175 protein-coding genes and 4 pseudogenes (1 of these 179 running past the window's edge) are annotated in these 198,040 nt (G+C 43.1%); 84 read left to right on the forward strand and 95 right to left on the reverse strand.

From position 1 onward, the window contains the following. On the forward strand, positions 1 to 328 hold the final stretch of the coding sequence (locus tag BB427_RS18150) for a PepSY-associated TM helix domain-containing protein (RefSeq protein WP_069022368.1). The gene continues 869 nt to the left of window position 1, outside the view; only the last 328 of its 1,197 coding nucleotides appear in the window; the start codon falls outside the window, past its left edge; the stop codon is at positions 326 to 328. Positions 329 to 380: 52 nt separating this feature from the next. Here BB427_RS18150 and uspE read toward each other — a convergent pair whose 3' ends face one another. The 10 genes from uspE to ccoN form a co-directional block, all read right to left on the reverse strand. After that, positions 381 to 1,304, reverse strand: coding sequence for a universal stress protein UspE (uspE, locus tag BB427_RS18155; RefSeq protein ID WP_010373977.1), 924 nt, complete (start codon positions 1,302 to 1,304; stop codon positions 381 to 383). 118 nt (positions 1,305 to 1,422) lie between these two features. After that, the gene (locus BB427_RS18160; protein ID WP_010373979.1) at positions 1,423 to 2,157 is read right to left on the reverse strand and encodes an FNR family transcription factor; all 735 of its coding nucleotides are present in this window, start codon (positions 2,155 to 2,157) and stop codon (positions 1,423 to 1,425) included. Between the two features lie 185 nt (positions 2,158 to 2,342). Further along, positions 2,343 to 3,014 carry a sulfite exporter TauE/SafE family protein gene (locus BB427_RS18165; protein ID WP_069022370.1) on the reverse strand — a complete coding sequence of 224 codons (672 nt, stop codon included), beginning with the start codon at positions 3,012 to 3,014 and terminating at the stop codon, positions 2,343 to 2,345. A 1-nt stretch (position 3,015) separates the two neighbouring features. Next, positions 3,016 to 3,216 (reverse strand): cbb3-type cytochrome oxidase assembly protein CcoS, encoded by a 201-nt coding sequence (gene ccoS, locus BB427_RS18170; RefSeq protein ID WP_010373983.1) that lies wholly within the window; start codon positions 3,214 to 3,216, stop codon positions 3,016 to 3,018. Further along, on the reverse strand, positions 3,213 to 5,588 hold the full coding sequence (locus BB427_RS18175) for a heavy metal translocating P-type ATPase (protein WP_045989953.1): 2,376 nt from the start codon (positions 5,586 to 5,588) through the stop codon (positions 3,213 to 3,215). Before BB427_RS18175 ends, ccoS begins: the two co-directional genes overlap by 4 nt. Positions 5,589 to 5,594: 6 nt before the next feature. After that, complete coding sequence (locus BB427_RS18180; protein WP_010605013.1) at positions 5,595 to 6,086, reverse strand: FixH family protein; 492 nt, start codon at positions 6,084 to 6,086, stop codon at positions 5,595 to 5,597. Positions 6,087 to 6,204: 118 nt separating this feature from the next. Beyond that, a complete protein-coding gene (ccoP, locus tag BB427_RS18185; RefSeq protein ID WP_039497495.1) occupies positions 6,205 to 7,170 on the reverse strand; it encodes a cytochrome-c oxidase, cbb3-type subunit III in 966 nt (321 codons plus the stop codon). Then, positions 7,167 to 7,352, reverse strand: a complete 186-nt coding sequence (locus tag BB427_RS18190; protein ID WP_010373992.1) for a cbb3-type cytochrome oxidase subunit 3 — start codon at positions 7,350 to 7,352, stop codon at positions 7,167 to 7,169. Before BB427_RS18190 ends, ccoP begins: the two co-directional genes overlap by 4 nt. 5 nt (positions 7,353 to 7,357) lie before the next feature. After that, positions 7,358 to 8,032 carry a cytochrome-c oxidase, cbb3-type subunit II gene (gene ccoO / locus BB427_RS18195; protein ID WP_010373994.1) on the reverse strand — a complete coding sequence of 225 codons (675 nt, stop codon included), beginning with the start codon at positions 8,030 to 8,032 and terminating at the stop codon, positions 7,358 to 7,360. A gap of 12 nt (positions 8,033 to 8,044) precedes the next feature. Continuing rightward, positions 8,045 to 9,478 (reverse strand): cytochrome-c oxidase, cbb3-type subunit I, encoded by a 1,434-nt coding sequence (gene ccoN, locus BB427_RS18200; protein ID WP_010373997.1) that lies wholly within the window; start codon positions 9,476 to 9,478, stop codon positions 8,045 to 8,047. Positions 9,479 to 9,784: 306 nt separating this feature from the next. Here ccoN and BB427_RS18205 point away from each other — a divergent pair, with 306 nt between their 5' ends. Together BB427_RS18205 and BB427_RS18210 are read left to right on the forward strand one after the other, a co-directional pair. Further along, a complete protein-coding gene (locus tag BB427_RS18205) occupies positions 9,785 to 10,219 on the forward strand; it encodes a hypothetical protein (RefSeq protein ID WP_010605011.1) in 435 nt (144 codons plus the stop codon). Beyond that, positions 10,216 to 10,692, forward strand: a complete 477-nt coding sequence (locus tag BB427_RS18210) for a hypothetical protein (protein ID WP_045989952.1) — start codon at positions 10,216 to 10,218, stop codon at positions 10,690 to 10,692. The genes BB427_RS18205 and BB427_RS18210 overlap by 4 nt, the downstream gene beginning before the upstream one ends. Before the next feature lie 30 nt (positions 10,693 to 10,722). Here BB427_RS18210 and BB427_RS18215 read toward each other — a convergent pair whose 3' ends face one another. After that, the gene (locus BB427_RS18215) at positions 10,723 to 11,715 is read right to left on the reverse strand and encodes a GlxA family transcriptional regulator (RefSeq protein WP_069022372.1); all 993 of its coding nucleotides are present in this window, start codon (positions 11,713 to 11,715) and stop codon (positions 10,723 to 10,725) included. 117 nt (positions 11,716 to 11,832) lie between these two features. Between BB427_RS18215 and BB427_RS18220 the strand changes: the two genes are divergently transcribed. Next, on the forward strand, positions 11,833 to 13,731 hold the full coding sequence (locus BB427_RS18220) for a beta-ketoacyl synthase (RefSeq protein ID WP_069022374.1): 1,899 nt from the start codon (positions 11,833 to 11,835) through the stop codon (positions 13,729 to 13,731). 103 nt (positions 13,732 to 13,834) lie between these two features. On the opposite strand, the gene fghA is transcribed toward BB427_RS18220, so the two are convergent. Together fghA and BB427_RS18230 are read right to left on the reverse strand one after the other, a co-directional pair. Next, positions 13,835 to 14,677 carry an S-formylglutathione hydrolase gene (fghA, locus tag BB427_RS18225; protein ID WP_069022376.1) on the reverse strand — a complete coding sequence of 281 codons (843 nt, stop codon included), beginning with the start codon at positions 14,675 to 14,677 and terminating at the stop codon, positions 13,835 to 13,837. A 56-nt stretch (positions 14,678 to 14,733) separates the two neighbouring features. After that, positions 14,734 to 15,855 carry an S-(hydroxymethyl)glutathione dehydrogenase/class III alcohol dehydrogenase gene (locus BB427_RS18230; RefSeq protein ID WP_069022378.1) on the reverse strand — a complete coding sequence of 374 codons (1,122 nt, stop codon included), beginning with the start codon at positions 15,853 to 15,855 and terminating at the stop codon, positions 14,734 to 14,736. 95 nt (positions 15,856 to 15,950) lie between these two features. Between BB427_RS18230 and BB427_RS18235 the strand changes: the two genes are divergently transcribed. Next, the gene (locus BB427_RS18235; protein WP_010374004.1) at positions 15,951 to 16,826 is read left to right on the forward strand and encodes a LysR substrate-binding domain-containing protein; all 876 of its coding nucleotides are present in this window, start codon (positions 15,951 to 15,953) and stop codon (positions 16,824 to 16,826) included. Here the strand turns inward: BB427_RS18235 and BB427_RS18240 are convergent. Together BB427_RS18240 and rne are read right to left on the reverse strand one after the other, a co-directional pair. Continuing rightward, entirely contained in the window at positions 16,813 to 18,471 is a 1,659-nt protein-coding gene (locus tag BB427_RS18240; RefSeq protein WP_069022380.1) for a SulP family inorganic anion transporter, read from the reverse strand. The two genes, BB427_RS18235 and BB427_RS18240, sit on opposite strands and share 14 nt — an antisense overlap. 148 nt (positions 18,472 to 18,619) lie before the next feature. Continuing rightward, positions 18,620 to 22,021: a ribonuclease E gene (rne, locus tag BB427_RS18245; RefSeq protein ID WP_069022383.1), complete on the reverse strand. Its 3,402-nt coding sequence runs from the start codon at positions 22,019 to 22,021 to the stop codon at positions 18,620 to 18,622. A 610-nt stretch (positions 22,022 to 22,631) separates the two neighbouring features. Here rne and rluC point away from each other — a divergent pair. Together rluC and BB427_RS18255 are read left to right on the forward strand one after the other, a co-directional pair. After that, a complete protein-coding gene (rluC, locus tag BB427_RS18250) occupies positions 22,632 to 23,582 on the forward strand; it encodes a 23S rRNA pseudouridine(955/2504/2580) synthase RluC (protein WP_069022385.1) in 951 nt (316 codons plus the stop codon). A 1-nt stretch (position 23,583) separates the two neighbouring features. Next, positions 23,584 to 24,228 carry an HAD family hydrolase gene (locus BB427_RS18255; protein ID WP_069022387.1) on the forward strand — a complete coding sequence of 215 codons (645 nt, stop codon included), beginning with the start codon at positions 23,584 to 23,586 and terminating at the stop codon, positions 24,226 to 24,228. On the opposite strand, the gene BB427_RS18260 is transcribed toward BB427_RS18255, so the two are convergent. Then, positions 24,214 to 24,816, reverse strand: coding sequence for a Maf family protein (locus tag BB427_RS18260; protein ID WP_083229909.1), 603 nt, complete (start codon positions 24,814 to 24,816; stop codon positions 24,214 to 24,216). The two genes, BB427_RS18255 and BB427_RS18260, sit on opposite strands and share 15 nt — an antisense overlap. Positions 24,817 to 24,935: 119 nt before the next feature. On the opposite strand from BB427_RS18260, the gene yceD reads away from it, so the two are divergent. The 9 genes from yceD (at position 24,936) to mltG (ending at position 32,067) form a co-directional block, all read left to right on the forward strand. Further along, a complete protein-coding gene (gene yceD, locus BB427_RS18265; RefSeq protein WP_010374009.1) occupies positions 24,936 to 25,460 on the forward strand; it encodes a 23S rRNA accumulation protein YceD in 525 nt (174 codons plus the stop codon). Between the two features lie 10 nt (positions 25,461 to 25,470). Next, positions 25,471 to 25,641 (forward strand): 50S ribosomal protein L32, encoded by a 171-nt coding sequence (rpmF, locus tag BB427_RS18270; RefSeq protein WP_010374010.1) that lies wholly within the window; start codon positions 25,471 to 25,473, stop codon positions 25,639 to 25,641. Positions 25,642 to 25,652: 11 nt separating this feature from the next. Next, positions 25,653 to 26,699: a phosphate acyltransferase PlsX gene (plsX, locus tag BB427_RS18275; protein ID WP_010374011.1), complete on the forward strand. Its 1,047-nt coding sequence runs from the start codon at positions 25,653 to 25,655 to the stop codon at positions 26,697 to 26,699. 53 nt (positions 26,700 to 26,752) lie between these two features. After that, a complete protein-coding gene (gene fabD, locus BB427_RS18280) occupies positions 26,753 to 27,679 on the forward strand; it encodes an ACP S-malonyltransferase (RefSeq protein ID WP_069022389.1) in 927 nt (308 codons plus the stop codon). A gap of 13 nt (positions 27,680 to 27,692) precedes the next feature. Then, positions 27,693 to 28,439, forward strand: a complete 747-nt coding sequence (fabG, locus tag BB427_RS18285; protein WP_069022391.1) for a 3-oxoacyl-ACP reductase FabG — start codon at positions 27,693 to 27,695, stop codon at positions 28,437 to 28,439. Between the two features lie 216 nt (positions 28,440 to 28,655). Further along, positions 28,656 to 28,892: an acyl carrier protein gene (acpP, locus tag BB427_RS18290; protein WP_010374019.1), complete on the forward strand. Its 237-nt coding sequence runs from the start codon at positions 28,656 to 28,658 to the stop codon at positions 28,890 to 28,892. Between the two features lie 86 nt (positions 28,893 to 28,978). Further along, positions 28,979 to 30,217: a beta-ketoacyl-ACP synthase II gene (gene fabF, locus BB427_RS18295; protein ID WP_039497526.1), complete on the forward strand. Its 1,239-nt coding sequence runs from the start codon at positions 28,979 to 28,981 to the stop codon at positions 30,215 to 30,217. A gap of 33 nt (positions 30,218 to 30,250) precedes the next feature. Continuing rightward, entirely contained in the window at positions 30,251 to 31,090 is an 840-nt protein-coding gene (pabC, locus tag BB427_RS18300) for an aminodeoxychorismate lyase (RefSeq protein WP_069022393.1), read from the forward strand. Between the two features lie 5 nt (positions 31,091 to 31,095). Next, complete coding sequence (gene mltG / locus BB427_RS18305; protein WP_069022395.1) at positions 31,096 to 32,067, forward strand: endolytic transglycosylase MltG; 972 nt, start codon at positions 31,096 to 31,098, stop codon at positions 32,065 to 32,067. A gap of 36 nt (positions 32,068 to 32,103) precedes the next feature. On the opposite strand, the gene BB427_RS18310 is transcribed toward mltG, so the two are convergent. The 7 genes from BB427_RS18310 to BB427_RS18340 form a co-directional block, all read right to left on the reverse strand. Next, positions 32,104 to 32,712: a MarC family protein gene (locus BB427_RS18310; RefSeq protein WP_069022397.1), complete on the reverse strand. Its 609-nt coding sequence runs from the start codon at positions 32,710 to 32,712 to the stop codon at positions 32,104 to 32,106. Positions 32,713 to 32,821: 109 nt separating this feature from the next. Continuing rightward, positions 32,822 to 33,205 (reverse strand): hypothetical protein, encoded by a 384-nt coding sequence (locus tag BB427_RS18315; RefSeq protein ID WP_069022399.1) that lies wholly within the window; start codon positions 33,203 to 33,205, stop codon positions 32,822 to 32,824. 99 nt (positions 33,206 to 33,304) lie between these two features. Further along, positions 33,305 to 34,243, reverse strand: a complete 939-nt coding sequence (locus tag BB427_RS18320; RefSeq protein WP_010374031.1) for a LysR family transcriptional regulator — start codon at positions 34,241 to 34,243, stop codon at positions 33,305 to 33,307. 16 nt (positions 34,244 to 34,259) lie between these two features. Next, positions 34,260 to 35,984 (reverse strand): bifunctional isocitrate dehydrogenase kinase/phosphatase, encoded by a 1,725-nt coding sequence (gene aceK, locus BB427_RS18325; protein ID WP_069022401.1) that lies wholly within the window; start codon positions 35,982 to 35,984, stop codon positions 34,260 to 34,262. Between the two features lie 162 nt (positions 35,985 to 36,146). Next, positions 36,147 to 36,623 carry a hypothetical protein gene (locus BB427_RS18330; RefSeq protein ID WP_010374033.1) on the reverse strand — a complete coding sequence of 159 codons (477 nt, stop codon included), beginning with the start codon at positions 36,621 to 36,623 and terminating at the stop codon, positions 36,147 to 36,149. Positions 36,624 to 36,688: 65 nt separating this feature from the next. Next, positions 36,689 to 38,209, reverse strand: coding sequence for a DUF3413 domain-containing protein (locus tag BB427_RS18335; protein ID WP_045989634.1), 1,521 nt, complete (start codon positions 38,207 to 38,209; stop codon positions 36,689 to 36,691). A 4-nt stretch (positions 38,210 to 38,213) separates the two neighbouring features. Further along, a complete protein-coding gene (locus tag BB427_RS18340) occupies positions 38,214 to 38,426 on the reverse strand; it encodes a DUF1414 domain-containing protein (RefSeq protein WP_010374035.1) in 213 nt (70 codons plus the stop codon). Between the two features lie 65 nt (positions 38,427 to 38,491). Between BB427_RS18340 and yejK the strand changes: the two genes are divergently transcribed. The 3 genes from yejK to BB427_RS18355 all read left to right on the forward strand — a co-directional run bounded on the left by yejK (position 38,492) and on the right by BB427_RS18355 (position 41,151). Beyond that, the gene (gene yejK, locus BB427_RS18345) at positions 38,492 to 39,505 is read left to right on the forward strand and encodes a nucleoid-associated protein YejK (RefSeq protein ID WP_039497545.1); all 1,014 of its coding nucleotides are present in this window, start codon (positions 38,492 to 38,494) and stop codon (positions 39,503 to 39,505) included. A gap of 154 nt (positions 39,506 to 39,659) precedes the next feature. Beyond that, complete coding sequence (locus BB427_RS18350) at positions 39,660 to 40,736, forward strand: porin (protein WP_010604987.1); 1,077 nt, start codon at positions 39,660 to 39,662, stop codon at positions 40,734 to 40,736. 10 nt (positions 40,737 to 40,746) lie between these two features. Continuing rightward, positions 40,747 to 41,151: a phosphate ABC transporter substrate-binding protein gene (locus BB427_RS18355; protein WP_010374038.1), complete on the forward strand. Its 405-nt coding sequence runs from the start codon at positions 40,747 to 40,749 to the stop codon at positions 41,149 to 41,151. A 36-nt stretch (positions 41,152 to 41,187) separates the two neighbouring features. On the opposite strand, the gene BB427_RS18360 is transcribed toward BB427_RS18355, so the two are convergent. From BB427_RS18360 to BB427_RS18370, 3 genes are read right to left on the reverse strand one after another with little or no spacing between them, the layout of a single operon-like run. Continuing rightward, on the reverse strand, positions 41,188 to 42,228 hold the full coding sequence (locus tag BB427_RS18360) for a hypothetical protein (RefSeq protein ID WP_254663664.1): 1,041 nt from the start codon (positions 42,226 to 42,228) through the stop codon (positions 41,188 to 41,190). Further along, positions 42,176 to 42,793 carry a penicillin-binding protein activator LpoB gene (locus BB427_RS18365; RefSeq protein WP_017219134.1) on the reverse strand — a complete coding sequence of 206 codons (618 nt, stop codon included), beginning with the start codon at positions 42,791 to 42,793 and terminating at the stop codon, positions 42,176 to 42,178. Before BB427_RS18365 ends, BB427_RS18360 begins: the two co-directional genes overlap by 53 nt. Before the next feature lie 18 nt (positions 42,794 to 42,811). Further along, positions 42,812 to 44,458: a hypothetical protein gene (locus BB427_RS18370; RefSeq protein WP_254663665.1), complete on the reverse strand. Its 1,647-nt coding sequence runs from the start codon at positions 44,456 to 44,458 to the stop codon at positions 42,812 to 42,814. Between the two features lie 176 nt (positions 44,459 to 44,634). Here BB427_RS18370 and BB427_RS18375 point away from each other — a divergent pair, with 176 nt between their 5' ends. Both BB427_RS18375 and BB427_RS18380 read left to right on the forward strand, forming a co-directional pair. Continuing rightward, positions 44,635 to 45,213 carry an LPP20 family lipoprotein gene (locus BB427_RS18375; RefSeq protein WP_017219136.1) on the forward strand — a complete coding sequence of 193 codons (579 nt, stop codon included), beginning with the start codon at positions 44,635 to 44,637 and terminating at the stop codon, positions 45,211 to 45,213. A 41-nt stretch (positions 45,214 to 45,254) separates the two neighbouring features. Beyond that, positions 45,255 to 46,604, forward strand: coding sequence for a transglycosylase SLT domain-containing protein (locus BB427_RS18380; RefSeq protein WP_069022405.1), 1,350 nt, complete (start codon positions 45,255 to 45,257; stop codon positions 46,602 to 46,604). Here the strand turns inward: BB427_RS18380 and BB427_RS18385 are convergent. Beyond that, positions 46,599 to 47,495, reverse strand: a complete 897-nt coding sequence (locus BB427_RS18385) for a TIGR01777 family oxidoreductase (protein ID WP_069022407.1) — start codon at positions 47,493 to 47,495, stop codon at positions 46,599 to 46,601. The genes BB427_RS18380 and BB427_RS18385 overlap by 6 nt on opposite strands. Before the next feature lie 115 nt (positions 47,496 to 47,610). Between BB427_RS18385 and BB427_RS18390 the strand changes: the two genes are divergently transcribed. After that, the gene (locus tag BB427_RS18390; protein WP_069022409.1) at positions 47,611 to 48,648 is read left to right on the forward strand and encodes an AI-2E family transporter; all 1,038 of its coding nucleotides are present in this window, start codon (positions 47,611 to 47,613) and stop codon (positions 48,646 to 48,648) included. A gap of 124 nt (positions 48,649 to 48,772) precedes the next feature. On the opposite strand, the gene BB427_RS18395 is transcribed toward BB427_RS18390, so the two are convergent. From BB427_RS18395 to BB427_RS18415, 5 genes are all read right to left on the reverse strand, one after another. Then, a complete protein-coding gene (locus BB427_RS18395) occupies positions 48,773 to 49,207 on the reverse strand; it encodes a hypothetical protein (RefSeq protein WP_010374053.1) in 435 nt (144 codons plus the stop codon). Then, positions 49,191 to 50,534 carry an ATP-binding protein gene (locus BB427_RS18400; RefSeq protein ID WP_010374055.1) on the reverse strand — a complete coding sequence of 448 codons (1,344 nt, stop codon included), beginning with the start codon at positions 50,532 to 50,534 and terminating at the stop codon, positions 49,191 to 49,193. The genes BB427_RS18395 and BB427_RS18400 overlap by 17 nt, the downstream gene beginning before the upstream one ends. Continuing rightward, positions 50,528 to 51,202 (reverse strand): response regulator transcription factor, encoded by a 675-nt coding sequence (locus BB427_RS18405; RefSeq protein ID WP_010374057.1) that lies wholly within the window; start codon positions 51,200 to 51,202, stop codon positions 50,528 to 50,530. The genes BB427_RS18400 and BB427_RS18405 overlap by 7 nt, the downstream gene beginning before the upstream one ends. Before the next feature lie 2 nt (positions 51,203 to 51,204). Then, the gene (locus BB427_RS18410) at positions 51,205 to 51,462 is read right to left on the reverse strand and encodes a PepSY domain-containing protein (protein ID WP_010374059.1); all 258 of its coding nucleotides are present in this window, start codon (positions 51,460 to 51,462) and stop codon (positions 51,205 to 51,207) included. A gap of 108 nt (positions 51,463 to 51,570) precedes the next feature. Beyond that, positions 51,571 to 51,870: a YciI family protein gene (locus BB427_RS18415; RefSeq protein ID WP_045989641.1), complete on the reverse strand. Its 300-nt coding sequence runs from the start codon at positions 51,868 to 51,870 to the stop codon at positions 51,571 to 51,573. A gap of 221 nt (positions 51,871 to 52,091) precedes the next feature. On the opposite strand from BB427_RS18415, the gene BB427_RS18420 reads away from it, so the two are divergent. Next, the gene (locus tag BB427_RS18420) at positions 52,092 to 53,516 is read left to right on the forward strand and encodes a sodium-dependent transporter (protein ID WP_010604974.1); all 1,425 of its coding nucleotides are present in this window, start codon (positions 52,092 to 52,094) and stop codon (positions 53,514 to 53,516) included. Between the two features lie 72 nt (positions 53,517 to 53,588). Here the strand turns inward: BB427_RS18420 and BB427_RS18425 are convergent, their stop codons facing one another. Together BB427_RS18425 and BB427_RS18430 are read right to left on the reverse strand one after the other, a co-directional pair. Continuing rightward, positions 53,589 to 54,230, reverse strand: a complete 642-nt coding sequence (locus tag BB427_RS18425) for a CPBP family intramembrane glutamic endopeptidase (protein WP_069022411.1) — start codon at positions 54,228 to 54,230, stop codon at positions 53,589 to 53,591. Positions 54,231 to 54,320: 90 nt separating this feature from the next. Next, on the reverse strand, positions 54,321 to 54,890 hold the full coding sequence (locus tag BB427_RS18430) for an inner membrane-spanning protein YciB (RefSeq protein ID WP_010374069.1): 570 nt from the start codon (positions 54,888 to 54,890) through the stop codon (positions 54,321 to 54,323). A 122-nt stretch (positions 54,891 to 55,012) separates the two neighbouring features. Between BB427_RS18430 and BB427_RS18435 the strand changes: the two genes are divergently transcribed. Beyond that, a complete protein-coding gene (locus BB427_RS18435) occupies positions 55,013 to 55,285 on the forward strand; it encodes an HU family DNA-binding protein (RefSeq protein WP_069022413.1) in 273 nt (90 codons plus the stop codon). 42 nt (positions 55,286 to 55,327) lie between these two features. Here the strand turns inward: BB427_RS18435 and trpA are convergent, their stop codons facing one another. From trpA to BB427_RS18465, 6 genes are read right to left on the reverse strand one after another with little or no spacing between them, the layout of a single operon-like run. Beyond that, a complete protein-coding gene (trpA, locus tag BB427_RS18440) occupies positions 55,328 to 56,134 on the reverse strand; it encodes a tryptophan synthase subunit alpha (RefSeq protein WP_045989645.1) in 807 nt (268 codons plus the stop codon). Further along, positions 56,131 to 57,315 (reverse strand): tryptophan synthase subunit beta, encoded by a 1,185-nt coding sequence (gene trpB, locus BB427_RS18445; protein ID WP_017219145.1) that lies wholly within the window; start codon positions 57,313 to 57,315, stop codon positions 56,131 to 56,133. The genes trpA and trpB overlap by 4 nt, the downstream gene beginning before the upstream one ends. Before the next feature lie 7 nt (positions 57,316 to 57,322). Then, complete coding sequence (gene trpCF, locus BB427_RS18450; protein ID WP_069022415.1) at positions 57,323 to 58,687, reverse strand: bifunctional indole-3-glycerol-phosphate synthase TrpC/phosphoribosylanthranilate isomerase TrpF; 1,365 nt, start codon at positions 58,685 to 58,687, stop codon at positions 57,323 to 57,325. Further along, entirely contained in the window at positions 58,680 to 59,684 is a 1,005-nt protein-coding gene (trpD, locus tag BB427_RS18455; RefSeq protein WP_069022417.1) for an anthranilate phosphoribosyltransferase, read from the reverse strand. The genes trpCF and trpD overlap by 8 nt, the downstream gene beginning before the upstream one ends. Positions 59,685 to 59,693: 9 nt before the next feature. Then, complete coding sequence (locus tag BB427_RS18460) at positions 59,694 to 60,275, reverse strand: aminodeoxychorismate/anthranilate synthase component II (protein WP_010378569.1); 582 nt, start codon at positions 60,273 to 60,275, stop codon at positions 59,694 to 59,696. Beyond that, a complete protein-coding gene (locus BB427_RS18465) occupies positions 60,268 to 61,845 on the reverse strand; it encodes an anthranilate synthase component 1 (protein ID WP_069022419.1) in 1,578 nt (525 codons plus the stop codon). The genes BB427_RS18460 and BB427_RS18465 overlap by 8 nt, the downstream gene beginning before the upstream one ends. 436 nt (positions 61,846 to 62,281) lie before the next feature. Between BB427_RS18465 and rnm the strand changes: the two genes are divergently transcribed. The 6 genes from rnm (at position 62,282) to BB427_RS18495 (ending at position 66,734) form a co-directional block, all read left to right on the forward strand. Further along, entirely contained in the window at positions 62,282 to 63,127 is an 846-nt protein-coding gene (gene rnm / locus BB427_RS18470) for an RNase RNM (protein WP_069022421.1), read from the forward strand. A 4-nt stretch (positions 63,128 to 63,131) separates the two neighbouring features. After that, positions 63,132 to 63,752, forward strand: a complete 621-nt coding sequence (locus BB427_RS18475) for an L-threonylcarbamoyladenylate synthase (RefSeq protein WP_069022423.1) — start codon at positions 63,132 to 63,134, stop codon at positions 63,750 to 63,752. An 11-nt stretch (positions 63,753 to 63,763) separates the two neighbouring features. Then, positions 63,764 to 64,558 (forward strand): segregation and condensation protein A, encoded by a 795-nt coding sequence (locus BB427_RS18480; protein WP_010378579.1) that lies wholly within the window; start codon positions 63,764 to 63,766, stop codon positions 64,556 to 64,558. A 53-nt stretch (positions 64,559 to 64,611) separates the two neighbouring features. Further along, positions 64,612 to 65,199: an SMC-Scp complex subunit ScpB gene (gene scpB / locus BB427_RS18485; protein WP_069022425.1), complete on the forward strand. Its 588-nt coding sequence runs from the start codon at positions 64,612 to 64,614 to the stop codon at positions 65,197 to 65,199. Next, positions 65,196 to 66,056, forward strand: coding sequence for a 23S rRNA pseudouridine(2605) synthase RluB (rluB, locus tag BB427_RS18490; RefSeq protein WP_039497594.1), 861 nt, complete (start codon positions 65,196 to 65,198; stop codon positions 66,054 to 66,056). The genes scpB and rluB overlap by 4 nt, the downstream gene beginning before the upstream one ends. A 273-nt stretch (positions 66,057 to 66,329) precedes the next feature. After that, a complete protein-coding gene (locus tag BB427_RS18495) occupies positions 66,330 to 66,734 on the forward strand; it encodes a GFA family protein (protein ID WP_069022427.1) in 405 nt (134 codons plus the stop codon). Positions 66,735 to 66,988: 254 nt separating this feature from the next. On the opposite strand, the gene BB427_RS18500 is transcribed toward BB427_RS18495, so the two are convergent. Then, positions 66,989 to 67,732, reverse strand: a complete 744-nt coding sequence (locus BB427_RS18500; RefSeq protein WP_017219153.1) for a YciK family oxidoreductase — start codon at positions 67,730 to 67,732, stop codon at positions 66,989 to 66,991. A gap of 196 nt (positions 67,733 to 67,928) precedes the next feature. On the opposite strand from BB427_RS18500, the gene BB427_RS18505 reads away from it, so the two are divergent. The 3 genes from BB427_RS18505 to BB427_RS18515 all read left to right on the forward strand — a co-directional run bounded on the left by BB427_RS18505 (position 67,929) and on the right by BB427_RS18515 (position 71,913). Continuing rightward, complete coding sequence (locus tag BB427_RS18505) at positions 67,929 to 70,358, forward strand: VolA/Pla-1 family phospholipase (protein WP_069022429.1); 2,430 nt, start codon at positions 67,929 to 67,931, stop codon at positions 70,356 to 70,358. A 104-nt stretch (positions 70,359 to 70,462) separates the two neighbouring features. Continuing rightward, positions 70,463 to 71,476, forward strand: a complete 1,014-nt coding sequence (gene sohB / locus BB427_RS18510; RefSeq protein WP_069022431.1) for a protease SohB — start codon at positions 70,463 to 70,465, stop codon at positions 71,474 to 71,476. Positions 71,477 to 71,604: 128 nt separating this feature from the next. Beyond that, positions 71,605 to 71,913 carry a hypothetical protein gene (locus tag BB427_RS18515; protein WP_069022433.1) on the forward strand — a complete coding sequence of 103 codons (309 nt, stop codon included), beginning with the start codon at positions 71,605 to 71,607 and terminating at the stop codon, positions 71,911 to 71,913. A gap of 123 nt (positions 71,914 to 72,036) precedes the next feature. Here BB427_RS18515 and BB427_RS18520 read toward each other — a convergent pair. Continuing rightward, a pseudogene (locus BB427_RS18520) lies at positions 72,037 to 73,007 on the reverse strand (integron integrase). 257 nt (positions 73,008 to 73,264) lie between these two features. Between BB427_RS18520 and BB427_RS18525 the strand changes: the two are divergent. From BB427_RS18525 to BB427_RS24810, 3 genes are all read left to right on the forward strand, one after another. Then, a complete protein-coding gene (locus tag BB427_RS18525) occupies positions 73,265 to 74,089 on the forward strand; it encodes a hypothetical protein (RefSeq protein ID WP_069022435.1) in 825 nt (274 codons plus the stop codon). A gap of 125 nt (positions 74,090 to 74,214) precedes the next feature. Continuing rightward, positions 74,215 to 74,616: a GNAT family N-acetyltransferase gene (locus BB427_RS18530; RefSeq protein ID WP_069022437.1), complete on the forward strand. Its 402-nt coding sequence runs from the start codon at positions 74,215 to 74,217 to the stop codon at positions 74,614 to 74,616. A gap of 193 nt (positions 74,617 to 74,809) precedes the next feature. Further along, entirely contained in the window at positions 74,810 to 74,938 is a 129-nt protein-coding gene (locus BB427_RS24810; RefSeq protein ID WP_302622139.1) for a hypothetical protein, read from the forward strand. A gap of 92 nt (positions 74,939 to 75,030) precedes the next feature. Here BB427_RS24810 and BB427_RS23985 read toward each other — a convergent pair. Both BB427_RS23985 and BB427_RS18535 read right to left on the reverse strand, forming a co-directional pair. Continuing rightward, a pseudogene (locus tag BB427_RS23985) lies at positions 75,031 to 75,459 on the reverse strand (transposase); the annotation flags it as partial. Positions 75,460 to 75,695: 236 nt separating this feature from the next. After that, positions 75,696 to 76,490: pseudogene (locus BB427_RS18535) on the reverse strand (transposase); the annotation flags it as partial. A 119-nt stretch (positions 76,491 to 76,609) separates the two neighbouring features. On the opposite strand from BB427_RS18535, the gene BB427_RS18540 reads away from it, so the two are divergent. After that, complete coding sequence (locus BB427_RS18540) at positions 76,610 to 77,074, forward strand: hypothetical protein (RefSeq protein ID WP_069022439.1); 465 nt, start codon at positions 76,610 to 76,612, stop codon at positions 77,072 to 77,074. Between the two features lie 155 nt (positions 77,075 to 77,229). Here BB427_RS18540 and BB427_RS18545 read toward each other — a convergent pair whose 3' ends face one another. The 3 genes from BB427_RS18545 to BB427_RS18555 form a co-directional block, all read right to left on the reverse strand. Next, positions 77,230 to 78,123, reverse strand: coding sequence for an ABC transporter ATP-binding protein (locus tag BB427_RS18545; RefSeq protein ID WP_069022441.1), 894 nt, complete (start codon positions 78,121 to 78,123; stop codon positions 77,230 to 77,232). Continuing rightward, a complete protein-coding gene (locus BB427_RS18550) occupies positions 78,120 to 78,926 on the reverse strand; it encodes an ABC transporter permease subunit (protein ID WP_017219506.1) in 807 nt (268 codons plus the stop codon). Before BB427_RS18550 ends, BB427_RS18545 begins: the two co-directional genes overlap by 4 nt. A 175-nt stretch (positions 78,927 to 79,101) precedes the next feature. Then, positions 79,102 to 80,922, reverse strand: a complete 1,821-nt coding sequence (locus tag BB427_RS18555) for a M2 family metallopeptidase (protein WP_045965750.1) — start codon at positions 80,920 to 80,922, stop codon at positions 79,102 to 79,104. A 362-nt stretch (positions 80,923 to 81,284) separates the two neighbouring features. Between BB427_RS18555 and BB427_RS18560 the strand changes: the two genes are divergently transcribed. Beyond that, positions 81,285 to 83,555 (forward strand): acyl-CoA dehydrogenase, encoded by a 2,271-nt coding sequence (locus tag BB427_RS18560; RefSeq protein ID WP_069022443.1) that lies wholly within the window; start codon positions 81,285 to 81,287, stop codon positions 83,553 to 83,555. Positions 83,556 to 83,630: 75 nt separating this feature from the next. Here BB427_RS18560 and BB427_RS18565 read toward each other — a convergent pair whose 3' ends face one another. Continuing rightward, complete coding sequence (locus tag BB427_RS18565; RefSeq protein ID WP_039497631.1) at positions 83,631 to 84,080, reverse strand: hypothetical protein; 450 nt, start codon at positions 84,078 to 84,080, stop codon at positions 83,631 to 83,633. 116 nt (positions 84,081 to 84,196) lie between these two features. Here BB427_RS18565 and BB427_RS18570 point away from each other — a divergent pair, with 116 nt between their 5' ends. After that, positions 84,197 to 85,183: a WD40 repeat domain-containing protein gene (locus BB427_RS18570; protein WP_069022445.1), complete on the forward strand. Its 987-nt coding sequence runs from the start codon at positions 84,197 to 84,199 to the stop codon at positions 85,181 to 85,183. A 62-nt stretch (positions 85,184 to 85,245) separates the two neighbouring features. Here the strand turns inward: BB427_RS18570 and astB are convergent, their stop codons facing one another. Then, a complete protein-coding gene (gene astB, locus BB427_RS18575; RefSeq protein WP_017219501.1) occupies positions 85,246 to 86,586 on the reverse strand; it encodes an N-succinylarginine dihydrolase in 1,341 nt (446 codons plus the stop codon). Positions 86,587 to 86,765: 179 nt separating this feature from the next. Between astB and BB427_RS18580 the strand changes: the two genes are divergently transcribed. The 4 genes from BB427_RS18580 to BB427_RS18595 all read left to right on the forward strand — a co-directional run bounded on the left by BB427_RS18580 (position 86,766) and on the right by BB427_RS18595 (position 90,515). After that, positions 86,766 to 87,260 (forward strand): cupin domain-containing protein, encoded by a 495-nt coding sequence (locus BB427_RS18580; protein ID WP_017219500.1) that lies wholly within the window; start codon positions 86,766 to 86,768, stop codon positions 87,258 to 87,260. Then, positions 87,253 to 87,831, forward strand: coding sequence for a pyridoxine/pyridoxamine 5'-phosphate oxidase (locus tag BB427_RS18585; RefSeq protein WP_017219499.1), 579 nt, complete (start codon positions 87,253 to 87,255; stop codon positions 87,829 to 87,831). The genes BB427_RS18580 and BB427_RS18585 overlap by 8 nt, the downstream gene beginning before the upstream one ends. Before the next feature lie 77 nt (positions 87,832 to 87,908). Continuing rightward, positions 87,909 to 89,804 (forward strand): DUF294 nucleotidyltransferase-like domain-containing protein, encoded by a 1,896-nt coding sequence (locus tag BB427_RS18590; protein WP_069022447.1) that lies wholly within the window; start codon positions 87,909 to 87,911, stop codon positions 89,802 to 89,804. Between the two features lie 9 nt (positions 89,805 to 89,813). Next, positions 89,814 to 90,515, forward strand: a complete 702-nt coding sequence (locus BB427_RS18595; RefSeq protein ID WP_010378609.1) for a 3'-5' exonuclease — start codon at positions 89,814 to 89,816, stop codon at positions 90,513 to 90,515. Positions 90,516 to 90,580: 65 nt separating this feature from the next. Here the strand turns inward: BB427_RS18595 and BB427_RS18600 are convergent, their stop codons facing one another. From BB427_RS18600 to BB427_RS18640, 9 genes are all read right to left on the reverse strand, one after another. Continuing rightward, positions 90,581 to 92,155, reverse strand: a complete 1,575-nt coding sequence (locus tag BB427_RS18600; RefSeq protein WP_017219496.1) for a BCCT family transporter — start codon at positions 92,153 to 92,155, stop codon at positions 90,581 to 90,583. A 697-nt stretch (positions 92,156 to 92,852) separates the two neighbouring features. Next, complete coding sequence (locus BB427_RS18605; RefSeq protein ID WP_010378611.1) at positions 92,853 to 93,518, reverse strand: CoA transferase subunit B; 666 nt, start codon at positions 93,516 to 93,518, stop codon at positions 92,853 to 92,855. Between the two features lie 9 nt (positions 93,519 to 93,527). Continuing rightward, positions 93,528 to 94,226 (reverse strand): CoA transferase subunit A, encoded by a 699-nt coding sequence (locus tag BB427_RS18610; RefSeq protein WP_069022449.1) that lies wholly within the window; start codon positions 94,224 to 94,226, stop codon positions 93,528 to 93,530. A 27-nt stretch (positions 94,227 to 94,253) separates the two neighbouring features. Then, entirely contained in the window at positions 94,254 to 95,162 is a 909-nt protein-coding gene (locus BB427_RS18615) for a hydroxymethylglutaryl-CoA lyase (RefSeq protein WP_069022451.1), read from the reverse strand. After that, positions 95,162 to 97,105, reverse strand: coding sequence for an acetyl-CoA carboxylase biotin carboxylase subunit (locus BB427_RS18620; protein WP_069022453.1), 1,944 nt, complete (start codon positions 97,103 to 97,105; stop codon positions 95,162 to 95,164). Before BB427_RS18620 ends, BB427_RS18615 begins: the two co-directional genes overlap by 1 nt. A gap of 8 nt (positions 97,106 to 97,113) precedes the next feature. Further along, positions 97,114 to 97,896: an enoyl-CoA hydratase-related protein gene (locus BB427_RS18625; protein WP_069022455.1), complete on the reverse strand. Its 783-nt coding sequence runs from the start codon at positions 97,894 to 97,896 to the stop codon at positions 97,114 to 97,116. A gap of 9 nt (positions 97,897 to 97,905) precedes the next feature. Next, the gene (locus tag BB427_RS18630; protein WP_069022457.1) at positions 97,906 to 99,513 is read right to left on the reverse strand and encodes a carboxyl transferase domain-containing protein; all 1,608 of its coding nucleotides are present in this window, start codon (positions 99,511 to 99,513) and stop codon (positions 97,906 to 97,908) included. Positions 99,514 to 99,522: 9 nt separating this feature from the next. Beyond that, the gene (locus BB427_RS18635) at positions 99,523 to 100,698 is read right to left on the reverse strand and encodes an isovaleryl-CoA dehydrogenase (RefSeq protein ID WP_010378622.1); all 1,176 of its coding nucleotides are present in this window, start codon (positions 100,696 to 100,698) and stop codon (positions 99,523 to 99,525) included. A gap of 24 nt (positions 100,699 to 100,722) precedes the next feature. After that, positions 100,723 to 101,115: a MerR family transcriptional regulator gene (locus tag BB427_RS18640; protein ID WP_010378624.1), complete on the reverse strand. Its 393-nt coding sequence runs from the start codon at positions 101,113 to 101,115 to the stop codon at positions 100,723 to 100,725. A gap of 315 nt (positions 101,116 to 101,430) precedes the next feature. On the opposite strand from BB427_RS18640, the gene BB427_RS18645 reads away from it, so the two are divergent. The 13 genes from BB427_RS18645 (at position 101,431) to BB427_RS18705 (ending at position 114,125) form a co-directional block, all read left to right on the forward strand. After that, positions 101,431 to 102,609: a thiolase family protein gene (locus tag BB427_RS18645; RefSeq protein WP_069022459.1), complete on the forward strand. Its 1,179-nt coding sequence runs from the start codon at positions 101,431 to 101,433 to the stop codon at positions 102,607 to 102,609. Between the two features lie 96 nt (positions 102,610 to 102,705). Continuing rightward, a complete protein-coding gene (locus BB427_RS18650; RefSeq protein WP_010378628.1) occupies positions 102,706 to 104,196 on the forward strand; it encodes a CoA-acylating methylmalonate-semialdehyde dehydrogenase in 1,491 nt (496 codons plus the stop codon). Positions 104,197 to 104,303: 107 nt separating this feature from the next. Continuing rightward, positions 104,304 to 105,461, forward strand: coding sequence for an acyl-CoA dehydrogenase family protein (locus BB427_RS18655; protein WP_010604935.1), 1,158 nt, complete (start codon positions 104,304 to 104,306; stop codon positions 105,459 to 105,461). A 10-nt stretch (positions 105,462 to 105,471) separates the two neighbouring features. Continuing rightward, positions 105,472 to 106,248, forward strand: coding sequence for an enoyl-CoA hydratase (locus BB427_RS18660; protein WP_069022460.1), 777 nt, complete (start codon positions 105,472 to 105,474; stop codon positions 106,246 to 106,248). Next, positions 106,248 to 107,387: an enoyl-CoA hydratase/isomerase family protein gene (locus BB427_RS18665; protein WP_069022462.1), complete on the forward strand. Its 1,140-nt coding sequence runs from the start codon at positions 106,248 to 106,250 to the stop codon at positions 107,385 to 107,387. The genes BB427_RS18660 and BB427_RS18665 overlap by 1 nt, the downstream gene beginning before the upstream one ends. Before the next feature lie 12 nt (positions 107,388 to 107,399). Next, positions 107,400 to 108,287 (forward strand): 3-hydroxyisobutyrate dehydrogenase, encoded by an 888-nt coding sequence (gene mmsB / locus BB427_RS18670; RefSeq protein ID WP_010604932.1) that lies wholly within the window; start codon positions 107,400 to 107,402, stop codon positions 108,285 to 108,287. 6 nt (positions 108,288 to 108,293) lie between these two features. Then, positions 108,294 to 109,055 carry an SDR family oxidoreductase gene (locus tag BB427_RS18675; RefSeq protein ID WP_069022464.1) on the forward strand — a complete coding sequence of 254 codons (762 nt, stop codon included), beginning with the start codon at positions 108,294 to 108,296 and terminating at the stop codon, positions 109,053 to 109,055. Positions 109,056 to 109,173: 118 nt separating this feature from the next. Next, positions 109,174 to 109,563 (forward strand): SMU1112c/YaeR family gloxylase I-like metalloprotein, encoded by a 390-nt coding sequence (gene gloA2, locus BB427_RS18680; RefSeq protein ID WP_069022466.1) that lies wholly within the window; start codon positions 109,174 to 109,176, stop codon positions 109,561 to 109,563. 29 nt (positions 109,564 to 109,592) lie between these two features. Beyond that, the gene (locus BB427_RS18685; protein WP_069022468.1) at positions 109,593 to 109,889 is read left to right on the forward strand and encodes a DUF1330 domain-containing protein; all 297 of its coding nucleotides are present in this window, start codon (positions 109,593 to 109,595) and stop codon (positions 109,887 to 109,889) included. A gap of 100 nt (positions 109,890 to 109,989) precedes the next feature. Further along, the gene (locus BB427_RS18690) at positions 109,990 to 111,387 is read left to right on the forward strand and encodes a hypothetical protein (protein ID WP_069022470.1); all 1,398 of its coding nucleotides are present in this window, start codon (positions 109,990 to 109,992) and stop codon (positions 111,385 to 111,387) included. Between the two features lie 130 nt (positions 111,388 to 111,517). Further along, a complete protein-coding gene (locus BB427_RS18695; RefSeq protein WP_039497675.1) occupies positions 111,518 to 112,057 on the forward strand; it encodes a heme NO-binding domain-containing protein in 540 nt (179 codons plus the stop codon). A gap of 4 nt (positions 112,058 to 112,061) precedes the next feature. Further along, positions 112,062 to 113,012: a sensor histidine kinase gene (locus BB427_RS18700; RefSeq protein ID WP_069022472.1), complete on the forward strand. Its 951-nt coding sequence runs from the start codon at positions 112,062 to 112,064 to the stop codon at positions 113,010 to 113,012. A 663-nt stretch (positions 113,013 to 113,675) separates the two neighbouring features. Beyond that, positions 113,676 to 114,125, forward strand: coding sequence for a DUF4826 family protein (locus BB427_RS18705; protein WP_017219474.1), 450 nt, complete (start codon positions 113,676 to 113,678; stop codon positions 114,123 to 114,125). Here the strand turns inward: BB427_RS18705 and BB427_RS18710 are convergent. The 8 genes from BB427_RS18710 to cspD form a co-directional block, all read right to left on the reverse strand. Then, positions 114,109 to 114,567 carry a GNAT family N-acetyltransferase gene (locus BB427_RS18710; protein WP_069022474.1) on the reverse strand — a complete coding sequence of 153 codons (459 nt, stop codon included), beginning with the start codon at positions 114,565 to 114,567 and terminating at the stop codon, positions 114,109 to 114,111. The genes BB427_RS18705 and BB427_RS18710 overlap by 17 nt on opposite strands. Before the next feature lie 133 nt (positions 114,568 to 114,700). Then, positions 114,701 to 115,888, reverse strand: coding sequence for a ribosomal protein uL16 3-hydroxylase (locus tag BB427_RS18715; RefSeq protein ID WP_069022476.1), 1,188 nt, complete (start codon positions 115,886 to 115,888; stop codon positions 114,701 to 114,703). Between the two features lie 87 nt (positions 115,889 to 115,975). Continuing rightward, positions 115,976 to 117,346: an adenylosuccinate lyase gene (purB, locus tag BB427_RS18720; protein ID WP_069022478.1), complete on the reverse strand. Its 1,371-nt coding sequence runs from the start codon at positions 117,344 to 117,346 to the stop codon at positions 115,976 to 115,978. A gap of 275 nt (positions 117,347 to 117,621) precedes the next feature. After that, positions 117,622 to 118,224, reverse strand: coding sequence for a high frequency lysogenization protein HflD (hflD, locus tag BB427_RS18725; protein ID WP_069022480.1), 603 nt, complete (start codon positions 118,222 to 118,224; stop codon positions 117,622 to 117,624). Further along, positions 118,224 to 119,324: a tRNA 2-thiouridine(34) synthase MnmA gene (gene mnmA / locus BB427_RS18730; protein WP_010379287.1), complete on the reverse strand. Its 1,101-nt coding sequence runs from the start codon at positions 119,322 to 119,324 to the stop codon at positions 118,224 to 118,226. The genes hflD and mnmA overlap by 1 nt, the downstream gene beginning before the upstream one ends. A 114-nt stretch (positions 119,325 to 119,438) precedes the next feature. Next, a complete protein-coding gene (locus tag BB427_RS18735) occupies positions 119,439 to 120,107 on the reverse strand; it encodes a pseudouridine synthase (RefSeq protein WP_069022482.1) in 669 nt (222 codons plus the stop codon). A gap of 111 nt (positions 120,108 to 120,218) precedes the next feature. Further along, positions 120,219 to 122,438 carry an NADP-dependent isocitrate dehydrogenase gene (locus BB427_RS18740; RefSeq protein ID WP_069022484.1) on the reverse strand — a complete coding sequence of 740 codons (2,220 nt, stop codon included), beginning with the start codon at positions 122,436 to 122,438 and terminating at the stop codon, positions 120,219 to 120,221. Positions 122,439 to 122,930: 492 nt separating this feature from the next. After that, positions 122,931 to 123,149 (reverse strand): cold shock domain-containing protein CspD, encoded by a 219-nt coding sequence (gene cspD, locus BB427_RS18745; protein ID WP_010379294.1) that lies wholly within the window; start codon positions 123,147 to 123,149, stop codon positions 122,931 to 122,933. Positions 123,150 to 123,348: 199 nt separating this feature from the next. Between cspD and clpS the strand changes: the two genes are divergently transcribed. Next, the gene (clpS, locus tag BB427_RS18750) at positions 123,349 to 123,666 is read left to right on the forward strand and encodes an ATP-dependent Clp protease adapter ClpS (RefSeq protein WP_010379297.1); all 318 of its coding nucleotides are present in this window, start codon (positions 123,349 to 123,351) and stop codon (positions 123,664 to 123,666) included. Between the two features lie 28 nt (positions 123,667 to 123,694). Further along, positions 123,695 to 125,959, forward strand: a complete 2,265-nt coding sequence (gene clpA, locus BB427_RS18755; RefSeq protein ID WP_017219467.1) for an ATP-dependent Clp protease ATP-binding subunit ClpA — start codon at positions 123,695 to 123,697, stop codon at positions 125,957 to 125,959. Positions 125,960 to 126,707: 748 nt separating this feature from the next. On the opposite strand, the gene infA is transcribed toward clpA, so the two are convergent. The 4 genes from infA to trxB all read right to left on the reverse strand — a co-directional run bounded on the left by infA (position 126,708) and on the right by trxB (position 129,712). Further along, positions 126,708 to 126,926 carry a translation initiation factor IF-1 gene (gene infA / locus BB427_RS18760; RefSeq protein ID WP_058029687.1) on the reverse strand — a complete coding sequence of 73 codons (219 nt, stop codon included), beginning with the start codon at positions 126,924 to 126,926 and terminating at the stop codon, positions 126,708 to 126,710. Between the two features lie 302 nt (positions 126,927 to 127,228). Further along, on the reverse strand, positions 127,229 to 127,960 hold the full coding sequence (locus tag BB427_RS18765; RefSeq protein ID WP_069022486.1) for an arginyltransferase: 732 nt from the start codon (positions 127,958 to 127,960) through the stop codon (positions 127,229 to 127,231). Further along, a complete protein-coding gene (gene aat / locus BB427_RS18770; protein WP_045961784.1) occupies positions 127,953 to 128,669 on the reverse strand; it encodes a leucyl/phenylalanyl-tRNA--protein transferase in 717 nt (238 codons plus the stop codon). The genes BB427_RS18765 and aat overlap by 8 nt, the downstream gene beginning before the upstream one ends. 89 nt (positions 128,670 to 128,758) lie before the next feature. Beyond that, positions 128,759 to 129,712: a thioredoxin-disulfide reductase gene (trxB, locus tag BB427_RS18775; RefSeq protein ID WP_010372447.1), complete on the reverse strand. Its 954-nt coding sequence runs from the start codon at positions 129,710 to 129,712 to the stop codon at positions 128,759 to 128,761. A gap of 286 nt (positions 129,713 to 129,998) precedes the next feature. Here trxB and pssA point away from each other — a divergent pair, with 286 nt between their 5' ends. Next, on the forward strand, positions 129,999 to 131,324 hold the full coding sequence (pssA, locus tag BB427_RS18780; RefSeq protein WP_069022488.1) for a CDP-diacylglycerol--serine O-phosphatidyltransferase: 1,326 nt from the start codon (positions 129,999 to 130,001) through the stop codon (positions 131,322 to 131,324). A 51-nt stretch (positions 131,325 to 131,375) separates the two neighbouring features. On the opposite strand, the gene asnB is transcribed toward pssA, so the two are convergent. The 8 genes from asnB to BB427_RS18820 form a co-directional block, all read right to left on the reverse strand. Further along, positions 131,376 to 133,046, reverse strand: a complete 1,671-nt coding sequence (gene asnB, locus BB427_RS18785) for an asparagine synthase B (RefSeq protein WP_069022489.1) — start codon at positions 133,044 to 133,046, stop codon at positions 131,376 to 131,378. Between the two features lie 188 nt (positions 133,047 to 133,234). Next, positions 133,235 to 133,897 (reverse strand): pyroglutamyl-peptidase I, encoded by a 663-nt coding sequence (gene pcp / locus BB427_RS18790; protein WP_069022491.1) that lies wholly within the window; start codon positions 133,895 to 133,897, stop codon positions 133,235 to 133,237. Further along, on the reverse strand, positions 133,897 to 134,907 hold the full coding sequence (locus BB427_RS18795; protein ID WP_069022493.1) for a DUF979 domain-containing protein: 1,011 nt from the start codon (positions 134,905 to 134,907) through the stop codon (positions 133,897 to 133,899). Before BB427_RS18795 ends, pcp begins: the two co-directional genes overlap by 1 nt. After that, positions 134,904 to 135,662, reverse strand: a complete 759-nt coding sequence (locus tag BB427_RS18800; RefSeq protein WP_010372454.1) for a DUF969 domain-containing protein — start codon at positions 135,660 to 135,662, stop codon at positions 134,904 to 134,906. The genes BB427_RS18795 and BB427_RS18800 overlap by 4 nt, the downstream gene beginning before the upstream one ends. Then, positions 135,655 to 136,593, reverse strand: a complete 939-nt coding sequence (locus tag BB427_RS18805; protein ID WP_069022495.1) for a biotin-dependent carboxyltransferase family protein — start codon at positions 136,591 to 136,593, stop codon at positions 135,655 to 135,657. The genes BB427_RS18800 and BB427_RS18805 overlap by 8 nt, the downstream gene beginning before the upstream one ends. Beyond that, positions 136,587 to 137,237, reverse strand: a complete 651-nt coding sequence (gene pxpB / locus BB427_RS18810) for a 5-oxoprolinase subunit PxpB (protein WP_069022497.1) — start codon at positions 137,235 to 137,237, stop codon at positions 136,587 to 136,589. Before pxpB ends, BB427_RS18805 begins: the two co-directional genes overlap by 7 nt. A gap of 142 nt (positions 137,238 to 137,379) precedes the next feature. Beyond that, complete coding sequence (locus BB427_RS18815) at positions 137,380 to 138,894, reverse strand: leucyl aminopeptidase (RefSeq protein ID WP_069022499.1); 1,515 nt, start codon at positions 138,892 to 138,894, stop codon at positions 137,380 to 137,382. Between the two features lie 86 nt (positions 138,895 to 138,980). Next, positions 138,981 to 140,291, reverse strand: coding sequence for an MFS transporter (locus BB427_RS18820; protein ID WP_069022501.1), 1,311 nt, complete (start codon positions 140,289 to 140,291; stop codon positions 138,981 to 138,983). Between the two features lie 219 nt (positions 140,292 to 140,510). Between BB427_RS18820 and msrA the strand changes: the two genes are divergently transcribed. Together msrA and BB427_RS18830 are read left to right on the forward strand one after the other, a co-directional pair. After that, complete coding sequence (gene msrA, locus BB427_RS18825; protein WP_039497723.1) at positions 140,511 to 141,764, forward strand: peptide-methionine (S)-S-oxide reductase MsrA; 1,254 nt, start codon at positions 140,511 to 140,513, stop codon at positions 141,762 to 141,764. Between the two features lie 261 nt (positions 141,765 to 142,025). Continuing rightward, entirely contained in the window at positions 142,026 to 142,982 is a 957-nt protein-coding gene (locus BB427_RS18830; RefSeq protein ID WP_069022503.1) for an MBL fold metallo-hydrolase, read from the forward strand. A gap of 305 nt (positions 142,983 to 143,287) precedes the next feature. On the opposite strand, the gene BB427_RS18835 is transcribed toward BB427_RS18830, so the two are convergent. Further along, complete coding sequence (locus tag BB427_RS18835) at positions 143,288 to 143,896, reverse strand: hypothetical protein (protein ID WP_069022504.1); 609 nt, start codon at positions 143,894 to 143,896, stop codon at positions 143,288 to 143,290. 161 nt (positions 143,897 to 144,057) lie between these two features. On the opposite strand from BB427_RS18835, the gene BB427_RS18840 reads away from it, so the two are divergent. Next, positions 144,058 to 145,362: a hemolysin family protein gene (locus BB427_RS18840; protein WP_069022505.1), complete on the forward strand. Its 1,305-nt coding sequence runs from the start codon at positions 144,058 to 144,060 to the stop codon at positions 145,360 to 145,362. Here BB427_RS18840 and BB427_RS18845 read toward each other — a convergent pair. The 8 genes from BB427_RS18845 to dapE form a co-directional block, all read right to left on the reverse strand. After that, the gene (locus BB427_RS18845; protein ID WP_069022506.1) at positions 145,357 to 146,148 is read right to left on the reverse strand and encodes a thioesterase II family protein; all 792 of its coding nucleotides are present in this window, start codon (positions 146,146 to 146,148) and stop codon (positions 145,357 to 145,359) included. The two genes, BB427_RS18840 and BB427_RS18845, sit on opposite strands and share 6 nt — an antisense overlap. Further along, positions 146,145 to 147,518, reverse strand: coding sequence for an MATE family efflux transporter (locus BB427_RS18850; RefSeq protein ID WP_254663666.1), 1,374 nt, complete (start codon positions 147,516 to 147,518; stop codon positions 146,145 to 146,147). Before BB427_RS18850 ends, BB427_RS18845 begins: the two co-directional genes overlap by 4 nt. A 4-nt stretch (positions 147,519 to 147,522) precedes the next feature. Then, positions 147,523 to 148,479: a sterol desaturase family protein gene (locus BB427_RS18855; protein WP_069022510.1), complete on the reverse strand. Its 957-nt coding sequence runs from the start codon at positions 148,477 to 148,479 to the stop codon at positions 147,523 to 147,525. Next, entirely contained in the window at positions 148,472 to 150,136 is a 1,665-nt protein-coding gene (locus tag BB427_RS18860; RefSeq protein WP_069022512.1) for a phytoene desaturase family protein, read from the reverse strand. The genes BB427_RS18855 and BB427_RS18860 overlap by 8 nt, the downstream gene beginning before the upstream one ends. A gap of 70 nt (positions 150,137 to 150,206) precedes the next feature. Beyond that, positions 150,207 to 150,743, reverse strand: a complete 537-nt coding sequence (gene fldB / locus BB427_RS18865) for a flavodoxin FldB (RefSeq protein WP_069022514.1) — start codon at positions 150,741 to 150,743, stop codon at positions 150,207 to 150,209. A 24-nt stretch (positions 150,744 to 150,767) separates the two neighbouring features. Beyond that, positions 150,768 to 152,423, reverse strand: coding sequence for a phytoene desaturase family protein (locus BB427_RS18870; RefSeq protein WP_069022516.1), 1,656 nt, complete (start codon positions 152,421 to 152,423; stop codon positions 150,768 to 150,770). A 56-nt stretch (positions 152,424 to 152,479) separates the two neighbouring features. Then, positions 152,480 to 161,821 (reverse strand): non-ribosomal peptide synthetase/type I polyketide synthase, encoded by a 9,342-nt coding sequence (locus BB427_RS18875; RefSeq protein WP_069022518.1) that lies wholly within the window; start codon positions 161,819 to 161,821, stop codon positions 152,480 to 152,482. Between the two features lie 34 nt (positions 161,822 to 161,855). Beyond that, on the reverse strand, positions 161,856 to 163,160 hold the full coding sequence (gene dapE, locus BB427_RS18880) for a succinyl-diaminopimelate desuccinylase (RefSeq protein WP_069022520.1): 1,305 nt from the start codon (positions 163,158 to 163,160) through the stop codon (positions 161,856 to 161,858). Positions 163,161 to 163,878: 718 nt separating this feature from the next. Here dapE and BB427_RS18885 point away from each other — a divergent pair. Next, positions 163,879 to 164,193: a hypothetical protein gene (locus BB427_RS18885; RefSeq protein ID WP_010604891.1), complete on the forward strand. Its 315-nt coding sequence runs from the start codon at positions 163,879 to 163,881 to the stop codon at positions 164,191 to 164,193. Between the two features lie 178 nt (positions 164,194 to 164,371). Here BB427_RS18885 and BB427_RS18890 read toward each other — a convergent pair whose 3' ends face one another. Further along, the gene (locus BB427_RS18890) at positions 164,372 to 165,289 is read right to left on the reverse strand and encodes a DMT family transporter (RefSeq protein WP_069022522.1); all 918 of its coding nucleotides are present in this window, start codon (positions 165,287 to 165,289) and stop codon (positions 164,372 to 164,374) included. A gap of 114 nt (positions 165,290 to 165,403) precedes the next feature. Between BB427_RS18890 and BB427_RS18895 the strand changes: the two genes are divergently transcribed. From BB427_RS18895 to BB427_RS18910, 4 genes are all read left to right on the forward strand, one after another. Continuing rightward, entirely contained in the window at positions 165,404 to 165,883 is a 480-nt protein-coding gene (locus tag BB427_RS18895; RefSeq protein ID WP_069022524.1) for an Lrp/AsnC family transcriptional regulator, read from the forward strand. Positions 165,884 to 166,041: 158 nt separating this feature from the next. Beyond that, positions 166,042 to 167,241 carry a lipoprotein-releasing ABC transporter permease subunit gene (locus BB427_RS18900; protein ID WP_069022526.1) on the forward strand — a complete coding sequence of 400 codons (1,200 nt, stop codon included), beginning with the start codon at positions 166,042 to 166,044 and terminating at the stop codon, positions 167,239 to 167,241. Next, a complete protein-coding gene (gene lolD / locus BB427_RS18905) occupies positions 167,234 to 167,923 on the forward strand; it encodes a lipoprotein-releasing ABC transporter ATP-binding protein LolD (protein WP_045990679.1) in 690 nt (229 codons plus the stop codon). The genes BB427_RS18900 and lolD overlap by 8 nt, the downstream gene beginning before the upstream one ends. After that, a complete protein-coding gene (locus tag BB427_RS18910) occupies positions 167,916 to 169,145 on the forward strand; it encodes a lipoprotein-releasing ABC transporter permease subunit (RefSeq protein WP_069022528.1) in 1,230 nt (409 codons plus the stop codon). The genes lolD and BB427_RS18910 overlap by 8 nt, the downstream gene beginning before the upstream one ends. Before the next feature lie 153 nt (positions 169,146 to 169,298). Here BB427_RS18910 and sbcB read toward each other — a convergent pair whose 3' ends face one another. Together sbcB and BB427_RS18920 are read right to left on the reverse strand one after the other, a co-directional pair. Further along, complete coding sequence (gene sbcB / locus BB427_RS18915; protein WP_069022531.1) at positions 169,299 to 170,768, reverse strand: exodeoxyribonuclease I; 1,470 nt, start codon at positions 170,766 to 170,768, stop codon at positions 169,299 to 169,301. Positions 170,769 to 171,085: 317 nt separating this feature from the next. Continuing rightward, positions 171,086 to 172,288 carry an MFS transporter gene (locus BB427_RS18920; RefSeq protein ID WP_069022533.1) on the reverse strand — a complete coding sequence of 401 codons (1,203 nt, stop codon included), beginning with the start codon at positions 172,286 to 172,288 and terminating at the stop codon, positions 171,086 to 171,088. A gap of 107 nt (positions 172,289 to 172,395) precedes the next feature. On the opposite strand from BB427_RS18920, the gene BB427_RS18925 reads away from it, so the two are divergent. Next, entirely contained in the window at positions 172,396 to 173,286 is an 891-nt protein-coding gene (locus tag BB427_RS18925; protein WP_069022535.1) for a LysR family transcriptional regulator, read from the forward strand. Between the two features lie 19 nt (positions 173,287 to 173,305). On the opposite strand, the gene BB427_RS18930 is transcribed toward BB427_RS18925, so the two are convergent. Further along, on the reverse strand, positions 173,306 to 173,737 hold the full coding sequence (locus tag BB427_RS18930) for a MarR family winged helix-turn-helix transcriptional regulator (protein WP_069022537.1): 432 nt from the start codon (positions 173,735 to 173,737) through the stop codon (positions 173,306 to 173,308). Between the two features lie 188 nt (positions 173,738 to 173,925). Here BB427_RS18930 and BB427_RS18935 point away from each other — a divergent pair, with 188 nt between their 5' ends. After that, positions 173,926 to 174,354, forward strand: a complete 429-nt coding sequence (locus BB427_RS18935; RefSeq protein ID WP_039497861.1) for an organic hydroperoxide resistance protein — start codon at positions 173,926 to 173,928, stop codon at positions 174,352 to 174,354. Positions 174,355 to 174,593: 239 nt separating this feature from the next. Here the strand turns inward: BB427_RS18935 and BB427_RS18940 are convergent, their stop codons facing one another. From BB427_RS18940 to BB427_RS18950, 3 genes are all read right to left on the reverse strand, one after another. Further along, the gene (locus BB427_RS18940) at positions 174,594 to 175,037 is read right to left on the reverse strand and encodes a hypothetical protein (protein ID WP_045990087.1); all 444 of its coding nucleotides are present in this window, start codon (positions 175,035 to 175,037) and stop codon (positions 174,594 to 174,596) included. Positions 175,038 to 175,290: 253 nt separating this feature from the next. Continuing rightward, positions 175,291 to 177,441: an ATP-binding protein gene (locus BB427_RS18945; RefSeq protein WP_069022539.1), complete on the reverse strand. Its 2,151-nt coding sequence runs from the start codon at positions 177,439 to 177,441 to the stop codon at positions 175,291 to 175,293. Next, entirely contained in the window at positions 177,416 to 178,603 is a 1,188-nt protein-coding gene (locus BB427_RS18950) for a sugar ABC transporter substrate-binding protein (RefSeq protein ID WP_069022541.1), read from the reverse strand. The genes BB427_RS18945 and BB427_RS18950 overlap by 26 nt, the downstream gene beginning before the upstream one ends. Positions 178,604 to 178,840: 237 nt before the next feature. On the opposite strand from BB427_RS18950, the gene tmk reads away from it, so the two are divergent. The 15 genes from tmk to BB427_RS19025 all read left to right on the forward strand — a co-directional run bounded on the left by tmk (position 178,841) and on the right by BB427_RS19025 (position 197,111). Continuing rightward, complete coding sequence (tmk, locus tag BB427_RS18955) at positions 178,841 to 179,494, forward strand: dTMP kinase (RefSeq protein WP_069022543.1); 654 nt, start codon at positions 178,841 to 178,843, stop codon at positions 179,492 to 179,494. Then, a complete protein-coding gene (gene holB, locus BB427_RS18960) occupies positions 179,487 to 180,395 on the forward strand; it encodes a DNA polymerase III subunit delta' (RefSeq protein ID WP_069022545.1) in 909 nt (302 codons plus the stop codon). The genes tmk and holB overlap by 8 nt, the downstream gene beginning before the upstream one ends. Before the next feature lie 11 nt (positions 180,396 to 180,406). Further along, positions 180,407 to 180,730, forward strand: coding sequence for a PilZ domain-containing protein (locus BB427_RS18965; protein ID WP_039497871.1), 324 nt, complete (start codon positions 180,407 to 180,409; stop codon positions 180,728 to 180,730). 7 nt (positions 180,731 to 180,737) lie between these two features. Next, positions 180,738 to 181,532 carry a TatD family hydrolase gene (locus tag BB427_RS18970; RefSeq protein WP_045990081.1) on the forward strand — a complete coding sequence of 265 codons (795 nt, stop codon included), beginning with the start codon at positions 180,738 to 180,740 and terminating at the stop codon, positions 181,530 to 181,532. Continuing rightward, a complete protein-coding gene (locus BB427_RS18975) occupies positions 181,516 to 183,354 on the forward strand; it encodes an alkaline phosphatase D family protein (RefSeq protein ID WP_069022547.1) in 1,839 nt (612 codons plus the stop codon). The genes BB427_RS18970 and BB427_RS18975 overlap by 17 nt, the downstream gene beginning before the upstream one ends. A gap of 181 nt (positions 183,355 to 183,535) precedes the next feature. Further along, positions 183,536 to 187,210, forward strand: a complete 3,675-nt coding sequence (locus BB427_RS18980) for a sensor histidine kinase (RefSeq protein ID WP_254663667.1) — start codon at positions 183,536 to 183,538, stop codon at positions 187,208 to 187,210. A 58-nt stretch (positions 187,211 to 187,268) separates the two neighbouring features. Beyond that, entirely contained in the window at positions 187,269 to 187,778 is a 510-nt protein-coding gene (locus BB427_RS18985; protein WP_069022551.1) for a YgjV family protein, read from the forward strand. Positions 187,779 to 188,097: 319 nt separating this feature from the next. Then, a complete protein-coding gene (locus BB427_RS18990) occupies positions 188,098 to 191,082 on the forward strand; it encodes a TonB-dependent receptor (RefSeq protein WP_069022553.1) in 2,985 nt (994 codons plus the stop codon). Between the two features lie 95 nt (positions 191,083 to 191,177). Then, positions 191,178 to 192,176: a proline racemase family protein gene (locus BB427_RS18995; protein WP_069022555.1), complete on the forward strand. Its 999-nt coding sequence runs from the start codon at positions 191,178 to 191,180 to the stop codon at positions 192,174 to 192,176. After that, a complete protein-coding gene (locus tag BB427_RS19000; RefSeq protein ID WP_069022557.1) occupies positions 192,173 to 193,261 on the forward strand; it encodes a M24 family metallopeptidase in 1,089 nt (362 codons plus the stop codon). Before BB427_RS18995 ends, BB427_RS19000 begins: the two co-directional genes overlap by 4 nt. Positions 193,262 to 193,270: 9 nt before the next feature. Next, positions 193,271 to 194,215 carry an ornithine cyclodeaminase family protein gene (locus BB427_RS19005; RefSeq protein ID WP_069022559.1) on the forward strand — a complete coding sequence of 315 codons (945 nt, stop codon included), beginning with the start codon at positions 193,271 to 193,273 and terminating at the stop codon, positions 194,213 to 194,215. Then, on the forward strand, positions 194,196 to 194,453 hold the full coding sequence (locus BB427_RS19010) for a hypothetical protein (protein WP_017217477.1): 258 nt from the start codon (positions 194,196 to 194,198) through the stop codon (positions 194,451 to 194,453). Before BB427_RS19005 ends, BB427_RS19010 begins: the two co-directional genes overlap by 20 nt. 571 nt (positions 194,454 to 195,024) lie before the next feature. Next, the gene (locus tag BB427_RS19015; RefSeq protein WP_069022561.1) at positions 195,025 to 195,840 is read left to right on the forward strand and encodes a hypothetical protein; all 816 of its coding nucleotides are present in this window, start codon (positions 195,025 to 195,027) and stop codon (positions 195,838 to 195,840) included. 103 nt (positions 195,841 to 195,943) lie between these two features. Next, positions 195,944 to 196,504, forward strand: a complete 561-nt coding sequence (locus tag BB427_RS19020; protein WP_069022563.1) for a hypothetical protein — start codon at positions 195,944 to 195,946, stop codon at positions 196,502 to 196,504. Continuing rightward, entirely contained in the window at positions 196,488 to 197,111 is a 624-nt protein-coding gene (locus BB427_RS19025; RefSeq protein ID WP_069022565.1) for a tetratricopeptide repeat protein, read from the forward strand. The genes BB427_RS19020 and BB427_RS19025 overlap by 17 nt, the downstream gene beginning before the upstream one ends. Positions 197,112 to 197,693: 582 nt before the next feature. On the opposite strand, the pseudogene BB427_RS19030 reads toward BB427_RS19025, so the two are convergent. After that, positions 197,694 to 198,040, reverse strand: a pseudogene (locus BB427_RS19030) (transposase); the annotation flags it as partial.

Raw genomic sequence — 198,040 nt, forward strand, 5'->3', positions numbered from 1 at the left:
CCCTGTACTTCGGGATAGAGCGCACAAGGTTTATATGGACCCAACAACGCTAGAGGTTTTAGCAATACAGCAACCTGAAAATATGGCGTGGGGCAATTATCTTAACGAATATGCAGATCCATTACACTTTGGTTATTTTGCAGGGATCACCTCTAAGCTTATATGGTTTGTGTTTGGTCTTGCGTTAACCGGACTGTCGTTTACCGGCGTGATGATGACATACAAGCGCACTAAGTCTAAAAGTATAACGGGTGCACAGTTGGCAACGTTGCCGATATTTTGTTTATCAGCATTTTACTTTTATTTCTGGCTCGCCAGATACACATAAAGGGATGTGCGGCTGTGTATTTACCGCACATTTAATTAACTTGAGCGCTGAGTTAGTCTTCTAATGGGGATTTATAGCCATCTGGCTTTAGTGCTAAGACATCGCAGTCTAAGCTATCTATCACGTGCTCAGCAGTATTGCCAACAAGCGCTGCACTCAGTCCAGTGCGACCGACCGTGCCAATGACCACTAATTCAGCGTCTTTTTCTTTAGCAACGTAGGGGATTACGTCCTCTGGTAGACCTTCTTTGATGATGCAATCGCTTTTATCTATTGAATAAGTTTCTGCGAGTGCAAATGTCTCGTCTTCATGATGTTTTTTCACGGCTTCATTGTATTGCGATGGGTTAAACTCGGGAATTTCTATCGCAATATTAACAGGCGTTGCTGGATAGGTGTTTACCAAGCTCAATTTAGCATTGGCTAATTCACATAAAAACTGAGCATCTGTAATGATACGTTTATTGAGTTCTTGATGTTGTTCGTTATCGCTCACAGAGTTTACCGCTGCAATAATGTTGCCTTGATCTGGCCAAGCGTGATCTTTAACCAGTAATAGTGGCGCAGGGCATTTGCGAATTAAATGCCAGTCGGTTGGGGTGAAAATAACTGACTTTAGGGTATCGTGCTGATGGGTGGATTTAATGACCAAATCATAGTCATGTGCAAGCACGGTTTTGATGATCGCTTCGTAGGGGCGATTGTGCCACAACACTTTAGTTTGGATACTCACATCAGAAAAGCCCTTAACCATATCGGCAAGCCATGCTTCTCTGTCTTTAATTACTGCCTCACGCATTGCTTCACGTTCGTCTTTAGACAACATCGTGGTCATTTCATAGGAGAAGTCATAAATAGACATAAATGCAGTGATGGCTGCACCGGTACGCTTGGCAAGATTGATAGAGCGTTCTAAGCTATTTTGGCGCTCTTTGGTTGGATCAATTACGGTGAGTATACTTTTGATTTTATCCACGACTATCTCCTTAAAACGGTATACAAATAAGATCAGAAGCTTTTTCACCTCTGACCTTATTGAGTGTAACCGATCCTATCTAAGGATAAAGTCTTAACGATAAATAGTTTGTTCTAAATCAAGATGCAATTGCGGCTGTCTCAGCTAGGGCTGCAGCATCAATAATGGTAATAAACTTGCCTTCGACCTTTATTGTTCCCGCTTTTTGGAAACGACTGAGTAAACGACTAATGGTTTCTACAGTAAGACCTAAGTAGTTACCAATTTCACCGCGCGTCATCGTAAAGCGGAATTCTTTACGAGAAAAACCACGCTCGCCGAAGCGATTTGAAAGGTTATAGATAAAAGTTGCTAAGCGTTCTTCAGCAGTCTTTTTATTCAATAATAACAACATCTCTTGGTCGTAATTGATTTCACTGCTCATTAGTCGCATGATCTGTTGGCGTAGCTTTGGCAGCTTACCGGCTAACTCATCAAGGGTATCAAATGGGATTTCGCACACCATAGAGGTCTCTAAAGCTTGTGCGAAGCTCTGGTGCTGCATTTTATTGATGGCATCAAAACCCACAAGATCGCCCGCAAGGTGAAATCCTGTGATCTGCTCGTCGCCTTGCTCAGACAGTGTGTAGCTTTTAAATGAGCCGGAACGAACGGCAAAGATAGCATTTAATGGCGCACCTGACTCGAAAAGAAAATCCCCTTTATGAAGCGGCTTTTTACGTTCAATGATCTCATCTAACTTATCCATTTCGCTGCCATTGAGCGAAAATGGGAGGCAAAGTTGACTGATACTGCAATTATTGCAGCTGATTGTGCATTGGCTCTTTGAGCGGTTTTGATTACTTAAGTCCATAAAATTTCCATAAGTCTATGACGCACGTGAAGGCAACCTAGTATCAAAGCATAACGGTTTTGGTACTACAGATCGCCACAAACTCATATGACACGCAAAAGAAAATTTGGTTATCAATTGGAGCTCCTAATCTCAAAGCGCTAACCAATAATCTTAAATGATGAGTTTGCTTAGATAAGGATAGGTTAATGTACTAACTTATCAGTTGCAATAATAATTAAATAAACACCATACCAAATCAATAAATTACCCATAATAATACGTGTAACTAAATGATTTATAAACTTTTGTAGCAGCTGAGCCGATTGTCCTATTACAATCAGCGCAGGCATTGTGCCGATACCAAAGGCGAGCATAATGAGTGCGCCTTCAGTTGCTGATTTTGCTTGTAATGTCCATGTTAAAGCCGAATAAACTAGGCCACAGGGTAGCCATCCCCATAAGGCCCCGTAGCAAAACGCTTTGGTTTTTGTATTGACCGGGACTAAGTAGCGATTGAGCTTAACAATATGTTGCCAAATTAAGCTTTTAGCAAACGACTCTAGCCATTTTAAGGTGCTGGCTAAGCGCATTACGTAGATAGCGACAAGCACCATAAAAATACCACTCATCAATTGTAATATAATGGCGAGTGACGTGTTTTGCTTGGCGAGACTTGCCCCGAGTAGGGCAACAAGGCTGCCAGCTAGTGCATAGCTGGAAATACGTCCGATATTATACAACAGGGTAACAACCACTGCAGAAAGCTGCTTACTCGCCAGTTGTAGCGAGCTGGCAATACCGCCACACATCACCAAGCAGTGACCACTTCCTGCAAGCCCCATCACAAATGCACTTAGCAAGCTTATCTCATTCATGCTAGTTGTCGTTATTACTCTTATTATTTGATGGTTTGACGGACTTATCACCCGTTTGCGCTTTATCATCATCGAATAAGATGCTGTGGCCCTGTTTATTCAAATCTGAAAATTGTTCGCTTTTTACTGCCCAAAAGAAAATACCAATAGCAATAATGACGAATAAAATGGCGATAGGTATTAATACGTAGATGATACTCATAGCTTTAATAACCTTAATGAATTACCGATCACGATGATCGAGCTAGCTGACATGCCAATAACTGCTATCCAAGGTGGAATGAGGCCAAGTGCAGCGAGTGGCAAAATGGAGCCGTTATACAAAAGTGATATGGTTAAGTTTTGCTTTACTATTCTGCGCGTTTGTTTCGCTACTTGCTGAAGGGCTAGAATGGCATTCAAATCGCTATTTAACAACACTACATCAGCGGTATTCTTTGAGATATCAGCGCCGGTATCCATCGCAACTGACAAGTGAGCGCTATTGAATACTGGGCTATCGTTGATGCCATCACCAACCATAGCGACAATCTCGCCTTGTTTGGACCAAGTTTCAACGGCTTGTTGCTTAATCTCTGGTGTGCAAGCGCTTTGGTAGCTATCTAATGCTAACTGCTGCGATAACTCTTTGCCTGCATTGGAGCTATCCCCTGTTAGCATGTGGCATGAAAGGCCAGCTTGCTGTAACTGTTCAACAACTGTTTCAGCATTGCTTTTTACTTTGTCATTGAAGTAAAAATCTGCAACTGCGTTGTTGTTAATGAATAAGGTTGCTTGAGCAAATGACGCGTGGTTATCAAACCAATGGCTCTTCCCAAGGGCAATAGTGACTCCTTGCCAGTGACCACGAATACCTGAACCAGCCACAACTTCAACGTCTTGGACTAGGTTTTCGGTTGGGGTGATATGTGCAAATGCGCGAGCGATTGGGTGCTCAGAAAAGCGCTCTAACGCTGCTGCGAAATCCAAGACTTGTTGCTCGTTGTATTCCGTTTGCAGTAACTCAATGTGTTTAATTGAGAAACGTCCTTCGGTCAGTGTGCCTGTTTTGTCAAAGGCAACACGCGTTAATTTGGTTGCCGTTTCTAATACATGGGCTTCTTTAATCAAGATCCCTTTTTTCGTAAGTGACGCAACGGCGCAGGTAAGCGCGGTTGGTATCGCAAGGCTTAACGCACAAGGGCAGGTTGCTACTAGTACTGAAATCGTGACCCAAAAAGCCTTATCTGGTGAAATAGGGTACCAGCCGATGGCGGTAATTGAGGCAAAAATTAATAGACAGGCAACAAACCACTGCGCGACTTTATCGGTGATTTCCACCAACTTAGGGCGTTTGGTAAGTGCGTTATGCTGCAGTCGAATAATTTGGTTGAGCAGGGTATTTTGCCCAATTTTATTGATCTCTAACGTAATTACACCGTCATGATTCACGGTTCCAGCATACACTTGATGGCCTTGATATTTCTTAACTGGCAAATGTTCGCCTGTCATCATCGACTCATCAACGGTGGTATGGCCTTTGATCACTAAGCCATCCGCAGGGATAGTTTCTCCAGCCTTAACTAGTATCAGATCGTTCAGTTTTAGCTTTTTGGCGGCAATATGTTGTTCATTGTTATTCTCATCAACCTTTCTGGCGGTCAATGGCAGTAGCTTTTGCAGGTTTGCAGTAAACTCACTGGCTTTGAGTCTGGCCCTGAACTCAAGGTATTTACCTAACAACAGCAAGAAGGTAAACATACAGATGGATTCAAAATAGACTTCGCCGACTTCCATAAAAGTCGCGTAAGTACTGGCGCCGTAGGCACCGAATATAGCAAGTGAAACAGGGAGATCCATATTCAGTTGTTTAGCTTTCAGCCCTTTAACCGCATTCGTTAAAAATGGCATCGCTGAATACAGAATAACAGGAGAGGCAAGCACGAGACTTATCCAACGAAAGTATTGTTCAAAGTCCTCTTCCATGCCTGAAAACATGCCAAAGTACATGGCAAATGCAAACATCATCACTTGCATAGTCATGAGGCCAGCAACGCCTAAACGACGGATGTATGCTTTCGCTACGGCTTGTTTCTGTGCAGCTTCTTCATCGGCTTGAAATGGGTAGGCCTTATAGCCGATTTCCATCAAAGATTTAATGATATCGCTTAACTTTACGTGTTTATCTTGCCATACAATCATGGCGCGATGGGTGGAGGTGTTAACATCAACCCGAACGATACCGCCGAGCGCCAGCAGTTGTTTTTCGATAAGCCAAGCACAGGCGGCGCAGCTTATTCCTTCAACACTGAGCAGTACCTCTTTGTGCTCACCGCTAATTTCGACGAAGTCCTCTTGGATCTCGTCGTTATCATAGCTGAGTAGCATTTTGAGTTGTTCAGGTACAAGCTCTTCAACTTTACCTGCACTTTCTGTGCGGTAAGTATAGTAGTCACTCATACCTTGAGAAATAATGGTTTCGGCAACGGCCTGGCAGCCAATACAGCAAACCGGTTGTGCGCTACCTTCAAAGGTAACCGAGCCTACAAACCCTTTAGGGATAGGCTCCAAACAATGAAAACACGAATTTGCCATGGCAGCTTACTTATACTGTGGAGTGACCGCGATAATACCATCATGTGGCAGTTGGATTTTTTCTTTCATTTTCCAACTGTTGTCCATAGGCTCTATAAATACCGTGAATACACCGCTATGTGGCTCATCAAATAAGCCAGTAAACTCGCCGCTGGCGTTTTTAGTCAGCGTGACTGCAAAATCGTATTTCTCAATAGTGCGGTGGTAAAACGAGAGCTTTAATGCATGAACTTTAGAAGCGTCGCCCTTGGTAAATTTAAAGGTGACTTTTTGCTCTGCTACTTGCAGGTCACCATGTAAATAGAGCGCTTTTGCTTTATCAAACTTACTCAGCTCTAGGTTGATTGCTTTACCTTTTTTGTAGTAGTCATCAACGACCATATCAGGACCATTACCGACTGCAAACGTGATGAGAAAAACACAGGCAACAACAGTAACAAGTGGGAAAAAAATTAAAAACCAAGGCCAAAAATTCTTATACCAAGGGGTAGGGTTCATAGTTGCTCACATGGCTATAAAACTTGCCCGTATTCTACCGTAAGTTGCGGTAAATACCTAAAAAAAAGCCTCCAAATGGAGGCTTTTTTGATCTCAAATAATGTTCTAAAAGCTAAGCTTATTGGTCTTGTGACAAGCTATAAACATACGCTGTTAGAAGGTGTACTTTATCTTCACCTAAGATATCTTTCCATGCTGGCATTACACCCGCACGACCGTGGCGAAGTGTGTCTTCAACTGCGCGTTGAGAACCACCGTATAGCCAGATATTATCGGTTAAGTTTGGTGCACCGAACGGAAGGTTATGTGCAACAGAACCTTTACCATCCATACCATGACAAGCCGCACACATTGCAAACTTAGCTTTACCTGCATCAGCATCTTTTTGGTTAACAGTACGTCCAGAAAGGCTTAGTACATAAGCAGTCATTTCTTTTACGCCTTGATCACCAAGTGCATCTTGCCAAGCTGGCATCGCTGCAACACGACCGTTAAGCAGTGTTTCTTTGATCTTGTCAGGCGTGCCACCATATAACCAGTCTTTATCAGTTAGGTTAGGGAAGCCTGCGCCACCACGAGCATCAGAGCCATGACACTGAGCACAGTTTTGCGAGAATAAACGTTGACCGATTTCAAGTGCTTCTTCATTCTTTGCAAGCGTAAGTACGTCTTGCTTTGCAAATTCTTGGAAGATAGGACCAAAACGGTCTTGTGCTGCTTCAACTTCTTTATCAAGTTGTACCCACTGGCCATTTTCATGTGCTTCAGCGACTGCTTTCTTAGACTCTGCCAAGGTAGTAATGCCTTGGTTAGAGCTCGTCCAGTTTAAGAAACCTTTAAAGTTACCAAGACCTGGGTAAGCAGCAAGATAATATACTGACCAAACAAAAGTCGCGAAGAACATGTAAGTCCACCACTTTGGTAGTGGATTATTTAATTCCTCAATTCCGTCGAACTCGTGACCACAGCTTTCGCCTTCTTTGACACCTGTGTAGTTTTTCAGGTTCCAAATTAGCAGGCCGAAAATCAGAGCTAGACACGCTAGGGTTAGTACGATAACCCAAATACTCCAAAAGCTAGTCATTTTTCAGACTCCTTTTCCTCGTTAGAGATAGTGTTGTTATGTTTTTTCTCATCTTCAAAAATGGCATTAGCAGCGTCGTCGAAACGGCGCTTAGACCGCTTGCTATATGCCCACACAACAATCACTATAAACAGTACCAAAATTACCAGAGTCAAAATGCCTCTGTATGTGCCGTAATCCATAACAATTACTTCAAATGTGTGCCAAGTTGTTGTAAGTAAGCGATAAGTGCTTGCATTTCTGTTGCACCTTCACCACCGTTCATCGCGTGAATTTCATCCACTTGCGCTTGTAGTTCAGCATCATCACCGTAGCCTTTGCCATTGTAGCGGTCTGACGACTTATCAATACCAAATGCATCACGGAACACTTGTAATTTTTTCAGAGTATAAGTGGTATCTACTTTAGTGCTATCAAGCCAAGGGTAGCCTGGCATGTTTGACTCAGGTACCACCGAGCGAGGATCCATTAAGTGCGCATAGTGCCAGTCGTCAGAATAACGCTGACCAACACGTGCCAAATCTGGACCTGTACGCTTAGAACCCCACTGGAATGGGTGATCCCATACCGACTCACCGGCTACAGAGTAGTGACCGTAGCGCTCAACTTCATCACGGAATGGACGAACCATCTGTGAGTGACAGTTGTAACAACCTTCACGTACGAAGATGTCACGACCTTCCATTTCAAGCGCGGTAAGCGGGCGTAAGCCTTCTACTGGCTGAGTGGTATCTTTTTGGAACATTAGTGGAGTAATTTCAACTAGTGCACCGAAGCTAATCGCGAATACCGTTAGGATAGCCATCAGGCCAACGTTCTTTTCAACGATTTCGTGTTTGTTTGTTGAGTTATTGTTGCTCATACTCAATACCCCTTAAGCCACTTGCGGGTTTGCATCAGTGGCAAGTTGACCACTTTTTGCAGTAACCGTACGGAATACGTTGTAAGCCATTACCAGCATACCAACTACGATGAATACACCGCCTAGGAATCGCATGATATAGAAAGGCTTAGAAGCTTCTAGTGACTGAACAAAACTATACATTAATGTACCGTCAGCATTTACTGCGCGCCACATTAGGCCTTGCATAACACCAGAGATCCACATTGCAACGATATAAAGCACAACCCCAACTGTGTGTAGCCAGAAATGCGTGTTAACTAGCTTGATGCTGTACATGTTACCGTGACCAAATAGGGCAGGGATTAGGTGGTAAATTGCACCGATAGAAATCATCGCAACCCAACCTAGTGCACCAGAGTGTACGTGACCTACTGTCCAGTCTGTGTAGTGTGAAAGCGCATTTACAGACTTAATAGCCATCATTGGGCCTTCGAACGTAGACATACCGTAGAACGATAGAGAGACAACTAAGAAACGCAGTACTGGGTCAGTACGTAGTTTGTGCCAAGCACCTGACAATGTCATGATACCGTTGATCATACCGCCCCAAGAAGGAACGAATAGGATAACTGACATCACCATACCTAGAGACTGTGTCCAGTCAGGTAGTGCAGTGTAGTGAAGGTGGTGAGGACCTGCCCAAATATATAGAGAAACAAGTGCCCAGAAGTGAACAACCGATAGACGGTAAGAGTAAACTGGACGACCTGCTTGTTTTGGTACGAAGTAGTACATCATACCTAAGAAACCAGCGGTAAGTAGGAAGCCTACTGCGTTGTGACCATACCACCATTGAACCATCGCATCTACTGCACCAGCGTAGATTGAATAAGATTTAGTAAGTGATACAGGAATAGCCATACTGTTTACAATGTGAAGCACTGCAACAGTGATAATGAAACCAGCGTAGAACCAGTTTGCTACATAGATGTGTGACACTTTACGCTTGATAAGAGTACCAAAGAATACTACAGCATAAGTAACCCATACTACCGCGATTGCGATATCAATCGGCCACTCTAGTTCAGCGTATTCTTTTGAAGAAGTAATACCTAGAGGAAGCGTGATAGCCGCAGATACGATGATGGCTTGCCAACCCCAGAAGGTAAATGCGGCAAGTTTGTCAGAGAACAGGCGCGTTTGACATGTGCGCTGAACAACATAGTAAGAGGTTGCAAATAGTGCACTTGTACCAAATGCAAAGATTACTGCGTTCGTGTGTAACGGACGAAGTCTAGAGTAAGTTAACCATGGAATGTCGAAGTTTAACGCAGGCCACGCAAGTTGCGCTGCGATAAATACACCTACACCCATGCCAACAATGCCCCAAATCACTGTCATGATAGCGAATTGGCGTACAACTTTATAATTGTACTCAGTTTGTGATGCTACTGTTTGGCTCATTTTCTGGATTCCGCTGCAATTTATTGCGATTAGAAATGAATTACCTGAATTACAGGCCCTAGTTATATTTCTTCAAGCCCGTCATGTTTTAACTCAAAAGATGAGTGAAAACCTAACCAGCCCGAGAAACCTTTATTTTTGCGAGGAAATGATAATTTTTTTGCTTATGAAAAGATACCTAAAACGCCTAAAATTATGACATCAATCAAGTTTTCACGCGCTTTTTGTTCGCTTCTTAAGCAACCTAGCATTTGCCCTGAAACTTGCGTACACTGCGCAGGATTCAGAAGTGACGGTAAATCCCTCATGATTGCAAAGCAATTAACAATCGGGTTGCTAGGTGTTTTCCTCGTGGCCTGTTCAGACCCGACTATTATTATACATGAAAGTTCAGAAAAAAGTGAAAGTTCAGTAACAAGAAATGTCTGTAATTTTTCAACGCCCTGTGATTTAACTCCACAAGTGCAGATTTACCTAGGCTCAGAGCAGGTTCAACCTGAAACAGAATTTACCATTGGGCTAAAAAGTGCGACTAAAGTAGAGGTCGTTTCGGCATGGCTTGAGGGAGAAAATATGAACATGGGGAGAATTCCCGTGTTCTTTGACAAAAACACACTGATAGCAAAAACCATGGTCGGTGTATGCACGGATAAATCGATGCGCTGGATTTTACGTTTAGCGCTAACCGTTAACGGCCAGTCTGTTACTACCAGTCATCCAATAGCTGTAAACTACCAATGAATAAACCAGTTTTTATCGAATATCTCAAGTTTGCACTTGAACAAAAGCTGATTGAAGCCACTGAAGCGGCAAACAGTGCTCGTGCTGACGCTACCCATGAACAAAGTGCTGCTGAAACACAATATGACTCGTTGAGTATCGAGTATGGGTATTTGGCAGAGGGGCAAAGTGAGCGCGTTGATGCCATGCATTTGGCGAAACAAACAATATTGAATCAATTGGCGCTAGCTGTGAGCAATACAATTACACATAACGCACTAGTTGAAATTGAAGATGAGCAGGGCAACTGTCATTGGTTTTATTTTGCGCCTTGCGAAGGCGGACTAAAAATCCAATATAAAGAAACACCAGTGTTGGTGTTAACGTTTGATGCGCCCCTTGGCAAGCGGTTAAAGGGGTTAACGGTAGACGAAGATATTTCATTTTTCTTCAACGGCCAACAGCAAACGTTAACCGTGATGCAAATACTGTAGAGTGGTTTACTCTCGTTTTGCTACGAGTTGCTACGAGAACAATTTCTTTCTTACTATTGCCCGATATGTGCTTGGTGATCTTCCCATTAATTGCCGAAATACTCTGCTTAATTGCCCTTGTGAATTAAATCCAGAAGCAAGGGCAATATCTTGAATGGAGAGATTACTGCTCGCGAGTAGCTCTTTACACATTTCAATACGTACCTGTTGCAAGTAGGCAACGGCGGTTTGCCCTGTTGCTTGTTTAAAGCGACGGTTAAAGGTGCGATAACTTAAATCAAATTGCGCCGCGACAGCGGGTAAAGAGATTTCCGATGCGGCATTATTTTTCAGCCAAAATTGAATTGCGGCAATTTGCTCATCAGCATGACGGTCCACAGCACCCTCTAAGTAGCGCTGTTCTTCGTAAGGCTTACGAATTTCATGAGAAAAGTTTTGCTGCACATGGTGTGCGGCATCTATCCCGTACAGTAACTCAATAATGTGTACAATCACATCGGCCAGCGCATTTAAGCTGGCTACAGTGTAGATCCGCTCTGATTGAGTGATAAAGTAATCCGGTTTTAATTCAACATTGGGGTATAGCTGAGAAAATTGTTTGGCAAAATGCCAGTGGGTCGTTGCTGAATGCCCGTCAAGCAGGCCTGAGCTTGCTAAAAAGCAAACACCCGTACCAACACCTATCAGTGTGCTTCCTGCTCCCCATGCATCCGCAAGTGACTCACTCAGCGCTTGGTTTTGTCTTACAAGTGGTCTTGGATTTCGCCATATGCTTGGCACAATAATGTAGTCATATAAAGGCAATGAGCTAAAGTCACTTTGTGCTTCAAGTGCCATGTAATTATCGGCGTTGACTGCCTCGCCTTGGCTGCTGCAAAGGAGAACTTCTAAAGGAACATAAGCCTCTTTTAGATGCACTTTAGCAAAGGCTTGTCCGGCTTTGAGCATTTCCAGCGGTAAGGTGACACTGGTAACGAGCATATGCTTGTAAAGCACAATGGCGACCTTTGTACAGGATTTCATCTGCTCCGATCTCTTTGGTTTGGCGAAAAATGATTTATATGTGGCGTATTTTGTAAAAACTTAAATTCGAATGCAATTAAAATCAAGTCATTATCTTAGTTCAGAAGTAGGAACGACATGACAGCATTGCCAATTATTGTAGGAATGGGGGGTATTAACGCCGCGGGGCGCACCTCTTTCCATCAAGGCTACAAACGTATTGTACTTGATAAGTTAAATGCTAAAGACCGACAAGAGACCTATTTGGGCCTTGCGAGTTTAATGAACTTAGTGCGTTATGAAAATGGCCAGCTGATTGACCAAAACGACCAAGTCGTTCAAGAGGTGGAGATTGAGTCGCGTTTTGGTGAGCAGATCATAGCGGGAACGTTGATCCGTAAAATCGAAAAAAACCATTTTGATGTAGATGCGACCCCTTGGCAGCAAAAGCTCACAATGAAAGCAAATGATGACAGCAAGATAGTATTCAGTTGTCGTAAACGTGACTTACCAGAGCCAGTTCCTGCAGCTTGGCAAGTGATTGAACTTGATCCAAAAACGGTTGAAGTAACCATTGCGGACCAGATTGAAGTTAAGCACGATAGCTATAGAGACAACCCAATTAAAGCCGCAGGCCAATTACCAACAGGCTTTGAGCCGTCACTCATGTATAACAGCCGTTACCAACCACGCGGCCTTCAGGCAACTATTTTCGCTGCAACCGACGCTATCCGCTCAACGGGTCTTGAGTGGGACAAGGTAATGAACAGCGTACGACCGGACCAAATCGGCACTTACTCCGCCTCTGTGGCAGGGCAAATGAATGATGAGGGCTTAGGTGGATTAGTACGTAGTCGTTTACGTGGCGACCGAGTAAGCACTAAGCAGTTGGCGCTAGGACTCAACACCATGTCCACTGACTTTATCAATGCTTATGTTACTGGCAGCGTTGGCACAACGTTTACGACATCAGGTGCCTGTGCGACGTTTCTATATAACCTCCGCGCTGCAGTGAATGATATTCAGGCTGGCCGTACTCGAGTGGCGATTGTAGCCAGTGTTGAGTGTGCTATAACACCAGAGATCATCGAAGGCTTCGGTAATATGGGCGCACTCGCAAATGAAGAAGGTTTGCGTAAACTTGATGGTACTGAGCATGTAGACTATCGCAAAACAAGTCGTCCTTTTGGTGAAAACTGTGGCTTTACAATTGGTGAAGGGGCACAAGTGGCGATTTTGATGGATGACGCCTTAGCACTGGAGCTTGGTGCGCAGATCATGGGCTCTGTGGCCGACGTATATGTCAACGCAGACGGCGTGAAAAAGTCGATTACGGCACCTGGACCTGGTAACTATATTACCATGGCAAAATCGGTCGCGCTGGCTCAGCAAATCGCAGGCACCGAGGCCTTAGTAAAGCGCAGTTTTATTTTGGCTCATGGCTCAAGCACACCACAAAACCGGGTTACTGAGTCGCTTATTTACCACAAAATCGCAGAAACTTTTGCGATTAATGGCTGGAAAGTGGCGGCGCCAAAAGCTTATGTTGGTCATACCATAGCGCCAGCGTCTGGCGATCAGTTAGCGATGGCTCTTGGGGTGTTTGAATACAATATTATGCCTGGGATCACTACAATCAATGCAGTAGCAGAGGATGTTCACGCCGAGCATTTAGATATTCGTACCGAGCACTATGAGTGCGAGCCAATGGATATCGCCTTTATAAATTCAAAGGGTTTTGGCGGTAACAATGCAACGGCAACGGTACTTTCTCCAAAGCTCACGAAGCAGCTACTAAGCAAGCGCTATAGCCAAGCTGAGTTTGCAAATTATGAGCAGCAACTTGCCGTTACAACACAAAGGCAAATTGCATATCAGCAAGCGGCTGATTATGGTCAATACGAGCTTATTTATCGTTTTGGCAATGGCATGATTGATGAGTCTGAATTGAATTTAAGTCAGCAAGAGTTAGCCATTCCTGGGTTCGAGCAAAGCATACAGCTTTGTCCAACGAATCCATACGGCGATTTAATCTGATGATTTGATACCAAATAATGTTAAGCAAGCAAGGCGTACAGGGAGTACGCCTTTTTTATTTTTAGCTTATTGCTGTGCTTAAATGCGCAAACGGCAGTCAGGCTCACTTTATATAGTTAGCATGAAACTCTAGATGATTTTCAATAAAGCTTGAGATAAAGAAATAGCTATGATCGTAACCTTCATGCATGTTTAGCGTGATAGGGTAGCCTACTTTTTCTGCAGCTTGTTCGAATAACCAAGGCTTTAGCTGCTCGTCTAAAAACTGGTCACTTGAACCTTGCTCAATGAGTATCGGACGTTTTGTTGGACTAACATAGTGCGACAATAGTTCGGTCGCGTCATATTGTTGCCAACGCTGTTTGTCGTCCCCTAAATATCCTGTTAGCGCTTTTTGACCCCAGGGGCAGTTACTTGGGTTAACGATTGGACTAAACGCTGAGATACTCGTATAGGCGCCAGGGTTTCTAAGCCCAATAATTAATGCACCATGACCACCCATGGAATGACCACTAATGGCTTTTTGCGGGCTAACCGGGAAGTGCGCTTCGATTAACTGAGGCAGCTCTTCTGTCACGTAGTCATACATTTGATAATGTTGACTATACGGCGCCTGTGTCGCATTGACGTAAAACCCCGCACCTAGACCAAAGTCATAATCGCCATTTTCGTCGTCTGCAACGCCTTCTCCGCGCGGGCTTGTATCTGGTGCGACAATAGCGATACCAAGCTCGTTGGCTTTTTTAAACGCACCTGCTTTTTGCATGAAGTTTTCATCGCTGCAGGTTAACCCTGAGAGCCAATATAAAACCGGGACTTGTTGTCCCTCATTGACGATTTCAGGTAAGAAAATGGCGAAGGTCATTTCACACTGCGTCGACTGGCTGGTATGTGTGTAGCGCTTATGCCAACCGCCGGATACTTTGTTGCTGGAAATCAGTTCCATCAAGTGCTCCTTAATTAAGTGAAATAGGACGCAGCCTGTGCGTCCTTGTGCGGGTACTAGTAATGGATCACCGAGCGGATACTCTTGCCTTCATGCATTAAATCAAAGGCTTCATTAATATCTTCGAGCTTCATGGTATGAGTGATAAAGTCATTGAGCTTGAATTCACCAGCCATATAGCGTTCAACAATCTCAGGAAGCTCTGAGCGACCTTTTACGCCACCAAAAGCACTACCGCGCCATACGCGACCGGTAACCAATTGGAATGGGCGTGTTGAAATCTCTTGTCCAGCGCCTGCAACACCGATGATCACTGACTCACCCCAACCTTTGTGACAGCACTCAAGGGCACTTCTCATGACATCTACGTTACCGATACATTCGAACGAAAAATCCACACCGCCATCGGTCATTTCAACGATCACTTCTTGGATAGGTTTGTCGAAGTTTTTCGGGTTGATAAGATCGGTTGCCCCAAGCTTTGTCGCCAGCTCAAACTTATCTTCATTAATGTCGATACCGATGATCCGACTCGCGCCAGCCATTGCCGCGCCAATGATAGCGGACAAGCCGATACCACCTAGGCCGAAAATGGCGACGGTATCGCCTTTTTGCACTTTAGCGGTATTCATTACTGCGCCCATTCCCGTGGTAACACCACAGCCAAGCAAACAGATCTCCTCAAGAGGCGCTGCTTTGTTTACTTTAGCCAAAGAGATTTCTGGCAGTACAGTGTACTCAGAGAACGTTGACGTGCCCATGTAGTGATAAATTGGTTGGCCGTCTTTATAAAAGCGGGTTGTGCCATCAGGCATCAAGCCTTTACCTTGGGTTTCACGGATCTGCTGACAAAGGTTCGTTTTACCAGACTTACAAAACTTACATTCGCCACATTCCGGTGTGTACAATGGGATCACGTGGTCGCCAACGGCAACGCTGGTAACGCCTTCACCAATCGCTTCAACAATACCTGCACCTTCATGACCTAAGATTGCTGGGAATACACCCTCAGGATCGTCGCCAGACAAAGTAAAAGCATCGGTATGACATACGCCTGTTGCGGTGATTTTAACTAAGACTTCGCCTTTTTTCGGTGGCATAACATCAACTTCTTCAATACTAAGCGGTTGACCTGGGCCCCAAGCGATTGCTGCTTTAGATTTAATAAATTCAGACATGGTTTGTTCCTTTCTTAAAAGTTGATAGCAGTATAACTACATTATGATTTTTGATAATCTATAAAAATCATAAAGACTTTTACGTATATGTAATAATGGATAGATGGATTGGCATTGATGAGTTTGTTGCGGTCGCGAGTAATGGCTCATTTAGTGGGGCTGCAACTCAGTTAAATACTTCGGTTGCGCAAATTAGTCGCCGAGTGAAAATGTTAGAGGAGCGCCTCAACATACAACTTTTGACGCGCACTACCCGAAAATTAGCACTGACTCAAGAAGGTGAAGTATTCTTATCTCACGCAAAGCATTTGCAGCATGGATTAGATGACGCCACTGCTGCAATCCGTCAACGTGATAGACAGCCTACAGGCAAACTTAAGCTTACCGCACCGGTAATGTACGGCGAATCTTATGTCATGCCTGCCGTGGTTGACTTTATGCGTTTGTATCCCAAAGTTGAGGTAGAAATGCATTTGACGAACAACCAAGTCGACTTACTCGATAAAGGCTTTGACTTGGCAATTCGACTCGGTAAGTTACAAGATTCATCACTGCGCGCCAAACGGCTAACCACACGAAAAACCATGGTGTGTGGTGCAAATATCTATTTAAATCAATTTGGTCAACCGCATACGCTCGCTGAGCTTAGCAATCATAAGTGTTTAATTGGCAATAGTAGCGAATGGCGTTTTGTTGAGCACGGTAAAGCGCGGCAAATTAAAGTGGCGGGGCCACTTCGTTGCAATAGTGGTTGGGGGCTCTTGGAAGCAGCAAAGCAGGGCTTAGGTTTGGTACAGTTACCGCATTATTACGTGCAGGAAGCACTAGAGAGTGGAGAGTTAACAGAGGTACTCACCAACTTTAGACCTGAGGAAGAGGGCGTCTGGGCGCTGTATCCACCCAGACAATTTGTCGCGACCAGTTTACGATTGTTACTGGATCACTTAAGTGCGCACTTTAATAAGTTTTAGCCATAGTATCAATGGCTTGACTGAGCGCTATCTCGCGACTATCACAAAATGCACGGTCGCCTAGGCGGTCATGAATGTTTAAGCGCTTGAGTTTATCGGTGGTCTCCAAATTCGGTGAATAGATAAACACGCTACAGTCAGCATCAAGCGCATCTGTAATCGCATTTTCAATGGCTAAGCCCACGGTGACATCAATCATAGCTACGTCGCTTAAATCTAGAACCATGGCTTTGTATTCACTAATCTTGCGGTGTTGTCTTGCGATTGCTTTTGAGACGCTAAAAATCATTGGCCCAGAAAGATAAAAGAATAATAGTTTACCGTTGGCTTTATCTAACAGTTCGCTTTCTTTTTTCGTCAGTGGCACATCTTCATCGCTATCACTGTCGCTAATTGCTTTAACGTGATTAGCTTGCACTCGGCTTAATCTCTCTATGATCATCACATTAGAGATAAATACGCCAAGGCCCACGGCAACAATCAGGTCAACAAAAACGGTAAGTAGCATTACGCCATACATAATCGCCATTTGACTGACACTAAGCTTATGAGCACGTTGGATAAAACTCCAATCCAGAATATTAAAACCAACATACACTGCAATACCAGCAAGCACCGCCATTGGGATTGGCTCGGTCAGGCTGCCCGCGATAAAGACTACGGCCATCAAAATTAGTGCCCTGAATATGCCAGCGATTGGCGAGCGAGCGCCCACTTGAATATTGACCACAGTTCCCATCGTTGCGCCAGCACCTGGCAATGCACCAAAAAGGCCAGCTATCATATTGGCAATACCTTGGCCTCTGAGCTCCTTATCAGAATCATGCTCGGTTCGCGTTAAACTGTCGGCTATTACTGCTGTTAGCAACGTATCTATACAGCCCAAAGTGCCCAGTACCAATGCGTCGATAAGCATTTCAACTAATAGCTCTGGTGATAATACTGGCAACACAATACTTGGCAGGCCACTTGGAATTTCTCCGATGCGGCGAATACTATCGGTATCAAAAATAATAATTGAAAGCAGTGTAACGGCGACGAGTGCGACCAGTTGAGCGGGGACGTACTGGCGCCACTTACTTGGCATTTTGAATAAGATTGCAAGTGTGATCACCCCGAGGAACAACTCAGAAAAGTGTAAGTCCATCAGCAGGCTGGGCAAGTTAGACAAAGTGCCAACAACACCACCTGCAGGCGCTTGGTGTCCAAGTAAAGGAGCAAGCTGCAAAATAATGAGGATAACACCAATACCAGACATAAATCCGGAGATGACGCTGTAAGGCATCAAGGTAACGTATTTACCTAACTTGAGCGTACCGAGTAAAACCTGAAAAGCACCTGCCATCATGACAACAGTAAAGCCCATCGCAAGACCATTTTCGGGGTACTTGCTCATCATGGCGGTGAGTACTGCTGTCATGATAACAGTCATCGGGCCGGTTGGTTCAGAAATGAGGGAGGTTGAACCACCGAACAGCGCGGCAAATAAGCCAACCAAAATTGCGCCCCACATCCCAGCTTCTGCGCCAGCACCAGAGGCAACACCAAAAGCGAGTGCGAGTGGTAAAGAAATAATTGCAGTGGTTACACCACCGAATAGGTCACCTTTTAAAGAGGCGTTTTTAAATCTCTTAAGTGTGATCATACTTTTGACTTTAACGATCAAAGAATTGACGGCATTCTACTGATAAATAACACGGAGTGCTACGAAGGACTGGTATTACCATTTGTCTACTCAGTAAAATTCGGACACAAAAAAGCCAGTCTAAAAAGACTGGCTTTTCAATTACTGCTTAGTCAACCTGAGCAGGAGAGGCCATGTCGGCGCTTGCTCTGCCTGTTGGTGACTTAGAGCCAACACCCAAGCCACTATTCGCCACAGCCTGACGTAGTTCATGTGGCATCGCAGACGGTGTTTCTACCACGACATCCTCAATCACGCTTTGTGCTTTTGTCATTGGCGCGGCAGCCGTTTGGTTGAAGCGTACACGGCTTTGTACTGAATTGCCGTTTACTACCTGTTGAGTAGGTGCTTCAATAGCGTTAGCGGCTGGTGTCTCTTCAGTTGAAGATTCAGTAACTGCTTCAGCTGCTGTTGTTTCCACAACCGCTTCTGTTGCCTGTGTCTCGACTGCTGGCTCCTGAACTTCTGGTGTTGCCTCAGTGTCAGAAGCCTGAGTTTCTTCTACAACTGCGGATTCAGTTTCATCTTCAGCCTTCGCCGTTTCAACTTGTTCAGTCTCTACTGTGTCAGCGATTGGCTCAGCTTTAACCACTTTGACTTCTTCTGGCGGCATAGCTTCTAGCTCTTCTGCGACTAATTCGTCAGCGCTTGCAGACGTCTCGGGCTGTGCAGCTTGTTGCATTGGTGCTTCAGCAGTGGTTGCCTCAACTTCGTTTGCAGGCTCTATTTCTTGTGCTGCATTTTCGTCAACCTGTGCTTCGGCTGGCTTAGCTTCGACATCTTGCTCTTCATCAGTGTGCGTCTCAGAAACTGTCGCTTCTGCCGCTGGTGCATTATCTTCAGCTACCGTTTCAGGTGACAATTGAGTCTCAACTGTACTTGCTTCTTGCTGCACTTCCGCTTGAGTTTCACTGTCAGAAGAAGATTTCGCTTTTAGCTCAGCTTCGTATTCTGCAGCGGCTTGATCTGCTACGGGTACAAATGCAGCAGCTTGACCTTTTTCAGGCGTATCCTGACGACGGCGACGTTGACCTGCCGCTCTCAGATGACGCGGAGAACGTCTAGAGCGAGTGCGGCCTTCTTTATTTTCGTCATCAATTTGCGATTCTGAAAGTTCAGCAGATACCACCTCGGTAACATCGTTTTGTTCGTGGCGCTCAGTGCTAGCTGTTTCTTGCTGCTTTGCTTGAGCGTGTACGTCAGCTTGTTCAGAAGGTGCTGCTACTTGTTCGTTAGTTGCTGACTCTTGTTCTGACTTATCCGCGACAGGTTTCGCTTTTCTTTGCCTTGGCTTTTGTTCAGCTTTAGGCTCAGCTGCCGTTTTCGCTGGTTGTTCAAGCGGCTTTGCTTCTACTTTCACTTCTTCAGTGCTAGCTTGCTCTGAGGTGTTAGTATCCTGTGCGTTGGTTTCTTCCACACGTACCTTCTTGCGAAGATTACGTCTTTGTCTGCGTGGTTTTACTGTTGCTTCTTTAACTGGCGCGTCGTTAGCCTCGAGCGCTTCAACGTTATCGTTTACAGATTCCTTAGCTGGACGGTTTGCTTTGTCCTGATCTTGGCGTTTTCTGTTATTTGGACGACGGCGTTTGCGGTTATCACCACGTTGCTCGTTACCGTTGTTTTCGTCTTTCGATTCAACCGTTGTTTCTTTTTGTTGATCGTTACGACGGCGGTTATTGTTACGACGACGATTGTTATTATTGCGACGGCGATTATCACGGTTGTTATCGCGTGATGATTTTTCTTCAGAAGATTTGTTTTCTTCTTGGTTATCGCTGTCACTAGCAAATAGGCTCTTGAACCATTGACCAATCTTTGCAAACAAGCTAGTGCCGCTTTGAGCAGGTTTTGCTTGTGGCTTATGCGTTTGTGGTTTTGCAGCTTGAGTTGAAGTAGGAGCTGGCGCAGGCGCTGGTGCATCAGGCATAACGACACCTTTTAACACAGGCTCCTCTTTCACAATCGCTTGAGCTCGAGCAATTTCAACAACTTCAGGCTCAGGCGCGGTGATTTGCTCATAGCTCGCAGCTTCTGTTGTTTCATCTTTACGCAATCTAACCACTTCATAGTGCGGTGTTTCTAGATGTTGGTTAGGAATGATAACAACGTGGCACTCGTGGCGCTTTTCGATGCGTTGCACAGAACGACGCTTTTCATTTAATAGATAAGCACCAACAGCAACAGGCACTTGAGCGTTGACCTGAGCGGTATTATCTTTGATCGCTTCTTCTTCGATTAGACGCAAGATAGACAAAGCAATGGATTCGTTTGAGCGAATGGTGCCTTGGCCGTCACAGCGTGGACACGTATGTTGGCTCGCTTCACCTAAAGACGGGCGCAAACGTTGACGCGACATTTCTAATAAGCCGAAACGAGAAATCTTACCGATTTGCACGCGAGCACGGTCGGTACGAACGGCTTCTTTCAAGCGGTTTTCTACTTCACGTTGATGGCGAGGCGGAGTCATATCGATAAAGTCGATAACGATTAGGCCACCTAAGTCACGTAAACGTAATTGGCGTGCAATCTCGTCAGCGGCTTCTAGGTTAGTGTTCAGTGCAGTCTCTTCGATATCGCCACCTTTCGTCGCTTTTGACGAGTTGATATCGATAGAAGTGAGTGCTTCTGTTGGATCAATAACGATAGAACCACCTGAAGGCAAACGCACTTCACGCTGGAAAGCTGACTCAATCTGACTCTCAATTTGATAATGCGTAAATAACGGCACATCGTTTTGATAAAGCTTAACACGATTGATGAAATCTGGACGGAAACGCTCAATATGCGCCTTCGCTTCTTCAAAAACACGCGGTTTATCAATTAGTATCTCACCGATATCACGACGTAAATAATCGCGAATTGCACGGAAGATCACGTTACTTTCTTGGTGAATTAGGAAAGGTGCTTTACCGCTATTTGCCGCATTTTGGATTGCGTCCCAATGAACGAGTAGCGCCTTAAGGTCGTACTCTAGTTCTTCGAAAGATTTACCTACGCCCGCGGTGCGAACGATAAGACCCATACCTTTAGGTACGTTTAAGCGACTCAATGCTTCTTTAAGCTCAATACGCTCATCACCTTCGATACGACGTGAAATACCGCCAGCTCTTGGGTTATTTGGCATTAATACCAAGTAACTACCAGCGACGCTGATAAACGTTGTGAGTGCCGCGCCTTTTTGACCACGTTCTTCTTTATCAACCTGAACGATGACTTCTTGACCTTCTTTGATCACGTCTTTGATGTTAGGGCGACCATTGAATGTATAGCCATCTGGGAAATACGTTTTAGCGATTTCTTTTAAAGGAAGGAATCCGTGACGCTCAGCGCCATAATCAACAAATGCGGCTTCTAGGGATGGTTCGATACGGGTAATTTTACCCTTATAGATATTGGCTTTTTTCTGTTCGTGACCAGGGCTTTCTATATCTAGATCGTATAGACGCTGGCCGTCAACCAGTGCCACGCGCATTTCTTCTTGCTGCGTTGCATTGATCAGCATACGTTTCATATTGTAATTCTCTACTTAATTATTTACAGCGCCTGATACGTCTTGCCAGCGACAGCGTGCTACGCCTTGGATGTTCCTATTAAATGATGCAGTCTCACGACTGGGGGAAAGGGAACATATTCACAGTTTCCGCTTTAAATCAGGGTAAAATCACTGATCCATCGTTCGCTTTTTGCACGTTTATTCGTTTCACAAAGTAGTCATGCACGGGGTAAGTTGAGCTTGGTTTGCCAAGCTTGGCTATCACCATCTTTTGACTTGATTGCTTTGTGATTATTCACGAGTTGCGGCCTGCTATGCACGGGTATTACTGCAACTGTGGTAAACGTATCAGACAAATTTTAATTTCTTGCTTTTTGGTTTGTTCATCGTGTCCAGTCATTAAACGAAATATTACGCGCTTCGCACTGACTGTTCGCACGTGTTTATCTTAGATGCATGATAAAAGCTTTGGAAATATTAGCTCTAATCTGTATGATCTGCCATCCAAGATGTGCATCACGACATTGTTTTTGCGATAAAAAGCACCTCGCAAAAATTTGCGGCCTGATTATCCCACTAATAATGTCGAGATAGCAACTAAATTATTACTCAAATCAGTGATTAGGCAATGTCAGAGAAACCCGCATTACAAGTTAGCTTCGTTACCGTGACTGAAGACCAAGAAGGTCAAAGGATCGATAACTTTTTAGTTACGCATTTGAAAGGGGTGCCAAAAAGCGCCGTATATAAAATTCTTCGTAAAGGGGAAGTGCGCGTAAACAAAAAGCGGGTGAAGCCTGTATATAAACTACAAATCAATGATGAAATCCGTATCCCGCCTGTGCGTGTTGCGGAGAAAACAGAGTTTGTGCCTAAAAACCTAGATAAAGTCGCAAACTTAGAAGATGCCATTCTTTATGAAGATAAGTATCTGATAGTTATAAATAAGCCAGCTGGTATGGCGGTACATGGTGGTAGCGGCTTAAGCTATGGCTTAATTGAAGCATTAAGAGCACTACGCCCACAAGAGCAAAGCTTGGAGTTGGTGCACCGTTTGGATCGCGACACATCGGGTTGTTTGTTGATTTCAAAGCGCCGCGCTGTGCTTAAAGGACTTCATGAGCAGCTAAGAGAAAAGACCATGGAGAAGAATTACCTTGCGCTGGTTTCAGGGCAATGGGATGCCAAACATAAAAATGTCACCGAACCGCTGCGTAAAAATACCTTAAAGTCAGGTGAGCGAGTGGTGCGAGTGGATCATGAGCAAGGCAAGCCTTCTCATACTCGTTTTAGAGTCGTCGAGCGTTTTGAGTCCGCAACTTTAGTGCAGGCGTCACCCGTAACAGGTAGAACGCACCAGATCCGAGTGCATACTCAATGTAAAGGACATCCGATTGCGTGTGATGATAAGTATGGCGATCAGGTGTTTGATGCCAAAATGCGTGAAGTGGGATTAAATAGGCTGTTTTTGCATGCTAAAGAACTCAGATTTATACACCCAAAAACAGAAACGACACACCATGTAGAGGCGCCATTGGATGAGGCTTTGGAAGCATGCTTAGTTAAATTAAGGAAGTAACATGCGCTACAAGTGTGTGATTTTCGACTGGGATGGCACCGTTATGGACTCTGTGCCAAAAATCGTAAATACCATTCATTTGGCTGCTGAATCTTGTGGAATTGCACCCGTCAGTAACGAAGCGGCGAAAAGTATTATCGGCCTGTCTCTCGATAAAGCGATACTGACACTTTTTCCAAATCATGAAGACAAATTAGCGTCTTTAATTGATGCTTATAAATATATCTATAAGCATCAAGACAAAACCCCAGCGCCTCTATTTGAAGGCGCTGAAGCACTTTTAAAGCAATTACATGGCAGTGGTGTCAAAGTTGCGGTTGCAACAGGAAAAAGCCGAATAGGACTTGACCGCCTGATGGCGGAAAGCGGGTTGAGTGATATTTTCGTTACGACACGGACAGCATGTGAGGCGGAGTCTAAACCGCATCCCGATATGTTGCTTCAGATTTTGGCTGAACTAAACGTGGAAGCTACAGAGGCTGTCATGGTAGGCGATACGATAATTGATATGAATTTAGCGAAGAATGCAGGCATTGAAGCGATCGGCTTCACTATGGGTGTTGCAACAAGAGAGCAGTTATCGCAAACATCGGCTGCCCATATTTGCGATAACTATCATGACTTGTCTAACCTATTGTTGGCCTGATTGCTCTGCGAGCACATCAATACCAAACGCGAGCAGGGTTTTAGTGAGTTGAATAAGGGGAAGGCCAATTAGGGTATTGGGGTCTTCTCCTTCAAGTTTATCAAACAGACAGATCCCTAATCCTTCGCTTTTAAAACTTCCAGCACAGTTGTAAGGTGTTTCTGCATCACAATAGTTACTGATCTGTGCTTGGGTGAGTTGGCGAAAGTAAACGTGAAACGGTACCACTTCAGTGACCGTTTTGCCGCTTTCAATGTCGAAAACGGTTAAACCAGTCAAAAAAGTCACGCGATTATTGCTAAATAGGCTTAGTTGCTTAATCGCGTTTGCTTTATTATGCGGCTTTCCTAGGATCTCACCGTTGAATAGTGCAACTTGGTCTGAACCAATCACCACACCTTGTTGATATTTTACTAATGCTGCTTTGGCTTTTGATTCGCTCAACCGTGCAACAAGTTGCTGTGCTGATTCACCTTCGAGTGCTTGCTCGTCTACATCCGGTGAAAAAGATGCAAAAGGAAGCATTAATTTTTTCAAAATTGACTGCCTAAATAGCGAACTTGAGGCTAGAATAAGGGGCGTTTTCATGAGATTTTTATCTTTGTGACAACATTGCCAACAGGATAATGCGCAATAACGCGAAAAACAAAGGGAAAGTGTATTTTTACTTTGACTAACACAGTAACTATCTATATGATGCAGCCCCTATGCAAAAGGTGAAAATTCCCATCACTATTGATCCATGCAGAGCAGCGCAACGTCGAGCATCTTATGACGGTGTTGTAATGCTTGAAGAACTTTCTCGATTGCAGCAAGTTGTGCGTGATCAAAATAGTGAAATAGCGGTAGACATTCATTTCAACATCGACGAACAAGGTTTGGTTGTTGTGCAAGGCAAAGTCCGAGCCCATCTAACCGTTGTATGTCAGCGTTGTAATGATGAATTAGGGTTGGATTTGGAACAAGACTTTGCGTATTCGCCAGTCGGATTAGGTGCAGAGTCGGATGATCTTCCCGAGCGTTATGATGTGTTGGAACTGGATGAAGAGGGTGAGGTTAATCTAAGACAGATCGTCGAAGATGAACTATTACTCGCAATTCCGATAGTCCCGACGCATGATGAAGCACTATGCTCTTATTCTGATAAGCCAAAGAGCTTTGGTGAAATTGAAGCAGAAGATAGCAAACCAAATCCATTTGAAATTTTGAAACAACTTAAGAAAGATTCTTAGGAGAAGGCTAATGGCGGTACAAAAAAGCAAGAAGTCACGCGCACGTCGTGGTATGCGTCGTTCACACGATGCGATCAGTGGACCAGCTCTAACTGTAGATCAGGTTTCTGGCGAGACTCATCGTCGTCACCACGTGACTGCTGACGGTTACTACAAAGGCGTTAAAGTAATTTCTAAGTAAGAGATTACTTTATGCTGACCGATCTAACCATTGCGTTAGATATGATGGGGGGCGATTACGGCCCCCGTTCATCTATCCCCGCAGCTATCGCTGCTGTGCTTAAGCACCCAAATCTAAATTTAATCCTCTGTGGTAATCAGCAAGTTATTGAAAGTGCTTTGACTAAAGCAAATATGCTGGATCATCCAAGACTCAAAATTAAACACTGTAAAGAAGTCGTCACTAACGGTTGTGAACCTGCCTCTGCACTTAGAAATAAAAAGCAGTCTTCTATGCGTATTGCGCTTGATTTGGTGAAATCTGGCGAAGCGCAGGCTTGTGTTAGTTCAGGAAATACAGGTGCGCTCTTTTTTATGGCCCACTATGTGTTAAAAATGTTGCCTGGTATCAAGCGTCCCGCGTTAATTTCAGCCGTTCCAACAGAGAAAAAGCAACCCGTTTATTTGCTTGATCTTGGTGCGAATGTACATTGTGACCCTGAAACCCTCTATCAGTTTGGTATTATGGGCTCAATCGTGGCTGGAGAGGCATTAAATATTCCTTCACCTAAAGTGTGTTTGCTAAACATTGGCTCTGAAGAAATCAAAGGCCATGATGGTATTAAGCAAGCTGCAAAATTAATGAAATCCTCATCTGTTATTAATTATCAAGGCTATTGTGAGGGGAGCGATATGTTCTCTGGCAAAGCTGATGTAATTGTATGTGAGGGATTTGTCGGCAATGTCGCCTTGAAAACCTGTGAAGGGATTGCCAAACTCATCATGCATAAGTTTAGCAAAGCGTTAAAAAAGCACTTTTTTTATAAAGCGTTGGCCTTTTTACTTCGACCCGTTATAAAAAAACTGTATAGAAGGGTGAACCCCGACCAGTATAACGGCGCAAGTCTGGTAGGATTGCGCGGTATTGTTGTGAAAAGTCACGGAAATGCCACAACGAAGGCATTTTTAGCCGCGATTGAAGAAGCTGCGCAAGAAGTACAACGCAAGATCCCTGAAAAGATCCAAGCGGTGTTTGCTCAGGTCGACACAGAAAAACAACCGTCAGGTCCGCATCCCTAACACTGCTAAGTGACATGAGGACGTGGCGACAACAGAGAAAATAAGAGCACAATATGTCACAAAAAATCGCATTATTTTTCCCAGGACAGGGCTCACAAAGCGTGGGCATGTTATCTGAATTATTAGCATCTTCTGATATCGTTAAAGCGACTTTCGCTGAAGCCTCAGAAGCACTAGGCTACGATTTAGCCGAACTTGTGCTAAACGGTCCTGAAGAAGAATTAAACCAAACGCACCGTACTCAACCGGCATTATTAACCGCAAGCGTTGCTATATTTAGAGCATGGCAAGAGAAAGGTGTTGAAGCTGAACTGACACTAGCAGGCCATAGTCTAGGTGAATACTCGGCATTGGTATGTGCAGAAGTATTAACCCTTGCAGATGCCGTTAAGTTAGTTGAAAAACGTGGTTTATACATGCAAGAAGCAGTTCCTGCTGGCACCGGGTCAATGGCGGCAATTATTGGTTTGGATGATGACGTGATTGCCAAGGTGTGTGCCGAATCTGCACAGGGTGACGTTGTTTCGCCGGTAAACTACAACTCACCAGGCCAAGTGGTGATTGCAGGTCACGTTGAAGCCGTAAATCGAGCTTCTGAAGCGTGTAAAGAAGCAGGAGCTAAACGCGCATTACCACTTGCAGTTAGCGTTCCATCTCATTGCGCATTAATGAAAACTGCGGCTGATAAATTAGCCAAAGATCTTGAAGCACTCGCTTTTTCAGAGCCAAAGTTTGATGTGATCAACAATGTTGACGTTGCTGTTGCAAAAGATGCAGCAGCAATAAAAGATGCGCTTATTCGTCAGCTTTATAGTCCAGTAAGATGGACTGAAACTGTACAAGCGGTTGCGAAAGAAGGTGTTACAACAACTTTTGAGTTCGGCCCTGGTAAAGTGATTTCGGGTCTTGTCAAACGCATCGACCGCTCAGTGTCGTGTGTGTCGGTAAATGATTTAGCTGCCATTGCAGCTGCAGAATAATAACGAGAGCATTATGAGTAATTTATTTTCTTTAGAAGGTAAAGTAGTACTAGTAACGGGTGCTAGCCGTGGTATTGGTAAAGCAATCGCTAACGCTTTAGTGGCGCAAGGTGCAAAAGTTGCGGGTACTGCAACGAGTGAGTCTGGTGCAGAGCGTATCTCTGAGTATTTAGGCGAAAATGGTAAAGGTTATGCGCTAAACGTGACAGATGCCGACTCAATCGCAACAACTTTGGATGCAATCAAAGCAGACTTAGGTGATATTGATGTGTTGGTAAACAATGCTGGTATCACACGCGATAACTTGCTGATGCGCATGAAAGATCAAGAGTGGGATGACATCATCGATACTAACTTGTCATCTATTTTCCGCTTATCAAAAGCGGTACTTCGTCCAATGATGAAGAAGAAAAATGGCCGTATCATTAACATTGGCTCAGTAGTGGGCACTATGGGTAATGCGGGTCAAGCTAACTATGCTGCTGCAAAAGCTGGTGTAATTGGTTTTACAAAATCATTGGCGCGTGAGGTTGCATCTCGTGGTATTACGGTAAATACTGTAGCACCGGGCTTCATTCAGACAGATATGACGGATGAGCTAACTGATGAGCAAAAAGCAGCGACTTTGGCGAATGTACCAGCAGGTCGTTTAGGTCAGCCAGAAGAAATCGCAGCGGCTGTGGTTTATTTAGCATCAGATGCGGCAGCGTATGTTTCTGGTGAAACTTTGCACGTAAATGGTGCGATGTACATGGTTTAACCCGCTAAGATCACAAATCAATTGAAATTTTTGTGATCTTGTCGACAACGTACTTGAAATCGTCGCGAAAATAGGCGATAAAAAGATCCAAAGCTTTGTAACAGGTTTGACCAGAAAAAAAAGTACGGGTCAATCCTTGAATCCCAGAATGATGCGTCGTAAACTGCGCCGCAATCTGAAAATTAACGCAGTAGCGTTTAAATAAAGGAAAGAAGAATGAGCGACATCCAAGAACGCGTAAAGAAAATTATTGTTGAACAACTAGGTGTTAAAGAAGAAGAAGTTAAATCAGAAGCGTCTTTCGTTGATGATTTAGGTGCTGACTCTCTAGACACTGTTGAGCTTGTAATGGCGCTAGAAGAAGAGTTCGATACAGAGATCCCTGATGAAGAAGCTGAGAAAATCACTACTGTTCAGGCAGCTATCGACTACGTTACTGCTCACGCTGAGTAACTAGCTTTTCTATTAGGGCAGCACTCGCTGCCCTAACTCTTTCTAGACCCCCCAATTATTATAATAATCCCTTTTTGGAGGACACCGTGGCTAAACGTCGAGTCGTAGTAACTGGCTTAGGTATGTTGACGCCGCTGGGTAATGATGTTGCATCTACCTGGCAGGGCTTATTAGAAGGCCGTAGTGGCATTCGCAATATCACGCATTTTGACACAGAAGGTTTCGGGACTAAGTTTGCTGGTTTAGTTAACGACTTTGATGTCACTGAGTACATTTCCCCTAAAGATGCTAAAAAAATGGATGTCTTCATCCAGTATGGTATCGCTGCAGGTGTACAGGCTTTAAAAGACTCAGGTCTTGAAGTTAACGAACAGAACGCCGCTAGAGTTGGTGTAGCTATCGGTTCTGGTATCGGTGGCTTGACGCTAATTGAAGAAAACCACGTTAAGCTATTAAATAGCGGTCCACGCAAGCTTTCTCCGTTTTACGTTCCTTCTACTATTATCAATATGATCTCTGGTCACTTGTCCATCATGCATGGCTTGAGAGGTCCAAATATTTCGATTGTGACTGCATGTACAACTGGCCTTCATAATATTGGCCATGCGGCACGTATGATTGCGTACGGCGATGCGGATGCGATGGTAGCAGGCGGTGCTGAAAAAGCGTCAACCCCAATTGGTATGGGTGGTTTTAGCGCGGCTCGTGCGCTTTCTACGCGTAACGATGATCCGCAAGCGGCTTCTCGCCCTTGGGATAAAGACCGTGATGGTTTTGTGCTAGCTGATGGAGCTGGTGTGATCGTACTGGAAGAGTATGAGCATGCGAAAGCTCGTGGTGCGAAAATCTACGCTGAACTGGTTGGCTTTGGTATGAGTGGCGATGCATATCACATGACATCACCACCAGAAAATGGTGCTGGCGCTGCACAAGCTATGGTTAATGCATTGAATGATGCAGGGATCAATGCAGAGCAGGTTGGCTATATCAACGCACACGGCACTTCTACTCCAGCGGGTGACGTTGCAGAGACGCATGCTGTTAAGTCGGTATTTGGTTCTGCGGCAAAAAATGTGATGGTGAGCTCGTCTAAATCAATGATGGGTCACTTACTTGGTGCTGCGGGCTCAGTTGAATCAATTATTTCGATTCTTGCGCTGCAAGACCAAAAAGTAACGCCGACCATTAACTTGGATAACCCAGATGAAGGCTGTGATTTAGATTATGTGCCTCATACTGCCCGTGATGCGAAACTAGAGTACACTTTGTGTAACTCGTTTGGTTTCGGTGGAACAAACGGTTCGTTGCTATTTAAAAAGGTGTAGATCAGCCTTAGTAATCTTATAGCAAAGTAGGTTATGATAAAAAAGCTCGGCATTGCCGAGTTTTTTTATGTTTTTGATACCCTTAAAAAGGAAAGTGATGTGGATAATCAACAGCTTTTTTCTAACACTGACAGAGGATTGGCCTATGGCGATGGCTTCTTTACCACCGCGTTAGTCCGTGATGGAAATGTTGATTTGTGGCCACTTCATAGAAATCGACTGGTGGAATGTCAGCAGCGCTTGGGCTTTCCTGAGCTACGACTAAGCAAAATCGAGTTTTTGGTTCAAGAGCAAGTTAAAGATAAAGCGGAAGCGGTGCTAAAGATCCTTATCACTCGAGGGGAAGGAGGCCGTGGTTACCAAGCTCCTGAGACACCTCAGCCGAGTGTGAGTATTCAGGTCTTACCTTTTCCTTCACACTATACAACTTGGCAGCAGAATGGGATTGAGGTCGCATTAAGCCGAGTTAAACTGGGTATTCAGCCGTTACTCGCTGGATTAAAGACACTGAATCGATTAGAACAAGTACTTATTAAACAAGATGCACTGACATTGGTTTGCGACGATGTCATTGTGACGGACATCAATGATAGGGTGATTGAAGCGTCAGCGGCAAATATCATCATGATTAAAGACAACACGCTGTATACACCAGATCTTAGTGGATCAGGCATTAAAGGGGTGTTTTTAAGCGCACTTGAAAGTAAGCACGATATTAGAGTCAAAAATATTGCTTTTGACGAGTTAAAAGCAGCTGATGGTGTATTTATTTGTAATAGTTTAATGCAGTTAGTACCTGTAGTAAGAATTGAGAATAAACATTTCGATATCGCCGACTTACATGAATTGAAAAGGCGATTTTTAGGGAAGTAATATAAATGAAAAAACTGTTTATCATCGTCGCATTTTTGATAGCAGCAGCGTCATGGTGGTTATCTCAGCAAATAAATAAGGTTAAATTTGAACCACTTAATATCTCCGAGCCATTAGTTGAGATAAAGGCTGGACAAACATTTAATCAGCTATGTCATCTATGGCAGCGTAGCGGGGCATTATCTAACTGCTTTCCTTATCAACTTTATAGTAAGTTAGAGCCTAAGTTATTCGCGTTACAAGCGGGCTTTTACGATCTTAAAGGGCTAACTGTGCTAGATGCCATCAGCAAAATTAGTCGCGGGGATCAACACAACTTTAGCTTTACAATCATTGAAGGGATGCCCATTTGGGAAGTCAAAAATAAGCTCCTCAGCGCCCCCTACTTAAGGCAAGACATTGATAAACTGACAGCACAACTGAATATATCGCAAAGTTCAGCTGAAGGATGGTTGTACCCCGATACCTACCACTATCATGGAAATGACTCAGCGCTGCGCTTACTTAAACGTGCCCATACCAAAATGCAGAGTGTGCTTGAAAAGGAATGGCAAAATAGAATGCCAGACCTTCCTTTAAACACGCCTTATGAAGCCTTGATCTTGGCTTCGATTATTGAGAAAGAAACGGGCGTAGTTGCAGAAAGAGATAAAGTAGCCTCCGTTTTTATCAATCGCTTACGTAAAGGTATGCGTTTACAGACAGATCCAACCATTATTTATGGTATTGGTGAGCACTTTGATGGTGACATTAAACGTGAAGATATCCGTGAAAAGACGCCATATAACACTTATCGAATTGATGGTTTGCCACCGACACCCATTGCAATGCCGTCTCGTGCTGCTATTCATGCGGCACTTAATCCAGCAATAACCGAATACTTTTACTTTGTTGCGTCAGGAGATGGTGGGCATCACTTTTCGAAAACACTGACTGAACATAATAAAGCGGTGAAGAAATTTATTTTGAAACAATGACATCGAAAGAGAGGGCTAACCCTCTCTTACTCTCTATTACAACATAAAATATTCTTTAATACCCGCCAATACACTAGACACTGCGACTGAAGCTAAAATAAGTCCCATTACTCGGCTGACGATACTAGCGCCACTATCACCAATCCATTGGTGAATTTTTGTCGCAACCAGTAAAAATAGCAACACGATAGCCAATACGCTGAGCATAATAATCGAGGTTTGGAGTTGTTCAAATACATTGTTTTCGCTGTTTTTAGTCAGCAAAACGGCTGCCAACATTGCCCCTGGGCTTGCGATAGAAGGCATTGCCAAAGGGAAAATAGCGGTGTCGGATGCTTTACTGTCTAACTTAATCTCTTCACTTGGCTTACCCTCGCCAAAAATCATTGTCATGGCAAAGATGAACAGTACGATGCCTCCGGCAATCGCGAATGCAGGTAGGGGAATACCAATCGCGTTTAAAATGATTTCGCCCGCAATAATAAAAAACAGCAACACAATGGCTGCAACCAGTGTGGCTTTAACCGCTATTTTTCGTTTCGTCGCAATATCAAAGCCAGTGGTGGTTGCGATAAATACTGGTATAGTGCCAATGGGGTCGATGACCGCAAAGAAAAAAATGAACGTTGAGATATAGTGTTCCATAGTTCCCTATTATGAAATAAAGGTTGTTCACAAATTGCTTATGGTTGGCCATTTGTAACGACCAACGGCAAATAATATCACTGATATCATGACTTTGTTCTGAATATTCTTAATTAATTTTTGAATTTACAGTATGTACCCAAGCCACTGCGTCGTTGTAGTTCTCGAAGTTCTTAATCGTTAAGCCGTGCTTGTCAGCAAATGCTTCAATTAATCCACTTTTGGTGTCTAAGGGGGAGATTACTCGGGCAAGAGTAATCCCATCGACAAATTGATTGAGTTTTTGTAAAACGGTTAGCACGCTTGGATAGTCGTAGGTGATATGTAATTGAGAGACGTCGATAACTAAACTTTTTAGCTGATTCGATTTAAGTGCAAGCCCTAAATTTTTGTACATTTCAATAATATTGGCTTCCACGCATTCCCCGTATGCGGCTGCGTGGATAAGTTTCTCTTTACTATCAACCGTTGCTCTATAAGAGAATTTCGCCATGCTCTATTGCACCTTTTATGCATATAGATAAAAGGATAGTTCAATTAGCTGGCGATACCAATTTCAAAAAGCGCACCAAAGCAAAGCTTAGTTATATCGCTATGCTAGCTCTTCAGCTACCTCAGCAATTTTTTGTCTCAACCAAATGTGGCTCGCATCGCGGTGTAATAGCGGGCTCCAAATCATATCTAACTCAAACGGCGGAATAGGGAATGGCGGTTCCAGAACCGCTAAGGTCGGATCATCACGATAGATATTCGCGGCTTTTGACGGCAATGTTGCGATTAAGTTCTGCTCTTTTGCTAAATGAATTGCAACGTGATAATTACGTGTAAAAGTTGCGATGTTTCTGTGTTTTCCAAAGTGTGCAAGTGCCTCGTCAACCCAGCCAAGCTTCTGTACATCAGCGGGATCCATTCCTACCCCAACACCAAATCCGGTTTTACTTACCCAAATATGGCGAGATTTTAAATAGGCATCAAGCGTAAAGTTGGTAATAACCGGGTTATCGGATTTCACCAGACAGCAAAAACTATCCTTCCAAATTCGTTTGTGATGAAACGATTGCGGTAGATTTTCGAAGCGGTTAATTGCCATGTCTACCTTGCCATTTTCTACATCATGAAAAGTAACATCACTCGGCGTGAGAATATCAAGGGTCGTATCTGGAGCTTCTTCATGAAGTTTAGTTAGAAGTTTCGGCGCAAGCGTACTTGCAGCATAGTCGCTGGCCATAATCCTAAATACTCGATTACTACTCGCTGCTTCAAACTCCCTGTTAGGGGCTAAGGTTTCTTCCAAAGTCATGAGTATGCCACGGATCACAGGCTGCAGCTCAAGCGCGCGCTCTGTTGGCACCATGCCTTCGCTGGTACGTACTAAAATAGGGTCATTAAAGAGGTTTCTGAGACGCTTAAGACCGTTACTCATTGCCGGTTGGGTAATACTTAATTGATTTGCGGCACGTGTTACATTGCACTCTCGAAGTAAGGTATCGAGGTAAACCAGCAGGTTAAGGTCAATTTTACTAATATTCACTCAGTTTTCCTTTGTATTATTCTTCTTTTTTGGCATCTTGGAGAAAGCGATTTTTATGTGGATAAGGGTAAATATGTCTTACGACTTTCTCACGAATATCTCGTTGTGCTTGCTGCCAAAACAACACCTCAGCCAAATCAGCATGATGGCGCAGAAACATTTCCTTTAGTGTAGGATTTGTCAGAACAAATGTACACAACTGTTCAGGAAAGACGTCTTGTGGTGCACTGGAAATATCGCCAGAGTCGTACATATTATCAAGTCCTTGTTTTGGCAGCGCTCTAAAGTTCATTTCTGTGAGATATTGCACCTCATCATAGTCATAGAAGATAACTCTATGATGTTTACTTACGCCAAAGTTTTTTAACAGCATGTCTCCTGGAAAAATGTTTACAGCGAGCATTTCTTTGAGCGCATAGCCGTAATCTCTAATGACTTGCTCGCACGTTTCTTCATCGGCTTGCTGTACAAAGAGATTGAGCGGTGTCATGCGGCGCTCTATATACAAGTGCTTTATTACCATATTGTCCCCCTCAATACGTATACTTTGAGAGATAGAACCCAGCAATAGCTGATAAAGGGCTGGAGAAATACGTGCAAGTGGGATCACCACATCGGAATATTCAATCGTATCTGCCATTCTACCTACGCGATCGTGACGTTTTACGAGTTGGTAGCGCTCTAAAACGGTTGTTTTTGTAAATGGCTTACTTTCTGGAAATTGGTCACGGATCACTTTAAAAACATAGGGAAAGCTTGGCAGAGTGAATACCATCATCACCATACCCGGTGTACCTGGTGCGACTTCAAATTGTTCTTCGGAATTAGCTAAGTGGTGTAAAAACTCACGATAAAATTCGGTTTTCCCCTGCTTATGAAAGCCGATGGCGTTATAAAGCTCAGCCTTTGTTTTATTTGGCATAAGTTGATTTAAAAACTTAACTAGCGCAGATGGGGCATGGGTCTCTACTAAAAAGTAAGCACGTGCAAAACCAAAAATCACCCGCATTTGTGAGCTATTGGTAAGCAGCGCATCAATCAGTAAGCCTCCTGTTTGTGCATGTAACACTGAAATGATAAACGGCTGTACACCAGATTTAGATACCACTCGGCCGACAATATAGGCACCTTTATTACGATAGAATGGTGCGCTGAGGATATCGAAGCGCATTAAGTGCGCCTGATGATGCGTGTTAGGTGCTTGCTTAAGAAACGCCTTAACGAGTAGTCGAATATCTCTATCTAAATCTTCAAATTCACAATGGAAGTCAATGTGTTCAATGATTCTTTTGATGGTGGGCTTGAGGCCATTGACGACTGGAAAATAACTTCGATACTCAGCTTCTACAGGGAGTGATGTGGCGTTAGCAAGCTGGGTTTCAACAAAAATGAAATCGCTATTGTAATATCGACGGTGAAAGAGGCGACAAAAAACTGAATTATAGAAAGTTTCAGCAAGCTCGGGTTGAGGGTGAAAGGTAAGACGCTCAAGGTAAGCCTGTTTTACTTGATACCATAGCGATTCATCCAGTTGCGTCGAGCCATAGAGTTGTATTAACTTCTGTGCGGTTTCATCAACTTTGCTATCGTATTGGCTGATCCTCGCTTTACTTATTCGTTCTATCTCTCCCCAATTTTGAGCAGCAAAAGCGATGGGAGCCAGTTTGGTAATTTTTACAAATGCGTGATAGTGATTTTGGAAACCTGATAAAATTCGCTCTGCTAACTGCTGTGCTTGCATCTACATCCCTCATAAATTATCCACGCGGAGTGGTTTCACTTTACAAGGTAATGTGCGAAAAGTCATCTGGTAATACCAGTTAAGGTATTAGCATAACTATAGCGAATACTCATTGACTAAGGGAGATTTTTAAAAAGCAATCAATGTAATTGGTCGGCTATGTCACTCATATTCTTTGAGTTGCTTTTCTAATTTTGAAATCTCTTTCTCTAGGCTTTTAATCGCTTTAGCATGTGCCTTATTAATGGCCTTTATTTCTTTTTTAACTTGCCTGACGACCTTTTTGCGCCTGTCTTCATTCATCAGCTTAGTTAATTTATCCTGTTGCTCTCTAACCGCGGTATCTCTTTTGCGATTGAGCACGGCTTTTTCATGGTGTTTGGCTCTGAGCGCACGCTTTGTCCTTTTCGCAATTTGGTTACGTTCCAAATTGTTTAACGTTTTATAGTGCTGCTCTGAGGGAGCCGAGGCTTTAGGATCGGATGTGGTTATCGTATGCTGGGTCGCATTGGCCGAGCAGGGAAATTGGCTAAAAACGATGCCTCTGTCGGTCGTGCATTTAAAGTATTTTACCGTTGTTGTGGCGAAACAATGAGTAGAGACAAAAATCAGTACGAGTAGCTTTAGATATAATTGCATGTGGCATCCTTGCTGTAACAGTTAATATCTACTTAACCATAGATGACATCCCACTTTGTTCAAGGTTATTGCGCTTCAGGGGCCGTGAATTTTTTTAATGTCTTAATACTTTGTATTAAAAATGGAATATCTAGATTGCCGTTTAACACAAAGCCTTCCTTTGCTGACATCTGCTTGAAGCTACCATCTTGATTGACTAAGGTGATTTTGTCTTTTTTGAAGGCAACTAAGACACCTTGCGTAAAGTTGACGCCTTCTGCATGAGAGCGAGTTTTAATGTTCGATGCCAGCATACTTTGCTGAGCAAGGGGATCGCAGCCTAGATAAGAGCTTAACAGGGTGTAGGTGATGTCATTGGGCTGCACAAGACCAGAAGCCTGAGCAAAAAGCTCAATGTTCGTTACCGCAGAACTGGTTAATACCGTCGCTTGCTGTGCACTAATATCAATTGCCACGAACGGCTTTGAACTATCAATGTTAATTTCGTTACTTACTTCAATGACAGTTAATTTACTTGCTTGATGAGAGGGTACAAAAGAGAACTCGCCGTTAGCATTAACACTCATTAAGTCATTATTAATTGACCATACCGGAACTTGCTGCTGTAGCAGGACAGACTCTTTATAATAACTCGGTAGACCGTATATTAGGCTGAATAGCGCATCGCTGCTATTTCCTGCGCGTAAAACAGAATCCAATCGGAACACGTTATTTTTACCGTTGCTCTGAAGTGCTGTTGCTGTTTTCTGGAACAGTGCCTCATCTGTGTAAGCATAAACGTTGATAGGTTGCTCTGTGGTATCTTTCTTTTCTTTGCATACGGCCGAAATTACAGGGGCTTTGTATTTTGAATGCGTATCACCAATGCTTAGTGAGTGTGCTTCTTCATACTGCTCGATATCAAGTAAATCATGTCTGGCAAGTAAGCTCTTTGCGGTTGTTGGATAAGATAGAGGTAATACATTATCTTGCTTAGTGATATCGAAAAAGGCATTCGCATCAGCCCAAATATGCAGGCTGTGACTGAGCGCAAAGCAGGTAACAATGGTGCCAGTAGCATAGCGTGGGAATTTATAGGATTTAAGCTCGGCCAAATGACGCCAAGCATAATTGCCTGCGAGTAGTTCAAAAGTGAGCACCAGTCCAAGCATTGCAATGGTAATGATGAGATTAACTAGGGATGATCCAACTAAGGTTTCCCACAATAAAACAAAAATATCGGAAAGCGAAGCTGGGTTTATATGGTAGCCAAGTTGTAGGTAAACAAAGGCATCCACTGTTAGTACAACAATACCAACCGAGGCAATAATTGCAGCCATCCCGCGAATATGTCGCGGGTAAGGGAATATTAAACTAAGCGGAAAGATAGTTAATACAAACGCACAAAAAGTGATAAAGCTGGTATGGCTTATCCACGTGATCAGCATATAAAACCAACCGACAAAGGTACTTGGCGCTTTGTCGGCGAACAAATAAACTGAGCTAATCAATAAAACCAAGCCAATGTTAGCAAAGGTAAACCAGTGTCCCCAGCTGAGTAATTGACTTGCTTTTGATGAAAAAGGGCTGTGCGGTGTAAGATTCATTCCGTTACTTTACTGATTGTGTAAGTGCTTTGGCAAAATTTTCGGCAACAGATTGTCTCTTACTCTCTGGAACATGTTCTTTTAGAATGTGCGTGATAGAATTACCCAAACACATTAAGCTGAGATCAACTGGTGCGTTTTGCGAGCTTAATACATTAACTAATTGGTCAACAATTTCTTCTACTTGTTTATTGGAATACTTTGATTGGATAGGCATCAGTTGGTTCAATTTATAAAAGCAATAATTTTTACATTTTAACATTAGAGGCGTGAAAAACAAAGATGAGCGTTGAGGTAAAAAAACTAGTTGTTCACTATGTAGACAAACAAGACGAAGATACCGAAATACATCTACGTGACGATGAAATGCAAATCAATGACAAAGTTAATGTTTTCATTGAACAATTGCATCATGCCTACAATGGCAAACCGGGTAAAGGGTTCTGTGCTTTTAGCGGCGAAAAAAGCAGTGTGGTCGCGTCTGCGATGCAGAGTTATAGAAATAATGAGCTTAACTTTTGGAATTTAACCCAAGAAGCAACCAATGTGCTTAAAGAAGAGCTTAATAAATATGCATTTCATGAAACTGGGTATTTAGTGTTTTGTCATTATCAGTATGTTGCCAGCAATTTTATTATGATTGCACTGATTAATATTAAAGAACATTACACAATTACCTCAGACTTAGACTTATCCGCAGCAAAACACTTAGATATTTCACGTATGCAATTGGCTGCTAGAATCGATTTAGATGCTTGGGATACGGCCGCAGAAGAAAACCGTTATATTTCCTTCATTAAGGGGCGTGCTGGTCGAAAAGTTGCTGATTTCTTTTTAGATTTTCTTGGTTGTGAAGAGGGGATCGATCCAAAGCAGCAGTCGCAAACTATGTTACACGCGGTTGAGGATTATTTGTCTACACAGCAATTTGAAAAGTCTGAAAAAGACGACATCCGCAAGGAAATTTTTGATTACTGTAACGACTGTGTTTCAAGCGGCGAGGACGCAGATGTTAATACACTGTCCGAGACGCTTTCTAAGTCTTCAGACGTAAAGTTTGAAGACTTTTATAAAGAGCAGGGCTATGAGCTGGAAGAAAGCTTTCCTGTCGATAAAAAGACAGTCACGAGTATGGTGAAATTTTCTGGGCTTGGCGGTGGAGTAAGCGTTGGCTTTGAACGTAAGCATTTGGGTGAGCGGGTTATTTATGATGCTGCGACTGATACACTTACGATTAAAGGGGTACCGCCTAACTTGAAGGACCAAATTGAACGTTATTATAACGACGAATCTTAATTGTTAAAAAGCAGCGTAAGCTGCTTTTTTGTTCCTATTTCATCCCTTTTTCTGCAAATATTTTTATCAATTTGCTGCTTTTGCTAGCATTTTTTTAAATTTAACTATACTTGCAATGTAGTACTTGTAGAACAAGCAATTGGGATGAATCACAATGAAGATGAAACTAGCTTTAGGTTGTACCCTTTGCCTTGCCTGTTTTTCAGGGCATGCAGAGGTTAACTTTTCCGGATTTGCAAGTATCAATGCTGGTAAGGTGCTGAGCGGAAGTGGTGTTCCACAATTCGGAATAAACGATCCAATATTTCTCGCCGATTATCCTATCGTCAGTGTTTACGACGAGGATATCTCATTTGAACCTGAAACATTGATGGGCCTTCAATTTAGTGCTGATCTAACCGAAGGTTTAAGCGTTACTGGTCAAATTGTTGCGCGCGGCGCAGACGATTTTGATGCAAAGTTCGAGTGGGCTTATTTGTCCTATGAGATTAATGAGAATTGGACTTTCCAAGCAGGTAAAAAGCGCTTACCGCTATTTTATTATTCCGACTTTTATGATGTGGGTTACGCCTATATTTGGATGCGTGCACCCGCGGACAACTACACCTGGCAAATCTTTAATTATAATGGCATTAATATGCTCTACAGCGGCAGTATAGGCGACTGGTCATTAAGCGGGAATATTTACGCTGGTAAAGAAGACGATGATGACAATAAGCTGTTGAGCGAGTTTTTCTTTCAAGAGCCAACTAGAGAAATCTGGAAAGACATCCTAGGCGGCGTAATTCAAACCAGTAATGATTGGCTTGAAGTGCGTTTAACCCACATGCGTTACACCAATCAGCGGTATCGCTCTGGAGAGCCTGTCTTATGGGAGGGGAGTGATGAGCGAGATGGTAAGTTTTATGGTTTAGCAGTAAATGCAGACTGGGGAAATTTCTTTATTTTATCTGAGCTAAATCGGCTGGACTTAGACGGCAATTTAGACACTAAGATGCTGACACTGGGCTATCGCTTTGACAATATCACGCCATTCGTATCTTACGCAGATTTTGAAGGCGAGGGCGACGATGCCGAAAGCCATGAAACCACTTCGTTTGGAGTACGTTGGGACTTCCATTCCTCCGCCGCTTTCAAGATCCAGTATGATGAGGTAGAGGATAACTCCGTTGGTTTAGCGGTCGCAGGTGATAGTAAAGCCATTACAATTGGCATCGACATGGTATTTTAAGGAGAGAAGCATGAAAAAATTATTTTTACTTACTCTACTTTGCAGCGCTTTTAGTTGCCTAGCCGTGGATGTCATTGTCAATCCTGCCAATACTTCTACACTGGATGAGAACGAAATTAAGCAAATTTTTATTGGTAAATCAAAGTCATTCTCCGATGGCTCTAAAGCACTCCCGATAACACAGGCTGATGGCTCGACGGTAACCGATGAGTTTAATGAAAAGGTACTTAATAAGTCATCAAGCCAGCTTAAAGCTTATTGGTCAAAATTAGTATTTACTGGAAAAGGGACGCCACCAAAAGAAGCCGCCGATGATGCTGAGGTACTTAAACTCGTTGCGAGTAACCCTAACCTAATTGGGTTTGTGTCTTCGGGAGCTGCAGATAGCAGCGTTAAAGTGGTGAAATCATTCTAGGAAGGGATAAGTAAGGCCCTATTAAAGGGCCTTACTTTAGATTTTGCTATCAATGATTAACATCGTCAGCTTTTTGCTTAGCATTTTTGCTGACTTTTCTTCAGCATTAGACTTAGCCATGTTCTCAAAACTAGACGCTGCTTTTATTTGTGCAGAAACATGCGCCTTTTCTTTATCGTTTTCCATGAGTGTTAAACTCGAGTTGGCAAAAACATAATAAGTGCTGTTTTTCTTTACGTCTTCGAAATCTACGCGAAAGTCAATTTGAAAGTCTGCACTTTGTTTTTCACCCACAACAGTAAGACCTTGCTTAGTCAAGCTTTCGGCTAACTGGTTGCGGATAGACTCCTGTCCCCAAAACTTTGATGAAATACTAAACGTTAATGACTGAATAAAATCATTCAGCATTTTGTTTTTGTTGCTCACAGAGGTTGGTATGGCAATGCTGCCACCACCTAATTGCCTGTGATATTCGTTTGCTTTGCGTCTTTTGGCGATTAGTCGCTTAATTGCCATCGCTTCTTTTAATTTTTCTGAATTGGTTAGTGCTGAAATAGTCGCGTTACTGATCTCTTCGTCAAGTTGTCTAATATCAAGCTCAGCGTGCATCCTCGACTCAATCTTGTTAAATGAGGCAAGGGCATAGGCCGTTTTTTGCTCCGAGGAGTAAAACTCCTGCTCAATATTGATCCCCTGTAATTGTATGCTTGGAACTCGAGAAAATAAAATCTCATCCACTCGATACGAAAAATCGCCATTAGCCTGACTTTGAGCAACTTGTGTCGTTCCTTCAATTTCCACATTTAACTGTTTGGCAATCGCCAATCTAGCTGCTTCTTGGGCGGCAAGTTTGGCTTCCGTCCTATTTACAATATGACTCGCTGAACCAACGCCATACACTAGATAATCGGAACTCGGTTGCTGCGTAGCCCAAGTGGGTAAGCTTTCTTCCTTTGCAACAGCCTGCTTGGTAGACTGACAGGCAGATAAACTAAGGAGAATACATAGAGGTAACGCTAGACGTTTAGAAACCATACCCGCTGCGCTCTTGAAGTTTTTGAATTTTCTTCTGTCCATTCCACACCTCTCGGTTAGTCGTCATGTCTATTAATCGAAGATCTACTTGGTAAAAAGTGACTCGACTACCACCTTGTTCATCAACAAATGAGTTAATCGTGCCGGATAGTGCATAATCAGCACCTTGCTCTTGGCCGATCTCATTACGAGTTTCGAGGCTTGAATTAAGCTCTTGGTCTCGTCTTTCCTCACGAATTTCATCTCGTACATAGCGGTTTGCGACGAAGTCAGCTTGCCCGCTTCGCAATATGGCGCGCTTGAGGTCATTCAAAAAGGTGTCAACTGCAATATGCTGATGCGACTTGTTACGAACAGATTGGATAATGATAGCAGGTCGAGTGCCTTCTTTGGCACGGTGTTCACGTACCCAAGGGAAGCCGAGCATATCGCTTATCATTGCTTCAGCAACTAACTGAGAGTCTTTGGCATTCCATTTATCTGAAAGCGCTATTTCTTCATTGGTGTCCACGCGACTCACTTTGGTTGTTGAAGAACAACCCGTCATCGCTGCGCTAGACGCGATGAGCATTGGGACAACTAATTTAACTGCAAATTTAGGCTTCATGTATTCAGTCCATGTTAGTTAAAGATGATAAATAATTTTTTTTTCTGGTTCAGCTACACCGGTGAAGGTGCGAATGTGGCTAAGCAACGCTGCTGTTTGATTCAGCGGTATATCCTGTTCAATCACTCTGCCAGTCCTTAATTGGGTTTGCAATTGCAGGTGAGTGGTATTTTCGGGTAATTTCACTCGAGCCACTCTAATTTCACTTGGTAAAGATTGCCACTGTCTAGTATCTGCCGCTGCTGTAATGGCGTTGGTGACAGATGATGTTAGCTGAGCAAGCCCTGCCAACAGCGAGTTCTGCTGGATGCCAACTTGCTTTATTGCTTTACTTGCTGTGACTGCTTTTAACACTTCTCGAGAAATAGCGGTGTAAATTTCCATATTGGCATTACCTAGCGCGTCATACAGTGTGAGTAAGTTTACCGAATAAAAGGGGTGTAATTCTGTAAGTTTTTGTCCGTTAGCGAAAAGCGCAACATGTTGGATATCGTTTTTATGAGGTTGTAAGTAAGTAACGGAGATCCTACTGCCATACTTGAGTGCATCAATCACCCCTTCGTCTACGGCTTTTTGCCATAATTTATCACCGAGAGGTAAGCGTTTTGTGACAGTGCCTAAGACAACATCACTAAAGTCACCTGTTGCATAGTTTTGAATGAGATCAAACAAACTGGTATCAGCAAACATTAAATTAAACCATGCGAACTGGGCTTGGCGTTCTTCTTGTGTCCCCCAATAAATCGGCGTAATCACTATCGCTTGTGCCTCTTCATCAGGTCTAAGATAAAGGTTAAACTCTTTGCGCTGCGGTGATACACCTAAGCTTTGAACTAATGTGAAGTAGTTTTCTTCCTTGTCTGCAACCATTCTGTTGAGATCTTGCTGTGCTTGTTGACCTGCATATTGACCTAGTTTGTATTGTTTACTAAAGCCATTTTTGTATGCGCTCACCGCTCGCTCATATTGGATCCGAGCACTATCTAGCTCGCCTTGTTGCTCATATAAAACGCCACTTAAATACTGTGCAAACGCATCGTCTTTATACTCAAGTTCACCGCTGATAAATGGTTGATTAAAAATAGCCTTAAAAATTTGTTCAACATCACTTACAGCTTTTTGTTGACTTACATAGCCTCCTGTTTGTTGCTGTAATTGAGAGAGATATAAGTCCAGTTGGCGCATTTCTGTCAGTGCAGAGTCATACAAAGCAACACGGTTTACCTTCGAGGCGTTTGCCAACGACACATAATTAAGCGCCATTAATGTATGGACCATGGGTTTATGAAAAGCGCGGCCAGTATATTTTTTGTAACTTGCGCCAGTAAAAGTAGAAAAAAGCTGGTCGCTGATGCTGACAGTGTAGGCGGCTTCAATGATTTCCTTTGCGTGAGAAAGGTGTTGATTACTTAATTCATAATGGTGTTGTAAATGCGCTAACATACCTGATTCAAGATAATACAATAGCTCGTCACGAGATGAGTTTTTATAGGCATAGTCAATACGCTGTTGGGCTGAGATAAAATCTCCTTGCTCCGCGTATTCTATGGCCTGCTTGTTAGCTTTAGGGGTCAAGTTACAGCCGCTCAGCATCAAGCAACTTGTAAAGATCAAGAGTTTTATCATGAAGTTATATAAATCAATTTGGAATCGCATTCCTTGCATACTTGTTCTTATAATGGCAGTGTTGTTGTGTTCAATCATATAACAATAAATTAAATAGTAAAAAATTGAATTGAAAGTGCTAAATTGTTAAAAATCGTTTTTACAATTTATTACTGTTAATCAATGATTTTTTTGATAAATTTTATTCCGTAATCAGGGCAATTAAGGAACCCAACATGAAAGCAAAACAACTACTTATATCAGTGGCCGTCATAGGGATACTATCGGCTTGTAGTTCAAGTAAAGACGATGCGGCTTCAAGTCCAAGAGTTAATATTCCAGAATGGGTTCTCAATCCAACAATCGAAGATGGTATAGCTGCAGCAGATTGTGTGAAATACTCGGGCAATATTTCAATCGATCAAAAAATGGCGGTTGCAAATGCACGTCTTGCTCTTGCTCAACAGATTGAAACACGCATCGAAGGCCTTGATAAGACATTCGCGAACCGTACAGATGCAAACGATGACACAACGGTAGGCGCAACCTTTAGCTCTGTATCCAAACAACTTACTAAACAAACATTAAATGGCTCTCGTATCGTTAAGGCCGATGTTATCGATATTTCTGGTAAAGACTATTTCTGTGCATTGACGACGTTATCACCTGATCAGACTAAAGAGCTTTTCAAAGATTTGATCAAAGAAAGTAAGCGCAGTGTAAACCCTCAGGATGAAAAGTTTTTATATCAAGAATTTAAAGCTTACAAAGCAGAAAAAGATCTTGAGAAGGAAATTGCAAGGCTAACTAATTAAAGCGTGAGTTTCACGCTTTAATTTTTTGAAAGGAACGCTCTATGCGCAAATCGGTATACTCATTTTTAGTCATGGCGTTAAGTGCCATTCCAAGTGCAGTGGCGAGTCAAGCCCAGCTTTTTGAAGAGCTGTCAGAGAAAATGTCACGTTGGCAAACCTCCGAGCCTAGTGATGAAGAGCTGAGCGAGTTTGAGCAATATAAACGCCAACAATTAAGTGAGTTTGCTGATTATGTCGAAGAGCATTTTGAAGAGTACGATGCCTTTCGTGATAACGTGATCCAACAGTGGGGAGATATAACTGTTTCTGATCAAGCCGCATTTGTCACCTACAGTGATGATTTATCATCCAGAATGGTTGTCGACTTTGAAGCCAATGAGCTGGTTGTAAGCATTAGGCATGCGGCAGATGAAAAGGTATCGCAGGCTCAACTTCAAGCCCTATATAAAGAATTTATCGCGAAAGACCGTGCAGTAATTGATGTATTTAATGCTGATACGCTCGCGGTAAACCAAAGTGAAACAACAAAACAACGTGAAGTGGATAACGCTGCTCGTGCAAAAGCGTTGATCGTAGCGAAAAAGCAAATAGATAGCCAATTTGAACAACAGCAACGTTATATAGAGCGCCAGACAGATGAGGCCATCATTGACGGCGAAGATACAAAATTAGCAGAGGCCCAACAACAAGCGCAACAGAAAAAGCTTGAACTGTTAAAGCAAAAACGTCTTAAAAAGCTATTAGAAACTGCAAGTAATACCGGTAAAAGTGAAGCAACAGTCGTATCTGAAATCGTGCTTAAGCTACCCAAACAGACTGAACTTTCCAAGCATCGAGCAGAACGTTATGTTAGCCAAGTGAATGCACAAGCGAAGCGCTTTGACATTGAGCCAAGTTTAATTTTTGCGGTTATGCATACCGAAAGCCACTTTAACCCAATGGCAAAGTCACATATTCCTGCGTTTGGTTTGATGCAGATAGTACCGACGAGTGCGGGTGTTGATGTGAATCGTATGTTGTACAATCGCGATGAACCGATGTCGGCGCCTTATTTATATGTGACGGACAATAATATTGAAGCCGGGACCGCTTACCTGAATATTCTCGATAAACGCTACCTGAGTAAAATACAGAATCCAATTAGTCGTAAGTATTGCATCATTGCGGCTTACAATACGGGAGCTGGCAATGTTGCCCGTGTGTTTAATGCTGATGACTCAAGATCAATCACAAAAGCGGCAAAGATCATTAATTCACTCTCACCAGAAAACGTACTAGCGGCGCTAGACAAAAGTTTACCTTATGATGAAACCAAACATTATCTGGACAAAGTCTTAACGCGAGAAAAGCTCTATATAGCGCCAGAAGAAGGTATTGCACAAAAGTTATAAGTTAAGCGCGCTCAAGGCACCTTCAATGTGATCGTGGCGGAATCGATAACCTGCATCGAGAAGTTTTTTTGGTACGACGCATTGGCCGTACAATAGCAATTCTGACATTTCACCATATGCCAATTTGAGGACAAACGGTGGTACGGTAAATAGGCAAGGGCGTGAGATAGCGCGTGCTAAGGCTTGAGAAAATTTCTTATTTGATACCGGGTTAGGGGCTGTAGCATTAACAACGCCGCAGATCTCGTCATGTTTAAGGATATACAGTATCGCCTGAATCATATCGTCGATATGGATCCAAGACATTATTTGTCTTCCTGAACCAATCGGACCGCCAACGCCAAATTGAAAGGGTGGCAACATCTTTGCCAAAGCGCCCCCAGATTTTGAAAGCACAATGCCTGTTCTTAAGATGCAGACTCTAGTATGGCTTGACTCGGCTCTAAAGGCGGTATCTTCCCAATCTTTGCACAGCCTATGAGAGAATTCATCATGGTAATCCTTGAAATCTTCAGTGATGGTCAAGTTATCCGGTTGGCGTCCATAAAAACCTATTGCACTACCTGAAATAAACACCTTGGGCGTTGACGTCGCAGTATTTATCGCTGCAACGATTTGCTCAGTGATTTTTATCCGGCTATTGTAGATCTCTTGTTTTTTCTCTTTGCTCCACCGGCCATTGGCGATTGGTTCACCCGCAAGATTAATGACCGCATCAAGCTCATTAAAGTCGACATCATCGGTATCGGTGACGCAATTAACCCCACTTGGTAATAGGTTTGCAGCTTTTGAAGGCGAACGGGTCAATACAATCAGATTATGTTTGTGTACTAAAAATTGGCATAACTTTTTACCAATTAATCCTGTTGCGCCTGTTATGAATATATTCATGCTCAATACTCTTTATTGTAATCAAATAAACCTACGTTTTAGCAAGGAGTTAGATCACTCATTTTCATTATAGGTGGTTTGTTTTAGAATGGTAAAAAAGCAAAAGGAGTGAACTGTGTCTTCACTGACTGGAATTAACAAAACGCTGGTGGTTTTGGCCTCGCTATTTTTAGTGTTAGGTGGTATCAAGCTTGCGTCTGAGATTGTCGTGCCGTTTATATTAGCTGCATTTATTGCGATTATCTGTAACCCCATGCTCAAGTTTTTGGCTCGCTTTAAAATACCAAAAGGGCTGGCCATTTTGGTGATTATCGCACTTGTGATTTTAATAGGTGCAAGTATTGGTGGGCTTGTTGGGCAATCAGTCAATGATTTCTCTAAGCAGCTGCCAACTTATAAAGAAGATTTACAAGAAAAGTTCGTTTGGTTAGTTAGTACTGCCGCGAACTACAATATCTTATTGGATAAACAACAACTTATTAGTATGCTAGACCCAAATAAGCTAATCGATGTGGCTACCAACATGCTGACTGGCTTTGGTGGTGTGATGGCAAATAGCTTTTTAATTTTGCTTATTGTCATCTTCATGCTTTTTGAGGCACCTTCTTTGGGCCACAAAGTGCATCTTGCTCTAGACGATCCAGAGATGAAAATGCAGCAAATTGATAGATTTTTAGATTCTATCAATAGCTATTTGGCGATTAAAACGCTGGTGTCATTGGCGACAGGTGTCGTAGCGGCCGTTTTTTTATGGGCGTTAGGTGTTGATTACTTCGTGCTTTGGGGCGTAGTTGCATTTTTGCTTAACTATATTCCAAACATAGGTTCAATCATTGCGGCTGTGCCACCTGTTTTACTGGCCTTAGTGACACAAGGACCATTGGTGAGTGGCATTGTTGCTGTGGGTTACATTTGTATTAATACCTTAATGGGCAACATTATTGAGCCGAGGTTTATGGGTCGAGGGTTAGGTTTGTCGACTTTAGTCGTGTTTCTCTCGTTAATCTTTTGGGGGTGGTTACTCGGAACTGTGGGAATGCTGCTTTCTGTGCCACTTACCATGGTTGTGAAAATAGCCCTTGAAACCAGTGAAGAGGGTAAGTGGCTTGCAATCCTTCTCGGTTCAGAACAACCCGATAATAGAACATCTTAACAACACTGAGATTAGGCAAATAAAAAGGAGCTACAAACAGCTCCTTCTCTAAGTATTTTATTCGTTATTATCTGAAGCTCAGGTTATTAAGACTTAGCACCTAATAATCCAATCAAAAATGCGGCTATAGATTCAAATCTTCTTTCAATACTTTACTGCTTTTCAGCTCAATGATGTGGGCTTTTAAGAATGCAATTTTGCAATTTTTATAAGCCGTCGCTGAGCGCGTCGCGTTTGGCATATCTAGTAAGTATCGCCACCGGCAGCTATCTTCCATATATTCCTCCTGATTGCGAAGGGCACGTTCCATAATTGGCAAGATCTGAGTATTACCCGTGTCCGCTTGATACTTTTTAGTATCAAGCAATAACTTAGTGATCCAGGTTTGACGGTGACGTTCAAGTAAGTTGATATTGCCATCCAGGCACATGAGGAATTTTTTTGCTTTTTCCGGATGCGTTGACTCATACTTCGTACAGTCTTGTAGTGTGACATCGTCGTCTGCAATCACAAAAAAGGTTAATCCCGATACCAGTAGACTGCTAATTATTCTTTTCATGGTTAAACTCTATCGTAAATTTTGCGCCACCATGTTGGGAAGTACCGATTTGCATCAAGCCATGATATGACTTAACTAAATCAGATACGATAGCCATTCCTACGCCGTGGCCAGCTTCATAGGTGTCTAATCTTGCACCTCTGGTCAGTAGCTCTGAGCGGCGATGTTCTGGAATGCCTGGGCCATCATCTTCTACTTCTATGATTAGTAGGCGCTTTTTAGGTGCACTTACTTTTATATCGACCAAGGAACCACATGCTTTACAGGCGTTATCTATAATATTACCAAGAATTTCCATTAAATCCGTTTTATCGCCAAGAAATGCAACCTCCTCACCACATTCGGAGGAAAATTGAATGTGCTTGTCGTGATACACTTTAGTCATGGCGTTGAGTATTGAGTCTAGTACAGGTTTTACTGATGTTTGTTTCTTCCATGTATCGGATGCACCCGTTGCAGCACGTTTCAATTGATGTTCGATCATCGCATTGATTCTGTCTAGTTGCTCCTGAGCGTCTGCATCTTTTGCCAGTGGACTGGATTTTATCACCGCAAGGGGCGTTTTTAACGCGTGCGCAAGGTCGCTAAGTGACGCTCTATATCTCTCTTTTTGACGCTTTTGAGATTCCAATAGTAGGTTTAAGTCGGATTTGATTGTTAGAAGCTCGACGGGGTAAAGACCCGTGATCTTATCGCGCTCGCCAGCTTCAATCTCTTTAATTTCTTTATCCAATCGCTGTAACGGCCTTGCGTTCCATACAAACCCAAATGCCATCAATCCTGCTATCACCACACCCATAACCAGCATCCAGTTGACCAAGGTGTTTCTAAACCCTGACATTAACTCCATCAGCGCGTCATTTTTCTTTAAAAGTACAAAGCGGGCTTGCTGCGATTGCTCTGCATTTCCGAGAATAACGGTCAGGCTAAGTTGCCAAAACAGCACACCATTATATTCAACTCTTTTAAACTCAGATGCTCCAGCTTGGTTTTCTGAAAAGTCAGGTGAAATCGAGAGATTTACAGCCGACTCGGAATACCAAACGAGGGAGTTATCTTGATAGACCAGAGCATAAGTATCAGAATTCAGTCTGTTTAACTCAGGTGCAAGAATACTGCGAGGCATTTCGAGTCCGTTAGAGACAAATTCGACTTCAGAGATAAGTGAGTAGAGGTGGGCTTCCAATGTTTTTTCAGTCGCATCGACTAAAGAAGAATAATAAGCCCTGCCCACGGAGAAAAACAGCGCGGGAAGGGCAATAATAAGCACAAAGACAAGGATAAATCCTTGCCTTATTTTAAGCGAAATTTGAGAGCTGTTTACCACTGATTTTTGAACCTATATCCACGTCCTCTAAGGGTTTCAACGGGGTTCAGAGTGCCATCAGGGTCTAGCTTTTTACGCAGTCTTAAGACAAACACTTCAATGACGTTAGAGTCTAAGTCAAAGTCCTGATCGTATATGTGCTCTGTGAGTTCAGATTTAGAAATAACTTTTTGTGGGTTAACCATTAGGTATTCTAAAACTTTATATTCATAGGCCGTTAGTGATAGCTCGTTATCGTTAACCCAGACTTGCTGTGAGCGAGTGTGGATTTTGATTGGGCCAATACAAATCTCTGGATTTGCTTGTCCAGCGCTACGTCTAATAAGTGCATTACAGCGCGCAATCAGCTCTTCAACATGAAACGGTTTAGTGAGGTAGTCATCAGCTCCAGCATCAAGGCCTTCTACCTTGTCTTGCCAGCGATCGCGTGCCGTTAAGATTAAAATAGGGATCTTAACGCCGTTAGCACGTGCTCTACGGATAATTTCGATACCGTCAAGTTTTGGCAAGCCGAGATCGATCACTGCCATATCTAACGGATATTCTTCAAGGTGAAATAATCCAGACTCACCATCATGACACAAGTCAACGCTATATTTTTCTTTCTCTAATGCATTTCGCAGGTTTTCTGCTAGTTGAATATCGTCTTCGATAACTAAAATACGCATCCTTAGTCCTTATTTACTTCACCTGTCTTCTTGTTGACTTTTAAGTCAACAATTCGACCATCGGGTTGGAGAATTCTTACCACAAAAAACTGATTTTCTTCAGAAATCTTAAGCGTCTTCCCAGCGTACTTATCAAGCGCCAGAGACACAGCTTCTTTTTTTGTAATTGTCTTTACATTCTTATCATTGCGGCTATTGGCGTCTGCTACACTCGAAGCGAACGCCAAGATCAACGCTAAGAGAGTGAGTTGCAATCGCATTTTAAGCTCCACAGTTTCATAGATACTAAGTGTCTAAACTTCATAAATCTCAAACAAATTTAGTGCTTTTGTAATTAACCTTTGCTGAACTTAACGTTCAGTAAACTTTTATGGCAGAACTCGCTTGTACGGTTTTACAATACTAGCAGTATAGACACCAGCATCAATATAGGGATCGACGCTCGCCCATTGCTGCGCACTTTCTAAGTTTTCAAACTCAGCAATAACCAAAGAACCCGTAAAACCTGCTTCACCAGGATCTTCCGAGTCAATAGCTGGTAACGGGCCTGCTGCAAACAATCGACCTTGTTGTTTTAATTCTTCTAAACGAGCTAAGTGAGCAGGGCGCGCAGCAAGACGTTTTGCTAATGAGTTTTCAGCATCGGTTGAATAGATCATGTAAAGCATAAGTATTAGTTCCGGATTGGTTTCTAGGTTATTATTGTTATTTTTACGTATTTTGTCGGCTTTTCAGGGCCGTTTATCAATACTATGATAAAACGCCCTCAGTGCAAAAGTAAATGTACACAGAGTTTTTCAGTGATTAGACATTTAAACTTGAAAAACACTCAGCTTGACTGGTAGAGTCCTTCGGATATTTGTAGAAAATAATAATAAGGTTGATTGCAATGAGTGCAAACCGTGAGCATTTTAGCTCCCGATTAGGGTTTATCCTTGCCGCTGCAGGTTCTGCTGTTGGTATTGGTAACTTAGTCGGCTTTCCTGTTTCCGCCGCAAAAAATGGTGGAGGAGCATTTTTACTAATCTATGCACTATTTGTAGTGTTTATCTGTTTACCTGTCATGATGGCCGAAATGGCTATGGGTAGGAAAGCCCAAAAGGACCCGTTTGGCGCATATAAGCTGCTATCTAATCACGATAAAAAGTGGTCAATAGCTGGATTTTTGGCTGTACTCACGCCGTTTATGATTGCCGTCTTCTACATGGTTATTACCGTTTGGATCTTTGGCTTCTTAGCGCAAACAGCTTTAGGTAACTTAGATGTACTCGCCTCTCCGAAGTACTTTGGCACTTTTATCAACGATACCAATGTTTTCATCTATATGTTGATAGTGGGTGTGATCGTTAATCTTATCTTGGTTGGCGGTGTAAAAGAAGGAATCGAAAAAGCGGCTAAGTTACTCATGCCAGCGTTATTTGTCATGTTAATTGGCCTTGTCGCATACGTACTAACCCTTGATAACGCAATGGCAGGTGTACGCTATTACATCGTTCCTGACTTCGAAAAAATGAATGCAAGTGTGCTAAATGGTGCGCTATCACAGGCTTTCTTTTCACTATCTTTAGGTATGGGTATATTGATCACTTATGCTTCCTATATCTCTAAGAAAGACGACATTGTCGGTAGCTCTAAAATGGTTGCTATTACAGACTCATTAGTGGCATTCATTGCCGGTCTGATGGTACTTCCGGCTATCTTTAGTTTTAATCCGAATACCGATCCAAGTAAGTTATCGGACTCTTCAGTATCTATGATTTTCGATTACTTGCCTAAATTGTTATTGGCTTTACAAGATGATATTGGCTACGTCGGTGCCTCAATTGTTGCTGGTACTTTCTTTTTATTGGTTTTCTTTGCCGCGATAACGTCGCTTGTGTCAATTGTAGAGGTGCCTACCGCGACTTTGATGGAAGAAAAATGTATTTCACGTAAAAAGGCCCTGATTATCTTAGCGTTGACCACAGGAATTTTGACTGTGTTATCTACTATGTCTTTTGGAATGGTGGATTGGCTTACAAGCTTTGTAAGTTATGGCGATGCTCAGAAGAGCTTCTTTGATCTAATCTACGACGTGTTTTACGACACTATTTTACCCTTGAATGGTTTGCTGTTGTGTCTATTCGTTACTTATCGCTGGAAAAAATCTGGTTTGAATGAAGAACTTGCGCAAGGCGCTGAGGGGTACGTAGGTAGCTTCACTGAGAAATACATTAATTTCTCTCTATCTACATTCATCCCAGTGATCCTGTTGGCTATTTTCATTAATACCGTTGCAACTAAATATTTTGCATTCAGTATCTTTGGCTTCTAGCGACAAGACATTCGTTTTGGGCATGATGACATCGGCGTATTAATGCGCCGATGTTTATTCTCCACTAAGCCACTAAAATTTTACGCCCGAATCTAAGTACTGCCCAATTCCTATTGTAAACATCCACAGTCCCCACAGGCTATGCTCTAACACACACACCGCAAGCGAGCGACTATGGGCGTAGGTATAAGAAAATAGTAGCCCTCCAACAAAAGATAATGCCACGGCTATCCAGTTGTCATAGATGCAGTGAGCAAGCGCAAACACTAATGCACTTAGCAAAACTCGATTGTTTTTATTTGGTAAAATCCTTTTATAGCGATGAAAGAAGTAGCTCCTAAAAATTAACTCTTGTGGTAAGACGGAAAGAATAGGGTAAGCAACTAATAATAATAACCAGTCGCTGGGGGAATTGAGCGGTAGGGAAAACCAATTTCCTTGGCTAACTAAACCATAGAGCATGGCTGAAAACATTGCACCTGCGAAAAACGTGGTAAATAATCGCTTTTTGACGGACGAAAACTCCCCCAAACTGGTTAACCTGAAGCGTTTGAAATGGGGGTCGGTTAGTAGTAAGTGGGTACAGACTGCCATTAAAATGATCAGTGCTGGAAAAAGCCAATTGTTGAGGTGATCACGGAATTGATAAGCGATAATGGGCAGGACAAAGAATACAAATACGAGTTCACACCACCGGTATTGGCTTGCGTTCAAGGCTAGTTCCCCAAAATATTTGGCGGCTACAAGCCGCTATAGTTAGCTCTCACTCGTTAACTATAGCAGCTGCAGATGAACCTTGAATGGTTACTCTTCAGGTAAATATTTTTGAATTTTAAACATGGTAAAGAGGAGGGCAACGAAGGTGATCCCAATTAAACCAAAGACTTTAAAGTTCACCCAAAAATCAAGAGAGAAGTGGTACGCAACGTAAAGGTTTAGGCCTGCGATGAAGAAAAGTAATACTGCCCAAAATAGATTTAATTGGTCGCAGTCTTTGGCTGGTAAATCAATATCAATCTCGCTTTTTTCCTTCTCAGCAACTGACTTTAACACGCCTTCGAGTGCGCCTTTTACCAAGTTTTTATTAAACAGGTACCTGGATATGAGTAGGGCTGCACCTAAAATGGCATAAATAATCGTGGCTTTCCATTTTATAAATTGCTCATCATGGAAGAAAATCGTCATCCCACCGAGGATCAACGCAATCGCTAAGAATACCCAATGACGTTTTGCGACTTCGCGCTTAGTGATGTATTGGTGTGCGACCTGTATAAGAGAGGCGATGATTAGCACTCCCGTTGCCCAAAAAATATCGACAAACTTATAAACCGCAAAAAATAAGATGAGCGGTAAGTACTCAATTAAAAATGACATTTTTTATCCTAACAAAGTTGGTTGTAAGGGTTTTACCAAGATACGGCGAGAACATCAACATTGACTTTCTTTGATGAAACCCATAGCCTGCTGCGCTCATTCAATGGTTCAGAGGTATTTGCATGAATAAGAGCGATTTAGTTACAAAAATGGCGGGAATTAGTGGATTAACAAAGAAAGATTCACAGGCGGTGTTAAATGTCATTTTACAGGCCACTAAAAAGCGCTTGTCAGAAGGCGATCAAATGCAAATCAATGGGCTTGGGACATTCGCGTTAAGTTATCATCCCCCAAAGCAAGGACGTAATCCTCAAACAGGTGAGACCATCACCATTGAGGGACAAAACAAGATATTGTTTAAGCCAGCTAAAGCCTTAAAAGATAACTTGCGTTAATTCTAAGAAAAGCCAGTGTCTAACACTGGCTTGAAAGTAATATTACTTTTGCGTTGCAGCTTTCATTCGCGCAACAAAGGTTTTTAGCTCAAAGCACATGGTGCTAGGGTCATCCAAGTGTTTTTCGATGATTTTCACCACCGCAGAGCCACTTATCGCACCTGCTGCACCTGAGCTAATCGCATGCTTTACATGCTCCGGTTCAGAAATACCAAACCCTAGCAGTGGCGGCGCAGCATGATACTCGATAAGTTTGGTGATCATCTCTGTTGCCGGCATTTGTGCCGTCGTTTCTGTACCAGTCACGCCTGCACGCGAAAGTAAATAAGTATAGCCACGACCTCGGGTGGCGCATTCTCGTAACGTATCATCGCAGGCATTCGGTGTGGCAATGAAAATTGGCGCGATATCATTTGCCATTGCAGTGAGCCTAAACGGTTTGGCTTCGTGCAGTGGCACATCAGCAACTAAGATAGAATCCACACCCGCAGTTTTGGCGTCTTGATAAAACTGCTCAATACCACGAGCAAAAATCAAGTTTGAGTAAAGCAACAAACCAATTGGGATATCACTGTTGTAGCGACGAATTTCAGCGATGATCTCAAGACAGTCTTGTGTATTAACATCTTGCTTTAATGCACGGATGTTAGCCGCTTGAATAACAGGACCATCGGCGATGGGATCGGAAAACGGAATACCGAGCTCCAATGCATCAGCACCACCGTCAATCAGACTTTTAATGATCTCAATACTGAGAGCCTTATTGGGATCGCCAATCGTCACGAAAGGAACAAATGCACCTTGGTTTTTTTCATTTAAGTGCGCGAACATCGCATCATAACGTCTCATAGTTCACCTCGCTCAGACAGTACCTGGTGGACGTGAGCTAAGTCTTTGTCTCCGCGACCACTTAAGTTAACAACGATCACCGTTTCTTCGGTTTGCGCTTCTGCATATTTTAGTGCGTATGCCAGAGCATGGCTTGACTCTAGGGCTGGAATAATACCTTCGTGTTTAGCAAGCGCTTGAAAGGCATTTAATGCTTCAGTGTCGGTAATACCAACATATTGCGCGCGGCCTGTTTCATGAAGGTAGGCGTGTTGTGGACCAACAGCTGGGTAGTCAAGACCTGCTGACACAGAGTAAGATTCTTCAATTTGGCCATCTTTATTCTGCATGATATAGGTATAGGCGCCGTGCAAGATGCCTTTACTTCCTTTACATAGTGCAGCGCCGTGCTCATCGGTATCTAAGCCTTTACCAGCCGGTTCAACCCCGATTAATTTAACGTCTTTTTCATCAATAAAGTCTGCGAACATACCAATAGCATTTGAGCCGCCGCCCACACAAGCGATAACTGCATCTGGCAAACGACCTTCCGCTTTTAGTACTTGTTGTTTCGCCTCTTCACCAATCATTTTTTGGAACTCTCGGACAATCGTCGGGAATGGATGAGGGCCTGCAGCCGTTCCGAGTAAATAATGTGCCGTTTTGTAGTTTGCAGACCAGTCACGTAATGCTTCATTTACCGCGTCTTTTAATGTGCCTGAGCCGGCGGTAACTGGGATAACTTCCGCACCCATCAAACGCATTCTAAATACGTTTGGTTGCTGACGCTCAACATCTTTAGCCCCCATGTATACCCGGCACTTTAAGCCGAGTAAGGAGCAGGCTAGGGCGGTTGCAACACCATGTTGTCCAGCGCCGGTTTCAGCAATGACTTCTTTTTTACCCATACGTTTGGTTAAGAGCGCTTGACCTAACACTTGGTTGGTCTTGTGTGCACCACCGTGAAGTAAATCTTCACGCTTTAAGTACAGTTTGACCTTAGGGTTTTTAACTAAGTTGCGTGTCTTGGTCAGTGGTGTTGGGCGACCCGCAAATTCATTCAAAAGTTGATAAAACTCCTGCTGAAATTCTGGGTCTTTTTGTGATTTATAAAATTCCTGTTCTAACTGCTTTAACGCAGGTACGAGTAACTCGGGCACAAACATGCCTCCGAAGTCACCAAAATAAGCTGAATTACTCATGTCCACCTCAATATTTTCGAATTTGTGTAAACGCGTTAGCGATTTTTTGAGCGCATTTTTTACCAGGCGATTGCTCAACGCCTGAATTTAGGTCAAGACCATCGGCACCTATATTAACGGCACCGTGAATATTGTCGGGGTTTAGGCCGCCAGCCAACATATAATTGCTCGAACTACGATTTAATAGCTGCCAATCAAACACTTGTCCCGTGCCACCAAATGCAGAGTCGGTTTTGGTATCGTACAATTGCTTGTCTACGCCAGCGAAGGGGCTTGGCAGTGCTGTGTCCACACCTTGTGCTTTCCAAATTTGACAGGTAACTGGAAGTTGTTTTCGCAGGGTATCGATGTACAACTCATCTTCGTTGCCATGTAATTGCACTGCACTCAGTTTTAATATTTGCGCATACTCAGCAACTTGCTCAAGCGGTGCGTTAACGAACACACCAACGTACTTGAGCGGTGCGCTATCGGCAACGGCCTTCGCACAATCAATGTCGACATAACGAGGCGATTTTGGATAAAAGATAAGACCGCCGTATACCGCTCCAGCTTCATAAGCTGCTTGCGCATCTTGGCTTCGAGTAAGACCACACACTTTGTTTTCGCCCAAAATCAAGCGTCTGCAAGCAAGTTCTAAGTCCTGCTCAGCCATCAGTGAACTACCGACCAAAAAGCCGTCACAAATCGGTGATAAGCGTTTCACATCGCGGTGTGTGTATATGCCAGACTCTGAAATTACCACTTTGTCTTCGGGGATTAACTTTCTTAGCTTCTCTGTAGTTGCTAAATCCGTTGATAAGTCTCTGAGGTCACGGTTGTTAATACCGATAAGTTCAGCATCTAACGCAAGCGCTCTTGTCACTTCTTCTTCGTTGCTTACTTCCGTTAAAATCGACATATTAAGTGATTTGGCCACGCTCGCTAGTGCCAAATACTCTTCGTCATTTAATACAGACAACATCAAAAGAATGGCATCGCCACCGTGTAAGCGGGCGAGATAAACTTGGTATTCATCAATAAAGAAGTCTTTACAGATCAGAGGCTGATCAACCAGCTTTCTCACCGTGGCAAGGTATTCATAACTGCCTTGAAAGTATTTTTCGTCGGTTAGTACACTAATACATGTCGCGTACTTACGATAAACACTGGTAATTTCAGTCAAATCAAAATGTGAGCGAATAAGGCCTTTTGAAGGCGACGCCTTTTTGCACTCTAAAATAAATTGTGTTCCAGCTTGCGCCAACGCAGCGGTGAAGTTAAGCGTGGTGGGGGTTACTTTGTCGATAAAGTCACTTAACGGACGCTGCGCCTTACGCGCTTTTAATTCTTCGACTTTATCGGCAACAATTTTTTCTAATACATTAGCCATTACTCACCTCTACAATGTTAGCCAAGGTTGTCATGGCTTTCTTGCTAGCAAGCACTTCGCGTACTTGTTGGCTTGCGGTTTTAAAATCTGCGGCCTTATCGGTTAATACCAACAAGGCTGCAACGTTTGCAATGATCGCTGCATTGTGTGCAGCTTCGCCTTCACCATTTAAAATCGCAAGGCTCGCTTTCGCGTTATATTCTGGCGTATCACCAGCAATAGATTCAAGTGAATAGTTTTCTAGTCCAAAATCGCTTGGGGTAACGGTGTATTGCGTCACTTCACCATGCTTTACTTCTGCGACTAGCGTTTCGCCGTGTAGGGCAATTTCATCTGTGCCACTACCGTGAACTACCATCGCTCGTTTCGTACCTAAGCGGTTTAACGTTTCGGCCATGGGTAAAACAAGGGCAGGGTCGTAAACGCCGAGTAATTGCACCTCAGGCTTAGCAGGGTTTGCCAATGGCCCGAGAATATTAAATATCGTGCGTGTTTTTAGTTGAGTGCGAACCGGCATAGCATGTTTTACACCAGCGTGGTAATGCGGTGCAAACAAAAAGGTAAAGCCGGTCTCTGCTAAGCACTTTTCTGCAAGTGCGGGAGTCATATCAATGTTGATCCCAAGTGCTTTTAGTAAATCCGCGGAACCAGATTTACTGCTCACGCTGCGATTACCGTGTTTGACCATATTAATACCACATGCTGCGGCGACAATGGCGGCGGTGGTACTCACGTTGATGGTATTTGTGCCATCGCCACCCGTACCACAGCTGTCTGCTGCGAGTAGGTCTTGCTTGTCAAATGCGGTGGCATGATCACGCATAGCCTGAGCTGCTCCGGCTATTTCCGCCGCTGTTTCACCTTTAAACTTTAGCGCAAGCAGCGCTGCGGTAAGTTCGATGTCGCTCAGTTGTCCAGCCATAATATCGCTAAACAAGGATTTGGCGGCGTCGAACGATAAATCTTGTTGCTGTAATAGAGGTTGTAACTTTTCCATCGTGCTCTCCTAAGCGCTAAGGTACGCGATACTTTGTTGTAATAGCTGAGCGCCATTGGGGGTCAATATTGATTCTGGGTGAAATTGATAGCCAATCACTTTGTGTTCACTGTGATAGATAGCCATCGGAATGGCCTGATATCTCGCGATCACTTGCAGTGCTGGTGGTACGCTTGTTGCCATCAGAGAGTGATAACGCGCAACAGGAAATTGCGTCCCAAGTCCGGCAAATACCGGATGCTCATCCGCTTCAATAATAGAAGATTTGCCATGTACCGTTTCACCCGCTTTGCCAACTTCACCACCATAACTTTGGGTTAGGGCTTGTTGACCGAGGCAAATCCCAAGCATGGGGAATTTACCTTTACATAGCTCAATTAACGCGAGCAAACAGCCTGCTTCCGATGGCGCGCCAGGTCCGGGTGATAAAACTAAGATCACAGGATCAACCTCTGCACACATTTTATTGAAAATGGTTTCGGCAGAGATATTGTTACGATAAACGACCAAGTCGAGTCCTAGCAAACTAAGCTCATCCACAAGGTTATAACTGAAAGAATCAAAATTATCTAAAAAGTATACCTTAGTCATGGTTTGTTCCTTCATACGTGGACTGTACTGCTTTAATCACTGCCATGGCTTTAGCTTTGGTTTCATTTGCTTCACTTTGTGGATTTGAATCAAACACAACACCCGCACCCGCTTGCACGTAAGCAATGTTATCTTTTACAAACGCGGAGCGAATGACGATGCAGCTGTCCATCGCGCCATTGCCCATCAAATAACCTACCGCTCCGCCGTAACTACCACGACGCTGCTTTTCTGTATGGCGAACAAGTTCTGCGGCTTTAACTTTTGGTGCGCCGACGAGAGTGCCCATATTCATACAAGCCTGATAGGCGTGAAGCGCATCTAAATCCGGCTTTAATTGGCCAACGACGCGTGATACCAAATGCATGACTTGTGAGTAGCGGTCCACTTTCAATAATTCTTTTGCGTGTCGAGTACCTGCAATACTGATCCGTGCGACATCGTTACGGGCAAGGTCAACCAGCATAAGGTGCTCTGCACGCTCTTTTTGATCGTTGCGCAGCTCAAGTTCAATGCGGCTATCTAAATCTGGATTGATACTGCCATCAGCAAACTTACCTCGTGGTCTCGTCCCCGCGATGGGATAGACTTCAACTTGGTTACTCTGCTCACAATATTTGAGCGCCGACTCTGGAGATGCACCAAATAGTACAAAGCGTTCATCCTTCATATAAAACATGTAGGGACTAGGGTTTTGTAGTTTGAGCTGTTTATAGGCGGCGAGTGAGTTATGGCAAGGAAGTGAAAAAGTGCGAGAGGGAACGACTTGAAAGATGTCACCGTTGATAATGTTGGTTTTCAACTTTTCAACGTGTTGACAATATTCGTCGTCACTCACATTGACTTTGACGTCTGCAGCGCCACTTTGTGGCTCAAACTGAAATTCAGTGATTTGGTCACATTGACTGTTTAGCTCTTCTAGCTGTTTGCCTACTTCAAAACAATTGGCGTGAACCTCAGGGCCATTGAAAACATTACCAATGAGCTCAGTAGTTCGTGCTTGATGATCGATCACAACTAGGGTTTCAGCGAGATAGAAAACATAGTCGGGACAGTCGTTGTCCCCATCTGGTACTTCAGGAAGTTGCTCAAAGTTTGCCACCATATCATAGGCGAATACTCCACCTAAAAGGACGGAAAACGGCGTATCTGAGTTACGTTTAATTTCATTGATACAGGTTCTGAGCGCACTAAAGGCGTTATCCGCTTTTAGTTTTGTATGCTCATCAATGTTACTTTCCAATGCGTTGTACGTGAGCGTCAAAGTATTATCATTGAGGATCACGTGACAATTTGTGACCTTGTGTGCAAGGTACGGTAGCAATTGAGCACCATTGTTAGACAAGGCTTTGGCAATGACTTGGGCGCCATTACATTCGAATCGAATTGCACTATCCACAAGCACGATACTTTTCACATTGTCTTTAGACTCTATTTCTGCTGATTCGAGCAGTAACGAGTTTGCTTTGTTTAAACCTGCGTATAAAGACAGTGGGCTGGCAATATAATCGCGCCTTTGTCTTATGCTGGTGACCTCACCTGGTGTGGTCGTTATATGACTAAAAATCAAACCTCATTCCTCTTAATTTCTAGATATTCTGTTTAGAAAATAAAAAACCCCCGAAAGCTGAGCTCTGCGGGGGTTATTGTTCAGACACAACAATACCGTCCCGCTAGGGCATCCACCACCACCAAATTGTGTTTACTGTGATATTGTTGTTCATATAAGCCTCTAAAAAGTATAAAAAAACCCGCGACATTGCGCGGGTTGATAAATCGTAGATATAACGAAACACACCCGCTTAGTTCGAGTGCCACCACCAAATGTTTTTTTGAATTTGTTTGTTCATTTGTGAATATTTCGTTGTTTAATCTAAATTAGCTACAGTAAACCCTATTCTTGCTACAAGTGTCAAGGGCAAATATCAGAAAATAACCTAAGGTCGTATCAGTTAACTTGTGATATAATCAAAACGTTGATAATTCATAGAGATAGTTAATACATTTTGATTAAATATGACCTCCATAGCCATACTACTTTTTCCGATGGCCGCTTAGCTGTTGATGAATTGCTTGAGCGAGCAACGGAAAAAGGCGTTGATATTCTTGCAATTACAGATCATGACACGATAGATGCGATCCAGCCTGCCCGTGACTACATTAGCCAAAATAATCTCACGTTAGAACTTATCAGTGGCGTTGAAATTTCCACAAAATGGGAAAGCTTTGAGATCCATATTGTTGGATTGAATTTTGACCCTGAGCATGAAGCATTAACAAAGCTGCTGCACGAACAGCAGCAAAAGCGAGAAGCCAGAGCAAAAGAAATCGGCGAGCGATTAGCCAAAAAGGGTTATGAGCATGTCTACGAAGATGCCCTTGCACTTGCCCAAACTGCGCAGATCACCAGAGCGCATTTTGCTCAAGTGCTGGTTGAGCGGGGCGTGGCTAAAAACGTGCAAAGCGTTTTCAATAAATTTTTAGCACGCGGCAAAACTGGGTATGTGCCAAGTCAGTGGTGCGATATACAAACGGCCGTTTCTGCTATTCACGCTGCGGGTGGAGTAAGTGTGCTGGCACACCCTGCTCGATATAAGATGTCGAATAAGTGGCTAAGAAAGTTAATTGCTGAATTTAAAGCGGTTGGGGGAGCTGCAATGGAAGTTGCACAGCCCCAGCAAGCGCCTACTGAGCGCCAATTTTTGGGGCGACTAAGTCAAGAGTTTGAATTGTTAGCAAGCCAAGGGTCAGATTTCCACTTCCCAATGCCTTGGGTCGACCTTGGTCGTAACTTGTATTTACCTAAAGATTGTCAAGGAGTTTGGCGTCATTGGGGAGGCAAAGAGGAATAAGCTTATGAGCCAATTTTTTCATATTCACCCAGATAACCCGCAAACGCGTTTAATTCGCCAAGCGGCTGATATTATTGAACAAGGTGGCGTGGTGGTGTTTCCAACCGACTCCGGCTATGCCATTGGTTGCAACCTCGGTAATAAGCAAGCTAAGGAGCGGATAGAGCGGATCCGCGGCATTGAAAAGCACCATAACTTCACTCTTTTATGTCGTGATCTGTCGGAGCTTTCGACCTATGCCCGTGTCGATAATCAAATGTTTAGGATGATTAAAAATAATACGCCCGGTCCGTACACGTTTATTTTTAAAGGGACGAAAGAAGTTCCTCGTCGTTTGCTCAATGAGAAGAAAAAAACCATCGGGATCCGTGTGACTGATAACCCAATTACTTGCGCGTTGTTGGAAGCACTAGGTGAACCTTTGATGTCATGCTCTTTGATTTTGCCAGGAGAGCAGTTTACTGAGTCTGACCCCGATGATATCCGCATGCGTATTGAGAAGCACGTAGACTTGATCATTCATGGTGGCTATTTAATCGAGCAAGCAACCACTGTTATTGATATGTCCGAAGACACCATTGAAATTTTGCGTCGTGGCTGTGGCGATACGTCGCCTTTTGAATAACGCATGTTGAGATGACAGAAGCACTCCAACAGAAATTACCGCTAGCCTTTTTACACGGTGAAGCGGTAATTGAAAAGCCGGAAGATCTTTATATTCCCCCCGAAGCCCTAGAAGTTATCTTAGAGACCTTTGAAGGCCCGTTGGACTTACTGCTTTATCTTATAAAAAGACATAAATTAGATATTCTAGAATTACCGATTTTTAGTATTACTCAGCAGTATGTTCAGTATGTTGAAATGATGAAGGACATGCAGCTCGAACTTGCGGGTGAATACTTAGTGATGGCAGCTTTGCTGGCACAAATAAAATCAAGAATGCTACTACCAAAACACGAAGAATTAGAGGAAGAGGAAGACCCCAGAGCAGAGCTGGTGAGACGCTTGCAGGAATACGAGCAATTTAAGCAAGCCGCTGAGAATTTAGATGAGATCCCTCGTGTTGAGCGTGATATCTTTGTCGCTCATGCGCTGGTAGACAGTAGTACCGACAATGAGCCAGAATTCCCAGACATTGAACTGAGGGAATTACTTTTGGCGCTGTCGGAAGTGATGGCTAGAGCCAAGACCTTTGAGCACCATCATATATCCGCAGAAGCACTTTCGACTCGAGAGCGTATGAGCTTTATATTGCAATTGCTACGAGAACAGGATAAGCCGGTAGAATTTGCGCGATTCTTTACCTTGGACGAAGGGCGCAGTGGTGTGGTGGTTACTTTTATTGCCATGCTCGAACTCATTAAGGAGCAATTGGTTGACTATATTCAGTCAGCAACCGCAGCGTCGATTTACCTGCATTTAAAAGGCTAGGGGATGGCTGCAGCCTCTGCTATACTCCGCATTTTTATCTTCAAGCATAAAATATGAAAAGACGCGTTAGCGATGAACAACTGGTTGAATTAGTTGAAGCAGCGATTTTCGTTTCAGATAAGCCGTTATCTAAAAAGCGCTTAAAAGAAACCGTGCTGGAAGATATCAGCGTGTCATCACCGCGTATTGATCAGGCACTGGAAACACTGATAAATCATTATCAAACTCGTGGTGTGAGGCTGGTTGAGGTTGGTACCGGATACCGTTTTCAAGCTTGCCCGAGCTTGAGCCCTTGGTTAAGTAAACTGTGGCAGGAAAAAGCACCAAAATACTCACGTGCTACACTTGAGACTTTGGCATTGATTGCTTACCGACAACCAATCACTCGAGGCGAAATAGAGCAAGTGCGCGGGGTCACCGTGAGTTCTAATATTATCAAAAGCTTGATAGATCGCGAGTGGATAAAAGTGGTGGGTTACAAAGAGGTACCGGGTAAGCCTGCATTGTATGCAACGACAAAACAATTTTTAGATTACTTCTCATTATCTGGTCTTGGGGAATTACCTCGATTACCTGAACAACATAATGAGAAAATAGAACAGTTATTAAACGATCCTTCTGTGAGAGAACCATCTGAATGAGTGAAAAACTACAAAAAGTATTGGCAAGAGCTGGCGTTGGCTCAAGACGCGAAATGGAAAAGTATATTGAGTCTAACCGCGTAAGTGTAGATGGAAAAGTTGCCAAGCTAGGAGACCGAGTAGAAGAGACTTCGGTGATCCGTGTAGATGGACATATTGTTAAAATAGAGCAGCAAGAAGAGCGCATCTGTCGCGTACTTATGTATCATAAGCCTGAAGGGGAGCTGTGTACTCGTCGCGACCCTCAAGGTCGTCGTACTGTATTCGATAGACTACCAAAGTTAGATGGTGACCGGTGGATAGCAATTGGGCGATTAGATATCAATACATCAGGCCTGTTACTCTTTACCAATGATGGTGAGCTAGCTAATCGCTTGATGCATCCAAAATACGAAGTCGAACGTGAATATTCTGCCCGGGTATTTGGTGAAGTAACAAATCAAACGTTGCGTACATTAACCAAAGGCGTTGAGCTAGAAGACGGTCCTGCAAAATTCCTTAAGATTAAACCACTTGGCGGCGAAGGTCTGAATAAATGGTTCAATGTAACACTGACCGAAGGGCGTAATCGTGAAGTTAGGCGTCTTTGGCAGTCGCAAGAGGTTGAAGTGTCGCGTTTGATCCGTATCCGTTATGGTAAATTGGAGCTTAACAAACGCTTGCCACAAGGTGGATGGGAAGAATTAAAATTAGAAGATGTTAACTACTTACGTAAATCGGTAAGCATGAGAGCCGAGCAGCAAACTAAGTTGTCGGTCATGCCAGAAAAGCGTAAAGACAAGCGCGCGAAAATTAATAAGATCCGCAAAGCAGTGAAAAAGCATAATCAAAGGGTCAAAACCCCAAGAAGAAAGTAATTTAAGCTTTTTATACCAATTAGCTTATGTAAGTGAGCTATTTTGAGGCGAGAAAATCTTGTCGATAACACCGCTACCGCGTCCTGCTATCGCCAAGGTACCTACATCCATATAGGCAAGGCAAAAATTTTGCTATTTAGTTGTTCTAAATGAGAAGTTTTTAACGTAGTTAGCGTCAGATTTGCTCCTTCAAATTGATCAAGTATTAAGACTAATTGGTATTAAACACCAGCCTAGTGAGCTGGTGTTTTTGTATTTGATAAGGAGATGCAAATGAAAGAGATGTTTGCTGGTAGTTGTCTGTGTGGTCAGGTTAAATATCTTGTAGAGGGCAACGTGCAGGGCTTTTATCTATGTCATTGTGAATATTGTCAAAAAGACACAGGCTCTGCACATGCTGCGAATTTATTTTTTCAAAATGCAATGCTAACTTGGCTCGCGGGCGAAAAGTTGATAACGCGCTTTACTTTACCGAATACTAAGCACGTTAAAGCCTTTTGTGCTTGTTGTGGCTCTGCATTACCAAACCAGCAGCCAGTTGGTTTAGTGGTACCTGCCGGTAGCTTAGATGATGCGCCGAGTCTTACGCCAACTGCACACCTATTTATTGCGAGCAAAGCGAAGTGGGATGAAAAATTAGAGCAAGTGCAGGCGTTTGAAACCTTGCCGAGAGATTAATATAAGTAATATAACCTGAGCTGCGGATAATTAATGCCTTTCTAGCAGCCAGTTCTAGCGCTAACTGCGTTGAATTCACTTCCAATAGCCAGCTATTGGTGCGTAAATTCGCCTTGTTTTCCCTAAAACTCGCTGGCTAGACAAGGAAAAAACTAAGTTGTGCTTTAGCGACAATGAGTTGGAACATTCCTTATCCAAACCTCAGGTTAATATAGAAGGCTGCAATTGTGGATCTGCAGCCTTTAAAGTACTAGTTAGTAGGTTTGGGCATCTAAAGATTGGCCATTAACTCCGATTGAGTCATCAGACATCAAGTACAAGTATGTTGGCATTAATTCTTCAGGTGTTTTTAGTTTATCTTTATCTTCACCTGGGAATGCTGATGCACGCATACTTGTTCTTGTCGCACCAGGATTAATGCAGTTAATACGAATATTGGTTTTACCCACTTCTTCGGCCCAAGTTTGCATCATACCTTCGGTTGCGAATTTAGAAATTGCATATGCTCCCCAAAACTCGCGACCTTTGCGTCCTACACCCGATGAAGTGAAGACGATAGAAGCGTGAGGCGCTTTTCTCATTACTGGGAATAGCGATTTAGTGATCACCGCTTGGGCTGTTACGTTTACCTTCATTATGTTTTCAAAGGTTGAAACGCAAAAGTGTTCCATTGGACCTAAAGAGCCTAAAATAGACGCATTATTTAGCAAGCCATCAAGCTTCCCAAATTGCTGCTCGATGGTGGCAGCCAAGTCTCGGAAGTGTTGTTTGGTTGCACCACGTAAATCTAAAGGTACAATTGCAGGCTGTGGGTAACCGGCGTTAACAATTTCATCATAAACGGCTTCTAGTTTACTGGTGGTTTTGCCTAATAAAATAACCGTTGCACCATATTTGGCGTAATTAATTGCCGCAACACGGCCGATGCCGTCGCCAGCACCTGTTACTAGTATCGTTTTATTCGCAAGTGCGTTTTCAGGAGCTTGATAAGTCTGCATTCTGGACTCCAATTAAGATGTTTGGGCTATTTTATCACAATGCAGTAGCAAGTTAGCGAATTTATTGTAAATATGGCTGGCGAAATAACAAAGTTTGAGTTAAGTTTAACTGGTCTAATGTCTTATTAAAAATGCTATTACATAGATTTAACGAGAATTACCACAATAATAATAAGATTATGTCGGAGCCTATAAAATGAAAAAAATGCTACTCTCACTCGCAGTATCAGCAGCACTAGCTGGCTGTGGAGGCGGTGAAACGTTAGAAGATGTAAAAAATGATACTACACCCGTTTCTCCAACGATTTCTGTTAAATTTGATCCATCTGGTGGTGTGATCTCAGTTCCAAACGATATCCTTTTATCCGGCACTCAAGACGGTACCTTAAATCTACCTGACGAAATGTTAGGAGTGAAAGATGGTGAAGGTAACCCTCTGGTAACGCGTGCAAGCTATGCAAACCCTAGTATTGTGATTGGCGCCTTAGATGGTTGGTCGACACAAATGCCTTACGTTATCGACATGACGACACCGAATGGTTTGACACTTGATGCGCAAAGCGTCATGACTCCGGGCTCTGTACGAATTTTTGAAGTTGCAATGGGTGGACCATTACAAACCGACGAAGATTGTGCTCAGGTGCCTTCAGGTATCGCTTGTAAGCCAATTGCTGAATTACAATTTGGCCCTGATGGTGATTTCGTTACCATGGCTAATAGCACAGGTAACGGTTTAGTTATTATCCCAGTTAAACCATTCAAACCTGAAACTACGTATATTACTGTTTTGACCAAAGGTCTTAAGGACTCAAAAGGTCAAAGTGTAGATGCTTCTTCGACTTACACGTTGTTGCGCCAAGACGCGCCATTGGTAACTGATGCTCAGAAATCGCTACAGGCTGTGATTCGTAGCTATGAAGGGGCGGTAACTGCAGCGGGTTCGGTGAGTAAAGAAGAGATTATATATACAGCTGCAATGACGACACAGTCGACTGGTCACGCATTGGCGGCGACTAAGCAATTGTTAGCCGCTAAATTACAAGGTGGTGCTAATCCTGTTGTCGCTGTACCTGCACAACCGGTGATCACCGTTGCAGATGCCCTTGTAGGAAAAGTGCCTGATGCTATTTTACCTGCTTTTAGAAGCGTGCGTTTATTGCAAGGTCAAATACAACTACCTCAGTACTTATCACAACCAAAAAATAAAGATATCTCTGCGCTAGCTGATACCTATTGGCAAGCACGCTGCGACAGCGCGGTAGCTGTCGCTGGATATGCGGCGCAAGCTGGTGGTTTACCAGAGCCAACAGAACCAAATGATATCGCTTGTAATACACTTTCGGGTGGAAAGCTGAGAGATTTAGGTTTAGACGGTACTAAGTTCTTGACTAAGTACAATCCAATTCCTAAAGAGCAGTGGCTTGCAAATGTTCCTGTGCAAATCACAATGCCTGCGGATGAGTCTCAGCGCCCTGAAGGCGGCTGGCCTGTGGTTATCTTGCAACATGGTATCACGAGTAAAAAAGAAGACATGCTCGGCTTGACGTTGTCATTAACGCAAGCTGGATTTGCCACAGTTGCAATTGATCACCCAATGCACGGTGCTCGCGGTTTAGATATCGATGGTGATGGCACTGATGATTTTAATGCCTCGACAGGTAGCGTGTTGTCCTACATGAACCTAACATCGTTGTTAGTTGCGCGTGATAACTTAAAGCAATCAGCAGCAGATTTAATGGGTTTACGTTTAGGCTTAAACTTCATCAATCTAGCATCTGGCGGTCAAGTAAACTTTAATACCCAGCAAGTTAGTTACTTAGGTCACTCACTAGGTTCTATTGTAGGCCCAAGCTTCCTCGCTCAAACCAATGCGCCATTAAATCCAGCAATTGATGGCTTCTTTAAAGTTGAGTCAGCAGCACTTGCAAGTGGTGGCTCGGGCATTGCTAATTTCTTGATTGAGTCAAAATCATTTGGCCCGTTTGTTCAAGGCTCAGTGTTAAGCTCTGCAGGTAACCTAGCATCGCAAGCGTTTAATGCCTATCTGCAAGAAGGCGCAATTGCTGACTGTGGTACGTTTGCTGCGGATCAAAGCAAATATGTTTCTTGTGCATATGGAACATTTAGAGCGAATTTAGAAGCGGCTGGAGACACTGCGACATTAGCACTAATTGATGGTACGGTGACGCAGTTTGGTTTTGCAGCACAAACCGCATTAGGTAGTGCCGATCCACTTAACTATGCAGCTTCCGTGAAAGCGCTACAAACGCCAGTATATATGAGCGTTGTTACGGGTGGTGTTGATGGCAATGCAGCTGACTTGGTTATTCCTCCAACAACAGAACGTAGCTTCTTGTCTGGTAGCTTACCACTTGCTGGTTTCATGGGCTTAATGCCTGCAAGTGAAACACAAATGAGTCAAGACGGAACACCTGGAAGTTATGTAGTGAAGTTCTCTCAGGGTCACCATAGTTCAATCTTGACGACAGGCTTTGATGAAAAAGCCGGTGGCACAGCAGCAGGACACGCAGCTGCGTCAATCGAAATGCAAACACAAGTTGCAAGCTTCTTGAAGTCAAAGGGTTTGGTTTTACAAGTATCTAACTCGGATGTTGTTGCAAACTAAGACATTTTTCGAGACTATAAAAGGCCGCGACTAGCGGCCTTTTTTGTGTCCATTTTATACTGAAAGAAAATGGGCGCCTTTATGAGCTAAATGAGGAGAACGACTTGGCATTTTTGTTTGAATATGGGTTATTTCTAGCCAAGACAGTAACCATTATCTTTGGTATTGCAGTCGTCATTATTTTGATGGTGGGAGCAAGCTCAAAACCAAAATCGAAAAAGGGTGAAATTGAAGTTACCGATTTAAGCGACAGTCTGTCGCAATCTAAACAACAGTTTTTGCAGCAAACGCTTGATAAAAAGGCGTTAAAAGCTCTAAATAAGTCGCAATCAAAAGCGCAAAAAAATAAAGATAAAGAAGCAGAGAAAAACGTTTTTTATCTTGAATTTAACGGAAGTATGGACGCTCACGAAGTCGCGGGTTTAAGAGAAGAGATCAACGCTATTTTAACGATTGCAGATAAAGAAAAGGATCAGGTTATTGTGTCTGTAGAAAGTGGTGGTGGGGTTGTTCACGGTTATGGCCTTGGTGCATCGCAGCTTACGCGTATCAAGCAAGCGGGTATTCCTCTAACCGTCTGTGTAGACAAGGTTGCTGCAAGTGGCGGATATATGATGGCCTGCGTTGCAGATAAGATTATTGCAGCACCATTTGCAATTATTGGTTCAATCGGTGTGATTGCGCAGCTCCCCAACTTCAATCGTTTATTGAAAAAGAATAACGTTGACTTTGAAATGGTAACCGCTGGTGAGTATAAGCGTACACTCACGCTGTTTGGTGAAAATACGGATAAAGGCAGAGAAAAGTTTAAAGAGGAGATTGAAGAAACGCATGGTCTGTTCAAACACTTTGTCTCTGATAATCGTGTCGATCTCGATATTGAGAAAGTGGCCACTGGAGAACATTGGTTTGGTACACAAGCGTTAGAACTTAAACTAGTCGATGAAATCTCAACCAGTGATGATTTACTCATGTCACTAAATGAAAATCACCAGCTTTATAAGGTGGCTTATAAGGCTAAAAAAGGCGTTGCTGAGAAGTTTGGACTTCAGTTAGGGCTCGCCATTGAACGTTTCTCCGTAAAAGCGTTAACAAAACTAAATCAATCTAAATATTAGTGATTGCTGTTCAGTTTATGTCAATAATCTTTATTTCAAACTATTAACAATACTTTATAGACGGCGTTGTGTTCACAAAACGCAGATGCACAAAACGCATGACGCCGCGCTCTAAAAGAGAGGTTGTTATGAATAAAGTTATTGTACTTTCTCTACTTACCTTTAGTCTGACTTTAGGTTTAAATCAGGCGAATGCAAAACCGGACAAATTACCACCGGGCCTTGAGAAAAAGTTGAAGCAGGGCAAACCACTTCCGCCTGGTTGGCAAAAAAAGCTCCAAGTTGGAGAACGCTTAGATCCAGATATCTACGACCATGGCAAAGTGATTTATCGTGACAGTGATCGGGATTTGGTAACGATAAGCGTTGAAGGTAGAGTCATCAGGGTACTTGAAAACACCCTAGAAATTGTCGAAATTCTCAAAGGGATGAGATAATCTGAATTAGTTCAGACAGGGCTTGCAGGTAGTCATGCGCGAACTACGGACGGCCGCTTTACTGATGAGTTTTATTTCTCTAATGTAGACATTTAGCTAACTCAGTCCTGACCAAAAAATAAGCTAGAAAATTTTACTCAAAGGGCTAACAACACCGTTTGCGCCTTGCTGTAAAACATGGGTATAAATCTGAGTGGTTTTAACGTCTGAATGGCCTAACTGAGCTTGTACTGTTCTAATGTCTGCACCACTTTGTAGTAAATGAGTAGCAAAAGAGTGGCGAAAGTGTGGGGCGTTACAAGCTTAGTAATATTTGTCTGCTTAAGCGCATTTTTCACCGCCTTTCTAACACAAGTATGATGAAAATGATGGCGCCGGATCTCGCCAGTCTCAGGGTCGGCGCTTAATTTATAAGACGGGAATAAATATTGCCAAGCCAGTGACTTGTTAGCCGATGGATATTTACGAGCCAACGCGTTTGGCATCCAAACACCTGCATATCGCTCATTCTGTAAATCTAACTTTAGATACTCTTCCACCTGAAGTATTTGGTTCCTAAGTAATGGGAGCAACTCAGTAGCCAATGCAACAATTCGATGCTTGTTGCCTTTTCCATTCCATACTTGAATACATTTATAGTCAAAATCAATGTCCTTTGTCCTAAGTTGCACAGCTTCCATAACCCGCAAACCACTACCGTACATTAACCCTGCAAATAGGTAATACCGTTTGGACAGGTGACTCATCAGTTGTTTTACTTCATCTGGCGTCATCACCACGGGTAATTTGGGTTGTTTTTTAGAGCGAACGAAATTCAAGTTTAGAGAAAGCTCATTCTTAATGATGTGTTTGTATAGAAAGACTAATGCATTTAATGCAGTTGCTTGAGTTCGAGGCGCTACATTACCTTTGAGCACGATATGATCCAAGTAAGTTGTTACCTCATTATCTCCCATTGAAGCTGGGTGACGCTTATCATGAAAATGAATATAAGAACTTATCCATTTTAAATAAGTTTCAATGGTCCTAAGCGAGTAATGGCGGCTTAACATGTAATCAGCAATTGAGTTCAAAAATGGCGAACGTGTTTTCATAAAGACTCTCTTTGAATGCTGTTTTTATATACAGTTATAGTGAAACTTCCCCCATATTCAAGAAAATGAGCAATTTGCGCATTTTTTGCCTTAGAACAGTTTATTAACCAGCAAATATTTTTATAGCTAGCAAAAGGTTAGTAAGTTTGATACAAACGTAATAGTCAGAAAAGTGAGCCATTGCGTGGTAGAAAAATGCGCGATTTGCGCACTATTAAAATGTTATAAATCTACTCGAGTATTGGCCGTAATCTAATATGAATAATGAATTAATAATGTCCATTTTAACTGCATTGCTTGTGTTAGTCGGTATTGCGCAGATTAAAATGCTATTTAGTCAAAAGCATCAAAATCAACTTGCATTACTTCAGGACTATAGAAATAGGTGGTGGAACCTAAAAAAGCAATGGGCGACAGTTGTGTATGTCGGAAGAAGAGAAGGTGATTATTATCAAGTCGCAGATCAAAGTCTACTTAAAGCGCTTGATAAGGTTAAAGGCGAATATTATCTTAGCGCACCTACCGTCTGGGCACTAGAATCGGTCCGAGACGTTTCGAATATATTTAGTGATATTTGTATACGGATACTTCAAGGACACTTGGATATAAAAGATGTATACCCAATATTTGGTAGTGAATTACTACGACAAGGACGCCCACTCAGAATACTTTTGGATGTTTACTATCCCAAGGATCATGACCCAATGGAGGGAAGAGCGCATGGTGGCATTAGAAAAGAGCTGCAAGACTGGTTGATTTATCATGACGGAATAAGACGACGCTGCTTAATACTAATAGATCTTTTATGGGCAGAGGGTGTTCGCCTTGGAGATATATGCCCTAGTGACATAAAAAATGCAGCTAAAGCTAAGATTTATACGGCAAAAAAAATCAACGATAGATTAAGCATTGAAACAAGAAAAGTTAATAACTCGATGTGCTTAATTCGAATACCTAAGCTTAAATCTCATTTAAAGCATTCTCAGTATCGTAAAGGATTTTGGGAGAATGGTATCGACGAAGTCGAGTTAAGTGAACTTGAAAAGAAGTGGGAGGACATGCTACTTAGAGACTATCGTTGAAAAGATTTATAACAAGGCATTTAAACGGATTCGTAACAGTTTGCTCGGTTCCGCTTCGCTACACATTTTAGCAAACTCTTACTCACCGCTTAATGCGGCGTTATATTTTCAGAGGTACTAATCACTTGCAGTACACAAACGAAAACTATTTTATTTATGATGACGTTGAACGCGTCGATTTGCCCAAAGTAAAAGAGCTATTATCAATCTCCTATTGGGCTTCAGAACGGACCATTGATGTAATTGAAAAATCAGTTGAAAACTCGGAATGCTTTTCACTTTACGACGGTGAAATTCAAATAGGGTTTGCTCGTGTTGTATCTGATTTCTCAACTTTTGGGTATATCGCTGATGTTATTGTAGACCCCGATTATAGGGGGCAAGGGCTAGGAAAGTGGCTAGTGGAAACAGTGGTAAATGACCCACGTTGGAAAGGTAAGTTTTTAATGTTGGCGACTGATGATGCACATGGTTTGTATCAAAAACATGGCTTCAAGCAAAGTCCAAAGTTTATGGGTGTCTATTAAAAAAATATAAAAAATAGAATATCATTGATGACATATATGGACGTTCTGCTGCTGTCAAGTAATATGTACTAGCTCAAACTTGACCTGACAGTTACCCGTTTTTCAATCGGTGACTGTCAGCCTAGATTTGGGCTAAATTCTTTTCAACCCAGATCGATTTCCCATCTAATAATGTTTCAAATAGCCGGAATCAATGACACCCACCATTATTTGTACCACCATTATTTGTATCTATGCTGGCAAAGTGAGATTAAAACGTGCGGAAACACTTAAAGAATATGGACAAAAAGCGTTCTTAGATAGGGTGACCTTTGGCGGGTAAGCGTATCGCTACACTAAAATTGGGTTATCGCGCACGACAACGCGCTGTAAATACAGCAGTAAGAAATTCTAGCGTTGAGAATGTGAGTTTTGCTAAGCCAACAAGCGCTCACAATTTGTGAGGTTTGTCCGTCGTCGTTTTTGCAGTGTTTCGCAGTAAGCGGTTATTGTTCGCTCTCGGCCAACTGCACCATGGAATACCCGTGAAAATTGCGTAGTGAGTTTTATCCAGTTTTCCGGTTCTATATTTAATCGAGTAAGAATGGGTTGAGACTCAAAGATATAACCATGTTTATCAGCTCGAATACACTGGCCTGTAAGTTCAACTAATTCAATATAGGATTTGAGTTCAAAAGGCAGGCATTTAGGCATGTGTTTTCGTGGGCTGCCAGCAAAGCGTAATAGACTTTTTGGTTGTTTGCCCAGCTTAGCGTGGTCAATGCGTTTTTTGATGCTGGTGTACTCTGAGGTTTCAGGCGTTGCGGCGATGTTGGCTCTAATGGGGTTTAAGTCTACGTATGAGCGGAATCAATGACACCCACCATTATTTGTGAGCGGAATCAATGACACCCACCATTATTTGTACCACCATTATTTGTATCTATGCTGGCAAAGTGAGATTAAAAAGTACGAAAACACTTAAACGAAGATGGACAAAAACGTTCCTAGATAGGTTGATTTTTAGCACTCAAGCACATCTCTACACTAAAACAGGATTATCACGCACGACAACGCGCTGCAAATACATCAGTAAGATGTGACTCAAAGATATAGCCTCGTTTGTCGGCTCGAATACACTGTCCTGTGAGTTCAACTAACTCAATATAGGATTTGAGTTCAAAGGGCAGGCCTTTTGGCATGTGTATTCGTGGGCTGCCAGCAAAGCGTAGTAGGCTTTTTGATTGTTTTCCTAATTTTGCATGGTCAATGCGCTTTTTGATGCTGGTGTAGTCTGAGGTTTCAGGCGTTGCGGCGATGTTTGCTCTAATTGGGTTTAAATCTACATATGCTAAACACGCAGCCAGTGCTGCCTCGTCCAGTAATGCTTGGGATTTAAATCGTCCTTCCCAAAATCGGCCTGTACAATTATCTTCTATATTTGCTCGGCGGGCGATGTCTTCGTTAAGTACCCGCATAAACCAACTAATATCCGCTAGTCTTCCCCTGTAATTATCAACCAGCTCATCGAGTATAAATTGCTCCGACTCATTGAGTGGCTCACCTTCAGTAAATTTTTGGCTTATCCAATTGCCTTTAAATAACTTGTGCCACCGCACCACAATCGCTTTATCCGACAGGCGCTTAGCCTTTTTATCATCAACATATAAAACAATGTGAGTGTGATTACTCATCACGGCGTAAGCACAGACATCAATACAAAACACAGACCCCAACACCAATAGCTTGTCTTCAACCCAATCCCGGCGGTGCTCGTATGATTTGCCAGTAAGTTTATCTTCACCGCACAGAAAGGCACGCCTTACGCAACGGGAGATACAGTGGTAGTATTTGGTGTCGGTTAAACTGATTTGCTTTTTACGGGCAGTAGCCATAGTTTGGTTTCCTCAATCCTTTGAGTGCAGAATTAAAGCTTAGGCGGTATCTTAGGAAGGTGCAAGTTAGTGGTGGGTGTCAGCGATTTGGCTTTAGGTACAGCAGGAAGGAAAGATCCGTGAATAAATTTATATTAGTGTTATTTTGTTTTCTTTTTTCATTTTCTAGTAGTGCACACGATAATTTCACGTCGGAGCAACTAATAGAGAAAGCAAAAGTATTTGTAGCGGCAAAAAATGCGCGTCAACAACCCAATACAACAATAAAAGAGATAGAAAACTATATCTCATTACTTTCTGATGACTTTATCGATGAACACGTCAAATTTAAATTTACTTATACAGATAAATCTAAACTCCGAGAGGATATGATTAATAAATTAAAAGATGAAGTCATTCATAGTTCAATAGAAATAAATGAGGTAATGGTTGGCGCTAATGTCGTCATTGTAAAAATGACCGAATCAGGCAAAGTAAAACCTGCTCATTTAGATAAAACTATTGAGTATAGTAAAACCAATATTGTTTCACTTGAGTTTAATAAAGAGGGCTTAGTTACGCACATTCGTCGACACCACGGGTAATTTATAACCATACAAACGCTTTAACAAATTAGTAGTGGATGTCAGCGATTTGGTCCGATTTGGCTCAAAAAACGCCCGATGAAGTTCATCGAGCGCTTTAATTTCAAAAAGTGTCAAACCACATGCTAAGACGGGTCAACTAAACTAACCGTGTGCTAGCCGAACAGTTCATCTTCTAGTGTTTTACCGTTAACTAACGATTTGTAACGCCAACCCTGATCACGGCAAAGCTTGAGTACATCAATATCAACCTGTTGGCCGCTACGATACTCAATAAGCAGGGCGCCACTGGCATTTACCGTCACCTCTTCAACGCCTTGTAAGGTCCTCAAAAGCGCTATGTGACTACTGGTGCCAGACTCTTTAAGTTTTACAGTTAGCGTGGCAAGTTCCGCTTCTTGGATGCGGTCAACAGCGGTTAATTTACCATGCTGTAAATGTAATACCTGGTCGCACAAATCATCGAGTTCTACTAAATCGTGTGAACTCAAAATAAAGGTCGTTTCAGATTGAAGCCTTTTTACTAGGTTTCTGATCTCACGAGCATTCACGGGATCTAATCCAGCCGTGGCTTCGTCAAGCAGTACAATTTCAGGCTGTGAAAGTAGCGTTTGGGCAATACAGATACGTTTTCGCATGCCATGAGATAACTCATGAGGTTTAGCGTGATAACAGTCTTTGAGGTCGACAAGCTCAAGCACTCTATGCGTTTCACTCTCGGCCGCTTTCGCATCTAAACCTTGAAGCTGTCCGTATAAACGTAGCTGATTACTGACAGAAAACCTTGGATCAAGCTGAGCATCCTGTGGAAGTGCGGCAAGGCGGCCAAAAAGTGCAGCGCTGCCAGGCTTATGGCCCAAAATTTTAACACTGCCAGCATCTGCATTTAGATACCCGCAAAGTGTGCTAAAAAGGGTGGTTTTACCCGCACCATTGGGGCCGACAAGCGCAATAGGTGAACCTGCGTTTAGGGTGAAAGATACGTTATCTAGTGCGCGCTTTCGTCCATATGCTTTCACTAAATTATTAACTTCAATAATGCTAGTCATAGCGCGCGCCTTCTTAATAGTTCACAGCTAATTGCAATCAATACGAAGCTATGCAGCACCGGTGTGGCAAAGCGAGTGAGGTTGATATTCTGTGCGATGGTTTCTGAGCCTTGGAACCCAGGAAAAAGATAAAAAAGGTACTCTGCGTAAGCGCTGTACTCAAGTGCAAAAGCGACTAAAGTGGCGAGCGTTAAGTAGGTTAAAATTGCGTAAATCATGCTCATTTTACTAGAGTTAGCAAAGTGATTAGCCACAGACATCAGGGCAATAAATGGCGCAGTAATAAGCGTTAGCTCTAGGACAATTAATGTCGCCCGAGTAAGCCCTGTGAGCCATAAGCTTGGGTCGCGCACCACCATTAATATCCAAGCGCCTACAGCAGAAATAGCTATGAGCAGCAACGTATTGAATACCTGTCCAACAAAGCGACCAACAACAATTTCCGCGCGAGATGTGCGCAGAGTTAGAAATCTGAGTGTGCCGCGGGTTCTATCTTCTACAGTTTGATCTGCACTTGAAAAGATCACAAAAAGAGGAAATAAAAAGATTGACCAAACTAAGTACAGTGCAAGCTCCATTTCAGGCCATTGGGCAATACGATGCATACCAACGACGCCAGAAAAACTCTGAATCATATTTTTGAAGTTGGGGTCGCTGACAATGGATACCGCTTCAGCAATGGCGTAGCGCAAAATGGCATACCAAACTAAAACAAATGCGGCGATGGCTATCCATCCGCGTTTCGTTGCAAACAAGCGTTGCAATTCAAAGATGGCTATCAGGCCAATTCTTTTTATATTCATAAGGATCCTTGCAAGTGACAACACAGACTTTCACTACTAGAGCGGTAGGCTGACTTTGATTTGAGCGTATATGATTGGCGCTAAAAAAGGAAGTTACTGAACTGTAACAAAATTAAACCAATAAAAAACGGGCACGATTGAGTGTGCCCGTTGCTGAGTTTAAATTTGCTAGCAATTACCAGCCGCAATTACGGCCTTTATTTTGCTCATCTAGGTATTTTTGCAATGGTGCAAAGTAGTCAAGTACTGCTGTTGCATCCATTTCATCTTTACCTGTTAGCGTTTTAAGTGCTTGTTGCCAAGGTTTGCTGCTGCCCATTTCAAGCATGGCATTTAAACGCTCACCAGCTGCTTTCGAGTTGTAAACAGAACAGCGGTGAATGGCTTCTTTGCTGCCAGCAATTTCACAAAGTGATTTGTGGAATTGGAACTGCAAAATATGCGCTAAGAAGTAACGAGTGTAAGGGACATTACCAGGTACGTGGTATTTTGCACCTGGGTCAAAGTCATTTTCAGTACGTGAAATTGGTGCTTTAACACCTTGATATTTCTCCCTTAATTCCCACCACGCTTGGTTGTACTCTGCTGGAGAAATCTCACCAGAGAATACTTTCCAGCGCCATTGGTCGACAAGTAGACCAAATGGAATGAATGCAACTTTATCGAGTGCCATCTTCATCAATAGACCGATATCTTTTGACTCATCCGGTACGTTATCCAACAAACCAATTTGCTTTAAGTAGCCAGGTGTTACAGATAGCGCGATAGTGTCGCCGATAGCTTCGTGGAAGCCATCGTTGGCGCTTTCTTGGTAATATACAGGCTGCTGATTGTAAGCGCGTTGATAGAAATTATGGCCTAGTTCGTGGTGGATAACTGAAAACTCTTCACCGGTGCGTTGGATACACATTTTGATGCGTAGGTCGTCTTTGGCATCTAAGTTCCAAGCTGATGCATGACATTGTACGTCGCGATCTTGTGGTTTAATAAATAAAGAACGTTCGTAGAAAGTCTCAGGTAATGGAGCAAAACCCATTGAGGTGAAGAACTTTTCTGCACCTTTTACCATTTTGATTTCATCGTAGTTGTGTTTAGCCAGTAGCGCCGTTACATCATAACCCGGATCTGCGTTTTCTGGCGCGACTAAGTCATAGATATTGCCCCAGCTTTGTGCCCACATATTGCCAAGCAAGTGTGCAGGAATAGGCTGGTCTTGAGGTACTTTATCTTCGCCGTATTTCTCGCCAAGCTTGGCTCTAACATGACAGTGAAGCGAATCGTATAGCGGCTTTACTTGGTTCCAGGTACGGTCAAGTTCTTTTGCAAAGTCGTCCGCTGGCATGTCGTATTTACTGCGCCACATTGCGCCTGTGTCTGCGTAGCCAAGCTCATTAGCACCTTCGTTGGTAAGTACAACTTGCTTTTCATAGAGTGGACGCATCGGCTTTGACACTTCACGCCAACCTTGCCAGATGTCTAAAAGCTCTTCATAGTCGCGACTATTTGCCATCTTAGCCGTCATTTCACCAAGGCTTAGGCAAGTGCCATCATCTTTACAGTATTTGCCCTTTCCGTACATACCATCAAGCTCTGCAGTGAGCTTTGCAAGTTCCGCTGTTTTGTCAGCATCTTTTGGTGCAGGTAATGTCAGGTTTAGCTTCAATTTATCAAGCTTACGTCGGGTATCTTCGCTTAACGCCAAGCCATCAAATTGTGCTGCTTGGTTAGCAAGCTCCACGAGCGCAGCGGTGTATTCCTCATTCACGTCTGCAGCAAGTGAAGCTGTGTCGTGAGTAATAAAGTTCGCATAAATCCAAGCTGAGCGGCTAGAGCGGAAGTTAAGGTCAACCAGCTGCTCTGACGCCTTATCTAAAAATGCAACTGCATCGGCTTCTGATAATGCTTTATTTGTAGTTTCAGTGGATTTGCAGGCAGAGAGTGCAAAAGTACTGGCAACGATGAGTGCGCCAACACTTAACTTAAATCTTGGTTTCATAGGGTTCACTTGTTGTTTTAATTAATACACGAGCCGACTTAACACTAGACGGCGTTTTAGTATCTATAGCCAGCTACACTAATTGGGTTAATTGCTACAAATCAGCAAGTAAATTAATCCAATTAGTATTAGTCATATGAACAACTAATCGTAGTGAGCGCGGCTTTTACGCGCAGCAAAGCATCTTTTTTTGCTGTGGTGGCAAGAATAATAGCAGGACGACTTTAAAACGACAATTTTGCGATGGACAAACAATGAGATGCGAGCGCAGATAAAAGTTGAGTTAGTGTGATTATTAACCATAATTAAGGCAGTCAATTGTATCAAAAGGCCGTATTTGAAGCCTGCAAAAAGGAGTGCATATGACTTTAGTTTTATTGGTGATATTGGCAATTGTGGTGGTATTTTGTGTCCGTGATATCAGGGTTAAGTTGATCACTAAACCGCTCTTTAATTATTTCAAAACATCATTACCGGAACTCTCCCAAACCGAGCGAGAAGCGATGGAGGCGGGGAGTATCTGGTGGGATGGCGCGTTGTTTTCTGGTAAACCGAATTGGCGAAAGTGGTTGAGTAATGATAAGCCAAAGCTAAGCGATGAAGAACAGGCATTTATAGATAACGAATTACATACGCTGCTAAAAATGCTTGATGAAGAAAAAATATCTGAGGCTCAAGACTTGCCTGAAGACGTTTGGCAATTTTTAAAAGAAAAGGGCTTTTTTGCTTTTATTATTCCAAAGGCTTTTGGAGGTCGGGAGTTCAGTGCTCAGGCGAACTCCACCATCGTTGCAAAAATAGCCAGCCGTAGTTTGTCTACTGCAGTAACCGTGATGGTGCCAAATAGTTTAGGCCCTGCAGAGCTGCTGCTTCATTATGGCACCAATGATCAGCAGAATACTTGGCTGCCAAAGCTTGCCTCGGGTGAGGCGATACCTTGTTTTGCATTGACCTCGCCAGAGGCAGGATCCGATGCTGGTAGCATTCAAGACTTTGCGATTGTGTGTGAGCGTGAATTTGAAGGAGAAAAGCAAATTGGACTTGCGGTAACTTGGCAAAAACGATACATCACGCTGGCGCCCGTCGCTGATGTATTAGGACTTGCGTTTAAGGTTTACGACCCAGATCAATTGCTTTCAAATAAAGTAGAGCTTGGGATCACTTGTGCACTTATTCCGACTACACATGAAGGTGTAAAAACTGGAGATCGACATAACCCGCTGGGGCAAGCTTTTATGAATGGCACAACCAGTGGTGAAGATGTTTTTATTCCAATGGCTTGGGTGATAGGCGAACAAGCAGGCATCGGCAAAGGGTGGCGCATGCTGGTGTCGTGTTTAAGTGCTGGACGGGGGATATCTTTGCCTGCACTGAGCGCGGGAACCGCTCAATTAAGTGCCAGAACGACTTCGGCTTACGCTGGTGTCCGTCGTCAATTTGGTGTACCTATCTCTGCCTTTGAGGGAGTGCAAAGCGCGTTAGCCAGAATTTATGGCTATAGCTATCTTATTGAAGCGGTGAGACAAACCACTGCGTTGGCAATTGATTTAAAGCAAAGTCCTTCGGTAGTCACTGCGATTGCCAAGTATCACCTCACAGAGCATGCAAGGGTAGCATTAAATGATGCGATGGATATTCATGGCGGCAAAGCCATTCAAATGGGGGAAATGAATTATCTTGCTCACAATTACATGGGCATGCCGATTTCTATTACCGTTGAGGGCGCCAATATCTTAACTCGAAGCTTGATGATTTTTGGTCAAGGTGCGACGCGTTGCCATCCTTTCATACTGAAAGAAATGAGTATCGTACAGCAAGAAGATCAATTAATCGCTTTGAAAGAGTTTGATGAAGTGCTTTGCAAACACTTGCAGCATACCTCTGTGAATGGGCTCAAGGCGTTTTTTAATGGCTTCACACTAGCACGTTTCGAACGTGCGCCAGTGAGTGGTGATGTGGCGACGTATTACCGACGTCTAACATGGTTGAGCCAAGCGCTCTCAGTGTATAGTGATATTGCTATGTTAAAGCTAGGCGGTTCACTAAAACGTAGAGAAATGCTCTCTGCAAAATTAGGAGATGTTCTGAGCTTTCTTTATATCGCATCATGCGTATTAAAAAAATACGAAGATGATGGCCGTCAACAAGGGGACTTACCGCTGGTAAAGTTTGCCTTAGATCACTGTCTTAACGAAGCAAGTAAGGCTATTTATGCATTTTGCGATAACTTTACCGCAGCACCTCTGGCATTTTTGTTAAAACGTTTGGCGTTTCCCGTTGGTAATTGGATCAAAGCGCCGAGCGATAAATTGGCGGTGCAGGTATGTAGCAATGTTTCTGATCACAACTCGACCCGAGAACGTATCTCGCATCTGTGCGCCGTGGTAAAACACTCTGCGATAGATACGGTTGAGCATGCTTATTTACTGGAAAAGGCGCATGCTCCACTAATGGCAAAATATCGTAAGTGGTGTAAACAAAACAGCGTGAAACTGGTGGGTAAGACATTGAATGAAAAACTCAGTATCGCAATGGACGACAACGTGATTGATGATAAGAGTTCTGAAACTATCTTTTGTATTGAAACGTTAGTTGCAAAAGCGATTGCTGTTGATGCAAAAGCGCCCAACTAGTTTGTTGTGACAGAGGATTTTGGCTAATTTGTTAAAAAAGCCCCGACAACGGGGCTTTCCTTTCTTATTCTTGAGTTAACGTGCAAAGGGGTCTGCTAGTACTTTGTCTACGTACCATTTGCCTTTTTTGCGTACCATACTAACACTACGCATGTCGTCTACTTGCTCACCGTGGAGCTGACCGGTAAAAATTAAATTAATTTTTGCGCTGTCGCCATACTGTTCGCGCAGACTTTGATTGGTCATATCGACTTCTATGGTGACTTCATCGTATTGCATATTCACTAAATTTCTGGCGAATTGCGACGCAGTACCGTAAGAGCGCATGATACGCGCGTGACGGGGAGTGGCGATTTTCATTGCAGCGTCTAAATCTTTTTGATTATAGAGTGCGTCAAAATACATGGTTGCGGCATATCCAGGAGTGTCCTTGTCACCACTGACATTATCCTCAGAGCCACACGCTGAAAGTAAAATCATTGCGGCTAAGACAACGAAAGTTTGCTTAATAAGTGACTTTGTCATGCTAAAATACATCATATGCAGTCTAAAATTATTCACAATAAGTTAAGTTTGTCTGCTAACGGCCGATATGTAAAGCCAGTAAATGAAATAAATGTATTATGTGCTAAGGGTTTAAGATGTCTCGTTTAATATCACTAGCTTGTTTCGCTTTATTTTTATTAGGGTGTGGATCGCAGCCTGAAATTAGTAAAGGGGTAACAAGCCAGTTGACGCAAAATGGCATAATACTTGGGCACTTTTCTAAAGATGGAAAGTGGAGCGTAACATTAGACAGTAATGCTGAAATCCATATTTATGACAATGCCAATAAGTCTGTCATATTCTCAGTACCCAAAGACAAAATAAAAACACCAGTCAAAGAAGTTTTATTGTCAGATGATAAGGAAATGCTCATCGTGGCAGGTGAAAACCTTATCTCAATTTGGTCTGTTTCAAAGCAAAAGTTGATAACGAACGTACCTTTTGCTGGGGTGAGTCCACTTGCTTCAATCTCTGCTTTAGCGCTTTCCCATAATAATCAGCGTTTGCTAGTTGCGATGGATGATGGCTCACTCAATATGGCGGATCTATTCACTAAGTTAAACAATCGTTTTATGCCACATACTCGACCGATAGAGCATTTGGCCTTTGATAATAGTGGCGACTATTTTGTTACCGGCGCACAAGATGGGTTGGTTGCCCTTTGGCAATTTGCGTCACCAGAACCTTTGTATGAGCATCAATTTAGTCATCGTGTTACCAGTTTAACAGTGAGCCATGATGGCAAGCATTTATTTGTCTCAGATGGGTTGAATGCGCAACATGTTCTGGATTTTGAGTCTGGAAAGCAGCTCAGTGAACTAAAGTATATGGCCCGTTTTAAGATGTTTAGAAAGGCCAAGTTTATTTCTGACTCAGGCTTACTCGCGACATCATCGTCAAAATCTCATCTCTCCATCTGGCGCTATGAGAGCGGGGAAGAATTAGGCACTTGGTCTATTCATACTGAAAGTGAGGGAGCAACGGTAGTCGATATGTATGTCCCAAACCCGGACACCTTAGTAACGTTAAATAGCGACGGTATGCTTGAGACGTGGGCGGTTAATGTACTTGCTAAAAAGTAAGGGAGTGAAAGCACTCCCTTTAAACCTCAGATTAATTGCAGTTCAACAAGCAAAACTTGCAATTAGGCGCGTTGGAATTCGTATACGCTACCAAGATTGAGTAATTGGGTGAGTTCATCCAATGCGGCATAGGACTCTTGCAAAAGGCTCGGATCAGCTAAATCCTGTTCTGTGACTTTATCGCGATAATGTTTATTGACCCACGCGCTTAGTTGAATAAATTTGTCTTCACTCATCATCACTTCTGGATTTACCGCTTTTAGCTCAGCTTCATTGAGTGCTACACGTAATCGCAAACATGCAGGCCCACCACCATTTTGCATGCTTTGGCGTAAGTCAAAAAAGCGTACTTGCGAAATCGGATTTTTTGCACCGAGCATATATTCGATATACGCGGCAACGTTATCATTCTTCGCACATTCCTCCGGTGCAACCAGCATCATCTCGCCTGATGGCAAGGTGATCAATTGAGAATTAAATAGGTAACTTTTTACTGCGTCTTCAACACTCACTGCATGCGTCGGAACTTCGACAATATGCAAAGGCTTTTCGCCGATATACGCTTGTCTAATTTTAGTTAGACTGGAGGTTTGATCAATAAAGGCTTGATCATGGCAAAACAGCACATTCTCATTGCCTACCGCAATGACGTCATTATGGAACACGCCTTGATCAATCACATTTGGATTTTGCTGGATAAAAATTGCTTGCTTATCATCTAATTGATGTAGCCTTGCAATCGCTTGACTTGCTTCTAATGTTTGCCGAGCAGGATATTTAGTAGGACCCTTTATATCGCTGTTAAAGCCACTTGAACCGTACACAAATAATTGTAGACCTTTACTGCCATGGCTATCGGCGAGGCGAGTGTGGTTCGCAGCACCTTCATCGCCAAAAAAAGGCTGCTCAGGCAAATGCTGGTGATGTGCAAAATATTGCGCATTGGCGAACATAGCACGAAGTAAATTCGTGGTGGTTTCGGGCTCTATTGAACGGTGGAATTTGCAGTTTAAATTGGCACTTGTGAAATGAACTTTGCCATCGCTAGAATCAACAGAAGGCGACACAGTCGCCGCATTTGCCGTCCACATTGCAGAGGCAGAGTAACAAGCTCGAAGCAATATTGGATCGTGTTTATACGCTTTTTCAAGTACTTGAGCATCGGTGCCTGAAAAGCCAACACGGCGCAGTGGAGCTAAACTCGGGCGTGCATGAGGTGCAAATATCCCTTGTTTTAGGCCGATATCATGCATTGCTTTCATCTTTTCAAGACCTTGCAATGCCGCTTCTTTTGGATTAGAAACACTGGTAGCGTTAGAAAGTGACGCGACATTACCATAAGATAATCCGGCATAATTATGTGTTGGCCCTACTAAGCCGTCGAAATTGACTTCATAAGTCATGAGTGCGGTTCCTGTTGCGAATAGTTATAGATAACTAGTATGAGGCGGTTTTGCTGGTTTTTAAAGTGACCTAGGTCAAATTATGGATGTAATTGAAAGCAGTTCAATTGCTGTAATTTAAGCTAATATCCTTTAAACACATACCTTTAGGTTAAGCCCAACATAAGGAGTTTGAAGAAATGGAAAAATATATTGTAAGTAAAGCTGAAATCGAAGCATTAAAAGGGGAAAAAAGAGTTCATTTTCTGAACCCAAATGCGCAGAGGCTCAATAAATCACTTGGAGACTTAACTGGTATAACAGGATTCGGTTTTCACATCATAGAAATCCAGCCGGGGTTCGATTCGACTGAAACACATATGCATTATCACGAGGATGAATGTGTGTATATATTGCAAGGCACTGCTGAAGCGTACATTGGCGATGAGGTAATTGGTGTTGGTGAAGGCGATTTCATAGGATACAGAGCCTGTGGTAAGCCTCATAAGTTAGTAAACAATAGCGATGTTACATTACGTTGTATTGTAGTTGGTCAGCGCTTACCGCATGATGTTGGTGATTATACAAAGCAAGGTAAGCGGATCTACAGGCAAAAAGGTTTGCCGTGGAATGTGGTAGATATTAATGACATTATGGAACCGATGAAAAATAATCAGGATAATAATAATGATTAATCCACTCGAAAAGTTTGAATCTTGGTGGCAGCAAGCTCTGAAAAACAATCCATTAAATCAGCCCAATGCGGTATGTGTCTCAACAATTGATGAAAATGGGTTTCCTACAGGTAGATTTGTTGATTTGAAAGCGGTTAATGAGGGTGGCTTTGTATTTTGTTCATATTTCGATTCTGCGAAAGGCAAGCATTTAGAAAATCTTCCTAACATCGCGATGACAGTTTGGTGGGATCATGTTGGGTATCAGGTCCGTATTGTTGGCAGAGCAAAGAAGATTTCAGATAGAGATGCGGATATATATTGGCAAGGGCGCTCTAGAGATGCTCAACTAACCACAACGTCATTTAACCAAAGTGCAATTATGCGAGATCAAAGTGATCTGACTGAAAAATTAAGAATTGCGGAATTAAGATATAGCACGAATCCAATTCCAAGACCCGAAAATTGGGGTGGCTATTGCATCAACCCTATTTCCATAGAGTTTCTCACTTTTGCTGAGACTCGGCTACATCTTAGAGAGTCTTATGAGCGTAGTGGTGAGCAGTGGAAAAAACAATTGCTGCAGCCTTAGTTAAACCGACTTTCATTGCAAATTTATCCCTCGTTGCCCACAATAGGGTTAAATTCCTTTTTATATCAAGGAAAACCATGGAAGTTGAACATCAGGAAATTGCCAATTTTTTAGTAGCTTACCCGCCGTTTTCGGATTTGCCTCAAGAGGCACTACATAAACTCGCAAGCCAAGTCGAAGTAGGTTACTACCGAGAGGGCAGCGGTATTTTGGAATATGGAGAGCAGATCACTTACCTGTATGTGATCCGATCTGGTGCTGTCGAGCTTTATCGGCGCTCAGGTGAGTTATACAATCGTATTTCCACAGGTGGGATCTTTGGCCAGCGTGGGTTATTGATGAATCGTAAAGTTCGTTTTGGCGCTCAAAGCCTTGAAGATACACTGGTGTATTGTATTCCCGTTGGCATTTTTGATGAGTATTGCGACGTTTATGAAGCGTTTGCTGATTATTTTGAAGCTGACGATAATGCGAGACTAAAAATCACGGTTTCTGAGCAAGCCGACAGCAATGATTTGACCACGGCCAAAGTGCGTAAACTATTGCTACGCGATGTGGTGTACGTTGAACGCAACGCTACGGTACAGCAGGCAGCTCAAGTGATGGCAAAAGAGCATGTGTCATCACTACTTATCTATGACCCCGAGAAACCTGTTGTCGAAGATCCAGATGAAGATGATGGTCAGGTGGTTGGCCTTATCAGTGACAGAGATCTTCGCACAAAAGTAGTCGCAGAGGGGCTGAATTATCAAACTCCAGTCTCTGAGATTATGTCGACCGATCTTATTATCGTTGACTCCAATGCCTATGTCTTCGAAGCCATGATGCTGATGCTAAGAGACAATGTGCATCATTTGCCCGTTGTTCATAAGCGTAAACCGATAGGAGTGGTCGCGCTATCCGATATTTTGCGCTATGAGTCTCAAAGCAGCCTGTTGTTTGTTAGAGGGCTAATGGACCAGCAAAGTGTTGAAGACTTGAGTAGTTACGCCAAACAGCTTCCTGCAATTTTTACTCGGATGGTGAATGAAGATGCCAACTCACACATGATTGGTTCTGCGATGTCGATTATAGGCAAAACGTTTAAACATAAGTTACTCGAACTCGCGGAAGCAAAATTAGGCGCGCCACCAATCCCTTACTGTTTTATTGCCCTTGGTTCAATGGCTCGGGATGAACAATTAATTGTGACCGATCAGGATAATGCATTGATCTTGGATGACAGTTATCGATCCGCTGAGCATGGAGCTTACTTCGAAAAGCTGGCGAAGTTTGTGTGTGATGGTCTAGCCAATTGCGGCTACAAATATTGCGATGGTGGGATCATGGCAAGCAATCCTGCTTGGCGCTTAACTTATAGTCAATGGTTAGCACAATTTGAAGACTGGATAGAAAATCCCAGTCCTGAGGCTTTGCTTAATAGTTCGATTTTCTTTGATCTGGAAGGCGTATGGGGTGAAACAAAATGGGCTGAGAAACTTACCGCTTTTATCAGTAAAAAGGCCAAAAATACCCCAAAATTTTTGGCTGCGATGGCACATAATGCGCTAAGAAGGACACCGCCTTTAGGATTTTTTAATGGTTTTGTCCTTGAGCAAGACGGCGAGCACAGGCGTTCGATGAACATTAAACGCCGTGGCACAGCACCGCTTTCAGATTTGGTTCGAGTGCATGCCCTTGGCGTTGGCTCTAAAAAACAAAACTCCTTCGAGCGATTAGAAGATATTGATGAGGCAAATATACTGCCAAAGGGCAAGGTGCTAGATCTGCAAGCTGCGCTTGAATACATCGCCATCATGCGTATTCGTCACCAAGCATGGCAAATTGAGCAGGGCGAAAAGCCTGATAACAGCTTGCCACCAGAAACACTCTCTGATTTTGAACAGCGTAATCTTAAAGAAGCTTTTGGCGTGTTAGACAAAGCACAGAGCTTTTTAAAGTTTCGCTATCAAAACAAATCCATGATGAAGTAGCGGTGTAACATGCAAGGCGAGATTATGTCATGGCCAAATCGCTTTCAGCATTTGGCAAAAACGTCGCAAGACCCAAGAATTCAAGCATTTTATCAGCAAGGAGTGGTAGATCCTTACCAGCAATTGAGTCAGTGTGAGTTTGTTGCCCTTGATTTTGAAACTACAGGGCTCGACCCAAACATCGATGACATTGTGAGCGTTGGCGTAGTGCCATTTGACTTACGACGGATCCGCTTGGCTCAAGCCAAGCATTGGTTAGTGAAGCCAACCAGTCCGCTGGCTGAGGAGTCTGTGGTACTGCACCGGATCACACACTCACAAGTCGAAAGCGCGCCAGATCTGCAAGATATTCTTGAAGAGGTGTTTGCTTCGTTGCATGGTAAAGTCATTGTGGTGCACTATCAGTTTGTCGAGAAGTCATTTTTCAATTCTGCGCTAAAAGCAAGATTGGGTGAGGGTATTGAGTTTCCAGTGATTGATACGATGGAAATTGAAAAGTCAGCGATAAACAACGCCAGAAGCTGGCTTGATAAGCTCAAACGTAAACCTATTCCTTCGGTACGCTTAGCTGACTGCAGAAAGCGCTATGGGCTTCCCTATTATCAGCCACATCATGCCTTGTCCGACGCATTAGCAACGGCGGAGTTATTTCAAGCTCAAGCTCAATATTGTTTAGACCCTTCAGACATGGTGAAACGATGGTGGAGCTAAACCCAAATAACAAAAAAATCGGAGCAAATATTGCTCCGATTTTTTAATTGCATAAGTTAAGTTGATTAACTTTTAGGCTCAGTTCGAAGCCCGAGGATTAAACTTACACACATCAGTAGTAGTACAAAAGTAAACGGTAAACCTGTTGAAATAGCACCCGCTTGTAGTGCTTCGATTGCTTCTTTACCGCCGATCCAAAGTAGCGCTGCCGCAATTGCACCCTCAATACTTGCCCAGAATATACGTTGCGGTACTGGGGCATCTATTTTACCTCCAGCGGTAATACTATCGATAACCAAAGAACCTGAGTCCGACGAGGTAATGAAGAAAACCAGTACAAGTACAATCGCCGTGAACGAGAGTAAATCGCTCATAGGTAGGTTTTCAAACATTTGGAACATCGCAAGTGGTACTTCAGTCAAGCCATCAGTACCTAAAGCGCCAATGCCATTTTTTACCTGATCGATAGCAAGGCCACCGTAGATTGACATCCAGATCACGGTTACCAATGTCGGGATTAATAATACTGCGGTAATAAACTCGCGGATGGTGCGACCCTCAGAAACGCGTGCGATAAACATACCGACAAACGGTGACCAAGAAATCCACCATGCCCAATAAAATACGGTCCAACCTTGGAACCATGCTTCATCTTCACGACCATGCGGATTACTCAGTGGAATGATATTTTCAACGTAGGCCATTAAAGTCGTCGGAATATTACCCATGGCAATCGCAAAACCTGCAATACCAACGAATACTAGTAACACAAATGCAATTAACATATTAACGTTACTAAGTAGCTTTACACCGCCATCAATACCGCGAACAACCGAAATAATCGCAAGGGCAGTAACACCCACAATCACGGCAATTTCTAGACCGAGACCTGCTTCTATGCCAAATACATGTTGGATCCCAGCACCGGCTTGCTGTGCGCCCAGACCGAGTGATGTCGCGAGGCCAAACAAGGTAGCAAGAACGGCGAGAATATCGATGATATGGCCTGGCCAACCCCAAGCTCTGTCCCCTAAAATAGGATAAAAGATTGAGCGGATCGACAGTGGTAAGCCTTTATTGTAGGCAAAGAATGCTAAAGAAAGCGCGACGACGGCGTAAATGGCCCAAGGATGCAAACCCCAATGGTACATGGTCGCGCCCATCGCAAGTTCTGCTGCCTCAGGAGTGTTTGCTGCAACATTTAACGGTGTTTTGTACCAGCCTGTGTAGTAGGCGACAGGCTCCGCTACACCCCAAAACATCAGACCAATACCCATACCTGCTGCAAATAGCATCGCCAGCCAAGACGCCCGAGTGTAGCTTGGTTTGGCGTTTTCACCACCTAAACGAATTTTACCGTAAGGCGATAAAACGAGCACCAAACAAAATAGCACAAAGAAATTACCAGACCACATAAATAGGGCATCAAAGTTACCTATGATATCCCACTTTATGCCGTCTAAAGTGGTTTTAGCTGTGTTTGCATCAACTAATAATACGGCGACTAAAAACGCCAGTATTAATCCTGCACTTACACCAAATACAGGGTTATGTACGTCAAACCCCCACTTTTGAACATTGTCTTGTCCAACGGTGTAGTCTGTATTATCGATGCTGTACTTATCGTGGTGATTGCCCATGATATCCTCTTGTTGTTCTCATCGTGATACGACACCAAGCTGATATACTGAATTAATCGCTAGACAATGGTTGATAACAATTCGACATAAACTAACTATGCAACAAAGCAAAATGTAATCTGGCTATTAATGCTAATCATTAGCGGCTTAGAATGACTTTATCAGCCATAAAAAATGCTAGCCATAAGCCACAAAAACTACTTAGTCTAGTTTAGATTATTTAGCGTATTCATTCGTTTTATGCGTTTCAACCATATCAGCCGAATGACTATCTAAATATATGATGGGTTTATGTTAGTTACAGCGACAGTATACTGCCTCAATACTTGTAATTAAGATAAACCAACCGAACCGTTATGCTACTAAGCTATGGTATCAATATATTGTGTCAACTTGATATTCAGTCGATGCTTCAAAGCAGCAACTCTTTAGTTTTAAGCTGTACTGGCAGGTGAATATTCAATGCCAACCAAAACTATCTCTACTAGTTTAGGGGGTGAGATTGAAAAGTAAATGGCTACTGAATTTTTTATTTAAAAATCATCACATTCATCAACTAGACATGGAGAGTGGTGTAGAGTAAAGAGTTTTCCTTCGATGGCATGTGAAAAAAAACCCCTCTTGCGAGGGGTTTTGGGTAACTCAGCGCCTTTGGCACTGGGAATGAGGTCGGTACATTTGTAAGTTAGGGTGTGTCTTACGACGCCTCAAACTGCATTTCAGGGATCTCACCATCGACGATAAGCTTGCCTGCAGTTTTGCTGATTATTTCATCAACACTAACACCCGGTGCGCGTTCTAGCAAATGGAATGCGCCGTCTTTTACTTCTAACACAGCTAAATCTGTTACGATTTTCTTTACACAATTTACGCCGGTTAGCGGCAATGTGCATGATTCAAGCAATTTAGAATCGCCGTGTTTGCTAGCATGGGTCATGGTCACTATGATGTTGCGTGCACCAGCAACCAAGTCCATTGCACCACCCATGCCTTTGATTAATTTTTTCGGGATCATCCAAGACGCGATATTGCCTTGTTGATCAACTTCAAATGCACCTAGTACCGTCAAGTCTACATGACCACCACGGATCATGGCAAAGCTTTCCGCACTATTAAAAATTGCTGCACCTGTCGCTGCTGTCACGGTTTCTTTACCCGCGTTGATCATATCGGCATCAACTTGGTCTTCGGTTGGGTAGGGACCCATACCTAACAAGCCATTTTCCGATTGCAGCATCACTTCGATGCCTTTTGGCACGTAGTTAGCCACTAAGGTTGGAATACCTATGCCTAAGTTAACGTAGTAACCGTCTTCAAGCTCTTGCGCCACGCGCATCGCAATTTGTTCACGATTTAAACCCATGATTGCCTCCTATTTGCGCGTTGTGACACGTTCAATACGTTTTTCAAAGTCACCTTTGATCACGCGATTGACATAAATACCTGGGGTGTGGATTTGACTCGGCTCAAGCTCACCCGGTTCCACAATTTCTTCAACTTCCGCGACGGTGATTTTTCCGGCTGTCGCTGCCATTGGGTTAAAGTTCATTGCTGTGTGGCGGAACACCAAGTTGCCATAGCGATCTGCTTTCCAAGCCTTAACAATGGCAAATTCACCAGTAATTGATTCTTCCAAAATATATGGTCGGCCATCAAATTCTTTTACTTCTTTACCTTCAGCAACGGGAGTACCGTACCCTGTTGCCGTGTAAAAAGCTGGGATCCCAGCGCCACCAGCGCGCATCTTCTCTGCAAGCGTACCTTGTGGTGTTAATTCAACGTCAATAATGCCATCGAGAAGTTGTTGTTCAAACAGCGCATTTTCACCAACGTAAGAGGCGATGATCTTCTTAATTTGACGATCTTTGAGCAAAATACCTAAACCAAAGTCGTCGACCCCACAGTTGTTTGAAACCACGGTAAGTTCTTTTGTTTGCAGGTGCTTAATTTCTGCAATTAAGCCTTCTGGAATACCACACAAACCAAAGCCACCTGCGATGATGGTATCGCCGTCTTTAAGACCCGCCATCGCTTCGCTGTAGCTTGATACGACTTTATCGAAACCGGCCATAAGCCCACTCCTAATAATGTTATTGTTTTAAGATTGACAAGTTTGTTTGAGTGCTAACGACACTTTACTGCTTGGTGTCTTGCCTAGCGCATCACAAATTGTCCATCCTGCTTTTGCTAGCCTTTCTAAATCAATTCCACACTCAATGCCAAGCCCTTGCAGTAAGTAAACTACATCCTCAGTGGCAACATTTCCTGACGCGCCTTTGGCGTAAGGGCAACCACCGAGACCTGCAACGGCGCTATCGACAGTTGCGATCCCCATTTGCAGGGCCGTGTGAATATTCGTTAATGCTTGTCCGTAGGTATCATGGAAATGCACCGCAAGCTTGTCAGCAGGGATATGTTGCAGTAACAATGTGAGCAGTTGCTGGACTTTTTTAGGTGTACCAACACCTATGGTGTCGCCTAGGCTGATTTCATAACAACCAAGTGACAACAATTGTTTACATACCGCTAAAACTTGCTCTGGTTGTACTTCACCTTGATATGGGCAACCAACCACGCAGCTAACATAACCTCTTACTTTTATGTTGTTTTTTTGTGCAAGTTCAACAACGGGACGAAAGCGTTCAATACTTTGTTCAATCGTGCAGTTGATGTTTTTTTGCGTAAATGCCTCACTGGCGGCAGTAAAAATGGCAAATTCGTCGACTTGATTTTCTAGCGCAAGTTCTGCGCCTTTAAGGTTTGGCGTTAGGGCGCTTATTTCAACGCCTTCACTACGCTCAAAGCCTTGAATAACCGCTGCGGAATCGGCCATTTGTGGCACCCATTTGGGGGATACAAACGCGCCTGCTTCTATGTGCTTGAGACCTGCGTCTTTTAATGCGTTAACCAGCGAGATTTTAGCTTCTGTGGCAACACTGAGCTCATTTTGTAAGCCGTCACGTGCGCCGACTTCTACAATTTTGACCTTAGCCGGATACTGAGACATTAGTCTTGCTCCTCAACAATCGCCAGCATATCGCCATGACTGACGAGCTCGCCTTCTGCAAAGCAGTATGAAGTGAGCGTGCCATCAAATGGTGCATTGAGCGTATATTCCATCTTCATAGCTTCGATTATCACCACGGCATCGCCTTTATTGACTTGAGTACCGACGGCTAACAAATGCTTAACCACGGTGCCGTTCAATGGCGCAGCCAGCGGTGCGGCTTCGTGCTCATGATCGCTAATGTAATGCTTTGACTTAAGTTCAACGGTATGTTGATACGGACCATACATAATCGTGATCGCGGCTTCGGTAACAATGGCACTGGCGTGTAATCGTGCACCATCAATTACCGCTGTTAACTGGTGTCCATTTAATTCACATTCAACTTGGTGGATTTGCTCGTTAAACGAAACCTTCCAACCACCTTGAGATTGATAAGCCGAGGCGACGTGCTCTGCAAATGGTAAATCCACCTTCGCGGTTTGGTTAAGCCTAAAGCCTAAGTTTCCCCACACTGTGTTTTTACATGGTTGTTGGTGGCTAAGGTAGGCCGCACTTGCTAATAACACCATTTTATCCAGCGGCGTATTCGATTGAGTTAATACGTCAGTTTGTGTGTCGATAAAGTGGGTATCAGGCGCACCAGCTGTGAAAGTAGGGTGGCCTGCTAAGTGATGCAAAAATGCAATGTTGGATTTCAAGCCACACAAGTGCACTTGTTCTAAACTGGATTTTAACTTTAATAAGGCTTGTTCACGATTTTTGCCATGAACAATAAGCTTGGCGATCATAGGATCGTAAAATGGACTGATCTCATCACCTTGCTGTACGCCTGTGTCAATTCTTACGCCATCTTTGGCTTCAGGAAAGCTAAGGTGTGAAAGTACACCAGAAAACGGCATAAAGTTTTCTTCAGGGTCTTCTGCGTAAATGCGCGCTTCAAAACTATGACCAGATAACGAAACCTGCTCCTGAGTCAGCGGTAACTGTTCACCCGCAGCAACCATCAGTTGCCACTCGACTAAATCGAGGTCAGTTACCATTTCTGTCACTGGGTGCTCTACTTGCAGGCGAGTATTCATTTCCATAAAGAAGAACTCATCGCCACATAATAAGAACTCTACTGTACCTGCGCCGCGATAGTTAATCGCTTGCGCACAGCGTACTGCCGCTTCACCCATAGCTTTGCGCATCGCATCACTCAAACCTGGGGCGGGCGCTTCTTCAATCACTTTTTGGTGACGACGCTGTAGTGAACAGTCTCTATCACCGAGGTAAACACAGTTACCGTGACTATCGGCAAAAACTTGTACTTCAACGTGACGAGGCTTATCAACAAAACGCTCAAGCAGCACTAAGTCATTGCCAAAACTCGCTGCTGCTTCACGTTTAGCGCCATGTAGTGCCGATAAAAACTCGCTGCTTTCTCGTACCACGCGCATCCCTTTACCACCACCGCCGTAAGCGGCTTTGATAAGTACCGGAAAGCCGATTTTTTCAGCTTCTGCCTGTAAGAAATCATCTTCTTGTTTGTCGCCATAATACCCTGGGACCAAAGGCACATTAGCGTCATGCATGATTTCCTTGGCACGGGTCTTAGAACCCATCGCTTCAATAGAGCTTGCCAACGGACCAATAAACGCAATGTTTGCTGCTTCACACGCTTTGGCAAATACTTCATTTTCAGATAAAAAACCATAACCCGGGTGGATACAATCGACGCCCGCCGCTTTGGCGACTTCAAGAATTCGATCTGCAACCAAATAAGACTCTTTAGATGGTGCCGGACCGATATGATAGGCTTCGTCAGCTGTTTTCACATGCATCGCATTGGCATCTGCATCAGAATAAACTGCCACTGTGGTTAGGCCCAATTTCTTTGCGGTGCGCATCACGCGGCAGGCAATTTCACCACGGTTCGCGACTAGAATTTTAGTTAGCATGTTGACTCCTATTCGCTTGCGGCGGTTTGCCAGCGTGGTGCTCGTTTATCGAAAAAGGCGCTAAGCCCTTCTTGGCCTTCGTCACTTACTCTAATTTCAGCGATACGCTTTGCGGTATGGGCGATCAACGCTTCATTTATCTCTTTACCAGCAACTTCGCTGATCAGTGCTTTGGCACTTTTCACAGCAGCAGGGCCATTGTTAAGCAAGGTATCGAGAAAATCCGCTTCGCTTTTTGCTAAATCATCGCTCAATTCTTGAATTAAACCCATTTCTAGCGCCTTTTCACCATCAAATACTTCGGCTGTTAAAAAATAGCGTCGCGCTTGGCGCTCCCCAATGGCTTTAATGACATAAGGACTAATCACAGCCGGAATAAGACCAAGCTTGACTTCACTTAAACAAAATTTGGAGTTGTGCTCTGCAATGGCGATATCACAACAGGCGATTAACCCAAGTGCACCGCCAAACGCAGCACCTTGCACCAAACACAGCGTTGGGTGAGGGCAAGTGGCCAGCACTTGCATTAATTTAGCAAGCTCTAAAGAATCAGCGACGTTTTCGTTATAGTCGTTGTCTGCCATGGATTTCATCCACGCCAGATCAGCCCCCGCTGAAAAGTGTTTACCTTCGGTTTTTAATACCAGCGCTCTGACATCGAGGCCGCTGGCATATTCGATATTCTTAATGAGTTCGGCAATCACCTCCGCATTGAAGGCATTATGTTTTTCTGGGCGACTTAGCTCTAAAATCGCCACTTTGCTTTTTGTTATATTTAAAGTGACAGGCATAAGTGCTCCTTACATTCTGAAGACGCCAAATTTAGATTCTTTTTGCGGTGCGTTACTCGCAGCTTCCAAGGCAAGACCAAGTACTGTGCGCGTATCCGCAGGGTCGATAACGCCATCGTCCCAAAGCCTTGCGCTAGCATAGTATGGGTGTCCTTGCTTTTCGTACTGCTCGATAATTGGCTTTTTAAATTCGCTCACTTCGGCATCGCTCATGCTAAGGCCTTTACGCGCTAAACCATCTTGTTTAACCTGTGTTAATACGCCTGCAGCTTGTTCACCACCCATTACGGAGATCCGTGCGTTTGGCCACATCCACATCATGGTTGGCTCGTACGCTCTACCACACATGCCATAGTTACCAGCACCATATGAGCCGCCAATCAATACTGTAAACTTAGGCACATCAGCACAGGAAACGGCTGTTACCATTTTTGCACCGTGCTTAGCGATACCTTCCGCTTCGTATTTTTGGCCAACCATAAATCCAGTAATATTCTGCAAAAATAGCAGCGGAATATTGCGCTGTGCACAGAGCTGAATAAAGTGTGCGCCTTTTTGTGCGGATTCAGAAAAGAGAATACCGTTGTTTGCTACGATCCCCACAGGGTGACCATAAATTTCAGCAAAACCAGTCACGAGTGTTTCGCCGAAGTAGCGTTTAAATTCATCAAACTGAGAATCGTCCACGATACGGGCAATGACTTCGCGTACATCGAACGGTTTTTTCAGATCCGTACCGACAATGCCATACACCTCACTGATGTCATAACGTGGTGGTTTGGCATCTTGCAGGAACGGGCGAGTGGGGCGCTGATGATTAAGGCGTGACACGCACTGTCTTGCGATAGAAAGCGCATGCTCGTCATTTTCTGCATAGTGATCGGCTACACCAGAGACTTTACAGTGAACATCTGCGCCGCCTAAGTCTTCTGCACTCACTTCTTCACCCGTGGCCGCTTTAACAAGAGGTGGCCCTGCCAAGAAAATGGTGCCTTGTTCTTTGACGATAATACTTTCATCGGCCATCGCTGGTACATATGCGCCACCGGCGGTGCATAACCCCATAACCACTGCGATTTGTGGGATCCCCTTTGCAGACATACGGGCTTGGTTGTAGAAAATTCGACCAAAATGTAGTTTGTCTGGAAATACTTCATCTTGCTCGGGCAGGTTCGCACCGCCAGAATCCACTAAATAAATACAAGGAAGATGGCAGCGCTCCGCAATTTCTTGCGCTCTTAGGTGTTTTTTTACGGTAATAGGGAAATAGGTTCCCCCTTTTACAGTCGCATCATTTGCCACAATCATGCATTCAACACCTTTAACGCGTCCGATCCCGGCGACCACACCAGCACAAGGAATATCTTGCTCGTAAACGCCAAACGCGGCGAATTGGCCAATTTCTAAAAATGGAGAGCCCTCGTCAAGCAAGGTTTCAATTCGGTCACGTACAAATAATTTACCGCGACTTTGGTGACGGGCAATAAGCGCTTCACCACCGCCTTGGCTCAGTGTAGCGACTTTATCTTTAAGATCAGCTACCAGCGATGCCATCGCATCGCTGTTTGCCTTGAATTGAGGATCATGCGGATTAACCGCAGAATTTAGTACCGTCATGTAGCACTCCTAGCGACTTTCGTTGAATAGCTCACGTCCGATAAGCATACGGCGGATCTCAGACGTACCAGCGCCAATTTCATACAGCTTGGCATCGCGAAGTAGTCGACCTGTAGGATATTCATTGATATAACCGTTTCCACCTAGTAGCTGAATGGCATCAAGTGCAAGTTTGGTTGCAAGTTCTGCGGCATATAAAATTGCACCAGCAGCATCTTTACGAGTTGTTTCGCCACGGTCACAGGCTTTCGCCACGGTATAAACGTATGAGCGTGCAGCGTTCATTTGCGTGTACATGTCAGCAACTTTGCCCTGCACCAGCTGGAATTCACCGATGGATTGGTTAAATTGTTTACGCTCGTGAATATAAGGTACTACCACATCCATACAAGCCTGCATAATGCCAAGCGGGCCGCCTGCCAATACCACACGCTCGTAGTCTAGGCCACTCATGAGTACCTTAACGCCTTCGTTGTATTCGCCAAGGATGTTTTCTGCAGGTACTTCGCAGTTTTCGAATACCAGCTCACAGGTGTTTGAACCACGCATTCCAAGTTTGTCTAACTTTTGTGCCGTTGAAAAACCAGGGAAGCTTTTTTCGACGATAAAGGCCGTGATCCCGCGAGGACCTGCATTGGTATCCGTTTTTGCGTAAATCACAAAAACGTCGGCATCTGGACCATTGGTGATCCACATTTTATTACCGTTTAGAATGAACTTGTCACCTTGCTTTTCAGCACGCAGTTTCATTGAAACCACGTCAGAGCCAGCATTGGGCTCACTCATTGCCAGTGCACCGATGTGTTCACCGCTGATAAGTTTTGGTAGATACTTTTCCTTTTGGGCTTGGTTACCGTTACGGTTAATTTGGTTTACACATAGGTTTGAGTGTGCGCCGTAGCTTAAGCCAATTGATGCACTCGCACGGCTTATCTCTTCCATTGCGATAACGTGTTCAAGATAACCCATGTTTGAGCCGCCAAATTCTTCAGCGACGGTGATCCCAAGTAGGCCCATTTCGCCAAACTTTGGCCACATTTCGTTTGGAAATGCATTTTCTTGATCTGTTTTTTCAGCAAGTGGGGCAATTTCACTGGTCGCAAAGCTATTCACATGATCACGGATCATGTCTGCTGTTTCGCCTAGTCCAAAGTTTAATTCTTTATATAAAGATACTGTGCTCATCGGTATTCATCCTGTTGTGAGAGTTTATTTTTCGAGCTCGTGTAGGGTGTCGCGACAACGGCGCTCAGCCGTCACCAGTTCCATTAAGACAACTTTAATGTCGTCCATCTGTTGGCTTAAGTCGGCTTTTTTCTCTTCAATGAGTTGCAACATGGTTTTAAGTTGCTTTTCGCTCGATTTGTCGGCGTCGTAAAGCTCAAATAGTCGGCCAGTTTCAGCAAGTGTAAAACCAAGACGTTTTCCGCGAAGGATCAGTTTTAATCGAACTTTGTCACGTTTTGAGTAAATACGCGTTTGTCCTTGGCGCCTAGGAGAAAGGAGTCCTTGGTCTTCGTAAAAACGAATACTGCGAGTAGTAATATCAAATTCTTTAGCTAACTCGCTGATTGAATAGGTAGGTTCATTAATTTCTTGCATTTTTATTTACACTTACAACGTCACTGATTAGACCAATATAAGTGAAGTTTACGTAAAGGTAAAGCAAGAATAGCAGATCCTTCTTTAGTCTTATAAAAGGAATAATCTGTCCGTTCGAATTGTCATCAAATCTTCATTACAGCTAGAGAAAATAAGCCTTGGAAACAAATTTGTGCAAGTTAGCTTTACACTTTCACTGATCTCGTTTGGCTTGATTTTAGATTTACGTTGGCGTAAACGTAAATATTATGTATGCTCGAATACAGAGTTAATTTTTAACAAGCCCAAGATTGGCTTGTAAACAGGAGTTTTGCAATGAGTAACGAAGCTGTTGTCATCGTCGCTGCTAAGCGTACACCAATGGGTGGCTTTATGGGAAGCCTATCTGACGCAACCGCGACAGACTTAGGTGCGACTGCAATTAAAGCAGTAATGAATGAAACAGGTCTTGGTGATGCGAGTATAGACGAAGTGATCATGGGCTGTGTCTTACCTGCAGGCCTTGGTCAAGCGCCAGCGCGTCAAGCAATGCTACATGCGGGCCTCGCACGCTCGACGGGAGCGACCACTATTAACAAGGTGTGCGGCTCGGGTCTAAAAGCGGCGATGTTCGCGCATGATCTCATCCGCTCAGGTAGCATTAATTCTGCTATCGCTGGTGGCATGGAAAGCATGACTAACTCACCTTACTTTATTCCAAAAGCCCGTGGCGGAATGCGCATGGGTCATGGCGAAATCAAAGACCATATGATGGCTGATGGCTTGGAAGATGCTTATGACAATAAAGCGATGGGTTGTTTCGCGCAAGCTACCGCTGATGAATATGGCATTACCCGCGAGCACATGGATGAATTTGCACTTGGCTCACTAAGTAAAGCAAACGCCGCAATCGAAAATGGCAGCTTTGGCAATGAAATTGCCCCTCATGTAATGAGTACACGTAAGGGGGATGTTGAGGTTAATACTGACGAGCAACCTGGTAACGCGCGTCCAGACAAAATTCCATCACTTCGTCCAGCATTTAAAAAAGACGGCACTATCACTGCTGCCAACTCTTCGTCTATTTCTGACGGTGCAGCAGCGCTGATTTTAATGAGTGAATCAGAAGCGAAAAAGCACGGTTTGACACCACTTTGTAAGATTGTCGCCCATGCAACTCACTCACAAGCTCCCGCTGAATTTACCGTGGCGCCGGTCGGTGCGATGAATAAGCTGCTTGAAAAAGCAGGTTGGTCGACAGCAGATGTTGACCTTTGGGAGATCAACGAAGCGTTTGCCATGGTGACTATGTTAGCTATCAACGAAATGCAGTTAGATAGCAACAAAGTCAACGTCAACGGTGGTGCTTGTGCATTAGGTCACCCAATCGGTGCAAGCGGTGCACGCATCTTAGTTACACTTATCCATGCACTAAAAAACCGCGGCTTATCAAAAGGCGTAGCGTCACTATGTATCGGCGGTGGTGAAGCTGTAGCGCTCGCGGTAGAAGTGTAAGTTACTGCAATTTATTTCGTTCAAGGGGCGCTGCGTTTTCCATAATTCTAATCATTCACGCAGCGCATAAACTCGTTTTATGGGGAGGAGTGCTTCATGCACCAAGTACCTTTATACATCAACGGTGAATTTTCACAGTCTCAGTCTGACAAATGGTTAGACGTTGTTAATCCGGCTAATCAAGAAGTATTAGCAAAAGTACCTTGTGCTACTAACGAAGAAGTACAAGCTGCAATTCATTCAGCTCAAGAAGCATTTAAAACGTGGCGTAATGTTCCGGTAACTGAGCGTGCGCGAATTATGATGCGTTATGCAGCGCTTCTTAAAGAGCATCAAGAAGAAATCGCAACCATCATTTGCCATGAACTAGGCAAAACTTTTGAAGATGCGAAAGGTGATGTATGGCGTGGTATTGAAGTGGTTGAGCAAGCATGCAATGCCCCTTCAATGATGATGGGTGAGACGGTAGAAAACGTTGCCCGAAATATCGACACCTATTCATATACCCAACCGCTAGGCGTTTGTGCGGGTATTACGCCATTTAACTTCCCAGCAATGATCCCGCTGTGGATGTTCCCAATGGCAATTGTATGCGGCAACACCTTTGTACTTAAGCCATCAGAGCAAGATCCATTAACGCCAATGCGCTTGGTTGAATTGTTTGAAGAAGCCGGTGCACCAAAAGGCGTACTACAGGTAGTACACGGTAGTAAGGATCAGGTTGACCAAATCCTTGAAGCGCCGGAAATTCGCGCGATTTCTTTCGTGGGTTCTTGTGGTGTCGGTCAGTACATTTACAGTAAAGGTACGCAAAACCTCAAACGCGTTCAAGCATGTGTTGGTGCGAAAAACCACATGGTTATCATGCCTGATGCGAAAAAAGAACAAGTGATCAATAATCTGGTTGGCTCTTCGGTCGGCGCGGGTGGTCAGCGCTGTATGGGGATCTCAGTTGCCGTGTTTGTTGGGCAATCACAACAGTGGGTAGAGGAACTTAAAGACGCGATGGCGAAGGTTCGTCCTGGCGTTTGGGATGATCCTGAAGCTGCTTATGGTCCGCAAACGACTCCACAGGCTAAAGCGCGCATTCTATCGCTGATTGACAGCGGTAAGCAACAAGGCGCAACGTGTTTGCTAGACGGTTCTGATTTTACAGTTGAGGGTTATGAAAATGGTAATTGGGTAGGTCCAACCCTGTTTTCAAATGTCACAACTGAAATGGATATCTACAAAGAAGAAATCTTTGGTCCAGTCCTTTGCTGTGTCTTTGTCGATAGTTTAGATGAAGCAATTACGCTTATTAATAACAACCCATACGGTAACGGCACCTCATTATTCACTGCAAGCGGTGGCGCAGCACGTAAGTTCCAGCGTGAAATCGAAGTGGGTCAAGTAGGCATTAATATTCCTATTCCTGTGCCATTGCCGTTCTTCTCATTTACCGGTTGGAAGAATTCATTCTACGGCGACCAACACACCTATGGTAAGCAAGGCGTGCGTTTCTATACAGAAACCAAAACAATTACCTCACGTTGGTTTGACGATGAGGCTGTCAGTGGTCCAAATATGAGTATCAATCTGAGATAACTCATATTGCATAGTGTGCTCTACAGGGGGAGCACGCTATTTTTTACCAAAACGATAAGAATTACCGACACACATTCAGGGTGTCAGAACAGCAAGAGAGGTCTAGCGTGGACTTTAACCTAAACGAAGATCAACAAGCATTTGCCGACATGGCGCACCAATTTGCAATGAGCGAGCTTGCTCCACATGCTGCAAAATGGGATCAAGAGCACATTTTTCCAAAAGACGTAATTCAAAAAGCAGGTGAGCTTGGTTTTTGCGGTCTATATACGCCAGAAGAGGCAGGTGGTCTGGGTTTATCTCGCCTTGACTCAAGTATTATTTTTGAACAACTTTCTATGGGTTGTACAGCAACAACCGCCATGTTGACCATCCATAACATGGCAACGTGGATGATAGCGAGCTTTGCAACGGAAGAAACCAAAGCAAAATATATGGATCAGTTAGTAACAGGTGAGTTATTGGCTTCTTACTGTCTAACAGAGCCTGGTTCTGGTTCTGATGCCGCATCGCTGAAAACAAAAGCAATAAAAGAAGGCGACGAGTACGTTTTGTCTGGCTCTAAGATGTTTATCTCAGGTGCAGGTGAAACAGACGTATTGGTGGTAATGGCAAGAACCGGTGAAGCTGGTCCAAAAGGTATTTCAGCCTTTGTTGTACCTGCCGATGCTGATGGCGTTATTTATGGCAAAGCAGAAGAAAAAATGGGTTGGAACGCTCAACCTACGCGCCTAATTACGCTTGAAAATGTCCGTATCCCAGCTGCCAATCTACTAGGCCAAGAAGGCGAAGGCTTCAAATTTGCGATGCAAGGCCTTGATGGTGGTCGTATTAATATTGCAACTTGCTCGATTGGTACAGCCCAGCAAGCACTTAATACCGCCAAGCAGTATATGCAAGAGCGTTCTCAGTTTGGTAAACCATTAGCGGCGTTCCAAGCACTGCAATTTAAAATTGCAGATATGAATACAGAACTTGTGGCTGCGCGCCAAATGGTTCGACTTGCGGCATTTAAACTGGATAGCAACGACCCAGAAAAGACCACTTATTGCGCAATGGCGAAGCGTTTTGCCACTGATGTAGGCACTAAGGTGTGTGATGATGCACTGCAAATTCATGGTGGTTACGGGTATATCAAAGAATATCCACTTGAACGTCATTTACGTGATGTACGTGTTCACCAGATCCTTGAAGGTACAAACGAAATCATGCGTGTAATTATTGCACGTCGGATCTTAGCTGAAGGCGCGGCAAGCGTCCTATAAGGAGAGTATCATGACTGCACAATTAAAACTCGAAAAACAAGGCCATACTGCCGTTGTTACTATGTCAAATCCACCCGCGAATACGTGGACAAAAGACACATTAACTGCACTTAAAAATCTAGTAATCGAATTGAATGCAGATAAAGAAATCTATTCGTTAGTGATCACTGGCGAAGGTGAAAAGTTCTTTTCAGCCGGTGCGGATCTAAACGTATTTGCCGACGGTGACAAAGGAGTCGCTGCGGATATGTCTCGAGTATTTGGTGAAGCGTTTGAAACACTCAGCGACTTTAGAGGCGTATCTATTGCTGCTATCAATGGTTTTGCAATGGGTGGCGGTTTAGAGGTAGCACTAGCATGCGATATCCGCATTGCCGAAGTTCAAGCACAAATGGCACTCCCTGAGGCGAAAGTAGGGTTGTTACCTTGTGCTGGCGGCACACAAAACTTGTCGTGGCTTGTAGGCGAAGGCTGGGCAAAACGTATGATTTTATGCGGTGAGCGCTTAAAAGCTGATAAAGCACAGCAAATTGGCTTAGTTGAAGAAGTGGTCGAGCAGGGTAAAGCACTGGAAGCTGCGCTTGAACTTGCTAAGAAAGTAGAAGATCAAAGTCCAGTTGCGGTCACGGCTTGTAAGGCTCTCATTCAAAAAGGCCGCACTGGCACTATCAATAGCGCATTGCCACTTGAACGCGAACTTTTCGTAACACTATTCGATACGCAAGATCAAAAAGAAGGCGTAAACGCGTTTTTAGAGAAGCGTAAAGCGAATTGGGTAAATGGCTAATGACTGAATTTGAGCTAATAAATCACGAAGAGGCGCCGGTTATATTCGAACAGGCAACGTGCCATAACGGGATGCAAATAGCGCTGGCGACATTAAATGTACCAAAAGCGTTAAATGCCTTAAACCTCGATATGATCCGTTTGCTCTCGCCACAACTAGACGCTTGGGCAAACGACCCACAAATAGCAATGGTTATGCTAAAAGGTGCTGGAGAGAAGGCGTTTTGTGCCGGCGGCGATGTCGTGAGTTTATATCGCGAAATGTCGTCTGATACGAGTAACGCATTAATCGAAACCTTTTTCAGTGAAGAGTACCGGTTAGATTATCAAATCCATAACTATGATAAGCCAATCCTACTATGGGGTAATGGCATCATCATGGGTGGTGGATTGGGCTTAACGGCTGGCGCAAGCCATAAAGTGATGACCGAAACGTCGCGCATCGCGATGCCGGAAATCACCATTGGTTTATACCCTGATGTGGGTGGGAGCTATTTCCTCAATAAGATGCCAAAGGGCGTTGGACTATTCTTGGGTCTCACTGCTGCAAACATTAACGCTGCGGATGCCAAGCTGGTTGGGCTTGCCGACCATTTTATGGACTCAGAAAAGCTGAGCTTACTGTTACAAAACCTAGTTGAAGTAAACTGGGGCAAAACCAATGTATTAAATCATGAAAAGCTTACTCAGTTGCTGTTGTCACTAGATGAAGCGTCTCATGCGCCGCCAAAAAGCGAAATTAAACCGCTTATCAAAGTGTTCGAAGCGCTTGATGAGAAACGTGAGTTATCAGAGCAGGTTGAATTCATTTTGGCGTTGGATAGCACTGACAACAAATGGCTAAGCAAGGCACAGGCTGCATTAAAGCATGGTTCTCCATTAAGTGCAGCATTGGTTAAAGCTCAGCTCACTAGAAGTGCAGGCAAAACACTAAGAGACTGTTTTAAGCAGGAATTAGGAATGTCGGTAACGGCTGGCGAGTTTGGTGAGTTTCAAGAAGGTGTTCGTGCGTTGCTTATCGATAAAGATGGCAAGCCAAATTGGCGATTTAAATCTGTCGACGAGGTTACAGACGATGCGATAGAACGCTTTTTTGCACCTCGCTGGGATGAAAACGATCACCCATTGCGTGACTTATAAGGAGTGACTTAAATGGCACAAGTAGGATTTATCGGCTTAGGTAATATGGGTGGTCCAATGGCCATTAACCTATTAAAGGCTGGCCACCAAGTATGTGTATTCGATTTGAACCCTGAGGCCGTTGCGACGCTTGAAGCAAGTGGCGCGACGAAAGCGACGGTTGTGAGCGATGTATGTCGCGAAGCCGATTATGTTATCAGTATGCTGCCTGCAGGCAAACATGTTCGAGCAGTGTATACTGGCGATGACGGATTAATTAATTACCTTAGTAAAAATACACAAGTAATTGATTGCTCGACCATTGATGCTGAATCTGCTCAGTTTGTTGGCAACAAGTTGGCAGAATCGGGTATTTCATTTGTCGATGCGCCCGTGTCTGGCGGTGTGGCAGGTGCAGCTGCCGGTACCTTAACTTTTATTGTCGGCGGTAATAAAGCAGACTTTGAACGTGCGCATGTGGTACTGACCAATATGGGTAAGAATATCTTCCATGCTGGAGATATTGGTGCCGGACAAGTCGCTAAGATATGTAACAATATGCTGTTATCAATACTTATGGCGGGCACAAGTGAAGCGCTGCAAATGGGTGTAGATCATGGCTTAGATCCTAAAGTATTGAGCGAAATTATGCTAAACAGCTCTGGTCGTAACTGGACGCTAGAGCTATACAACCCATGTCCTGATGTACTAGAAAATGTGCCTTCTTCGAACGGTTATAAGCCGGGCTTTATGGTTGATTTAATGGCTAAAGATCTTGGCCTTGCGATGCAATCTGCGCAGCAAACGAATTCTGCGACGCCCATGGGGGCGCTGGCGAAGAATTTGTATAACTTGATGCAAAATCAAGGCAAAGGCAGTGAAGACTTTAGTGCGATTTTTAAGCTTTATTCAGAGAAATAGGACACTATGGATATTAACGATAAAACAGTTGTGATCACTGGTGGTGCGCAAGGCTTAGGTCTTGCCATGGCAACTGAAATGGCAAAGCAGGGGGCAAAACTTGCCCTGATTGATATGCAAGAAGACGTTTTAGCAGAAGCGAAGCACGAACTTGCTCAATTCGGCACACAAGTTAACACGTATGTCGCTAATGTTAGTCAAGAATCAGACGTGGAAAGTGTGTTTAATGCCATCGTAAATGACTTCGGCGATATTTCGGTATTAATTAATAATGCGGGTATTTTGCGTGATGGTTTGCTGCTCAAAGCAAAAGACGGGCAAGTCATCGATAAAATGTCGCTTTCGCAATTTCAATCCGTTATTGATGTCAATCTCACAGGTGTTTTCCTGTGCGGCCGCGAAGCTGCTGTCAAAATGGTAGAAGCGGGTAACGGTGGCGTGATCATTAATATGTCTAGCGTTGCGCGCGCTGGTAATATGGGACAAACCAATTATTCAGCGGCAAAGTCTGGTGTCGTTGCGATGACTACCAGTTGGGCTAAAGAATTAGGTCGTTTTGGTATTCGCGTGGGGGCAATTGCACCTGGTGTGATCCGTACAAAAATGACCGATGCAATGAAGCCTGAAGCCAAAGAGCGGCTAGTGAAAATGAAGCCAGTAGGGCGTCTTGGCGAAGCGCAAGAAATTGCCCACACAGCAAAATATATCATTGAAAACGATTTCTTTACGGGACGTGTCGTTGAGATTGACGGCGGCATTCGCCTGTAATGAAAAAATAGGCTTGGTTTTACAACGTGTAGTCCAAGTTCCTACTTGAGTGTGTGAAGCGGCAATGCAAATTGCCGCTTTTTTATTTAAAAGACCTTAAATTAGTTAGGAGAAGTGCTTGAAGTTATCTGGAATACATCACGTCGCTGTTATTTGTTCTGACTATCAAAGATCAAAAGTGTTTTATACCGAAGTACTTGGTTTGCATGTACTCCGTGAAAACTATCGAAAAGATAGAGCGTCCTACAAATTAGATCTTGCGCTGCCAGATGGCAGCCAGATTGAGTTGTTTTCGTTTCCAAACCCTCCAAAACGACCATCACACCCAGAGGCGCAAGGACTGAGGCATTTAGCATTTAGTGTATCGGATATTGATGCTTGCATTGCACACCTTGTGCAGTATCAAGTGGCTGTAGAGCCTGTTCGAATAGATGAATATACAGGCAAACGGTTTACCTTTTTCAGCGATCCTGATGGTTTGCCGCTGGAGCTTTATGAGCAATGTTAAGATGATAACAACTTTAAAAGGGCTAAATTATGTATGAGATGTTAGTGGCGATGGAAATTCATAACAGCGAGCGATATGCCAAATATCGTGAAGCGATGAAGCCAATCTTAAGACAATATGGTGGTGGATTTAGTAACGATTTTCATATTGCAGAAACCTTGCTAACGGAGGGACAGTGCCAAGCTAATCGACTTTTTACCATATATTTTCCTGATCAAGCTTCAATGGAGTCCTTCTTCAGTGATGCTGAATATCTAGAGGTAAAAGCACGATACTTTGAAGATAGCGTCAGTGGGTTTGATATTTTGGCGAGCTACATTAGGTAAGGCTAAAACAAGGAGCAAAATTGGGTAAAGTTTATTCTAAGTGGGTCGATAACGTTTAATAACTCCGCGGTAAATTGAATTTGTAACAAGGATATAGGTTATGAATATAAAGCCACAATTTCACACCAACCATGTCAGTGTTGGTGCTCCATCTTCGTCGAAAGAAATGCAAGACGCACTCAAAACGCTCGCAAAAGATAGACCTGATGAAGAGGTATCCCAATTTCCAGATGTGAATAGTGAGTTCACAATTGACTTTTCCTACACCGAATCACCTGTCTCATATGATAGAGACTTTATGCGTAATTTTGAATTCAGAATGTTAGGCATGAAAAGTTACGGTATTCACCGAGAGCACATAGGGACGGATGAAAATGGTCGTATCTATAAAGATACTTACGGTGATTTTGAAGGCCGAGAAAAAATTGATGAATTTTTAGCAATCTTCGACCGTTTGAATGAAGAACAACAGATTAAATTTGCACACTTCAAGCCCACAGAATCACTTCTAGACGTGGCTAACAGATTAACGGATGAAGAGCTTGGTCAGCTCACCGATTTTATCGTCCAGTCACTTAGTGTTAACAGCTTTGGTCAAAGGGGTGAAGACTACTCAGAAAAGTTGATTGATAAACTGAGCAGTATGTCTGATGAGTTATTAAAAGACACCGTAAAAACCATGTCTAGCTTAATGGAACAGGCTGAAAACAAAGTTTTTTCAGAACCAGCGTTGCCAGCTTATTTATTGGATGAAGACGGTAGAACAGACATGGACTTAACTGTGCGAGAGGCAGATCTTTTCGACCAGTTTAATGCGTATGGTGACATGAACAACCAATTATTAAATGACTATGCAAAATTTGTCATTGATAACAAATTCTCAGACGGTGACCTTTTAGATTTGAATGCGCATTTAGCAAATTCTGATTTCGATACGAGTCGTGGCATCCTAGATATGGCAACCTTGGTTAAGGCAAATGACCGAACTACTTTTATAGAAATGTTAAACGAAGTGGATACGCAGGAGCCGAATAACCTGTTCGCAAGATTGAGCAAACTCAATTACGAAAATGAGAATACAGAATACTTTAGAACTGACAATCGAGAATACGTTAAATTTAAAGGTGCACCAGCTGACGATAACGAAAAAAGTAGGTTATACAATCAGCTGATAAAAGCCTATGAAAATCAGGGACTCGGTTGGATGAATGACGTAATGGAGCAGTCAGAAGGTATGCCTGTGCGAGCTGAGCTCAATATGTGGCTATCTATTTTAGAAGATGTTGAAGAAAACCCCGATGCGTTTAAACGCTCAGATTCTGTCGAAACTTGGATGGAGCGCAATTTAGCTGGAATTGTAAATGACTACTATCAAGGCATAAAAGAAAAGGTATTTGCGCATAATGAGGAACTAGATAACTTTCTCAATATGTCTATGCTTGAAAGAATTGAACTCGATACAGTTGAACTTGACGAGCAAACTTCTATAGCTGAATAGAGAAAGATCTATTACATCCCAAATATTGTTCTACACTTAATTAAGAACGAAACAAGCTAGTTAATTCAAAGGCTTGTTTCGAGGTGAGTCTTGACTATATAACGCAGCAACTTTGTTAAGGGAGAGTTTAATGCGCGGCGTGATATTTAGAGGTTTAGAAGAATTAGTTGTAGAAGCGATTGGCATGCAGGCTTGGGATGAGTTACTCGAAGCACATGCACCCGAGGGAAGGGTCTATGTTTCCCCTACATCCTACCCAGATGCAGAGCTATTTGCGTTAGCACAAGGCGTTGCTGACAAATTGAATAAGCCATTGACAGATGTATTGGCCATTTTCGGACAGTCGTTATTTGGATTTTTGGCGGAAAAGCACAAAGGTATCTCGTCAAAATTTGCGTCGTTTGAAGAGTTGGTTTTATCTATCGATAGCGTGATACACATGGAGGTAAAAAAGCTTTACGATGAGCCGAATCTCCCCTCAATTGCGGCGATAGTGAAAGACGACAAAACTATCGTATTAGAGTATTGCTCGAATCGTAAATTGTGTTTTTGTGCGGAAGGGCTACTTTATGGTGCCGCCCAATTTTACAGTCGCAAACTAAAAATTGAACATCCACAGTGCATGCATAGCGGCGCTAAACATTGCGTACTCATTCTTCATTTGGATTAATTCGATGTCTGAATATAACGACTATAAAAAGGCGTATCTAAGAGAGCGTCGTGCACGTGATGAGGTCGAGTCATTACTTGAAGAGAAAACGCGAGCGTTATATTTGGCTAACCAAACACTTGAACGTCAATTAGCGCAGCTTAAGAATCAACAAGCCGTATTAATAAACAACGAACGTATGGCGACGTTAGGGACACTATCAGCAGGCGTTGCGCATGAATTAAATAACCCGCTGGCATATGTGGCGGGGAACCTTGAGTCACTTAATTACTATATCTCGCCAATCTTGCAGTTGCTTGAGACAGTAAAATTACTTGAGCAAAATGAATTGAGAGGAGAACAATTGGAAGCTCGCCTTATTGATATATATTTAAGGCAACGTATTGACGAAATTACGAATGATTTGCCGGATCTCGTTCACGACACGCTGCATGGCTGCGAGCGAATTAAAACCATAGTAAACGATTTAATGAATTTCTCCCGCTCCAATAACGATAGTTTCGGTAGGGCGTCTCTAAAGTCTATTGTTGAAGACACACTTCGTTTACTTCATGGGCAACTTAAGGGATACGAGCTAACCGTCGCGGTCGAAGATGTGCCAACTATCTTTTGCAAGGAGGGAGCGCTAAAACAAGCTATCATCAATCTTTTGGTGAATGCTAAATATGCGGTAGACATGAGCCATAAATCGCATAAATCAATAGAAGTGCTACTCGCACAGGGTAACGATCTAGATATTATCTTAAGCGTTAGCGACAACGGAATTGGAATTGATGCTGATGTGCTTCCTAGATTGTTCGATCCTTTCTTTACGACTAAGCCTGTCGGCGAAGGTACGGGCATGGGACTTGCCGTTACTCATGCGATTGTAAAAGAGCACAAAGGGAAAATAGATGTTCAGAGTCAAGAAGGAGTGGGTAGTCAGTTTACTATTTCCTTTCCTTTGGAGCAGTGAGAAGCTTGCACCGGTCCCAATCTTAAAATGCATTAATCTACACAATCCGATGGATACTTGTCGCGTTGTCAGGCTAACTAACCTGAGCTTCGGATAATTAATGTCTTTCTAGCAGCCAGTTTTAGCGCTAACTGCGTTGAATTCACTTCCAATAGCCAGCTATTGGTGCGTAAATTCGCCTTGTTATCCCTAAAACTGTCTGACTAGATAAGGGTATAATTTAATGTGGTATTAAAAACAATGAGTTAGCTCATTCCTTATCCAAACCTCAGGTTAACTAGGCATATGTAGCACCGACTATGATTCAGACTAATAATTTGCTAGGGATGTTGTAATTTCACTATAAAGCTAGCCGTTTCGTTAAAGGTCGCAACACGCATTGCCCTTTGACAAATAATATCTCTTTCGATGTGGCTAGAATAGAAAAAGAAACTTTCTCGAAACTTACAGCTCAGTAATTAATCATATAAACTCAAAATTCCTTCGTTCGTATTGCCGTTATGACTGCAAAAGCTTAGTATCAGGTAACTTCGCAAGCGTTTGAGTGCTTGGTGTATAAGAATCAAAACCGATTTGCTGGATAATTTGCTATGAAACGCACCGCGTAAATAACGATAAAGTAAAATGCTATTCGGTAATCTAAAAAGAATAAAAGGGTGAACAATGAGTGAAGAACAAAACCAACCGCAGCAAGAGGCGTTAACACCAGAACAACAGCAGCAAAGATCAATACAATGGCAGCGTAGCTGCGTACAAGCTGCACAAAAACATCTCGCGGATAAAGGGGTGTTACCGCAGAGTATTATTGAAAAAGAATGTCGCTACATTGAACCATTGGTTGCGCTTTGGAAAATCAAAGGTCAAAACGGCAAAAAGTATTGGGTGATCACAGGTAATCTACCGACAGATCATATTGAGGCATCAGCAGCCGCTACAGCTCGTGAAGCACTGCGCTATTTTTCATTCCATTGGCAGATGAAAGCGGAAGAAATTATGTCTGCAAAGCCAGTAGAAAAAACACAAGCCCAGTTTGCTAATCTACTAGTAAACCGAGCTCATGGTTTATATGACCTTTTCGCTAAAGACGAACTTTGGGCTAATGAAGCATCGTAAACGGATCCATCTTGAGTGATTGAATAGGGCATTTCAAGCGCTGTCTTGGAATGCCCGCTTCCATAAATACGTGTCCATGCGTGGAAAACCCCGATTGTAAAAATTCGGGCACTTCATCCAAGATGCATTGGATAAAAACGTCTTCAAAGCCTTTGTCTTTTGCCAAGTCAACAAGTCCCCCAATCAATGAGGCATAAGCTTCTCGATTACGGTGAGATTTGAATATCGCGATACGGCTTAATAACCCGTCTTCACACAGTCGTCCTGTGCCAACTGGACCATCGAATTCGTCAATAATAATTAAGTGTTCAGCAGTGATATCCTGCTGATCAAACTCAACTTCTTTAGGAATGTGAAGTTCATACACAAATACGCGCTCGCGTATCGCTTTGAGCTCCAATTTTTTGGTTTGCCAAGTTACTTTACTGATTCTATAACTCATACTGCCCCCATCTACAGATTGCACCTGCATTCCCTGTTTAGCGACAAGCTAGAGCTTGCGAAAACCTTGAAGATCAAGGCGTTCGCGGCATATTGTTGTTTTTGTGAACGCGGCTATCTTGTTCTAACAGGCTCTACTCCCAGCCCTCATCGAAGTCAGCATCGGCTGGATCACTGTCTTCAACGAAGTAGGTCCCATCATTAATCAGTTTAGTTAACGTTTGTTTAAATTCCAAACTATTTAATGCTGGAATTATTGCATTAAACTCAAACACAACATGATCGCTTAGCTGCTTTACGGCATCTAAACAATGATGGTCTAATTCATAGTTTTCACCATTAACACTGAACAAAATATGATCGTCACAGATTTGGTAAATAGCACGTACTCCACCAGCGCGATAAATCAATGGGTTATCTTTGGCGATCTCGAGAAGCTCATGAGGATCAATTATGGGGTCTAATGGCGCGAGATCCATCTCATGTTTTGGTTCGCTGAGCGTTTTTCCAAGCCATTGACTGTATAGAGCCTTATCTTCAATTAAAGCATTGAGCAGAGACTTAATCTGCTGTTGGTCGCTACAGGTGACTTCGCCAATAGACGCTCTGAGTTGCAATTCTGGATCGCTAAAACGGCGTTTACCAGCTTCCATATCAATAACGTGATCAGCAAAGCTAGACAGCAAGTCTTTTTGATCAGGCGCTCTAAAGCCAACTGAGTAGTTTAAAGCATCCTCAACTGCGTAACCTTCGTGAGGACAAGCCGGTGGAATATATAAGATATCACCTGGTTCAAGGACTGCATCAATGACTGCTTCGAATTGCTCTACTTGTAATAGGCTCTTGTTGCGCGCAAATTGCTTTAGGCTGTTGTCCTGTTTGCCAACTCGCCAATGACGTTTACCTTGTCCTTGAATGATAAAGACATCATATTGATCTAAGTGTGGGCCAACGCCGCCACCAGGCGTCGAAAAGCTGATCATCAAATCGTCTATACGCCAATTTGGTATGAATCTAAACGCTTCTATTAATTGTGCGGCTTGTGGGTGCCAGTGATCAACGGCTTGGACCAATAGAGTGCTGTTGCGATCGGTGAGTAAGTCAAATTGTTCAAAATGGCCGTGATGGGCTTCCCAGTTATCATTGTGATTAGTAACAATTCGAGATTCTATGCATTCTTCAGTTGCAAGGCCGGCAAGCTCTTCTGGCTCAATTGGGTCTTCAAAGTCTCGGAATCCTTGTTTGATGAGTAATGGCTTCTTTTGCCAATACTGGGCAAGAAATTGTTCGAAGGTAAGGTCATTAATTTGCAGTTGATACATAGGGAAATTCCAGTAATAAAAAAGCGAAAGAGTGCACTCTTTCGCTTATTCTATACCAAGTAGTAAAAAGCTGGTGTCGCTTTATACTTAGTTTAGTTCGTCAATGAACGCTTCAGCACGACCGATATAGTTTGCTGGCGTCATTTCTTTCATTTGTGCTTTTACTTCATTTGGCAAGTCTAGGTTATCGATGAAGTCAGCCATGATTTCTTTGTTTACGCGTTTACCACGAGTAAGATCTTTTAGTTTTTCATATGGCTTTTCGATACCGTACTTGCGCATTACCGTTTGGATTGGCTCTGCAAGTAGTTCCCAGTTATCATCAAGCTCAGCAAATAAACGCTCAGCATTAACTTCTAACTTGCTAACGCCTTTAAGCGTTGCTTGATACGCGATAAGTGCATAACCCATACCAACACCTAAGTTACGTAAAACCGTTGAGTCGGTTAGGTCACGTTGCCAGCGTGAAACAGGTAGTTTTTGTGCAAGATGCGCAAAGATAGCGTTAGCAATGCCAAGGTTACCTTCAGAGTTTTCAAAGTCGATAGGGTTAACTTTGTGAGGCATTGTTGAAGAACCAATCTCACCAGCAATGGTTTTTTGCTTGAAGTGGTTTAGCGCGATATAACCCCAAACGTCACGGTCAAAGTCAATTAAGATAGTATTGAAGCGTGCAATCGCATCGAATAGCTCAGCGATATAGTCATGCGGCTCGATTTGCGTTGTGAACGGGTTCCAAGTCAAACCTAGGCTTGATACAAAACGTTCACTGTGTGCATGCCAATCGTAATCTGGGTAAGCGCTTAGGTGAGCATTGTAGTTACCAACGGCACCATTGATTTTACCAAGCATTTGTACGTTAGCAATTTGCTGGCGTTGACGTTGCAGACGAACATACACGTTTGCAAACTCTTTACCCATGGTTGATGGTGAAGCTGGTTGGCCGTGTGTACGAGTCATCATTGGAATTGACTTATACTCAACCGCTTTGTCTTTGATTGCGCTCAGTAGCTCATCACAGTATGGCAGTAATACCGTGTCACGCGCTTCAGTTAGCATTAGGCCATGAGAAAGGTTGTTGATGTCCTCAGAGGTACATGCAAAATGAATAAATTCATTGACGGCATTTAGCTCGGTATTGTCAGCTACTTTTTCTTTAAGAAGGTATTCTACAGCTTTAACGTCGTGGTTAGTGGTGCGCTCAATCTCTTTTACGCGTGCTGCGTCTGCTTCGCTGAAGTTTTCAACGATGCTATCAAGAAGTGCGTTGGCTTCATCGCTGAAAGCAGGTACTTCTTTAATGGCGTCGCTGCTCGCTAGCGCTTGTAGCCAACGAACTTCTACGATGACGCGGTATTTGATCAAGCCAAATTCACTGAAGATGCTTCTCAGTTCTTTGGTCTTGCTACCATAGCGACCATCCACAGGAGAGATAGCGGTTAACGCTGAAAGCTCCATAATAACTCCTAACTATTTGTTTTTGAACGATACTTAGATAGTGGTATTAGAACCACTACGAATTTTATACCAACTTGATTAATTAAGTGGTCTACTTTGAGGCGATAAAATCTAGTCGATAACACCGCTTCCGCATCCTGCTCACGCCAAGGTACCTACATCCATATAGGCAAGGCGAAGATTTTGCTATTTAGTTGTTCTAAATAAGAAATTCTTAGCCCTGTTAGCGTCAGATTTGCTCCTTCAAATTGAGCAAGTATTAAGACAAATTGGTATTACATATAACTTTTTGCAGCAGTAATGATTTTCTTTTTCGCAAAAAAGAAATGACGACGTTTACCGCCGAGCTGGCGCCACAATACTGCACTACGGATCCCCGCAAGTAATAGCGCCCGAATTTTTTGTTGTGTTGCTGTTTGTTTTAATAACTCAGGCTTACCGAATACTTGGATCTTAGGGCCAAGAGGGCTTATTACTTGACCGTAAATGTCGGCAAGTGCGGCAACAACTTGGCTTTCACAGATATCAAAGTGTAATAACTGGCGCTCAATTTGCTGAATTTTTTGTGCTAACAAATCAAGAGATTTGCTATCGTTACTTAGCACTCGCTCTAATTGCATCATCGCGCCAACATATTTAACCATTTCAACGTCTTTTTCGCCGCCAGCCGAAAGCTGCTCAATTAGCGTTCGACAGCCTGTTTTGATGGCAAATTTGTCTGGGTAAACGTCCTCTGGGCGTTCAGGAGAAGTATTAATAATGCTTTTTAAAAAGCCCTCAACTTCATTTTCATTGAAGGTGCCGTAACGCGCACATTTTTGTACCAGTTTACTGATCTGACACATTGCCGCCAGAGGCATTACGTATTGGTTTTGCATTATTTAATCACCGACTCAATAATACCGCCGCCAAGGCACACGTCATTTGCGTAGAATACCGCAGATTGTCCGGGAGTTACGGCTTTTTGTGGCTCATCGAATAGCACACGTGCCATACCATCTTGGCCAACTAATAACGTACAAGGAATGTCGGTTTGGCGATAACGTGTTTTTACCGTACAGCGAGTTGTACCTTGCGGACCTACGCGGTCGACCCAATGTAGTTGATTTGCGTTTAAACCGTTGCTGAACAGGCGAGGGTGGTTTTTACCTTGACCAACAACCAGTACATTACGTTCGATATCTTTATCGACCACATACCAAGGTTCGCCGTTGCCTTCTTTAGAACCACCAATTAATAGGCCCTTACGTTGACCTAGCGTGTGGTACATCAAGCCTTCATGCTCACCAACATGATTACCTTCACAATCTTCAATCACACCAGGCTGCGCGGGCAAAAATTTGGCAAGGAAGTCTTTAAATTTGCGCTCACCGATAAAACAGATCCCGGTTGAATCTTTTTTATCGTGCGTGATTAAGCCTTGATCTTCTGCAATTTTACGCACTTCTGGCTTTTCAATTTCACCCACAGGGAAGAGTGTTTGCGCAATATGTTCATGGCTTAATGTGTAAAGGAAGTAGCTTTGATCTTTGTTCTCGTCATCTCCACGAAGCATAACGAATTTACCGTCACGCTCCGCGCGACGAACATAGTGGCCAGTTGCGATATAGTCCGCGCCCAACGCTTCTGCTGCAAACTGTAAAAAGGCTTTAAATTTGATTTCTTTGTTGCACATGATGTCTGGGTTTGGTGTACGGCCAGCCTTGTATTCTTCAAGGAAGTGTTCAAACACATTGTCCCAGTATTCAGCAGCAAAGTTCACTGTGTGTAGCTCAATACCCAACTTATCACACACTGCCTGAGCATCTTTTAGATCTTCAGCTGCTGCACAATACTCATCATTGTCATCTTCTTCCCAATTCTTCATAAACAGGCCTTCAACTTGATAGCCTTGTTGTTTTAAAAGGTAGGCAGATACAGAAGAATCTACACCGCCGGACATTCCGACAATGACTTTAATGTGACTATTATCGCTCATAATTTCGCTATTAATCTTAATGCTCAGATAGAAAGCGCTTATTATACTCAAATCTCTTTAAATTGCACGCCCGTGAGGCGTTCAAGCGCAGGAGAAAAGTCCTAGTAGGAAATGCTAAAGCACTCGATATTCACCGTGTTTAAGATCGCCCAGACTATATTTGCCTATTTGTGCGCGAATAAGTCTAAGCGTGGGATGACCAATATGCGCCGTCATACGACGAACTTGTCTATTACGTCCTTCTTTGATGGAAATAGAAAGCCAGGTTGTCGGGATATTTTTGCGTTCTCTAATCGGCGGGTTACGTGGCCAAACATTGGGCTCAGTTATTACTTCTACTTTGGCAGGTAAAGTTGGACCATCTTTTAGTTCTACACCGTCTCTAAGCGCATTTAGGCTTTCGCTACTTGGCTCTCCTTCGACCTGAACCCAGTAGGTTTTATATGTCGATTTTTTAGGAGAAGTCAGGGTGTTTTGTAATTTACCGCAGTTGGTCAGTAGCAATAGCCCCTCACTATCTCTATCCAAGCGGCCTGCAGCATACACATCTTTGATATCAATAAAATCAGCCAATGTTTGACGATTTTGATCATCAGTAAACTGACACAAAACATCAAAAGGCTTATTAAATAGAACGACTTTTACTTGCTCTGGCGGTAGGGCGGGTTTTGACTGCCGGTTAGTTATTGGCTTTTTCCGCGTTGTGGTGTGTCTAGAGAATGCGAGCTTGTTAGCATGTGATTTTCTTTTGTTATTTGTGTTGGCTCTACTACTTGTGTTCATCGCCACATTCCTAAGGTTCACGAAAAATGGCATTTTAGCGTAATTGCTCACGAGTGTCGCCTGAAAGCAAAAAAGCGACCCTTGGGCCGCTTTTTGACTGTTATCCGAAGATTACAGTGACGCTAGTACATCGTTAAATACCGCAGAAGGACGCATAGCTGCAAACGCTTTGTCATCTTCTGGCTGGTAATAACCACCAACATCCATTGCTTGACCTTGTGCTTCATTCAGTGCTGCAACAATATCAGCTTCTTTTGCTGTTAGTTCCGCAGCAACATTTTCAAACTTAGCTTTAAGCTCTGCATCTTTGTCTTGTGCAGCAAGCTCTTGAGCCCAGTACATTGCAAGGTAGAAATGGCTACCACGGTTATCAAGCTCTTTCACTTTACGTGAAGGTGACTTGTTTTCATCTAAGAATTTAGCCGTTGCTGCATCTAATGTATCTGCAAGTACTTGTGCCTTAGCATTACCCGTTGTTTGGCTCAAATGCTCAAAAGAAGCAGCCAGTGCAAGGAATTCGCCTAGCGAGTCCCAACGCAAGTGGTTTTCTTTTTCGAACTGTTGTACGTGTTTTGGCGCAGAACCACCCGCACCAGTTTCGAATAAGCCACCGCCATTCATTAGTGGAACGATAGATAGCATTTTTGCACTGGTACCGAGCTCTAAAATTGGGAATAGGTCAGTTAGATAGTCACGTAATACGTTACCCGTTACTGAAATAGTATCTTCGCCTTTTTTCATGCGCTCTAGTGAGTATAGCGTTGCATCTACTGGTGCTTTGATTAGGATTTCAAGGCCATCAGTGTCATGCTCAGGCAAATATGCGTTTACCTTTTTGATAAGTTCAGCGTCGTGAGCACGGGCTTCGTCTAACCAGAAAACGGCAGGTGTATTCGTTGCGCGAGCACGGTTAACCGCTAGTTTTACCCAGTCTTTGATCGGTGCATCTTTCACCTGACACATACGCCAAATGTCGCCCTCAGCAACGGTATGCTCAAGTAAAGTGTTGCCCGCAGCATCAACAACGCGGATTGTGCCAGCTGATGGCGCTTCAAACGTTTTGTCGTGTGAACCGTACTCTTCCGCTTTTTGTGCCATTAGACCGACGTTAGGAATTGTACCCATAGTACGTGGGTCAAATGCACCATTTTCTTTACAGAAATCGATAGTTGCGCCGTATACACCTGAGTAACAACGATCAGGGATCACAAAAGCCGTATCTTGTTGTTTACCTTCAGCATTCCACATCTGGCCGCTTGAACGAATGGCAGCTGGCATTGATGCATCGATGATCACGTCACTAGGTACATGCAGGTTTGTAATACCACGGTCTGAATCTACCATCGCGATATCAGGTGCTGTCTCGTAAACTGCTGCAAGGTCAGCTTCGATTTCTTTGCGCTTCGCGTCGTCCAACGACTCAATTTTTGAGTACACGTCGCCAACACCGTTGCTTGCATCAACACCGATTTCAGCAAATGTCGCCGCATGCTTTTCGAATACGTCTTTGTAGAATACTTTTACAGCATGACCAAAGATGATTGGATCTGACACCTTCATCATGGTTGCTTTCATGTGTAGCGAGAATAAAACGCCTTTATCTTTTGCTTCTTGTACTTGCGCTGCTAAGAATTCACGTAGTACCTGTACACTCATACGAGAGGCGTCAATGATTTCACCTGCAAGTAGTGGCGTGCTTTGTTTAAGTACGGTGATGTCACCATTGCTCGCTACGTGTTCAATACGAACATCAGTCGCTTCAGCAACCGTTACCGACTGTTCAGAACCGAAGAAGTCACCGTCAGCCATTGATGCAACATAAGACTGAGAGTCTTTAGACCAAGCACCCATTGAATGCGGGTTTTTACGAGCGTAGCCTTTGACTGAAGTTGGAGCACGGCGGTCTGAGTTACCTTCACGAAGTACAGGGTTTACTGCACTGCCTTTGATTTTGTCATAACGTGCTTTAACGTCGGCTTCTTCGTCTGTTTTGGCTTCAGAAGGATACTCTGGAAGCGCGTAACCTTTAGCTTGCAATTCTTTAATCGCCGCACGAAGTTGTGGAATTGAAGCACTGATATTAGGTAACTTGATGATGTTAGCTTCAGGCGTTTTAGCAAGTGCACCTAGCTCAGCGAGTGCATCACCAATACGTTGTTCTTCTTTTAAGTACTCAGGGAAAGTCGCAATAATACGTCCTGCTAGTGAAATATCGCGAGTTTCAACTTCGATATTTGCAGGCTTAGTGAATGCTTGGATGATTGGCAATAGCGAGTATGTTGCGAGAGCCGGGGCTTCATCTGTTTTGGTATAGATAATTTTCGATGTCATCATCATTCCTAGATAGTTGTGGGCTGTTACGCCGTTCAACAATTGCTAATAGGACTAAGCAACGCAATTTTCACACTCAACAACGTGTAGTTGTAGCTGGTTATAAACAGGACCAGTTCACTAAGCGATTAGTGAAAGATGCAAAAAACCTCGACAATCCTCGTTAGAATCTATGTCTAGGTAGCGCAGCATTAGCAAGTTTGTTAGGTATTTATACTTTTGGCTTATCACAATAACTGGTATTCATTCAGCATTGAAATGCATCAAAGTAGCAATATCTAACCAACCTGAAATTGACTTTGCAAGCGTGCTTTAGTCTAACAGTGTTTGCATATGGGGGCTAATTATTAAATTTAAAGTGCAAAAGTGAAAAGTTATAACAAACTTGATAAAGGAAAGGCTGAAAATTTCTTTTAGATTTGGTGGAGCGATTCAAAGAGAGGAATAAGCGAGCACTCATGTAACCCGCTTTAGCCAAAAACTACTTAACACTTATACAACATCTTCCGTAATTGGAGCGATGTTGGTTGCGTGTAGACCCTTAGGTCCTTGTTGTAGCTCGAATGATACATCCTGACCAGCTTTAAGCGTCTTGTATCCATCCATTACAATCGTTGAGTAATGAGCAAAGATATCTTCGTCACTGCCGTCTTCTACGATGAAACCAAACCCTTTGGCGTTATTGAACCATTTGACTTTTCCGCAAGCCATACTTCTACATCCTTCTATAAGTTGACTAAATTAAAGTTAATCTACTCTTTTAATTTTGCTAAACTGCCCATAGATTAGACAGTCATGTAAGACTGTAGTTTATATGAGCAAGCAGTCAAGTTTTTTGCTCTTTTTTTTAACATTTTATTTATTTCTCAAATCTATTTGCTTGAGTATATAAGACAAGACTATATTTATTATGAGTGGGACAAAAGATTCTGGTGTATTGGACGCCGTTCGCGAGGAACAGAAGCAGCAGCTTCAACCGCCGCGAAAATATAAAGTGATTTTGAATAATGATGATTACACGCCCATGGATTTTGTTGTCGAGGTATTGACGACATTCTTCAATATGGATAGCGAGAGAGCAACTGAGGTGATGCTTGAAGTGCATCACAAGGGAAAAGCGGTATGTGGAGTATACCCTGCTGACATAGCCCATACTAAGGCTGAGCAGGTAAACCGATATGCTCGTGACAACGAGCACCCGCTGCTCTGTAGTTGTGAGCAGGAATGACCTATAAATTTCTTGTTGGGGGTTGCCAATGCTAAACAAAGACTTAGAACTTACTCTTAATGCCGCGTTTCGCGAGGCTCGTTCTCGCCGTCACGAATTTATGACGGTTGAGCATTTATTACTTGCATTGATCGATAACCCTTCTGCTAGTGAGGCGCTAGATGCCTGTGGTGTCGATATGGATACCTTGAAGCGCGAGTTATCAGAGTTTATTGATGAAACTACGCCTGTTATTCCTGATTTAGAGGAAGACAGAGAAACACAACCAACACTTGGTTTTCAACGTGTGCTACAACGCGCTGTATTCCATGTTCAATCCTCTGGTCGCTCAGAAGTGACTGGAGTAAATGTACTTGTTGCTATTTTTTCTGAGCAAGAAAGCCAAGCTGTTTATTTACTTAAAAAGGCTGACGTGAGCCGCTTGGATATCGTTAATTTCATTAGTCATGGTATCTCTAAGATTGAAGATGATCACGAGCAAGAAGATCATGAAGAAATGCAAGACGATAGCGGTGAAATGCAACAGGAAGAGAAAACCAAGTTGGAAAATTTCACTTCTAATCTAAATATTCAAGCGGAATCTGGCCGCATTGATCCGCTGGTTGGTCGTGATGAGGAAGTTGAGCGTACGGTTCAGGTACTGTGCCGTCGTAAGAAAAATAACCCATTACTCGTTGGTGAAGCGGGGGTTGGTAAAACCGCGATTGCTGAAGGTTTAGCGTATCGCATAGTCAATAATCAGGTACCCGATGTAATTGCCGATGCAGTGGTTTACTCACTGGATATGGGGGCATTACTTGCGGGTACAAAATATCGCGGTGACTTTGAGAAGCGCTTTAAAGCGCTACTTAAAGAACTTCAATCGAAACCGCATGCGATATTATTTATTGATGAAATCCATACCATTATTGGCGCTGGCGCTGCTTCAGGTGGTGTGATGGATGCGTCTAATCTAATTAAGCCACTATTATCGAGTGGACAGCTTCGCTGTATGGGCTCAACAACATATTCTGAATTCAAGAATATTTTTGAGAAAGACAGAGCGTTGGTGCGCCGCTTCCAAAAAATTGATGTGGTTGAGCCAAGCGTCGAAGATACCACTAAGATTTTACATGGTTTGAAAGAGCGTTATGAAGAGCATCACGGTATTCGTTACACGCAAAAAGCGTTAAAAGCGGCAGCTGAGCTGAGCGCTAAATATATCAATGAGCGCCATTTGCCTGACAAAGCAATCGATGTCATTGATGAAGCGGGTGCCAGTCAAAGGCTACAGCCAACTTCAAGACGGAAGAAAACGATTAATGTGTCGGACATTGAAGCGATTGTGTCTAAAATGGCGCGTATTCCACAGCAAAGCGTGTCATCTAGTGATAAAGAAACACTTAAGAATCTTGATCGTAACTTGAAGATGTTGGTGTTTGGCCAAGATGAGTCGATTGACGCGTTAACATCAGCAATTCGCTTATCACGCTCTGGTCTTGCTAATGAAGACAAGCCTGTAGGTTCATTCTTGTTTGCAGGTCCTACAGGGGTCGGTAAAACCGAAGTAACTAAGCAACTTGCTAAGTGTATGGGCATAGAATTTATTCGCTTCGACATGTCTGAGTACTCTGAGCGCCATGCCGTTAGCCGCCTAATAGGTGCGCCTCCTGGGTATGTTGGCTTTGAGCAGGGGGGCCTGTTGACCGAGGCTGCAATCAAGCATCCTCATGCAGTGGTGTTGCTCGATGAAATAGAGAAAGCGCACCCAGACATCTACAACATTCTATTGCAGGTTATGGATCATGGTACACTAACAGACAACAATGGTCGTAAGGCAGACTTTAGAAACATTGTGTTGGTGATGACAACAAATGCGGGTGTGCAAGAGACTGTTCGTCAATCAATTGGATTCCAGCAGCAAGACTACTCTCATGATGCCATGGTAGAAATCAATAAGGTGTTCACACCAGAGTTTAGAAACCGCTTGGATAACATCATTTGGTTCAACCACCTAGAGAAAGAAGTTATCTTGCAAGTTGTTGATAAATTCATTGTTGAATTGCAAGCGCAGCTTGATAAGAAATCGGTTAATCTGGAACTTACGGCTCAAGCACGAGATTGGCTGGCAGATCTGGGTTACGACAAGGCAATGGGGGCTCGTCCAATGGCGAGGGTTATTCAGGACAACCTGAAAAAGCCACTTGCCAATGAAATCTTGTTTGGTCATTTGTCTGATGGTGGGACAGTGAAAGTTACAGTGAAAGACAACAAGTTGTCCTTTGATTACCAAACGGAAGCGGTGTCAGCATAAAACCTCTGAAGTATTTATAAAAGGCCCAGCGTTGCTGGGCTTTTTGTTATCACTCAGTTTGATGCGGTATTACTGTCTCTCAAACTCAGTGCTAGTCGTTCGTGTATACTAATTGCTTGAATGAACTTGGTATACCTAAGTAACATCAGCATTTTGAAGTCGCTTGGTTATTAACGAGTTTACGGCATCAACTTAGTATAAATCTACACACGCAGAGTAACGAGCACGGAAGACCATGATGCTCCCTTTGAACGTTGGGGTTAGAATAAAAAGTTTCAAACGACAAAAAGCCCAGAATAGCTGGGCTTTTTGTTATCACTCAGTTTGATGCGGTATTACCGTCTGTCAAACTCAGTGTTAGTCGTTCGTGTATACTAATTGCTTGAATGAACTTGGTATACCTAAGTAACATCAGCATTTTGAAGTCGTTTGGGTATCAACGAGTTTACGGCATCAACTTAGTATAAATCTACACACGCAGAGTAACGAGCACGGAAGACCATGATGCTCCCTTTGAACGGTGGGGTTAGAATAAAAAGTTTCAAACGACAAAAAGCCCAGAATAGCTGGGCTTTTTGTTATCACTCAGTTTGATGCGGTATTACTGTCTCTCAAACTCAGTGCTAGTCGTTCGTGTATACTAATTGCTTGAATGAACTTGGTATACCTAAGTAACATCAGTATGTTGAAGTCGCTTGGGTATCAACGAGTTTACGGCATCAACTTAGTATAAATCTACACACGCAGATTAACGAGCACGGAAGACAATACGTCCCTTTGTTAGGTCGTAAGGCGTCATTTCAACAGTAACTTTGTCACCAGTCAAAATACGGATGTAGTTTTTGCGCATTTTTCCAGAAATATGTGCAACAACCACGTGACCATTTTCTAGTTCAACACGGAACATTGTGTTTGGTAGCGTGTCAAGGACCGTGCCTTGCATTTCAATTACGTCTTCTTTCGCCATGTGTAGCGTATCACCTCTTGGTTAAATTAAACGATGCAGATTTTGCCCAAAAGCGGGGAATAAGTAAAGTTACAAGCTGATTTTTTGTTAATTTGGTCATTTATTCAGCCAGTTTTAGCAAAGTTTTTTGCTTCTATTCCTAACGCATTTCAAAATCTGGAGCCTTGTTGATAGGCAAGGGCGACATTCTAGCATAGGAAAGTCTGCTAGTAACGCATGTTTTTTGTCCATGCTATTGGATAATTGTGGTGTAAAAGGAGGTGTATTCCTGCATTTGAGCAAACGTATGCAGGAAAGAGGTACTAAGCACAAGGTTGCGAGGCATCCGGATCAATATCTTGCCAAATATCTTTAACTAGCTTTTGTGCTGGAACAAATTGGGTTTTGTAACGCATTTTCTTGCAGTCGTCGATTTGATAACCCAAGTACAAGTACGGTTTATTCTGTTTCGCTGCCTGTTCGAGCTGAGCCATGATCATGATAGTGCCGATACTTAGTGATTCATACTCAGGATCGAAAAAGGTATAAATAGCAGACAATGAATAAGGCATTGAATCAGTGACGGCTACTGCAATTAACTTATCTTTGTGCCATAGCTCGATAAAGATAATGTTCATCCAACGACAAAATAAGAAGCTTTCGTACTGGAGACGGTTAGGTGGGTACATAGAGCCATCGCTGTGGCGTAGACTGATATATTTTTCGTATAGCGGATAGTATTCAGGACGCTCCTGATGGCTAATAATTAGCTGATAATCTTGCTTTAATTTATTGCGTTTGCGTTTTTGAGATTTACTCGGTTTAAATTCTTGAGCTAATACTCTTACTGATTGACAAGCTGAGCATGCGGGACAGTGTGGACGATAAATCTGGTCTCCACTGCGGCGAAACCCTAATGCTAACAATTGTTCAAATCTATCTGGGCTGTAACAATTTGGGTCTAGAATAACCAGTAACTGTTCCTTCTGCTCAGGTAAATAACTACAACTAAATTGTTGGCTCAGTCCGATTTTAGAAGGAAAGTGTTCATTCATAGATAGCTTTCAACTCCTGAGGCTGCCACATTGATGATGGGATCTCAAATCGATCCGCCAATTTAAGTCTAGTCAAAAACTCGCTCCTTGGTACAACTTTTAATCCCAAACTTGTTAAATAAGGATTTTCGAGTTGGCAATCAATAAAATCTGCCTGATGAGCTTTGAGCCAATTTACCAGAGCCCACATCGCCATTTTGGACGTATTAGGTAAGGTGTGAAACATAGATTCACCACAAAATACACCAGACTGCATGATGCCATAGAGCCCGCCAACGAGTTTGCCTCGATCCCATATCTCCACACTATGTGCTAATCCCTGAATGTGCGCTTGCTGATACGCAGCCAACATCGCATTTGTGATCCAAGTTCCTTCAGCGGCCATTCGTTGATTTCTACAAGCTTCAATCACTTGTGAAAAGGCGGTATTGATAGTGACGGTTGGACTGAGTTTACGTTGGGCTTTTCTTAGTGTTTTACCACAGTGAAAATCTTGAAGCTCCAAAATGCCTCGCTCGCTTGGGCTCCACCACATAATTGGCTCACCTTCATTAAACCAAGGAAAGATCCCATTGGCATACGCGTTTTTCAGGCGTTTTACTTGTAAACAACCACCAATAGCAAGCAGTCCATCTGGTTCAGACAGGGCATAGTGATTTGGTGGAAAACGAAAGTCATCGCGGGCGAGGTGGAACAGTTGTTGGATCATTGAACAAACTACAAGATTGTTATTTATTTCAATATAGCAAATAAAGGCAAGGAGGAAAGAGGGTCAGTCTAGACCGACCCATTTATCTATTATTTTTGGCTATCTAAGAAGCGCTCTGCGTCTAGTGCCGCCATACAGCCTGTGCCAGCGGAGGTAATTGCTTGACGGTAAATGTGGTCAGACACATCACCTGCTGCAAATACACCTTCAACACTAGTCTGTGTTGCGTTACCATTTAAGCCCGACTGTACAACCAAATAACCATCTTTCATCTCTAGCTGGCCCTCAAACATATCTGTGTTTGGTTTGTGACCAATCGCGATGAAAACACCAGCAAGATCAAGTTGCTCTGTCGCTTCTGAATCAGTATCTTTGATACGAATACCAGTAACACCCATATCATCACCTAGCACTTCATCAAGTGTACGATTTAGATGTAATACAACATTACCGTTCTCTGCTTTATCCATTAGGCGATCGGCAAGAATTTTCTCACTACGGAAAGAATCGCGGCGGTGAATAACATGTACTTCTTCAGCGATATTTGATAGGTAAAGTGCTTCTTCAACCGCGGTATTACCACCACCAACAACCGCAACCTTTTGACCACGATAGAAGAATCCATCACAAGTTGCACAAGCAGATACGCCGCGGCCTTGGAACGCTGTTTCAGACTCGAGACCAAGGTATTTTGCTGATGCACCTGTTGCGATGATTAACGCATCACAAGTATAAGTGCCTTGATCGCCAGTGAGTGTGAAAGGGCGCTTCGTCACGTCAACTTTGTTGATGTGGTCGAAAATGATTTCAGTTTCAAAGCGCTCTGCATGCTCTTTCATACGATCCATAAGAGCTGGACCCGTTAAACCATGTGCATCACCAGGCCAGTTCTCGACTTCAGTTGTTGTAGTCAGCTGACCACCTTGCTGCATACCTGTGATTAATACTGGGTTTAAATTTGCTCGTGCTGCGTATACCGCGGCAGTGTAGCCTGCAGGACCCGAACCTAAAATCAACAGTTTGCAGTGTTTTGCATCGCTCATGTAATTTTCCTAACTAAATTCTAAAAAATGCTATTAAGCAAAAGTTTGTTCGATTCTATGTAATTCAATAGGGAAGTAAATAAAAAACCGTAATCCGATTTGGTATAAATTGGCAAGTTGTCAAAAAATTTGTACTGTTTTGTTTTAAATCGACTACAGATTGAGCAATCTTGTTCAGTACTTACAAAAAACAGCAGTATTTCATGACCTCAGGTTTTTTTTTTGATATGTTTTAGAGAATTTTGTTTTGCTATCAAGAGTTGATAGCCTAATTGAAAAGGTACATATGGCATTTTGGCAGAATACCCCAGGCTTTGGGTTAAGTGCACAAGATTGTGAGGTGTTAACTGATGCTAAGCAATATCATCAGACGCTTTTACAACTGATCTCACAGGCAAAAACGCGTATTTATATCACCGCACTTTATCTTCAAGATGATGAGGCGGGTCGTGAGATATTGCACGCATTGCACGAGGCTGCACAGCAAAATCCAGACTTAACGGTAAAAGTGTTGGTTGATTTTCACCGTGCGCAACGCGGCCTCATTGGTGCTGAAAAGTCAGAAGGCAATGCCAAGCTATATTGTGATTTAAAAGAGCAGCTGGGCACTCAAGTCGAAGTGTATGGTGTGCCGGTAAAAGCAAAAGAGCTTTTTGGCGTGTTGCATTTAAAAGGCTTTGTTATTGACGACATCCTGCTTTATAGCGGCGCTAGTTTAAATAATGTCTACTTGCATCATGATGAAAAATACCGCCTAGATCGCTATTTTGTGATTAAACAAGCACAGCTCGCAGATAGCTTTTGCCACTTTACCGATCAAGTGCTGATAGCGTCCGACGCAGTACCTAGACTCGACATCCGTCCACTACCTACTTTACTCGACATTCGTACTGAGCAAAAACAGCTGATGAAACAGTTGAAAAAGGCCAGTTATGATATTTCAAAGGCGAACAGTCGGGAAGGTCTAACGGTTCGTCCATTTTTAGGTTTTGGTCGTAGAACTAATAAGCTAAACCGTCTTATTAAGGCGCTTTTCGATACCACAGAACAAGAGTTAGTACTTTACACTCCTTACTTCAATTTTCCAGCTCCTCTACTTCGCTCGCTACGTCGTTTACTGAAAACAGGTAAAAAGGTAACAATAGTGGTGGGGGATAAAACGGCAAATGATTTCTATATCAGTCCAGAGCAGCCATTTAGCCGAATTGGTGCGCTTCCTTATTTGTACGAAACCATTTTGTATAAATTTATCAAGTCGCAACGCCGCTTCATCACTGCCGGATTGCTGGATGTGTATCTGTGGCAAGATGGCAACAACTCGTTTCACTTGAAGGGAGTGAGCAAAGATGGCGATACGCATTTAATGAGTGGTCATAACCTCAACCCAAGGGCATGGGGGTTAGATATTGAAAATGGCATTCTAATAGAAGATCCCGACAAAGCGTTGTTGCCGCAAATTGAGTTAGAAAAGCAAGAGATCTTAAAACATTGCCGTCGCATTGAAAGCCACGATGATCTCGAGACACTAACGGATTATCCAGCACCTGTGAAAAAGCTCCTTGGCCAGGCTAAGCGTGTGAAAGTCGACTTTATTATCAAGCGTTTTATTTAACGCAAGAACTGATAATTTTAAAAAAGGGACGAGCGTCCCTTTTTTACTTTCTTATTTTTGATTATATGCTTCGTTGTGTGAGCTTGCTGCGCGACCTGATGGATCGGCATTGCGCTGGAAAGACTCGTCCCAAGCAAGCGCTTCAGGTGTTGAACACGCCACAGATTTGCCGTGAGGAACACACTTAGCTGCCGCTTCTCCTGGAAAATGCGACTCAAAAATGGTGCGATAATAATAGGCTTCTTTGCTATCCGGTGTATTGATTGGATAGCGGTAATGGGCGTTTTCAAGATCCGAGTCGCTCACTTGCTGATTGACATATTCTTTCAGTGAATCGATCCAGCTATAGCCTACGCCATCAGAAAACTGTTCTTTTTGGCGCCATAATACGTCATCGGGTAAATAGCCATCAAACGCCTCACGGATAATATGTTTTTCGATACGACCATCTTTACACATTTTATAGTCTGGGTTAGTACGCATAGCTATATCGACAAATTCCTTATCTAAGAAAGGAACACGTGCTTCAACCCCCCAAGCTGCCATTGACTTATTTGCACGTAAGCAATCAAACATATGAAGTTTCGAGACCTTTCGGTTTAGCTCATTGTGAAACTCCTCAGCGTTTGGTGCTTTGTGGAAATACAAATAGCCGCCAAATAGTTCATCGGCCCCTTCACCCGATAGCACCATTTTAATGCCCATTGCTTTAATGTAGCGTGCCATAAGGTACATTGGAGTAGAAGCGCGAATGGTTGTGACATCGTAGGTCTCTAGGTGATAGACCACTTCTTTAAGGGCATCGATCCCTTGTTGTACGGTAAAGTGAATGGGATGATGAACTGTGCCGATTTTATCCGCTACTTTTTGTGCTGCAGCGAGATCGGGTGAACCTTCCAAGCCAATGGAAAATGAGTGAAGTTTTGGCCACCAAGCATCGGAAGCATCATCATCTTCGATACGCTTTGCAGCAAACTTTTGTGTGATAGCGGAAATTACAGAAGAATCTAAACCACCAGACAGCAACACGCCATACGGCACATCGCACATCAATTGGCGTTTTACTGCGGCTTCTAGCCCATTTTTAACCGCTTCGGGGCTGGCCTCATTGTCCTTTACTGCACTAAATGCTTGCCAGTCGCGTTGGTAATACTCTCTTGGACCACCTTCTTTTGAATACCAATAATGGCCAGGAGGAAACTCTTCAATTTGTGTACAAATAGGTGTGAGCGCCTTCATTTCGCTGGCGACATAGAGGTTACCGCTTTGATCACGGCCAGTGTAAAGTGGAATGATACCGATATGATCACGACCAATTAAAAAGGCATCTTCTGTTTCATCGTACAAACAAAATGCAAAAATTCCATTGAGATCATCTAAAAACTCAGGGCCTTTTTGCTTGTATAGCGCCAAGATCACTTCGCAGTCTGACTCTGTTTGAAATTCAAATGGAACGGTCAGTGTTTTTGCAAGCTCTTTATGATTATAAATTTCACCATTTACCGCCAAAATATGTGTTTTTTCAGGGTTAAATAATGGTTGTGCGCCGCTAGAAACGCCAACAATCGCCAAACGCTCATGAACTAGGATGGCTTTTTCACTTGAATATACTCCTGACCAGTCGGGGCCACGGTGTCTTAATTTTTTTGACATTTCGATCGCTTGCTCACGAAGTGCAAGGGGATCGGTCTTGATGTCAAGTACGCCGAAAATTGAACACATATTTCCTCATTCCTATTGATGTGTTGATAATATCAACAAATTATTATTGCTCACGGAAGCATAGCTACCATGAGATAGTTTAAGTTCTACCAAAAATAATTTGATAAGTCACACAATGAAATAGAGAAAATGTGAATTTTTTGTGATGTGCAATGGTGCAATTCTGCACCATTTTGGGGCATTGCTTATTAGTGTGTCGTTCCTGCGACAAGCTTAATATCTTGCTTTTGTGTAATGGCACTGGTTAATAGGATTTTTATTCCTTTAACTAGGGTGTCAATGTCCATACTGGGTGCACCAGGGTGGTGCGCCGCTTGGGAAGGCAAGTATGGAATATGCACAAAGCCACCAAGGCACGCTAAGTCATGTGTACTAAGATAGTGCAGTAATCCATACATCACATGGTTGCACACGTAAGTGCCCGCAGTATTAGAAATACTTGCAGGAACTCCCGCTTGAAGCGCACTACTTAGCATACTTTTTATTGGTAAAGAGGCAAAGTAAGCATCGGGTCCGTGTGTAATGACTGGTGTATCTATCGGCTGGTTTCCTGCGTTGTCGGCTATTCTGGCATCGTTAACGTTAATCGCGATACGTTCGATGGAGATATCACAGCGTCCACCAGCCTGGCCTAAACAGATCACGATGCTTGGGTGATACTTATCTATCGCTTGTGTTAAAGACTCAATACTTTTGTCAAATTCACAAGGTAACTCTTTTGTGTGGATCAGGTGACCTTCAATGGTTTCACCTTCTAATAGCTGAGCTAATTGCCATGAAGGGTTGATGGACTCACCACCAAATGGGGTGAACCCAGTAACGAGGACACAAGGTTTACTGTAACTGGACATTAAAAAACGACTCCGTACATAAGAAAAATATTAATCACCAATAACGTTATAGCGGTTGGTATTTGCACTTTAATGACTTGGTATTTATCTTTTAAATCTAACAGTGCCGCTGGCACGATGTTGAAATTAGCGGCCATTGGTGTCATCAGTGTTCCACAATAACCCGAATACATGCCAATTGCGACGAGCGGCGCAGGATCAGCGCCATGCCCCTGGATCAAAAATGGCAGCGCAATACCCGCCGTCATTACTGGAAATGCGGCAAATGCATTGCCCATTATCATGGTAAAGAGTGCCATGCCCACACAGTACAGTACAACGAGCATAAAACGGTTATCTGGCGAAATAAATAATGTCACTAAGTCTTGGATTGCAGTGCCTGTGTTAGCGACGATAAATACGCCGCCAAGCATTGCAAGCATCTGTGGCAATATCGCTGCCCAGCCTATTGAGTCGACCAAGCGACGAGACTCAGAAAGTGCTTGTAGTGGACTGCCATTGGTTATTTTCCAGCTCACCAGCAATGCGATGGTGCAAGCGAGTGTCAGTGCTGAAAGCGTCACGTGATCCTGATCGAATAGATAAAAGTCGCCGAGCTGGATCTCACTTAAGATGATGGTACAGATCACGGTAACTATTGGAATAAGTACAGCAGGAACAAACAATTTATTACCAAACCGATTTGCATCTTCTGTTTTGGCTCGTTCGCACGGCATTTCGTAATTTCCCATGGAAACCATATTCATACCTGCAAGCAGTGCGATGATCACCACGTTGATGCCAATCCATAAATATGTATTTCGCTCACCAATCAATGCGATAGAAGCATCGCCAAAGATAAAAACAGTGCCAAATAAAAACCAAAATAGTGCCGTAGTGAAACGCTTGGGATGGGCCTTATCTTGTAGCGTTTTTACCACCAGAAACATCACGATAAAACCAATCAATAAATAGATGTTGTCAATTGAAAGTAGGCTAGATTGCGCGTCAGAAGTGTTCATTAAGCTCATAATGACTCCTCCTTAAGCGCTGAATTTGTGTTGCTAGGTGTTTGCTCTTCTTCGCTTTGTTGCTGCTGACAGCGCGCAATTTCTGCCCGGATTTTTGCTTCAAATCGCGCTAAACGAAAGAGATGAACAATGAGCGCGGCAATTGCAGTTGGTATTGCCCAAAGTCCGATATGTAGCGGTTCAATCCCGGCAATGCCGTTTTCTTTTAGAAATGCATCCATCAGTAGTACAGCACCAAAGGCGATAAAAATATCCTCGCCAAAGAACACGGCAATGTTATCGCAGGCGGCAGCATGTGCGCCTATCATGTCTTTTACATCTTGTGGCAGGTCGCCGTATTGGTTTGCCGCAGCGCCGATCGCCATCGGAGCAAGCAGTGGTCTAACGGTTTGCGCTTGGCCCGCTAAATTGATTAACCCCAGCGCAGCGGAGCACTCACGGACCACAAAATACATACTTAAAATTCGAGAAGTGGTCGCCCCTTTTATGCCCGCAACCCAAGCTTTAGCGCGTTGCTGTAAACCGTAACGCTCTAAAATTGCAATCACGGGTAAGATAAGTAAAAAGCTCGCAAGCTGGCGAGAGTTCATAAACTTTTCGCCAAAGGTGGCAATTAAGTCGACAAAGTCTATCCCAACGGCAAAACCAGTAACTAGACCTGCCGAGGTGACAACCAATAAGGGATTAAACCTCAGAGCAAAGCCAATAACAATCACGGCAATGCCCGAAAGGGGAAGGAGATTTAGCTCAGTCATTTTGTTGTTCTTTATTTTTAAGCGCTAACCTTAGCTGATTGAGATGCGCTTGTACTCGGTGAGATTCCTTTGCTGCATCTATAAGGGATGTTGATTTTAAATGGATACAATCACCCGCGCCCAATTGGCTCAAGTGGCGCATATCGGCTTGAATGATGGTACCAATAATTGGATAACCGCCTGTGGTTTGGCAGTCATTCAATAGGATAATGGGCTCGCCACTGGGGGGCAGCTGAATAACGCCTGGGTGGACAGCTTGGGTTGCAATATTATGTGCATGTATTAGGCTGCTATGGCCACTTAGGCGAATGCCCATGCGATTACTGCTGGGATTTACTTTCCAAATGGTGTCGTTTAATACACTTAGTGTCTGTTTGGAAATTAACTCGAGATGCGGGCCTGGGATAAAGTGAATGAGCTTTTCATAACTGGGCTGTAGACCACCAACGGCGCCTTTGGCAGTGCTCGGCGTGTAGCTTAGCTTGTCCCCTTGTTTAAGAGCTCGGCCGCATATTCCCCCAAAGCTTGCCATGAGATCGGTTGAATAACTCCCAAGCAGCTTGTCTATGTTGGTAAATCCACCTTCGACCACCAAATAAGCGCGTAAACCATCGCGATTTTGTTTAAATGTCAGCTGATCTCCAGCTTTAGCGCTGTAGCGCCAGCAAGGGTATATCGCTTCATCGTTTAAAACGGCATTGAGATCTGCCCCCGCGATAACAAAGTTAGTGGGGGCGTGGAAGTGAAACTCGCATAAGCCAATGGTCACTTCAATAGCTGCACTATCGTCGTCATTTGACAAGAGTGTATTTGCAAGTTTAAGCGCAACAGGGTCGATGACACCTGCTTGACTTACTCCTAAGTGGCGAAGTCCTTGGCGGCCAATGTCTTGAATAGTTGAAAGTGGCCCAGGTTTAATAACTTCTAGCATGATTTCTCCACAAAACGCACGATATCTCCCGGTTGCAGCAAGCTTGCTGACGCAGAATTTGGGTCAAATAGCGTAGTATTGGTTTGTCCAAGTAAATGCCAGCCACCGGGAGATTGGCTTGGGTAAATTGCACTGTAGCTGTCTGCGATGGCAATGCTGCCTTTGGGGACTTTGGTAATTGGTGTGGATTTTCTGGGTAATTGAAGCGCAGCTGGTAACCCTGACAAGTAAGCAAAACCGGGTAAGAAGCCAATAAATTGTACTTGATAATCAACGCTTGAGTGCAGCTCGATAAGCTGTTTTGGTGTCAGTTGTAATTCGTCCGCTATGCGTTCAAAATCCTGTCCGAATTCTTTGCCATAAAACACCTCAATATGATGGTGTGTTGGCTTTACCTCTGCTACTTCTAGGTCTTGCCAATGTGCTTGGATTTTGTGTTGCCACGCATCGGCTTTACGGGGGTCTTTTAGATAGGCAGTAACGGAAGACTTGGCAGGCACCACATCAATAAAATCACCGCTACTATCAAGCCATTTCTTGAGGGCGAACAATCGTTGATTAATTGGACTTTTGCTATCAGGCAAACATGTTGCATTTACAACAATTGCTTGCTCACCTAATAGATAACAACTCACATCGGACATAGACAATAACAGTTGGTTGCTTTGGTAAACGTTATATTTCTTATAACACACCTCGCAATTGAAACGAAGTTATTGCTATCAGTTGCCGTTTTGTTGCAGTTACAAAAAAGCCGTGTTTAAACACGGCTTAAAATCTGAGTATTTATTTAGCAGTTAATAGCCATTGACTTAGAAGGCGAACGCCATAGCCTGTACCACCAGTTGGTACTTCGTCTTTGGCTGAGCTTGAAAGTGCGTTACCGGCAATATCGATATGAACCCAACGGGTGTCACCTGCAAATTGTTGCAGGAAAGTCGCAGCAGTTGTTGCACCTGGACCACCTGAACCTACGTTTTGGAAATCGGCGATGTCAGATTTTAGTTTGTCCTTATAACCAAGCGGTAGACGCCATACGTTTTCGTTCACAACTTTACCTGCGTTGGTAAATTCTGTAATTAAGCTATCATCTTCAGAGAAAATTGCTGAATATTCGTTACCAACAGCACCAATTTTAGAGCCAGTTAATGTAGCGACATCAATCATGATCTCAGGGCTGTAATGTTTACGTGCATACCACATTGCATCAGACAGCACCAAACGACCCTCAGCATCTGTGTTGACAACTTCTACGCTAATACCTTCTGCAGTACGTAGCACATCACCCGGCGCAATTGCATACTGAGACACCATATTTGCTGCCATCCCCATCACAGCGACCACGTTTACGTCTGCTTTGCTTAGCGCCATTGCTTTTACTGTACCAAGCACGGCAGCCGCGCCCGCCATGTCAGATTTCATGCGTGCAATCGAAGCACCGGTTTTGATGCTATAACCACCAGAATCAAACGTAATACCTTTACCGATCAGAGCAATCGGTGTCTCGCTGTTGCCTTTATAGTGTGCTACAACTAAACGAGAGCCGTGCTCACTACCACGGCCAACGCCCTCAAGTGCGCCCATGCCAAGCTCTTTAAGTTCAGCTGGTGCTAATACTTTTACTTCAACGCCATATTGTTCAAGTTCCTTTGCTGCTTTTGCAAAGTCAACCGGGGTCATTTCTGTTGCGACTTCAGAGGTTAAGTCTCGCGCTAAAAATACGCCAGCTTGAATGTGTTGTAGTGCTTTATACTGGGCCTGTGTTGCTTGCTTATCTGCAACGTCGAAGTGGTAGCTTACGTTAAAAGTGTTTGGCTCTTTTTTGTATACTTCGAAGGTGTGGTCACGAAGGTTTGCACCGTGTGCAAATTGTGCTGCTAGTTCTGCATTTGAGAGCGCTCCCTCAACGTTTTCGAAAGCAACTGCAACACTCTCCAGCTTTTTACCTTCAAATTTAGCGTGTAAGTTACCGCCAAGTTTGGTCATTTTGCTCGCATTGAGTGCGCCTGTTTCACCTAAACCAACAATGAAGATACGCTTATAATCAGAGTCTACTGGCGCTAATACTTCAACTGTTTTGCCATACGTCCCTTTAAAGTCTTCCGCAGCAATCGCACGTTGTAATTGTTTGCGAGTGTCTTTATCAAGGAACTTTAGGTTACTTTGGCTTTCACCAGCTTGAAAAATTACCAGTGCATCAGCGTCTGCAAGCTTGGTATTGAACTCAAAGTCAGCGGCATTTGCAGAAGTCATACTGGCAACCGCCAGCGCTAAAGCAGAAAAACGCGTAGTCAATGACATAATCTTATCCTCAGATAACTAAAATTGCGGCGTTTTTACCTTAATCAGAGAAATTTAGACACAATTTGTCGGTGAAGTAACAGGTTTTACCGTTCAGTGACATTAGGTAAGCGGCTTGTCAGCATAATGCCTAATATCGTGATCATAATGTAGAGTGCAAGTAACACTGTAATTGAAAATGCCGAGGCAATGACACCAAGTGCACTTGTTAATAAAAGTACAATACCGATAATTGTGTTACTGAGCGTGACGTAACTGGTGCGTTTGTTTCCTTCAGCCATATCGACCACATAGGTTTTGCGGCCCACGCGCACACCTTGATGGGCGATAGCAATAACAAAATAGCAAAGTGGAATGAACCAGATGCTTTCAAGCAGTGAAGAATAAAATAAAGAAGTTGCCAGTAGTATTGCAGTGATGGCAACGGTGATTGTAGCGCCATACATCATCACGCGTTTACTTGATTGGTCGGCAAGACGACCCCAAAAAGCCCCACTGACTAAACTGGCAAGCCCAGACACCGCTATCAAAGCTGCCAGCACCCATGCTCCGTTGCCGATATTCTGCTGCGCCAGCACGGTGAAATAGGGCGGAATAAGCGCGGAACTTAACAAAAACCCACGCGCAAAAATAAATTTTTTCAGTGTTGGGTCTGTTTTTAACAGCGCGAAATCTTGCTTTATTTTATCTAATCCGTTTTCACCGCCTTCGGTGGCGCCTCCATATTCTTTGATTTGTGAGAACGTTATTGCACCAATCAACCAAAAGGTTGCAGCTAGTACCAGTGTGATCACAAAGTTGACGTTGTTTACTTGAGTGGCTGCGATAAAAAGCCCAACACCAAATGTAACAGTTATAAGTCCACTGACAGAGGCGGCTTGGCCGCTAAGCTGGCCGCGCTTTTGTTTAGGGATAGTTTTACCTATGACATCTTTTGACGACACGGAACTTAAGCTGCGGGCGATGCTAAAAATCGCCAGTAATCCAAGTACCAACCAAGCGTATAATTGATTTTCAGTTTGTTGCCATGCAAGTAGCGCCATAAGCAGTACACAAATAGCTTGAGTGAGTGCGCCGAGAGACCAAAGGTGCTTTCGTTTAGCATGCTTACGCACCCATTGACCAATAAACAATTGTGGGATCAGTGAACCAGACTCGCGAATGGGGACTAGAGCCGATATCAAATAAGCAGGAGCACCGAGTGATTGCATCAGCCAAGGTAGCGTGATCTTTGGGTTGAGTAGGGCATCTCCCAATTTACTAAATAGTTGACTCAATAAAATAAGCACGTAGTTACCGGGAACTTCTTTACACGCCTTATCATCAATTGCCTTACAGGCACGCGCTTCGTCATCATTGGTTAGCTTTTGATAGAGATTCTCACTTATTTTACTCACACCTATTCCTTTATTTTGCAGTTTTGCAGACAGCACTACTTCACTATCATGAACGACTTTAGATGAAATGATAATTAACCTTAGACGGTCTCATTTAATACGCAGTAAATCATATTAAGTTCAATAAGTATGAAGTGATAATCATACTTATTTGTGACGTACAGCATTGAGAGGGTAGTGATGAGAACATTACAGGTAGCCGCATCGATAGGATTTATCATGATGTTAGGTGTAGGCGTATCGGCGCTCGCGGGGACAGATATGCCCAAGCCTAAAGTTGATGGTGCAAGTAACCATATTAAAACGTTAGTGTTGGGCTCCGGTTGTTTCTGGGGTCCCGAAAAACGCTACGAGAAAATGACGGGCGTGATAGATGCTGAGTCTGGCTATGCCGACGGTAAAGGGTTTAAGCCAAGTTATAGAGAAATTATTAAATCGAGCCGACGCTTTGATGAAGACAACTATGCGGAAGTGGTAAAGGTAACTTACAACGCAAATCTTATCACTACCGATGCGCTGCTAAAGTACTACTTTGAAAGTCATGATCCAACCCAAAAAAACCGTCAGGGTAATGACGTTGGAACGCAGTATCGCTCGATCATTCTATACACAGATGAGCAGCAAAGTGACAAGGCCCACACATTAAAAGCGCAGTATCAACATTTATTATCTGAGCAAGGCTATGGCGACATTCAAACCAAGATCAAGCCACTTAGAAAATTCTATCCAGCGGAAGAGTATCATCAAAACTACTTAACCAAGAACCCTAAGGGATACTGCCCAGATCACAGCACGGGAGTGACCTTTGAAAAGGTGGCGAAAGATAAAGCTGATAACACTATGCTAGCCCAAGGTAAGCATATTGTGATTGTTGATGCTAAAAGCTATTGCCCTTATTGTGAAAAGCTAAAAAAAGAGGTGTTAAACGACTATCAAGGTGATATCCCACTTCATTTTCGCTATGCAGATCAACTCGAGGGGCTAATGATAAAAACCGCGACTTGGGCGACGCCAACGATCTTATTTATTGAAAATGGTGTTGAGTCCCTTGGCTTTCAAGGTTTTATGGCGAGAGAAGAGTTTTATAAGGCACTCGGTGCTTTTAAGCTGGGTCGTTCAGAAGCTTTTGACATTGCCTTTCAAAAAGGCACAGAAAGACCATTTTGCAAGCAGTATGATATCTTTAAAAACACACCAGATGGCGTATTTATCGATAAATTAAGCGGCAAGATTCTTTTTGACACCCGAGATAGATTTAACTCCGGCACTGGGTGGCTGTCGTTTACTCACCCAGTAAAAGACAGCGTGACCTATCACAAAGATTTAAGCCACGGAATGGTAAGAACCGAAATACGCTCAAAAAGCAGCGGTATTCATTTAGGCCATGTATTTAAAAATGAAGGGCCAAAGGGTCAAGACCGCTATTGTATCAATGCCCAAGTACTTGAGTTTAAAGCGAGAGAGGCGCTTTAGGTATTACGCCTAAAGTCACTTTTTGCTAAGGAGGCAGACATAAACCAAAGTCGAAGTTACTTTTGTGTATTAAGAGAGCGTGTTCACTTGTTAACTTTTCAAAGTGGTACTTTGGTTGCTTCCTCCTAAAATTTGATCTGCCGTTCATGTGGCCATTTATACTAATTTGGTTCTAGACTAATATGGTAACAGGTTGATTTTTATTCAATACCCAGTTAGTTTCGTCAATATCTAACTTCAAAATACGCAAAAGGAATTCTTATGCACCGTATACATATTCTGTGTCTAATTTGTTTGCTGTGGCTCATTACGGTACGGGTAGCGGCTGCCAATGAAACTCCTCACCAAGTCAAAGCACTCAAAATCACTACGCTGTCGACCATGCTTGCGGATCGTGGCATTGGCGAGTGGGGATATGCAGCACTAGTTGAAGTGGACGGCCGAAAAATTCTTTTTGATACTGGTAACCGACCGCAAACGGTGCTGCAAAATGCGCGAGACTTGCGGATCGATTTGTCTGATGTAGAAGATGTAATTTTAAGCCATAATCATGGCGACCACACCGGTGGACTAGAAACGTTAAGGACCGAGCTGAGTAAAAAGAATGCAAAAGCAATGTCTCGCGTTCATGTTGGTCACGGTATTTTCGTAAAACGTGCAGGTAGAGAAAACCGCATGCACACGATGAAGCTCGCGCTTGAAAAACAAGATGTGATTTTCAAACAATACAGTGAGGCGCAAGAAATTTACCCAGGTGTTTGGTTAACAGGCAATGTTGAGCGCATTCACCCCGAACATAATTGGAGTGGAAATAGCAAAATTGAAGGTAAGCACGGGCATATAGAAGATAACATTCCAGAAGATATGTCACTGGTGATAAATACCAAAGATGGCTTTGTATTAATAGCCGGTTGTGGGCACGCGGGTATCATCAACACGATGGAACACATAGTAAAAACGATCCACCCCGCAGATATTACGACGGCGATAGGCGGATTCCATTTAATGAATGCGGATGATAAACACTTGGCATGGACAGCAGGTAAATTACAGCAGTTTGGCTTAAAGAATATGATGGGTGCACATTGTACTGGTATTAACTCGCTATACGTGCTGCGTGAATTGATGAAGTCAAACCGTAAGCAAATGGTGGTGGGCTCTGTGGGGGACAGCTTTACTTTAAGTGAGGGCGTAAAGGCTGGCTATATCGCCCGTTGAGCCATTTGGATTTATTCCGCTATTTTGGCTTTTTCAGCTATTGGCGTTGGTGACTTTGGTTATCACTTTCGTTAAACATAGGAAAGTTAAGCGAATTTAGTCCAATCAGTAATGTAATCACTGACATTGCGGGATTACACCGACAGAGATAGATGAGCTTGACCTGAATTATTATCATGGAAATATCTTTCAGAGTGGTTTTTTATCGCACTACATTTTTGTACTTTGTCAAAGATATTGATGATTTAGTTAGGGTATTCAGCGAAAAGATAATGTGAAGGCTGAATTTAGCCTTCGTAAAGTGTTTAGTGTAGGCACCTTTTTTCACCCATGCATAATATTGCAATGACAGGGACTGCTAATAAGAAAATAGCGCCTTCTGCGATATCTCTTAGTGGTGTCGTAATCGCTGCTGATGCCTTTTCTGAAAAACTTTGTGCAACGCTAAAGTGGATTACGAGTGGGTGCTCAAATTGTTTGAAGTGAGCAAAGTTCAGGTCCCGATTATCATATCTATCACCAACAAGTTTGACAGAAACACGACCAGACTTAAAACCATAGTCTTGGGCTTTTGCTTCTATCTCGTTCGGTGTATTAGGACTTAATAGAATATCAACCTTTCCTTCTACGCTTCGCATTGAACTGATGTGAAAGTCATTTCTCTCAAGAGAGATAAATGCCAAAAGCGGGCTATCGAGTAGCTTGGCTAAGGTGGGATCAGTCCGCAGTATGTAATGATGCTCTTTTCCAACAAAGATGAGATGTTTACCGTCTTCAGTTTTTAAAAAGGTCGAGATTTCATCTTGATAAGACGTGGTTTTAGTGATCTCATGATAGGTTGAACATGCCGTTGAAAAGCAGAACAATATCATTGTGAGTAGGGCTAATTTGAGGGGGTGTATCAGTTTTGTCATTTTCCTTCCTTGACGTACTTTTTTATTCGTCGCGAACAGTACGATAATCGGTACGAGATTGGCAACAAAAATTTAATTATTTGACGCGAATTACATTGCTAAAGTCATAAAATAGGCGTATACATCGCGTCGAATTCTCGCTTTCTTTTTTAGGTGTATCTGTGGACTTTTTTTGGGTGTTGTTACTCATTAGCTTGAGTGCAGTTTTCGCGCTGTGTGAAATATCATTGGCAGCGGCACGCAAAGTTAAATTACAAACCTTATTTGATCTTGGTGACGTTAGAGCCAAGAAAGTATTGTATTTGCAGGCCAATGCGCATCAGTTTTTTGCTGCGGTACAGGTGGTACTCAATGCTTTGGCGATTGTCGCGGGTATGATAGGCGAGTCGGTGTTTACCCCTTATGTATTGCAACTACTAAACTGGGTTGCAAGTTTTATGTTTGCCGATGTTGCGGCACATGCCTCGATGTTATTGCAAATATCCACTGTGGTGTCGTTTTTACTGATCACATCGTTATTTGTATTGTTTGCTGATCTATTGCCAAAACGAATAGCCATGGTTATCCCTGAAACTATCGCGATGCGATTTATCCATCTAATGCTCGCCAGTGTATGGATTTTTAAGCCTATTATCTGGCTATTTAACGTGTTCGCTGATTGGATAATAAAGCTATTCAATTTACCAAATGAACGTGACGAACAGGTAACCCGTGATGATATTTATGCGGTGGTTGATCAAAGTGCTGAGCAGGGGGAGCTGTGCGAGCATGAGTACAATATCATTGGCAATGTGCTCGACCTTAACCAGACTAATATTACCCAAGCGATGATCAATCGCGATGCAATCGTGTGGTTAGACATTCAAGAATCAGAAGAAAACCTGAGCACGTTAATTCAAGCGCACAGTTTTCAACAATATTTGCTGTGTGACGGCTCGCTCGACAAAGTGATAGCTGCACCTGAAGCCAAACAACTGCTTAGTAATATTTTGGCTAAAAAGCCGTTACTGGATGGTCAACAACAAGAATTCCATAAGCCGGTCATTTTACTAGATACACTAAGTCTTTCTGACGCGCTAGATGGGCTGAAAAGTCATGAAAGCAACTGTGCGGTGGTGATCAATGAATTCTCAACAGTGGTTGGGATGGTAACGTTATCCAGCATCTTGAATTTAATTGCACTGAAAGACGACCAAGCAATAGAAGCCCAATTTCGGCAAAAGGATAACACCCGATGGCTAGTGCAGGGTGATATGTCGATTAAGGACTTTCAAGCTTCGGTGATTGAGTATGAGTTTGAACCGATTGAAGCCATAGAAACCTTAGCCGGTTTTGTGATCCACAGGCTAAAGCATTTTCCTGTCGAAGGAGAGGCGTTAGAAGTTGATGGCTTTAAGTTTAAAGTAATAGAAATTCAAGGATTGGCCATTAGGCAAATTGAAGTAACCAAAGAGCCCCAACTATAAGGGGCTCAGTGTTTCTAACACCGCGTTGATTTCTTTTAGCACCAAAGCCGAGGAATTCAGCATAAAAAAGTGCCGACCAGGTATCGCTTTAGGCGTGATACCTTGTTTAAAGCAACTTTCCCAATGGTGCATATCCGTCCCTGTTGCTGCTTTATCCCGAGTACCATATAACACGGTTGCAGGCACGTCGAGTTTACAAGCCGAGTCGTATTGATAGGTCTCTCCCAGCTTAAAGTCCGCTTTTAACGTTGGCAGCATCAGTTGTTGCAGTTCGATATCATTGAGCAAAGCCGGTGGTAAACCGCCCATTAAATTTACCGCCGCAATGAACTTCTTATCGTCAAGAGTATGGTAGGGGGATTTTCTTATCGCATATTGTGGCGCCTTCCTTGCTGCAATAAACAGGTGTTTAACGATATTGCAGCTGCTATGTTGAAGTGCTAGGGCAAGCTCATACGCAATATAAGCGCCATTGCTATGACCGTAAAAAACGCTGGGTAATGGCATTGCTTCGCTCAAAATAGATGCTATTGCTGCGACCAAGGTATGAATATTATCAATGGCAGCTTCATGATTTCGCTCCTTTCTCCCGGGTGCTTGGAGAGCATATAAAGCGACATCTTCAGGCAGTTTTCCTGCCCAGTTTTGGTAAACAGCTGCATCTGCGCCAGCAAAAGGAAAGCAAATGAGTTGTTTGCGAATGGTGTTAGGCTTATTGAGTAAGGAAAACCATTTGGAAGTAGAAAGCTGGTGGTTTATGCGCTCTTCTATTTTATGGGTAATCACGATACCTCCTTCACGGAGTAATCGGTAGCACTTATTTTGCTAGCAATGAGCCCTAAATGATTTCTAGCTAAATACAAGCTTAAAGCTGCTTGAATAAGCACAGTTATCACAGACAGATGCCATAGTAACTCTACGGAAACTCGTTGTGTAAGTACGAGCCAGATAACAGGTAAAACAAAAGTGAATAGTCTGGAAGCATTGCTTATAAGAGAGGGGAAAGTATTACCTGTAGCCTGAAATATTCCCGAACAACTATAAACGATACCAGTGGCGATGAAGTTAAATGCAACAATCTCCAAAAAGTACTGCGTTTGATCGATGACATTTGCATCATTTGAGAAAGGAGTGGCAAGCAGGGAGCCGCAGCTTATTGCGATAACAGACATGAGCAACATAATGATTGAAACACAGCACATTACCCAAAAAAAAGCATATTTAAATCGTGCTAAGTTATTTGCACCGAAGTTTTGCCCTGCAACCGCTGGAAGCGAAAAGACAATAGCCATCATGGGTAGAGAAAGTCCTTGAATTATCTTTGAACCGATACTGAGTGCTGCTTGGACATCCGTTGTGAGATCTTTGATTGCCCAAAACGTCAGCGAAATGTAGCAAAAGGTTAGCGTTAACTCGAGCCCAACGGGTCCGCCGATAACGAGTAGTTTTTTGATGGTGGAATGATCAATTTTCCATGCTTTTAGATCTATTCTTAGATAACCATCTGCTTTTCTGAAATATAAAAGGGTAACGACAATAGCTAATATCATGGAAATTGAACTTGCAAGTCCAGCCCCCGAGATCCCCATGGAAGGGATGAAACCCCAACCAGTTATAAGTAAAGGGGATAGCAAGATATTGAGAAGGAGAGATCCGAGCTGAGCAAACATCATAGGTTTAACTATTCCTATACCTCGCATCGCTGCTCCCAAAGTAATAAATAAAAATTGCATTGCGAGACAAGGAATAAACCATTTAGTGTAAACCATAGCCGCTTCTCGAACTGCCAAGTCTGTAGTGGTATGTTGAAGGTAAAATTGGATTACAAATAGCCCAAAAGATAGCACCACCAATCCTAATATGCAGGACAACAAAATCGCTTGATTGAAGATTGAGTTTGATTCAGCTTGGTTTTTCTTGCCCACGGAGTTCGCAATTAACGTAGCGGTTCCAACGTTTAAAATCTGGCTAATCGCAAAAATAAAAAAGAGTACATTGCCAACTAAGCTGAGTGCCGTCGTTTCTGCATCACCTAGCTGAGATACAAAATAGAGGTCGGTAAACATATAAAATGTATGGACAAGCATACCGATAGCCAGTGGCAAGGCCATTGATATGATATGTTTTGGAATTGAGCCTTGAGTTAATTCTTTCACACTATCATCCAATATCATGGGTTGTTGATGGCACTTTTTTCGGCCTATTTGCCGTGCGTTTATCAATATTGCTGTAATTTGGACGTTTGCCTTTTGAACTTATAAACCACTTAAAAGGGTGCAAAATACCAAGTCCAATGGCTGAAGGGGCAGGGAACAAATGTGGTTTAGTAACACCAATTTCCTGAGGTGAGCGCTCGGGGTGGTACTGGAAACTGTTAAAAGCTTTATCCCAAATGCTTAGTTCAGAGCCGTAGTTTCCAGCTTCTTGTAAGTTGGTGCTGTGGTGAAACCGGTGCAACTCGGGGGTTGCAATAAGATGATTTAGCCATCCCATTTTGACATTGATATTGGCGTGTATGAAGTACCCTTGCATTACCGTAAATTGACCGGCAATAAATACGCTTTCGGCAGAAAAGCCTAAGAGTAGAAAGATAAGTTGAATAGTAACTGCGCTTATAATTACTTCAAATAGATGTACAACAACATTATTACTTGTTGTGACCTTGTTCGGAGTATGGTGAATACCATGAAAGCTCCACAAAGATAGGTACTTGTGTTGCAATCTATGAAGCCAATATCCCGTAAATGAACTAACGAGAATTGCTAGTAACACATTTTGTGACAGTGTTAGTGCATTTTCCTGAGGTGCCAAATAAATGGAGATGGTGCGAATGATGCCCGCGCCAATCGCGCCATAAATCATCACTAAAATGAAATAACGTCCATCTCTTTGCCATTCCTTTTTGCTTGGATGCCAGCTATGTCGAAAAGGATTTATTCTTTCCATCACAACGAAGTAAAAAATAACGAATAAAACGGTGAAAAAAGTAGTGATACCAAGTTCAAGTTTTTCTGTAATCGCAAGTAAACTAATTGCACTAACTATTAAGAAAATGATTGGGTAGCAGAGTATACTCATAGCTTGAGTGACCCTATTTTTTGTCGCTAAGTTATGCATATTGCTCATTCTCTTTTGGTTGCGTTGCAGTGTTGGCATTGCTTAAAAAGGGCGTAACTCGAAACCTTTTGCTATCTTGTAGACAAAGATACTGGGCTATATGTCTGCCGCTAGCCACGGCCTGAGCTACACCATTTGATGTTCCCCAGTGACCGGAAAAATAGAAATTATCTAAGTGAGGTAAAGTGGGCCCATGTCTGTTGATGTATTTTTCAAACTCTTCAGAGTAAGGAGAGAATGGGTCCCAACCTAATACTGTGCCATTGTAGTTTTTAGTATATCGTTCACAAGTAAGCGGTGTGACAACATCTATAAACTCAACGTTGTTCTCTAATTCCTCAAAGTGCTGAGAAAGAAATTGTAGTATCTTGGAGCCAACGTCTTTCTTGGCGACTTTATATTCTACAGAGCGTCTTCGACGGGTGTGGCTATTTCGTCCAATACTGATATGTTCGGATTGAACACTGTTTGCGTTTAAATTTTGCCATGGTTGACTGTCAGTAAGGTAAGTAATGTAGAGCACTGACTTACCTTCAGGAGCCTGCTTTGGTAATAGAGTGCTTCTAACTTGTACAGCTATTCCGCCGTGGTTAATACCTATCAACTCTGATTTCAGTTTATCGTCTATTAGATAGGTTGAATAAGGATCATGATCAGTGTAATCCTTATTAACGGCAATAAATACGGCAACTAAGCTAGGAAAAATGATGCCCTTTGGATCGTTATGCAGTTGGCTATACATTTTATCCATTACAGGGTGAGGGTAAGCACTCTTTAATAAGTGTTGTGTTGTGTTGTAACTATCGCTTGCGCTGATCACGTAATCTGCAAAGTGTTCTTGTCCGTTGCTTAGTCGTACCCCAATAGCTTTATTGTTTTCAACCAAAATTTGGTCGACTTTCGCTTTATAGTGGATTTTTCCACCTAGTTTTTCCACTCTGCTAGCCAACTTTTTAGCCAATCCTAATGAGCCGACATCCGGAACTCCTATCGTTTTATCAGCGGCATTAGCAATATTAAAAGCGAAGGGCATAACTGGAAAGTTCCCAAGTCTGTCATAAATTATCCAGTTAAGAGATTCAGCTAAAATAGGATTATTAAAGCGTTTTGAGTAGTCTTCTATACTGATAGACATTGTGTTCATCAATGTTTTCATGTAGGGAAGCAACTTCCACATCATTTTAGCTTTTTCCCACCATGTCATGAGTCCAGTATTTTTTAGAAATGGAAAGTGGGGACTACAACCAGCTAGTTTTCTAATATAGCCGCAAAACTCTTTAATATGCTTGGTATCTTCAGGAAATTGTTCGATTAAACTTAACTCGAGCTTATCGGGATCTGCGTGGAAAGTAACTTTTTGTCCGTCTGGAAAAATTACGGTGTTGAATGTTTTAATATGGTAGATTGAAACGTCATCGAGGCAACCAAGTTCATTCCAAATTAATGACATCTCATCTTTGTGACCTGTACCTTTTAACCAACTCAAGCACCAATCAAAAGTAAAGTCCTTTCGCTGCCAAGAAGTACAGCATCCTCCGGGAGTTTCATGTAGCTCAAATATTGTCGTTTCGTAACCATTCATCTGGCTGTATGCTGCGGTGCTTAGACCTGACATGCCAGCTCCGATAATAATGACTGATTTTGTATTTTTTGACATTGTTATTCCTTGTCATATTCGGCGCGCATGTTATACAGCTAAGCATCGCCGAATAGTTATCTTGACGGCCTTAAGCTGTTTCGCAGGCAAGCTCTTGAAGCACGACGGCAATCTCTTGGCACCAGTCGTTGATGCGCTGCTCGGTGAGTTCTGGTTGGTTATCATCATCAAGCGACAAGCCGAGAAACTCACTACCGTCTTCATTTAGCCCTTTCGACTTGGTGAAGTGGTAACCTGAATTTGGCCAGTAACCAATTGCTGTGGCGCCTTGTTCGGTTAGTTTATCGTGTAAGATGCCGATACCGTCTTGAAACCACTCGTCATAACCAACTTGATCGCCCTGACCGAAGATAGCCACGATTTTTCCGCTGAAATCCTGTTGTGCTAGGCTTTCCCAACGTGATTCCCAATCATCCTGTAAACCACCGTATTCCCACGTTGAAATACCAAAAATCAAAAATTCATAGTTCTCGGTTAAGGTTAATTCGGTGTCTGCTATATCAAAGAGGTCGATGGTAAACTGGTTTAGGTTTGCTTTTATTAATTCTGCTGCGGCTTCAGTGTTACCTGTTGTGCTGCCATAAAATAGGCCAATACGAGTACTCATAATATCTCCTTTTAATTCTCTTGGTTAAGCAACATGCTGCTTTTGTTCGCTATAAGATTGAGGTTGGTGTAGTGGGTTTTCACCGATCCAAGCCTGAAACGGCTTGTCATCATCACGGCATACAAAGTGCAGAACATGTCTGCCTGTAGCTGCAGCGCGGATCAACCCGCCGGTTGTCACCCAGTGACCAGCCATATAAAAGTTGCTAAGGCCTGGCAGTCCCGTTGTCCCGTTGGCATTTATTTCGTCTTCTAAACTTTCACCACTTTCTAAAAATGGCTGCCACGCCAATACCGTTCCTTTGCTGTTGCGGGTATAGCGAACTTGGGTCAAAGGGGTCGCGATGTCGATATATTCGATATGCTCTTTTAGTCCCTCAAAATGAGTGGAGAGCTTATCGATTATAAATTCACCTAAGGTCTTTTTAGCGAGGCGATATTGAACGCTACGCTTGACCCTAGTGTGATGGCGTTTAGTCGCCGTTGTTTCTTGGAAATTATTTAATTCAGCCCATGGCTCATAAGTTGAGAAGTAAGTGATATAAAGCACGGATTTGCCTTCTGGGGCGATATGCGGGTAGTGCACATTGCGCACCTGCACATTGATCCCCGGGTGCGTCATACCAGGGCAGTGGACCAGATCTTGTTGGTCTAACAAGTGGGTGCGGCAATGAGGTTGATGGGTATAGTCCTTGTTTACCCCCAAAAATACAGAGACGTATCCAGGGAACATTTGACCATCGGTCTCCCTTAACTCGTCGTATAGCTTGTCTAACACAGGGCTGGAATACTGGCCATCGAGCATGTTTTTTACCACATCCGTACCGTCACATGCTGAGATCACGATATCGGCATACATTTTTTGGCCGTCGCTGAGCTCGACACCGATGGCTTTGTTGTCTTCGACCAAGATCTTGTGTACTCGGGTGTTGTATATGATGTCACCCCCCAACTTTTTATATCTTGCTTCCATCGATTGTGCGAGACCTAACGAGCCACCTTCGGGTACACCTGCATTTTTTTTCGCCGCGCAGGCCAAATTAAAGTAGAAAGGTAGCAGTGGGAAACTGGGATGTTGCTCATAAAAGATAACGTTAAATGCTTTTTGCAGCAGCGGATGTGAAAACTTAGCAGCAAAGTCCGACATCAATGTCGCCATGGATTTGCGGATTAAATTGAATTTTTTGATAAATGGCCACATCATCTTTAGCTTTTGCCAGCGTGACATAATGCCCACTGGCACTAGAAAGGGATAAGCGTCTATCATTTTGACGAATTCGCGAATACCATCGCAAAATTGTGTGATGAGCTTTTTGTCTGCGGGAGAAATACTTAAGAGGTGGGCTTCGAGTTTATCTGGATCTGCGTAGAAATGTACTTCTCCTAATTCTTCATCAATAACTGAATTGAAGATTTCAAAGTCTCTAATTTCTTTATCATCCAGCGCACCTAACTCTTGCCAGATTTGATTCATGCCGTTGCCTGTTCCACTACCCAGTAGCCAGCTAATACACCAATCAAAAATATAATCTCTGCGTTCCCACGATGTGCAGCAGCCGCCTGGAATATCGTGCAGTTCTAAGATCACGCTCTTGTAGCCGTTCATTTGTGCATAGCTACCGGTTGAGAGTCCACCCATGCCGGCACCTATGATGATCATAGATTGTCTTTGTGTGGTCATAATTCTGTCCTTAAAGTCGTTAGAAAGCCCCAAAGCGAAGGCTTTGGGGCAAGCTGTTACTCCACGTTTGTTGCTATTACCGCTTGGCTTTGGGTATCCTGCAGAATACTATGCATAATTGCGCCGTTGCCTGCCTGCATCATATCTGGCATCAACATCTCCTCATGTTTACCAAAACCTTGATAGGTAATGACTTCGGCGTCTGATGCTGCATCCCAACTGGTTAGACGAGCAGCTTCTGCATGTGCATTTTGCTCGACGATAAAGTGCAGTTTGGCGTGAACCTGACCTAGGTTTTTCACTTCATAACACCAATCGATATAGTCTCTCGCTTGTGCCAGTGTATGCTGGTGTACCGTATTTGAGCCGGTGTGGCGGGCGAAATGTGCTTTTAACTCTTGCTCAAAGTGCGCGAAGTCTTGCTCCCGCATTTTGATTGCTTCGGTGATCCTGAATGAGTCTAAGATCACCACATCCCCGACACGTTGACCTCGGCTTTCCAGCTCCTTAGCTATCTCAAAGGCTAAATTACCGCCAAGGGAGTATCCAAATAGGGTATAGGGACCATGAGGTTGAATTTGCATAATTTGGTCGGCATAGTCGCTAACTTTAGTGTCACTTTCGAGGTAGTTAAAAGAGATCACTTCAGTGTTAGGCAATGCGTCGGCAAATGCCTTGTAAACGATGCTGTAACCCCCCGCTGGTGGCAGCGCAAATAAACGAGCAGATTGGCCTGCATTGAAGATAAGGTAAGGGGACGCGCCCGTTTCTTTTCCTGTTACTACATCTTCAATTGCACTTGCCATGCCATGTAAGGTTGTAAATCTAAATAGCTGATTAACTTCCATTTTAATGCTGAAGGCTGATTGGATCCTGACCATTAGCTCAATCAAATATAAAGAGTTACCGCCAAGGGCAAAAAAGTCATCATGAAGACTAATGGATTTTTGCCCTAGCATATTGGACCAAATCTCAGCGAGCTGCTGTTCAAATAGGGTGGCAGGCGCTACGAATGCTCTTACCAACTCGGCGAGTTCAACCTGTGGTAGTGCCGCTGCATCGATTTTACCGTTACTCAGTAATGGAAATTGATCAATAGCAACCAGCTTACTAGGTACCATATAGCTTGGTAACTGGTTCTCTAACTGCTCGAGGACAAACTCAGTACCGACCGCAAGCTCCGACTCAAAGTAGGCAATTAATTGGGTTTGCCCATGTACTTCTATCCCTTTTACATAGCTTCGCTTAATTCCTGGGATCTGGCTGATGCTAGACTCAATTTCTCCTAGCTCAACGCGGTGACCTCGTATTTTTACTTGGTTGTCGATACGTTGCAGAATATGTAGGTTGCCGTGTTTGTCCCACTTACCTAAATCACCCGTTTTATATACCCGTAGGGTGCTATTTTCTGACGCGGGAAGTTGGATAAATTGGCTGGCATTTTTCTCTGGATTATTGAGATAGCCAAGACTTACGCCTTGCCCCGCAATTGCAATTTCGCCGACTGCGTTACTGGATACTAATTGATTTTGCTTATCGAGCAAGATAAGTTGCGTTGCATTGAAAGGCTTGCCGATAGGCACCGTTGCACTGGTTTCTAAGTACTGCTCTGATTCCTCAAAGAAACTACTGTCTATGGTTGCTTCAGATGTGCCGTAGGAGCTAAATAGTCGAGCATCTTCTTGTAGCAATCCTTTGAGTGCGCGGTATTCAGCGATTTGCCATTGCTCAGAGCCAACAATCACTCTACGTAAGCTGGTAAATCCAACCTGACTTTGCTTTGCGAATAAGATGAGATTACGAACCACAGAGGGCACAAACTCAACCGTATCAATCTGCTGTGTCTCAATGAGGTCATACAACACCGGCATGTTCAGCATCACATTTTTAGGACACAACACTAAGTGCTTCGCATTGTAAAATGCGCGCGCGAGATCGCCACAAAACACATCAAAGGTTGGGCTAGCCAATTGTAAATGATGAGAAGTAGGTGCTAAATCAAATTGGGCTAACCAGTCCACAGCGATCGTAGCCCAGTTTTGATGGCTAACTTGGACAGCTTTGGGCGTACCTGTAGAGCCAGAAGTAAAGACAATATACGCGATGTCATTTGGCTGATGATTTAACGCCAAATTGTGCTCGCTGATTTCATCTCGTTGGCTTTGGAAGCTTTCCCAAAGTAGTGTCGGATGCTCTGATGTTAGTGCTTCTTCGCAAAGAAGTAACGCGCAGCGACTTTGCTCAAGCAACAGCTGCTTGCGTTCATTGGGTTGCTGCGGGTCAATTACCACAAAATGATGACCTGCTTTTAACGTAGCGATACAAGCAACAACTAACGCGATAGATTTTTCAAAATGTAGGGCAATCGTTTGACTAGGTTGATTACCTAGCTGTGAATTAATTAGTCGCGCTAACTGGTTTGCCTGATTGTTGAGTTCACGATAGCTTAAAGTAGCAGCCAGTTCTCCCGCATTTGTTTCACAGGCAATGCTGAGGGCAGGAAGCTCTGGGCTATGTTGCGCCGCATTTTCTATTTGGCTGACCAAAGTCGGTAATGCTGGTGCGTTTTGTTGACTTTCAGCAAATTTCGCCAAAGTATCTATTGCGTCTGGACTTGTTAAGGCAAGCTCCGAAAGAGGCCGATTTGGACTATCAATGACCATTCGCGTCAGTGCGATATAGTCCCGAGCCAGCTGCGCTATCGTTTCGGTTTCGAATAGATCGGTATTATATTTTAATGTGCCTTTGAACACGCCATTTTCTTCATAGGTCGAAAGCGTAATGTCAAATTGACCTTCTTCTTCAGGCAGTTCCATGAATTGCATAGGAAAGCCCTTATAGTACGCGACATTATTTTCATCCATATGTGATTGCTCAACGCGGTGATTGAGCATCACAAACATGACCTGAAATACCGTAGAGCGGCTGGCATCATGTTCAATACCAAGCTTATCCACTAACAGCGCAAACGGATATTCTTGGTGATCTAGTGCGTTGAGGGTAATGTCTTTCACCTGCGCTAAAAGCGAAGTAAAGTGCGTTTCAGGAGCAAATCTTGCGCATAGCGGTAGGGGATTCACAAAGTAACCATAGACATTTGAAAACTCGGGATTTGTACGACCGGCCACGGGGCTGCCTATAATGATTTCATCTTGCTGAGTATATTTATGCATGACTGCATAATAGATGCTAAGCAGCGCCATAAACATGGTGGAACCTTGTGCCTTTGCAAGGGCATTTAACGAGGACGTAAGGGCTTTATCCAACTCAAAATGATATGAATCACCAACGTTGGTGAGTACCGCAGGCCTAGGTTTGTCGGTTGCAAGGTCTAATACGGGGATCTCAGCAGGTAAGTGATTCTGCCAAAACTTATAGTTTGCCGCGCCGCGTGGAGAGTGAACAAAGCGCGTTTCCCAATCGACAAATTTTTCATAGCTTGACGTTATCTCGCTGAGTGTTAACGGTTCACTTTTTGCAAAATGCGCATACAGTGACTGCATTTCATCAATAAACATGTAATTTGACCATGCATCTGAGATAATGTGATAAATCGTCACTGCAAAGTAGTAGCTTTGATCATTTTGCTTATACAGATACAGTCTAAACAGCGGGTCGTGTTCAAGGTCGAAAGGCTGTTCATTGTCTGCAATCATCATAGGTTGAATATCTTCCCAAGACTTACCATGTACATCAATGACTTGCAGTGCATCCTCGCGATGAGTCCAGACTCTTTGATAGGGTTCGCCATCTTTAAAGAAGAAGTTTGTTCTTAACATTGGGTGGCGAGCAACTACAGCACTAAGGGCTTTTTTCAGCGCGTCGATATTCAGGGCACTAGGAATGTGCATCGCGCCGCCGATATTGTAGGAAGCGCTAGTTGGGTTGAGTTGATTGATAAACCAAATCGCTTTTTGTCCATAGGAAAGTGGGAACTCAGCTTCCACATTGGCATCAGATACGATAATAGAGTTAACCTTGGTTTCGGAAACTGGCTGAACCTGTGATGTTTCTGTGGTTATGACTTCAAAGCCAAGCGATTCCACGAGTTTGTCATTAAGCTCTATACTTAATTCGTTGATAGATGCACCACTTAGAAGACGCACAATCGTTAGGGTTTCGCCAAAATGGGTGGTGATCTTATTTCTCAGCTCTGTCGCCATAATAGAGTCAATACCGAGATTACCGAGTGATAGATCTAATTCCACTTGCTCTCGTTTACAGCGTAATACTTGGCTGACAGTATTAGCGAGATGATCGGCAACAAGCGGTAATCGAAGCGCGCTGTCTGTTTGCTGGTATAAAGGAGCAAATTCTTGCTCTTGGTGGCTTTGCTTATCGTTTTCTTGGGTAGCCAAGTGACTAAATAAACTCGGCTTTCCTGCATACCAATTGGTTACTTTGGACCAATCGGCGTCACACACTAAGAGTTGAGGTTGCTCTTGGTCTAGAATACGTTCAAGCACGGCCATCCCCGCACTTGGTGAAATGCAGTTCATACCCCTTTGGTTCTTGTAATGTTCGGCAAGACCAAGCTCTTCAATCATACCAATAGCCCAAGGGCCCCAGTTGATGCTTAGCGCCGGAAGACCTTGATTGCGACGGTAGTGGGCGAGGGCATCTAAGAAAGCATTGCCAGAAGCATAGTTTGTTTGCCCTGCGGTAGTGACTTGAGCCGCGACAGAGGAGAAGAGCACAAAGTGTTCAAGTTCAACTTTACTGAGTGCTTTGTGAAGCATCAACGCACCAATCGCTTTGGTGTCAAACACACCGTCAAATGCTCTGGTATCCATATTGCCAAGTAAGGTGTCATTGACGATACCAGCACAGAAAAATAATCCGTTGATCGGTGCTTGTGCACTTAGATGATAAGACTCAAGGGCCGCGTTAAGTTCACGCTCTCGAGTTAAGTCTGTCTGCCATAACGAGACATTAACGCCCTGACTCTCAAGGTGTTGAATAAACCGAACGCGATCATAGTTACGGTCGCTTGGGGTAAGCTCTGACCAACTCTTACGCTCAGGTAATTGACTCCTACCAAGCAAAATGAGGTTTCGTGCACCTCTATCAACGAGTAGCTGACAAACTAACTGTCCGATTGAACCAAATGCACCCGTGATCAACTGTGCTTTATGGCTTTGCACGCGAGTCGGGAAGGCGGGTTGGAGTGACGTTGCCAGCTCTAAACGAGCAACATAAGCCTGATTTTCCCTAAAGGCAACTTCCCCTTCTTGGCGGTCACTTAATAATCTGGCTGTGATATGTTCGGCATCATTTTGACCATCAATATCGATGAGGCCACCCCAATTATCAACCAGTTCTTGCTGTGCGAGCACTCGGCTAAATCCAGTTAACGAAGCGGACATCACCGCGGTAAGTTGCTCGCTATTAACGAGGCTAGCGTTGCGTGTTACCACGTAAAGCGGGAATTTACAGTCTTGTTCAATTACGGTTTTGGCCAGGTTCAACAATGAATGCAGCGACTGACGTTTTTCTCTTTGCAGCTGAGCAAGAGTTAGCAATTCTATCGCGCTGTTATCTAGACTAAAGCAATGTACAACGCCACGAATTTCTTGTTTGCCCAAAGTCTCGATAAGTTGTGACAGGTGATCCCGTGAATCGGGAACCAGCCATGCATGACAATGGTCTCTGTCGATATCAAAATATTCTCCAGATTTAACGATACAGCTAGAGTGGCCAAGCTGAGCTAAACGGTCGGCTACCTGTTCGGCTGTTCCTGATTGATCTGCGAGAAGCACCCAACGTCCTGATGTGTCAGTTTTTTGTATTTCCTGCTCAGGCTCTGCAAGCCAATTGACTTGGTAAAGCCAGCTATCTATGGTTCTGGTGGTGATCCCACTTGCAGCTGAGTCAACGCTTTGTGCAATAAAGTTTTTGATAACACCAAAGACTTGACCAGACTCATCACAGAGGTATAAATCACCGACCGTTTTTTCGTCGTCACGATGAGTGATTTGGGTATAACACCAAAAATCAGTATTGCTCTGCTCGCAAAGCAAGATCTGCTCTAGCATCACAGGTAAGCGGATAGAAAATTGCTGGGCATTAGCACCTGCAAGTTCCGTAAATACTAACGTTTGGAAGCACGCATCTAATAGACTTGGGTGTAGGGTAAATTGTGTTGTTCGCTCAAGTTGAGTAGGCCAAGAGATCTTGGCAAGCACGCCGTTGTCTGAAGCCCAGATCTGTTCAATGGCTCTAAAACATGGACCATATTCGTAACCAAACTCTTTTAGGTGTGCATAAAACTCATCGTGCTGCTGCGCGCTGGTGGCAGCACTACGAATAGCATTGAGATCAATAGGCTCAGCAAGGTTGGCGCTTTGTACTCGGCGGATTGTCCCTTGAACATGGCGGGTCATTTTGCCATCTTCAAGGCTTACCACTTTAAAATTCGGTTCATCACGGTGCAAAATGAATTGCACATTGGGTGCATGTTCATTATTCAAAAATAACGCTTTATCGATGACAAACTGGTCGAGTGCATAGCTGCCATTGCCCCAAGTCTCTTTGGCTGCAGCATACGCCATTTCGATAAAGCCAGCAGCAGGGAAGAGGGTATTCCCTTGGATTTGGTGACAGCTTAAAAAACTATCGCGATTTGTGTCGGTTACCGCGTTCCAAACATGTTCAGCCTCACTGCGTTTACGGCCCAAGAATGCATGGTTACTTTGCCCTAAACGCACTTGATTAAAGTACTCAGGCTCGGTCCAAAAGCGCTCTTGCAAGAACGGGTAAGTTGGCAACGTAGTGAACTTACTTCGCCCGTTTATGGCTGACCAATTTAATTCAAAGCCTAAACCAAATAGTTGAGCTACAGCGTGGTAATAGGTGTCTTGTTCGTCGGATTTACGGCGCATACTCGAGACGACAACACTTGAGCAACTTTGTTCTTCTGCGGTTTCGGCAATAGATGCGCCAAGCACAGGGTGTGGACCCAGTTCCAAAAATGCTTGATAACCTTGTTGTAATATTGCGCGGGTGGCATCAACAAAGCGCACGGCTTGACGGACGTTGAGCCACCAATAGTTAGCATCAAGTTCAGGCCCCTCAGCAAGTGTTCCTGTTACCGTTGAATACAATGGAGTATGTGCGGTGTTAGCTTGAATACCAGCTAAACACTCGAGCAATTCGGCCTTTATCGGTTCCATAAACTGGCTGTGATAGGGCACTTCAACGCGGAGAAACTTGCAAAACACACCAGCTTCGCTCAGCTGTGTTTCAATACTGTGTAACGCGTTTTCTTCACCAGCTAGGGTGACAGAGTTTGGACTATTTACCGCTGCGATTTCAACTTGGTCGTTGAGATAAGGCGTGACATCACTGTCAGAGAGTCCTACCGCCATCATTTTACCTGTGTTGCGGCATTGATGTTGTAAACGGCTACGATGGACTACGATGGTGCAAGCATCTTTTAATGAGTAGACCCCGGCTTCATAAAATGCTGCTGCTTCACCGGTACTGTGGCCAACAATGACATCAGGCGAAATGCCGTGTTGACGCCACATTGCTGCAAGTGCGACTTGCACGGCAAAGTTTGCCGTTTGAGCAAGCCAAGTATATTGCATGTTTGACGCTGATTCATCGGCAAGCATTTCATCAACCAATGACCAATCTGTAAGCGCTGACATATAGCTATCACACTCATTGATCATCGCTTTAAAAGTTGGCTCTGATTGGTACAACTCACGGCCCATTGCCCACCATTGTGGCCCCATACCGGTGAAGACCCAGACGAGTTTTTGCTCATCTTTTTTCAGTGTGCGCAGTGTGTTGGCCACAGCAAATTCAGCATCATGACTTAATGTTTGTAGTTGCTGTTGCAGATCCTCTGCATTTTTAAAACAAATTGCATGACGATATTGGTGATGTTCACGGCGCTCACCCAGTGTATAAATAATATCACTGAGTGATGCATCGCTATCTTGTAAAAACTCATTATGCGCTTTGGCAAAGCGATGGATCCCGTGTTGATCTCTTGCACTCAGTGGATAAAGCTTTAAGCCATTCTCATTTGCTGGAGGCATTGATGGCACTTCTGGTGCAACGTATTCTTGAATAACAGCGTGGGAATTGGTTCCACCGAAACCAAAGGAGTTTACCCCCGCAACGGCTAAACCTTCATGCTTAGGCCAAGGTGTAAGTTTAGTGGGGATCTCATACGGCGCATTGGCGTAATCAATCTTAGGATTAATTGATTTTAAGTGTAAATGCGGTGGGATCTGTTTGTTTTGAATGGCTTTGACCGCTTTGAACAAACCAGCCATACCAGCGGCTGCCTCGGTATGGCCAATATTGGTTTTTACCGAGCCAATGTAGCATTTATCGGCTTGATCACGGTTGATCCCAAGGAGTGTTCCAACAGACTTTGCTTCAATAGGGTCGCCAACTGGTGTGCCTGTGCCGTGCATTTCAATGTACTGCACTTTACCGGGGTTAATATTCGCTTTGGCATAGGTTTCCTTCATCAAGCGCAATTGGGCATCCCCATTCGGTACCGTGATCCCTTGTGTTTTACCGTCTTGGTTTACACCGGTGGCTAAGATCACCGCATGAATTGGGTCGCCATCCTTAATCGCATCATCTAAGCGCTTGAGCACAACGACGCCAGCGCCTTCAGCACGGACATAGCCGTTTGCGGAGTCGTCAAAAGCATGAGAAAAACCTGTCGGAGATAAGAAACCGCCTTTAGACTCGGATACTGTATATTGTGGTGCCAAATGTAATAGCACACCACCTGCGAGTGCCATATTACTTGCCCCGGTCTGTAGGCTTTTACAGGCCATATCTAATGCGACAATAGAGGAGCTACAAGCAGTATCGATGGACATGCTGGGGCCATTAAAATCAAAAGTATGAGAGATGCGATTAGAAAGCATCGTCATCATGACACCCGTTGCAGTGTGAGCATCAATGTTGTCAAAATCTGGGTTAGTGAATTGCATGATTTTATAATCAAGCGTAAACCCACCCATGAAAACGCCGACCGACTCTCCTGCGAGTTCAGATGGCTTTTGCCCACCATCTTCCAACGCTTCCCAAGTTACCTCCAGCAGTTTACGTTGTTGAGGGTCCATAAACTCGGCTTCACGAGGCGTGATCCCAAAAAATGCTGGATCAAACTTATCGATATCATCGATATAGCCACCCCATTTTGAGCTCAACTTGCCTTTATTCGCTTTTACAGACGAATAATGAGAATCGATATTCCATCTCGATTCTGGGGTTTCTATGATGCAATCGACACCATGTTTAATATTTTCCCAAAACAATTCAGGACTATTCGCGTGACCTGGGAAACGACAACCCATGCCAATAATTGCTATCGGTAGCGTGTCGTTTGCGGGGTGAACAGAGCGTTCATTTTCGATTGCCATAATGCATTCCTTGAAGTTATCTATTTTCTATTAATTAGCGAAGTTGCAGCAGTTCATCTTGAGCGGTTGAGTGAACATGAAGCGTAGGGTAGAGCAGGCGTTTATAGATGCCGTAGTAAAGCTGTTGAAGCTGGATTAAGTCGGATGTTGTTGTGTGTTCATCTATCTGATGAATGGTTTTGTTCACCAGTCCGAGTTCTAGTACTGAGGTCGATATTTCAGCAATAAAGCGGCCATCCGACGTTCCCCCTGCGGTCGATAGTTTTGGTGTGAAATGACATTGACTGTTGATTTCATCGCAGACGATAGCGAGGGAGGGAGAAGGGATCTCATCATTATTTACGCAGTAATAGGGTTTACAGGAGTTATTGGTCGTTAATGCATAATTGAGCGTATGTTCTTCGATGGTTTCTCTTACCAGCTCGACCAATTCATATTCGTCGTATGCGGGTGTATAACGGATATTAAAATTTAGCTGACATTGGCTTGGAATGATGTTGTCGACAAAATTTCCTGAATTTACATGGGTGAATTGCAGCGTGGTCGAGTCAAAGTTATCACAGTGCTTTGGCCAATCCTGCGACAATAGTGCTTGCATAATATTTTGCGCCAAATGGATGGCATTGGTCGCTTTTTGAGGGTAAGCCACATGTCCACTTTTACCATGTAAATTGACGGTAAAAGACAAAGCGCCACGACGACCGACTTTCAGTGTGTCTGCTACATACGCTTCTGAGCTTGGCTCTCCGACCAAGGTAAAATCAAATGCAATACGCTGCTGTTTTAAAAAATGAGCGATCCGCTTGGTTCCGTGTTCCGCTTCGCCTTCCTCGTCGCTGGTGAGTAGCAACCAAAGCTCTTTTTCCGGTACTCCAAATTCTGTCACTAGAGCCTCAATTGCACAGAAAAAGGCGGCAATAGCGCCTTTCATATCAACAATACCTCTAGCGAAGAGGCAGCCATTGTGTTCTGTCAGCTTAAAAGGGTTAAACTGCCAATCTTGTGCACTTCCGGCTGGTACTACATCGGTATGACCAAGAAAAGCAAACCTAGCGTCACTATTGTTACCTATACTTGCTACTAAGTTACTCACATCACGAACAGGCAAGTGCTTGATTGAAAAGCCCAAAGTCCGCAGCTCTTGTGCTAACCACAGTTGGCACCCAACATCATCCGGCGTGATTGATTTGAATGCGACTAACTGCCGTGCAATGTCAACAACGCGGTGGCTGGCATGTTCATCCTCTTCAACACCTTGAAACTCCTCATGTAGAGCCTCGATATCCTCTAGCGCTTCAGAGACAAGTTCGTAACAAGTGTTTGAAGAAAAGCCATTCATCTCAAAAAACCTTAATGCAGAAGTATGATAAATAGGCAATTAAAAGTGATGCTGTACACATTTTAATTACACCCTGTTCACAAGTTGCGTATTCAAACATTGAAATTATTTTGATGCTAATGATTTTATTTTGACTAAATTAACCTAAATAATTTCATTGTTGTTTTTTATGAAGTAATAAAGTTTGTTATTTTTAATGCTGTTTGTCTAATTTTGATATTTGAGTTTTATTGAATTAATTTTGGTGTAAATGCTCTATGTACTAATATTCTGAATGTATGAAAAATAATTTCTCTTAATAATCAGTGTTGGATTTTTATTGTTTGAGTTATGTCTTGTGTTATTCGGAATTAAGAAAATCATGGTGTTTAGGTTAATGGAATTGTGAATTTTTAAACTGTGCGAGTTTGTTGTGTAAAGTGCGCTATTAAGATAAATGAAATTAATTTCACTTATTTCTTTTTGTTATTTAACTTGCGTCTAATATGTTTATTTAATCTAAATGAGAAGAGAGCCAAAGTATGTGCCTTGACGTATTAAGGTGAGTTTTCTTGATGAGACTTTAATGTTGAAATTGTTTTTATAAATTTATTCTTGAGTTGTCATATTTAATGAATAAAATAGCAGGCGCTATAGAGTTTTTATTCAATATTTTGATTTCTGTTACAGTATTTTGCTGTTTTTTATCTATAGCGCTGACTTAAATTAAGGATGAAAAATGAAAAAGCTAATCACCGCACTCGTTGCATTCACTGCATTGTCTGTATCTGCTCAAGAAGTAGAAGAGGCGAAAGCACTCGTTACTCAACAAAACATTAAAATTGTTGCTATTGGCCAAAGCGGCTGGGATCCAATTTGGAGAGAGCCTACCTGTAGCATTCAAAAAACGGATGAAGATGCTGTAGGTAATGCTTACATGATCAGTCATTACGACATGTGTTTATGCCAAAACAGTAAAAAAGCGAGCTATCTGATTGAAGATACACAAAGCAACCCTAAGCAAGCAGCGGTTATTTGTTACCTAGAGCAGTAAGCTAGTCAACAGCAGCAGAGCAAAGTACTTGCACTTTACTCTGCTTTTATCACGCTATTTCCTTTAAGTTCAAATTAGCTAAATTAACTGACTTTTTGCTTTGGCGTGCTAAATAACCTGAGCTGCGGGACAAGGAAAAACTAAGTTGTGCTTTAACAACAATGAGTTGGAACACTCCTTATCCAAACCTCAGGTTAAATAACTTGCCTAACTTCCAATCGAACTTTACAGCGCTGACGGCTGTTAAGATTAAAACAATCCCAAGCGTTTGTAGCATCGAAATCGTGTGCTCGAATGCAATAAAATCTACCAACAGCGCCACGACCGGATAAATAAAAGAAAGAATAGCAATTAATGTGGTGCTTAAGCGTTGAAACGCATCATACATGATCACATACATAAACCCTGTGTTGACGACGCCTAAGAATAAGATATTACCCCAGCTCGATGAAGTCTCTGGGAAGTGTGCAAAATCAACCCAAGGTAACAAAAATAAGCCACCAAAAAAGATTTGGATCACAGCAACTACACCGGATGGCACTTGGCTTACCTTTTTCGTCATCAGCGTTGTAATGGTATACAGAAATGCAGCTCCAAGTGCTAGTAGCAGACCAAAAACGGCTTGGTTACTCTCTTGTGCAAAAATCACCGCGACTATTTCTTGATACGGGATCCCAACAACCAACCATAATCCCACCACGGCGATGGCCAACCATAAAAGGATTGCCTTACTTGGATACTGACGATAAAGCACCGCGCTTAATAATACCAACATCAAAGGTTGTAGATGGTATGCGATGATTGAAATTGAAAAAGGAATATAGTCAAACGAGGCGAATAATAGCACCCAGTTTCCGACCAGCGCGATACCGCCGAGCAAGATGGTCATAAAAACGGGACCTTTAAACACCTCTTTTGTCAGTTGCTTTGTTACAAGCACGTATCCAAGAAGGCACAATGCGCCAATAACACAACGTAAAAATACCACATTCCAATAGGATTGTTCTGCACTGACGACAAAGTATCCTATGGTGCCGGACAGCACCATAGCTATTATCATCTCTATTGAACCTTTCTCTTTATCTGAGCCAAACATTGTTCACACCTTGTCATATTCAATTCTATACTTGCATATTACTTAGGGTTTGCCGTATTACTAATAGACAATAAAAGGCTAATTTTTCTAATTTCCTAAAAATGAAAGGCAAAAATGCGAAAACTAATTAATAATGAAAAATGGTCGCTTGATGCGATAGATAGTAAGCTTATAAAGCTGTTAGAAAACAATAGCCGAGTGTCCGTTGCTGAAATGGCCCGGGCAGTGAATATGTCTTCACCGAGTGTGAATGAACGCATGAAACGTATGGAAGAGTATGGGGTAATTAGTAAATACAGTATTGAATTAGACCCAGAAAGCTTTGATTACCCGCTGACAGCGATTGTGCGTATTCGTCAGCATCCCGGTAAACTAAAACAACTTGAAGCGATGATCCAAAACATTCCTGAAGTGATTGAATGTGACAAAGTGACGGGAGAGGATTGTTTTTATGTGAGGTTGTGTTTTGAGAGTATGCCTAAGCTAGACGAAATTTTGGATAAAGTCTCGACACTAGGTGATACCCACACATCGGTGGTGAAATCAACAATAGTCAAACGTAGAAACGTGCCATATCAGATCCGCAAAAGGTAATCGTTAAGTATGGCGAGCAGTAAAGTTTTGACGGGATAAGCAATGCGCAGCTAAACGTCAACAAATTTATAGTTTGTCACACTTTTTATAGCAATCCTGCCATCAATCTGGTTTTGAGTATGTTAGTATCCGTGCAGCAGTTTTTTACGAGATAGATTATGTTTCAACCAGTTAGCCTCTTTGTTGGGTTAAGATATAGCCGTGCTGCGAAAGGCAATGCATTTATATCGTTTATCTCATTTTTCTCAATTGCGGGTATCGCCCTTGGCTTAATGAGTTTGATCACCGTCAGCTCAGTGATGAATGGCTTTGAGCAAACCTTAAAAGCCGCCATGCTTGATTTGATCCCGCATGTGCGAATTAAGGAAAATGAGCAACTTGATCAAAATAAATTACAAGCCATTGAAAATCATCCGTTGGTTAAGCAAGTTTCGCCATATGTTGCAAGTGACGTAATTCTACAAACCAATCAAGATTTGGTGGGCGTGCAACTTCAAGGGCTATTTCAAGGGTATGAAACAGCGTTAGATGACGCCGTACGCGCCGGCAGTTTAACTCGGTTGTACGAGCAAAAATACCAAGTGGCGCTGAGTCGCTATTTAGCCAATAAGCTAGGCGTCAGTGTTGGTCAACAACTTCGCGTGATCATGCCTGAATTCACCACATACACACCGCTTGGTCGCACGCCAACGCAGCGCTTATTCACCGTAGCTGCCATATATGATGGCCAAAGCGAAGCTGACACTTATTTGGCATTTGCCGATGGGAAAAGCTTGCAGCGGTTAATGCGCAAGAAGCCAGAGCAATACGACCTAAACATTCATTTATATGATGCTTTTAGCCTACCCGATTTTTATCAGCAAGCGGACAGCTTGTTGCAGGGGCTCGAGACACAGGACTGGCAAACTCAGCAAGGCACATTGTTTGCGGCCGTTGCAATGGAAAAGCGCATTATGTCGCTATTACTAGGTCTTATTGTAATAGTGGCTGTATTTAATATCATTTCAGCGCTATCTATGATGGTGAGTGAAAAGCAAGGGGAAGTGGCTATTTTGCAAACGCTTGGCTTTACACCACAAATGATAGCAAAAGTGTTTATGGCGCAAGGGATGTATAACGGCATTTTTGGCACACTCATTGGTGTTGCTGGTGGATTATTGCTGTCTAACAACATTAATGAGGTGCTCCATCTCGCAGGCCTTCAGTTGCTTGGTGGCGCTGAACTTCCGGTCAAAATAGAACTAACAGATTTAACGATTATGGCAGTGGGCAGCATATTGCTAAGCTTTTTAGCAACCTTGTATCCAGCTAAACGCGCGTCGAGTGTGCTGCCAGCAGAGGTATTAAGATATGAGTGATTTAGTCATTGACTGCCAAGATTTGGTCAAAAGCTACCAAGATGGTAAAGCCGAAGTAACGGTATTAAAAGGCGTTGATTTATCTGTAACCCAAGGTGAGATGCTTGCGATTGTGGGTAGCTCGGGCTCAGGTAAAAGTACTTTACTGCATATTCTCGGTACCTTGGATAAAGCATCCACTGGCAGTGTAAAAATTAAAGGTGTGGAAGTTGGCAAGCTTTCACGTAAAAAGCAGGCGGAATTTAGAAATAAGCATTTGGGTTTTATCTATCAGTTTCATCATCTGTTGATGGAGTTTAGCGCGGTTGAAAATGTGGCGATGCCGTTATTAATTGCCGGTAATAAAGCAAAACAAGCCCGAGAAAAAGCATTACTCATGCTTGATAAAGTAGGCTTGAGTCATCGTGCTGATCATAAGCCTTCAGAGCTTTCTGGGGGGGAGAGACAGCGTGTTGCGATTGCAAGAGCGTTAGTAACAGAACCTGATTTGGTGCTAGCTGATGAACCAACCGGCAATCTTGATAAGCATAATGCTCTGAGAATTTATGACTTGCTGGCTGAACTCAATCAACAGCTAAAAACCAGCTTTGTTGTTGTAACACACGACTTAGAGTTGGCAGATAAGCTTGGTCGTGCAGTGCAACTGGACGATGGCAAAGTAGGTGTGTATCAGCATGCTTAGTTATTTTTTAAGCAAACGCTTTAGAGAGTCTAAACGTCAGCTTGGCTTTATCGGTTTTTTAACCCGTGCTTCTACGCTTGGTGTAATGCTGGGTATGGCAGTATTGATAGTCGCACTTTCTGTGATTAATGGTTTTGAAGAACAATTAGAGCAGCGGCTGTTGTCGGTGGTGCCGCAAGTGAGTTATCAAGCACCTTACGACCCTATTCAAGCGTGGCAGCAAAAAGTAGAGCTCTTGGAGAATCAGCGTGGCGTCGTAAGCGCGACGGCTGAAATTAACTTAACAGCCATGCTGCAATACAAAGGCACCTTAAAAGCGGCGCAGTTAAAAGGGATTGCACCGAATAGGCATCATACGGTGTCGAGCATAGGTGATTTTATAAAAGGTGCGGAACTAAAAGCATTAAAACCGGGTGAAGTGATCATCGGCAAAGGGATAGCTGACAAGCTTGGTGTCGTGGCTGGCGATAATATTCAACTCTTGGTTGCTAACAAACATTCGGATAATCCACTCGCTGCACCAAAGCGATTAACGGCGACGGTGGTGGGACTTATCGATATGGGTGGGCCACTTGACCAAACATTAGCGTTAGTGCCGCTTAATGCACTGCAAGAAGCGATGGACTTTAGAGAAGACCAAGTAACGGACTTGCGTGCCAAGGTGAGTGATGTGTTTCAGGCACAGCAAATTGCGACATCAGGAGGTAGGGCATTACCTGATTTAGTGTACGTATCGTCTTGGTTTCGTACGCAAGGCGGACTGTATCAAGATATTCAGATGGTGCGCACTATCGTCTATCTCGTGGTATTTCTGATAATCGCTGTAGCGAGCTTTAATATCGTTTCTTCTATGGTGATGGAAGTAAAAGAAAAGCGGGCGGATATCGCCATTTTGAAGACCATGGGCGCACAGGACAGTACGATTTTTTCGACTTTTGCGCTACAAGGTGTGACGTATGCAGGGATTGGTGCACTGCTGGGCACTGGGATCGGCATTTTTATTGCTATTAATATTCCCGATATTTTTAAAGCCTGGATCAATATGAGCGATAGCAATCCGCTTGAAGGCGTCTACTTTATTGAATACTTACCGAGCAAAATTATTTGGACAGACATTTATATCAGTTTAGTCACGACTTTTGTTATGGCAGTCGTCGCAAGCTTATATCCCGCTTGGCAAGCCACCAAAACGGATCCTGCCAAAGTACTGGGAAATGGGTAACACCTAAAACCGTAGGTCGGCCTTTAGGCCGATATGCCCATTTATCATTGCATGGTCTTATCTCATTTTCCATGACACACACCGTAGGTCGGCCTTTAGGTCGACTAGGCCGATCTCCAACGGGCCGACACCCATAGGCCGAAAACCTGCGAATTACAAACTCTGAGCGTAATGGTAAAGCGCTTTTAAGATCTGCATATTGCGCTCATTACCTTCATTCTCTGCGACTAAGTTTTCAAGCTCCAGCATAAAATCTTCGGCTGAAATTGAAGGGTTATCTTCATTATGCATCAACTTGTTTTGGCAGTATTTACGCCATTTATCAAGTTCTACAGGTGAGAGAGACTGCGGCCAGTTTCTTGCTCGATAGCGAAACAACAAAGTGTTAAATTTACTGTCTTCAAAATCCAGTTCAATGGTTGCCAACTCTTCGGGCGATGCATTGCGAATGATTGCAAATTTGGCTTTATCGGCTTTGCTAGTGAAACCATCGTAGAGTTGATAATCCGGATTACTTGGTTTCTCGAATCCCTTTTCATCGCTAAAGACTTCTGCAACCTTATCCCTTAGCTCTGGACGTGCTTTAAGATACTTTAAGTTTTCTAGGCATTGCTCGCGGTCAATTCCAAGCCTTGCTGCGTTTTCGGGCAAGAGGGTCTTAGCTGGCGCAACCAGCGGGCATTTATTGATATGTACTAGTTTTAATCCAACCGGTAGCTCATCATCACCCAATTCACTGCGTTTTGTATAAAGCCGTTGTTTGAGTGCCTCAACGTCAAGGTCATTCAATACCTCCGGCGACTGTGTTAAGTCAAAGCAGATCACGGCATTGCTATTGACCGGGTGAAAACTCATCGGGGCAATCCAAGTGGTGCAACCTTGTTGCGCTGGAAACATAGAAGAAATGTGTACTAAAGGCTGCATATTGAAAACGTCGATTAGGCTCGACACCGCTTTTTTATGTCTGTGATTAAAGTAGAACTCATACAGTTTTGGCTGTTTGGTTTTAATCAGTTTTGCCAGCGCAATCGTTGCGGTAACATCACTCAATGCATCGTGCGCGGCGCCGTGCTCAATGCCATTGGCGACGGTTAAGTGTTCCAGTTTAAAACTAGGGTTACCATCTTCACGGGTTGGCCATTCAATTCCTTCTGGGCGAAGTGCATAACAGGCTCTTACCAGATCTATGATGTCCCAGCGGCTATTGCCATTTTGCCATTCACGCTCATAGGGGTCATAAAAGTTACGATAAAGGCTATAACGGGTTAGCTCATCATCAAACCGAATACTGTTATATCCAGCAACGCAGGTTTGTGGTTTGGCAAATTCAGCGTGGATTTTTGCCATAAACTCGGCTTCGGTCAGGCCTTTTTTTAGTGCTAATTGTGGTGTGATCCCAGTAACTAAACAGGCTTGAGGATGCGGGAGATAATCTGGAGCAGGCTGACAATACTCAATCAGTGGCTCACCAATAATATTGAGATCCAGATCCGTTCTGATCCCAGCAAACTGGCTTGGCCTGTCTTTTTGCGGCGTCGCCCCCCAACTCTCGTAGTCGTGCCAGAAAATAGTTGGGATGTTCTGGGCATTATTTGGTGTATCTGATTGGTTTGTATTTGTCATAAAATCAAAAAGTTATTCTACTGTTTTTGTTTGTTTTGGTTAATCATATTTGTCGTGATGGCATGACAACTGTGTATATTAATGTGTATATCACTTCACACCAGTGTGTATACCGTGATAACTAAGCTGTTTGCCGCTATGCGGATACATATGACTAACGATAGATTGGCATTATCGCATAGAGGTGCGCTTAGAGTAAGGCGTAACCATGGCGGATTGTGTTATTAAAGCAGAGCAAAGTGATAATTGGGGAAGCGACATCACTTATTGATTTATCAAGCAGCCCAATTATCTATTGATCAATCACTAAATCGCGATTAAAAGCGCTTTCTTTGAAAGTTTTTCCACATAACAACCGTTATAACTACCAATAGGGTTGAGATAACAATCAAGACATTAAAATTAAGCGTGTGGTTTTCGCGGGGCGTGACTAGCAAACTTGCAATGGTGCCGCCAGAGGCTATCGCAAAGTGCTGTATCGCATTTTGCAGACTAATAAAGGTACTGCGCTCTTCTGCGTGAAGTGAGGTTATGAGTTCTGTCACTAAGATCATAGAACGGGTAGCGCTTGCAATCACAAACAGGGTAAACAGTCCGGCTGCAAAAACAACTGAGCTTATCGTAAAGCCAAACAAGGCTGCTAATATCATCAAGCCACTAAGAAAGTAAATTAAGTATGAGGTTGTGTGATTGTTTAGCTTACGTCGAGCGTATAGCTGAATTGCAATAAACGAACACACACCACTTAACAAATAGCATGCGCTTAGCATTGGGCTTGAGATGCTTAAGTTGGTAATTAGCATCACCGGAAATTGAGTTGAAATTGCAAATGTACTTAGCACCACAAAAAATGCGATGAACAGAGCGTATTTAAGGGTTTTGGTCGGATGAAATGTGTTGCTCGGCATTGGGTTGCTAGCGCTGCCTTGCGAAGCTTGCTTTATGTTTGAGAGGAATGTAAATGTAAATAATAGCGCTGTAATGGCTAAGCCACTTCCTAGTATCATGAACCCCAACTGCCAGCCTTGATTTGCCGTGAGAAATAATAGAGCAGGGATCCCAATTGCCAAGGCGAGTGGAAAAGCACTCAGCAGTATCGCGGTGTCTTTTTTCTTGTCGTTTTCATGGCTTAGCTGGATCACCAAGTTGAGATTAAGTACTACCAGTGCGCCGCCACAAATGCCAGTTAATGCACGTACGAAAAGCAGGATATAAAAACTCTCGAGCGCTGAAGTAAGCAAGGTTAACAATGTGGTTGCTGACAGAAAAATAAAGACCTTGTATTTCTCATTTGAGAGGTTGCCGGTACCACGCACCCATAAACAAGTGAAAGCAGCGGCAATTGCATAAGCTGAAACGAGTAGTCCTGAATTTGATGGGTTGGTGCCTGAACTTAGCGCCATTTCTGCACTAAAGGGCACGATGATTAATGCATCTAATGCGATTAAAAAGTGGATGACAAAACATAACCCAAATTTAGCTTTTGGGCTTGCTAAGGTGGTCATTGAAGCTGAAAACATAGACATCCTTAATTGATGTAAACAAAGAAGTCTTGATTGTATTAGCCTTGATTAGGTAATAAAGTGTCTATTATTGAATTGATAAACCCATATTTTGGGCTAATAAAATGATTGATCAGATTGACCCTCAGTGGCTTAACAGTTTCCACTGTGTTTATGAATGCTTAAGCTTCAAACAAGCGGCAGAGTTTCTGGATATCCCGACCTCTAACGTAAGTCGTCACATCGCACTACTTGAAGAAAAGCTTGATGCAAGATTGTTGGAACGAACGACAAGACGGATCTCAGTGACAGAGGCGGGTGAGCAGCTTTATGTGAGTACCAAGCCGTTAATCGATTCGCTGTCGGATGCGTTGCAAGAAGTCAATAAACATGCCTCTACGCCAATAGGTCATTTGCGTATAGTGATGCCCGATATCCCCATTCTTGGTCAAGCAGTGGTAACCTTTTGCGCTGCGCATCCATTAATTTCCATAAGTTGTGACACTAGCCTGAGCCCGAGAGAAAACCTCTTAGATGGCTATGATGTTGTGCTCTACTTTCATCGTGGCAAGCTTGAGGATAGCAATTGGGTGGTTAAAGAGCTGGCTCGATTACCAAGCGTTGTGGTGGCAGCTCCCAGCATGCTAGAAAAGCATACTTCGCCGTATAGATTAGCTGATTTACAGTCTCTTCCTTGTATTTCAACCCTTACCGCCGTAAACGGTACGCCTTGGATATTTACCACCAAGGAAGGAAGATTAACGACGGTGAATGTTAAATCGAACTTCAGAGTAAACAGTGGGTTTATAGCCAAGTCTGCCGCGCTATCTGGGGTTGGGTTTGCTATCTTGCCACTGAACTCCTGTAAAGCAGAAATCGAGTCAGGCGCGCTGATACCAATCGAGTTAGAGCAGCAACCGGAAGACCTCGTGCTTTATGCGTTCTATGCTGGCCGTAAACATCTGGCCAAAAAAATATCAGCATTTCTGGCACATTTAGAACGCGCGCTACAATGACCCTCTATTGATCTCTACTTTAAGCCAAATCATCATTGATCGAATCTAGTAATTCAATAAGTGCTTGTTCTTTTTGCTCGTCGATACTTGGAAACTTACAACGGATCTGCTCGGGAATGGTGGCAGCTTGATGTTGCAGATCATGACCCTTACTTTGTAGTTTTACCACTCGTTTGCGCTTATCTTTTTCGTCTTTAACGATAGAGAGCAAGGCTTTGTCAGTCATTTTCTTTAAGATTTGCGTCATAGCACCGCCATCGATGGCGGTTTTTTCTAGTAACTCAGCTATGCTGATTTCATCTTTCTCCCAAAGTGCCATCATCACCACATATTGAGGGTAGGTTAGGTCGAGTTTTTGTAAAGATGCTCGGTAAGCGCGGGCAATACCATTGGAAGCCATGTAGAGGCGGTGGCAGATTTGAGCGTCTAGTTTTAGTTGTGGGTAGTTCATCACATATTCCTACAAAGTAGCTAAGCTATATTTTAATTTGCACACAAAATATTTGCAATTCTAAAAAATTGAATCTATTATTTTGCATGCAAAATAAATGTTGAATTGATTTTACTTCATCTAGAGTAAAGCCTCGCTGCGTTAGGGTGTAGGTGAGTACTCTACAAGCACAAACTTAGGAGAACGAAATGAAAGAACTACAAAGTATTGCATATACGGCGAAAGCAACTGCCACAGGTGGTCGAGAAGGTGTGGCAAAATCTGACGATGGTCGTCTTGATGTTGCGCTTTCGACGCCAAAAGGCTTAGGTGGTGATGACGGGCAAGGGACTAATCCAGAGCAATTGTTTGCAGCAGGTTATGCGGCGTGTTTTATTGGCGCATTAAAATTGGTGGCAGGCAAAGCAAAGATCAAGTTGCCAGAAGACACACATATTAACTCTGAAGTGTCTATTGGGCCAATTGAAGGTGGCTTCGGGATAGCGGTGAAATTGGCGGTATCGGTTGGCGACTTAGACAAAGACACGGCGCAGTCACTCGTTGAAAAAGCTCACGAAGTTTGCCCATATTCAAATGCTACTCGTGGCAATATTGCGGTTGAGCTTTCAGTTATTTAACTAACCTGAGGTTTGGATAAGGAATGAACTAACTAACTGTTTTTAATCACCTTAAACTATCTTCTTACCTAGCCAGAGAGTTTTGAGGATAACAAGGCGAATTTACGTACCAATAGCTGGCTATTGGAAGTGAATTCAACGCAGTTAGCGTTAAAACTGGCTGCTAGAAAGGCATTAATTATCCGAAGCTCAGGTTAACTAACTTAAGTGAGTTAGAGCCAGCGTATTTTGACGCTGGCTTATGTGTTTTCTAACGGGTCGGTGACATTAAAGCAATGAATATCACCGCCCGTTCTAAAATCAACACGTTTAACTTGCTCAACGATTTCCACCGTATTATAACCATTGAGTAAACCAAACATTGCCGCTTGTTGGCCAGAGCCGATGGCATAAGATTGCGCTAAGGGTTCAGATTTACAGGTGCCCCTTTTTACACAGCCATACCATACGCCTTTTTTGGGGTGATATTTAATGAATTCCAAACTCTCAATCGTATCAAACTGATTATTTGAAAAATTGTGCTGCAAATTGTATATATCGCATGTCTGGCCAGTGCAAAACACTCTCCAGCCGTGATAATCAAACCACTTTTGAGCGTTATCGGTAACGATGATCTTGTCGGTAGTGGTTCTACTATCACAGGCTATTTCTGCTGTTTTTGCGTTATAGACGATGGTTGTCATTCCTTTTGACTCCTATGAAATTACAATTCGATGAAACCATGCAATAGTGCAGGTAAAAATGCTGATGGTATAAAGACTTGAATGCTAATTGAATGTTGCACTAGAAGAAGTTTACCTGAGGTGAATGTCTGCGCTTTCTAATTTCAGACAAGGATTATAAGAATTTTACGATGTTATTCAATTGTAACTTAAGTGAACTTTCTTCAATTTAGCTTATTACATCTAGCCACATAAAATGGGACGAAATTGACCGTTAACTCACAATCGTATTTATCACTTCATAAAGTTTTTTCATATCTATCGGTTTTGCGACGCAATTATCAAATCCAAGTTGCTGATAATTTTCTAAATCTCCCGACATCACGTTGGCTGTGACGGCAACCAGCGGGGTTGTTTTATCTTGTTCTCTGACTTCTGAACATACTTTTAGGCCATCTTTTTTTGGCATCTGAATATCTACAAAAAAGATATCAGGTTTCAATTCGTGATAAAGCTCAATCGCTTCTTCACCATCCTGAGCTATGACAAGATTCGCTTCAGTTGGTTTAATCATGGCACTAAATATTTTTTGATTAAGGGGATTGTCTTCAGCAAGTAGCAGGTTTTTATCCTTCAAGGCGGGTATAGCTTGCAAGTCTTGCATGATAGATTGTTCTGGTGCGTCGCAAATATCGAGTACGAGTTCAACTGTGAACTCACTACCAATACCTTCTTTACTTGTCACCGTAACACGGCCGTCCATTAACTCGGCGAGTTGTTTTACAATTGCAAGTCCAAGACCGGTTCCTCCATACTTTCTGGTGGTAGATGAGTCTGCCTGTTGAAAACGATTAAATAGCTTCTTTAGCGCGACTTCGGAAATACCGGCGCCCGTATCTATTACACGGATGGAGAGATGTTTACCGCCATCTTGGAGTATAACGGTTACAGAGCCGTCACTGGTAAATTTAACGGCATTGGATATTAAATTCCTTAGTATCTGCTTCAAACGCAGTGAATCACCAAGTCGATAGGGGTTAGCGAGTTCCTCAGTATGAATAATCAGGTCGATTTGCTTAGCACTGGCAGTATGGACAAACTCTTGTTTTACTTCAGTGACAATACTTTTGACATCCACCGTCGCTGATTCCATCTTTAATTCACCAGCTTCAATTTTAGAGAAATCAAGTAAATCATTGAGTAAACTAAGTAATGTTTCTGTGGACGTCATGCCTTGCGCAATGAGTTCTTTGGAGTCTGCTGCATTTCTATGATGCTTCATCAACTGAAATACGCCATAAATACCGTTAAGTGGCGTTCTTAATTCGTGGCTCATGTTCGCCAAAAAGTGACTTTTTGCCCGCTCTGAACTTTGTGCTTTTACTTTTTCACTTTCAAGAGAGCTGATCTGCTCTTTGATTTGCTTCGCAAGTTGGTTAAGAGTCACTTGGAGTGTTCTTAATTCTCTAAATTCAAAATCGCTTTTTGCAGAAACGTAATGTCCTCGTTTCAGTCGTTCACAATGGCGTTCAAGTGCTTGCATCGGATTGGTCAAGCGTTTTGCTAATCGGCGTAAATACCAGGTAAGTAATACCACTAGCATCAACCCGATAAGCACTATGTATAACACTGCGCGTAAAATGTCGTTACTGTATACTTCGGCTTCTCGTTGTAGCTGTAAATCAAGTGCTACAAAATCGTCTTTTAGTGAATAAATAGGACTACGGTAGACACCTTCAGTGGCATCAGAGGACTGTGTTCCCTCAAGCACAAGCTCTTGACTGGTGAGCCAGATAGAGCCTTTTTCCTGATTGGAACCTAAAAATGGTTCAAGATCGACTTCAAGGAAAAGCACACCCGTATATTTATAAGGACGCATTAACGATGATAATTTCTGTCTAAGGGGAATAGCGAGAAACAACTTGGCCTGATCAGACGGTTTTTTTTCAATGCTTTCAATTGGAACAACCAGTTTGTCGATTCTTAAAGTGCGTCGCTGTTGCGAGAGGACCTTGTTAGCATGCTCGCTAAATACGGAGTTGTTCCAACGTAAGGTATCAAAAGGATATCCCTCTACGGTAAACACGGAGCCATCGTTGATAAACGCAGACTTCACCATGTCGGTATTGTCGACTAAGTTAGTTAGCGCCTTAACCGCGTATTGAGTAAACAGTAGATCGCTCGGTAAGGTAGATAAAATATGGTCTTCACTTAATGGTGCAACTTGATAGATAAGCTCATTGACTTGCGCTTTAAAATCGCTGATAAGACTTGCGCCAGTGCGTTTAACGTCTTCTTGCTCTAAGGTTGCCTTTTGTTGCATCAGAGAAAAACCAACCATCGCAACCAGTACAACGAGGAAGAGAGAGAATAATGCCGTAATTTTTCTTTTTATTTCATCAACGATGCTGCGATTTGCTTTCATTCTGTCCCGACTTTATGACGATAAATTGCATATATTGCGTCGTTTCTTCGACACTATACACACCACCTAAATAGCGTGTTAGTCCTTTTAACATGGCTTCCCAAATATAGGCCATAATAGGTTCATTCGGTTGTGGATAGGTTTCATTCAGAGATGCAATCAGCTGAGACAGTGCTTCGTCGCCGCGTTTTGTAAGTCCAGCTAAGCTGTCGCCGTTTGCAGGCAGCGCATTGAGCTCATCCCACAGTTTATCTTGTACCTTCTGGCTTTGCATAAAGTCAACAAGCAGCTTTAGATGTGGACCTTTTTTAGATTCTATGCCATTGGCAGGAAAAGCCAGTACATGAGACGATGCGAGAGACATTAGTTGATGATTCCCCCACCTCGGTAAAGGCGCGATAGCTAGGTCGTCTTTAAGCTTGTCTTTAAGTTGGCGATATGCCCAAATTCCATTCACAAAGTAATCGAGCTTGCCAGTCTTAAAGCGATTCATTAAGCATTGATAAACACAGTCAGCGTCTATGATGCCGCTGTTGAGAAGTGATTGATAATTGGAAATTGCGAGGCGCATCGCTTTGGTGTCAAGCTGTGGTACGCCTGCCTGGATGAGATTAGGCTGAAGCGCGTTCGCAAAGGTCACAAACCAATACATTTCATAAAAATTCCAGCCGAGCGTAGGTTTGTCTGCAACTGCATGCTGTGCGTAGGTTTGTAAATCGGTAATAGGGTGTGGCACAAGTGCACGGTTGTAATAGAGTACAAGATGGTTGCCATACATAATTGGTACGCCCTTAAGCTCACCATTGACTTTACTGTTCTCAATGACTTTTTGTGTGAGCTTTTTGCTTAACCAAGACTCTGGCACCTGAGAAAATTGCAGTTCCGACAACCCCATATAATCGCTGGGAATAATCACGGCATCCGGTAACTGCAGGGCATCTGCATACAACAATAACTCGCTTTTCAACTGATTGTTGTTAAAAGCAAGAATATTAACTTTAATACCCGTTTTTGCACTAAATTCTTCAAATAATGGCTGAAAATCAAAGTTTTCAAGTCCTACCGCGACATCTATCTCTGGCGGTTCACTTGCACGTGCATGTATAGGGCTATAAACCAGAAGAAGTAACATGAACACCAAGCAAAGCGTTTTACCCAGCATATCAATACGCTTCCTTTACGAGCCTAAAAGGCATGTTAATGTTGCTCGGCATGGGGCGGTTCTTACATAAAACTAATCGGATGTGCTTGTTATTGTAGACCAAATTTTTCTGTTTTAAATTATTTTCAGAATGACAAATCCAATTTACCAGGCAATTCAATTCTATTTCAGTCGTGAATAATTCACTAAAACACGATAAAATAACAGCCAAATAAGAATGATGAGTACATCCTTGCTATGAAAAAAGGGTTTATGCTGGTCTGCGATGGCAGCAATGGCGCTGGAAAAACAACGGTTATTGCCGGATTGGAAGCGCATTTAAAACAACGCGGTATTGAAGTTGTGATGACTCGTGAACCCGGTGGAACAGAAATCTCAGAGAAGATCAGAGAAATCATTCTAGATCCCTCAACTCCCGAAATGGCAGACATGACGGAGCTTATGTTGTTTGGGGCTGCGCGTGCTCAGCACGTTCGTGAAAAAATTATTCCAGCACTTGAGCAAGGCAAAGTCGTTATTTCTGATCGGTTTGACGCTGCAACATTTAGTTTTCAACATTATGCAAGAGGACTAGATCTTGCCACCATCACAACCATTAATCAGCTTGCGCTTGGCGGTTTTCGTCCAGACATGAATTTGATTTTGGACTTGGACCCTGAAGAGGGCTTAAAGCGAGTCAAATCGCGAGGTGAGGGGCTAGATAGACTCGAGGATGAAAAGCAACAATTTTTGCAGCGCGCACGTGAGGGTTATCTCGTTCAAGCGAAGAATGACCCTGAACGATTTACTGTGATTGATGCCAGTCAAAGTAAAGCACAAGTACTTGAGCAAAGTATTGAACTGCTTGATAGCTTGATAGCCACACACCTTACAGTGGATGGTAATGAATAATTTGCTTCCAAGTTGGCACAGCGGCGCTTTGAGTTATCTTGCTCGGGCACAGCAAAATGGTCGTTTGCACCATGCTCAGTTGTTATCGGGTAAAAAAGGCGTGGGAAAGTCTCTGCTTACGGCGCACTTGGCAGATGCACTTTTATGTTTACATCCACAAAATCTCACTGCCTGTGGGCAATGTAAGCCATGTAACTTGAACTTAGCTGGTAATCACCCTGATAGACTGAGTGTAGTGCCTGAGGGAAAATCAATCGGGGTGGATGAAATTCGAGAGATTACGCATTTCTTGAACCATTCAGCGCAGCAAGGTGGCAATAAAGTCGCGTTGATTGAACACGCGCATTTGATGACCCATTCAGCTGCAAATGCGCTGTTAAAAACACTTGAAGAGCCAAATGCTAATCGTTATTTGGTCGTTACCAGCGATGATGACAGTAAGTTGCCTGCCACCATTTTGAGCCGCTGTAATAAAGTGGCGATTCACTCGCCCAATCAAGCAGAGGCCGCGCAGTGGCTGGCTGCTAAAAATGTCGCTTGTGATTTCCCTTGGTTTGATGAATTTTCTCTACAGCCATTTATTATCGAAACGTGGCAACAAGAAGGTGCGCTTGACGATGTGACTGCGCTTTATCACGCGGCGAATCAATTAACAGTAGAGAGTGCGCAAACGGTTGAAAAAATTTTGTTAAAGCACAGCGCAATGAGTGATGTATTCGCCCGTTTTTTGCTCAACCGTTTAAAAGGGGCGATGACACAAGGGAATGGTTTGAGTTTTACCCAGTATCAAGACTTAGTGAGCTTAGTACATCGGTTTATGTACGAACAGAAAAATGTGTTAGGGTTAAATCAAAACCTTAGCATTTCTAATTTACTTTTTGCCTTACAAAAACAGCTATAAAGAGGTGGTGCATGCAAGAGTTACTTGCGGATTTTGAAGATTTAGATGAGCTATATCGTTGTTATATGCCATTTCTGAAATCCGGTGGCATATTTATCAAGTCCAATGCCCATTTTGATATGGGGCAAGAATTAAAGCTCAGAGTCACCTTGCCTGACGCCCTAGAAGCGGACGAAGTTGACGTGGTTGTTGCTTGGTTAACACCGCAAGGCGCGCAAAATTCTAATCCATCTGGGGTTGGCGTTGCGTTTGTTGACGCGCCAGCTCTGAACGATAAAATAAATAAGCTTTTGGGTGCGACTTTGCATTCAGATAAACCAACTTACACCATGTAGAGCCAGTATGATTGTAGACTCTCACTGTCATTTAGATAGACTCGATTTTGAAAAGTTAGGCCTAAGCCTTGAAGAAGTACTCAGCAACGCGAGACAAAAACAAGTAGAACACTTTTTATGCGTTAGCGTGACGCTAGACCAATTTCCATCCATGTTAGAAAAAATAGCCCATTTTGATGATGTTTCTGCATCTTGTGGGGTACATCCACTGGATCAAAAAGATAAATTGGATGTTGAAAGGCTAATACAACTGGCAAGTAATGATAAAGTCGTTGCTATTGGTGAAACTGGATTAGATTATTATTATTCAAAAGATACGCATCAGGTACAGCAAGAAAGCTTTGCTGGACACATAGATGTGGCTAATCAGCTACAAAAACCACTGATCATTCATACTCGCGATGCAAAAGCGGACACGATAGACATCATGCGTGCCCACAATGCGCAAAATTGCGGTGGCGTGTTGCACTGTTTCACCGAGGATTGGCCGATGGCAAAACAGGCACTAGACCTTGGTTTTTACATTTCAATCTCAGGTATTGTGACGTTTAAAAATGCGACGGCGCTTCAAGAAGTCGTTAAGCAAATCCCTATGGACCGATTGCTGATTGAAACCGATTCACCTTATCTTGCACCTGTCCCGCATCGTGGCAAAACTAACCAGCCTGCTTACGTACAAGACGTTGCGTATTATATTGCTGACTTAAAAGGAATGAGCTATAAAGCGCTTGCAGAGCAAACCACGAATAACTTTTACTCTTTATTTAATTTGGTGAAACGCCAAGATGGTAGCACAACTTAATCAGCTACCTCAGGTGTTGATGGGCCCGCTGGTTCGCCGAGCTGAGCAGAATAAAATTTGTATTCAGGTTGTTACTTGTGAAGCCGTGGACATCTCGGCTTCGCTATTGGCCCATCAAAGTCGGTGTGAGGTTGAGACATTTCAGCTCGGTGCAGCCTGCTTTTTGCATTTTTTGATGATATGCAGCGAGAAGGCTCTGCCAACAGCGCAGCTGCTCGAGTATCAAGTGCTTATTAACGGTGCCGCGTATAAGCCAGATTATCTGCGTTACGGAGAAGAGCTTAGCTTTGCGATACCTGCTGTGCTCAAGCAAATATTACATGGCTCATGCCGTAACCCGCATCACCACGCAAAAGACAGTCTACATACTGCGGATCAGTGGCAGGAGCAGCAGCGCGAGCTTGGTGAATTAGGTGCTGACTTGTGTATTTTTTCTGGCGATCAGATCTATGCAGATGATGTTGCCGGCGCCATGTTGTTGGCTATTCATCAACTTATAGCAAGGCTAGGTTTGTTTAAAGAAACCAAATTGCCAATGCACTTACCTGCTGATCAACAAGCCCAGCTTTACCATCGCCACTTATATCTGCCGAAGACGCCATGGCAGGAGCGCTCAAAGTTTTCACCGGGCTACTGGTTTCGAAAGGATGAACCGCACTTTTCTAGTGTTAAGGCTTTTAATCACCTAATTTTCTTCGAAGAGTTTGTCGCCTGTTACCTGTTAAACTTCTCTCATCTTGCTTGGCAGTTGGTTAACTTTGATGCACTTCATTATGACGGTGGCAACGACAAAGTTAGGCGAATATTTGAATCCGAACTTGACGCCCTAAAAGGCTTTGTTGAAACGTTGCCTAGTGCTGAGCGGTTGTGTGCGAACGTGCCTGTACTAATGATGTTTGATGACCATGATGTGACCGATGATTGGAATTTGACGGCTAAATGGGAACAGGCAATTGCGAACCATAAAGTGAGTCGACGCATTATCAGTAATGGCATCATTAGCTATTGGCTGTTTCAAGGCATTGGAAATGATGCGTTTGAGTATAGCGGGGCGCTGACATCAGGTTTTAATTCAAGCCTGATTGACAACGAATGGCACTTTTCGGCGTTTGACAAACAAGTTCGCCGATTCACACATTGGCATTATTGTTTAGATACTTTTCCTAAAGTGGTGGTGCTAGATACTCGTACACATCGCTGGCGTAATGAACAAGATTTCAATGAACCGAGTGGTTTACTCGACTGGGAAATGTTGATGGAGTTGCAAGACACGCTTATCGATCACAGTGCAGTATTGATGGTCAGTCCTGCGCCAGTATTTGGGGTAAAGGCAATCGAAACCATACAAGCCATATTTAACACCTGTGGTGAGCCGTTAATGGTGGATGTGGAAAATTGGATGGCACATGAAGGGGCTGCGAAGAAGCTCATAGAAATTTTTAAGCGTCCAGATACACCTAAAGAAACCATTATACTCTCCGGCGATGTACATTATTCGTTTTGCTTTTCGGTTCAGGCACGTTTTGGTCGTCATGATAACCGTATTTGGCAGCTAACTGCATCAGGAATAAAAAATGAATTTCCAAAGCCGCTTATCAATATATTAGATAAGATGGACACGATTTTGTATGCCAAATATAGTCCTCTGAATCTCTTTACGAAACGTTGGCAGCTATCTGTAAGTAAGCATCCTTCATCGCTAAAAAAACATGGCTATTTGGTGTCAGACTCTGCGATTAGCTTAGTAACGCTTGAGAACGGCTTGCTAGAGAAGTATGAGCTACTGCACGGCACAGGGATCCACAGTCATTTTGAGTTATAAGTCTTGGTAATAGATTTTAGAATTGAATAAACCGACTTCAGCTATTTGTAGCATAGCTTGGCTGTACGGGTGAGCTTGCGTGATGCGCTAAACCCATCAAAAAACACATGCTCTTTTTCGCTTTTGCTATAGTTAATATAACGCGGGCTAACATCTCGACTATATGACTCTACTCAAGCGCATGTCTCTGTTCGTTGTACCATACAGCACACTGAAATGGTTTTGTGTGTTGCTGTTGTTGTTATTACCGAGTTTTCCTTGTGCCGCCAGCTTTCCCGAATTTAGCGATACGGCGCAGGTTATGCGACGCTATGACTATAATTCTGGCCTCAGTCAGGTCACTATCACTGCCATTACGCAAGATCAACTCGGGTACATTTGGGTTGGCACACAGTCCGGTCTAAATCGTTTTGATGGTCATGATTTTGTTCAATTTGAAGTAAAGCAGAACTCCAAACATCATCTCTCCGGTGGCTTTATTACCTCACTATGCCACAGTGGCAAATATATCTGGGTTGGAACAAGTACTGGGCTTAGCATTTACGATACTGAAGCGGGGACCTTTCGCTCTATCTTAGCGGCGCAGAATGAGGCGGTTAGCTCAGATAGAGTGAAAAAAGTGGCCTGTTATGGTGAATCAGTCACTGTATCAACAGAAGAAGGCGACGCTTACCGAGTTAACTACCAGACCTTGACGCCTGAAAAGCTTTATTTAACCGGTAAATTTGTTCGTGAAGTCCAAGAAACAAGGGATGCGTTTGTTTACCTCAATGCGGATGGCCTAGTCAGTCAGCCAAAAGACAAAGTCGGAGCCAATGTTCTGTTGGAAGGTGAGTTTAAAACACTGTCGCTTTCCCACGGACGGATATTCGTGGTTGACGCGGATGATAAAATCATTAGTTTCGACACTCAGTTCAATAAAGTGCAATGGCAAAAGTCGGTCAGCGCGAAAGTAAACCTTAGTATTCATCAAATTAAAGTCAGGGCGAATGAAATACTCGTCGCTTCCAATACGGGTGTGTTTATTTTAGACCTGCAAGGTAATATCAAACGTCATTGGTATCGTCGCGCAGAGCAATATGACGGACTACAAGACAACAATGTTCTTAGCGTTCAACGAGATAGAAATGGTGATTTATGGATTGGTACGGAATCACAAGGCCTGCACTTTTTTAGTCAACTGAGCGAGTCGTTTGGTCATGTTGGTGAACAAAACTTTCCGCACGCTCCCTTGGGGCACCCTGATGTTAGGAATTTCGCATTAGACAGTAGAGAGCGTTTTTGGATAGGTACGTCATCCGGTTTATATATTTATCAAAAATCGAGCTTTATCGAAGCGCATCGAATTTTCCCGAGTTTGTCTGCAATCAAAGGAAGCTTTATCACTCAAGTAAAGATTTATGATGACACCTTGTGGGTAACAACAAGGGGAGATGGCGTTGTTAGATACGCCTTAACTCAAGGGGAATATAGCCATTTGATGCCTGACTCTGATAATGGCCCAGAACTCAGTTTTAATGATGTCATTGAGTACCAATCTCAGATCTTAGTGAGTTCAAGGACGCTAGGTCTTATGAGGTACGACGAAGAGTCGAAAACCTTAGTGCAGTTTTTTGAAAATCGTTCAGATGCCCCGTCACATGTGTCGTCGTTTAAAGTGGTCGGACAGGACCTATGGTTTGGTTCTATCGGTGAGGGTTTGTTCAAATTTAGTAAAGGTCAGCTTCATAACCTCACTACACAGGATGGCTTAAAGTCGAATTTGGTCTTTATGATAGATGAAGATCCATGGCAACGTATCTGGGTTGCAAGTGAAGCGGGTATTAGTTTAGTTGATAAACAAATGAAAGTTGTCCGTACTATTGGTGAGCAAGAAGGACTAGGAAACCAAGCCGTATGGGGGCTGGTTTACGATGACTACGAATACATGTGGCTTGGCACCAGTGGTGGGCTGTCGCGCGTCAATGTGATGGATTTTGCTATTGATAACTTTCTACCCATTGACGGAGTGCAAGCCCATGAGTTTAACTACAATGCCGCGTGGAAAGCCCCTGATGGTCGAATTTTTATGGGTGGAGCCAAAGGCTTTAATCAATTTTTTCCTCAGAATGTATCAATTTCAAATACCGCGCGACCTATTTTGGTCTCCACAATCGAATTACTAGGCGAGCCATTAAAGCCAAGTCTCGATGGGATCCTCACGGTCGCACCGGAGCTTGCGGGTTCATTGCGGCTACGCTATGACCAAAATATTATATCGCTACAATATTCAAGCTTAGATTTTGGTTCTGAGAAGCTGAACTTTTATTACCGTATTAAAGGATTAAGCGACAAATGGTTAAAACTTGCAAATGGAGCACGGCAAATAAACTTACTCCAGCTTGAACCCGGCACCTATCGAGTAGAAACCTATACCGTAAATCGCTTTAATATGCAGTCGCCCGTTCATGAATTTAGTATTTATATTGCCGCGCCAATTTGGTGGAATGCTTACTCGAAAACCCTTTACACCTTAGTCATTGTGCTGATCATCGCTGCATTTGTTCGAGCGAGACAGCGGCGTTATCAACAAGTACTGCGGGATAATCAGAAAATGTCTGCGCTACAAGAGCGGTTGGAGTTGTCGTTGTGGGCGAGTGGTGACGAACTTTGGGACTGGCATGTTGAGTCGGGTAAAATTTATCGCTACAGCGTGAATCCAAGGATCGACTTTAGTGAACTCCACGATAAACTTATTCTCAATGAGCTTGACCAGTTTGTACACCCTAAGGATTGTGTGTTACTTGAGGAGCGTCTGCAATCCTGTGTAGACGGACGAGAAGACGTATATGAACTGTCTATTCGAGTTAAAGATCAACAGGGAGAATGGATCTGGGTATTAGACAGAGGAAAGGTGGTGGCCCGAGATGACAATGGTAGAGCAACGCGGATAGCGGGGGCACTGAAAGATATTGCTGATTTGAAAGCACATCAACAAGCCTTGCAGTCGTTAAACGAGCAACTTGAGATAAAAGTCGCGATGCGCACCGATGAGCTATATAAAAAGAATCAGAAACTTGAGCAAGCAATGTTTGAGTTAAAGCAAACGCAAGAAGACTTGATTGAAAGTGAAAAAATGGCTTCTTTGGGTGTTGTGGTTGCGGGTGTTGCGCATGAAATCAACACCCCGTTGGGTATAGCTATCACCGCACTTTCGCATAATGAAGATTGTTTATCTGAGCTGGTAGAAAAGCTTGAGAATAAAACCCTTAAGCAAAAAGATTTGGTCACTTCTATCGATGCACAGCAGGAAGGCTATCTGCTGATCAGTCGCAATCTGCAAAGAGCAGAAAGCCTTATTAGTAACTTTAAGCAAGTTGCAGTCGATCAATCCAGTGAGACGGAGCGTGATATTAACCTGCTTGAATATATCAACGATGTATTCGATTCACTCAAACCATTGGCTAAAAATAAAGAAGTATATTTGTCTATAGATGGGAATGCTGATGTAAATCTCTCCACCTATCCAGGCGCAGTTTATCAAATAATGGCAAACCTATTTAACAATTCCGTTATCCATGGTTTTGAGGGGAGTGCCTCTGGCACAGTCAGCGTGTTAGTCGAGGCGACAGATAGCCACTGGACTATTGTATACCGCGATAATGGTGTCGGCATGGACGAAGCGATGCAAAAGACCTTGTTTGAGCCATTTGTAACCACAAAACGTAATCAAGGCGGATGCGGATTAGGCATGCATATTGTTTATAATTTGGTTACGCAACTTTTAAAAGGCGAGATCCGCTGTAAAACGGCGAAATTACAAGGTGTCGAAATTACAATAAAAGTACCGTTTAAGAAAATAACGGCTGAAAATTAACTTAGGTGAATTACAGCAAGCTAACTGCTTGTGACAATGCTTCTTTTAGGAGTTTGTCATGTTCTTATTATCTCAAGTTTTGGTTACCGTTGCTGTTTTACTCGATCTCGCCTCATTTCAATTTATGAAACGCCAGCAGGTGTTATTGGCACTCAGCTTGTCGACTGCACTCACTGCAATTCACTTCTATCTACTTGATGCTATGGCTGGTGCTTTGCTTATGGCGGTTGCGAGTCTCAGATATCTGGTGTTTATCAAGTCGCAGTCAAAGCGCTTGCTTATCGGGTTTCTACTACTCAATACAGTGCCACCTTTAGTACACTTAAATGCAAATTACGAACTTTATGCTGTTTTTGGTAGTATTTTATTGACATTAGGGGCATTTATTCGCGAGCAGGTGGCATTTCGGTGTGTGATGATGTTAGGTACGGTGTGCTGGCTGATACATAATTGCTATGTCGGCTCACCCATGGCGATTGTGCTAGAAAGTACTTTTTTGGTGAGTAATTTGATTGGACTAGGGCGAATTTATATGAAGCGTAAAACGAGTAAGTTGAAGGCTGAGTAAAACGCTCAGGCTAGCAGCCTAATTGAAATGGGTCCAATTTTACTGCTATCGACACCAATTAGATTAAATTTGAATATATTAAATAATTCAATGAATTAGGTTGTTCCATGTCTGCTTTCTAAGCTGTTTGTAATGAGTTCAAGCGATATCAAAAACGAGCTGAAATAAAAAATTAATAAATAATTTCTATCTAAATCAAAATGTTATTATCTTTGTGTGTAATTATTGCATAAATAATATTGTATACAATATATCTATTGTGTATTGTTTGTTCGTTACCAAAAAACACTCAAATCAATGGGAACAAAAGGAAAACAATATGCGTAATAACAAAAAAACAGCGCAAACACTGTGTAAATCACTCACAGCATCAGCACTTGCTCTAGCATTGGGGACTACTACTGCATTTGCTGCAGATGGCAATAGCACTGTGAAAGGGAGCATCGTTAATGGTCAAGGTCTTGAGTTATCGCAGGCTCAATTGACCTTTACACATAAAACTAAGGGGTTGAAGTTTGCTGTACAAACTAATGGCAAGGGCGAATACATTTTACGTAATCTGCCTGTTGGTCGTTACAGCGTGTCAATTAATAAAGCAGGATTTGAAACCGTTATTGAAGAGGATGTTGAGCTTAATATTGGACAGGCGCTGATCTTAGACGCTCAACTATTACAACAAGGACAGGATATAGAGCGGATAGCGGTGACTGGTACGGCTATCCGACGTGTTGATATGGCCTCGTCAACGGCTGGCGTAACCTTTACAGACGCAGAGCTTAAAGTTATGCCAGTAAACACCGGCTTTGAAAGTATCGCGTTACTCGCACCGGGTACCGCTGAACCTGGTGGTAGTTCATTTCGTGGTGCATCAAGCTTTGGCGGTTCTTCGTCAGCAGAAAATGGCTATTACTTTAATGGCCTAAATGTCACGAGTATTCAAACGGGTTTAGGCTCAATTCGCTTGCCTTGGGAAGCCATTTCACAAACCCAAATTAAAACGGGGGGAATTAGCCCTGAATTTGGTGGTGCACTTGGCGGTATCGTTAATGCAATCTCTAAATCTGGTGATAACGAATTTAACTTAGGAGCGGAAGTGAGGGTCGATCCTTCATCAAGTCATAGTTATCACGACTCTAATTATTTAGATAATGGCACCATCAATATAAATACCGAGCAAGATTATGACTCGTTCAAAGAACTGCAAATCTGGGCGAGTGGCGCACTCATTGAAGACAGCTTATTTTACTATGGTCTGTATGCGCCTCGACGAGAGGTTAATCGCTGGGCTGGGCAAACGACCTTCAATGACAGAAGCCGAGATGAAGATCGTTGGTTTGCAAAACTAGATTGGTTCATCAATGAAGACCACTCAATCGGCTTTTCAGCCATGAATAATAAAAGAGAATGGACGAGACAAACCTATGCCTATGATTGGGAAAGCGATGCGATTGGTGATAAACAAGGTGTAGCGGCTCCCGGTGAAGATGGCGGTAAGGTTTACAGCATCAACTATAATGGCTACTTTTCAGACTTCTTCTCGGTGTCTGCGGTAGTTGGTCGAGTCACTGAAAATGTAGAAAATATTGTCGCATCAACCGTACCGGGAGTTTGGGATGAAAGAGAAGGGACGGTAACGTTATCAAGCCACACGGCAAGCGGTGTTTCTGAGCAAGAATTTATCCGTGACCAAGCGAGAATAGATTTTAACATCGATTTGGATTACCACTCCATTCTGTTTGGTGTCGATTATACCAAAGTGACAGTAGATTATTTTGAAGGTCAAAATGGTCTTGGAGACGCGGAAGGCTGGTGGACAATTAAAACCGCTGGTGATGGGAGTATTTCCGGTGCTGCACTTGGTCAAGATTATATTGAACGCCGAGTGAGGACTAGGACGGTTGATTCTGAGGTTAACTCGCTTGCTTTCTACGTCAATGATTCTTGGCAAGTCACCGATCAACTCGTGCTAAATCTGGGCCTGCGTTATAGTCAGTTTGAAAATACCGTCACTGACGGCAGAGCATTTGTTGATATGGATAACCAACTTGCGCCTAGATTTCAAGCGATTTATGACTTAAACGGTGATGGCGAATCCAAAGTTTTCTTTACTTACGGGCGATACTTTCAACCTGTGTCTGCCAACATGAACATCACTCAAGGCTCGGCTTCAGTAGAGTGGTTTGAGTATTTCAACCTAGATCAAGTAGACAGTGATGGCTATCCTGTTTTATTAAGTGATGGCTCGCCAAGTCGAGGGGAGATGCTTCGAGATAGACGCTGGCGTCAACGAGGAATTACAGAGCCCGGTTTGATTGCTTCATCCACTCTTAAGCCGATGTATTCTGATGAGTTGACCTTAGGGTATCAGACCACCGTTTTTGACGATATGGCATTTGGGGTTAGGGCGATTTATCGAGATCTTGGACGCAGTGTTGAAGATACGGATGTCGGCCCTGTGCTTGCGAAGAAATTAGCCGAACTCGGTATCCAAGACAATGTCGGTCAGGGTTCTTACTATGTGCTAAATAACCCGGGTGAAGCGATCACCATGAGTTATGACTTTGATGGCGATGGCCAAGTCGATGAAGTGACACTCAGTGCACAAGAGCTTGCCCTGCAACAAGCTGTGCGTAAATATCTGGCACTTGAATTTACCTTAGAAGGAAATATTACCGACAAGTTACGGATTAATTCTTCTTATACTTGGTCACACAGCTATGGTAATACAGAAGGTTTAGTGAAAACCGATAACGATCAGGCAGATCCTGGTTGGACAACTTCCTATGATTACGCGGATCTGATGGATCACGGCTATGGTAATTTGCCGAACGACCATCGCCATTCAATAAAAGTATCAGGTTCTTACGATATTACAGATGAGTTAACTCTGGGGCTGGTTGCAAGAACGTCATCAGGTCGCCCGACTAACTATTTCTCAAAACACCCTGTCGGTGTAGATAGCTGTGCGCATGGTAACCCTTGGGATGCTTGCGTGAGTAAATATTACGGCCATGTTTCGCATTACGACGAAAATGGTAACCCAGCTCCTCGCGGCAGCGTTGATAATCTTCCTTGGGCAACCACGGTAGACTTATCACTCAGTTACTCTACCGACATCATGGGACATGACTTGTTACTCAAGGGCACCGTTTATAACCTACTAAACAGTGATAAAGCGCTTGGGATCAATGAACAGCGATCTTTAGATGGTGAAAAAGGCTTAATCGTTAATCCTGACTACGGCATTACAACGTTACGACAAACTGAGCGTTACGCGTCGTTGGTTGCTAGGTTTACATTCTAGTTTCCCTGGTGATAGCCAAGACTGGGTGCTATGCACCTAGTTCTTGGTTTAAGCCAAGCCAAGTGTTTGGCTTATTTCACATAACGGAGAGTATGATGACGTTAACAATAGATTTTGAGCATATACTGAGCCACGCGAAAGTAGTAGAGACGGTTGACATGCATACCGCCGGAGAGCCTTTGCGTGTGATTGTCGGTGGCTTCCCTGAACCTCAAGGCAACACTATTTTAGATAAACGGCAATACTGCGTAGAAAATCTTGATCACTATCGCAGTGCGCTGATGTATGAGCCTAGGGGTCATGCCGATATGTATGGTGCGCTTATCGTTGAAAAGCAGTTACCAGAAAGCGATTTTGGCGTGTTATTTCTTCATAATGAAGGATACTCAACAATGTGTGGTCATGCGATTATTGCTTTAGCTACACTATTTTTACAGCACAATCCCGCAAAGAAACAGTTGTTGATAGATACGCCTGCAGGGCTAATTACCGCATGGCTAAGAGACGGCCAAGCTGAATTTGCTAATGTACCAGCAGAGGTAGTGACACTTGATAAGCAAGTCAAGACATCTGAATTTGGTTTAATCTCAGTGGATATCGCATTTGGTGGTGCGTTTTATGCCTATATTGACGCTGATACAATCGATTTAGCTCTTACGTCAGAAAATGCAGCTTACATTCAGCAGTTAGGTTTAACGCTTAAACAAGAAATTGCAACACAGATTAGCTTAGTGTGTGACGATGCGCGCCTTGCGTTTTTATATGGTGTGATTTTTTATTCCAATTCTCAAAAATCGGACTCTGCTCACAGTAAGCATGTGTGCATTTTTGCCGATGGCGAATTAGATCGCAGTCCAACAGGGACTGGAGTCAGTGGTAGAGCTGCAATTCTTGCCGCCAGAGATGAGCTCGCCGCAAACCAACGTATCTTTATTGAAGGTATATTAGGATTGGGCTTAGATGTTTGTTATCAACTTAGTGATGACAGTAAATCGTTGATCCCAATAGTTTCGGGCACGGCCTATATTACAGGCCGACACCAATTTATTTTAGACGACCACGATCCATTAGTAAGAGGATTTTTACTACGATGAATGTAGATTACGCAGCCAGACAGCAACGCTTAGTCAATAAATTACAACAACATAAAAGTGACGCTATCATTATTTATGGCTACGAGAATATTGTATATTTAACTGGCTTCACCGGTCATGCAGCAACATTGTTGATGTCTTCAAATGGGCGACACCGACTCATTACCGATTATCGTTACTTTGAGCGTGCTAGCAATGAAGCGGTGGGAGTCGAAGTCATTTTAAGAAATCGTGATAAAGAAACGTTACCTGATTGTATTTTTAGATTATTGGATGGGCCGCGACAGCTTGCATTTGAAGCGCATCATATCAGTCACGCAGATTATGTCTCATTAAACATCAGCGCAAAAAATACCACGCTTATTGCCGCGCCGCTTTGGGTGGAATCGCTAAGACAAGTTAAAGATAGTGATGAAATTCACTGTATTAAACGCGCCGCCGAGATAGCTGACTCGGCGCTTGCCCATACACTGCCTTTGTTAAAAGTTGGGATCACTGAGCGAGAAGCGGCAATTGAGCTTGAATATCAGATGCAAAAGCTAGGCTCCGAAGGTCTCTCTTTTGACACAATCCTATTATTTGGTGCTCGTTCTTCCTTACCGCACGGAAACCCAGGACAGACAAAACTTAACCTAGGCGATTTAGTACTTATCGACTTTGGTGCGGTGATAAGCGGCTACCGCTCTGATATGACGCGAAGTTACGTGTTAGGGGAGCCGACGAAGCAACAACAATCCATTTATGACACGGTCCAACATGCGCAGCGAGCTGCGTTGGCGCTAATAAAAGCGGGCGTTAACTGCATAGATTTAAATAACGCATCACACGATGTGTTGAGTCATAGTGACTTTTCACAATACGCAGGTGAGGGACTTGGTCACGGTGTGGGGCTATTTCTACACGAGCAGCCGTTTATTAAACCTGGGGTCGATCACCAATTAGAAGCTGGCAATATCATAACCATAGAGCCGGGTATTTACATTCCAAATTATGGTGGTGTGCGCTTGGAAGAAGATATATTGGTGACTGAAAGTGGTTTTGAATGCTTAACCCACGCGCCACAAGTATTTCAGCTAACAAACTAAGGGATGATGATGCAAATTATTACTCGCCAAGAGGTCGCGGATAACCTCAACTACCCAAGCTTAATTCAAGCGCTTAAACAGGGTTTTGCGCAACCAGCAGGTACACCAACACGGCAAGTTTTTGAGCTAGATAATAGTCACAACAATCATGACGCTTTTGCTGTTTTACCTGCTTGGAATGCCGATGTGATTGGCGTAAAGGCGTTTACCTATTTCCCAGATAACAACCAGTACGATAAAGCCAGCCTTTACTCAAAAATCATGCTGTTTTCTAGGCAGTTCGGTGAGCCGCTCGCGCTTGTAGACGGCACCGAAGTAACGTTGTGGAGAACCTCTGCTGTGTCAGCATTAGCCTCGGAGTATTTAGCACCTAAGCATGCCAAACATCTGGTTTTCTTTGGTTCAGGCAATTTAGCCAGTTACATGATTAATTCGCATTTAAGTGTTAGAAATTATAGTAAAATTTCAATAATTGCACGCAATGCTGAAAAAGGACGCCTGTTGCTGGATCTATTGTCCTCGCAGCATCCGGGAATGGAATTTTCATTGTATCAGGAGGCAACAGAGTCTGTTATCGCTTCGGCAGATGTGATCAGTTGTGCAACAGGCAGTCATACGCCTTTGTTCAATGGAGAGTGGCTAAGCGATGGTACGCATATAGATTGCATTGGCAATCACCATAAAGATTGTCGAGAAATTGATACCACAACGGTAACTAAGAGCCGCGTTTTTGTAGATAGTCGCGCCAATGTATTGAACGAGGCGGGCGAATTGTTGTTACCGATCAGTGAAGGTAAATTTAGCCCTGATAAGGTGGTTGCAGAGCTTAGCGAAATGACTAAAAATAACCTAGGTCGAAGTAACGAGAACGAAATTACTTTGTTTAAGTCTGTAGGAACAGCATTAAGTGATTTAATTGGAGCGAAATTAGTGTATGACTTGGTTCAAAAATAAAGAGCACGGTAAAGTGTATGAAGTAACCGCAGTAGTCAAAGCTGCTGATAAGCGCTTGGTGAATCCGCTTATTTGTCACGAATGTCACATGTTGGTTAGTTATCAAGGAGTTGGTGGCGAAACGAAAAGTGAAAAGCTCCTATATGACGAGGTGTTTTACAAAGCGTTTCAAAACCACGATAGCTGTTACGTCATGGTGGATGACAATGGTATTCGCCATTATCATCCGAGTGAGTAAAGTGACTTATTCAATTAAGTGAACACAATTAAGTGAATAAGCGCTAATTTTGACCAGACAGAGTGCAAATATAAGGCTCTATGAATTCTGACATTTCAGCTATTGGTCAAATGCGGACAGCGGTACTAACATATTTTTGCCTCACAATGAGTTAACATAAATGCTCTAAGGGTCTGCGTTGAGCGCATAGCGGACGGTGACCAAAGCCATGTGTACGATTTATCAGCTCGATAGCTGCTTAAAATCAATTAGTTAACCTGCTTAATTGCTCAGGCTAGCGGCCTCTGTACGCGTAAAAAATATAATTGCTTATTAAGGCAAATTTAGGTGTAATGGATATATAATAAGCGCTGAGCGATGCAGGGAAAGCTTACATAACACTAGCTAAACTGATTACATTAGCTAGGAAAGTGAGAGCCTCCAAAAAGCCTATTTTTTCTAAGTAAGCTATAGCATAAACGACACCAACTCTGTCACACCGAGCAGGTAGTAGCTCAGTTCAACAAGTGATTATGCAACACAAACTGCGTGTCGCATAAATACTAAAATGTTAGCATTCTCTGGAGTATGAATGGAAATATTGGTCACAGTAGTGGGTGTTTGTCTTTTTTTATGGATGACAATTGGACCCCTTGTCATAACAATGCACAAGAAGAGGGTTATAAATAACACTTATGATAAGTCGATCATTTATCTAGCTTCTGAACTTAGTTTTACCCCAAATAACTGGACAAAAATTAAAGCAAAAATAGATTACGAAAAGCCACAAAATATCATCGTTCCATTTGGTACTATATGGACTGGTATATATGGACGTCCATTTTCAAGTTTTGGACAAGTCGGTTCTATATGGTATGGCCTGCTTTTTTTAGCCTCTTTCGTAATGATTGGGTTTGGTAAAACGCCTTTAAAACCTTTTGCAGCCGACATAATGAACTTCTTATTTATTTTAGGTCTTGGGGCATGTTGGTTCTTGTATAATTTTAGATCTTTTGCTGCAGACATTAGTCAAGTTAGCCAGCGCTCAGATGTCGCTCTTGGTTTCTTGATTGATTTAGGCTGGGAAAATATTGATGAAGATCTTATAGATACGTTGAAAGAAGAAGTTAAAGTTGACTTTGATTTGTACAAAAAAGAATCCAGCATTAATGGAGTTGTTTTACTTCTTATATCATCTACATTGCTTTTTTATTCACGAATCAGTGAGTTGTTTTCCACATCAACCGTAGTCTCTTTTGTTTTTATATTTGCCTCAATATTCATATCTAAATGGTTATATGAAAGTTACAGATCTAAGCTAATAGAAATATCACTACATACTGTTCTAGGGTTAAAAAAGAATATTCAGTTAAAAAATGCTAACAAGCAAATTAACGAAGACTTGTAACAGTTGGCTGCGTTTCACTTCGTTCTACATTATAGCCAACTATTACTTAGCTTGTTATTTGGGCGTTAAATGGCAGATTTTTCACAGTAATAGAGGAGTATTTATGTCAAGTGATTCAGGGGGTAAAGTCCTCACAATCGTAGGTATTGTAATTGCGGGAATGACACTTAGTGTAGACTTTGATAGTAGTAAAAGCTCTAGTGCTGACAATAAAGTTACTCACCGATATTTTGAAGAAACTAAACAGGTTGTTTCGAAAATATCAGATACGCTTTCACAGTTTCGAGTAACTGTAGGTGGAGCTAAAGCACATGCGGCTGACGGCCCAGAGAACTATGATTTCCAAGACTATGCTGAGACAGAGCAAGCTAAACGAGACCTTAAGACGATAGAAGTCCACTTTTACGGTGTAGGAAACGATGAACGAAGGGAGTTGCTTGATGAGCTAGTTGATCAAATGAAGTCTATCGAGTTCGAGTACCTGAAGGAGTTCAAAAGTGCTAGTACAGTTGGTAGAGAAATTAAAAGGAAAGAAGGGATTCTGTTAAGCCATCGAAGGCAACTTGGAGTATTAGTTATTGCAATGAAACAAATCAATCCCCCCTCCGAGTATTACGCTTTTGCACAGCAAATTGAGGACATGCTTCATGATACGACAGCCTAGTCGGCTTATACTTACTTTGGTTGTGTTAATGTCCGGTTGTTCTACACAACGAAGCGGACATAACAACCAAAATGCATGGCAAGAACCATCGTACTCAAACTTTAGTAAATCTGAACTAGAAGCAAATAGAATTGCAAAATCAGAGTGCCCTGAAAGTTATATGTTAGGAAATCGTTACTACCAGAAATATTCTGACTTGCGCGGTCTTGATGTGTCCAATTTTCTATTGGCTATTTCTTTTTTTGAGAGGGCTAAATCCACTTGCGATGGGCATGAGTATCAAGATGACGTAATTTACTCGTTAGCGAATGCATATTTCTACACAGGCAGTTTTGCTGACGCGTTAGATAATTACAAGTTAATTACAAAGGTGTTCACCACAAGCTCGTTAAATTATGGAAAAAATGGAGCTTTAGATGAAGTTCAGTTGTTTGAAGAGTGCATTAAAGACCCGTACTTTGAGGAGTATAGAAAGGGGCAAGTGTTTGAGCTTCATGAGGAGTACTCGAATGCTAGAAAAAGATATATAGAGGTTATGAAATCTGTTTGTTTTCCTATAAGAAATAGAGCGGAAAAGAAAGATAGGTTTCTCAAGTACAAAGAATAATCTAACAAAATCATCAACACAACTCACCAACGTCGCCCTTTTTTGCAAAAGAACATGCAAAACGAGCCACATTGGCTCTCGTGTTATAAAGAAAATGAAATCATTGATGACATATATGGACGCTCTGCTGCTGTCAAGTAATACTCATCCAACAAGGTTGTTTTAACAGCCTTGTTGCTTCTTTTATTTATCTCTCATTTACTATTTGTATGTATTGATAAACAGTCACTTTGAGTCACCCTAAATAAGGTGCTGCTCTGACATATATTCGGGCTTAACTGACTTTCAGGAAAAACAAGTGACATCCATCACAATTAGCATCCAAACTGAGGTAGTGAAGTAAAAAAGTATGTAAATACCTCAATCAGGAAAAACAAGTGACATCCATCACAATTAGCATCCAAACTGAGGTAGTGAAGTAAAAAAGTATGTAAATACCTCAATCACAGGGTACAAAAACGTTTTTCGATAAGTTATTTTTAGCACTCAAGCGTATCTCTACACTAAAATTGGGTTATCGCGCACGGCAAAGCGCTGAAAATACAGCAGCAAGAAACTCTAGAATTGAATATGTTCGTTTTACTAAGCCAGCAAGCGCTCGCAGTTTGTTAGGTTTGTCCGTCGTCGTTTTTGCAGTGTTTCGCAGTAAGCGGTTATTGTTCTCTCTCGACCAACGGCACCGTGAAATACCCGAGAAAACTGCGTAGTGAGTTTTATCCAATTCTCAGGCTCTATATTTAATCGAGTAAGAATGGGTTGAGACTCAAAGATATAGCCTTGTTTGTCGGCGCGGATACATTGGCCTGTGAGTTCAACTAATTCAATATAGGATTTGAGTTCAAAAGGTAGTCCTTTTGGCATATGTTTTCGTGGGCTGCCAGCAAAGCGTAATAGACTTTTTGGTTGTTTGCCCAGCTTAGCGTGGTCGG

Origin of the sequence: Pseudoalteromonas sp. BMB, assembly GCF_001709235.1 — a bacterium.
GTDB classification, from domain to species: Bacteria; Pseudomonadota; Gammaproteobacteria; order Enterobacterales; family Alteromonadaceae; genus Pseudoalteromonas; species Pseudoalteromonas maricaloris.

Coding starts and splice junctions, on each gene's coding strand:
- BB427_RS18990 (WP_069022553.1), top strand. CDS start 188,098: ATGCGTAATAACAAAAAAACAGCGCAAACACTGTGTAAATCACTCACA.
- BB427_RS18525 (WP_069022435.1), top strand. CDS start 73,265: ATGAATAATGAATTAATAATGTCCATTTTAACTGCATTGCTTGTGTTA.
- ccoO (WP_010373994.1), bottom strand. CDS start 8,032: ATGAGCAACAATAACTCAACAAACAAACACGAAATCGTTGAAAAGAAC.
- BB427_RS19000 (WP_069022557.1), top strand. CDS start 192,173: ATGAATGTAGATTACGCAGCCAGACAGCAACGCTTAGTCAATAAATTA.
- BB427_RS18570 (WP_069022445.1), top strand. CDS start 84,197: ATGTCTCGTTTAATATCACTAGCTTGTTTCGCTTTATTTTTATTAGGG.
- rluC (WP_069022385.1), top strand. CDS start 22,632: ATGTCAGAGAAACCCGCATTACAAGTTAGCTTCGTTACCGTGACTGAA.
- BB427_RS18565 (WP_039497631.1), bottom strand. CDS start 84,080: ATGACAAAGTCACTTATTAAGCAAACTTTCGTTGTCTTAGCCGCAATG.
- holB (WP_069022545.1), top strand. CDS start 179,487: ATGAATAATTTGCTTCCAAGTTGGCACAGCGGCGCTTTGAGTTATCTT.
- BB427_RS18205 (WP_010605011.1), top strand. CDS start 9,785: ATGATTGCAAAGCAATTAACAATCGGGTTGCTAGGTGTTTTCCTCGTG.
- clpS (WP_010379297.1), top strand. CDS start 123,349: ATGAGTGGGACAAAAGATTCTGGTGTATTGGACGCCGTTCGCGAGGAA.
- BB427_RS18405 (WP_010374057.1), bottom strand. CDS start 51,202: ATGCGTATTTTAGTTATCGAAGACGATATTCAACTAGCAGAAAACCTG.
- BB427_RS18965 (WP_039497871.1), top strand. CDS start 180,407: ATGCAAGAGTTACTTGCGGATTTTGAAGATTTAGATGAGCTATATCGT.
- pcp (WP_069022491.1), bottom strand. CDS start 133,897: ATGTCCAGTTACAGTAAACCTTGTGTCCTCGTTACTGGGTTCACCCCA.
- plsX (WP_010374011.1), top strand. CDS start 25,653: ATGCTGACCGATCTAACCATTGCGTTAGATATGATGGGGGGCGATTAC.
- BB427_RS18735 (WP_069022482.1), bottom strand. CDS start 120,107: ATGAACACAAGTAGTAGAGCCAACACAAATAACAAAAGAAAATCACAT.
- pssA (WP_069022488.1), top strand. CDS start 129,999: ATGGCATTTTGGCAGAATACCCCAGGCTTTGGGTTAAGTGCACAAGAT.
- infA (WP_058029687.1), bottom strand. CDS start 126,926: ATGGCGAAAGAAGACGTAATTGAAATGCAAGGCACGGTCCTTGACACG.
- BB427_RS18890 (WP_069022522.1), bottom strand. CDS start 165,289: ATGTTTGGCTCAGATAAAGAGAAAGGTTCAATAGAGATGATAATAGCT.
- BB427_RS18430 (WP_010374069.1), bottom strand. CDS start 54,890: ATGTCATTTTTAATTGAGTACTTACCGCTCATCTTATTTTTTGCGGTT.
- BB427_RS18940 (WP_045990087.1), bottom strand. CDS start 175,037: ATGACAACCATCGTCTATAACGCAAAAACAGCAGAAATAGCCTGTGAT.
- BB427_RS18740 (WP_069022484.1), bottom strand. CDS start 122,438: ATGACATCGAAAATTATCTATACCAAAACAGATGAAGCCCCGGCTCTC.
- BB427_RS18355 (WP_010374038.1), top strand. CDS start 40,747: ATGAAAAAATTATTTTTACTTACTCTACTTTGCAGCGCTTTTAGTTGC.
- BB427_RS18370 (WP_254663665.1), bottom strand. CDS start 44,458: ATGCAAGGAATGCGATTCCAAATTGATTTATATAACTTCATGATAAAA.
- BB427_RS18165 (WP_069022370.1), bottom strand. CDS start 3,014: ATGAATGAGATAAGCTTGCTAAGTGCATTTGTGATGGGGCTTGCAGGA.
- BB427_RS18910 (WP_069022528.1), top strand. CDS start 167,916: ATGCTTAGTTATTTTTTAAGCAAACGCTTTAGAGAGTCTAAACGTCAG.
- BB427_RS18160 (WP_010373979.1), bottom strand. CDS start 2,157: ATGGACTTAAGTAATCAAAACCGCTCAAAGAGCCAATGCACAATCAGC.
- BB427_RS18620 (WP_069022453.1), bottom strand. CDS start 97,105: ATGCTAACTAAAATTCTAGTCGCGAACCGTGGTGAAATTGCCTGCCGC.
- BB427_RS18900 (WP_069022526.1), top strand. CDS start 166,042: ATGTTTCAACCAGTTAGCCTCTTTGTTGGGTTAAGATATAGCCGTGCT.
- BB427_RS19005 (WP_069022559.1), top strand. CDS start 193,271: ATGCAAATTATTACTCGCCAAGAGGTCGCGGATAACCTCAACTACCCA.
- BB427_RS18690 (WP_069022470.1), top strand. CDS start 109,990: ATGAATATAAAGCCACAATTTCACACCAACCATGTCAGTGTTGGTGCT.
- BB427_RS18800 (WP_010372454.1), bottom strand. CDS start 135,662: ATGACTGAGCTAAATCTCCTTCCCCTTTCGGGCATTGCCGTGATTGTT.
- mmsB (WP_010604932.1), top strand. CDS start 107,400: ATGGCACAAGTAGGATTTATCGGCTTAGGTAATATGGGTGGTCCAATG.
- fghA (WP_069022376.1), bottom strand. CDS start 14,677: ATGGAACTGATTTCCAGCAACAAAGTATCCGGCGGTTGGCATAAGCGC.
- BB427_RS18420 (WP_010604974.1), top strand. CDS start 52,092: ATGAGTGCAAACCGTGAGCATTTTAGCTCCCGATTAGGGTTTATCCTT.
- BB427_RS18415 (WP_045989641.1), bottom strand. CDS start 51,870: ATGCTTTACATGATCTATTCAACCGATGCTGAAAACTCATTAGCAAAA.
- BB427_RS18255 (WP_069022387.1), top strand. CDS start 23,584: ATGCGCTACAAGTGTGTGATTTTCGACTGGGATGGCACCGTTATGGAC.
- scpB (WP_069022425.1), top strand. CDS start 64,612: ATGAAAAGACGCGTTAGCGATGAACAACTGGTTGAATTAGTTGAAGCA.
- BB427_RS18595 (WP_010378609.1), top strand. CDS start 89,814: ATGCAAGGCGAGATTATGTCATGGCCAAATCGCTTTCAGCATTTGGCA.
- BB427_RS18585 (WP_017219499.1), top strand. CDS start 87,253: ATGATTAATCCACTCGAAAAGTTTGAATCTTGGTGGCAGCAAGCTCTG.
- trpB (WP_017219145.1), bottom strand. CDS start 57,315: ATGAGTAATTCAGCTTATTTTGGTGACTTCGGAGGCATGTTTGTGCCC.
- asnB (WP_069022489.1), bottom strand. CDS start 133,046: ATGTGTTCAATTTTCGGCGTACTTGACATCAAGACCGATCCCCTTGCA.
- aat (WP_045961784.1), bottom strand. CDS start 128,669: ATGATCCAACAACTGTTCCACCTCGCCCGCGATGACTTTCGTTTTCCA.
- yceD (WP_010374009.1), top strand. CDS start 24,936: ATGCAAAAGGTGAAAATTCCCATCACTATTGATCCATGCAGAGCAGCG.
- BB427_RS18675 (WP_069022464.1), top strand. CDS start 108,294: ATGGATATTAACGATAAAACAGTTGTGATCACTGGTGGTGCGCAAGGC.
- pabC (WP_069022393.1), top strand. CDS start 30,251: ATGATAAAAAAGCTCGGCATTGCCGAGTTTTTTTATGTTTTTGATACC.
- mltG (WP_069022395.1), top strand. CDS start 31,096: ATGAAAAAACTGTTTATCATCGTCGCATTTTTGATAGCAGCAGCGTCA.
- trpA (WP_045989645.1), bottom strand. CDS start 56,134: ATGAGACGTTATGATGCGATGTTCGCGCACTTAAATGAAAAAAACCAA.
- fabG (WP_069022391.1), top strand. CDS start 27,693: ATGAGTAATTTATTTTCTTTAGAAGGTAAAGTAGTACTAGTAACGGGT.
- hflD (WP_069022480.1), bottom strand. CDS start 118,224: ATGCAAAACCAATACGTAATGCCTCTGGCGGCAATGTGTCAGATCAGT.
- BB427_RS18605 (WP_010378611.1), bottom strand. CDS start 93,518: ATGGGTTTAAATCGTGAACAAATTGCGATGCGCGTGGCGCAAGAGCTT.
- rne (WP_069022383.1), bottom strand. CDS start 22,021: ATGAAACGTATGCTGATCAATGCAACGCAGCAAGAAGAAATGCGCGTG.
- BB427_RS18365 (WP_017219134.1), bottom strand. CDS start 42,793: ATGAAGCCTAAATTTGCAGTTAAATTAGTTGTCCCAATGCTCATCGCG.
- BB427_RS18555 (WP_045965750.1), bottom strand. CDS start 80,922: ATGAAACCAAGATTTAAGTTAAGTGTTGGCGCACTCATCGTTGCCAGT.
- BB427_RS18180 (WP_010605013.1), bottom strand. CDS start 6,086: ATGAACCCTACCCCTTGGTATAAGAATTTTTGGCCTTGGTTTTTAATT.
- sbcB (WP_069022531.1), bottom strand. CDS start 170,768: ATGACAAATACAAACCAATCAGATACACCAAATAATGCCCAGAACATC.
- BB427_RS18975 (WP_069022547.1), top strand. CDS start 181,516: ATGGTAGCACAACTTAATCAGCTACCTCAGGTGTTGATGGGCCCGCTG.
- BB427_RS18610 (WP_069022449.1), bottom strand. CDS start 94,226: ATGGCCGGTTTCGATAAAGTCGTATCAAGCTACAGCGAAGCGATGGCG.
- BB427_RS18630 (WP_069022457.1), bottom strand. CDS start 99,513: ATGACGGTACTAAATTCTGCGGTTAATCCGCATGATCCTCAATTCAAG.
- BB427_RS18240 (WP_069022380.1), bottom strand. CDS start 18,471: ATGATCACACTTAAGAGATTTAAAAACGCCTCTTTAAAAGGTGACCTA.
- BB427_RS18885 (WP_010604891.1), top strand. CDS start 163,879: ATGAAAAAGCTAATCACCGCACTCGTTGCATTCACTGCATTGTCTGTA.
- BB427_RS18660 (WP_069022460.1), top strand. CDS start 105,472: ATGACTGCACAATTAAAACTCGAAAAACAAGGCCATACTGCCGTTGTT.
- ccoN (WP_010373997.1), bottom strand. CDS start 9,478: ATGAGCCAAACAGTAGCATCACAAACTGAGTACAATTATAAAGTTGTA.
- BB427_RS18875 (WP_069022518.1), bottom strand. CDS start 161,821: ATGGCAATCGAAAATGAACGCTCTGTTCACCCCGCAAACGACACGCTA.
- BB427_RS18650 (WP_010378628.1), top strand. CDS start 102,706: ATGCACCAAGTACCTTTATACATCAACGGTGAATTTTCACAGTCTCAG.
- rluB (WP_039497594.1), top strand. CDS start 65,196: ATGAGTGAAAAACTACAAAAAGTATTGGCAAGAGCTGGCGTTGGCTCA.
- BB427_RS18985 (WP_069022551.1), top strand. CDS start 187,269: ATGTTCTTATTATCTCAAGTTTTGGTTACCGTTGCTGTTTTACTCGAT.
- cspD (WP_010379294.1), bottom strand. CDS start 123,149: ATGGCTTGCGGAAAAGTCAAATGGTTCAATAACGCCAAAGGGTTTGGT.
- BB427_RS18700 (WP_069022472.1), top strand. CDS start 112,062: ATGTCTGAATATAACGACTATAAAAAGGCGTATCTAAGAGAGCGTCGT.
- lolD (WP_045990679.1), top strand. CDS start 167,234: ATGAGTGATTTAGTCATTGACTGCCAAGATTTGGTCAAAAGCTACCAA.
- purB (WP_069022478.1), bottom strand. CDS start 117,346: ATGGAGCTTTCAGCGTTAACCGCTATCTCTCCTGTGGATGGTCGCTAT.
- clpA (WP_017219467.1), top strand. CDS start 123,695: ATGCTAAACAAAGACTTAGAACTTACTCTTAATGCCGCGTTTCGCGAG.
- BB427_RS18580 (WP_017219500.1), top strand. CDS start 86,766: ATGGAAAAATATATTGTAAGTAAAGCTGAAATCGAAGCATTAAAAGGG.
- msrA (WP_039497723.1), top strand. CDS start 140,511: ATGATGTTAGGTGTAGGCGTATCGGCGCTCGCGGGGACAGATATGCCC.
- BB427_RS18640 (WP_010378624.1), bottom strand. CDS start 101,115: ATGCAAGAAATTAATGAACCTACCTATTCAATCAGCGAGTTAGCTAAA.
- BB427_RS18895 (WP_069022524.1), top strand. CDS start 165,404: ATGCGAAAACTAATTAATAATGAAAAATGGTCGCTTGATGCGATAGAT.
- trpCF (WP_069022415.1), bottom strand. CDS start 58,687: ATGGCTAATGTATTAGAAAAAATTGTTGCCGATAAAGTCGAAGAATTA.
- BB427_RS18795 (WP_069022493.1), bottom strand. CDS start 134,907: ATGAGCTTAATGAACACTTCTGACGCGCAATCTAGCCTACTTTCAATT.
- mnmA (WP_010379287.1), bottom strand. CDS start 119,324: ATGAGCGATAATAGTCACATTAAAGTCATTGTCGGAATGTCCGGCGGT.
- BB427_RS18495 (WP_069022427.1), top strand. CDS start 66,330: ATGAAAGAGATGTTTGCTGGTAGTTGTCTGTGTGGTCAGGTTAAATAT.
- BB427_RS18625 (WP_069022455.1), bottom strand. CDS start 97,896: ATGCCTGTCACTTTAAATATAACAAAAAGCAAAGTGGCGATTTTAGAG.
- BB427_RS18835 (WP_069022504.1), bottom strand. CDS start 143,896: ATGACAAAACTGATACACCCCCTCAAATTAGCCCTACTCACAATGATA.
- trpD (WP_069022417.1), bottom strand. CDS start 59,684: ATGGAAAAGTTACAACCTCTATTACAGCAACAAGATTTATCGTTCGAC.
- BB427_RS18995 (WP_069022555.1), top strand. CDS start 191,178: ATGACGTTAACAATAGATTTTGAGCATATACTGAGCCACGCGAAAGTA.
- acpP (WP_010374019.1), top strand. CDS start 28,656: ATGAGCGACATCCAAGAACGCGTAAAGAAAATTATTGTTGAACAACTA.
- BB427_RS18360 (WP_254663664.1), bottom strand. CDS start 42,228: ATGGACAGAAGAAAATTCAAAAACTTCAAGAGCGCAGCGGGTATGGTT.
- BB427_RS18480 (WP_010378579.1), top strand. CDS start 63,764: ATGACAGAAGCACTCCAACAGAAATTACCGCTAGCCTTTTTACACGGT.
- BB427_RS18615 (WP_069022451.1), bottom strand. CDS start 95,162: ATGTCTCAGTATCCGGCTAAGGTCAAAATTGTAGAAGTCGGCGCACGT.
- BB427_RS18815 (WP_069022499.1), bottom strand. CDS start 138,894: ATGTCATTGACTACGCGTTTTTCTGCTTTAGCGCTGGCGGTTGCCAGT.
- BB427_RS18925 (WP_069022535.1), top strand. CDS start 172,396: ATGATTGATCAGATTGACCCTCAGTGGCTTAACAGTTTCCACTGTGTT.
- BB427_RS18920 (WP_069022533.1), bottom strand. CDS start 172,288: ATGTTTTCAGCTTCAATGACCACCTTAGCAAGCCCAAAAGCTAAATTT.
- BB427_RS18500 (WP_017219153.1), bottom strand. CDS start 67,732: ATGCAGACTTATCAAGCTCCTGAAAACGCACTTGCGAATAAAACGATA.
- BB427_RS18930 (WP_069022537.1), bottom strand. CDS start 173,737: ATGAACTACCCACAACTAAAACTAGACGCTCAAATCTGCCACCGCCTC.
- BB427_RS18695 (WP_039497675.1), top strand. CDS start 111,518: ATGCGCGGCGTGATATTTAGAGGTTTAGAAGAATTAGTTGTAGAAGCG.
- BB427_RS18600 (WP_017219496.1), bottom strand. CDS start 92,155: ATGGGCAATCACCACGATAAGTACAGCATCGATAATACAGACTACACC.
- BB427_RS19020 (WP_069022563.1), top strand. CDS start 195,944: ATGTCAAGTGATTCAGGGGGTAAAGTCCTCACAATCGTAGGTATTGTA.
- BB427_RS18230 (WP_069022378.1), bottom strand. CDS start 15,855: ATGTCTGAATTTATTAAATCTAAAGCAGCAATCGCTTGGGGCCCAGGT.
- fldB (WP_069022514.1), bottom strand. CDS start 150,743: ATGAGTACTCGTATTGGCCTATTTTATGGCAGCACAACAGGTAACACT.
- BB427_RS18220 (WP_069022374.1), top strand. CDS start 11,833: ATGACAGCATTGCCAATTATTGTAGGAATGGGGGGTATTAACGCCGCG.
- BB427_RS18805 (WP_069022495.1), bottom strand. CDS start 136,593: ATGCTAGAAGTTATTAAACCTGGGCCACTTTCAACTATTCAAGACATT.
- BB427_RS18210 (WP_045989952.1), top strand. CDS start 10,216: ATGAATAAACCAGTTTTTATCGAATATCTCAAGTTTGCACTTGAACAA.
- BB427_RS19010 (WP_017217477.1), top strand. CDS start 194,196: ATGACTTGGTTCAAAAATAAAGAGCACGGTAAAGTGTATGAAGTAACC.
- BB427_RS18335 (WP_045989634.1), bottom strand. CDS start 38,209: ATGAATCTTACACCGCACAGCCCTTTTTCATCAAAAGCAAGTCAATTA.
- ccoS (WP_010373983.1), bottom strand. CDS start 3,216: ATGAGTATCATCTACGTATTAATACCTATCGCCATTTTATTCGTCATT.
- BB427_RS18340 (WP_010374035.1), bottom strand. CDS start 38,426: ATGCCTATCCAATCAAAGTATTCCAATAAACAAGTAGAAGAAATTGTT.
- BB427_RS18980 (WP_254663667.1), top strand. CDS start 183,536: ATGTCTCTGTTCGTTGTACCATACAGCACACTGAAATGGTTTTGTGTG.
- BB427_RS18460 (WP_010378569.1), bottom strand. CDS start 60,275: ATGACTAAGGTATACTTTTTAGATAATTTTGATTCTTTCAGTTATAAC.
- BB427_RS18550 (WP_017219506.1), bottom strand. CDS start 78,926: ATGAATATAAAAAGAATTGGCCTGATAGCCATCTTTGAATTGCAACGC.
- BB427_RS18310 (WP_069022397.1), bottom strand. CDS start 32,712: ATGGAACACTATATCTCAACGTTCATTTTTTTCTTTGCGGTCATCGAC.
- BB427_RS18715 (WP_069022476.1), bottom strand. CDS start 115,888: ATGTATCAACTGCAAATTAATGACCTTACCTTCGAACAATTTCTTGCC.
- BB427_RS24810 (WP_302622139.1), top strand. CDS start 74,810: ATGACACCCACCATTATTTGTACCACCATTATTTGTATCTATGCTGGC.
- BB427_RS18685 (WP_069022468.1), top strand. CDS start 109,593: ATGTATGAGATGTTAGTGGCGATGGAAATTCATAACAGCGAGCGATAT.
- BB427_RS18945 (WP_069022539.1), bottom strand. CDS start 177,441: ATGAAAGCAAATCGCAGCATCGTTGATGAAATAAAAAGAAAAATTACG.
- BB427_RS18375 (WP_017219136.1), top strand. CDS start 44,635: ATGAAAGCAAAACAACTACTTATATCAGTGGCCGTCATAGGGATACTA.
- BB427_RS18175 (WP_045989953.1), bottom strand. CDS start 5,588: ATGGCAAATTCGTGTTTTCATTGTTTGGAGCCTATCCCTAAAGGGTTT.
- tmk (WP_069022543.1), top strand. CDS start 178,841: ATGAAAAAAGGGTTTATGCTGGTCTGCGATGGCAGCAATGGCGCTGGA.
- dapE (WP_069022520.1), bottom strand. CDS start 163,160: ATGAATGGCTTTTCTTCAAACACTTGTTACGAACTTGTCTCTGAAGCG.
- BB427_RS18315 (WP_069022399.1), bottom strand. CDS start 33,205: ATGGCGAAATTCTCTTATAGAGCAACGGTTGATAGTAAAGAGAAACTT.
- BB427_RS18590 (WP_069022447.1), top strand. CDS start 87,909: ATGGAAGTTGAACATCAGGAAATTGCCAATTTTTTAGTAGCTTACCCG.
- BB427_RS18190 (WP_010373992.1), bottom strand. CDS start 7,352: ATGGATTACGGCACATACAGAGGCATTTTGACTCTGGTAATTTTGGTA.
- BB427_RS19025 (WP_069022565.1), top strand. CDS start 196,488: ATGATACGACAGCCTAGTCGGCTTATACTTACTTTGGTTGTGTTAATG.
- pxpB (WP_069022497.1), bottom strand. CDS start 137,237: ATGTCCGATGTGAGTTGTTATCTATTAGGTGAGCAAGCAATTGTTGTA.
- BB427_RS18970 (WP_045990081.1), top strand. CDS start 180,738: ATGATTGTAGACTCTCACTGTCATTTAGATAGACTCGATTTTGAAAAG.
- BB427_RS18395 (WP_010374053.1), bottom strand. CDS start 49,207: ATGAAAAGAATAATTAGCAGTCTACTGGTATCGGGATTAACCTTTTTT.
- BB427_RS18235 (WP_010374004.1), top strand. CDS start 15,951: ATGGATAGATGGATTGGCATTGATGAGTTTGTTGCGGTCGCGAGTAAT.
- astB (WP_017219501.1), bottom strand. CDS start 86,586: ATGACTTATGAAGTCAATTTCGACGGCTTAGTAGGGCCAACACATAAT.
- BB427_RS18935 (WP_039497861.1), top strand. CDS start 173,926: ATGAAAGAACTACAAAGTATTGCATATACGGCGAAAGCAACTGCCACA.
- ccoP (WP_039497495.1), bottom strand. CDS start 7,170: ATGACTAGCTTTTGGAGTATTTGGGTTATCGTACTAACCCTAGCGTGT.
- BB427_RS18950 (WP_069022541.1), bottom strand. CDS start 178,603: ATGCTGGGTAAAACGCTTTGCTTGGTGTTCATGTTACTTCTTCTGGTT.
- BB427_RS18705 (WP_017219474.1), top strand. CDS start 113,676: ATGAGTGAAGAACAAAACCAACCGCAGCAAGAGGCGTTAACACCAGAA.
- BB427_RS18515 (WP_069022433.1), top strand. CDS start 71,605: ATGAATAAAGTTATTGTACTTTCTCTACTTACCTTTAGTCTGACTTTA.
- BB427_RS18765 (WP_069022486.1), bottom strand. CDS start 127,960: ATGAATGAACACTTTCCTTCTAAAATCGGACTGAGCCAACAATTTAGT.
- BB427_RS18545 (WP_069022441.1), bottom strand. CDS start 78,123: ATGACTAGCATTATTGAAGTTAATAATTTAGTGAAAGCATATGGACGA.
- BB427_RS18475 (WP_069022423.1), top strand. CDS start 63,132: ATGAGCCAATTTTTTCATATTCACCCAGATAACCCGCAAACGCGTTTA.
- BB427_RS18855 (WP_069022510.1), bottom strand. CDS start 148,479: ATGCATAACTTAGCGACAAAAAATAGGGTCACTCAAGCTATGAGTATA.
- BB427_RS18330 (WP_010374033.1), bottom strand. CDS start 36,623: ATGCAATTATATCTAAAGCTACTCGTACTGATTTTTGTCTCTACTCAT.
- rpmF (WP_010374010.1), top strand. CDS start 25,471: ATGGCGGTACAAAAAAGCAAGAAGTCACGCGCACGTCGTGGTATGCGT.
- BB427_RS18560 (WP_069022443.1), top strand. CDS start 81,285: ATGACTTTAGTTTTATTGGTGATATTGGCAATTGTGGTGGTATTTTGT.
- BB427_RS18665 (WP_069022462.1), top strand. CDS start 106,248: ATGACTGAATTTGAGCTAATAAATCACGAAGAGGCGCCGGTTATATTC.
- BB427_RS18645 (WP_069022459.1), top strand. CDS start 101,431: ATGAGTAACGAAGCTGTTGTCATCGTCGCTGCTAAGCGTACACCAATG.
- BB427_RS18350 (WP_010604987.1), top strand. CDS start 39,660: ATGAAGATGAAACTAGCTTTAGGTTGTACCCTTTGCCTTGCCTGTTTT.
- BB427_RS18385 (WP_069022407.1), bottom strand. CDS start 47,495: ATGAATATATTCATAACAGGCGCAACAGGATTAATTGGTAAAAAGTTA.
- BB427_RS18870 (WP_069022516.1), bottom strand. CDS start 152,423: ATGACCACACAAAGACAATCTATGATCATCATAGGTGCCGGCATGGGT.
- BB427_RS18860 (WP_069022512.1), bottom strand. CDS start 150,136: ATGTCAAAAAATACAAAATCAGTCATTATTATCGGAGCTGGCATGTCA.
- BB427_RS18260 (WP_083229909.1), bottom strand. CDS start 24,816: ATGAAAACGCCCCTTATTCTAGCCTCAAGTTCGCTATTTAGGCAGTCA.
- BB427_RS18215 (WP_069022372.1), bottom strand. CDS start 11,715: ATGAAATCCTGTACAAAGGTCGCCATTGTGCTTTACAAGCATATGCTC.
- trxB (WP_010372447.1), bottom strand. CDS start 129,712: ATGAGCGATGCAAAACACTGCAAACTGTTGATTTTAGGTTCGGGTCCT.
- BB427_RS18830 (WP_069022503.1), top strand. CDS start 142,026: ATGCACCGTATACATATTCTGTGTCTAATTTGTTTGCTGTGGCTCATT.
- BB427_RS18505 (WP_069022429.1), top strand. CDS start 67,929: ATGAAAAAAATGCTACTCTCACTCGCAGTATCAGCAGCACTAGCTGGC.
- aceK (WP_069022401.1), bottom strand. CDS start 35,984: ATGCAAGCACAGCAGTTAGCAGAGCGAATTTTATCAGGTTTCCAAAAT.
- BB427_RS18380 (WP_069022405.1), top strand. CDS start 45,255: ATGCGCAAATCGGTATACTCATTTTTAGTCATGGCGTTAAGTGCCATT.
- fabD (WP_069022389.1), top strand. CDS start 26,753: ATGTCACAAAAAATCGCATTATTTTTCCCAGGACAGGGCTCACAAAGC.
- BB427_RS18435 (WP_069022413.1), top strand. CDS start 55,013: ATGAATAAGAGCGATTTAGTTACAAAAATGGCGGGAATTAGTGGATTA.
- BB427_RS18410 (WP_010374059.1), bottom strand. CDS start 51,462: ATGCGATTGCAACTCACTCTCTTAGCGTTGATCTTGGCGTTCGCTTCG.
- yejK (WP_039497545.1), top strand. CDS start 38,492: ATGAGCGTTGAGGTAAAAAAACTAGTTGTTCACTATGTAGACAAACAA.
- BB427_RS18710 (WP_069022474.1), bottom strand. CDS start 114,567: ATGAGTTATAGAATCAGTAAAGTAACTTGGCAAACCAAAAAATTGGAG.
- BB427_RS19015 (WP_069022561.1), top strand. CDS start 195,025: ATGGAAATATTGGTCACAGTAGTGGGTGTTTGTCTTTTTTTATGGATG.
- BB427_RS18635 (WP_010378622.1), bottom strand. CDS start 100,698: ATGAGCACAGTATCTTTATATAAAGAATTAAACTTTGGACTAGGCGAA.